Origin of the sequence: Photobacterium obscurum (assembly GCF_026191635.1) — a bacterium.
GTDB classification, from domain to species: domain Bacteria; phylum Pseudomonadota; class Gammaproteobacteria; order Enterobacterales; family Vibrionaceae; genus Photobacterium; species Photobacterium obscurum.
In genome coordinates this window covers 1-178,958 of the sequence record NZ_JAKRRW010000010.1, presented here as the reverse complement: position 1 = coordinate 178,958, position 178,958 = coordinate 1, and the positions used below count along the sequence as shown (strand labels likewise).

The window sequence follows — 178,958 nt, the reverse complement described above, 5'->3', positions numbered from 1 at the left end:
TTGCTAGGGATACAGCTCGCCAGTTAACCGCAGCATTGCTTTTCTTATTGAAGCTAGGATCCGGCTCCATTCAATTCGCACGCTGTTAATAAACGAAACGCTTACGGATGAACGGCTAGGGATGCCAATTCGCCGATTTCAACTTACTGAATAATTTTCAGTCCATTCGAGTAATAAAGGTTTGCTCGTCATCCACAAAAGCCACAAAGCCGCCGTGATAGATAAACACCCGACCACGCCCCTCAACTAGGCAGGCAAGCTGTGGGTTCAAATCTTCTTCGTTATCCTGGCTTTGAAAAGTACCGGTATCGGTGATTACGCCGCTGAGTGTAGGCAAATATCCATAAGTGCGCTTGGCTTGATCAATCAGGTTCAATTCGCTGGCGGTAGAGAAGCAAAAGGGGATCGCACCGGCTTCTTCGATAAATATAGTTTTCAGTTCTTCAAAAGCTGTAATCACCAGCCAGTCGATGCCGTTAACATGATGGATAAACATAGAGTTTCTCGGTAATTCTGATGCGGAGATTTTATCACTATCAGGGGAGAACGTAGTAGAGATTTAGTTGATAAAGGCGGTAATTCTGTGCCATTTCCAGACATTCACTAGGCCAACTTGAAACACGTTTTTGTCCAAAACTGAGCTAGCAACAACTATCAGACCCTGAGCTTTCAGTGGCTCTGTTCTTTCGTTATGTAAGCCACATCTATTGGTGACCGCGTAACAATGCCATATCTCTTATTTTTAACAATTGTCATCCAAACGGTATAAATTGACGGATTTTGAAAAAGGCTTTTTAGCATATTGATGAGCCGTCAGACTTATATCTTCGTAAGTCACTGATTATAAATGTATTATTCCCATCTAAGGTAACATGGCCATCTAGAAGTCCTTCCGGCTTTCTTTGTGCATTTCCGGTTTATTGCCTTCTTTCCCAATAAAAACCTCCAATGGGGTATTTTCTGCCACCGTTATATACCTTACTATATATCGGTAGAGATATTCTTAGTCGGAAGGTGGTTATATGAAACGTTTATGGATTGGCAGTGCCCTTGTCGGAAGTTTGTTTTTAGCGGGCACCAGTTACGCAGCTGAAGGTGTGACGGTGTTTGCTGCTTCGTCGCTAACTAATGCCATGAACGATGTCGCGAAAGCCTATGAAGATCAGACTGGCGTCAAGGCAACGCTTTCATATGCATCATCTTCTGCGTTGGCGCGTCAGATCGCGCAGGGAGCACCCGCTGATATCTATCTGTCTGCGAATGAAAAATGGATGGATTATGTTGAGCAGCAGAGCGCGGTTGAGCCAAGTAGCCGTAAGACTTTGCTACAAAATAGTTTGGTATTGGTTGCTCCGAATGACTATCCGCAGGATGAGGTTAAGATCACGGCATCATGGGATCTCGGTAAGGCTCTACAAGGTACGCGCCTGGCAATGGGGGATCCTAGACATGTCCCTGCTGGAATATATGCAAAAGAATCACTTGAGGCGCTTGGCCTGTGGGAGAAAGCGGATCGCTTGCTGGCGCGTGCCAATAATGTTCGGTCTGCTTTGCTGCTTGTAGAGCGTCAGGAGGCGATGTTAGGGGTGGTGTATAAAACGGATGCCCTTATCTCGAAGAAAGTGAAAATTGTCAATGAATTGCCAAATGACAGTCATACGCCAATTTCATATCCTGTTGCCATAGTAAAAGATAAGGCAAACAAGAGTGTAGATGACTTTTATAAGTATCTGCAGTCTGATCAAGCGCAAGTGATTTTTGAGAAATATGGTTTTGGGGTTAATTAAGCGTGTTAACTGATTATGAGCTGCAGGCCTTGTTGCTCAGTTTGAAAATTTCGGGAGTTGCAGTTTTAGTAAGCTTGCCGCTGGGTATTCTATGTGCCTGGTTATTGGCTCGCTGCCAGTTTTTCGGCAAAGCAATTCTAGATGGCTTGGTACACCTGCCGTTGGTACTGCCGCCAGTAGTCATTGGTTATCTGTTGCTGATTGTCATGGGGCGGCAAGGCATTGTCGGTAAAGCGCTCTATGAGTGGTTTGGACTGACTTTTAGCTTTAGCTGGCGAGGCGCTGTTATTGCCGTAGCCGTGGTTTCATTCCCGCTAATGGTGCGTTCTATCCGTCTTGCATTGGAGGGCGTTGATTCTAAGTTAGAGCAGGCTGCCCGTACACTGGGTGCAAGCCCTTTGAAGGTTTTCTTTACGATAACCCTACCGCTGACTTTACCGGGTATTTTGACAGGAACGATTTTGGCTTTTGCCAGAGCTCTTGGAGAATTTGGAGCGACGATTACCTTTGTGTCGAATATTCCAGGTGAAACTCAAACGATCCCATTGGCGATGTTCTCGTTTATTGAAACGCCGGGCGCAGAAAGTGAGGCTGCCCGATTATGTATCATTGCCATTGTTATCGCCTTGGCATCACTATTGGTATCAGAATGGTTGTCTCGAATGGCACGCAAGCGACTGGAGACACAATGTTAGCAATAGATGTACAGAAATTACTGGGAAGCCTTGAACTGGATATTAAGCTGGAATTACCGATGCAAGGGATCACTGCAATCTTCGGTCGTTCTGGCACCGGTAAAACATCATTGATTAATGTGCTTAGTGGCTTGAGTAAACCAGACTCTGGCTCTATTAAGCTGGGTGGGCATGTACTATGTGATAGTGAAAAAGGCCTGTTTCTACCCCCGGAAAAACGCAGGATTGGCTATGTTTTTCAAGATGCTAGGTTGTTTCCGCATTATACCGTGACGGGTAATTTGACTTACGGTTGCCGCGAGAAAGATCAGGCGCACTTTGATGATGTCGTTAAGCTGCTCGGTATAAAGGAACTGTTACAACGCTATCCGTCGTCCCTTTCGGGCGGGGAGAAACAACGTGTGGCCATTGGTCGGGCTTTGCTTACCAAGCCGGATATGTTGCTGATGGATGAACCACTGGCTTCACTTGATTTACCTCGCAAGCAGGAGTTGATGCCTTACTTGGAACGACTCGCCAAAGAGGTTAATATCCCCATTTTGTATGTGACCCACAGCCTTGATGAAATACTTCGTCTCGCTGATCATATGGTGATGATTAACCAAGGCAAGGTTGTTGTTTCCGGGCATGTGAATAGTGTTTGGGGATCACCCGAAATGCGCCCCTGGCTACCGGCAAAAGAGCAGAGCTCATTATTAAATGCTCGCGTTAATCTAAAGCATCCTAACTATGCATTGACGCAGGTGATGCTCAATCATAATGCCCACCTTTGGGTTAGCGAGCTAAACCGAGCCCGTGGGGAGTGGGTGAGGGTACGTATCCACTCAAATGATGTTTCGATAACAAGAGCAAAGCCGGAGCAAACGAGTATCCGAAATATTCTAATGGCCAGAATTGATAAGATCTTGCCAGTTAACGACGAACAAAAAGTTGCGGTGAGGCTTAGAGTTGGAGAAGCTCAGCTATGGGCAAACATTACCCAGTGGGCGGCGGATGAACTCAAGTTAAACATTGGGGATGATGTCTATGCACAGATCAAAGGTGTGAGTGTGACTCAGGATGATCTTGCTTTGCGGTAGGTTGAGCAAGTTTCTTGAACTAATGAAAGGTTAATCAGTATAGTATCGAGGTAAATCAGTTTATTTTCATATGTTAACCTTTCAAATATTTCAATATTTACCAAACAAAATACTCTGTTGTTTTTTAGTCTTTCTATATGAATATGGCTAACAAATAAGTGCTGTTTTTATCTTAAAATTAGCACTTATTTGTTTTCGCATTTGTCCTGATATTATTTCTTAGTGTGACGATTTTTGATGGGTAATAGTATTAATTTCTATTTGCCCCCCCAATCTTTGTTAATTATCCATATATATGTGTCTGAATATTAAGACGATTGTCATTGCGTCTTCGCTCTCTTCTTATTTTGCTGATTTTATTGATTTTTACATTGTTTTTTTTGATGTTTTTGATGACTGCCATCTGTCAAAAGTGTGTCAGGATGTGCAATAAATAACCGTTGCATATTGAAGTGTTCAGCGTGGAGTCAGTATATTGTCTCCCACATTAGAGCTGATGGGAATTAGCTAAGAAACATATCTTGTGTTTTCTAAATGTATTTTTTTGTTGTTATCAAGCAATGAAGAAAAATAGAAAACAAAATCAATATACTTATACTGGATGTACTCATGCGAACACTATCACTATTATTAATCTCAATGTTTTTGGTTACAGGCTGTGGTGCGGGCGGTGGCTCCGAAGGGGGTACGACTTCTGGCAGTGGAAATACCGTATCAGATGGCGGTAGCAATAACGGTGGTAGTAATAATGATGGTACTAACGGTGGTTTCGAGGGTGGCAATGATGGCGCCTCAGACGGAAGTTCCAATGACGGTAGCACGCCGGTTCCTCCACCACCACCACCACCGAGTGATGATTTTGCCGATCAGATGCTTTATGCCGTGAATACAGCACGTGCTCAGGCTCGTGATTGCGGTGGTCAAATGATGCCAGCTGTAGATCCACTAACATGGGATTACTCGCTAGAACAAGCTGCATATGTTCATTCTAGTGATCAGGCAAATGGTGGCTTTATGAGCCACACTGGTTCAGATGGTAGCCAGCCAAGTGATCGTGTATCGGCACAAGGTTACAACTGGGCTTCGGTTGGTGAGAACGTTGCTGCCGGGCAGAAAGATATCGATGCTGTGATGACAGCTTGGCTAAATAGTGCTGGCCACTGTAAAAATATTATGAGTGCGAACTACACTCAAATGGGTTCGGCTTCAGTAAGCAACTCTGATACGCGTTATGGTATCTACTGGACTCAAGTATTCGCTCGTCCACGTTAATATTGTTGATTGCCCTGAATGCCGCCCAATAGCTGGCAGCAGGGCAACTCGATACTGGCTAACTTTGAGCTCTTGATAAAATAGCCACCTGGCCGTCACTAAAATAGTGGCGGCTTTTTGAGTAGGCCACTGGGCTTCCAAGGCGCTGGTAGCTTACATGCCAGCCTGCTTTAGCAGCGTTTTCTGCAAGTGTGTCTCTTTCGATGTCAATATCTGGGTCGATGGCATGTAAAATCGTAATGATCCCTTTGTAGTGCGCGACTTTGAGGTCATTGTCGTAACTGATCGAGCCAACCCATATATTTTGCTGCGTTTGTGTGTCTATCCCCGCATACCACCAACGGATATGACGCCTGTTCACAAGATCTCCTGCTATTTGGTAAGCGAGCCATTGAGGTTGCTGGTTCCAATATAAGTCCGATATTGGTGGCAAGTCTTTTGCCAATAATCCTAAGTAACCCTTAAATGTCATTTCATTTCGCGAGAAGGTCTTATTCTCGATCCAGCCGAGTTCATCCATAAGTGTCTGAGGCGTGCTGCCGATCACTATGGCATTAATCGGCTGTGGCTGGTAGACCGGTGCCAAACCTGGGAATACGGTGTAATCAAGCTCTTCAACAGAGACTGCTCTACTCTCAAGTCTTTCAGCTTCGGCACCTGTTTCAAATGCATAGCTATCGCTGATGAAAAAATGGAAATAGTTGGCCCCTGCCATTACGATGATCCAGCATGAGCCAATCCGTAGCCACTTTTTCCATCCCTGATAGCGATAAAGCAGTAGGCTGGCTGTGGAGGCGATTGTGATGGCGGCCAGCAATAAGCTGTGTTCCTTAATAAAAAGTGAGATAGTTGTTAGATCAGGAAGTAGCTCAACTCCCTGGGCTAGCAAATATCCGGCAAGGACAAACTGACTGACACCGAGCAGCAGCCCGATCACTGAGTACAAGGTGAATGTCAGCCAGGGCATGGCATAACTGCCAGCCAGGAAAGGCATGATCCAGGCGACAGGGCCTAGCAAGCGAGCGGCGGTAACAATCTGGGGGCCTTTTTTCCTCAGTACCAGCCGAGCTCTTGCAATTGGCCGACGAGTCTTAGGGATGCGCTGGCTAAGCCAGCGTCGTCCGCGATCACCAAACTTTCGACCAATGTGGTAGCTCAATTGATCACCAATGAACCCTCCAGCGAGTACCGATAGCACGCCGTAGAATAAGCCGCTGCTGAGTATGTAACCAGCAGCTAGGAGAAAAGGTTCACCGGGGAAGAACAGGTTGGGCCCGATCAGCGCATCAAGCAAGCTTCCCACGAAGAACCACCACCAACTCGTTTCTAGCATTTGTTGTTCGCATCCTTGTAATGGTCAAATTTGTATTCCATCTCGTTGTTGCGCATCTCTCCGAAGAAAAAGCGGCGTATATTGGCTTTTAAATATGTCAGTCCCATATTGAAAAAGCCGTCCTGTTCTAGGCGACGAGGGTCAAACCAGAAGCTGATCGGGAGCATACGGTAACGCCAGGTTTTCGATGCCCGTTTTACGTAGTCGCAGTCTTCGCATAACACGATACTTTCATCAAACCCGCCAATTTCCTGATGTGCTCGCTGAGTCGAGAATAGACAAGCGCCGACCGAGGTAGGGAAGAAGAAAGAACTCAGAAACAATCCTGCATTGAATGCGCCATAACCAAGACGATAACCGAAAGATAATTGTTCAGCGTTCATGTAGACGCCAGCGACCTCCAGTTTACGTTTTTCCAACTGGTGAAGCGCATTGGTCAGGAATGTCGGCTCAAGGCGAACATCGGCATCAAGGAACAGCAGGTGCTCATGAACTGCAAGCTTGGCACCGGTATTTCGGCCAAGGCTGGTACCTCTACTTTCCATTTTATGAACGGTTAGAGCAGGTAATGCTTGTTCAAAACCCTTGGCTACTTCACAGGTCTTGTCGTCACTGTTTGAGTCGACCACGATGACTTCAAAATCACGATGGCTTTGTTGGCTCAAATCTTCAAGCAACCGCCCGATACGCTTTTCTTCGTTGAGTGTGATAACTACGATGCTGATAGGGTTCATACTGGCCTCTCTATAATTAACTATTTGTAATTGTTAAGAGAAGTATGCGAGAGACAGGCTGAATTAAACGTGAGGAGCTAGTTCAGCTTATATTCATCGAAGTAGGGGGGATTAAACGAGCGTACTATGGCGGTGAGGGGGGAGATGAGGTAAATCAAAAGCCACTCCTTGGAGTGGCTTTAGTATTAGTGGCTGGCTTTTTTGGCTGCCTCAAGTTGATACTCTTCAACCTCTGATACCCACTTGGGACGACTGATATACTTGCCGAGAAGATAGCAGGGGATCAAGAAAACAAAAAGAGGTATTGATTCATGAACGTAAGTGTTGGCCAATACATCTTCATGGAAATAAAAATTAAGAATAGCCAGAATGCCAAAAATGCTGCCTAGCATAACCAGAATGGCAGAAATCACTAAGGTTAACCCGAGTAGATCTCTGAAATAAAGTTTAGATGCTGTCATATCCGTGACCTCAAAGAATTTTCACGCTAAGAATATACTCCCAACCGACAAGAAAGTTGTGATATATGTCATACAAATGCGCTGGGCAAATAGATTTATGCAATTGATTGATTTGGGACAAGTATCGATAAGAAAGTAGTTTGGCTACTTCAGGGCATAGAATCGCCCTGAAAGAACGGTCAATGGGGGGGAGGTAAAGGAATTAGAAGGTATATCGAGCGCCCATTTGGTAATTGACTTCATCATATTCAGCAACAGTTCGCTTTTGAGCGTTAAGTTCAATGCTCATATAGTTGGAGACTTTGATGTTATTGCCTAACCGTAATTCCTGAAGGCTCTCGTTATAGTCAGCGACTCGGAGCGCTGGCTCAATGCTCCATGAGTTGGTCAGGCGAATACGCGCCCCGACTTCACCGGTCAGGCCATTATCTTCTCTGTTTACTTTTACTAACCCATCCTGGCCATGGTTAAGCACATCTCGTTCGGCATTTGACCCAGACAGGCCAGCCAAGCCGTATAGAGTGAAAGCGTCGTTTATCGGCTGGAAGTAGCCGACACCAAACAAGCCATGAGTCAGCGTAAGTGCTTCTCTGGTTGTGACATCTGAGCGGAACTCAGCAAAGAGGTTATCGCTGAAGTTCCAACTTCCACGGAAATAAAGACCTGCCAAAGAATCTGCCGATTTTTGATGGTAGCTGTCGGAGTCAAAATAGACCGATGAAACGACCTTGTTTTCGAGGCTAGTGTATTGAAGACCGCCAGCAATGTAGCTGAAGCTATTGGTTGTATTTGAAGATATTTGTGCTTGTGAGAATGGAGCAGCAACGATTAGTGCGCAAAGTGTGATTAGAGAAAGTTTTTTCATATTTTTCAAAGTCAACCTAGCAGATCTGACCAGTATGTTATTGTAATTTTGGCGATGATACGCCAATTAAAAACGGCGTGCAATATGATTGTGTACATTGTTTTATATGTTTTTGTAACGAATGTCGTGCGGGCTATGTAAGCAAAAGGAGAGGTTTGGGACGGCTTGAATTAACCGACGATACTGGGTGCGGTTAAAGAGCCCAATTGAATGCCTGGTGAAACTTTTCTTTTCCTCCTTTGCTAATGACCTGGCCATGGGAGAGGATAATACGGTCAAACGGCCAGGTGAGTATTTCTTGCAAAGATTGCCGCAGCCGAGTTTTATCCTTGAAAGTCATGCGCCAGTACAAAGGCATGGCGGGATCGTGGTAACAGCCGTTTACCAAGCCTAGCATTGTGGTCAGGATACCGGGCGAGGGGTTAAACCAAGCAAGCGTATCGCCGACAATCAGGGTTTGTGATTGTGGATCGCAAAATATAACCTCTTCCATTTTGTCGCTGCCGCGAAGCAGTGTTTGGTAAAGTTGATGGCGCCATAATGAAGGGGTTTGCGCACTGAGTGCATCATCAAAGGCGAGGTCAGTCCGTTTGTTTTGCAGGCCGGGAGGAGCAAAAAAGTAGGCTTCAGGGTACGCGAGCCACCATTCAGACAAGAAAAGATGATGATTCATGTTTGGGCTAACAATCGCGAAAACTTGTCCGAGTTTTGTCAGTTCCAGTTGTAACTGAGTGGTAAGTTCAACAGGGGAGTGGATGAACAACTTGTTGTTATCAAGCCGGATAACGGTCATACGGGCACCAACAGATATGCCGTTCACCCTGAACGGCATATCTTGATACCAAATACGGTTGTTGCTCCATTCAATCATAGGTCATCCTTAACCTGTGACGGACTCCGTAAAGTTAGAAGCCCATGATTTTGAGTAAGTCTTCAGCTGTTTCTATTGCCTGCTGTCGGTTTGCGATATTCAGCTTTTGATACAGATTACGAATATGGGTTTTAATCGTAGTGGATGCGACATCTAGCTCAGAGGCAATTTGCTCATTACTGTAACCAGTGTAGATCAAGCCTAATACTTGCCATTCACGCTGGGTTAGTGGGCTGGTTCTGATCAGTTCAGGGACATCTGGCAAGTTCAGCAGTTTCTCGACAAAACTTTCATCAAAATGCACTGAGCGATTACGCTCTTTACTTGTCATTTCACGCAATAGCTGGCGAGCCCGGTGTAATTCAAGCTCGCTGAGAGCTTTACTGTCTACCAATTCTTGCAACAAGTCATAAATCTCGTTGCCGTCGCATAAGAAAATCCCAACCATCCCGGTGCTGTTGGTTAGCACTAAAGCTTCTTTGAGCTGTGCCAATGCAGTATCACGTGCACCCAGACGCTTACTTAAGACAGCTTGTACCACAAGGTTTCGGTTTTTGTCTGTGATCAGGTTATGCTTATTACAACTTTCAAGTAGCATATCCATAATGCGCTGAGATCGTTCCAGCTCTCCGACATTCAGACATGCACGGGCAATATTTCGCCATTGTAGCTGTTGGAAGTGGTTACAGGCGGCTTCGGGCTCTTCGGCTTTGTCTAACCAGCTTTGAATGTTTTCTAAATCACCTTTGATTTGCCAGTGGAAAAGGTTTGCCAAATCGGTATTGGCTCGCCAGTCGATATGGTAATCAGTACGCTCCATCATGCTATTACATAGCTCAAGGTAGCGTGCAGCTTTATCTTGCTCGCCACGGGTGATGGCGATTCTTGCCAGCATTGAATAGGCGTGGAGTGATTTAGTCTCGTCAAATGGTGCGAGTACCTCGAGGCTCTTCAGCGCCGCTTCTTCGGCTTCATCCAGGCGGTTCCAGCACCAAAGGATCTGAGCTCGGAGACGTAGCAGGAATTCATGAAGAGGAACTTGTTGTAAATGCTGTTCTTTGACGAGCCTGAATGCTTGATCCAAGAGTTCATAGGCTGCTTGTACATAGCCTTGCGCCAGGAGGATCTCACTCTGCTGCAGTAATGCCCATAGTGCCTGATGATACACATGATACTGACGTGCCATTTTTTCTGTTTGCTGCATCATCGGGAGTGCACGGCTAAGGTTGCCGAGGCAGTGGTGTACTTCACCAACGACAGAGGTAGCAACAATACGGCTACGGTAGGTGGTTGACGGTAGCTGTCCTAATGCCTGTTCAGACAGAAGAAGTGCATCTTCAGGTTTACTCTGGTTAATTGCCACCTGAGCACGAAGGGCATTAAATTCACCTTGTAGCGCATCATCCAGAGTGATGTTGTGCTTATGCATTTCAGCTTCTGACTCAACGATCAAGTCGCCGACATCGTTATAACGGTGCTGGCTTTGAATTAGCCATAGGCGTAGTAGCGCCAGGCGAGGAGTGCTGAATAGCTGATCTCGGCCTAACTGACTAATACAGTCTTCAAGTAGTTTCAATTCACCATGGTGGAACATTTCCCAGCCGTAATTGGTGAGGATCTCAATGGTTAGTTGCTCATCTTCACTTTTTTGCGCATGAAGCAACGCTTGCTGAGGTGAATTTTGCTTAAGCCATGCTTTGGCTGCTAACGAGTGAAGCTCGGAGCGCTGCTGGGGAATTTGCGAATAGCGCTGGTGGCGAAGAAACTCAGCAAATAAGTTATGGAAGCGGTACCAGTTATTGGCCCCTTCCAATGTGTTGAGGAATAATCCGAAACGGTTGAGAGACTCTAGCATTGCCAAGGCATCGCTGCGGCCGGTAAGATCGGTCACTAATTCAGCGTTGAACATATCAAGTACAGAACACTGCAACAAGAACTGCTGTGTTTCGCCATCGAGTTGGTCAAATACTTCTTCAGCCAGATAGTCCCACAGGTGTCCCCGGTTGAAACTCGCCATAGAAACTGCAGATTCGACCAGATTATTCGGCCTTTGCTGAGCATGAAGGGCAATAAGCTGTAGGGCGGATGGCCATCCTTCAACTTGTTCCCGCAGCGTGCTGAGTACACCGCTTTCTACGTTGTTGGATACCCGCTTGCTGAAGAAACGTTCGGTTTCCTCTTCGTCAAAAGCCAGTAGATCGTTATCGACTTCGATTAACAAGTCACGCACCCGAAGGTTTGCAGTCCCCAGCGGGGGTAGTGTGCGGCTTGTAACAACAAGGGTTAGGTTGTCTGGCATGTTTTTCAGGAAAAAGCGCATACCATCATGGATATCGTCATTGGCGATGACATGGTAATCATCAAGAACGAGATAAGTTTGTTCGTGGTAATCGCAAAGCTCGCCGAACAGCTCGCTAAATAGTGTCGACATGCAGGCAAACTGGCGGCGTTCGGCCATGGCCTGTGTTTTCAGGCAAGCATTATTTGTTGCCTTATTTATAGATTGCAGCAGGTAGTTGGCGAATCGAAAAGTGTCATTATCATTTTCATCAATGTTGAACCACCCGGTATGAGGGTGTTCGTTAAGCCATTGTGCCGCCATGGTTGTCTTGCCGTATCCTGCGGGAGAACGAAACAGAACAAGGCGGTAAAAAGGAGCTTGATCAAGGGCTTCCAGCAAACGAGGGCGGAGTATCGCATTATGGAGGCGTGCTGGGCGAGTCAGTTTAGAAGGTATCCACATAATCTTGCTATCTTCTGTAAGGTTTCAGGTTCCATTGAAAGCTCTTAGGTATTTTTATCCGTATCTAAGCGGTCTTTGAGTGAGCTTTATTCCATGGGGTGATTAAAATCATGCAATAATTTTTTATCACGGCATTTGATCTGCGCCATAACTTTACCCTCCTTAAGGCTTAATTCAGCAATTCTATGTTACCTCATCCCCGGAAATATGAGCTAGTTCACATATCTTGGATCTTTGAGTAAAAAATAAGCCCCTTGTTGCGCATAAGATTTAATCTAATAGTGTGAACCAGGCTGCATAAGGTTGTTTTCGGGGAAGCGTCTACACCTCGAAATTTTGCAGGATGTCACATTAAGGGGGGGGATTTGGCAACTACGCCCCTTTTCCTCATCCCTCATCCTCCCTCAGTCGGGAGGATGTTTTAACTGACAAACGAAGGCAACATAGTCACCAGTTGGAAATAATCCTAGAGAGAGATTGAACCATGACTACAAATGGTCAGACACAACAATTTGACAAGACGGCTTTTAAAGCGGCTGTAGAAAAACATCTAACAACGACTTACGCCAATACGCCAGCAACGGCAACCACGCGTAATTGGTATATGGCAATGGGCCGCGCATTAGCTGAAATCAGCACCGGTAACTTGCTTGAAACCGAACAGCAGCTTGCTGAAGAGAAAGCACGTAGCGTTAATTACCTTTCTCTTGAATTCCTTATTGGCCGTCTAACAGGTAACAACCTGATCAGCATGGGTCTTTACGAAGACGTAGCCACTGCAATGGAAGAGCTAGGTCAGAACCTAACAGATCTTCTGGAAGAAGAGCGCGATCCTGCTCTGGGTAACGGTGGTCTTGGTCGTCTTGCAGCATGTTTTATGGACTCTTTGGCTGCTCAAGAATATCCAGCCGTGGGTTATGGCTTGCATTATGAGTACGGTCTTTTCCGTCAGTCTTTTGAAGATGGCCGTCAGGTAGAAGCACCAGACGCATGGCGTGGTATTGAAGGTTACCCGTGGGAAGTGGTTCGCCCTGAGCTAAACCAGACGGTTAATCTATACGGTCACGTTGAAGCGTATACCGATGAAAATGGCAACGCTTGCCGTCGCTGGGTTCCGGCAATGACTGTTGAAGGTATTGCATGGGATCTTCCTATTGTCGGTTACGACAACAAGAGCGTTTACCCGCTACGTTTGTGGGAATGCCGTTCAAATGCGCCATTTAACCTAGCGCGTTTCAACGACGGTGACTATGTAGGTGCACAGTACCCTGCACTAGAAGCCGGTAACGTTACTAAGGTTCTTTACCCGAATGACAACCATGACCAGGGTAAAGCACTGCGCCTGATGCAGCAGTACTTCCACTGTGCATGTTCTGTAGCAGATATCCTTCGCCGTCATATCGGTGCGGGTAACAAGATTGAAGACCTGGCTAAGCTTGAAACTATCCAGCTTAACGATACTCACCCAACTATCGCGATTCCTGAACTGATGCGTATTCTGATTGATGAGTACAAGTTAGGTTGGGATGCAGCTTGGGCAATTTCTTCTAAGACATTTGCTTATACAAACCACACACTACTTCCAGAAGCTCTGGAAACGTGGAGTGAAGCACTTATTTCTCAGATGCTGCCTCGTCACATGGAAATCATCTTTGAAATCAACCACCGCTTCATGAAGTTAGTGGAAAAAACATGGCCGGGCAACAATGAAGTGAAGCGTAAGCTTTCAATCATTGAAGAAGGTCCACAGCGTATGGTTCGCATGGCTAACCTATGTGTTGTAAGTACTTACGCAGTGAACGGTGTTGCGGCTCTTCACTCAGAGCTGGTTAAGCGTGACCTGTTCCCTGAATTCAACGAGCTGTACCCGGGCCGTCTGCAGAACGTAACAAACGGCGTAACCCCACGTCGCTGGATTAAATACTGTAACCCAGGTCTTTCTGCGCTGATCAGCGAGAAAGTGGGTAACGACTGGCCGAAGAAGCTAGAGAAAATCGCCGGTCTTGAGAAGTTCGCTGACGATAAAGCGTTCCAGAAACGTTATATGGCAGTGAAGAAAGAAAACAAGCAGCGTTTGGCTGACTGGGTAGAAGAGAACATGGGTATCGAGCTAGATACGAATGCTATCTTCGATATTCAAATCAAACGTCTGCATGAATACAAGCGTCAGCATCTGAACTTGCTTCATATTCTGTCGCTGTACCACCGTCTGATCAATGATCCGACATTCGACATGCAGCCGCGCGTATTCTTCTTTGGTGCAAAAGCCGCACCGGGTTATGCGCTTGCAAAAGACATTATCTTCGCTATCAACAAGATTGCTGACAAGGTGAACAACGATCCTCGTCTTGGCGGCAAGCTGAAGGTTGTATTTATCCCTGATTATCGCGTGAGTCTTGCAGAAATTCTGTTCCCGGCTGCCGATGTTTCTGAGCAAATCTCGACTGCGGGTAAGGAAGCATCTGGTACAGGTAACATGAAGTTTGCCCTAAACGGTGCCCTAACTATCGGTACGATGGATGGTGCAAATGTGGAAATGCGCGAAGAAGTAGGTGATGAAAATATCTTCATCTTCGGTCTATTGGTTGATGAAGTACAAAAACTTAAAGAAGAGGGTTACGACCCTTACCGTTATTACCATGCTGATAGCTTACTGCGTGCAGCACTGGATTTATTGGAAACTGATGAGTTCACACCAGGTAAACCTGGCCAGCTAGCGGCAATTCGCCACAACCTGCTGGACGGTGGTGACCCATACCTGGTACTGGCTGACTTTGCAGACTACGTGAAGACTCACGAGAAAATTGATGCTGAATACCGTGACCAAGCTAACTGGGCACGCAAAGCAATTCTAAATACAGCATTAATGAGCAAGTTCAGTTCAGACCGTAGTATTCGAGACTACGCCAATAACATCTGGAAACTTGAAGCAGTAACGCGTTAATTCACCCCATTTGGTGATTTAGAGTCTGAATTGATATCAGCAAAAACCCTAACATCGTAGCGGCCGCAAGGCCGCTATCGGAGAAAACGATGAAAGATGATCAAGTATTAAAACAAGTTGCTGACATGGTAGGTATTGCAGATAGCTATGTCAGTGCTTGGGGAGATGAGGCCAAGGTTGAGAGCGAGACGATTCGTCGTTTGTTAGCGGCTCTTGGTTACGATACGAAAAACGACGAAGCTTTGCTTGAGTCTGCTAACAAGAAGAACCGCCCTGATGTGCTTGCACCGGTACAGGTTGTTCGTAGCGGTGAGCCAATGCGCATTGCTATGCACCTTGGTCAAAGCGCGCGCATCAGTGACTTCAGTTGGCGTCTGGAAACAGAGCAAGGTGAGGTGATGGAAGGCTGGCTGCAGTCGCAGCTGATCAGCGACGAGCGTGCTGCTGGTGGACCGCTAGTGTTCGCTTTGCCAGATGATCTTGCTTGGGGTTACCACAAGCTTGAAGTTTTCCGTAAGCGTCGTAAATCTCCGTTTGAAATGACTTTGATCGTCACTCCTCAGTCTTGTTATAAGCAGAATGCACTGCTAGATGACAAGAAACTGTGGGGCACAAGTGTTCAGCTGTATTCAATTCGCACTAATCACAACTGGGGTATTGGTGACTTCGGCGACCTAAAACAGTTGGTTGCCGATGTTGCTGCCCGTGGTGGTGATTTTGTGGGTCTTAACCCGATTCACTCTCTATTCCCTGCCAACCCTGAAGGTGCAAGTCCGTACAGCCCATCTTCTCGTCGTTGGCTGAACCTGATGTACATTGATGTGAGCTCTGTATCTGAGTTTGCACAGTGTGATGAAGCACAGCAGCTGGTTGGTAGTGCTGAATTCCAACAGCGTTTGGTTGAAGCCCGTAATACTAACTGGGTTAACTACAGTGAAGTATCTTGTCTGAAGATGGCAGTTCTGCCGTTGTTGTTCGATACATTCTGCGAGCGTCACCTAGACAAAGACACAGCGCGTGCTCAGAAATTCCAGCAGTTTGTCGAAATGGGTGGAGAAAGCCTGCTTCACCAAGCGGCGTTTGATGCATTGCATGCAGAACTGAAGAAAGAAGATGATTCAGTATGGGGCTGGCCGGTATTCCCAGAAGAGTACCGTCATTTCGATAATGCAGCCGTTCAGACTTTTATTAAGAAGAACTTCAAAAAAGTACAACTATTTATGTACCTGCAGTGGCTAGCTGATACCCAGCTTGCTGAGGTTAACGAGTTAGCCGAAGAGAAAGGCATGGTAATGGGCCTTTACCGTGACCTGGCTGTAGGTGTATGTGATTCAGGTGCCGAGACTTGGGCGGATCATGGTGCGCTATGTCAAGACGTTAGCGTGGGCGCGCCACCAGATATCCTTGGCCCTCTTGGTCAGAACTGGGGGCTGCCGCCACTAAATCCTGAGGCATTAAAAGAGACAGCTTACGAACCTTATGTTCAGCTTCTTCGTGCCAACATGCGTAACTGTGGTGCATTGCGTATTGATCATGTCCTCGGCCTGCTACGCCTTTGGTGGATTCCGAAGGGCGAGGGTGCCAAAGATGGTGCGTACATGTACTACCCAGTAGAAGACATGATGGCTATTCTGGCTCTGGAAAGTCACCGTCATCAGTGTACGGTTATCGGTGAAGACCTTGGTACAGTACCTGACGAGATTGTAGAGAAGCTATCTACGGCGGGTATTCACTCGTACAAGGTATTTTTCTTCGAAACGGCAGAAGATGGTGGTTTCTACTCACCTTCACACTACCCATCACAGTCGATGGCTGCACTTTGTACCCACGATATGCCAACACTTCGTGGCTTCTGGCACTGTGATGACCTGAAAATGGGTGAAGAGCTGGGTCTGTACCCTGATCAGGAGCAGCTAAAAGGTTTGTTTGATGGCCGTGCTGAAAGCAAGCAAAAAATTCTTGATAGTTTGGCTTGGCATGGTTATCTTCCTGAAGGTGTTGGGCATGATGCTGCATATGTCCCAATGGATCGACACCTGAGCGAAGGTATGCAATTACACCTCGCTGCAAGTTCAAGTGCGCTATTAAGCCTGCAGCTTGAAGACTGGCTAGAAATGGATAAGCCAGTAAATATTCCAGGAACCGTCGACGAATATCCTAACTGGCGTCGTAAGCTTTCTACTACCTTAGATGATATTTTTACACGTCAGAATATTATTGATTTAACTCGACGTTTGACTGAAACACGAGAGATAGCTTCACAAAAAACTAACCAGGAGTAATGCGTTGGACACATTGACAGTGACCCGCAGTGATAAGGAATATTTGCAGCTCGAAAGAGCTGCATTTTCAGATCCGTTTTCATTTTTAGGCCCTCAATATCAGCCTCAAGGAGTTGCACTTCGCGTGTGGATGCCTGGGGCTGAAAGTGTTGTAGCAATAACTGAAAAAGGTGAGCGTTTCACTTTAACCCGAGAAGCTGACAGCGGCTTTATTTTGGAAGGTGATACGGACTTTACCACTGCAATTTATCAGCTTGAGGTGCGTTGGCCGCAAGGCGAACAAACTATCAACGACCCTTACCAATTCCACAATCTGCTACCATCAGGCGATGCCTTAACAACACCTTCTCAAATGCACAGTGAGATGGGTGCGCAGTTGATTACCCTGAACAAAGGCAATACGCCTGTGTCGGGTGTTCGCTTCTTGATTTTTGCGCCTCATGCGTCAGCAGTCAGTGTGGTTGGTCAATTCAATGCTTGGGATGGGCGCCGAAATCCTCTTCAAAAACTTGATAACGGCCTATGGGGACTATTCATCCCGGGGCTTGAAGAGAACGAGCTGTATAAGTTTGAGCTAAAAGACAGCGAAGGTAACGGCCTTCCGCATAAGGCTGATCCTTGGGGATACTATTCTGAGCAGTATCCGTCATTTGCATCGAAAGTTTATGATCAGTCTCGTTACCAATGGAATGACAGCCAGTGGCAAACTCGCCCTGTTACTGCAAAGCATCAGGAAGCCCTGTCTTTCTATGAGCTTCATGCAGGTTCATGGCGCACCAAAGAAAATGGCGATTTCCTCACTTATCGCGACCTTGCTGATGAGTTGATTCCTTACCTCAATGATATGGGTTATACCCATGTAGAACTGATGCCAATTTCTGAGCATCCTTTTTACGGTTCATGGGGCTACCAGCCGATTGGTTTGTTTTCGCCAAGCAGCCGTTACGGTTCACCGGATGACTTCAAATATTTTGTTGATCAGTGTCACCAGGCTGGCATTGGTGTTGTTCTGGATTGGGTTCCGGCACATTTCCCGTCTGATGATCATGGCCTTGCCAACTTTGATGGTACCGCGCTATTCAATGAGGCTGATCCTCGTCGTGGTTGGCACCAGGACTGGCAGAGCTACATTTATGACTACGGTCGCGATCATGTCCGCCGTTTCCTAGTATCAAATGCGCTGTTCTGGTTTGAGCATTATCATATTGACGGTTTGCGAGTTGATGCGGTTGCCTCAATGCTGTACCTCGATTATTCACGCGAGCATGATCAGTGGATTCCGAACCACGAAGGTGGCAATGTCAATTTTGATGCGGTTAGCCTGCTGCGCTGGATGAACGAAGAAGTCTATCGCCATTATCCTAATGCGATGACCATTGCCGAAGAATCTACTGCTTATCCTGGGGTATCAAAACCTACCGATATGGGCGGTCTTGGCTTTGGCTTCAAGTGGAACATGGGATGGATGCACGATAGCCTCTCTTATATCAAAGAAGAGCCCGTTCATCGTAAATTCCATCACAATACCATTACGTTCCCGTTGGTATATGCGTTCAGTGAAAATTACGTACTGTCTCTATCTCATGATGAAGTGGTATACGGCAAAGGCTCGCTACTGAACAAAATGCCGGGTGACGAGTGGCAACAAACGGCTAACCTGCGTGCCTTTATGGGATATATGTATGGTCAGCCAGGCAAGAAACTCAACTTTATGGGCGCGGAGATCGCGCAAAGTGCGGAATGGGCCCATGAAGGACAGTTAGAGTGGCACTGGCTGCAATACCCTCGTCATCATGGCACGCAGGCTCTTGTCCGTGACCTGAATAAGCTTTATACCAGTACGCCTGCACTTTTTGAGCAAGATTGTGCGCCGGAAGGTTTCGAGTGGCGTGTTCAGGATGACGCTGAAAACAGTGTACTTGCCCATGAGCGTATGGCACTGAATGGCGACAAAGTACTGGTCATTTCAAACTTTACACCCGTACCGCGCGAAGGCTATACCATTGCTGTACCGGAAGCGGGGGAATACCAGCTTCTATTGAATACGGATGATGAAAAATACTGGGGTAGTCAGGCTCCCGTGAAGGCAGTCGTTGAGACTGACAACGAGTCTTACCATGGCTTGCCTTACTCGATTAAGGTGGATTTACCACCGCTATCGACATTATTCTTAGCATTCACTAAGAAATAACAGAACAATGTAAATTGTCCTTAAAAGCCCGTGACTTTGGTCACGGGCTTTTTGTATACCCAAGCTACCTCAAGATGCAGGATTCAGAGTGATATCAGCATGTCCAGTTCAAGGAAAATGACGGCTGGAATGGTGGGCCCATTGCTACGTCATTTGACGCAGAAATAGGCTAGCTGAATCACTCCCGAAGGGCTAGTTGACTGGGCTGGTATGCTGTGTTGCTGCTTTTTAACGTAGAGCTACTATGTCCTCAAATCAGCGCCTTGCCTACGCGGCCCGACCTACCCACCCAGTCATTCTCGCTGAAACGAGCATCTTGAGGTTGTTTGGGTATATATCAAATTCAAATCACTTGGATGTAACAGATAGCTTTGGTTTCGTGATGTGGCTATTGTTTTGACATTTTGCGTCAAATTAACTTACATCAATGCATAGGATTGGGGTTAATGTCACAATATCGCTATTAAGTCGTTTCATCGTACAATATAGAAATGGCAGCGCTTCAAAATAATACTAAGAACAAAATAGAGATAATAATGACAAGACCTGTAAAACAAGCCTCATTGCAAAATGCCGGAAAAGCAGTCGATTATTCAGCTTCGTTGGATTTGATATCCACAACCGATCCGCAAAGTCACATCACTTATGCCAACCAGACCTTCTGCGATATTGCGGGATATACCAAGGAGGAGCTCGTTGACCAACCCCATAATCTAGTACGACATGGTGACATGCCGAAAAAAGCGTTTGAACAGTTATGGCAATACGTCAAGGCTGGCAAGAGCTGGATGGGTATTGTAAAAAATCGTTGTAAAAATGGTGATTATTATTGGGTTTCTGCTTTTGTAACGCCAATTACCGATGAGAAAGGGCAGATCATTGAGTATCAATCGGTTAGAAGCCGGCCGAATGAGGAAGACGTTAAACGAGCAACGGATGCCTACAGTAAGCTGGACAATAATTCGGACAGTATTGCCAGTTTTCGTTTTCGCCAAGGGGGGTGGTTGAACAGCCTGTTGCTACTGGCTTTGCTTGGTTCTGCCGCTCAATTGTTTGTCGATAGCAGTGCCTGGTTGTCGGTCGGGACAACGGCAATGCTGCTTGCCGGGTTAGGAGTAAGTGCCTTTTCCCAGTCTCGCTTAGCTGCGATTCAGGAGCTGGCAAAAAAAGCTTATGACAACCCCGTCATGGAGCCAATTTATACCGGCAAGAAAGATGATTACTCCGTGATTGAACTGGCACTTCGCATGCGCCGAGCCGAACTAAGGGCAATTGTTGGCCGTGCCAGTGAGACATCCGGCGACATTTTGATTTCTGCCGAAGATGAGTTTGCCAATACCCAGCAGATCAAAACCAATTTATCCCAGCAGGCCGAAGCGACCGAGCAGGTCAGCGTGGCGATGGGACAGATGTCTTCTACGGTCAGAGAGGTTGCAGAAAGTGCCGCTCAGGCTTCAGAGTTGGCGACTCAGGCTCAGCAAATGGCAGCAAGCGGTCAGACTAGTGTTGAAAGTACTATCGAATCGGTACATTCGCTACACAGTGAACTGGATAACTCTAAACAGGTTATCAATGCGCTGTCTGAAAGCAGCCGCCAGATTGAGGGGATCCTTGATGTTATTGGCTCTATTGCAGATCAGACAAACTTGTTGGCATTGAATGCGGCGATTGAGGCTGCTCGCGCCGGTGAGGCGGGTCGTGGTTTCGCGGTTGTTGCCGATGAAGTTCGCTCACTGGCACAGAAAACGCAGTCGCAAACAGGTGAAATTCACCAGATGATTAATCATCTCCAAGAAACAGCCAAGCAAGCTGTAGATGCTGTCGAGCGTGGTGGTGAGTTATCAGAGCACTGCCGTCAGCAGGCCATTGAAACGGGGACGCGTCTGAACGAGATTAATGAAATGCTCAATAAAGTCACAGGCAGCAGTCACCAGATCGCGTCGGCTGTTGAGGAGCAGGCGGGTGTCAGTGATGAAATTGCGCGAAATGTCGAACATATTGGTGAGCTAACGTTAATGACTTCTCAAACCAGTGATATGTCGGTTGAAAGCACCCGAATGCTGGTAGAACGCCTGGAAGCGTTGCAGCGCCTGATGGTGCAGTTTAAGCGCGGTTAGCAAAGCTTGTCGCGAATTATTGACGGTAAAACAGTAAACAGCGGGTAACCTTGGTTACCCGCTGTTTTTGTATTTTCGCAGTATAGGGGAAACCAGCTGTTACCCATTACTGTCTACGGCAATTTGGTCATCGTGGATAGATTCCAGAGCCAGGATGCGTCGCTGCTGTGTTGCTGAGAACGATGTTTTTCTCAGCTCACCAATAGCCTCTTGCTGCTCGTCAATGTTTAGATTCAGATCGGCTTTAATTTCCGCACGTTGCTCAAGGTATTGCGTTAGTTTCTGTTTAAAAGCAGTGCGCTTCTCTGCCAATACCTCAAGCCGATTTGCAGCATCTGTTCCTACGAGTTCCTGGTTAGCCAGGAAACGCTCTTGCGAATTCATTATCTTGGTACTTTGCAGACGTGAAAGCAGTTGGGCATTTTGATAACTCTTTTGTAGCTCAGGTGGTAAGTCGTCGATTTCTTGCTGCCATTGATTCTGGAAGTCTTCTTCGCTGGTGGCTTGCTGTTTTAGCTTGAGCTGTTTAAGTGCCAAGTCGCGCAGCTGGTTTTCCTCTGCAAACAGCTTTGCTTGTTCTTCCTGGCTAAAAAAGCGAAGCTGCAACGAGATTATTTGGTCGTTTAATTGCTGAAGCGAATCAATGTCGAGCTGCTCGAATGCTAAAGGTTCTAATGTTTGCAGTGCGGCTTTGTATTGAATGAGTTTTTCGAATAGGTCGGTGTCTAGTTGGTAGGCATTGGCTTGCTGATCATTATACGTTTGGAAGTGTTGTTTCAGGGTATCCAGGTCAGCCTCGCCAAAGCCAGAAAGAAAGTATTCGAATGTATCTCGGGAAGATTCATTGTCGATTTTCGTATCCTGTTGCGAAGCGACCTGAATATCGGACTCATCGGTTGTCATGATGTGATAGTAAAAGACCGCACATGCTGTCCCGACTACACACAGTAAAACAAGTGCGATCTTTTTCATTGCTATAGTCCTTGCTGTTGCAGACGGTTTGCGTGTTGACGATAAAGGGTTGTCGGTGCAGTTTCGAACAAGTGGGTGATACCTAACATACCGTTAATTTCATCGAGGTGGTTCATTTTGTAGTCGTCTCGGATCACCTTGCCAAGATGAGTGCTGCACTGTCCGACAAGGCCGTCATTTGGCTCATCAAAAGCCAGTCCGAGTATGACCATCGCTCCATCGGTAGGGTCTAGAAGATTGGTAAAGTTGCTAGTTCCTGTCCATGAATAATAATAGACGCCGTTGTCAGCAAGAAACTCACCCTCACCACAGTAGCTGGTAGGTACGCCTTCTGGGTATTTTTGGTTGAATTTCGTTAGACCTTCTGTGGTCAGGGCATCAAGCGATGCAAGGGGATCCTGGGGTAGGTGACTACCACCTGACAGTAGATTGATTAGCGTTGTTAACCCTTCTGCAAGCTTGACGGCAACGCCTTCTGGTAGGGAGCCTTCAGGAACGGTGTTGCGGGTAAGATCAGCAATATGGGAGCCTTTGTTTACGCCGCCGATGCTGGTAACCGAGGCAACCAATTCAGGTGCCACAGAGGCGACATATCGTGTTGTTGGACCACCGTGGCTGTGGCCTATCAGGTTAACTTTTTCGGCTCCGGTAACGGCCAAAACCTCTTGTATCTGTGTGAGAAGTTGCTCACCACGTACTTCGGTACTGTTGGTGGCGGAAATCTGGGCAACATAGACGTTTGCACCGCTCTTTGTAAGTGCTTGCGGAATACCGTAGAAATAGTCCATGCCCGCCAATGAATCAAAGCCAAATAAGCCGTGAACGAGCACAATAGGGTATTTAGTCTTGGTATATCCTTCTTGGTTTATTCCGTTAGTACTGGTACCTGCTTGACAGGTAAAAGAAAATAGCCAAATGATTAGAATTGTGGTGAGACGTTTCAATTTTACTCTCCTTATTAGACCTCTTGCGAGTAAAATAATTCTAGTACTAAATTAAGTGCATATCTGGTGAGTTGGTGTGATTGTGATGGGTGACCAGTTATTTGGGCGCTTTTCAACATTATGTGTACGATTGGGAGTGTTGATTAGAGATATCCAAACCCTGCAGTCATCAGTTGAGTTCATTCAATTTGTTTCTACATATATCCTGTGGTGAGGGGCTGGTTTTTATTGATAAGGGGGATGGTATTGATAATTACACCAATCTAGATAGTCAGATAGTCAGATAGTTAGAGGCATTGAATGAGAGTTGATTTTTTAATCTAATGATTTAAAAGATTTAATTATTATTTTGTGTAGTTTGAACTGAGTGAGGTTAGATATCTGACCAGCTATATTGTCACAAAAGCGTCATAAATCCCCCATATTATCTGCGGCCTCTTTATTTTATAAGAATTAAGGGTTTTCTTATAACCCTGGTGCTGCAGATAGGCTAAGCGTGTAAAGCAATTTGCAGCAATTTAATTAAATAGTACAAAAATCCAGACACAAGGATTCGTAATGAGCAAGTTTGGCTTTAAGGCTAGAATTATTACCACAATAGCCATATTAATTTCACTGATACTAATTGCTACTAACTTTTATTCCTATATTCAATTTCGCGATGACAAAACAGCCAGTATCAATCACCTTTCAACTCTCCTTGCTGATGAAGCCAAGCAAAAGATAGAGTCTTGGATACAGCAAAAAATATCGGTGGTGGAAAGTTCTACCAAGTTTTTTAATGAGTATCATCCCGATGCTGAAATGGTTGCGACAGCCAGGTTGCTTACTGAAGCGGCAAAGCTAGCCAGTTTCACAGCTGGATACGAACATGGCGGCTCTTATAGCGAAGGCGGTGTTTCAGAGGCGAACGAATATGACCCTAGAACGAGGGACTGGTATAAAGATGCCCGCAGTGCCGACCATACGATCCTGACTGACATTTACAATGACTTCTATACAAAAAAACCTATGGTCAGTATTGCTAGCCCGATAGATAACGGGGTAGTGCTTGGTGATATTACCATAGAAACGATCCAGCATACTGTCGAGGAAATTCAATTTCCTGGTGCCGTTGCTATGATCCTCGACAGGAATTTTGTACCTCTTGCCTCTACTGATCCTGAGATGCCTGCAGGGAGCGATTTCAATGTTTCTGAGCTGCGGCAGCAAATCATCGGTCAGACAAGTGGTAGTGCTGAGTACGAGCGGAATGGTAGTGAGCGGGTTGCTTTTTTCAACACGATTCAACTATTGGGTGATAACCAGTGGTACATCTTCATTAGTGTGGATAAGTCAGTGGCATATGCTGAAGTAGATAAGGCGCTCAATAGCGGGATCGTTGCTTTATTGCTATCTATCTTGATAGGTGTAACGGTTGTTGTCCTATTGCTTAACCGATTGTATCAACCTATCGTCGCTTTGAAGGAGACTATCGTCGATCTATCACAGGGGAATGGTGATTTGACCCGCCGTCTCACAGTCAATAGCAGTGATGATTTGGGGCAAATTGCAGAAGGCGTTAATACCTTTGTCAATAACCTGCAGCATATGATGCTGGAAGTTATGCAGGCCACCCAACATATTTCTGGTGGGATCAGCCAGCTCCATAACCAAGCCGAGCTCAACAATACCATATTGCAGTCTCACACCGCTGAAACCGAGCAGGTCGTGACTGCAGTAGAAGAAATGAGTTCGACTGCAAGTACTGTCGCCCAAAGTGCCTCGCAGGCGGCTGGTTATACCCAGGAAGCCAATCAGGAAGCTCAGACATCAAAATCTGCAGTTGGACAGGCTGTAGCAGGGGTTAACTCGTTGGTCGAGGAGGTTGAAAGCATGGAAAGTCACATTCACAATATGAATGAAGATACCCAACAGATTAATTCTGTGCTGACGGTGATCGGTGGGATCGCTGAGCAGACTAATCTGCTGGCACTCAATGCCGCGATAGAGGCCGCCCGAGCTGGTGAGCAAGGCCGGGGGTTTGCTGTCGTCGCTGATGAAGTCCGTGCCCTTGCCGGTCGAACCCAGCAGAGTACAGCCGAAATTGCCGAGATGCTGGCCAAATTGACTTCTGGTTCAGAAACCGTGGTTGCTGCGATGGATAAGACCAAGCAAAAATGTCGTCAGACGGCAACTGATACTGAGCAAGTTCATACTAGCCTGGATACGATGAATAACTCGGTTGAGGAAATCAATGACATCAGTAACCAGATTGCTACTGCGGCAGAAGAGCAGAGCTCTGTCTCGGTTGAGATTAGTCGCAATATGTCCGCAATCAGTGAAATGGTTTCCGAGCTGTCCTCTAACTCGGAAAGTGCTGTTGACAGCGCGCAGGCACTGGCTGCTGCCAATGCCCAGCTGGCACGTATTGTGGCCCAGTTTAAGCTGAGTTAAACAAGCCCAAGCATTAAAACCTAAAAAGCAAAGGCGACCATATGGTCGCCTTTTGGTGTCAGCAAATTTATAATGTAACGCTACTTAAATTCAGCCGCTCGCATGCGATTTAGAACCGCCATTACCTCGATCACTCGTGGTTTGGCAAGATCACCATAGTTCGGCATCATGCGGAACCACTCATCATGCAGCATCTGGGCAAACGCTTTGCTCGGATTCTTCTCCCAGCCTTTACTTTGCGCTAACTGGAACCATAGCCAACCGACAGCATTTAGCTGGCTGGCATCGGCAACCTGCTCCAGTGCCTGCAGGTCAATAAACTCACGTCCAAAACGTAAAGATGATTTGCTTTTAACCTGAATTCGGAACTTACCGTCTTCCAGCATGGTCTGCAGCGCCGAGCGGTTAACCTTGCGGGTACGTGGACGCTTGATCTCTTCTGAACCTTCCAACTGACGACGGGTAGGGTGAGTTGCTACGACTTCGCGTGCTTTTGCCGTAACGTCGACAGCCTCGTAGTTGTGCATTTGGATCACGGTGTCGGCTACATCGAGATAATCGCCTGAGCCGCCCATAACAAGCAGTACAGAGATATCAAGCTGATCACGTAACAGCGATATACGATCTACAAGCGGTGTGATTGGCTCATCATTTTTCGCGATCAGCGCCTGCATGCGTTCATCACGGATCATGAAGTTTGATGCCGACGTATCTTCGTCAATTAGCAGCGCTTTAGAGCCTGATTCAATCGATTCTTGCAGCCAAGATGCCTGTGAAGTGGAACCCGATGCATTTTGAGTACTGAAGGCACTGGTATCTTTGCCCATCGGTAGGTTGCTGATGTATGGCGTGAGGTCAACGTTGTGGACACAGCGACCATCTTCCGCTCGGATCTTGGAGGCCGTATCGTCAGAAACGATGTATTCACGGCCATCGCCAGGAATATGATCGTAAACTGAATTCTCAATGGCATTTAGCAGGGTTGATTTACCGTGGAAACCACCGCCGACAATCATGGTGATGCCTACTGGCACGCCCATACCGCGAACCGTACCTTTGTGCGGGGCTTCCAGCTCAACGGCTAGACTTTCTGGGCTGACGAAAGGAACGGCGTCAGCCATTGGCAGATCACTGTTACCAGCCAGACGAGGAAGAATACTTTCATCGGCAACGAAAGCCATTAGGCCTTTGTCTTTAAGTTGTCGACGAAGTGCAACCTGATCTTCAATTGTTTCACAATGGCGTTTCATTTCATCCAATGGTAATTCGCGGGCAATGGTTGCACGGCGAATGATCTTTGGCATGGTGAAGGTCAGCAGATTCGCTGTCTTCTTGGCGATAATGGTGCGGCCGTCAGCTGGTAGGTTAATGCGGAAGCGAAGCTCGATAGCATCATCATCAAAAACAACGGCAGTGCGATCAAGGACAGCCTGACCCGGACGATCAATCTGAATTTCATTGATTTGTTGTGCTAAATCAGCGAATTGGCGTGCAATAAAATCACGTGCAGCACGCTGGTAATCGACTGACTGCTCTTTTAACCATTCAAGATCGGTTAAAGACCACTTGCGGCGGGCGCGGACGCGAGAGGCTGGCGCAAAGGGATCAGCTTGTGTCGAATCGATATAAAAGTCGAAGTCAACGAATTGATATTCTCCACGCAGACTTGAGTAGCTGCGGTAATTATGACGGTCAATTTTATGTAATTTGGCTTCGAGTAATTGCATATCGCCTCGATATCGTTCTTGAAAATTCCGGGGGCTGGATTCTACACGAAAGGCACCCTAATCGGTACAATTATCTGTTGTTTTCAGATGGCTAGGTTTCCTCTTAACCTACCTTAAGTACTATAACGAATTATGGTTGCCTTCCTTTGAAGGAAGTAAGAAAAGGATTGTAATTGTTGGCATAACATTGACTCTTTCCTTCTTTCCACTTTGGTCTAATTGTGAAATATCGCTGATTCGCTATGTTGATATTAGTTTATACCCAGTCATTCTCGTTGATGCTGCATTTTGAAGTCGTTTGGGTATGAATGACAGCTAGGAAAGGAGAAGTCATGCTGGAAACCACGATGAATTTTGCAGAAATTGTTTTGATTGTGTCCGGGTTGCTGTTTATTACCAAGAGTGTCTTTCAGTATGGAAAACGAACCCATGACTGGTCAGGGGTAGTGAAAATGTTCTACAAACGTGTTGCTATGGATACTGCGGAATATAAATGGTACCGCCTGGGTGTCAGTTGTTTCGTGGTTGGGGTTGTAGTGAGGATCGTTAACCTGACATTTTGGCCAGTGTGAGTATCACGTTTAACTGATAAAAAATGCAGCAATGGCTGCATTTTTTATGTTAGACGGTTTGGTTTAATTGCGGGGCAGAGGCAAAACAAGTTCAGCTTTCAAGCCTCCTAGGGCACTGTTGCTTAAGGTGAGACTCCCACGATAGCTATGTGCTAGCTCGCTAACAATGTTAAGACCTAAACCAGTACCGGGGGTGCTTTCGTCGAGGCGAACACCACGTTTTAATACCGATTCGTACTTACTTTTATCAATACCTGGGCCATCATCTTCGATGATGATCGAAACCTGCTGTGAGTTAGTGTCAGACTGGTGTACACGGATCAGACTCTTCGACCATTTATAGCTGTTCTCAATCAGGTTTCCGATGATTTCATCGAGGTCGCGCTTCTCAACGGCAACATTGAGCTCGCTGTCTAATTCATTGACCAAGACCACTCCGCGATTAGCATAGACTTTATCCATCGCGAGAGAAATGGCGTCGACACGTGTCGAGGGCGCAGTTTTTGCCGCTAGGATATTGGCGGCTCCTGCCATTCTTGCTCGACCTAAGTGATAATCGATATGTTGTTGTAATTGAAGTAAAGGCGGAGATAATTTTTGTTTTGTGTTCTCATCCAGTAATCCGACTTCATTGTTCAACACCGCAATTGGGGTTTTTAATGCGTGCGAAAGGTTTCCGGCATGGTTTCTCGCCCTTTCGAGTAGCTCCTGATAATGAAATAGAAGAGCGTTCAAGTCATCAATGACTGGACGAATTTCGGCAGGGTAGAATCCAGTAAGCTCGGTAGATTGTCCTTCTCGGACTTTCTTTAGGTTATTTTGCAGCTTTCTTAGCGGCCAAAGTGACCAACTGACTTGCAGCCAGGTCAAGACCAGAATACCAATAGCCATGGTTAGGAGGATGATCCACAGGCCATGCGTGAGCTGCTGTAAGGTTGCCACTAATTTGTCCTGGTTTGCGGCAATGGCAAGTTCCACAGGCTCATCGATTTCCGGGAGGAAAAATTTTCGTTTGACCACCAGTAGTGATTGTTCGTTAGGGCCTATATAGCCGTCTTCCTCATTACCGGAGATTTGGGTGTCCCATAACGAGCGTGAGCGAATTTGAGTGTCGTTGACGCTTAATGCCCAATACAAACCACTATAGGGTGATTGAAAGCGAGGGTTAGAGAGTTTGCTAGGCAGTGATAGCTTACCGGTTGAATCGACATCGGCAAGACCTGTTAACTCATCTAGGTATAAGTAAAGCTGCTGTTTCTCCTGATCGATGAGGTAGCTTTTGATAAAGCTAGGTACCACATACCCGGCGGCCAAGGTAATGATAAATAGCCATACAGTCGCCGCAAGTAATAGGCGACTGCGAAGGCTTGGCAAGTGTTTTGCGCGTGCATTAATTGGCATTGATGCGGTATCCGAGTCCTCGAACCGTTTTGATCACGTCGCCACCAATTTTCCGGCGTATGCGGCCGATAAAAACTTCAATGGTGTTGGAATCGCGATCAAAATCCTGCTTGTAAATATGTTCGACTAACTCGCTGCGTGAAATCACCTTGTCTGAGTTATGCATCATGTAAGACAGCACTTTGAATTCCAAGGCGGTTAGATCTACTGCCTCCCCCTGATACAGAACTTTTGAGGTGCGTGTATCTAGGCTTATGCCGCTGGCCTGGATGATTGGTGAAGCATTGCCGCTTGAACGGCGTAATTGAGCACGTAAGCGGGCAATAAGTTCTACCATCTGGAACGGTTTGGTTAGGTAGTCATCTGCACCGGCATTCAAGCCTTCGACACGCTGGGTGAGTTCGTTTCGGGCACTCAGAATCACAACCGGGGTATTTACGTTCTCGTCACGGATCCCCTTAAGCACCGTGAGGCCATCAAGCTTTGGCAGGCCAAGGTCAAGAACAATCGCATCCCAAGGCTCTGATGTGGCTCGATATAGGGCATCAATGCCATCAGAAGATAGTTCAGCGACCCAGCCACTTTGCTCTAGGCCACTCACAATCTGCTCTCCCAGCGTGATTTCATCTTCGACGACTAGTATTTTCATTCGGATACCTTGATGACATTTTCCAGGCCGCGGCCTTTAATTTCGATAATAGAAAGCGTTTTAGCCTCGTACTCCACCTTGACGATATTATTATTGGAATCAATGAGTTTTAATTCGTAAATCCAGATATCATCATCTTCCTCCAGCTCAACTTTAATGATCCGGCCGTTGAGCTGTTTACTGACAGTTGCCTGCAGGGCCGAAAACGGCTGGATGAGTCCTTGTTGAACCGCTTCCATAACATCATCATGATCTTCATCAATTTCTAGCGTTGGGGCCGCACTTGCGAACGGCACTAGAAAAAAGATCATGCAAAGTATAGTGAGTAATCGCTTATTTATATTCATGTTATAGATTGTAACTGAAGTTGATTGAACCGAAAATGAATAAGAGGGCTAGCGTGTGATGGGGCTCTCGGCTTGCTCGTAATCTGGGTGAAGCCCGGATAAAAACATCATCAATTCGTTGTTTAAAATATCACCCTCAAACGATCGTTTCTTATTATTAGTGGCACATGATGACAAAGCATTGTTGTTCTTTGTTAGATATCACTGTCCGGGCGGGTTCTGATAAAGCGGGCAAAGCGAGGGATCCCACTGTCGGTATAGCCGTTATAGCGATAGTTGATAATGGTGCCTAGCTGGGGAGGGGATTCGCGATCTGAATCTGTAAAGCCAGAACCAATCTTGAATTTCTTATTGCCTGCGGTCAGTACCCAGACTGCGCCCATTTTACCCTTGTATTTGCCTCTTCCTTCTTCGTAGCCAATAACAATAGCCTCGGCATCTTGATGGTGCTTTATCTTTAGCAATAGTTCTGAACGGCCTTGATGATAAAGGTTGTCTTTGTGGTGAAGCATCAGGCCTTCTCCGCCAGCTTCGGTGATTTGATTTAGCTGATTTTCCAAGGCTACCGTGCTATCAAGCGAGTGTTGAGGTAAAACCCGAATATGAGGGCGGTTAACGGTCGTTACAATGGCCTTGAGCTGATCTAGCCGAAGTGCGAATCTATCGTTGCTGGATGGCAGGTCAAAGACCATGAATTTAACCTTTTGCCATTGTTCGTTGTCGGGGTTGTGATCTAAGACTGTTGCGGCGACTTGCTGAAACGTACCGGGCCCTATCCATAATTCACCGTCAAGCATGACATTCTTAGGAAGAGAAGTGGTAAACCATGAAGGGGCAGATATAGGGTTTCCTGAGCGAGTTACCAGTTGGCGGCCTGTCCAGACTGCACGTATGCCGTCTAGTTTTTCACTGATGTAATAAGCATTGATGTTGTTTTGGGTATGATCCGAGGCGGTAAATAAAGTGATGTCGGCATTTTTAGCTTGCATCGTGTCGGGAGCACCTGTCGCTTCTAGGTGAAAAGGGCTAAGTATAAGGGTAATAGTTGCTGCTAATCGTGAAAGGCCCGAAGGTGGCATTGTTGGAAAGGATATTCTCATCTTACTGACTCCTTGTATTAGATCGCTCTTATTTACAATAGAACTCTTACGTTATGGCTAATAAAGCGGTGGGGTAAATCCAGGCGATAGAATATTTATACGTTGTGTGGTGTAACTGGTGTTTTTCAATACCGATAATCATGTGTTTAGGAAATAGTTGCGACTAATACCCATAAGGTAGATTGTCAGTATCAGGGTATAGCTGGAATGAGGTTGTATATGGTGATGCTGTAGTGAGTCATGTAGAATCGGCGGCTTTGATTTGACAATCAAATAATCCAACTTGGTACTAAAACAGCTTTATACAGTGACGTATTAACATGCAGCTTGCACAGCAAAAAATCGGTGATTTTCTAAATCGCAAAAACATAGAACTTTCCGCTCGAACCTACTTCGTTCATGCCATGAGCTATATGGCACTGGGCTTATTTTCCTCATTATTGATTGGTTCGATACTAAATACCCTCGGTGTAAAATTTGGTATTCCGCTATTTTCGGAAACCTTGTGGCCTATTGCAAAGCAGATGACAGGCCCTGCGATTGGGGTGGCGATTGCCTATGCGCTTAAAGCTCCACCGCTAGTTTTATTCTCTGCGACAACAGCAGGCGCAGCAGGTGCGGCAATGGGCGGTCCGGTGGGGGCATATATCGCCTCTGTCGTGGCGACAGAGTGCGGAAAGCTAGTAGCGAATGAAACAAAAATAGATATTTTGATCACGCCAGCAGTGACGGTAATTGTCGGTGTTACCGTCGGTAGCCTGATCGGCCCACAAGTAGGGGCGTTAATGACAGCTCTGGGTGATGTCATTATGTATGCCACGCAGCTACAGCCGTTGATGATGGGGATGATTGTGGCTGTGCTGATGGGGATGGCACTGACCTTACCAATCAGTAGCGCTGCGATTGCGATTATGCTGAGCTTGAACGGGTTAGCCGCTGGCGCCGCTACGGTGGGGTGCTGTGCGCAGATGGTAGGTTTCGCAGTGATGGGCTTCCGCGAGAATCGTTGGGCAGGCGTTGTGGCCCAGGGGTTAGGTACTTCTATGCTGCAAATGCCCAATATCATCAAGAATCATAAGATTTGGTTACCGCCAATTATTGCTTCAGCTATCTTGGGGCCAATAGCGACCCTGGTGTTCGCCATGGAGAACACTCCCCTAGGTGCCGGTATGGGAACATCGGGCTTCGTAGGACAAATCCAATCCTTTATCGCATTGGATGCAGCAGGATGGCAAAGCAGCGAGATATACATGGCAATCGCGCTTTTGCATTTGCTTCTACCTGCGTTGATCACGTTTGCCATTGCCGAGGTTATGCGGAAATTAGGTTGGATTAAGCCTGGTGATCTGACTCTGAACCTGACATCGAAGTAACGCAAGGAATGGACTTGCCTTATTGCAATCGTAAAAAGGAGCAAATGGTTTTGCTCCTTTTTTTGAGTTAAAGATACTGGTAACGTGACGTTCAATCAGACTTTTACCTTGTTTTACATCGATTTTGATATAAACATGACACAAGGGAGTTATCTAGCTGATAATATTGGAATATCGTTTGTTACCCAAAGTGCTGTGTTTCACGTAAGCGTGGGCAGAAGTCAAGAGTGGGTACTTGGAAGAAAAGCGGGTTCAATGAGCATGATGACATCCTGGAAAGTTTCATTAGTTGTTGGTTTTGTGTTGGGAAGTGTATTGGCTTCTGCTGTTTGGAATCGGAATCCCGGACCAAGCCAAGATGAATATGAGTTGCTGCAGCACAAGAATGCCCAACTTGAAGAGAAGAGACAGATGCTCCAGGAGAGTTTTGAAGCGCTTGAAGCCCAAAAGGCATTAGAACTGGAACAAGCATTTACTCAGTTGGAGCAGAAACAAGCGGAGTTGGTTCAGCAAAAAGCAGATTTTGAAAAGCAGCTTGCCCAACTGAAACAGCAGCAGAAAAAGCTGAGCGTAACCAAGAAGAAGCTTGACACCAAGGTGGTTGAACTGAAGACAACCGCTGAAAAACAGCAAGTTGTGCTAACTCATTCTAAAGAGCTTTATCAGCAGCAACTACTGTTACAGAAGCAGGTTGCACAGGCAAAAGTGGATGTTAGCAGTGCCAAGAGAGTGGCTAAAGATTTCAAGCAAGCCTGTGATGAATTCAAATCAGGCACCAGCTGGAACTGGGTTTCACAGGCAGACTGCGACAAATATGAAGCTAAGCTAAAAGCGGTGTCTGATGAAGAGGCGCAGCTTACCGCGCTGGAAGTTGAGTTGGAACAGCTTAATGAGAAGATTGAAATTAGTCTGCCAAAGAATTAAGTTGAGTTACTGATTTTAAATAATGAAGGCGAGGTTAATCCTCGTCTTTTTTATATGGGGGCTAGTCGCAATGACTAATATAATGTGCAACATACCAGCCGAATTACCAGAAGAAGTCTTTGAAGATATCGTGAAGACTTCTTCTGTGCGTATCGAGCGGATTATCTCAAAAGGGCATACCACACCAAATGAAGATTGGTACGATCAAGATGAGCATGAGTGGGTCTTGGTGGTAAAAGGTGAAGCAAGAATACGGATTGAAGAAAACAACCGTGAAATTCATTTGCAGGAAGGCGATTATATTAATATCCCTGCCCATCAGCGGCACCAGGTTTCATGGACTCCACCCGATACGGAAACGATCTGGCTCGCCGTCTTTTATTCATAAAAGGCCATCGATAGAAAGTCGGTATTAGTAAAACAGCTCAAACCTATGAGCTGTTTTTATGGGGGCAGGTTGCAGGCCACTTAGTTTAGAATCGGACTAATTGGGCAAGGGCTGGTGGGTAACTCCGTTCTGATGCTAATTTTTCAGCCTCTGTAATTACGTCTTTTTGATTTAGGCCGGAGGTTACCGGGAAACGTTGTTCCAAGGCCATAGCTAAGTCGTCATCGAAACCCGCCAGCAGGCCTTCGTTCTTGAATTGTTGAACTAGGCGATTAGCCGCAGAAAGTGCCGACGATGCTTTGACTATTTCAGTTCTCGCATAGCGGCTGCCAGCGAAAGAGATGTCGGCAGCTCTCAATGAAGGATCATCCCCGGGGATTTGCTGAGCTCCGAATAGCGGCTTTCCGCCGACTGTCGCAGAGCGATAAGCGGGAATGAACTGTGCCATGTGCTGTATTGCTCTGTCGGTTCTGGTTTCAATGTCGCTATTCTGCCAACCTTCCTTTAGTTTCCGAATAAATTGAGAGCCAAGTTGTGGCTGAGCACTTTGAGCGCTACTACTGACGAGCCCTTTTCTGAACAAGGTGATATCTTCGGTCATACCATGGAGTTGAAAATAACCGTCGGGATAGGGGGTCAACTGCGCCATACCGTTTGGTGTGCCACGTTCTCCATGGAAGATAACTTCAGGCCAGACTCCATCACGTTCCTTCCACTGAGTGACAAACGCCGCTTTGAACTCCACCATGCGCGTTCGGTGCAAATCGGCCATGTCATCCAGTGTACCTGTTCGGTAGCCGCATGCATTAATCAGGTAATCGACATCAGTGCTGTGGGTGATGTGATCTTTGATACTTGCGTCATATTGCTGGTACGTGATAGACCAATGATTTTGGCTCTCATTCTGTTGAATATTGATGACCTTGGCTTGGGTGTTTACAGAACAAGCCGGTAGTTGTTCCAAGGCTAAGCCAGCGGTAGCGGCAAGCCGGAATACACTTAGTCCATATTCTTGTACAAGAATAAGCGGAAATTTAAATTCATTTAGATTTAAGTTCTTGGCGACTGGAATCATCCAGTCATCGAGGTTTTTTGGTTCAGAGGGAGTATCTGAACGTGCAAGTCTCTCAAGGTCATCCTGATAATACACTTTGTAATAATATTCAGGTTCACCCAGTACCTGATTTTTCGAGTCTTGCTGAACTAACCCATGATAGGTTTCTTGTAGCAGGGCCAGGCGTGGCAATAAAGCTTCCGGCTCTCCGGCATCGCGTTCTGGGATGGCAATTACCGTTGGGCGGATATTGGCGGTATGAGGGAAGACCCTAAGAGTATCGATAGACTGCTGCAGCAGTGTCAGGCATTGCTGATCAGAAATTTCTCGGTATAAATTACCACCCGCATGTAAGTGGCAGATAGGTGGCCCGTTAACAAGGCTGCTTCCTTCTTCAAACAATTCTACGTCGATACCTAGTTCAGCCAAACGGAGCGCAATCGTTGAGCCTGCTATACCACCACCGATAATGCCGACCTTGAGTGGTTTGGGTGTATTGCTGCGATGAGAGCCATGAACGTTCATATTTGCAGGTAAGTCGCTTAAGTCATTTCGTGATAATAGTTAGCATTCTACTTTGCCTCGTTGATGTTTTAAATACTCCGGGTGTCTTGTGCTGTAAAATCCCTGTATCTAGGTATTGCAATGATAGTGTGGATGCCCTGTGTTGAATATGCGGGTGACGTTGTCACTTGTTCTTATTGAGTTCTATCTTAGTAAAAGTACCACCTAGAATATAAATTCTGCATATTTCAGCAGACCGAGCAGGGTTCTACTGTTATTATCGCGAGCGTCATATGACAAATAAGAATATTAGCTAAGCGCTCCGGATGAGAAGAAGCGCCAAGGAACTTACATGACTGCAATTTTGATCTGTGATGACTCAGCCTTAGCTCGAAAGCAGATGGCAAGGGCGCTGCCTGCCTCGCTTAACGCTGAAGTTACTTTTGCTGTTAATGGCTTGGAAGCACTACAGCACCTGGAAAAAGAGAAGTTTGCCCTGATGTTTTTGGATCTGACAATGCCAGAGATGGATGGTTATCAGACCTTAGAAGCAATTCGTCAGAAAGGAATAGAGATAAAGGTTATTGTGGTTTCGGGAGACATCCAGCCACAAGCCCAAGCCCGGGTGAAAGCGCTCGGAGCCGTTGATTTCTTGAAAAAGCCAGTCGATAAGGCGCATTTAAAAACGCTTCTTAAAACGTTGATTGCTCCTGCCGAACCGGCATTTGACACTGTTATTCAACGAGTTACCACCCCAGCTCTGCGTCGCAGAGATGTTTATTTAGAAGTAGCTAACGTTGCTATCGGTCGGGCTGCGGACTCATTGGCACGTCATTTCGATGTTTTCGTTAATCTGCCTCTGCCGAATGTGAACGTGTTTGAAGTTAGTGAACTTCATATGACGATGCGTCATCTGGCCAGTAATAGTACGATGTCAGGGATCTGCCAGGGCTTTAGCGGCGAAGGGATCGCTGGTGAGGCATTGGTGTTGCTCAGCGATTCTAGTGTAAATGATCTCATGACGATGATGAACTACCCGGTCGAGGAGAATTGCGATTCAGAACTCGAGCTTCTGATGGATGTCAGTAACATCCTGGTCGGTTCGTTCTTAAAGGGGTTGGGACAACAAGCCGAAGTGAAGTTTTTCCAAAGCCATCCTGTTGTCTTAGGCCGGCACTTGCCCATTGACAGCATGATAGAGCAAACAGAAGGAAATTGGCGCCGCACCATGACATTTGAAGTGAGTTATGGCATCGAAGGTACAAGCATTAAATGTGATTTATTGTTGATGTTTGTCGATGAATCTCTGCCGCTGCTTGATAACAAATTGTCGTACTTGATGGATGAGGATTAAGCCATGTTTTCATTGCCTGCCGAATTTGAACAGTTTCATTGGATGGTTGATATGGTTCAGCATGTCGACGTTGGCTTAGTTGTGCTGGATAAGGATTTTACGATTCATGTCTGGAATGGTTTTATGACCCACCACAGTGGTATCCAACCACACGAGGCGATAGGAAAGAACCTGTTTGATGTTTTTCCTGAAATCCCATCTGAATGGCTTGTCGCTAAATCAAAACCAGTGTTTGAATTAGGTTGTCGTAGCTTCTTGATCTGGCGTCAGCGTCCATATCTTTTTAAATGCCGTAATGTTAGGCCGATAACCCAGCAAGCGCCTTTTATGTATCAGAATGTGACCTTAAATCCGATGACTTCGCCAAAGGGAGAGGTGGACTACCTTTTCATGGCGGTGGAAGACGCGACGGCTGAGGCATTGGCTGAAGAGCGTTTGAAATAGATTTAATTACCTTAAATTATAACCACAAAAAAGCTCATCATTGATGAGCTTTTTTGTCTTTGCTATTTCATTTACGGTGATAAGTTATTAACTGTCTAGTCATTAGTTCGATTTTTTCTATATCTGAGACATCTTCCTTTCTTACTGAAAATTAAAGAAGTTTTTTTGAATTTTTTTATTAGTCTGAACTTGAAAAATAGTGGTACAGGGTCTAAAAACATTATTGGTAGTGGCAGAAATATAATAAGTAGGGATATCTAGATATGACAAAATTTTACAAAGTTCTCCCATTGGCATTGCTAATTTCGGGAGCGGTTCATGCTGCAACAGATAACCCCTGGTATGTTGGTGCTCGAGTTGGCGGAACAAACTTCGATAGTTTCAATGGAGCATTAGACGGTGCAGAAAGCAGTTTTGAGCGTGATGATTGGGGAGGCGGTGTCTTTGTTGGTTATAACTATAACTCTTGGTTAGGTGTTGAAGGTGGCTATACTTACCTCGGCCAGGCTGACGATAAGGGGAGCAGCAACGGATTTGAAGTGCAAGGGCTTGATCTTGTCGGTAAGTTTACGTGGAATGCTACACCATCGTTAGATTTCTTTGCTAAGGCCGGTGGCTATTACTTCGATGTCGATAATAGCGTGAACAACAAAGACGATAGTGGTCTTTCTGGTACTGTTGGTGTCGGAGCGGAATACTTCTTCAATGAAGACTTATCTACTCGGTTTGAATATCAATATTATAATCAGGTTGGTCGTAGTGAGCCCGGGAAAAGTGACATTCATTTTTATGGGGTAAGTCTCGTTTATTACTGGGGTGCACCAGCACCTGTGGCAATTATTGAACCGGAACCTATGCCAGAACCGGAGCCGATGCCTGTTGAACCCGCTGTCGTTACGGTGGAAGCGATAAGCGTCCAGCTGCCGTTTGCCTTTGACAGTAATGCATTAACACCGTCTGATATTGAGCGACTTCAGCCTATCGGCCAGCGCTTGACGGAATATCCAGAGGTGAAATTGTATGTTGTTGGGCATACTGACAGCAGAGGTGCAGAGGATTATAACCAAACGCTTTCAGAAGAGCGTGCCGCCGTTGTTGCAGGTTATTTAGGGCAGCATTTTGGTATTGAGAAAAGCCGTATTATTGCTCAAGGCCGAGGCGAAACTGATCCTGTGGCATCAAACGATACTGAAGAGGGACGTGCTAAGAATCGCCGGGTTGAGGTTTATACACCGAGCTTTGAGTTGAGTGAGTGATCCTTGTTAAGGAAAAGCGCCGAAAGGCGCTTTTTTAATGGGCATTCTAATTACTATCGGCTCAAGTGTTAAATTTTGCACTGCGGACGAAGAGCGTTATTGTTGGGCAAGCGTTTGATTTCAGCCCTTAAGTCATCAATGCGCGTTGAGTGTGAGGGGTGGGTAGAAAGTAATTCTGGTGGCTGGCTACCACCCGAAGCATGCGCCATGTTTTTCCACAAGTTAACGCTTTCATTTGGGTTAAACCCAGCGTCGGCCATCAAGCGCAGGCCGATAATATCTGATTCAGACTCTTGTGCACGGCCATATGGCATCAGTACACCATATTGGACACCCAGCCCAAGCCCTGCCATTGCCGCATCGTGATAATCCGTCCCACTAATTGCTACGCTTGAGATTTGCAGTCCGACGTTCGCCAACTGGCTCCGTGACAGGCGTTCATTACTGTGTTGAGCCATTACATGACCGATTTCGTGGCCGATCACCGTTGCAAGCTGGTCTTGGTTTTTTGCGACACCGAGTAAACCGGTATAGACACCAATTTTGCCTCCCGGAAGTGCAAAAGCATTCACTTGCTCATTTTCAAATACCACTACTTCCCATTGGCTGAAGCCACTACTTTTTGGAAGCTTACTCGTAAGTGCTTTAGTGACACACTGAACATACTGGTTGGTTTTGGTATCAGTATTTATATTTTCTTGTTCTTTTAACTGCTCAAAAGAATGTGCGCCAAGCTGAGACATCTCATTGTCGGAAAACAGCAAGACTTGTTTTCGGCCTGTAGGGGAGCTTGAACAGGCTGACAGTGCCAGAGATGAGGCAATTAAAGTGGTGACTACCAAAGGTCGAAAGCGATTCATCATAATGACTCCTTTCATTAAATTATAGAAAACTGTGATGGCAGAATCATACTATGGTAGTGGCATTGTTTGTAGTCGAGGGAGCGGGAGAATGCTATTCTTTTCCCATTGCTAATCACAGGTAAATTCATGAGTATGTGGAAAAAAACATTCACCCTTGAGAGCTTGAACCAAACATCGGTTAACACGCTGGTTGAACATTTGGGAATTGAGTACTGTGAGTTTAATGAGACTAGCCTGAGTGCAGTGATGCCGGTTGATGCCCGAACTCATCAACCCCTGGGGATGTTGCATGGTGGAGCGTCAGTCGTGTTGGCGGAAACTCTGGGCTCTCTGGCGGCGAACATGTGTGTTGATGAAGGGAAGTATTGTGTCGGCCTGGATATCAATGCCAATCATGTCCGTGCAGTTCGAAGCGGTATTGTAAAAGGAACGGCAACAGCGCTTCATCTTGGTGCAACCACCCAAGTCTGGCAGATCGAGATTGTTGATGAGCGAGATCATTTGGTATGTACGAGCCGTTTGACAATGGCCGTCATGAAGCATAAGAAAAAAGAAGTGTAATCGATGAATTTAACTTTTTCTGAAGGACGTATTATTGCCAATCAACACGAGCTAGTTGTACGTCTCAACGGAAGCGCCCGTGCTTCGCTACAATCCCTGGTGGATGATGTGACTTTAATTGGTGGTGCTAATGTGATCACTGCGAGTGGAAGTGGTGTTAACTGGTCAGTTAGATTAGACAGTGCAGAGCAGCTGGCTGAACTTTCGGAAGCTATCGGTATCGCTATCCAATAGAAATAGGGTGCTGCTTTATATATCCTGTGTGTGTAATGCAGCATCTGTTCTTTCCCTCTTTTTCCAAGCCCTCATTGCTATAACGAATACAAAATACTTCATGGGTAAACGATAGATAGTATTGACTAAAATATTAGTTTTAGTGATTTTTAACTGTTTATATTTATTAGCTCTAAGTTCGTTTAATGGCAGATGAGTTCTTCCTCTCTTTGACGCGAGTGCATACATTTTTGTGAGAGCATGTGCTCATATTTTACTATTCTGACCCAAAATCCTAGCCACAAGATACAAATTACTGCAGTCTGGTTGTGATGGATAATACTAACTATCTATTTGTATTATATGCCTATTTGCATAGGGAATAGGTTGCAGAATAAGAAATAAAGGTTAACCAAGGAGAGCGTTAATGAATAAACCTCAGCTCAAGCAAATAGCTGAAGTCGCTTATAAGACTATGTATGGTCAGCGGCCTGAACTGTGTAATATTCAGGAAACGTTTTATGGCTGGGTTGTCTTTATTGCCTCTTCAAAAGGTAAGGTCGTCGTTAAATTTTCTCGTGAGATTGGCCGATTAGCTAAAGAGGCTGAGGGACTGTCGCGATTATCTCGAACTCTTGGCTGTCCGGTACCCGAAGTCATATTCTTTGGACGGGAACAGGGCTATGACTATTTAATGCTTGAATGGCTTGATGGGATATCGGCACATGAGTTGCCTAATGATCCTAAAGCTGTCGAAAATTTCCGTGAGCATTACACGGATTTATTGTTGGCTTTGCATGAACATAGCGCCGTAAAGGGCTTTGAGCTCGGTGAGAATAAGTATGAGACATGCATTGTTAAAGCATTTGATAGCTGGATGATGCCAGTATTGCGGTATGTACTCAGTGATTGTTCTCCCTTTTCGGCTCAACTTAAAGAGTCCTACTCTTTTATGTGGGAGAACAGAAAACAAATATTATCGCCTATTAATGACCACTCATCGCTGGTACATGATGATTGCCATGTTGGAAACGTACTATTTAATCCCCATACATTTAAGGTCGCAGCTATTCTTGATCCGTGTGATGTTGGTTTTAAGCATCGTGAGTTTGATTTGTTTCACCTCTATGACGTTCGGCCAGATTTAAAGCTCGTCGAACGTTATCAGGAAAAGGCTTCTTTAGCTGAAGGCTTTGCATTCAGGCGCTGGTTCCTGAGCTTGTGGGATGATGCCAAGCATAGTCGAAATATGGGTTGGTATGATGAACAGTGGCTATTATCGAAGGTGAATCAGTTTAACGAGACCTATGCCCAGAGGTAGTACTTGCTAGTGGATGATTTATCAGCATATTATTGTTGTATCGGAATGTATTAGGGTGTGAAAGAATGAGAACATTAGCTACCTGCTTTGTGGCGCTTATATTAGCTGGTTGTGCCCAGCAAACTGCGCGGGAACCGCTACCGACACCTGAGCCTGAAACAAGTGGTGAAGTTAAGCCTGTTGAACCGACTGCTCCTGAATTAAAAGAGCCGGAGGCTCAGCCACCTGTCTTGCAGCCCGAGCCGGAAGTAACCCCCGAACCAAAACAGCCAACACCCGAACCTAAACCTGTTCCGGTAACGAAAACTCAAGATGGTAAGTTGATTTTGGGGGCAGAGGAGTGGGTGTGGCTAGATCCTGCCAAGAAGCATGTAAAAGTGAAAGTGGATTCAGAGGTGAAGCTCTCGACAATCGGAGTCACTGATATTCAGGAGTTTGAACGTGACGGGAACGACTGGATTAAATTTAAAGCGAGCGGGCAGTCTGTTGAATTGCCGGTTGAACGCTGGCTAAAGGGTAAGAATGGCAGTAAAGATCGTCAGGCGGTCGTGAAGTTACGCGCCAAACTCGGTGAGTTAAATGAACTGACAGAGTTTGCACTTACGGCGGGTAAGGGCATTGTTCTCGGTATTAACTTTATTCGAGATGTTGCCATCGTGGATGGAACAAGAAAGTACGTGCAGCCTAAGTCTAAATAACATTAAGTTGGTTTAAGAAAAAGGCGGTTCACCACCGCCTTTTAATATATTACTGGTTAAAAAAGTAGCTGATTACGATGTTTCAACGCTAACCTCATAACTGGTGAATTTGCGAATATTTATTACACCAGTATCGAAGATCAGGTATTGGCCTTTAATACCGAGCAAGGTGCCTTCTACGACAGGATCCTTATCAAAGTTGTGAGAGCTGATTTTGGTTGGGTACTGAGTCATTGGGTATTGAATATTTACTAACTCCTCATCCAGGCGTTCTACAGCGTCTTCACCATACAGTGCTAATAATTCATTAATTCGCGCCTCGATGCTTGGTAGCAGGCGCTCAGCTTCTGACTTCAAGTCGATACTATGGTTGTCACCTTTTAGCATGGCACGCCAATTGGTTTTGTCCGCTACCATTTCAGCCAGCGCGATCTCAACAAGGCCAGATATTTGGCGGGTTTTAACTTTTAATATAGCGAGAGCCTGTGTTGCTCCCTGATCTATCCATCGGGTAGGGAGTTGAGTATGGCGCGTAATACCAACTTTCAGGCCTGATGTATTAGAAAGGTAGACATAATGAGGCACCATACAATTTGACTCCCCCCATTCTGGCTCACGGCAGGTGCCTTTTGCATAATGGCAGGTTTCAGGCTTCATGATACACATATCACAGCGAGCCAGCTTTTTCATACACGGATAGCAGTGTCCCTGGGAGTAGCTTTTCTTGGTTTTCTTCCCGCAGGCGTCGCAGAATATATTGCCGGTATGGGTAAGCTTCAAAGCTTTACCAATTAGCGGGTTTAAAGGTATCAACCCTTCCCCCACAGGAAGTTGATATTCGACCACATCTCCGAGGGTCGATTTCATTTTACTCAGTGTTCCCAGCATGACTTTGCTCATATTCTATTTTTAGTAACGCCTATTTTATCACTATACCAAACTGAATAATAATCTGGCCTATCAACGAGAATGAAAAGGCGCAGATGCATGGCATTTGATTGTAGGTGTATTTATATCCGCCAAAATCAAGGGCATTACAAAGAACAGATAGTCGAACTCAACTGTTCTAGTTGCTGCATTGTAAATATTTGTAAGTTGTCGGTTGCTTCTGTTTACTAAAGTTTGCGGGTTGGTATCATTTTCTTTTCTATAACAACAACTAGAAGGATCTGAAGAATGAAGAAAGTATTGTTGGGCAGTGTAATGTTAGTTGCTACAAGTGTGTCAGCAACCCCGTTTGAAAAACCAGAAGACGCTATTCACTATCGTCAATCGGCGTTTACTATGATTGCTGCTAACTTTGGTGATATGGCTGAGATGGTTAAAGGACGTAAGGACTGGGACCAAGCTGCGTTTAGTCAGCGAGCACAGTTCATATCTCAATTATCGCTAATGCCTGAAGAAGCCTTTGAAGTACCGGGATCTGATCAAGGTGATACGAAGGCCAAGCCAGAAATCTGGACCGATTGGGATGGCTTTACCGTTAAGCTGAATAAGTTCCAAATAGACATGGCTAAACTAGCGAAAGTATCAGTTGAAGGCGATGAACGTGCAACAAAGCGCGCGTTCGGTGTTGCGGCGAAGAATTGCAAGTCATGCCATAGTGACTATAAATTCCGTTGATCTTGGTAGGGCGTGTTGGCGACTAGCGTCAACACGCTTTGCTTAACCGAGAATATTATTTTTAATGACCGATTTGCTTCCACACGTATCTGTTTGTCACATTTCTTATAACAAATAAGCAACAATATCTTTTGCCCAGTAGATGTAAATGACCCCGCCAATGACGGCAAAGATCACCCAGCCAACCAATCCGTTAACCAATTTTGGAGTGACCGTTTCCGAAATAACCTTGCGTCCACTAAGCATTGGTTTAATCAGGTTTTCTTTCTTGATGAGGTAGAGCAAGATAGCCGCTAGGTGAACACCAATAGCCGCCAAGAGTAGGTTAAAGTTTATTGCATGGATGTACGTCATATAGCTGCTGGTGTTACTGCTGACATACATAGCCAATGGGCCTTCGGAAATAATATCATCGTTGGCGAATAGACCAGTAGTCAGTTGCACACTCAGTAATACAAAGAACATCAATACCATATACCCCCCGGCAGGGTTATGGCCGAGATGCTGAGCCGGTGGAGTATTTTTACCGTGAAGCGATCTCAAATAGTCGAGAACCGCAGATGGTGAATGGATAAAGTGGCGAAACCGGGCTGTTTCGCTGCCGATTACCCCCCAGATAAGTCGGCTAAGCAGTAGAGCCAGCATCAGGTAGGCAATGGCAAAATGCCAATCCATCAAACCTTCCGTGCCTGTGTACCATAACCCAACAATAGAGCCAGCCTGTAACCAGTGATAGCCACGAACAAAGCCATCCCAAATAGGCGTCGGAGTATTCATCACTTTCTTCCATGTAATTGTTTATTTTGTGTGAGTATTTTTACAGAATTAACAATTGCACACCATGTTGCGTGGGTCATTTTTGCAATTGTTTACAATTCACTAGGGGGATTGGAAGCTAGCCAAGCCTACCATAGTAGGCCTGGCTGTGTGAAAAGAGGGCCGTTACTTACTGTTGTATTGAATCCAGCTTTTGTCATCAAGTGATAGGTAAGTCGCACCCTTAAGTTTCATCATGGTTGTACCTTGATTCTGCGAAACTACTTCTGTTTTATCTAATTCTTGAATGAGGTCATCGAGCTTAAATGGCTTACCGGAAAAAATATCATTTGCGATAACGTTTCCTATTAGGTCAGAAATTGCCAAGTAGCTGCTTGGCTGATTGATCGTGACCGTATTTCCCTGCATTTTCAGGTCAGGGCCAAAGAACTTGATACCAACGGGGACATGGGTGATTGCGTTACTTGGTATTTCTCGCATTCCTTGAACTTGCATTTTGTCGCCGCGCATTGCCGCACCGTGTTCAGGGACGAAAACCACCATCAGGTTACGATTTGAGTACTGTAGCTGGTTGATGAAAGCGTATAGGTCATCAAGCAAGTTCTTTTGTTGCCTTTTGTAGCTAACTAACCTGTTACGCGCCTTGTTATGGATAATACGATTGCCGTCATGCGCTGAAATTGAATTATATAGTGTTACCGTTGGCGAGCCACCTGACTGACTTCGTTGCGATAACCACTTATTGAGTACAGATGAGTCCCGGTAGATGCTAGAGCCGTCGAAGCTTTTTTGATATGGCGATAATGTATTCAGGTCCACCACAGGAGAAACCGCACCAATATTGTTATTGATGTGGGCCATGAAGTTATCAAACTGACCATTGTGGTTAAGCAATAGCTCTTTCTTAAAGCCGAGCTGTGCAAGATTATCGAATAGTAAACACTGCTTACTCCCTGGAGGGGAGAACAAATCTGTATGCTCTTGCTGGCCACAGCTAGCTCTGAGCAAACGGACGACTGCTGGACCACTGTAGGAGGTAGCCGAGTTGAAATTTTCGAACAAAATATCGAAGGTGTCAAAGAGCGGGTGGTTGGCTTGACCCGTAAGTTCCAGATCATCCCATGCAATAGAACAGATATTGAGTAATAAAACATCGAAATTGCTATTTAGGGAAAGCCCACTATTCAGGGTTGACGTTTTTTGTGCTTCACTGGAAAAAAACGTGGTTCGGTACTGATTTAACCCCTGATCGTCGATGATCTCCGGAATGTGTTGAACGGTCTGCTCTTGTCGTGATGCTGCAGGTGTTCTGAGTTCAACCTCAGGTACTTTCGCTTGTGCCGTAAGTGGCTGCGCTGCATGATTAAAGCTGAAATACACCATGGCGACCAGTACGAGTGTGGTAACTCGGAAGATCTGTTTGGCAAAGAAATAACCGATAATGATTAGGCCAAGCATAATCAGGGCTTCAGCCGAAATAAAGCGGGACACTAACTCGATTAGGTACAGCTTATCAAATTGTAGTAGCTGTGAAAGCTGAGCCGTGAGCCTATCTAGCGGAGGCAGATAAGAGTCATAGTGAAGTAGCCAGAGGGCGATGAATACACTGAGGCCGTTCCTTACGCACCTCAGCCATTTGCTTGATACCGGAATAAGTAGAAAAAAGAAAAAGGCAAAGTTATATAGGGTTGAAAAGCCTATAACCCCCTTGAACTTCAAGGCTAACTTGAGGAGAAAGTAGATATTCCACCAACCGAGAGATAAGGCCGCTTTTTCACTAAGTTGTTTTGTCGTCATAATTGCACTTTGTCTAGCTTACGAAGCGTTATCGTCGAAGGTGTATTTCTCGAAATGAACTGGTTTCTTGTTTCTGTTTTGCCATTTGGTGCGTATTTTGGCTACCAATGACTGACAAAATAACCCCAGAACAAATCCAAGTGATGCGCTGACAGAAACGGTTATCAGAAAGTCGTCATAATTCATGTAAGTAGTACCTTTTCTGTTTTACGCACTAATGGAGTTCGTTTGGCGAATGAGCGTGCTTTGGTCGTCAACGTTATTGCTTTCTCAACCGTAGGTTTTGTTTCTCTATTGACCAGAAATTCATTGGTTAGAGGTGTTGCAGTTTTTTTCGCTCGATCCAGCTCACCAATAATGTCAACAGCATTGGTGAATACCGTTGATTCTTTAAATAAATCAGCGACTTTAACTTCAAAAATGTTATCCAGCGCAGGTCTAATATCATTGGCCCTGACGGCACTCAAAAAGATATAAATTGCATCATGGCATGCTGTTAGCAAATCACCATCACGTCTTAGGTTGCACAAGGATAAACACTCTTTTGCCGTCATACCTGACAGGAGGTCAAGTCGAATTAATGCAAAATCTACAGCGAGGTTGATCTGCTGTGAAACCAGTGATTTTACATGCTGGATGAAAGGCTCGACATCAGTAACCCCATGAATGTTATAGCTTGGCCGTAAAGTTTGGAGCTCTTCGTATCGTGTTGGTAACGACAGAGTATAAACCTGATTTTGTATGGCTTTCTTTTGACTTAGCAGGCGAGAGAAAGAAAGCTCTGCAGGCACAATAAGGTTAATGCCCGAGCTCAATAAAAAACCTTCGTCTGAATAACGTATACAAGGGCTTGTTTCTCTGACGATCAGCTTTAATCTATTGCCGGCGATCTTTCGAACTTGGTAGCAAAAGCGAGCGACTGGCTCAATATCGTTATGTGTAGAGCAAGGCAAGATGATCGATGCACTTGTTTTCGTGGAGGCCACTTGAAGCAGTTGATCAAGTGTTTCAAAAAACTGAAAATTTGCAGGAGCCGATTCATTTTTGTCTAGCAGAGTGTTAAGTGTCAGCACTTCATTATAGTCGGCGGCGTGGCTGATATTATTAAGCTCACTTTGGTTGTTGCTCTGTAGGGTTGGAGAGGTAGCCCCTGGAGCATAGTTGTAACTGGTGTTGGTAATTATGCCTTGACCAGTATGCATATAGATGATTTGGAAGCAAAGTTGCCCATCCGTGGCGGCAGAAATTATCGATGTACTGCCAATTTGCGTACAGTGACTATTTAGCGCAGGTAGCAGGTTATTAACGACATTTTTACCAAATACACAGAAGTGTACGGAGATACCTGCTCGGCGTATCTGGTCGCTTAATTTTGAAAAAGCCTCTGTGATTTGTTTATTGTTATTAGATAGAAAAAGGCTTTCATTGGTAAGTACATATAGTGCCGAGCCAGGACTTTTTGGCAGACGTTGTAGATCACCGTATAGCTGTTCGAGAGATGTAAGACTATTTTTATGGTTTTTTAAAAAATAGATCGAGTCATATAAGGTATGTAATTGTCGGTCCTCTGAAAATCCAAACATATTTTTGAAGTTATTTATAGAAATATTAACCACGAGGGTAGTGTGGTTAATAGGGCTCATAGCCGGAATTTGTATATTCCGTGAGTTAGCTAGAAATGTACTTAGCACATCGTGATTTTCAGAAAGAATAAAATTAATCATACAGCTCTGGATTTATCTCAAAATGTTTCTTGTTTTGTTGTTCAAAAGTTTGGCTATCTAATTTGTTTGCTATTAAGCCAGTGGCATTTATGCTAACCCAATCACAATGTGTTTCCAAACAGTAAGTTAATTGTTGCTTGTCTTGTTTTCTTGTCGTCGGTTCGTGTTATTGTACATAAAAATGGTTGATAGAATTGTAGATAAAGATACCCGATTTGGTTAAGATAAGCGAATTATGATGCTTTTATGTACAAATGTCACCAGTTGATGCTGTTTTCTGTCAATAATTTGACACTTTGTGTGAGAGTAGGTAGCCTCAGCATGGCCCTTAGTTGCCTGTTAAATAATTTACTTATAAAACAGAAGTTTGTGTAAATTGGTTGTTGGTTTCTCTGAAAACTTAATGGGTATTGTGTTTACGAAGGGAATGCCTGCTCAGTTGTGCGTAGTGTTGCGTATTAAGGTGTTTTTTATGGAATGCGTTGGCTTGGTAAATTCGATAAAGGTTTATGGGTAAAAATTTAGATATTTCGCATATTGTCACTTCTTATGAGTTGGATGATTTTGAGTATGAAGAATTTTCAGATAATGAAAGAGTGGTGGCAATTCATAATCGTTGGGGATTTATTTCCGAAGTGAAAAAACAGCAATCAGTTTCCAAGGTTGAACCAGTAAAAACAGAAGAAAAAATATAATTTATCCTTTGCAAAGGTTTCACTAAATGAAATTAATTGCCATCTCTGGTTTAAAAGGCGGTGTCGGAGCTGCGTCTGTCGCCGCTAACCTTACATGTGCCTTTCATGGCTTGAATAAAAAAGTTGTGATTGTTGATTTGGACTTGAGAAATTTTATTCGGGTCCATTTTTCAATGGCAATGTCTGATCGAGATGGCTGGGCTGTTCGCGTAAATCAGTCCGAAGACTGGGCTTTAGCTTTCCATAAGAGTCCGGTTGGAGTGCCTTTTCTACCTTTCGGAGAATTGGCCTTAACGCAAGCTGCTGTGGAATGTAACGACAGTCCTCAAACAGAATACTTTGCTGATCACAGAGCGGTATTTAAACTCTCTGATGGAGTTTTTCCTGAGATGTTGGCAACTCTCGGGGCCCACTATGATTACATCATTATTCATTTGCCAGCAGTTACGTTTAGTGCCGGCTTCCGTGAACTCTTGCATACTCTCCATGCCGTTGTTGATATGCAGATCATGGTGGTTAACCCGGATACTGCTTGCAACTCGATTCTTGGCTCCAAGGGGGAAGTACTTCGTTCTTTACCTAAATTGAATTTATTGTCCAATAAGTTTTATCTAAATAGTGAGGTTAGCACCGACTTTTCTTTTTATATGAAAAAAGAATGGCAGGATCTGTTAATTTCGAATCCCCTTCATTTTGATGAAGCCGTTGCTGAGGCCACTGCAAGCTTACAAACGGTTGGCTGTTACTCTCCTCATAGTCAGGCTTCATCGGAGTATAAGTCTCTGGCGTTATGGTGCATAGCAACTCTTAGCCGAGCTGAAAATGACTAGAGACTTGTTCAGTTTGCTCATGGGTTTCATTTTTAAACCTGTGATTATCGAGCGTTTTAATAATCAGCTTACTGCCTATTCAGGAGGGAAGCCGGTTTCGTTTTGGGGCAAACTAGTATTATTTGTTTGGTTCGGCATCTGTTCTTTGTTTTTACGACCGACAATTCATGGCGTAAGTACATGGACGTTACCACTGCGCCTTTTTCCGCATGTCAATTTCCTAAAACCCACTATTGTTGATTCGATACGTTGCTTGATACAGACGCTTTGGTTGTTGATGATTCGGCAGGAAGTTGCGGAACACGTTAATCTTCGAAATAGCATGCGTACAGGCGTGCTTCGAAAAGTGTTTGCACGGTTTGTATCACTGCCAATGTTGCTGGTAAGACAAATCGTTAGCTGGATAGAACGAAAAGCTGAAAATAATCAGTCATCAAGTAACAACGAGGCGACCCGCTTGAGTCTGTCTAATGTTGTTTTATCTTCCGTGATCGTTTTTCTTTCGATGCTATGCTTTACCGTCCCATTTGGTTGGCAGGCACAGGCTATCTTTGTCATGTTGCTTTGGTCGATGGCAATGATGGTAAGGCGAATACCTGGGCGTTTGCCTAATATGCTGCTGATCATCCTTTCGTTAACCGCTTCATGCCGTTATATCTGGTGGCGTTATACCTCGACGCTCAATTGGGATGACTCTGTTGATCTAACGCTCGGGATAATTTTATTGCTGGCAGAAAGCTATTCGTGGTTAGTGCTCGTTCTGGGCTACTTTCAGAATATATGGCCATTGCAACGGAAACCGGTATTGTTACCTAAAGATGTCTCCAGCTGGCCGACCATTGACCTGATGATCCCTACCTATAATGAGGATCTGGATGTCATTAAGACAACAGTGCTTTCTGCGCTAGGGGTAGACTGGCCACGGCATAAACTGAATATTTATATTTTGGATGATGGCAAGCGCGATGAATTCAAAGCCTATGCTGAAGAAGTCGGTGTGCATTATATTCGAAGGCCAACCAATGAATACGCAAAAGCAGGCAACCTAAACTACGCCTTGAAGCACACCCAAGGTGAATTTGTTGCGATTTTTGATTGTGACCATGTTCCTACACGCGCATTTTTCCAGGTCACAATGGGGGCTTTTCTTAAGGATCCTAAGTTGGCATTGATACAGACGCCACACCATTTTTTCTCACCGGATCCATTTGAGAGAAACTTAGCGAATTTCCGAGACGTACCTAATGAAGGTAATCTATTTTATGGCTTGGTGCAGGATGGAAATGACATGTGGGATGCGACCTTTTTCTGTGGTTCGTGTGCCATTTTACGCCGCACAGCTTTGGAGGCGGTTGGTGGAATTGCTGTCGAAACTGTAACGGAAGACGCCCATACTTCATTAAAAATGCACCGCCTTGGATATAAATCTGCTTATTTGAGGCAGCCGGTGTCTGCCGGGCTAGCAACCGAAACGCTATCAGCACATGTCGGCCAGCGAATCCGATGGGCGAGGGGGATGGCACAGATTTTCAGGTTGGATAACCCTCTGAAGGGTAAAGGGCTGAAATGGCATCAAAGACTCTGTTACTTAAACGCGATGTTGCATTTTTTGTCTGGGATCCCTCGTATTATTTTCCTCGTCGCGCCGCTCGCTTTCTTGCTACTGCATTCTTATATCATTTATGCACCGGCGATTGCTATTGTACTTTATGTGATTCCCCATATGGTGCATGCGAGTATTACGAACTCAAGAATGCAAGGCAAGTATCGCCATTCTTTTTGGGGGGAGGTCTATGAAACCGTTCTCGCCTGGTATATCGCTCGCCCGACGACGGTTGCTTTGTTCGCGCCAAACAAGGGGAAGTTTAATGTGACAGCAAAGGGAGGACTGATCGAAGAAGCACACTTTGACTGGCATATCTCTAAACCTTACTTGATTCTGATGGGGCTGAATGTCCTGGGCGTTTGTTTTGGTATATATCGTCTCGGCTGGGGGCCTGCAGATGAGATTGCTACAACAATCGTGAACTTATTATGGACGTTTTATAACTTACTCATCTTGGGCGGAGCAATCGCGGTTGCTGCCGAAGCCAAACAAATCAGAAAAAACCACCGGATCGACGTGGATATCCCCATCATGATCCGGTTGAAAACAGGGCATTTATATCCGGCAACAATGAGGGATTTTTCGCTGGGAGGGCTGCGGGTGGAAATGGCAGACAACAGTATCTTGAATGGGCACCAAGAAGTAGAGGTCATACTTCAGCGCTCATCGGAGAAAAAAGTGTTTCACTGTCGAGTTGCCTATCGAGGCGAACGTTACCTAGGGCTTCAACTCGAATCTCAGACGACACAGCAACAAATTGATTACGTACAGTGTACATTCGCACGGGCTGATAACTGGCTTAAGTGGCAGCAGCAATATCAAACTGATCGACCGATGAACAGTTTTAAAAGTGTTTTACTTGTTGGCCTTAAAGGGTACGAAAGGCTGATTGAGAATAGCCCTCGCATCATTAAGCTAATTTATCAGTCAGTTAGAGTATCGATTGAATTTGTTTTTTCATTAAGGCCAAGATTTGTGCAGTTGAAGGATTTTTAAATGAAGCAACTTTCGATAAAAATACTCACGTTCATCATTGCTTTGTTGTTCACTTGTCTTGCAACTGCTCAGCAACCAACGCAACAAGCATTCTCAGTTGTTGATAGAAAAGAGATTACGTTTTCTCAGTTGGGTATCAATGGCTCAATTATGATGCAGGGGAGCGAGAGCAGTGCCTATCTTAGCTTTGGTTCGCGACTCGATGAGATTATCTCTAAAGCATCGCTAGATTTTAGTTTTATACCGTCTCCGGCATTGCTGGCGGCGGTTTCTCACCTGAAAGTGTATCTGAATGATGAATTGATGGGTGTCATTGCGATTGCTGATGGCGACCAAGGGAAACGTGTCTCTGCCTCATTGCCGTTAGACCCAAGGTTTATCAGTAACTTTAATCAGCTACGATTCGAGCTTATCGGTTCGATTAATAGTATTTGTCGAGATCCGAATGATCCCAGTATCTGGGCTGAGATCAGCAACGCCGGCCGTGTCCGACTGCAGGTACAAAAGTCTATTCTGGCAACCGATCTAGCATTATTGCCAGCGCCATTTTTTGATGAAAGAGACTTTTCGCATGTAACACTACCCTTTGTTTTCCCTGGGCAGCAAAATATTGGTGAGCTAACCGCCGCCGGCGTTCTGGCATCGTATTTCGGTGCTTTAGCTAATTGGCGTGGCGTCAATTTCCCGGTCTATATTGATGAACTGCCACAACAGCATGCGATTGTGTTTGCGACTAACCAGAACAAACCGGCTTTCATTCGTGATTTGCCTGATGTGACGGGCCCGACGCTGCAGCTGATCACACATCCAACCAATGAGTATATTAAATTATTGCTCGTACTTGGCCGTGACAGTGAGGATTTAAATATGGCTGTTCGCGGTTTGGTACTTGGCAAGAGTTTGCTTACTGGGCCCGTTGCTCAGATAAACAGTGTTACTGATTTAAAACCCCGGCAACCTTATGATGCTCCTAACTGGGTAAGAACGGATAGGCCGGTTAGCTTTGCTGAGCTTGTGGACGGCCCTTATCAACTGCAGGCTGAAGGGCGTACCTCTTCTCCAATCAACGTGACGTTTAATTTACCCCCAGATCTATTTGCCTGGCAGTCTCGTGGTATTCCACTTGATTTGGGCTACCGCTATTCACCGCCACGAGAGAATTCTGGTTCGAGATTGAATTTTTCGGTAAACGGGCAATTTGTGGAAGCTTTTAATCTGACGGAAAAGGGCAGAAACTCGGATGATAAGCGCCTGCGTATCCCACTATTGGACGATACATTGTTGAGTACTAATTCATCGTCCCATATACCAGCATTTCGGATAGACAGCAGCAATACGATGCAGTTTGAATTTAGTTTTGCTTCGGAATCGACTGACATATGCCAGTCTGCACAGCCGAGTCGTTATTACGCTGTGATGGACTCAGATTCGACACTCGATTTTTCGGGGTTTCCGCATTATATCAAAATGCCTAACTTACGTGCGTTTGCAAAATCAGGTTTTCCATTTTCTAAGATGGCGGATTTATCAGAAACAGCGGTGGTGATCAAACAACATCCTTCGGTAGCGGAAGTTGCTTTGTTACTCGATACGATGGGGTTGATTGGTGCTAAGACCGGATACCCGGCGCTAAAAGTAACGATGGTTGATCGCTGGGTACCTGAGCTGCTGGCAGATAAGGATATTCTAACTATCGGTACGTTATCGTCTCAGGCAGAAGATGTAGGCTCGAAAGAGGGAGCCAAGTTAATTCTCAGTGAAATGACCCGTCAATTGGCATTGCCGGTAAACAACAATAAGCTTGGCTGGGCGAGTTGGTTAAAGTCTCAGCCAGGTGATTCTAATGTTACCGGTGTGGTTGATGTGACGGCTGCCGGTGCATTTGCGAGTATGGTGGCAATGGAGTCACCATTTACCAAAAAACGTAGCCTTATTTCTCTTGTCGCGTCATCTTCAGATGATTTTTCATTGATTGGTGATGCACTAAATGAGCGCGGTAAATCGGCGCATATGTTTGGATCGGTGGTGACGATTAAAGCGGCTGAGATTACCAGTTTTGAAGTCGGTGATACCTATCACCTTGGTAAATTGCCTGTGATAGATTTGATTTGGTATCACTTTTCTGAGCACCCTGTATTACTGGCATTGTGCGCTGCATTGTTGGTGATTTCGCTAACAATACTCATTTGGCGTGTGCTAAGCCGACTTTCGGCACAAAGGTTAGCTGTCGGAGATGATAAATGAAGAAATTAATCATTGTGTTAGCCGGAATTATGCTTAGCGGTCCGAGTTGGAGCGAGCAGTGTGAATGGCCATTATGGGAAACGTTTAAAGCGACCTATATCACGGATAGTGGGCGGGTACTTGATGGCTCCGATCAACGACAGATCACGACATCGGAAGGGCAATCCTATGCTTTATTTTTTGCACTACTGGCCAATGACTCAGCAACCTTTGATCAAGTTTTCAATTGGACACAGGATCACCTCGCCAGCGGCGATTTGACTGCAAGGCTACCGGCTTGGTTATGGGGTAAAGATAGTCATGGACGTTTTACCGTATTGGATAAAAATCCGGCGGCTGATTCTGATCTGTGGATTGCCTATACCTTGTATGAGGCTGGAAGGTTATGGAATAACTTCTACTATCAAAGCGTGGGTTATCTGCTGGCGAGCAGAATACTACGTGAAGAAACCGTGTTGCTTGATGACAAGGGCCAGCGTTTTCTGCTGCCCGCACCGCAAGGTTTTATTCTTAGCGATAATCGTTACCGCCTGAACCCAAGCTATGTCCCTATTCAGCTTATCGAAAAAATGTTGACGGCTTTTCCTCATCAAGATTGGCAACCACTGAGAAAGGGGAGCGAACAGCTCATTATCAATTCGATGCCGAAAGGCTATAGCCCTGATTGGGTTGTTTATTCAAGTGCCGGCTACGCCAGCGATAAGAAGACTCAGGGGACGGGAAGTTATAATGCAATCCGGACTTACCTTTGGGCAGGGATGCTAGCCGATGATGATCCGTTCAAGGCTGAAGTGGTAAGAGCGATGAAGCCGATGGTGTCGGCGAGTGCCCGTCGTGGCAGCCCTCCAAGGGTCGTCGATACGCGCAATGGAAAAGTAAAAGGCAATGGATCGGCAGGTTTTTCTGCATCTCTGCTGCCGCTATTGATCTCGTCAGGTGAAGAGCTGTTTGCAAAGGAGCAGTATCAGGCAGTTGAAAGTACCCTGCGTAGCCAAAGGGATAATTACTATTACGATAATGTTCTGGCGCTGTTCGGGATGGGCTGGTATGAAAATCGGTACCGTTTTGAACGTGACGGTAGTTTGAAAACAGCCTGGGATACCCAATGCCCGTAACATCTGTCCTTCGTAGCGTAATTGTGGCTGCAGTTGCATCGTGTTTGTTTATTACAGATTCTGCCTGGGCTCTGACAGAGAAACAGCGAGAACAAGTCTATGAACAATCACCAGCTACATTTCGTTTTGTCAGCAATATGGAAGAAGTGGAGTCAGTAGATTGGCTTCATACTCAGCTATATACGGCTGAATTGATGAATAGAGACGATATTGTTACGGCTGCACTGGAACGGTTAAAGGCTATCTCCCCAACAGATTTGGTCGGATTGATGGCACAGGCTCGGCTTAATGCCCGACAAGGCCGGATTCGGGATGCCAGGCATACGATGAATCAACTTTTCTCTTTGTACCCCAACAACGGCTCGGTCCTGTTATTGCAGTCATATTTATCAATACACACTGACAGGCGTGCAGAGTATCAGCAGCTTCAGCTACTTGCGAAGTTAGGACGTATTGAGGAAGCAATAGCAAAGTATGAGGCTTTATTTCCTTACGGGATGCCCACTTATCAGCTCCAATTAGATTACCTTGCTTTGCTCAGTGAAGATGAGAAAAATTGGGAGAAGGTGAAAAATGCTCTGGAGCAGATCAACTATCGCTACCCGGGTGTACCGGTATTGCAGCTGCGCCTTGCCAGCCACCTTCGAAAGCAAGAGGCTGGAAATCCATGGGTGTTAACAACACTCAAAAGATTGTCTTTAGATCCGCAAGTCGGAAAACAGGCCGCAAGTACCTGGCTCAGGGCGCTATCCAATATGCCAGTTGACGCTGCATGGGCTCAACAGCATGCGATACTTGCTAGCTATTTTCCACGGGACTTAGATATTCAGCAGGCCAACCGCAGTGCTCAAAGTCGATGGCAGCAAGAGCAAGAATGGCTCAAGGATCCGACATATCGAGCCAAGCTCCGTGGGATCGCATTGATTAATGCAGATAACCGTAAAAGTTTGACTTCAGCCTATAAGCAGCTTCGTTATGCGATGACAACGCGGCCGAGAGATCCGGCGCTGCTTGAGGCGATGGGAAAGTATTATCAGCGTCGTGGTCAATATGAACAGGCTCTGGAGTATTTCAAACGGGCCGAACGATATGACAATGATCCTGATAACGTGAGCAAGTACCAGACGCTAATTAATACTGCACAGTACTGGAGCTATCTAGAGCGTGGAGATCAGTTGGCTGAAAAAGGGAACTGGCCTAATGCCAATTCATACTATGTGAAGGCACAGGCTACGCTACCGGATGAGCCTTATAGCTATTATCGGCAGGCAAATGTTGCTTTAGAGCAAAAGCAATTTTTATTGGCTCAGTCTCGCTATCAGCAGGCGCTACAGAAGGACGCACTGACGACCACCGCATTGCGAGGACTGTTGAACGTCTACATTCAGCAAGGCAAGCCTCAGGCAGCGTTGCAGCAGGCACAAGCATTTACCCCAGCACAACAAGCTCTTGTTCGGCAGGAGATTGATACGCTGCGAGTTGAGTTACTGATGCAACAGCTTCAGGGCTTTTCGGCACAAGGAAATAACTCACAGGCAACCAGAGTTATTGATGAACTAATACGGATCAATCCGACCGATCCTTGGTTGAGAAAAGAGATTGCAGACCATTTAATGAGTCAGGGCAAGGTTGCTTCGGCCAACCGCCTGATGAAGGACTGGGCTGAAGGCAACGGTGATCCTGAAATGGCCTTTGCCTATGGGCTTTTCCTGTCAAATCAAGAACGCTTGGCAGATGCGATCGCTATTATGAGTGCGGTACCCGAAGCTAAGCGTAGCAGCAGTATGGACGCCAACCTAGAGCGATTGAAGTTTGACCATGTTGTGAGTCGGGCCGTAGCTCTCAATGAGCAGGATCCTGAGGCGGCGGCTCGCGTGTTACAAGGCTATGATCGTCCAGATGACCTTGATGGGCAGTTACGGCTTGCATCGGCCTGGATGAGATTAGGCAACCGAGAAAGAGCCAAGTTAGTCATTGGTAAGCCTGACCTTTCTGCTATGAGCGAGAGGTTGATATTGAAATACGGCGAACTGCTGGTGGCGCTCGATGATGAAAAGCAGTTTCGGGTATGGCGTCAAGCGGCTAAACAGCGACAGTTTAGCAATGAGCAACAGGTACAGTTCTACCAAATAGTAGCTGATTACGAGTTATATAGTGAAAAAGCCGACTTTGCCGTTGGGAACATTCAGCAAGCACACCAGACGTTTCAGACCTTGCTTCACGCTACCGTAGATAATCAAGACGAGGTTGCTATTAGGTTGGCGCAGACCAGTCATACTCTCGGTGACCGCAAAACGTTTTCTTTGGTTACGCAGCGTTTGATTCAACGTCAATCGTTACTGACATACTCTCAGCAAACCCAGTTAATCGCTGTGTTATATGATGCCGGTGAAAGCAAGGAGGCGACTCAATTGTTGTCTCAACTGACAAAACGAGAAGATGGGACGGCTATTGATAAGCATGATTCGTTGGCCATTGCGATGGAGAAGAAGCAATGGCAGGTCGCCGATACATTGGCTTATCAGGCCCTGCTCGCTGACAGGCAAGAAAAGCAATCTGAGCTGCAAACTACACCGCCATCACAACGCGAATCACTGGAAAAGCTGTACCGCGAAGCTGATGACGACTGGTTAACCCGCAATGTAAAGTCTGATATCGATACCTTACGTGCTCGGGAAGAGGGACATATTAAGATTGGTTTGGACTACGGTTTTAGAGATGGTGCGAATCAGGATCTGCAAGTGCCATTTGAAGCCCGTATTCCCTTTTCTGATTACGATGGCCACCTAATAGTCAAAGTTGATTATGTCCAGATCAGCTCAGGCGAGCAAGATTTCTACGATAGCAATGAGACGTTTAATGATAGTCATGTAGGAACTGCGCTTGGTGTCGGCTGGGAAGCCGAAAACTGGCGAGCAGATATTGGTACCACCCCTTTAGGTTTCTTAAATTCGGAGTTTGTCGGCGGGGTCGAGCGTAGTTTTGACGTAGATAGTTTCTCATTCAAAGCGGCTATATCCCGTCGTCCTGAAACCAGCACTACGTTGTCATATTCTGGAATCACCTTGGTCCAACCCTCGGCAACACCGAGCAAGCAGGAGTGGGGCGGGGTGGTAAAAACAGGAGCTAGTTTGGGGATGTCATGGGATCAGGGAGGGCCTTATGGGCTCTGGTCGAGCGCTCAATATCATTTTCTGACGGGAAAAAATACAGAGAACAATACTCGCATAGCCTTGTTGGGAGGGAGTTACTGGAAGCTTATTGCCGAAGATGACCGCCGACTGAATGTGGGTTTAAGCGCATTCTATATGAGCTATGACAAAAACCTGGGTGAGTATGCGGTGGGGCACGGCGGATATTACAGTCCTCAGTCGTATCTATCTCTTTCGTTACCAGTAAGTTACTACGGGCGTATTCAAGACTCCTGGGCCTACTCGGCCAATGCTTCAGTGTCAAACTCATGGAGCCGGCTGGATGCTCCGTTTGGCCTTGATGGCAGTGAAGAGACTGGGGGAGGTTTCGGATACTCGCTTCGACTCGCACTCGAAAAGCGTATTGCACTGAAATGGTATTTAGGGGCGATGTTGGATATTCAACGGTCAGAATCTTATGAGCCAAACCATTTTCAGCTATATGCGAAATACACCTTCAACCAACGCTGGCAGCCGATAAAGTTTCCGCCAGAGCCAATTACCCTTTATGCGGATTATTACTGATTCGTGATACGAATGAAAAAAGCCTGCGTTCGCAGGCTTTTTGTTTAATTGAAGGTACGCCGTTAACGATTCTGCAAACGGTTATAATCTAGCAGGCCAGCCTCTATCGGGTAATTTTCTCGATACAACTGGCTAATTCTGTCGCTGAAAGACCAGAAGTCAGGGCTCGTTCTGCGCACTGCGTATTTATCAAGGAATTCGCGATAGTCCTGTTCTGATTGGATAAGCTGAAGCTGAGCTGTAAGTTCTGGTAGCTGAGATTCGTCGATATGCCAAAAAGCTCCAGGGTAACTGCCCAGCAAGCCTTTAACTAATGTCATATCGTCCTTATCAAACAGGCGGTTCGACTCTTCATTGAACAGGCTTGATATGTTCTTATGGGCACTATTTCTAACCAGAGTGAAAAGCTGGGGCTTCACGCTCCGGTTTGTTGGTTCAACCATAATAAACGTCAGCTCAGGGAACAGGGTAGCCTGTCGGCCTTTGAGTCGCGCAATTTTATTTAATGCTGTAATACTCTCTGGAGATAGCTGTGCATTCGAGAGGGCATAGCGATTGGAACTCACTTCGCTTAATTGGCTCTGTAGCATATTCAGAAGCTCACGCTTGGGATTATCGGTGCTGTATTTGACACCTGTCGGCTGATCAAATGCGTTGATATCTCCAAGTATGAATTTACTTAGGTGCTGATCTGCTCCCTGATACCAGTTAGCAAGCTCTTCACGCCTTACTTCAGTCGGTAATAAAGACAAGAAGTTGGATTCACCTTCCATCCGCAGGAAGTCCATGTACATGCGAGTTACAAGCTGGTGGCCAAAGTTACCATAGACGTCAAAACCCGCTACCAACAAGTAGTGGATACGCTCTAGCAGCGAATAATCGAGTACCCATGCCGTCTTCGGCTGATCTCCGATGAGGCCTTTAGCAACCGTTGCACTGTCGAAATGGCGGAAGATGGTTAGGGTTGCATTATCATTGTGATTATCCCCGTTCCAAATCAAATCTGTCGTTAGATGTTCACCATTTTCAAATGTCTTGTTTAGTAACTCATTCTTGGCACGAAGGAAGCGTCCCTGTTGTTTGGCGTATGAAATCCAATTTGTAATTGGCATTGTGTTACTTTCGTTTTCTGCCGGTAGACGAAGGTTGTCTGCCTGAGAGTCATAGAAGCTGCTGACACTTGGAGTGTTTGCCATATCAGGGTCGACAAAGAACACCCAGAAACGGTCGTTAATGACGTTTAATGCAAGCTGCCCCCGGCAAACCGGGCCTTTGATGAAGCCCATAATGGTATTTTGCGCATTATCGATCATGAAACGATACCGGGCATCCACTGGTAGTTGGCTGAACGACATCAGAGGGTTTGCGGCTAAAGATGGCTCATAGCTTGGTAATGTAGAGACGGTATACTCAGGTTCTAGGAACAGTTCATTAAGGCGCGCCATTTTCTTTTTATTCAGCGCATAAGGCATGTGTGTTTTGTCGACGATTGTCTCTCGCACTTGAACCAAGCGGTAATAAACGCGGCTAACACCGGGATCATCAAAAGGACGACGAGTCGCTACGACCTCCACCGGCTTACCTGGTGCAGTTTTAGAGCGAACTAAATTAAAGAATACCGGCTGTTTGTCGTCAGAAAAATAGAGGTGCGACATAAACAGGTGTTCATAGATATAACGGTTAACAAGCTGCTCTTTCAACGAGTTACCATTCAAAAATGTTTCCCATTCATTGACTTTAGCCAGAGTGGCAGCCGATGGCGGTTCAACGCCGGTCATTGGAGAGCCTGCAGCTAGCCATTCCATTAGTGTATCATTTTCATGCTGGCTGATTTGAGGGAGGCCATAAGGCATTCCCCACTGGGGATAGTTTTGTTCAAAACGATCCATTTCTTCAATCGTCGGGCATTGTTGGTCCCGATCTAAAGAAAAGTCCCAACTATCATCTAATACGGCTTGAGCTGGCAGAGGATGAGCTTGTTTTAACTGCAGCATTCGGGCCATGACACCCGCTTGGGTGTTCGCTTCGGGCGATTGCTCGCGCTCATTGAGAACAGGCGAGAAACCTTTCTCACGCCACTCAGGCGTTGATTGGGCATCAATGAACATTCGAGTGGTATTTGCCGCGAGCAGGCGAGTTCCTTCGTACACTTTTTCTTTATTTGCACCGCGATCAATGCCTTCAGATGATGACATCTTAAGTTGGCATGGAGCATCGTAGCAGGCATGGCAGACAACACAGCGATTCTCGATGATTGGCTTAACTTCCGTCAGGTAGCGCTGAGCCATCGGTGCTGTTGCCGGAAGCATCCGCTGTTTGGGCTCAGGCATGCCGTATAGCTGGTCATAATTGAAACCCGCGTAAACAGCACACCCAGAAAACACAAGTGTGGTCAGCATTATAACAGCACGCCTGCTGTGTTTTAAAAAAGGTAAGTTCATGAAAATAGATAGTAAAATATGTAATCATCTAATTGTATAGGTTGCTTGTTATTTATAGCAATGGCCTATATCAAATAGTGTTCAATTGATGGAGTATTGAGTTTAGTACTACTTGGAGCGCGGTGTATAGTGTTTGTTCTTAAACAATTCGCTAGTCATTACGCTGTTATGAACCCAGTAAATGCCAGTATTCGGGTAAAAAACTAAATCGAGATATGGCTGCTGGTAGAGGAGATAGCTATAGACGATATGCTTGGTTTTAAAATTATCCCTCATGCGCTGCTCTGTCATCAGTGCCGTTGATTTTTCTTCAACAATGATGTCACTTGGCTGGTATGCCCAGTGGAACATCTCAGGTTTTAGTTCGGCTGTTGCAAGGAAGGGGGAATGGTTATCAACAATGGATAAAGTAGCGGCTCTTATCGATAGTGCATGGTGATACTCGGTATCTTTTTCAGTGATAAAAGACATATTAGAGTAGTTTATATTGCCGGAGTCATCGTACGAGATGTAATGATGGACAACTTTGGACTGCACGCCAGAACCGTCGACATAATTGACAAAAACTTGTGAGGTAGGTTCCCGGGCTAGTTCAGTTTGAATGATCGGGTCTTCTCGTGTCGACTTTACCTCGGAAGCGAGAAAATGTGAGAAATTGTCCCAATCATCATATTCAATGGCGTAGGAAAAATCAGAGTGTGGCAGGCAGACCTGGTTATTATCAACTCGGCACCATGCAAGAGAATAAAGGCCTTCGCCTTTATATGCGAAAGCCTTTATATTTTGAATTTTTGATGGGTTAAAGTTTTTTTTGTGCTCTAAGAAAGCATGATCAAGTTTGCTAATGAGATCATTAAGATCCTGTTTGTTTGTCGCAATGATTGTCAGGGTATTATTACCCCGTGCTTCTGTCTTGGTGAGGTAATTGATTTGCTCTGGTTTTTTATACTGATTTAACCACTGATAACTGCCCAGGCCAACGGCTGCGACAAGTAGCAAGAATGCCAGAAAAAACCAGGATTTGTTCGGCTGCGTTTTTGGCTTACCGGAAGGAGCTAGCTTTTGCTGGTATTCTCGTTTTTCAAATTGGATGATCTGGTATCCAACCCGGGGGAGGGTCTCTATGACATCACCTTTACTGTTTTCCTGCAGCTTTACGCGCAGAGCTCGTATAACCTGAAATAAAGAAGCTTCTGTTACAATACGATCTGGCCAGCCCACCTTTAAGAGCTCGTCTTTTGTTACGGGGCGGTGATGATTAGTGATCAGATAGGCAAGAATGTTCTGCTCTGAAAGGTTTAGCTTTTGCGTTGAATCAGGAGATTTGATAATGCCGAGGCTAGGAATGAAGTAAACTCCAGTTCGAAATTTAATCTGTTCGTTGCTTGACATTCAGACCTCAGGTTTGTGAAACAAAGCGTAACCCTTCCTTTTATAAGTTAGACCATGTAATTAGCAATATAGTGTGGAAATTCGCTAAAAGAGGAAGCTATAGACCCATTACTGATATGGAAGATGCTAATAAACTGAATTCTCACTAAGGAATTGACGTTGATTACTTAATTATTCATGGCGAAAAGTAAGTTTACCATGAAAAAAAACGATTGGAATAAGTAGTTTCACGGATGTGGAAACACCCTGAAAAGTAAGAGCCGTTTAACCAAATAAAGGGAGGCTATTACCTCCCTTATAAACCTGCAAGATTACTTCTTGAAGATCTCTTGGAATTCACGCTTCATTGGTGGGTTGCGACGTGCTTTCTTAAGCTGCTTACACATGTCTTTCACACAGTTATGAAGTACTTTGTCCAGCATTACTGCTTTGTACTCAGTGTATTCATCGTCAGACATCTCTGCAGGTTTTTGTGTCTCTTGCATTTCGCCTAGGAAATCAACACCTGAGTAGCTCTGGCTCAAAGCGATAAGCGCGTGAAACTGCTCAAAGTTATCAAGAACATTTTGAGCGCTTGCTGGCATTTGATCCCATGCTTCACGAGAAGTCGGTTCAGATGCCTTGTATACATTGATTAGCATGTCCAGTAATTCTTCTGGCACTTCTTCAAATTCAACAACCTGACGTAGTTCTGGTGAACAATCTTCTAAAGTGAATTTCACTTCTTCAACAGTTTGCTCTTCTTTGTTTTCGATCTCAGACATCGCTAATTCCTACAGCTGAATAGTTAAGGGGGGGAATCCTAAAGCCCTGCGAGTAAAAGTCAACAATTCTCCTCATCATGGTCTCGAGGGATTTTATTCAGGTTAACCTCAGTAGTGTATCTTATGATTCTTGTAAAAAAGCCAGTCGTGTTTAAAAATTTGCTAACAAAGTCACGATAGTTTCCCAACTTTGAAATTAAGCTCATATCTGGCTAGGTTAATCTTTCAGCTGTGCTATATATTAAAGACAGCACAAATGTTTTTATATCAATAGGATGCTTTCATGGAAGCAATGCGTATCTTACTGGTCGATGATGTTCATTTAGAGCGTATGCAGTTGGCAATGCGACTGCAACGTTTAGGTCATATCGTAGAAGCGGTGTGCTCAGGGCATGAGGCGATAGAAAAGTATCCACTATTTGATCCTGACTTGGTACTGCTTGATGTCAGTATGCCAGATATGAGTGGAACCGAGGTTGCTGAACAAATCCGAATTAAACACCCAGATTGGGTACCAATTATTTTTCTGAGTGGTCATGATGAGCCTGAAATGATAGCTCAGGCAATTGATATGGGCGGCGACGACTATTTGGTTAAACCAGTCAATAAAATTGTATTAGACTCTAAGCTAAAAGCCATGCAGCGTATCGCGCATATGCGACATCAACTGAAGGAGACAACGGTACAGCTGGAGCAAGCAAATGTTCGCCTGTCGGAGCAAGTCAATGAAGATGGCTTAACGATGTTGGCTAACCGTCGATATCTTGACCAAAAACTCACCGAGTTTATTTCTTGGCATGGTCGTAATAATTTCTCATTAACAATCATCATGATTGATGTTGATCACTTTAAGGCATTCAATGATTATTATGGTCACCTTGAAGGTGATCGGTGTTTGCAGGCAGTTGCTGCTGAGCTAAAAACAACCTTTAGTCGTGCCGGTGAACTCGCTGCACGGTATGGTGGCGAGGAGTTTGTTGTGTTGATCAGTAATTGTGATAAGACAAAGGCCGTAAGAGAATGTGAGCGGTTGAAAAATTGTATCCATAGGCTTGAAATTCCTCATGCGAAGTCAACAACATCAAACGTAGTGACGGTTAGCCAGGGAATGGTGTCTTGGGTTCCTACTGGCCTAGAATCAGCTGAAAATATGTATGAAATTGTCGATAAGGTGTTATATAAGGCGAAAGAGCAGGGGCGCAATCGATACGTTGCTGCTGAGTTTACCTAATGGTATTGGAATGTTGATTTCGAATCGTTAGATGAAACTTAAGTGCAGGTGCTTTGTTGGTGCTTTTTGCTGAGACATTATGTGTTCAAATTCTCACCTTCCTATCCGCGTAGTCATTTTTTCTGAAACGATAACCCTGAAGCTGCTGGATATAAATCGGTATGACATCGCAAGATTAAGCGCTAGTTGATTGATTTTCCGGCAGTCAAATAGGTCAGCGCTTGTTGTTCAGACAAGTCGTGCTAATCTCCCTACAGGTCAGTGCTGATTTCATTTTTTGATATTCAAGAGAGAGCAAGAAATGGAATCAGTATTGGTATCAATAATAAGGGTGAGGGAAGATCATGGATATTTGCTTTTCGCTGAATGAAGCGCGTGTGGTTGGTTGTTTGCTTGAAAAAGAAGTTACCACTCCGGATCAATACCCATTGACATTGAATGCGCTAACAACGGCATGTAATCAAAAGAGTAACCGAGAGCCTGTATTGTCTCTGGATGAAGCGACAGTATTGGATACTGTCGAAGAGTTGAAATCTAAACGTATTCTGCAAGAAGTGACAGCCGGATTTGGTAGTCGAGTTGCAAAGTTCCAGCATCGTTTCTGCAACACCGAGTTCAGTACCTTGCAGTTTACCAAGCAAGAGAAGGCGGCCATTTGTGTCATGCTGCTGCGCGGGCCACAAACACCAGGCGAAATCCGTACGCGAACTAATCGTCTTTGTGATTTTGCTGATGTCAAAGAAGCGGAAGCGGTATTAAATGGGTTAGCAGAGCACCCTAAAGGGCCGTATGTCGTGAAGTTACCGCGAGAAGCAGGCAAGCGTGATTGCCGTTATATGCACTTGTTTAGTGGTGAGGTTGACTTGGAGGCTTTGGTTTCGCAGGCGGCTCCTGTAGCAAGTAGTTCATCACCGACATCGGAACGTATTACTAAGCTTGAAGATGAGGTTGCTGCAATGAAACAAGAAATCGCAGAACTAAAAGAGCTTCTTGATTCGTTAACTTCGTAAAGCAGACTAGGGGTGTCTCTCAATTATGTTGCGCCCATCGCTGCTTGTATTTTTAAGCAGAGCAACTCGAAAACTATGCGTAAACTTCAGGCTCAGCATTAGCTGGGCCTTTTTTACAGCATGACAAAATGACCTGATATGAGCCAGGATGAGTAATATAGAAATAAAGAGTACAAACGGTGCGACATGGTCTGTCTATTTGATTCGAACAGCATCGAATCAATTGTATTGCGGGGTTACGACAGATATTGAACGTAGATTCAAAGAACACCAAACCGGTAATAAAGGAGCTAAATACTTAAAAGGGAAAGGACCTTTAACTCTGGTATGGTCAGAGGTGGTGGGAGACAAGCGAAAAGCCATGCAGTTGGAATATAGAATAAAAAAATTGTCAAAGGCGAAAAAGGAATCAATTGTCAGTCGTGAGCTTAGGGTGGATGCCTTGGTGCAATAAAACGCTGTTTTAAACTTGGGGGCCTGATCACGAAAAACGATGAGCATTCCAAAAGTATTCACGTATTATACTTAAGCTTGCTTAAGGTGCAGGATTCAGAGTGAGTTCAGTACCTTGAGGTAGCTTAGGTATATTGAATTAATCGTGTGTCTATTAGGTTTCCTGACTGTGTTGAATAAACTTTGGTACTTGTTTCTCTCGTTGATTTTTGTCTCAGCCGCGGCCAATGGCTCAGAGGTGACAGACGCCTCTTACCCCGGCAAAGACGGGAATGTGATGAGAAACAAATTGGTCGGTATCTATACGACGTTTCAGCTAACAGAGACGGTTATTACAGGCTGTAACCGATTAGAATCCAGTATTAGTACCGATGTTAAAATAGCTTTTGATGGCTACTCAGAAGTTGCTCGGGACTATATTTTGGAAGGTAAGAGGCTGTTAGATGAAGAACTGTCGGCCGTAGAAGTCATAGAGTGGCGAACGGCTCTAGCGAATGCCCAACAACAGTACCAGAGAAAATTTGACCAGTTATCTTTAGCTGAACTCAAACAAGAATGCCAGCAACTGGCAAGAGAAATGGCCACGATTAACCAACGGGTTATTGCATTGAAAAGCCAATAGAAATTGAACTCTTGTCTTATTCTTACTACACTTCAGGCATCTTAAACCCAGGTATTTTGTTATGGCACAGAAAGCCACCATTTATAAGGCCCAGTTCAACGTAGCTGATCTGGACCGTCATGTTTATATTGATAAGTCACACACACTAGCATGTCACCCTTCAGAGACCATTCAGAGGTTAATGCTTCGTCTTGTTGCCTGGGGCTTAAATGCAGACGAGGATCTGCAATTTACCAAGGGGTTGTCTGATACCGATGAACCTGATCTATGGACAAAAAGTCTCAGTGATGAAATTGAACTTTGGGTTGAGTTAGGTTTGCCGGATGAGAAACGTATTCGCAAGGCATCTCATCGTTCTCAAAAAGTCATCATTTTTGCCTATGGTGATCATGCCGCTCCAGTTTGGTGGCAGCAAAATAAAGCTAAAGTCACTCAATATAAGAATGTTTCGGTAGTGTTCATCAATGATGCGACACTGGCTGAGCTTGAAGCCATGGCAGAACGAAGCATGCAGCTTCAATTAACTATTGAAGGTGAGCAGGGCTGGCTAAGTTCCGGTGATGAAAGCTGCAACATTGTACCTGATTGGTGGCATCGTTAATAAAGAGGACCTGTTATATGGCAACACGAGTTCATTCTCTGGCACAGAAAATTTGGGATTATCATTTACTCAACAACGCCTTAGAAAAGAGTGATTGCTTATTTGTCCTGTGTAGTAATGATGTTCGTGTTGCTGAACATGCGGCTAAATTGTTTCTTGAGGGCTATGCCCCCTATATTGTCTTTTCAGGTGGCGTCGGTGAGTTAACACAAGGGCTATTTGCCTGTTCTGAAGCTGAATCGTTCGCACAAATTGCGGTTGATATGGGGGTGCCAGAAGAATGTATTTTGATCGAGCCTCGGTCGACTAATACCGGTGAAAATGTAGAATTTACCCGTGCACTTCTGGAAGATAAAGGACTGGATCCGCTACGCTTGATACTGGTTCAGAAGCCTTTTATGGAAAGACGAACGTATGCCACGGTGATGCAACAATGGCCGGGCAAGCTGTTGACTGTGACGTCGCCGCCTTTAAGTTTCGACGAATATCCGAACGAGCAACTCTCCTATTGCGATGTTATCAACGTGATGTTGGGTGACTTACAGCGGATTAAGCTTTATCCGGAGCAAGGTTATTCGATACCGCAAGAAATTCCTGATGAAGTCTGGCTGGCATTTGAATCTCTTGTTGCGCTTGGCTTCAATGAGCACCTTATTGCAACAACCGCAGAATAGTAAATAATTGGAACAGGCACTGGTTTACGTACCGGTGCCTGTTTGTTTTAAGGACAATAGCTAACGTGTGACCATTTTTCTGATCTCTTTTGCCTGCTCTTCATCACTTAGCTCTGAAGGTGGTGGGGTAACGATCCCTTTCTGGCAGGCAGGGCGTTCTGCGAGTTCATTTAACCAACGCTGTAGATGAGTCAGCCCTTCGGTATCAATGCCGCTCCAGTCGTGTATCCGTACCCACGGCCAGGCTGCCATATCGGCAATTGTGTATTCATCACCGGCTAAATAAGGATGTTTCGCTAGCTGGTTGTCCATGACCTCAAATAACCGCCGTCCCTCATGTTGATACCGTTCAATTGCCGAAGGAATGTTCTCGGGGAAATAGCGATAGAATACATTGGCTTGTCCCATCATTGGGCCGACACCGCCCATCTGGAACATCAACCACTGAATGGCCTTGGAGCGTTTGTTTGGATCGGTTGGAATAAATTTTCCTGTTTTTTCAGCCAAATATAATAAGATTGCGCCAGATTCGAAGACAGCAAAATTATCATTGTCGGTGTCGATAATCGCAGGAATTCGGCCGTTTGGATTAATAGCAATAAACTCCGGCTGCTTTTGATCTGCTGCCATTAAGTCGAGTTCGTGAACTTGGTATTCCAAGCCCATCTCTTCAAGCGCGATGGAGATTTTATGGCCATTGGGGGTTGCTGCTGTGTATAGCTCGATCATCGTTAACTCCGTTAGCCTTTGACCGACGGACGCTCACTGATACGTTGATACCATCGGTTAAGATTCGGTAGGGTGTCATCAAGATGGATTTCAAGATTTTTCATGAAGTCACATAGAATGACGGCAGTGATATCGGCAACGCTAAATCTGTTACCTGCAATATAGGTCGTGTCAGCGAGCTGCTTGTCCAGGGTTGGCAAGAAGTCGATTAGTCGCTGGCGGGATTCTTGTCCCCACTCAGGCAAACAGTTTTCCCTATCCTGGTAAATGCCTGAAATATTGCGAAAAGCTTGCATGGCAACTAATAATCCACGTAATTCGACTAAGCGTTGCCACATTTCAATTTGTGCCTTTTCAATCGCCGTATCACCAAACATTGAGCTTTCTTCTGGATACAGTTCATCAAAGTAGCGGCAGATGGCGATGGACTCGCAAATCGTGGTTCTATCATCGAGTTCAAGTACGGGGATCTGTCCGTTTAGACTTTTGGCTTTAAATTCCTCGCTAAGGTTTTCACCACCTCGTATATCTACGTGCTGGCGCTCTACCTCTATCCCTTTTTCGGCCAAAAATATGCTGACACGTCGGGCGCTTGGTGCTGGCCCGAGTTCATAGATTTTCATTCCTTTTCCTTACTATTAACGAACGCATAAATTAAAACGTATGCAATAACATCATGATTGGTCAAGTCTCAAACGCGGCCTAAATATCAATAGTGAGGTTAGGTGTATACTCAAACTACTTCAAGATGCTCGTTTCAGCGAGAATGACTGGGTGGGTAGCTTGGGCCTCGTAGGTAAGGTGCTGATTTGAGGGCATAGTAGCTCTACGTTAAAAAGCAGTATAGATAAAAAGGGCTCCCACAGAGGGGAGCCTGATATATGTTATGAGGCGTTCAGGCCTTGCTGCCAGAATGCTACCTCCATCCGAGTGGCTGTTTTAAATATTTCACACAGGCGCTGTCCGCGTTGGCTGCTAAGCGGAATTTCTGCCAACATCTCATCGAGACGTCGAATACTTTCCTGTACACCGGATTGGTATTCCTCGCCGCTGTATAGCTCAATCCAGCTCCGGTAGGGGTTGTTCTCTAGCTGTGTCTCAGCCCAGCTGATGAGGCGAGTACCGATAACGGCATAGCCGATCGCACAAGGAGCAAGCGCCGCGAAGAGATCGACACGATCACCGGCCATTCCTGTATCCAGAACATAGCGGGTGTAGCATACGGTACCGAAATCTTCTGGCTCTCCTTCCATATCGGACTCGGTCAGTCCCCACTTCGAGCAGTACTCAATATGGTGGGTCATTTCCGAATCGAGCAATGCTGTCAGGCTGGGCAGGGGTTCACGCATTTCTTCCAGTGTGCTGGATTTAAAAATGGCTAACGCGTAGGCACGGGCATAATGCTTTAGAAACAGAAAATCTTGTTTTAGGTAGTGTAGGTACGCGTTTTTGTCCAGCTGCCCTTTGGCTAGTTGGGAGACGAAATTGTGTTCGGTATAGTCTTGCCAGTCTTGTTGGCAAGCATTGATTAAGTCTTGATGATTCACGTAAGTTCCTTTGAGAAATCAGATAAAACAGAAATTAGAATGTCAGAACGTAATTTTTCGCCTGAGGCAGAGATTTGATGATGTCGTGTTGCTTCATGAACTCTGCATATTCGTTGTATCGCTTCAGCTCAACAGCCCCTGGTCGTAGGGCGAAGCGAGTAAGGGTGTCTTTCCAGGCATTACGGTTAAGGGTGTTATTTAATGTATCTGGGGAATAGGAAACAAACTCCAGCCATGCTTTTTCTGGATGGTTGATCAGGTAGACAGTTGCTTTTTCAATGGCCTTGTTGAATTTTTCAATCGTTTCAGGGTTATATTTGTGCTTGTTAGCAACAAAAATTAACTCGTCATAGGGAGGAACACCATGCTCTTCCGGGAAGAATGCAGTTGCTTTGTATCCTTCAAGTTTCAGTTGGTTTAACTCGAAGTTTCTTAATCCTCCCCAAATAGCATCGACTTTGCCTGAGGCTAGGGACGAAGACAGCGCCCAGCCGACATTGATAATCTTCACCTTGTCCATGCTAACATTGGCTGACTCCAGCATTGTGCCGATGGTTGCATCTTCACTGCCGCCAATTGCCACACCGATTTGTTTGTCTTTCAGATCCGCAAGGCTTTTGATCCCTGATTTATCCAGAACGATCAGCGAGTTTAGCGGGCCAGAAATCAGCGTCGCAGAGCGAACTACCGGTAGGCCTGCCGCAGTGCTGGAAATCAGTGTGCTTTGATATGAGACAGCCATATCAATTTTTCCAGCGGCTACCAGTTTATCCGGAATACTTGGGTCGGCAGGCTCTTGTATCTCCACCTCAAGCCCTTGCTCAGCAAACCAGCCTTTCTCCTGGGCTAATACAATTGGACCGTGGTTTGGGTTGACGAACCAGTCTAGCATTAGGGTTACTTTTTCTGCTGCTGCATTGAATGAGGCAACAGAAAGGGATAAAGCTGCAAAACTTTGTAGTAACTGCTTTTTCATTATTTGTTCCTTCGAATTATTATCTTTTTCTTAAACGTATTGCTTTGTTGTGTTTTGGGTTGTTGACGAATTAATGCTGAGCCCGAAAGCCCGGTTCTAACTCGATGGTGGATCATTTGTTTTGCCAGGGGATCGCTTTTTTGAGCAAACTATCGGCGAGGAAATAAAGGCTGATAGAAAAGAAAGCCAAGATGAACAGTGCGGCGAACATCTCATCGATAAACATTCTGGCATTGGCCTGCAACATTAAGTAGCCAAGCCCTTCGCTCGAGCCGACCCACTCGCCAATGACAGCACCAATTGGAGCGACAACAACGGCAACTCTTACCCCTGAAGCCAAAGCGGGAAGGGCCGCAGGCAAGCGAATACGCCACAGTATCTGCCAGCGTGTCGCTCCCATTGTCTTGGCAAGATCAAGGTAGCCTGATGGCGTTTGACGAAGGCCGTCATAGCAACAGGTCGTTACAGGGAAGAAAATGATTAGTGCCGCCATCACGATTTTTGATGCCATGCCATAGCCGAGCCAGAGCATCAGGATAGGAGCGATAGCAAATACCGGTATAGCCTGGCTGGTAATGAGGATCGGCAAGAGCCAGCGTCTTAGCGGGGCAAACAGGAGCATTTGCAGTGCGAAGAACAGCCCCATAGACAGCCCTAGCAATAGCCCGAGTATAACCTCTGATCCAGTGACGACAGTGTGACTCCAAAGTACGTCATAACGTTCTATGAGCTTACTAAGGACGGCGATTGGTCCCGGTAGAATAAATGGTGGCAATTCAAAAATGATGACCGCAGATTGCCATAGGCCAAAAATCACACTGATGCTGATAAGAACTCGTAGCAGCGTTTGTGAAATTCGTTGAGGTTGTCGCGGAAGCAATTGCTGGGCATGAGGCTGCGATCTTAAATCGGCCTTTAAGCCTTCAGATGTTTGTAGATCAGCCATAATCTTGCTCCAGTTGCTCAATAATAGCTTGCTGGTGGCAAGCTATTTCGGCGTCAAATATTCTGGGTGGCGTAGTACTTGGTACGCCAAGGTTGATGAGCTTGGCGGGCTTGCCTGACATGATGTAGATATTGTGTCCCAGACGCAGTGCCTCCTGCGGATCATGAGTGATCAACAGGACTGTACGGCTTTTCAGCAGCTCTGATGAAAGTGTCTGAAGCTTGTGGCGGGTCACCGCATCTAGTGCTGAAAATGGTTCGTCCATTAATACCAACGGCTTATCTTGCATTAGTGTTCTGGCAAGAGCCACCCGTTGACGCATCCCTCCGGAGAGTTGATCTGGCATGGCGTGCACGTATTCTTCCAAGCCAACGGCATGGAGTAATTCGAGGGCTTTGTTTGTATCCGGGGGGATGGATTGACTGCCAAAACGGTAGCTGAGACAAATATTGTCAAGAACAGAAAGCCAAGGTAACAGCAGATCTTGTTGAGCCATGTAGGCGATGCGGTTGGAAAGGGGGCAATTGTCGGAGGTGACAAGTTTTCCGTCCCAGCGTACCTGCTCTTCGATAAGCCCGGCAAGATGGCGGAGTAGGGTCGTTTTGCCGCAACCACTTTTACCTAGCAGACAAGTCCACTGACCTGCCGGGAGTGTGAGCTCCAGATCGACAAATAACGCTTCGCTGGCGTCTTTATATGTCAAAGATAGATTCTTTAACCAGATATCAACCGCAGCTACCGGTTTGATGTGAGCAGGATTTAGCATATTTATTGCTCTTATTCAGGTTGGTAGTGGCCAGCAAAGAAGTGGTGGACTGGACCGTGTCCTGAACCGATCTCGAGCTCGTCGGCTTGGCTAATTGCCTTGGTAATGTATGATTTAGCATTCTGAACGGCGGCTTCCATATCAAAACCCTGGGCAAGGAAAGAGGCCGTGGCGGCAGACAATGTACAACCTGTACCGTGGGTATTACGAGTTGCGATACGAGGTGTAGTCATTCGAACAACGCTCTTAGCAAGAATCAAAAGATCGGTACTGTTGCTATCGTGCTCAAGATGACCGCCTTTCAGCAGGACAGATTTGGAACCAATTGTACGTAGTGCCTCAATCATACTGTCCATGTCTTTTTCGCTCTGCGGAATGCTTGTACCAAGCAGCGCGGCAGCTTCTGGCAGGTTAGGCGTGATTACATCTGCAAGAGGGAGTAGTTCGGTTTTCAGTGTGGTGATGGCGTCTTGCTGTAGTAGGAGATCACCACTGGTTGCGACCATTACGGGGTCAACGACAAGAAATTTAGGTTGGTAGTAGCGCAGTTTAGAGGAAACGGCCCGGATAATACGAGTATCGCTGAGCATACCAATTTTTACCGCTTTGACATCAAGGTCACTAAATACCGCATCAAGTTGCTGTTCAACAAATTCTGGGTCAACGGCAAAGATGCCCGATACACCTTGGGTATTCTGCGCAGTTAACGCTGTGATTACCGAACAGGCATAGCCACCAGTCGCGGAAATGGCTTTGATATCTGCCTGAATGCCTGCACCGCCACCACTATCTGAGCCGGCAATGGTTAGAGTGATTGGTGTTTTTGATGGAATGGCCATAACTACCCCTAAGTTGCGCGCAGGGTAGCAGGTGTCAAAGAGAGCTCTTGGAAAGAGGGCACTTGGAGACACGGTTGCTAGTTCCCTACGCCATTATTAAATGGATCAGGTTCAACGGGTCCCACCGAAGTGGTCTCAGCCTAGGGCTCCCCGACTAACTTTCTAATTCTGTTCAATTAGGCAGCAGGTAACGCTGCCATTAATTGGTAGGCTATTCTAACCATGTTTTCTGTTTATGAGCAAATAAGAAAAGGAAAAACTCTAGTTAAAGGTATCACTTTTCTTCTATTGGGTTTTAATTATTGACTATGGCTAAATAATATATGGTTATTATTTGACGAAATATTGAACAGGGTGGCATATGGAAAGTTCACAGTATGAAAAGCATGAAAAAATTAACTACGTCGAGTTCCTCGCCGGGGATCTTCCCGCTACAAAAGTATTTTTTAATCAAGTGTTTGGGTGGGGTTTTACGGATTGTGGTGATAAATAATTGATGATACCCAAGCGACCTTTAGGTCACTTGGGTATCAATTGAAAACCGTCACCGGGGGACGGAGAGTCGGCTTAGATTTTGAATCTTAGCCAGCGATGATTTGAGATCGTCAATACTATTTAAGATAGCAGCCTGTTCGTCATTACATTTTTTGACAGCGTCACGGTTGCTTTCGGCGGCTTGATATTGGTGAATACATCATGCCTCTAGTGGTTATCTTCAGCTCAGAGTGCTTTCTATTCTCTTATCTTGTTCTGACGTATCTTCAGAGCTGCTTTTATTGCCTGTAAGCCAGTACTTATCTGGTGATAGTATATTGTTCGGGTCGATAGCTTGCTTTAAGTTGCTTAAAAGCTCCAGGTTACTTTCGTTAATAAAGGGTTCTATTGTATTGAACATTCCAGAGCCACTGCGATAAGGACAATAACCCGCCGAAAGAAGCGCCTGATCTAACTCCCGATAAAAGGCTTTCGCCTTATCAATTTCCTCTTGAGATTTGCCATAACGAATATTGGCAATCATTACGACCGCACGTTCGCTAACATTGGTCATGGAATAGCGCTCGTCGTAATCATACTTTTGAAAAACCTGCTGACAAATTGACAACATGCCTTTGATATCGGACTGTGAAAAACTACTTACGGCACAGATCCAGCGGAAATAGGCAGGAAACTCTGAGGTCTTCATTTCGGATGTGGCTTCAGGGTGATCAAGCAAGGTTTTAATTGCTTCGTCTGAGGGGACGCCTTTTTTAAGATCAATCACTAATTGTAAACCTGCCAATGCAGGGGATTTCAGAATTTGGTTTATTCGGCAGAGTATTTTCCATCGAAAGTCATCAAGCCTAATAACTTTGGCACTCGGAATATTGTGCTTAATTGTTTGTTTAAAGTATTTGAAGCGTGCTTTGACAATACTTTTGGGACCTGACAAAGACGTTGTTAAAACCCAAGCGCCTGCAGCTTTAATGGCCTGTTCTCCCATTGCGCGTGCCATGCTGACGGTATGAACCCCACTAGTTACTACGCCGTCAAGTTTTAACTTAGCTATAGTTGCAACCATATCGGGCGCATCAGATTCATTTTTGCATAAGACTATTACCGTTGTCTGATATTCGGGGACAGGCTGTAAGGCTATTGTTATCTCAAGCACAATACCTAGATTTGATTGGGAAAACAGACCAGATAGAGCGGGACCTATACCATAGGGGTAAAGGTGCTTAGCCTTGCTTGTTTCGAACATTCCCATCCCCGTAGTTATGATTTCACCTGTGGGGAGCAGGACTCGCATGGAAAGAACATTTCCAAAGCGATCGCAATAGTCGGTATGACCAAACCCTCGTTCGAGAAGATTACCGACCATACTAGTGTGTAATCCTGCAGCAGTAATATCGAGCTGTAATGAGGAGTTACTGTCAACGAGAGCCTGGTATAATTGTGATTGTGTTATACCCGGCTGAACACGGACATAGGCATGCTCTTCATTGATTTCAATGACCTGTGATAGCCGACTCAGATTGACAATAACTTGTTGAGGCTTTGTCCCTTGGGCAGTTCCATAGCCCCAGTTTCTTCCCTGTGCCACTGGATGAATTTCGAACTTATGATCATTAGCCGCTTTCACTAGCGAAATAACTTGTGCTTCAGTTTCTGGCCAAACCATGGCTGAAGGAATATGGATACTTCCGTTTAGGGCTAAGCCGTACTCTTGCAGTGTATTATCGTCTTGAGTGAATTGACTCTGCGAAAAAATTTCAGAAAGTATTGAGGGCAAAGAAATATCCATAGACGCTGTTCCTGTTGATTTTTACAAGCGATTTGTTTGACTGCTGAGTGTTAGGTGATTTAACAACAACTTAGTTGCTCTATTTTGCAGAAAAAAACAGATTTCACAGTGAAAAAGAAGCCTCTTTGTGAGCCGCATTGCATAAATGGTTATGAACTATAAGACCTTAAGTTATTTAGCTTAATTTGAGGAAAGTTTAGCGATAGGCTGGGGTATATAGTTTAACTGAGTTGTTAATTCGTCTGAACAATGGAATGACTATGCAATATGACAGCCTTACCAATCATCTTTGCCGCACAGTAGAAGAAAAAATCACTGCGTATAATATTCGATACCAAGCCTACACAACGGTAGGATATAACCCAGTTTGCACCAGGGGATTATTTACCGACGCTTATGATGAAAAACCGAATAACCTGTCATTTCTACTTAAAGACAAGGGTAAGCCTGTAGCGACAGTTAGAGCCAGTATACTGCACCGCCCTGCTGGTTGGATAGATGTTCCCTGTAAAGGGGGCTTTGAGCCTGAATTTGCTGAGCTGGAGAAACAGTATGACACCATTATTGAAATGGGGCGTCTTGCGGTACTCCCAGAAGTACGTGGCATTGAGTCAGTGGCGCCATTAGCCTTGTTTAGTAATATTTATATGATAGACGAACGCTTCGGACGAACTGCGATAGTATGTGGTTCGAGTAAAAAGCATAAACGGTTTTATGAACGTCTGGGTATGAAGAGTCTGTGTAGTTTTGCACCCAGACCAAATACTGCGATAGATCTTACCTTAATGGCTAAAGATCTCGATCTTAATGAATTTATTGGCAGGGGTTATATGGATGAGAAAACAATACGGCGCCTTATTCCAACCTTTCCAAATGAACTCTTTGAACATCCTAGTTATACTGAATGTCAATTAGCATAGGTATTGGTTTATTGCTCTGAACAATTATCAGAGCACTGGGCTATCCCGGTTGTTATAATTGTTGCAAGAGGCGTTTCAAATATAAAAAAGGCGCAAATTTGCGCCTTTTTTATATCGTTGTTATCGGAAAAGATTACATCTTTTTACAGTAAGCCGCGATAATAACCATATTTGTACCAGCAGCTTTACCAGTGATGTGCAGCGGGTTATCGGTTAGTCGGATGCCGCGAACTGCAGTACCTTGTTTAACGACTAGGCTAGAACCTTTTACAGGCAAATCTTTGATAATAGTGACGTTGTCACCAGCCTGTAGTGGGGTACCGTTAACATCTAGAGTTTGTACAGAGTCTAGTTCTTCTGCTGCGATGCCTTTCTCAGCCCACTCAATGGTGTCTTCTTCTAGGTACAGCATATCAAGCAGATCTTGTGCCCATGTTTCAGCAGAAAGGCGCTTTAGCATACGGTAAGCCATAACCTGAACGGCAGGAACTTGGCTCCACATGCTATCGTTCAGACAGCGCCAGTGATTCTGATCCATTGTATCAGCATCTTCAATTTGACCACGGCAAGTGCCACAGACCATTACACAGCTGCCAGCAGTTGTGTCTGGAGAAGCAGGTACTTCATATACGCTTAGGTTGTCTTCAGATGAACAAAGTTCACATTTAGCGTCAGCACGCTGCTTAACGATATTTTCAATAGTCATAAGGGATTGTCCGTAGATTTGTTGTGGGGATATTATGCCAGCATTTTGAGATAAGGGAAGAAATCCTGCTGGAGATCACACTGAATCATCACTCTGACGTATCAAACAGTATAGTAAATGAGCATTCCATCGATTATATATAGATTTGACGCGAGGAGTCATAATGTTGACGTTTTGTTGATGGTGATAATATAACTTAATGTTTTTAAAATATTATAGTCAGCTATGAATTTATTTAGTAAATAGATTTCAAGGGCTATAATGACTTTTTTATTAGTAATAAGTGATAAAATTCTGGCTTTGTGGGTATAACTCTGGATTAATGTAAATAAAAGGCTAAAATTATAAATGCCTTAATTACTATTATAAGTTTTTACCAAGGAATGATGATGAAAAAGGCCGTATATTTACTTTCTGTTCTTGCACTTGCAGGTTGTAACGAAGATGACGTTAAGGATCTGGTAGAAGGTAACACGAAAGTGTTTGCTGTATCGGGAGCCCAGGTAGAAGGTATTAATGGTGTAGATGATGGTTATTATGATCTAGATTACATTACATCGAATACGAGTATCTCCCCAGATGAGATGCCGGTTGGTACTAAACAAGATCTTGAAAACCTCAATATTGACATTGAGGGAGAGACTTGCGGAAGAATTGATATTGGGGATGAAGGCGTCTGTTTCAAAGAAGGGGATAGCTCGAGCTGCGTACCTAGTGAAGTGAAGATGTTAGGTTTGGCTGTATATACTATTGACTTAGATGAAGTAAAAACAGCGGCTGATCATGGCTTCTATCCTAAGCTGGCCTCTGATGTTGGTGGGCTTTTCGTTGATATCGATTTTAAAGAAGTGAGTTGTTCTACGCTCGAGGCACTGTAAGCTTAGTATTGGCTTTACTTTCTTTGATAATACGAAAACCGAACCTGTTTATAGGTTCGGTTTTTTTATCGGTGAATTAACTGTTAGAGGTAGTTAACTCTCTTATATCTTCTTGTTTCATCATTCCTTTTAAGATAATGAGATCACTCGCAATATCTGTCTTATTCATTACGTTACAGGTATCCGTGTCGGTAGATTAGGCACATCTGTACAGCAAGGAATTGTGCATAATGAATATAAAAAAACTATCTGTTGCAGCGTTACTCGTGGCAACAGCAAGCCAGGTTTATGCTTCCGATGTGTCAACGCGAGTGATCGGTGGTAAGCCCTTCGAGCCGGCACCTGAAGAAAATTGGATGGTTTCGCTTCGATATGCTCCGGATAATTTGAAGCATATGTGTGGTGGAACAATCATTGATGAAAATTGGGTTTTGACGGCAGCGCACTGCGTCGTCATGGGCGACTCTACCGACTTATCAACCTATCAGGTACTTGAACCTGGGCATTTAAATATCCTAGCGGGGACATTGGATAGCACAGTTAACGATATGAACTCGTTATATACCGTGACCCATGTTGTGGTTCATCCAGATTATAGCCCGATTGCAGAATATAAAACGGTGCAACGGGCTGACGGAAAGACAGAGACAGAGCTCGTTAATACGGCACTTGATAACGATATTGCCTTGTTAAGGGTTCAGCGCTCATTTGATAATCTGAACGCCATCGCTTTGGCGAGCCCATCTATAAGTGATGATGTCGATTTGAGATTAGGAACAGAGTGGCAGGAAGAAGCGCGGCCCGAAAATACCGTCGTAACAGGTTGGGGGGCGATTGACACAGCCGGTACGGTACTATCTGATGTTTTGCTGGAGGCAAAACTCGCCTTTGTTCCGATGCCTGAGTGTTTCAGTTTGTTGGAATCTGGCGGTGAGTTGAAAGGCATCATTGATAGTCCAGCGAATAATACCAAGATCTGTACACTGCCTCCGAAGATAATTTCAAATGGGGAGGGTGATACTGATGTTTTTGGGCCAGATTCATGCAAAGGTGATAGTGGCGGTCCACTGACCGCACAAAATAATGAAGGAGTATGGGTACAGCTCGGCATTGTTAGTGGCGGCCCAGTAGGAATTCCAGTGTGTGGGGCGCTGAGTCGACCGAGTTTTTATACCCGGGTGGGAACCTATTACGACTGGGTTGAGTCTTATAAGGGGACAGAGCCAAGTAAATCAGTAATTGGCCCTGACTTTATCAAAGAATCTAAAGCTGGCTGTAACCCCAACTCTGGCGGGGTTTCACATACAAACTGTGACATGATTGAACAAGATGGTGGCGGGGTACTGTCTTTGGGATGGTTGCTTTTACTCTCGGTTTTCGGTGTTTACCGGCGCAGGTTTTAATTCTTATTAGCTTAATGCCATATCATTGACCAATATCCCAAAAGCCACCGAAAGGTGGCTTTGCTATTTGTTTGAGTCTATCTCCAACGAGAAAGGTTATCGACGAAATGTGACCATTTCGCTGGTATCGCCTAGCATGATTTGGGTTGTTGCCGGTTGAGTCTGGGCAATTACATTACCATGGCGAACTGAGTAACGAACCGGTACCTGACGGCGCACAGCATCAAAGCCACTATCTGCAGGCAGAATAAGCAGGCTGCCAGGCTTGCCTTCCTCAATACCATAATGGTCCTGAATGTTTAGAGTATGAGCAGAGTTGCGACTGATTAAATCTAGAGAGCCGTTAATTTGCTCGTATCCCATCACCTGGCAAACATGCAGCCCCATATGTAGAACCTGCATCATATTTGCTGTACCTAGTGGATACCAAGGGTCAAAGATATCGTCATGGCCAAAGCAGACATTGATGTTTGATGCCAACATCTCTTTTACACGAGTGATTCCACGACGCTTCGGGTAGTCGTCAAAGCGGCCCTGAAGGTGAATATTAACCAGTGGGTTAGCGACAAAATTGATACCGGACATTTTTAATAGTCGGAACAGGCGAGATGCATAAGCGCCGTTGTAAGAGTGCATCGCTGTTGTATGGCTAGCCGTTACTTTGTCACCCATCTCAAATTTGTGCGCCAGCGCAGCCAGGGTTTCGACAAAGCGAGACTGCTCGTCATCGATTTCGTCACAGTGCACATCGATTAGGCGGTCATATTTTCGTGCCAGCTCAAAGATATAATGCAGAGATTCAACACCGTATTCTCGAGTGAACTCAAAGTGTGGGATCGCGCCGATAACATCAGCACCTAGCGTCACCGCTTCTTCCAGCAATTCTTTGCCATTCGGGTATGAAAGGATACCTTCTTGCGGGAAAGCAACGATTTGGATATCGACCCATTCTTTCATCTCCTCCTTTACTTCAAGCATTGCTTTTAGTGCCGTAAGGGTAGGGTCCGAGACATCGACATGTGTTCGAACATGTTGAATACCGTTAGCAATTTGCCACTTTAGCGTTTGTTTGGCCCGGCTCTTGACGTCTTCGATGGAAAGCATAGATTTACGTTCTGCCCAGCGTTCGATACCTTCGAATAACGTACCTGAGATATTCCAGCTAGGCTCACCCGCAGTTTGGGTCGTATCCAGATGAACATGGGGTTCGCAGAATGGTGGAATGGCCATACCACCTTCACCGTCGAGGACCTCCCCCTCAAACTTCATAGCTTCGTCCATTGATGCAATTGTTTTGAACTGACCGTTTTCGATCAGGATTTGATGCAGGCCTTCCTTGCCGCGAAGAGTAATATTTTGAATCAGCATATCTGAGGTTTGCATCTTATTTATCCTTATGCGTTTGCTGTTACAGCGCCGGTTTCACGGTTCAGAAGAGGGGTAAGAACAAGGTAGCTAATTGCACCGCCAAGTACTGCGTTCAATGGAACGATACCAGGTAGGAGGTGGCCTGACGCCACACCAACCGCTACACCGATGATTGCCGCCCAGTTAACTGTTTTGAATTCAGCGTTCGAGAAATCTTTGTAACGATGACGGTTTTTCAAGAAATCTGCAATGATAATACCGCCGATTGGTGGAATTGCAGCTGATAAGAAGGTTAACCATCCGACAAAGTTATTGTATAGCCATAGCGCACATAGTGTACCTATGACACCGTTTGCCATAGATAGGTATTTGCTTGAGATACCAGTTACATTTGAGAAGCCAAGTCCGGATGCATATAGGGCATTGTCATTCGTGGTCCAGATATTTAAGCCAAGCACAATGACGGCTGGAATAAGTAGCCCCTGCGCTATCATTACTTCTGAAATATCTGATTGGCCTGTTGCGGCGGCTCCAGCAGCACCAAAGATAAACATCAGCGAATTACCAATGAAGAAGGCAATCATGGTAACAAAAACGGCCCCTACAGGTTTCTTGCCAAAGCGGACAAAGTCAGCGGTTAACGTACCGGCAGAGACGAAAGAGCCTACAACTAAAGCCAGTGCCGTCGAGGACTCAATAGGATTCTCAGGCGAAATAGCTTTAAGTCCATCAATACCTCCTGAGCTACCAATAGCCTCAAAGACGGAATATCCACCAAGCAGGGCTATGGCAGGAACAGCAATTGCGGATAGAACCATCAGAGCAGAGATGCCGAAGTACACGGTAGCAGTCATCAACAGGCCGGATACAGCAATCAGAATGTTGGTATCAACCCCGGTTGCCTTGTGAACAGGAATGGCAAACATTGCGACGCCAACACCGAACCAGCCGACTTGAGTTCCACCGAGAAGAAGAGAAGGGAGCCAGGAGCCTTTAGAGCCAAAAGAGAAACGGGCAAGAAGATGGGTAGAAAGACCAGAAGATGCGCCGATGTAGCCGAGGAAAGAAGTGTAAATGCCGAGGATCAAGTTACCAATGAGAACAGCGAGGAAGAAATCATCATAGGAGAGGCCGGTACCAAGAGTTCCTCCTGTCCACATACTGGCCGAAAAAAAGGTTAATCCCAGCATAACCATTGTAAGAGAAACAACCCCTTTACGTGCCGACTGCGGCACAGGCCCAAGACTGTAGTTATTATCGCCAGCCATCATACACCTCGAAACAATGTCAAAAAATAAATTAATGCCAACTTGAAGGCAAACGGCGCGTATTTTATTGATTGTAAAAGAGCTGTCAATTGGTATTTTTGTTGGTTTGTGGTTTAAATGTTTTATTTGTTGTTTTTGTCCTTTAAATTCAGTTAGTTGGTATGTGGTACTGGTTTTTTATATTGATAGAAAACGATTGCATAGGCTGGGTTTATTTTTGTTGGTATGGTTATATAAGAAAAGCGTATGCTAATACTGTAAAATTAAAGATAAGCTATCTGGTAGGGTGGGTTTTCTGTTGGGAAAGGCAGCGGGTGGTTAATGTTTGCGCTAAATAAGTGTGGGTAAGTCTATTATGCGAAATTGAGTTGCAGTTATATTGGTTTTTGAGGTGGCCTCATGTGAAGTCGCCAAAAATGAAGGTTTTTCAATGTGGGAATAGGTGTTCAATTCTGCTTTGTTTAACTGGGGATAAGTTGTTTATCCACAGAAGCTGTGAATAACTCTGTGGGAAATGCTGGAAGGCTAAGAGCCATGCTGGATTCACTAAAGTCAATAGCGTGAATCATGAAAAAACCATGTAATCTCAGCGAGATTGATTTAGTTCAAGATCGAAAAAAGGCCAATAATTTTTTGAAATAATGGTGTCATGACAGTTCATTTTCGAGCCAATTCGCGAACTCAAGTAGTTCAGTATGATTGGCGCTGAAGTCAACCATCATCGTGCAGATAACCGGCATGACGGATTTTGCTTGATAAGGATAACCAATTAATCTGTTGGCGAAGTTGTTGAATAGTGCACAGTAGCGTTGACTTGAATGGCATTGGATATGAATGATGGTTCCTTGAACGACTTGAAGGGTAAGGGTTACTTTCCCCCATGAAAAACGCCCTTTGATTTGGCGGCAAAATTTAGGCGACTGGCCATAGTTCCAGTCCCAGCTTGAAATAAAATGCAGCTTTTCACCTAAGCCTGGAAGAGGAGGGAGGGGGTTAATCTGTATATATTGAGTATCAACTTCGCAACCATAATTTCTACAAAAGGCATTAACTAATTCTCGCTGTAATACAGCGTGTGTAATCGTAGCGTTAAGCTCGCTCAAATTCGAATAGTTGTCGATTACGTCTGATAATGCCCTTGCATGATTACTTGTCATATACTCGTCAACAACAGATAAATTAGTGTTCACTCTTATTGTGGAATGAATAAGTGTATTGTCACCGACAGTGATGCTCGTTGTATTTGAAATTTTCCGATTATTGGCAACAATTTCTTTTTGTTGGGCAATACTGGCGTTTATCTTCAAGGAAGTGAGCAGTCTTTGTAAAATAGCTTCAATATTACTCAAACTCAATTGTTCTGTACTTCCCATCAGAGAAAAGTTTGTATGACCCGGATCCTGATAGATCGCGCCTCCCGGTGTTTGCCGACGAACGATACTGACGTGATTTTGATGGGCATGTCTAGTATTGCATATATTCCACGGGTTCTGATCTCGGCCAATATTGATTGACTGACGATTTTGCCAGATGAACAAAACTAGCTTATTTTTTTCAATATTATCAAAGGTTATTTCTTCAATAGCTTGGTTAAACCACGGATTCTGTGATTGTGATAAGTAGGCCTGTAGTTCCATCTGGATGTCTTGTTTTTTGTACAGATGGCACATTCTATGACATAAGGTTGAAGTTTCATATTGTTTTGTTTGTGGTTGGAGGAGAGGTTTATCGCTAAAAAGCGTGATTCATGCAGTTAAGAAAACCACTTTCTTGGGTATATTCCTGTTATGTGTAAGGATGCTTAGGGGGGGATGTGATTGAGGTATGATTTGGCTATCTACGGCCTTTTTTCTTCATCTGATTCTGCAAGTTTCCACTTTATTTTGTTTAAATTCCAAGCAATCACTTGAACGGGCAGTGTTATTTATATTGATGTTGACTCTTGTCATTGAACTGGGTGTGAATATTGATAATAATGAGAATTGTTTTTATTTTGGTGTTGTGTTTGTGTCTCATATTCTTGTTGTTGATGACGACGTTCAGCTATGTGAATTGTTAAAAGAAGTATTGGCCGAAGAAGGCTACGATGTTCATTGTGAACACTGTGGTGAAAGCGGTCTTGCGTATATGCAGAATAATGCTATCGATCTTGTATTGCTTGATGTCATGCTACCAAATATTGATGGCTTACAGGTTGCTCGTCGTATTTGCCAACGATTTGCTACACCGATTTTGATGCTAACGGCGCTGGGCGATGAGCCTTCAATGTTAGAAGGTTTGCAGGCAGGAGCTGATCAATATATCGCAAAACCTTTTCGGGTTCCTGAGTTGCTAGCCAGAATCACAGTAATCTTGCGCCGGGTTGGCTTGGAGCGGCAGCGGCAAAGTTCGAACCATTGCCAATCGGATCTGACGCAGCAAATAGCACGGATTCCTTTAACTGGAACAGAAACTGAATTGCTCGAATATTTGATTAAACACCATGGTGTCGTTGTGTCTAAAGCAGAGCTACAGAAGCAGGTGTTAAAGAAAGAGCTGAGCCCGTTTGATCGTAATTTAGATATGCATATCAGTAATATTCGGCGAAAGATGGTGCAAAGTGGGTTGTCCAAACAGCATATAAAAACAGTACGCGGAAAAGGTTATAGTTTTCTGGAATCAGTCGGTGTTAGCTGAGATCTGGGTAACCGAAGGTTGATCATAAGTGGTAAAGAAGTGGCGCTAAAAGCGCCACTGCTTTTTTTATTTACTATACGAACTAGCGATGTTATCAATACGCTGATTCGCACGCATAGCTTCTTGGTAAGCAGCGTCAGAAGCCGCTCGTGCATCATTAACGGCACCTGCCATTTGGTCTTGCTGACTTTGCAGAGCTCCTACCTGATCAGAGAGCATATCGACTTTATTCGTGAGCTGCTGCATTTGATCAACTTCATCTGAGCTTGAACACCCAATAAGTGTCGCACTCAGAATAATACCGGTAAGGATAGATAATGAACGGTTCATTTTTCTTTCTTCTCCTTTGTTTGCCACTACAGACCGAGTGTTAAAAGTTTCAGTCGGCAGAATTAGTATGGCATAAGTTGCTCAAATTGCTTCATCTTCCACCAATTTATCATTAAAAAAGCTCTCTCATAATCGAGAAACTGGCTCAGTTAGCTTTAAAAACCTAAGTTTCGAGCATCAAGACGATTTGGCTAATAGGCGATCAATCGCATCAACTAATAAGGCCGGATTCAAGGTATGCTGTACTTTTTCAACTAGCGTACCGTCTGGTTTGAGGAAATAAAAATAGGAGCTGTGGTCGACGGCATACTCAAGGGCAGAACCTTCAAGCTCTGTACGCATATAGAGCACGCCATATTTCTCGGCTAATCCTTTTGTTTGCGCTGTTGTACCTGTCATTCCAATAATATTTTTGTGAAAGTACTGGGCGTACTCGGCGCTTTTTTCTGGGGTATCTCGTTCCGGATCCAAGGTAATAAAAATCGGCCAGAGCTGGGCAAGTTTTTCCGGTGTGAGTTCTTGCAGCGCTGCGGAAAGAACTGCCAGTGATGTAGGGCAGACATCTGGGCAATGAGTATAGCCAAAGTAAATTACTCGTAGACGTGAGTCTTCCTGATCATACAGATCGATGGCTTGCTTACCGGTTTCCAGAATATTAATTGGATAACTTGGAGTCGCTGCTGTCGGATCTTGGGAGTCAACAACATAGCGAGTTATTAAGCCGGCCGTAAGGGCTAAGGCAAGTACAATCCACTGAAATTTCACTTGATCATCCTTAATGAAACGTTAATAGGTTCAATCTTAACTGAATTGGAATCGGGTTTAATACTACCTTGCCAAGTCATCTCTTCGGAGGTGCAGAAAGGTAGCATTAGATTACCTGAAAAATGGCCGTTTAGTGTTCGGGTTAATTTTAGTTTATAAACCCCCATCATCATCTCGTGGCCTTCAAGTGAGAGTATTAAGCTATCGGTATTTTGAGGAATGTCAGGCCATGAAACACTAACTTCAGCGGATTGCATAGGGTGAATAACATCATTGCTGAGAGTTACAATCGCGTGATTCTGTTCACAAGCTTTAGTACTAAGTTGACAATAGTCAATAATCTTTTGCGGTTCATCATTTTTCCCGCCAGATAATCCCATGAGTTGGTAACCACCCCAGGCGAGAGCTAGTGTGAGTACACAATTGGTTATTACTGACCATTTTTTTTTGTTAGGCATTAATACTTGAGCTGTGGTTGTAAAGGGTCTGTTAATAATACCATTGCTGATTTTTAATCAATTGGCTAACAGTTTTTTTTGTGAGGAGGGTTGGTTAAAGAAGTTGGAAGTTATCATCTTGCCCCCAAACAAATAGGGCAAGATGATAATAGATTGGCTATTTATCTGCGATTTTCTCCAGACCCCAGACAATGCCGATACCCATTAGCATTGCAACAACGGCATATCCGAGCAGCGCGGGCTGGCCAGTAATTTGTTCAAAGCTGAATGGTGATAAGTTCTGTTCTACAAGTGGAACCTGAACACCACTTGAGTTTGTACGCCAGGTGAGGGTTTCTTTCCATGGCCAGATTTTACTGAGTGTACCGATCATTAACCCTGTCAGGAAGGTCAGGGCAATATCACGATAGTGGCGTAATACCCATGATAAGAGATGAGAAAAGGTCAGTAGGCCTATCACACAGCCCGAAGCGAAAATGGCAAGAGTGAAAATATCCAGTGACTTGGCCGCAGCAAGAATAGGCCCATACATGCCAAGCAGTAGCAGGATAAAGCTTCCTGAAATGCCTGGTAAGATCATGGCGCAAATAGCGATAGAGCCTGCAATCAGTATATTGAAAGATGTTGGCTCTAGGTTAAGCGGGTGCAAAACGGTAATACCGTAAGCAAAAAAGGCACCAGCAGCAACAGAAACAAAGCGAGAGACTTTCCAGAACTCGATTTGTTTAAACATATGGTTCACCGAAACAATGATCAGTCCGAAGAAAAAAGACCATAAAGGGATCGGATGGGTATGTAACATCCAGGTAATTAAACGAGCGAGGGTGAAAATACTGGTAAGGATGCCTGACAACAGCAAGATCAGAAATGTCCCGTTGATATGCTCGAAAGCCGCTTTGAAGCCTTGTTGGCGCCAAATACCGATTAAACTTGGATTTACGCGACGAATACTTTCAAGCAAGGTGTCATAAATCCCAGTGATAAAAGCGATGGTACCACCGGAAACGCCGGGTACAACGTCGGCCGCTCCCATTGCCATGCCTTTTAAAAAGGTAAAAACTTTACTCATGGTTTTCCGTAATGTTGTTGATTGAACATCTAAATTTGCAGGCATTATAACCCGTCGAAGTGAAAAAAAAGTGTTTTTTTATCATTCCGCAGCAAATGACTTTAACTCTGATAGAGAGTTGATCGTTTTTGGGTGCTTACTAATTAAATCTTTATTATTAATGATTTACAATTTACCGATAAACATGGGAACTATACCAATTACACATTTTTTTTACCTTGGCCTGCGTATCCTCTGTTCTCTCTAAAATGGGTATAACTGAGTGTGTCTGAGAGCTAATGAGTCAGCGTTTATTAAAATTTGGTGTGGTAGGGGGGATAGGTTTTATCGTTGATGTCGCCTCTATGACATTACTGTCTTTGTTTTTGCCTGTTATACCTGCGCGCGCAGGTGCATTCTGGATTGCTGCAACGGCAACATGGTGGTTTAACCGCCGTTTTACGTTCGAGGGAACCGATACTCGTGCGCCTGTGAAGCAGTGGGGGAGGTTTTTACTTTGTGCCAGCATTGGTTTTGTACCAAACTGGGGATGCTACTGGATACTGATTGAGTGGGTTAATAATGAATGGATCATGCAACTAGCGGGAAGTTATGGTTTGTTGCTATGGTCGCTAATTGCAATGATCCCTGGAGTCCTACTCGGTATGCTTGCAAACTTTACTCTGGCTAATCGCTGGGTATTTCTTCCTGCGCCAGAGTGATTTCTGCCGTACATCCACCAGATTCATTGTTGTAATGGGTTAATTTCCAACCATATTTACGGCAGATGTCATTGGCAATCAACAGCCCGAGCCCATAGCCTTCGACGCCTCGCGGTTTTGCACCGAGCCCAATACCGCTATCTATGACCTTGATGGATTGAGGGCTTACATCGAGTGTTACATATCCTTCCTCGGTACAGGCATACGCATTTTTAATTAGGTTACCCAGCAAAATCTTGAGTACTGTTTCGGGGACCTTGACCATGGTTTCTTCAGTTAAGTGTACGTTCCATTCTACCGGTTTGCCCCTGAGCAGGTGGGCGTGCTCAGACATGATCGTATTCATTTCCTCAGTAGTGAGTGTACGAGAGGTGAGGTTTGCGGTGTTTTCTTCACGAGTTAGCGAGAGTAAGGTTGTGACAAGATCGTTCATCTCATTGCTGGCATGCAGTAAACGCTGCCGCTGTTTTTCTACAAACTCCGGCTCATTGGATTGACCAAGTAATGAAATAGAGCCTTTCATAACCATAAGCGGGCTGCGAAGCTCGTGACTGGCGTAGCGGTTAAAGGAACGCTCTCGCTCTATGAGTTGGTGGATGCGTGACGAATATTTGTTAAAGCTGTGGACCAACTGCAAAAGCTCTTTGGAAACGATGCCTTTTGGCCTTGATATGGGAGACAAATCGTTCGGTGAGCGATTTTCAAGCTCATCAGCCAAGTGTGACAGAGGATTGGTAAGCCTGTCGGAGATGCGCAAAACAACAATTAAACTAATCAATATGAGCACAAATGAGATGGTGAGCTGCTTGGCTTGGTTTAAAAAAATCTGCTCTTCGCTTGATTCATAAATATCATCAAAATAGAGGAAATAGACAATTTTAGGTGTGTTTTTAATTGCCATTTCCGTTTTCATAATAAAGTATTCAGTGTCGTCACCTTCCACTCTTTTGAGCTCGGTAGCCTTATCACTGGGTAAGCTATCTGGAAGGTCGAGCCTAGAAGGTAATTGTTCTTTTCCAATGTAGGCATGACTAAAGGGTGGAATGGCAACATTCAAAACATCATTTTCGTCGAATACTTCTTTTGCGACTTCTTTAGCATGGTTGAGGCGATTATTGGCATTCAGTTGCTCAAAGTCTTCTAGTGTCGCGTCCAGCAAAGAAAAATGTATGGCAATGATCGCAAAGGCAACGATCGAAAAATAAGTGAAGGTGAGTTGCTTGGCACTTTTGACGTTAGTTTTTTTACTCACTTGCTTTCCTCTGCGACTAACTGATAGCCAACTTTAGGGACCGTTCTGATATAAGCATGTTGGAAAGGCTTGTCTATCTGGTGTCTGAGCTGGTAAATATGGCTTCTGAGTACGTTTCCTTCGGGCTCATCTTCTCCCCATAAAGTGGAGATCAGTTCTTCCTTCGTCACGGTTTTGGGGGCGCGCGCCATTAACAATTTCAAAATGGTAAACAGTGTCGGATTCAGGGAAAACTGACATTCATTCCGTTTTGCCACGTGGCTACTAAGATCCAGCTCAAGTTTACCAAAAGTGAGTATGTTCGTAGCGGTATCGCCAGAGCGGCGACGTGTAAGTGCTTTGATCCTGGCATTGAGAATGTCCAGGTCAAAGGGTTTGACTAAATAATCATCTGCACCATGGCCGAAGCCTTCAAGGGTATCTTCCCGTGTGTCTCGAGCCGTTAACATTAAAATTGGTGTGTCGACACCATGCTCTCTTAGTTTTTGGCAAACAGTAAAGCCATCCATTCGGGGCAGCATTACGTCCAGAATGATCAGATCGTAATGATTGCTACACCCTAAGTCGTATCCTTGCTGCCCATTGCTGGCGTAATCCAAGGTGTATCCCTTGATTTCAAAGAAATCAAAAATAACGCCTGCAATGTCTTGATGGTCTTCGATTAATAGCAACTTCATGTGATTTTATCATCCGATAGATAGAAACAGCATCAATATGATGGCACAAATTGAGGTGAAAAAAATGTCAATGACCTTTTTATCACATTGAGTACCATAAAATCAGGCCAAGAAAGTTTGGTTAGGTCTGAGGTTCAAAATGTCGTCCATTACTTTATTATCCCGCCACCGAGGCACGAGTCATAGCGGTAAGGAAAACGAACCGTTTCTGTCCGTTATTGTCCCCATGTTTAACGAAGAAGCCGTCATAGAGGCTTGTCACCAGCGGTTATGTCTAGCGCTGGATCGCCTTAACCGGATGTGTGAACTGATTTATGTTGATGATGGAAGCACAGATCCTTGCTGTGATTTGGCCAACCAGTTTACCAGTTCGATCCATCAGGTCAGAACAATTCGTCTCAGTAGAAATTTTGGCAAAGAAGCGGCAATGACGGCTGGGCTACAGGCTGCAAGTGGGCAAGCGGTAATATTGATTGATGCGGATTTGCAAGACCCCCCTGAGTTGATCCCGGCCATGGTTGAGCAATGGCAGAATGGTTTCGATGTTGTCGATATGAAACGTAATCAGCGCCATGGTGAGGGCTGGTTCAAGCGTTCAACAGCTGCTTTGTTTTATAAATTGATGAATCGATTATGCGAAATACCTATTCCGGAAAATGTAGGTGATTTTAGGTTGATCGATCGCAGGGTGGTAAACGAAATTAATCGGCTTCCGGAGCGAACACGTTTTATGAAGGGCTTGTTTGCGTGGCCCGGTTTTCGGCGAACAACGCTTATGTTTGATCGTGATCCTCGCTTGTCCGGTCAGACGAAGTGGAATTACAGTCAACTCATGCATCTTGCGCTTGAGGGAATTACTTCTTTTAGTACCCGTCCGTTACGAATAGCGACCGGGGCTGGTCTGCTAACTTCTGTGGCCGCGCTAGCGATGGCTGTAGTCGTGTTTGCAAAGACATTGATCTGGGGGGAGCCGGTGGCGGGTTATCCGTCAACGATAATGGTTGTTCTGTTATTGGGCGGGGTACAACTGCTATCAATTGGTCTCATGGGGGAATATGTTGGTCGGTTGTTTATTGAGGCCAAGCAAAGACCGTTATTTGTTGTAATGGACGAACAGTTTCAAGATATTGAAGGGATGAGTGAGGAAGCAAAGGCATGAGCAACAAATCGTTAAATCTAACATTAACCCAGTATGCGATTGGGCTAGTTGTTGTTTCTGTTTTAGTCCGCTTGGCAACACTCGGCCTTTATCCATTGATGGATACAACAGAAGCCCGCTATGGTGAGATGGCTCGGATCATGTACGAGACCGGAAATTGGATCACCCCGATGTTTGACTACAATGTGCCATTTTGGGGTAAACCGCCGCTGTTTACCTGGTTAAGTGCGGCAGGTTTCGAACAGTTTGGTGTTAATGAGTTTGCAGCCCGATTACCTCACCTAGTGGTTGGAGTCGTTATTATTGGCCTAACTTGGTTGTTGGTTGCCAAATCACGTAAGAACAACGAAGAAGCGTGGCTAGCAGCGGCAATCCTTGCTACATCGGCGGCATTTATTGTTATATCCGGCGCGGTGATGACAGATACGGCGCTGACGTTGGGTATCACCTTGAGTATGGTGAGTTTTTGGCTCTCATGGCAGCAGAGCTCCAGGTGGTGGGGATACCTGTTTTTCGTTGGGCTCGCAATTGGGATGCTGGCCAAGGGACCGTTAACACTTGTGTTAGTTGGTATCAGCCTAACTTTGTGGCTAGGGCAAGAGAAGCGCTGGAAGAAGATCCCGACTTGTTTACCGTGGAAAGGAGGAATTGCACTATTTTTGCTTCTGTCATTACCGTGGTATCTGTTGGCTGAGTGGAAAAGTCCTGGTTTTCTTAATTATTTTATTATCGGTGAACACATTAAGCGTTTTGTTGTTAGTGGTTGGCAAGGTGATCTATACGGTACGGCACATAAAGAAATTCGAGGTACTATCTGGGTATATTGGCTACTAGCGGCTTTGCCTTGGACTCCGATATTGCTGCGTCAACTATGGCGAAGCTTTAAATCAGGCGATGAGAGCGGTGTATCTGACAATGGTTATTTGGGTTTTCTCTGGTGCTGGATGTTATCGCCATTAATTTTATTCACGTTTGCGGGCAATATTCTTGCAAGTTATGTGATGCCTGGCCTTCCTGCTGTAGCATTACTTATCGCAGGCTACAATCGTCAGCACAGACTATCTGATAAAGTTTATAAATTCGGTTTAGTTACGCCTGCTCTGATAATTGTTGTGGCCTTATTGCTTAAGTTCGGTTTAACCGGAAAAGAGGTCGAAAAGGGATTGATGGAGCAATGGGCACTACAGCCAGAAACTGCGCAGAGCGAGTTGGTTTATCTAAAAAAACGTCCCTTTTCAGCGCAGTTTTATTCTTACGGTAAAGCGGTCGAGGTAAAGGAGCCGTTGAGTGAGGTCATTAAACGAGCAGATTCGCATATGTTTCTTGTCGTGGAGAAAAAGCATATACCACAAGGTTTCCTATGGGATAAGAATCGTTGTGAACTACGTGGTGAGTCTAAGAAACGTGAGCTTGTATACTGTGTAGCACGAAATTGATGCTTCTCTAATGGAAAGCTGCTAAGCAAATGAGGTAGTGCCGCTTCCTATGACCTTGTTTATGTATGGGTACTGACAGTTTATTGCTGCTTTGTTCTGATGAAATACAGCATTGAAAGACGATTAAGAAGTGGTTGAAAAACCACTTCTTTTGGTAATAAAAAAATATCATGTTAACTGAAAATGTGCAGTACACAACAAAGCTGGTAGTCAAATAGGATTAATTAATCTAATGGCTTGACGGTATGCGAAATTGCTGTGAAAGTATGTGTATATTCAACCCTGTGAGTATTGGGGTGAAGCCTGTATTGTTGCTGTTTGAACTTGAAATATTAATAAGACAGCGGCAATCGTTATAAAGACATATCAAAGGATGATACGGCTATGATACCTAGAGATGCGACACTCCGTGTTGTCAGACCTACCGATAACTTGAATCAAATAACCCTTATGTATAGCAAAGCACTTGGCTTTGAGATGCTTAAACAATTCACCGATCATGACGGTTTTGATGGTGCAGTGTTAGGCCATCAAAAGCACGGTTACCATTTGGAGTTTATTCACCAGAAGGGAACTACCGTTGGTAGTGCGCCTAGTGAAGATAACTTGCTGGTGTTTTACATAGATTGCAGCCGTGTTTGGGAACGTGCCTGTCGGAATATGATTGATGCTGGTTTCAGTGTGGTTGAATCAAATAATCCATACTGGGAAGAGGTCGGTAAAACATTTGAGGATTTGGATGGCTACCGCGTCGTGTTGCAAAATCGCGATTGGGATATTTAAGCCAGACTCTGAAATCTAAAAAGCTCAGGCGAAAGTCTGAGCTTTTTTGTTTCTTGCGGCTGTTAATGTTCTTGAGCGTGGTGTTTATATGCTGATTGAAACATTAAAGCAAAACCATCTTGAGATAGCTCTTTGGCTGTCATTTCGGCAGCGCTCAGGCGGCGATAACATTCACCTAATGCTGCAATCACAATATCTATCTCTTTTGCGTTGAGTTGTTGTGTGTGCATCTTGTGCCTCTTTCTGAATTAAGCAGAAAAATAGTTATTTCACATTGTATCGACTGGAACTACTTTATGATTTAGACGATATAACAGCTTGTATGAATGCAAACTGAACAATGTGGAATTGGATTTTTTATTCGTTAGTGATGCTTATATGTTATTGATTTACAGTTTTGCTTTGTCAGGAAGATGTCAAATAAATGAAGGGATTAGTGCAATTTGGAATGGGTGTGCAGGCAGGTGCTTTATATAGTATATGTCTACACATCAAACCATGCCTGCAGCTTATCAAAGGTGGCAATAGAGCTGACAAAAACTGTCTAATACTTTTTATCTAGCTCTGCTAATTTGTGGATGAATTCTTGAATTTGCGCTTCATTATTATTGTGAAAGTCAGTGGTTGTCTGGTTAATGACGGTATCGGGATCTTCGTTTGCGGTATGGAAGTGGTAAGTATTATGGAAATTGATATCTAGGCTGACGTTGTTATCAGAAAGGCTGACACAGTATCCATCAGGATTTTCTGTACAAGTAACATCTTCTAATCGAATGCCTGTTTCTGTGGCTTTTCCCTGAGTTTTAATTTTCTCATATACACTTAGCAAGGTACGGACATCAACACTATTTTTCATAGTTACCTCCATTCGATTAGTTTGATTTAATCAAACAAAAAACACTGGGCTCATTAATAAATTTAGGTCTTGCTCAGACTGCCGCAAGTAAAGTTGGATGAATGTTAATTAAGATCAATATTTGTGCTTGATATACATCACGTTTTTGCGCGTAAGCTGGAAAATGGATGTTGATATTTTTGGCGATTTCATCGTGACCTTTAAAGATGTAAATGATAGTTTGAAATGAAGAATAGCCACTAAATGGAATTAATCCGATGTTTAATCAGCTCAGAGAAGCACAACTTGACCCTATATTGTCTCTATCAATTGCTTATCGAGAAGATGCCCGGGCAGATAAGATGGACTTAGGTATTGGGGTGTACCGAAACAGCCAAGGTGAAACACCAATAATGAGAGCGGTTCAGCAGGCGCAACAGCAGCAGTTGGATACACAAACAACCAAGGCTTATGTCGGACTAGCCGGTAATGAAGTGTTTAACCAGTCGATGATGGATTTACTTCTGACTGATACCTCTGCCCATACACGAGCAACTGCCGTTCAAACCCCGGGAGCAAGTGGGGCACTACGAATGCTCGCTGATTTGATGCGTTTAGCTCAACCTGATACTACGGTATGGATTTCAAACCCGAGTTATGTCAATCACAAACCTGTTATGGAAGCGGCAGGGCTGAAAGTGAGATTTTATCCCTATTTTGATCCAGCGACTAAGCAAGTAGACAGTAGCGCAATGCTTGCTGAGCTAGCGAAAGCCGGGCCACAAGATGTTGTTCTCCTGCATGGTTGTTGTCATAACCCGACGGGAGCCGATATATCTTTTGCAGACTGGATGGCCATTACAGAGCTTGCCAATAAAAACGGCTTCCTGCCTTTTGTTGATATTGCCTATCAAGGCTTTGGTGATGGTCTTGAGCAGGATGCTGCGGGCTTGAAACACATGGCAGACAATACTGAAGAAATGATTATTGCTACATCTTGCTCGAAGAATTTTGGTCTATATCGAGAACGAACAGGGGCCGCTATTGTGATTAGCGACAGCCTTAAGGTTGCGCAAAAAGCCAAGGGACGTATTCTAAATTTAGCGCGTTCTACCTATACTATGCCACCTGATCATGGTGCTGCTTTGGTTGCAACGATCCTCAGTGATCAGGAGCTCACTCGAACCTGGAAGCAAGAGCTAAGTGAAATGCACGGTCGTCTGTTGAGCTTAAGGACGGGTTTAACTCAAGCAGTACGTGCGCAGGGTTCCGATGACTTTGACTTTATTGAACAGCATAAAGGGATGTTTTCTGTTACAGGTTTAAGCCCCGAGCAGGTTGGCCGGCTGCGCGATGAATTTGCGATTTATGCCGTTGGTGATGGCCGCATTAATATTGCAGGTCTTCAGGAGCAGCAGCTGGACTATTTGGCGACGGCATTGCTGAGTGTTTCTAGTTAGCAATAAATATTGTTAGTGGAACCTATTCAATATCGAGGTGGGGGGCTATTTAGTTGCTCCCCATTTTTCGAGCATTTCCCTCAGCTCTTGTGACTGATATGGCTTGCAGAGAATATCGTCCATACCTGCGTTGATACAGTCTTGTCGCTCTGCCGATGTCGTGCCGGCGGTTAAAGCTAAAATCGGTTTATTGTAGCCGGACTCGCGCAGCTTTTTTGTTGCGCTGTACCCATCCATCACAGGCATTCTGCAGTCCATTAATATTACATCGAAGGACTGTTTGCTTAAAATCTCAATAGCCTGTTGACCATTATCAACAATTGTTGGATTCAAGCCCATTTTGGCAAGCATCAATTTGATAAGCATTTGGTTGGTTTTAAGATCTTCTACCACTAACACATTAAGCATATTAATTTGATGGTTTTGGAAGTGAGTGCGCTTACTGTCGGTGTTTGATGAGTGGTGGATTGACAAAGGAAGAGCCACGGTGAAAGTCGCCCCATCTCCTTTGCGGCTGGTAACTTGTATCTCTCCCTTCATCTGATTTGCCAATTGCTTACAAATTGCCAGCCCAAGGCCTGTACCTTCATGGGTACGCTTGCTGGAGATATCAACTTGAGTGAAGGGTTTGAATAGTTTACTTTGTTGATCTTCAGCAATTCCGCAGCCTGAGTCATTGACGTTAAACAATAGCTGATTATCATGCCAGTCGAGTTGGACAGTAACATGTCCTTTTGCCGTGAATTTGATCGCATTGCCAATGAGGTTTACATAGATTTGCTTAATTCTATCTTCATCGCCGATAAGCCAATTTGGAACTGAAGGGCTACAGATGATTTTAAAGGTAAGTTGCTTTTCTGATGCTCTAAACTGAAAGATATCTTCAAGCATTCCGGCCATATTGTGGCAGTTGAAAGGCTTTTCTATAAGCTCCAACATGCCAGCGTTGATTTTACTGTAATCCAGGAGGTCGTTGATAATTGCTCTTAGCAACTCTCCGGAATGGTTCAATGTATTAAGCAGCTTTTTTTGATGTGGGGTTAAAAGAGTATCATCCAGTAACTCGGCTGATCCTAAGACACCGTTTAACGGTGTTCTTAATTCATGGTTTATCATCGCTAAGAAATCACGTGTTGCTTGCTCAGAGGCTTCTGCTCGATTTCTTGCTGTTATTGCCTGTTCTAAACTCAGTTGTCTACCGATAGAAGATCTAAGCATTTCACTAAATAGTGACATATGTTTTTTAATGGTATGAAACCAGACACCAGTTGCGTTGATACGTGTAGCAAAAAAGCCCCGAACAGTATGCTCACTATCGAGTGATACCCATAAAATACCATCTGATTCGTCCCAATATACTTTTTCCTGGTTTAGCTGCTGTGGGCGTTGCCATTGCTGTCGTCGTCCAGAAGCATAACAAGTGTTGATGCCGACATCGGGTTCACATAATATCTCAATACAGCATGCTGTAACGGAAAGGTTATCGACCAAACTGTCCGCAAGCGATTGAATTATTTGAAATGAAGGGGAGTGCTTAAGAAATAATCTGCCATATTCAAGTAACAATGTTTCAATCTTCGCTTGATATGATAAAAGTTCAGAATCAACCTCTGCTTGCGCTTTTAGCTTTTCTAGAGAGCGTTCAAGTAGTTTCTTCGCGTCATACAGCTCATGGCTTTTAACTTCAAGTAGTTTCTCTGCCTCCTGCCGAGCCGATTTTTCACGCTGCAACTTTTTAAGCAGTAGAGCAATATGCTGATCTTTATCCATTTTTACTCCATGATTAAATCGATACTGAAGCGCACGTGACTCTGCTTTTTATTTATGGGTTCCATGGTAATTTGGACGTTCTGATGAAAATGCTTGGCGCAGCCTTTGATAAGCCCCTTGCAAACATGAGACATACAGCGAGCCGATTTATAGTCCATCAGCATATGGGATTTAGTTTCAGATAAAAAATCAAAGTGCGGTGGTGTCGCATCAGGATAGAGTTTCTTAACCTCTGTATGGATATGCTCTTCTACAGATTTAATAAAGCTGAACGTATCTTGTTGAAATTTATCCAGCTTGGGCAAGGTGCGATAGAGGCGGGGGAAAACGGCCTCACCATATATTTCCTGAAGTGTCTCTGTTGATATACCGGTGACTTTTCCTAAACTAATAATCAGTTTGACCAGATCATTATGGTCGTAACTGCCGACAGCTGTATAAACACCATCATCATTAGCTAGTTCGAGCATTTCTTGGCAAACTTCAAGGCCAAAGCTGTCTTCGACAATGTCTAAAAACTCAGTAAAAATGATTCCTTTCATTTTATAACCCTTCAGTAGCTCTTTCATCCATTATGGTAAGGGATAGAAGACGCGTCAAAAATCAATAACAAAGAAATGGGTATACAAAGTAACTGAGGTTAAATAGCAAGAGTGAAAGCGGAGAATTGAGTAAGCTAACTATCGTCAGAAAAGAAGAGGGGACCTTTCTGACGAAACGTTAGGGTATGTCCATAATTTTTTGGCCTACCTAGTCGCATCATTTTTCAGTTGCTCTGCTTGAAAATAGCAGTAGCGATAGCTGCAACTAAATTAAGGGCACACCCTAGAGGTTAACCGCGGGTGATGGCTAACTGAACGTTGTCGGAATGTACCCTGTTAATTAAGAAGCTTTCCATTTCATTAATAAGCTCTTTTTGGTTTGCCAGGGGAAGAGCATGCACATCAGATATAAGAGCAACATCATTATCTGGTTGAAAAATCATGCCACAAGTAACAGGTTTTCCTTTGTAGAAGCCTACAAATAATTGCGCCGGAGAGCCAGCTTCAAACATAATCTGGGTTAGGTACTCAATAACCGCTTCTTTTTCCTGCTCATTTTGCCATTTTGAGGACAAAATCAACGAGTAACGAATCGTTAATGGGTGGCAGTCAACTGGATAAATCGTTAGAGAATTAAGGGCTGTATCGGGAGTTGATGATATCAGTTCAGTTGACTGTTTTTGCTGGCTAGACTGGTATAGTGCCAGCCCTTTTTTACTTAGTGGCGTTGGGAATTCAGCCTCAGTAATGTGGCTGGCCATCCAGATTTTCTTTAATTCTATGAGTTGTTCAATCTTTGCCTGCATATCATCTGTTCTTAATTTAAATTCCACCACACCTTACCGTAAATTAGCTTGATAAGGTATGGGTTTTCAGACTGAGTGGTCAATTAATGGTTAAAAATGACGTCTTGGTGAGCGACTCGGTGTCTGTCACTATAAATGCCATCTGCAGCGCGTTTACCACAACTTACGATCATGGTGATTTCAGCCTGTTTAGGTAAGCCTAGTAGTTTTTTGGCCCGTTGAGAATCAAACCCTTCCATCGGACACGTATCATAGCCTTCAGCTTGCATTGCTGTCATGAATGTCATTGCGGCCAAGGAGCTACTTTTGTGCAGACAAACGCGGATATCGCTCTTGCTTACTTCACGAACCATAGGCTTTCGCTGTCCGAGAAAGTAACTAAAAATTTTACGTCCGATACCAAAAAAACCGAATCGGTCATTGTTATAAATGAAGGGAATAAGCTTCTCATAATACTTTAAAGCTCGCTTTGCCGTTGCGTCTTCTCGTCCATCAAAGGCCTGGCGAATATGCGCTGCGTTGATCTCTGCACGAGACTTCCATTTATAGGGAGTCACAACAAAAGCAACAAGTTCGCTGGCCGTTTTGGCCGCGTTTTGCCCCATGCAGATCTCAGCAAGTTGCTCCCGCTTATCTTCACTGATGATCCGATGAAACTCCCATAATTGCATATTTGAGCTATTTGGCGAAAGTGTCGCGAGCTCAAGAGAGCGACCGACTACTTGATGGTCAAACTCAATATTTTGTTCATACTTTCTTACTGAGCGACGTGACTGAATTAGTTCACTGAAAACGGTTTTAGAATTTGACATAGAGAATTAGATTAACTCAAAAATACAGGCAAGCTTTATCATAGCAATCTTGAGGTGGCTTGGATATAAGTGAAATAGAGGCTACCAACAGCACTTATTGCGAGTGAATTCCCATTTATCTGCGATATCTGCCATTCAGTCAATTTAAATACGATTTGTCACAAGGGAAACGTAATAACTCAGTAATTGAGTAATCTTATGCTTGTGCAAGCAATAGGCGATATCTTTGTTGAACTTGTACCATGGAAAGATGAATGAAAATACAATTTGCTAGGCTGTTCTGAGTGCGAGGTCTTATTTTTAGCTAAAAGACTGCGCCGTTTATAAGGGAAAGGTATTCACTGGCCGCTGAATCCTTATCTTAACGCATTCAGGCAGCCTATTTTTATGCGATAGTTCCATGCTGCTGTAAGCCAACTCATTGCAATAGTTGAGTCTTGAAATGGGTTTTCACCCCCATTTTTGCTGAAATCATCTCAGTCATATTTTTCAGTGTATGTATAATCGCTGTGTTTCATATTGTTGGTTGAGCGCATGGTGGAAAGTTGTGGGGTGTGAATGAATATTTTGAGATTTAATCTTACCGCCCGGGACATATGTATCAGTATCTGCTTATGTATTGGCATTGCGTTGATTACTTTCATGATAAGGGGCGGGGAATTTAGTCGTCATCTGATTATTGCGTTTGGTTATGGTGGTATTTGTAATGCAATCAGCTTGCTTATTCAATATTACTGGCCTTCATGGCGCTCATCTTTACACTTTTTCCTTGTTGTTGGAGGAACCCTTTTTCTGGGAACGCTCCATGCCATGATGTGGTCGGTTTGGTATCCGGTTCAAGATGGTGGGAACGACTTTTTTAGTCTGGTTGGTTTCTCATTGTTCTTCTCCACGTTGATTTACTATTTTTTCTACAATCGTGAAAAAGCATTGTTATATGAGAGTGAGTTACGCCAGGCAAGGTTGACTCAAGCTGAGCAAGAGAAAGCATTGGTAGTTAGCCAACTGCAGGTACTGCAAAGCCAAATCGAACCCCATTTCCTTTTTAATACCCTTGCGAACTTGCAAGTATTGATCGACGCAGACCCCAATAAAGCGAAGCAATTATTAGTCAGGTTAACTGAATTACTTCGGATCAGCCTAAAGAAGAGTCGTCGCGAATGGATAATGTTGGGGGACGAGATTGACTTGCTTGATGCGTACTTAGGTATTCAATCGATGCGTTTGGGTGACAGGCTGACTTATCGATTAGTCATTGATGATGACGTAGATAAGCAATGGGATATTCCCCCTCATATGTTACAACCGTTAGTTGAGAATGCCGTTTTTCATGGTATAGAGCCTCGTGAAGAAGGTGGAGAGGTTGCCGTGTTTATATCTTGCCACCAAGAGCGTTTGTTGGTTGAAATAAAGGATAATGGTGTTGGCTTCGAAGGTGCACCGCTCCAGCATGGACACGGCGTTAGCCTTGATAACATACGTCAGCGTTTAAAAGCACTGTATGGGGAAAAAGCATACTTATCTATCTCTGCACCTGAGAGTGGTGGAGTAACCACCAGAATAGAGCTAATTCCCGGAGAGTATTTATCATGATTAGCCAGCAAACAATAACTGCGGTAATTGCCGACGATGAGCCTTTATTGCGTCACCATTTAAATCGTTCGTTGGCTGAAGTTTGGCCTCAACTTGATGTCGTTGCCTGCGACTCTGATGGCAATACAGTATTAGCCAGTATAAAAAAACATAAGCCTGATATCGCATTTATAGATATTCGCATGCCAGGTCTCGATGGAATATCGGTTGCGAAGGCGCTTAATAAAATAGATAAGATCCCTGTTATTATTTTCATCACGGCTTACGATGAATATGCCATTCAAGCTTTTGAGGAACACGCTTTTGATTATTTACTCAAACCTTTGAATGAAAAGCGCCTGATGACTACCTGCGAGCGGGTACAGACATACTTTTCGGCTATTCATTCAGAGAACAATCGTACTGATGTTACTACTGTCACTGCGATTGAGCGTTTAGTTGCAAGAGTTATTTCTCCTCGCAGTCAGTATTTACGCTGGATAAAAGCAAGTAAAGGAGATGATATTTGCTTGGTCTCAGTAGATGACGTGAATTACCTGAAAGCTGAAGACAAATATGTCAGTGTATATACGAACGACAATGAATATGTCATTCGTACTCCATTAAAGGAACTAATCAAACAGCTGGAGCCTGATTTATTCTGGCAAATTCACCGTGCTACGATAGTTAGAGTTGATGCGATCGAGCGAGTGAAGCGTGATTTTGCCGGACGGATGTTTGTTTACTTGTGTGATGGTAAGGTAAAGCTTGCGGTGAGCCGAAATGCTCAAGGACTATTTAAGCAAATGTAAACCAAGTCATAATAGTTTACCGACGACTGTTCGTAGACTAATCAACTAACATAACAATATGTGACATTTGGATTGAGCAATTGGAGCTTATCTATGCAACTTATCGCGCTATGTTCCATTTATCCGTATTTATTACCGTTTATCGCATTCATACTCACTTATTTTTCGTTACATATATTCTGACTATATAAACAGCTGGTTATCCTAGCAATAAAATAACCAGGTGACCATTTTAATGAATCAAGAAGCACGCTGTCTTAGATTATAAAATAACGTTAGTTGGCACTAAACAATGAGACAGCCTTGGGGGAGAGGGGGATTTAATATCCCCCTGAACTCAATGAGGAAATATGATTGAATTTCAGCGAATACAAAAAACTTACAGTTTGGAACATTATCGTTATGATGCACTAAAAGGTGTTGATGGCTATGTTGATAGCGGTGAGGTTGTTGCTCTTTGCGGGCCATCGGGAGCTGGTAAAAGTTCGTTATTAAGCATTTGTAGCCTGCTAGATAACAACTATAAGGGAAGAGTTATTATCGGAGGTACCGCGGTTACAAAAACATCTTAGTTTGCTATAGATGTTCGCCGTGAAAAGATGGGGTTTATCTTTCCTGATTTCAATTTGGTCTCTGCTTACACTGTTTTTGAAAACATTGAGTTTCCGCTAATTCTTAATAATGTACCTAAGATGGAGAGGCTCGGTCGTGTTGTTGAAATGCTGAATAAGCTCGAAATTAGTCGGTTTTCTCATTTAAAACCCGAGCAACTAAGTGCTGAAGTCAGGCAGCGGGTAACTGTTGCTAGGGCGTTCATTAATCAACCTGTTGCGGTAATCGCCGATGAGCCAACGGCATATCAAGAATATGACGAAGCGATCGGGATCTTAGAGCATATTAAGCGGTTGGGGCAAGAGTTAAGTACAGCTGTATTGATGACAACCTATAATGCAGATCTTGCAGCACAGTGCGATCGGACTATTCACTTGCAAGATGGTTTCGTCGTTGAACATGTACCATTAGCCTTATTGAAGCGGAGAAAAGTCGCAGAGGCGCTTCCATGGGGAATATAGTGTTACACCTTAAGTTAGTGAAGGGTAGCTTGATTACTCAGTGGCGCTATACATTATTATTAGTTTGTTTGGTGAGTACCAGTGCGGTTGCATTGAAGCTTATCCGGACCTATGACTTTTGTACGTCTGAATCAGTAAGTAATACTCTACAAAAGGTGTGCTCGATAAGTCAGTTCATTCTTGTTGCGTGCTTGATTGCCGGAACGATTAAAATAACTACAAGTAAATTATTAGCAAATATATCAACCTTAAAAGTATTCACTATCATTGGGATGTATAAAACGGAAATGTTATTTAGTCTGGCGATGGAAGCTCTGTGCATTTCAATATTTGGAGTATTTATTGCCACCTATTTTGTACTTCATTATCAGTTAGTCGCTGAACCGCGTATGCTACTGATTGTGATTGAAGGGGGTATGATGGTGCTCATTGTGAGTGGTACATCACTGTTATCAGCTCTGTATACGGTTAGGGCAATTGTAGACAAGGAAAGGTGTTACCGAAGCGCCACTGCATCATAATGAAACTCAGTAAAAATTGATAACAGGCATAGGTAACAACAATTAATGCCCTTACTGTCGAGAAAGGAAAATACTCGCCGAGAAAGACGGCTTACACAAACGTATAGAAGAGTTTCAGCGACAGTTAGAAGAGCCTTCACATTATACTGAATAATCTATCTTTCAAATAGTTAAAGCGCCTCGCTCACAGGGCGCTTTTTTTTTGCCCTGTGCATTCATCGGTTGTCTATCAGCTTATATTGCTTGATAAATGCTTTAAAGTTGTTAGTTTGAATTAGTGGTGGTGTATTGATTATGTTGCATTTTTGGGGTTGATTGAATGCCAAAATGCAGTCGTTGAGGAGTTTTGTATGGATGGTGGACAACGTGATGTCACATTAAGGTTCCTCGCTGAGCCGGGTGATGTCAATTTTGGTGGCAAGGTTCATGGCGGGGCTGTGATGAAATGGATAGATCTGGCAGCTTATGCATGTTCTGCCGGGTGGAGTGGGAAATACTGTATTACTGCCTATGCTGGTGGTATTCGTTTTGTCGCCCCAATCCATGTTGGTAATCTTGTTGAGGTGAGTGCAAAGGTTATTTATACCGGTACATCTTCAATGCATATTGCTATTGATGTTCAGGCAAGTGACCCGAAAACCTTAGAAAGGCGGCTTACTACACATTGTATCGTGATAATGGTTGCTGTTGATGAACAAGGCAAACCTACCTCTGTGCCTGAGTGGGTACCGCAGACAGAAGAAGATAAGATGCTCCGTGATTCGGCGATCAAATTAATGAATATGCGCAAAGAGATTGGCGAAGAGATGGAAGCTCACGTTAAATATTTAAAATAGAGCCGTTGATCGCCTGAGGGCTTGACGATTTCACTAACTTAACCTGAATCAATAACAAGTTATATTCCTTTGTCTTTGTTGGTAATAATAATTAGAATCATTTGCAATTATTCGTGAGGAGTAGAATTGATGAAGGAATTGGTTGTTTTTGGTGCAAGTCGAGGTTTAGGGTTGGCCATTGCAAAGTATTATCGTGAGCAGGGGCATCCAGTAACAGCAATGGTGAGGGACCCGGATTCTGCTACTGAGTTAGCTGATGCCGGGGTCTCTGTCATAAAAGGCGATGGATTAAATCCTGAAGATATCGAACATGTATTGCGCCAAGCTTCACCAGACTCTTGGGTAATTTCAACCATGGGGAGTTTTCGTGCGAGTCAGCCAGTGGACTATATTGGACATCGTCACCTTATAAATCTTCTCGAAGAACATAAGCTACAGCGCTTCTTGATGGTGACGTCATTAGGCTGTGGTGACTCCTGGGCTACGCTTCCTGAAAGAGCAAAGGCTGCTTTTGGTCAAGCTGTCCGTGAAAAAAGCTTAGCCGAGTCATGGCTTCAGACTAGTCTGCTAGAATATACCATCCTGAGGCCTGGCGGCTTGCAAGATGGGGCTGTGAGTCAAAGCGGTGAATTGTCGCAGGGTAAAGAGGTTCATGGCCTAATTAGCCGAAGCGAAGTTGCGCGTTTGACGCTGAAATTGCTTGCTGACGATACTTCAATTCGCCAGATTTATGAGTGTGTTGATCCAGAGTTTGTCTATAAGCGCTAGGGTGTTTTCCTTAAATTATCCCTACCATCGTTATTGGTTCAAAATTCGTGGTAGCAATCGAAATGGCGATGGTCATATCTTCAAGCTATTTTGGGCAGCTAGCGCGGATTTTAGCCATAACACTCGGATGCGCTATTTTCTGTGTTTGGCTGCCTTAAAAATTGGACTGTTTTTTGAGTTCATATTCAGACCGGATTAGGTTTTATGCCCTAAACTGAAGGCTGTACAGTCAGAAAGGATTCAGTATGGTACAGAAGATCAATCAAGAAGCGCCCAAATCCGCACTCGTTGTCGAAGGAGGCGCGATGAGAGGGATTTTTGCGGCAGGTGTTCTCGACAGTTTCATTGATAGTGGTTATCGCCCCTTTGATTTTTGTATTGGTGTATCTGCGGGATCAACTAACTTGGCGGCCTGGTTGGCGAACCAGCGAGGCAGAAGCTATAAGGTCATCACTGATTACTCATGCCGTCCGGAATTTATCGACTTCAAACGCTTCATCAAAGGAGGCCATTGGCTTGATCTTGATTGGTTATGGGACATAACCATTAGAGAGATTAATATCGATGCCGAGGCAATGGCAAGCCAACCTATTCCGTTGTATGTGGTAACGACAAAAGTACAAACCGGCGAAGCAGTATATATACAAGCAACACCTGATAATTTGAATGAGTTGTTGAAGGCATCTTGCTCGGTACCAATAGCCTATCGCCAATATCCGCAAATTGGTGACGAACCGATGACAGATGGTGGCGTTGCTGATTCTATTCCAGTTGTGAAGGCTTATGAAATGGGGGCAAGAGACATTACTGTCGTTCTATCACGACCGCTTGGCTATACCAAGTCACAAGTTAAAAATAAGTGGTTAGTGAAAAAGTTATTGTCCGAGCATCCTATTTTGGCTGAAGCCATGATTAGCCGTGCAGATAGCTATAACCGAGCGATTGAATTTGTTAACAGCCCCCCAGAGGATTGCACTTTGCACGTCATCGCGCCGCCGGAGAGTTTTGCTGTCGGTCGGATTACTACCGATTGGAAAAAACTTAATGCTGGTTATCAATTAGGAATAGATGCATCTAAATCATTAAATTTTGCTGGGGAAGCAATGTGATAGAAAGGGCAATAGAAACAGATATTCCCGAAATAACGGTTTTGATAGAGGAAGCAATCAAGACTTGTATTGATGTAACTAACCATGAAGCTAACGAGCTTGTTTCTCAATGCGTAAGCAATATGCATTGGTGGCGAAATAATGCTAACGATACTGTGCATTTGGTATATCGAACTGATGACCGAATTGTGGGAGTTGTATTGATTAAGGAGTATTGGAATCTGGTGAGTCTGTTTGTGGCGCCAGATCACCATGCGAGAGGAATTGGTAAGCAACTCGTACTAGAGGCTTTATCACAATGTCGGGGTAAATCACCAAAAGGTATAGTGAAACTCTGTTCATCGACCCATGCTCAAGACTTTTACCGAACTATTGGCTTTCATCAGGTAGGTGAACCGAAAGCGTTGCCGGGAGGCTGTATTCCTTTTTCCTATTTGCTTGGTTAGAAGGTGTTATACACATTGAATCAGTACAGGCTGCAGTTGCAGCCTGTTTGTATTATTTTAGTTGGTATGGTGAATGCGAATAATTCCCGTGATGCTGTGAACAGGCAGAGTATGCTTTCTCGCGTGCGTTTTACGATACTTTAAGCAATAACGTTTTGAAGCAGCCTTATGGAGTTACTATGCAGTCAATTAAAAACCGCTCGCTGATTTCTTTTTTATGCGAGCCATCAGAAACAACCCTTGCCGTTGAGAATCCGGCGACGGGTGAGATTCTTGGTCACATTGCGACCCAAAGTCGCGATGAGATTGGTGCTGTAATTGGCCGATCTCATGAGGCACAAAAAATGTGGCAGAAAAGATCAGCCAAAGAACGCGCCGGCATTCTTCGTCGTTGGTTCCAGTTGATGATGGAAAACCAACAAGACCTTGCGCGTCTGATGACGCTTGAGCAGGGTAAACCACTGGTAGAAGCCAAAGGAGAAGTGGCTTACGGCGCTTCATTTATCGAATGGTTTGCCGAAGAAGCCAAACGTACCTACGGCGAAACGATACCGGCACCTATGGGTGATCGTCGTCTTGTGACGATAAAGCAGCCAGTCGGTGTGGCTGCTGCAATTACGCCCTGGAATTTTCCCATTGCGATGATCACCCGCAAGGCCGCACCAGCCTTGGCGGCAGGGTGTAGCTTTATTGCCAAGCCTGCTAATCAAACTCCGCTGTCTGCATATGCGACAGCGGAACTGGCTTATCAGGCAGGGATCCCTCGCGACTTGCTGACACTGGTGGTCAATCAGTCCAACAGTATGATTGGCGAGGTGTTCTGCAGTCAGCCGCAAATAAGAAAATTGTCTTTTACCGGTTCAACCCAGGTTGGTCGTTTGTTGCTTGCTCAATGTGCCAATGATGTGAAACGTACATCGATGGAGCTTGGCGGTAATGCGCCGTTTATTGTGTTTGATGATGCGGATATTGACAAAGCGGTGCAGGGTGCGATTGCATCAAAATTCCGAAATGCCGGGCAAACTTGTGTTTGTGCCAATCGGTTCTATGTACAGGACGGGGTTTATGACTCATTTGTTGATAAGTTTGTTGCAGTCGTCAAGCAACTGAAAATCGGTAATGGCTTAGATCATGGCGTAGTTATCGGTCCTGTGATTGAGGAAAAAGCAAAACACGGTATTCAGGCTCTTATTGATAGAGCTATACAGCAAGGAGCGACAGTAGCCTATGGTGATACGCCTCAGCCCGGACTATTTATGGCACCGACCGTATTGACGAATGTACAGCAAGATATGGATATCGTTAAGCAAGAGATTTTTGGCCCGGTAGCGCCGATAATTCGCTTCAATAATGACGAAGAGCTTATCGAGATGGCTAACGATACTATCTATGGACTGGCTTGTTACTTCTATAGCCGAGATATCGGCCGCGTATGGAAGGTAGCCGAAGCACTGGAATACGGCATGGTGGGAATCAACGAAGGCATCATTTCAACCGAAGTCGCGCCCTTCGGTGGGGTGAAGCAGTCGGGGCTAGGGCGCGAAGGAGCGAAACAGGGGATTGATGAATATCTTGAGATCAAATACCTGTGTTTTGGAGGTATCTAAGGTCCAATTAATCCGGTCATCATCAGTTAGCCGATATCAGTCCAACTTTAGTCATAATATTGGGTTCGTTGTGTGTTATGGCGTTAAAATAACGCCACAATATCAAAGAACTTTCGGTCTTCACCGATAAAAACTTCAACCGCATCATCGACTTGTTGGCCAGACAGGGCTTCTCCGAGTGGAGCTGACGGGGTAACAATGATGATTTCCTTCCCTTCAAAAGTGAGCTTCAGGCCACCTGCCGCAGGGCCAAGAAAGATATATTTATCGGTATCGTCTTCATCGACAAGATGAATCAAGCACCCAAGAGCGATGGGATCTTCATTAGCAAACGGCCTGGCATCTAGTTTGGCATATTTTGCGAGGTCTTCTTCGCATTCGGCTACCCGGTGAGCTTGTCCCTGCGCCAGGTAGGACGCTTCGAGGCTAAGGGTATCGTATTTATGCTCCGGTGCATTTTCCTCATGGGTCGCTGTTTCATAGGCGCGTGTTGCCGCGTCCACGGCAGCCTGATGAACATTTTTTAGCTCATCTATAATATGTTTGAGTAACAGCGCTTTATCCATGTATCTAATCATCTTTAATTGTCGGTGAAGAAGAGCATCGTACCCGAAAGCTGGCTAAATATCACATTTGGATAGGTATTCATGGTTTATCTTGTTTTTTTCATCAATACCGTACTAAGAGGTGGCGATTGAAAGAGTTAGCGTTACAAAGAATCGGTCTTGGTGGTAGCTGTCACTGGTGTACCGAGGCTATTTTTCGATCATTGAATGGCGTAACGCGTGTCTCTCAAGGGTGGTTGAGTTCGGCGGGCGATAACTGTTTCTCCGAAGGAATCGTTATTGAATATGACGAACAGGTCATTGATCTACAAACTGTCATTGAAATTCATTTGCATACCCATAGCTGTACCTCTATGCATGCATTACGTGAAAGGTATCGCTCGGCTGTTTATGTTTTTGAACCAGCACAAAAGCAAGCGGCACAAGAATGTCTTACCACTTTGCAGCAGGAGTTTGAACAACCACTGATTACTCGTGTTCTTGATTACCAAGCCTTTGAACCTTCAAGGGTGCAGATTCAAGACTATTATTATTCCAATCCGCAAAAGCCATTTTGCATTAACCAAATCACCCCTAAATTACAGAAGCTGCTGGAAACGTTTAGCTGTAGAGTTGAACCGGGCAAGAGGGCTGTGATCGAAGATGGCATCAAACAAAAGGGGAGAACAGCAATGGCAGAAGAAAAGGATTATACCGTAGAGCATGACAGAGAAAAGCATGAGTATCGGATGGAAGTCTCACCTGGGGTTTATGCTTTAGTTACTTATCGTGAGGAAGACAATGTATTGCACCTGACTTACTCTGAAGTGCCTTCTTCTATGAGAGGACAGGGGATAGGATCTATCCTGATGGATAAGGTTTTGAGTCAAATTCAATCTGAAGGTTACCGGGTGCTGCCAGTATGCGGCTTTATAAGTAACTATATTGCTGAACATGAAAAATGGCACCCATTGCTAGCAGATTAAAGCTCATCAGAAATTAAAATGGCGAGCTTTTCAGCTCGCCATTTGTTATTAACACCAAAACTAATCGCTTGTTACGTACCAATGATGCCGCCATCAGTACGGTTGACCTTGATGACAGAGGAGCGAGGGATACTATTACCGCCATCCGGGAAATGCGAAGGTGCAAGTTCTTCCCCTGGGTGCTGAACACCCACAAATATGGTCTTTTGGTCTGGGCTGAAAGTAAGACCAGTAATTTCATCGGCTATTGGGCCGGTTAAGAATCGACGCACCTCTCCAGTTACAGGGTCACCATAGAGCGTCTGGTTACCGAATATATACAAGTGACTTCAAGTTTCAGGATACGAGCAGAGGTGTGTTTTGCTGTTCTGCCTTAAACTTATTAAGGGACATCCCTAAGTAGTAAACCCGTTTTCTATTGTAAATAGCAAGGAGGCTAGTAAGTGACCAAACACGCAGTGAAGTACTGGAATGCTTTATCGGAATCGAGCCATAACCGTTGGCAACCTGTTGATGGTACAGATGGAATGATTGAGCAAGTGACGCTTAGCATAGATGATATAACCGGAGACTATACCCGCCTGACTCGTTTTAGAGCTGGGGCTGATACTTCTCCTTATGGCACTTGCCGCCATGCTTATCCGGAAGAGGTGTTTATTGTCTCTGGAAGGTTATATGATCAGGCGAACGAGACATGGTTAGAGCAGGGGCATTACGCCAACCGTTTACCAGGTGAGATTCACGGACCGTTCCTTTGTGAGCAGGAATGTATCGTATTAGAAATTTCGACGCCGAGTCAGGCTTGATTGTTCAGACCTTTGGTAGATATATGGGGCTAAAATCCCATATATCTACGCGAATTAGCACATCAACCTGGTGATACAATCAAGCCGAAAGGTTCAAGTAGTTGCTCTTGTTGCCAGTCACAGATCATGACGCCTTTGAGCTTTACATTTCTAGGGTCAAGTCCGGTTAGATCGACATGGCATAAGTTGCACTCCTCAACATCGAATTGCCCCCATTGCTCTTCGGAAAACTCACCGCGACTTAGATCTGAGCCTTTAAGAGAGGCACCGTACATGTTGGCCCCATTCCATCTATTTTCGAATAAATCACATTTCTCTAATCGCTGGTTTTCAAAGTTGGCATAGGCTAGGTTGCATCCAGTGATATAAACGGAGCAGAAAAATGTATTTTGAGTGATGTAATTACAGAAATTGGTCAGATTAAAATTTGCACCTTTCAAGTTACATGTTCTGAATTCGATACCAAAACACTGGGCTCCGACGAATTGCGCCATGCTCAAATCACATTCTTTGAAACTGGCGTTTTTTAGCTTGGTGTATTCAAAGCTGCAGCCTTCGATATCACCGTGCTCGATGAACTTACAGTCCTGGAATTCTGCATCCGTTAGATCTGCTCGGTCAAAGTTACATCGATAGAAGCTGCACTGCTTAAATTCAGAACCGGAGAGATCGTGTTTTGAAAAGTTTTCTTCAATAAAAGTCTTATCTGAAACAATCATACTTGTTACTTAGTTGCTATGTTTTGAATTAGTTTACTAGGGAAAGTTGTCAAAAAACCAGTCATTAAGCGGTTGATTTTACTTTTATTTTGCACTTTATCAAACACGGCTTTTAAGCGCCCTAGAGGCAGCTAGACGGCGCTAAATATAAAATTTTGCATAGGCGGTCGGGATCGCCCCTCTCAGCGTACTATGGAGATTCTGGTTGAACTGGTGGGTTCTGTGAAAATCAGAACTTAACTATGGGTTTTTATTAACATTTCCTTGATGATACCTTAACTCTTGTAGTGGCTTCAGCCAATTCACTTCTGCGTCAAATTCATTTAAAACGACATCCTCTCCTTTGCACATTTTCCATGAATGGAGCTGGATAGTGACCTTCTGAATTCTGTATCTTGAAGTAGATTGGCTATATGGCGAGTCCTGGAAAAACTGGACAACCGCTAATATGGTTTATGTTGTGTGAACAACGTATCAGTTTGGCACCGATATAGCCGGCTGCCGTTCAAGAGTTCCGTTCATAATCACGGCTAGATAGAACGAAAGGTTTGTTGATTGGTTAGAGCACGAAATATTATTTTGTTGCTATTGTTAATATTTAACTAATTAACCAACAAGAATCGATTAAATATTATCCATTAGCTAGTGATTTCCAATTAAACTTGACACTTCAACCACATAAATGATTTGATCTACATGCTCAAATTTTATTTATAGGACTAAATATTCTTGGCTGAAAGTGTGCCAAGTAGGATTCAAAGATGAGTAAACATGATAAATACAGTATAGATAATACGGATTACACGGTTGGACAAGACAATGTCCAAAAGTGGGGCTTTGATGTCCATAATCCTGTTTTCGGTGTAAGTGCTGGTTTGATAGCCTTGTTTCTGGTTGCTGCCCTGGTCAGCGATCCTGTAACGGCGAAAACGGCCCTTAATGGGGTCAAAAATAGCATTATTAATAATTTTGATGTGCTTTTCCTTTGGTCAGGAAACATTTTCGTCGTCTTCTGCCTGACTTTGATTTTTACGCCATACGGTAAAATTCGTATTGGCGGTCAGGATGCCGAACCTGAGTATTCACGCATGTCTTGGTTGGCGATGTTGTTCGCCGCGGGTATGGGTATCGGCCTGATGTTCTGGAGTGTGGCTGAACCGGTTGCGTATTATACCGGTTGGTATGAAACGCCTTTAGGTGTCGAAGCCAATACCCCTGAAGCGATTAAGGTGGCAATGGGCGCTACTATGTACCACTGGGGTTTCCACCCTTGGGCAATTTATGGAGTAGTCGCTCTTTCACTCGCTTTTTTTGCTTATAACAAGGGCTTGCCTCTTTCTATTCGTTCGATTTTCTACCCGCTACTGGGTGATCGCGTATGGGGTTGGCCTGGTCACGTTGTAGATATTTTTGCTGTTCTGGCAACGCTGTTTGGTCTTGCGACCTCACTGGGCTTAGGCGCGCAGCAGGCGGCGAGCGGTATTGAACATGTCCTTGGTATCAAAAGTGATATTACACTGCAGATTGGCGTGATTGGCGTTGTAACTTTGCTCGCGGTCTTTTCGGTCGCCCGTGGTATCGATGGCGGTGTGAAATTACTAAGTAACCTCAATATGCTGGTTGCCATTGCACTGTTGGTTTTCGTTGCATTGGTTGGTTTTTCCGTTTCGATGGGAACCGTGCCGACAACGGTCGCTGGTTATGTTGAAAATTTTATCCCCCTAAGTAACCCTCATGGTCGTGAAGATGAAACCTGGATGCATGGCTGGACGGTATTCTACTGGGCGTGGTGGATTTCATGGTCCCCATTCGTTGGTATGTTTATCGCGCGTGTTTCGAAAGGACGTACGATCCGTGAGTTTTTGACGGCTGTTCTAATTGTTCCGACCCTCGTTACCATTCTTTGGATGTCGGTGTTTGGTGGTCAGGCGATTGATCAGGTGATCAATGGAGTAGGGTTGTTGGGTGAGAAAGGCCTGACATCTGTGCCGTTGGCAATGTACGAGATGTTTGATGCTCTTCCATTTAGCTCTGCACTGTCGGTGATTGCCATCGTGCTGGTAATGGTATTCTTCATTACATCTTCTGACTCCGGTTCACTGGTAATCGATAATATTACGGCTGGTGGCAAGTTGGATTCACCAATGCCACAGCGAATTTTCTGGGCGGCGATTGAAGGTGCGATTGCGGCGGTGCTACTGTATGTCGGTGGTACGCAAGCTATTGAAGCATTGCAAGCCGGTGCGGTATCTACGGGGCTTCCGTTTACTATTATTCTGTTACTTATGTGCGTGAGCTTAGTAATGGGGCTTTCGACAGAACGTTTTCGATAATACGTAATATCTAAATAGTTAAGTACTAAAAACGCCGCTACTAGCGGCGTTTTTTTATCGGCGTGTTAGCCTTTCTTAGAGAGCTTATTGCCAGATTTCTGAGATCGGGGTATCTGGATCGAAGTGATACGCGATTTGCGCTTGTAGCAGTTCGGCCGTTGCCAAAGCATCGGTTAGGGCATGGTGAGGTTGGTAGGCGGGCAAGCCATAACGTCGTCGTGCTTTACCAAGCCTGACTGATCCCGGTTTTTTTCCCTGTAGTCGATTCAAAAAGCCACCAAAATTGTGTTGTTGTATCGCTGCTTCAATGGCTAGGGTATCAACAACAGGAAAGTGGATACCTTCATTAAGGCGAGTCTTCAAAGCACTATTCATGAACTCTCGTTCAATTTTCTGATAGTGAACAACGACAATTTTTCCGGCTAAGGCATCCAGCACTTTTTCAAGGATCCGCAGTAGGTCCGGCGCATCACTGACATCAGAATCAGTGATACCGTGAATAACAACGGATTCTTCCTCTAGCGGGCGGTGTGGGTTGACTACCCAATGTGCAGATTCGCGACATCGAATACGATGAATGTCGAACGGAACCAACCCGATACTGATAATTTCATCCGTCTTTGAGTCAAGCCCCGTGGTTTCGAAGTCGAGAGCAACGAACGGTACGTCTTTTAGCGGAGTATCACCACTGACCATTTCCGTGGAGTAATAATGTTTCAAACGTGTGTCTTTTGCATTGTTACCCAAGGTAGAAAAAAACGTTGGCCAATCTGGCGTATTACGAGTGTTTAGCAAAGGTCGCATTTTTTTGTCTTGCTTCATAATTAGCGCCTGTTGCCCTGATAGCGAAACTTGATAAAGTTCTGTGCATTACTGAGGATCTGAAATGCGGCCTTGAGGTTTCGGCGTTCGAAATCAGACATATTCTCCGGTTCGATACTGTTATCAGCTTCAATACCAGCCTCGATATCCAACGCTTGATGTCGGATACGCACCATGTAGATAAATTCCATGGCATCGCGCAAGTCTTGTCCTCGGCCCTTGGGTAAAATACCGGCTTCGATAATGTCATCGAGGCGCTCGAACGAGTTTTGTGAACGAGACCCGACAGCCAGTGCATGTACACGGACTAAATCTGCAAGCGGCGCCGTTCCGCGGCGTTTCAGGTTGATTGAGTTGTTGTGGCGGCCATCTTTTTCCATCACAAAGTCTTTGAAAAAGCCAAGCGGTGGAGTTCGGTTGATTGCGTTGCGAGCGAGGCAAGCTAAGAAGCGATTATTTTTACGTGCGCGACGTACAATGAAGCTGTTCAGTTGCTCAGCCCATTTCTCCCGCCCCCAAACACCATCTAAATCAAAGAAGATTGAACTGTTCAGCAGTGCCTGTGGTTTCGGATTGTCAATCCAGTCGGCAAAACAGGTTTCCCAATCCTGGCGTGTTTTACGCCATTCGGGATTTGTTGCCATGATGTCGCCAGTGCAGTAACTGTAACCGCATGCAGCAAGCCCGTCACAAACAAAGGTGGCGAGTTTGTCGAAGTATTCACCGTGTCGGGCTTCGTCGTAGCTATTGTCAAGGATGATAGCATTATCCTGATCGGTGACGATAAGTTGTTCATCACGAGCCATCGAACCTAGTGCGAGGAAACAGTAAGGTACCGGAGGCGGACCATACATTTCTTCCGCGAGTTCGAGTAACCGTTGCTTGAAGCTCCGCCCAATTACCGACATTGCGCTCCCGACCATATGTGCGTTGGCATCTTCATTTACCATACGGACAAAGCAGTCTTTGACTTGTTCCGACAGCACCTGCAATTCATCGACTGTTTGCTGCTGGAAGATGGTACTTACGAGTAACAGGCTATTTTGTGATTCATAGCGAACAATGTCAGTGAGGCCGATTACGCCAATAGGCTGCTTATTGCGTAACACGGGGAGGTGATGCACGTTATAGCGCAGCATGGTCAACATCGCCTCAAAAACATAGGCATTGTGATCCAGTGAAATGACTTCGGTCGTCATTACCTCTGACAGTGGGGTTGAGACATCAATACCACTCGCGAGTACACGGGTGCAAAGATCGCGATCTGTGATAATCCCGACCAAGTGTTCACGGTCTTCATCGTCGTCGGAAGCTTCAGGATCGGTGACCAGTAATGACGAGGTACTTTCTTCCGCCATCGTCTGCGCGGCGATTTGAATTGTTTCGTCTTTGGGAATTAAAAGCGGATCACGCGTGAGCAAGGTACGTACTTTTGACGTAGTAAGATCGTTAGCGTCGGTATGGGTCGAAACCACACTGCGAAGACGGGCGCTGTCTTCCACCTCGACAAAGTCGGCAAAAGTATCGAACTCTTCATACAGGCTGTTAAAAACATCTTCGGGAATGCAGTAAAGCAATGTATCTTCGATTGCTTTGGCGGGCATACGAACCCGGTTGTTCATCAGCAGTCCCATCTGGCCAAAGAGCGAGCCTTCGTCAATTCGGTTATAGAGTTCACCTTTACGGCGGTATATTTCTACTGTTCCACTACGGATCAGGTAAAGGTCATGGATATCGTCACCGAAGTTAAGGATCATATTACCGGCGCGGTAGTAGGACACTTCAATCTGTAGTGCGACTTGCTGTTGCTTTTCTTCAGGTAAGTTATCAAAAGGAGGGAACTGGCTGATAAAGCTTAATATTTCGAGCTGTTCTGCTTCCATCACAAGATCCGTATATCGGGAGTTATAGTGGGATTAGTATACAGGGGTTAGAGTCTACATGCTTTTACATTCAGGCTGTTACAAAAAGAACGATTAAAAAGCCACCGCTATAGGGGGGGGATTCTTCCTCAAGGTACTTTTTCATAAGGCTACTTTGATTGTAAGCGATTTTAGGCGCTAAATGTTTAAGCCCCACAAAATATCTGTTGGAGTAGCTGATTCTGATGACGGCAACCTGTTTTGTGCAGAATACTCTTTATTTGCGACTTGGTCGTTTCTTTTGATACCCCGCGTATGGCCGTGATTTCGCTACCATCATAGCCCTGAGCTAATAGGGCGACGATATTGTGCTCAGCTTGAGTCAGGCTGCCGGGTAATTTCATGATGCCTTTGGCTATAGAAGGGGAGCCATAAATACTCTCGAGTGTGTTTCTCGCGATGAAGAACTGGCTCCAAGGGATCATGGCCTGAAGCAGTTTTTGCATGACCTCTTTGCTTTTAGGAGAGAATGGCTGGCAATAGCGATGAAAGGTGATAGCCAAAGCCTGATCGGGCGCAATAGGGCATAAGCCACTAATTGAGTGGCGTATAGCTAGGCGCGGGATCATTTCTTCAACAAACCAACTGTCATCTATTCGTTTTAGCGGCAACATTTCTTGCAGAGAGACCATCTTCCCTGTGAGTGAGTGGCTCAAATAATGCTGGAGATAGACATCATCATCGGCATGGCGAAGATAAAACTCAAAATCGTTGTCATCAATCCCATGGTGGAGTACCCATTGCTTGCCGCGTTTCGGTGGAGCACCGAGAAAGAACAGACTTAGATCTGCGCCAACATACCGGCCGATATCTTGGACAACACGATTTAAATCGTCAGTCGATTGACCAGCTTCTAGTAATTCTTTCACCCAGTACTGAACCCGTTCCATGGATTTCTCCCAGTATTAATAGAGCTATTACTCATTAGAGTTGTTGAATAATGAGTACATTGCAAAAAATCATTTATGATATGTGATCTTTATCTGAAGTATTGCTATGCTGAGTCAGCTTGCATTCAGTATTAGCAGGCGGCTCCGAGGAGGTTTCTATGATGTATTCAGAGAAGGAAATGAATTAACATTCAATAATGATAATACTGAAATAATATTTAACGGATTTATGTAATGTCGCTGAGCCTTAATTCGCTATTGAAGGTATTTAAGCTCCTTCACATTGTTGGTCTCATGGGGCTTGCTATTTTATTTGCAACTGATTTGGGGCAGACAGTGAATGGAATGGTTGTTATTAGTAGCCTGTTAGGGCTTGGGGGAGTGATGATTTCACCTTTTCCTGTCGCCATCTTTATCCAGTGGGCGAGTGATTCTAAACAAAAGGATTTATAACAAGAATATGAAGTTCATTACTTGCACTTTTGATTTACATGCCGCCGCGATCCTGGATATTTTCAATGACGCTATTCTCAATTCAACGGCCTTATACGATTACCAACCTCGTACTATGGGCAATATGGCTGAATGGTTCGAATTAAAGGATAAAGCCCATTACCCGGTAGTTGGAGTTGTTGACAATAATGGTCAACTAATGGGTTTTGCTAGCTATGGCCGTTTTCGTGAGCAGCCAGCCTTTAAATATACAATTGAGCACTCAATTTATATCCACCATGAATTTAGAGGGAAAGGGCTAGCGAAGGAACTAATGAGCAGGCTGGTCTTGAAGGCAAAACAGCAAGATTATCATGTGATGATCGGTGCAATTGATCTTGAAAATAAGGGAAGTATTTTACTGCATCAAAAACTTGGCTTTACCCATACGGGAACTATTAACCAAGCAGGGTATAAATTTGGGCGCTGGTTAGATTTAGGACTTTTTCAGTTAATATTGAATACGCCAATATCTCCCGTTGACGGTTAAGTATTATTATAACCGCAAGCTTTATGCTTTTAAGCTTAATACTCTGATTTTTATACTTGTTTACCTTGTGTAGTGATAGTGTGATCCTATCATGAAATCATTATGTTGGATTGATTTCATATTTGATGAGGTACATTAGAGCTTCTACTCTTCATTATTCCATTTGCAACGGAAATAATAACAATGAAGAGATTGACTAAGGGAATTATTACGGCATTAGCAACACTTTCCTGTTCTGCTAATGCAGCAGTTGGTGAACACCCCGTTATTTTGATCCATGGCTTTCAGGCAGGCCAACTTCAAACTAAACCCGATAGCTTGGAAGTGGAAACAGACGGTGCGGCCTATTGGCGTGATTACTGGTTGGCAAAAGCTGATGACCGTATTGACTGGCCATCTCACGAGCGGGTAGCAGGTAAAATCTCAACGGATTACATCTGGCCGAAATTACAAGAGCTGTCACGAAAGCAGACTTGTTTAAAAGGGTGTATTTTCGTTACCCATTCAACCGGTGATCTTGTTGCTCGATATATGATCGATAATCAGGCCAACTGGCTTGAAAATTCCGGCCTTCAGCCTTTAAACATTATTGCCACTTTTGATTTTGCTGGGGCCGGTGGTGGTTCTGAATTGGGTGATTTAGCGATTAACGTCGCAGAAGGCAGTGGGTGGATTAATGCCGGCCTTAAGTCGGCTATCAAGCTGTGGTTAGGGGAGATTCCCGACAGCAAGAATACGGGTGTATTGAATGACCTGAAGGTAGCCAATGCAAGGCAACTTTCTCCTATGCCAGAGGGGCGGGTTCCCCGGGTGCGTTTCACCGGAGATGGTTCAGATTTTTTCCAATTGACCGCGGGCTTTCTGCCTGGGCACGATGACGGTGTTGTTGCCAGTCATTCAAGCTGTGGAGCTAGCCGCGCCGGCGACTTTAATAGCTGTTCGGTAAGTATTGCTTATGATGGTAAGTTAGCCCCACAGTCCAATGGGGTCAGTGACTTTATGCCTGATCATTATCCGCTACTGATGGGCGAGGGTTACAGTCATGGCGGTTTGATTAGCAATGCTTACAGCGGGCAGGTAACCGCGGCTAAGCCACAGGTGATGCTGACAAATGGTAAGGCGTTAACTGTAAATAGTACCGATGAAAAGTACTGGTTGACCGGTTATTACTATCGCTACGTGGATGGTTCTGAAAACCAAACCATGTCCCAGCTGGCCACTGAACTGCTTAACTAGGTGTACGGCATCGAGGGAGTCAGCTGGCTCCCTTTATTCTTTGGTTGTGATTAGTTAGTGAAGCTTATGAATAATAAAAAACGGGTGATATTAGCTGTGGTCGCGGGTACTGCAGCTCTAAGCACGGTTTTGGTAACCCAACAGAATGAACCGTCAGAACAAGTTCAAGAGGCTGATGTTAAAGCTGTGAAACCTGTGCTGGTTGAACCTAAAATGATGCCGGAAAGACCACTGGAGAAGGAAATCAACCATTCAGATCTGCCGGATGGAATGAAAGTGGTCGATGAGCCTAAACGGGAGCCATTGGCCCAACAGCTTGAAGTGATTTCGCAGGCCTATGCAGCTGAAATTAAATATCCGCCATATTCAAAACCAATTACAGAGAATAACCTGAGCTATCTTGAACCTAACTATTACAGTGCTGTTGACGTACCGGTACTCGATGGTAGTGAAACAGCCTCGTTATCTTTGGAAAAGTATCGTTATCTCTACCCCGAGACCGTCACAGTGTCACTAAATTCAAGGCTGGCGGTCAGTAATATTAAGTTTGAGTTCTACGAGCCAACGACCCAGCAGGTATTGACGACTAAACAAACAGATACCAAGTCGATCACAGTTAAGCCTGAAGAGAGCTGGCCGCAGGAAATCAGGGTAAAAGCGACTACTGATTTTGAACAGGGCACCGATGTATTAACTGCTGATTTTACTTTTTTTGTACCAACTGCCTATCTTGTGTCGGTGGGAGCCCCCTCTTCTGAAGGGGCGGATATGGTGCTCCCACTTAACTTGGACATCAAACAAGCAGGAATTTACCGGGTGAGGGCGAATCTGTTCACTCTTGAAGGCAGGGCCGTAGCGGCACTTAACAGCAAAGCAAAGCTTGGTGATGGGGAGCAAGTGATGAACCTAAAAGTGCATTCGAGTGTACTGGCAGGCACTGAGGGAGATTACCAGCTCAAACATTGGGTGATCGAAAAAATGTCCGGTTTTCCCGGCGAGAAAGCCTGCTATGGCACGAGCCCGTATGACACGATTTCTCTTGAGCCCTTTGATCTGCACACATTAAGCTATGAGCCTTACACGCCGAGTCCTGAAGAGCAGCAAAAATTGGAATTTTTACGCCAAGCTTCCATGAAGTAAATGTCTCTGACGCGACATCGCTTATTTCAACAGGTAATGTCGCGTTTCAATCACTTACTCAAATGAGATGCGTGAAAACGTATATGTTCCTCGATAAAACTCGCAATAAAGTAATAGCTGTGGTCATAGCCTTCTTGGAGCCGTAGCTCCAGCGGATAGCCACTTTCTTGAACTGCCGCTCTAAGTACCTCTGGCCTTAGTTGCTCACCCATAAACTCATCAGCGTCGCCTTGGTCAACAATAGCCGGAACAAACGTGGTTGCCTGTTTGATTAACTCGCTGGCGTCATATTTCAGCCAGTCATTCGGGTTGCTACCGAGGTAGGTCGTAAAGGCTTTTGTCCCCATGGGCAGTTAATGGGGTTGCTGATGGGGCTAAAAGCCGATACCGACTGGTAACGATTTGGATTTCGTAAACTGATAGTCAGAGCGCCATGTCCCCCCATAGAGTGCCCGGCAATTGAGCGCTTGTCGGAGACAGGAAAAGACGCTTCGATGAGGTGCGGTAACTCTTCGAGAATATAGTCATACATTCGATAATGCTTGCTCCATGGCTCTTGGGTGGCATTGATATAAAAGCCAGCACCTTGGCCCAAATCATAATCGTCATCATTAGCCACGTCTTCACCTCTAGGGCTGGTATCGGGTGCTACGACAGCAATGCCAAGCTCAGCCGCAACACGGTGAGCGCCTGCCTTTTGCATGAAGTTCTCATCAGTACAGGTGAGGCCGGAAAGCCAATAAAGTACCGGAACCTTGTGAGTTTCAGAGGCCTGAGGCGGCAGAAAAATGGCAAACCGCATATTGCAGCCTAAGACGTGTGAGTAATGACTGTACTGTTTATGCCATCCGCCAAAGCTCTTGTTAACACAAAGGTTTGTTATCATGATTCATCCTAGTCATTGCTGGTGAAGATGTGGCTAATCGTTGTTAACTGTCTTAATTCATTTATCGAAATGGATAACAGTACGGATACTTTCACCTTTGTGCAAAAGGTCGAATGATTTGTTGATATCATTCAAGCCCATCGTGTGGGTGATAAAGTCATCAAGTTTGAATTCACCTTTCAAATAGCGCTCAACATACTCTGGAAGCTCTGAACGACCTTTAACGCCACCAAAAGCGGATCCGCGCCATACGCGACCAGTTACTAACTGGAACGGACGGGTAGAGATTTCTTGACCGGCACCAGCGACGCCGATAATGACCGACTCTCCCCAGCCTTTGTGGCAGCACTCGAGGGCTGAGCGCATCACATTGACATTACCGATACATTCGAAGGAATAATCGACGCCACCATCGGTTAATTCCACAATGACTTCCTGAATAGGCTTGTCATAGTTGTTCGGGTTAATACAATCAGTCGCGCCAAGCTTCCGGGCTAGTTCGAATTTGCTGTCATTGATATCAATTGCAATGATCCGAGAGGCTTTTGCCATCGTTGCACCAATGATGGCAGACAGGCCAATCCCCCCCATGCCGAAGATGGCAACTGTTGAGCCTTCCTCAACTTTGGCAGTATTCATTACTGCGCCCATCCCAGTAGTCACGCCGCAACCTAGCAGGCAGACTTCTTCCAGCGGGGCTGATGGATTCACTTTAGCCAATGAAATTTCAGGTAACACAGTGTATTCAGAGAATGTTGAGCAGCCCATGTAGTGGAAAATGGGCTCACCGTCTTTATAGAATCGAGTCGTGCCATCTGGCATTAACCCCTTACCTTGTGTCTCCCTGATTTTCTGACACAAATTGGTTTTACCTGATTTGCAATATTTGCATTCACCACACTCTGGGGTATAGAGCGGGATCACGTGATCACCCACCTTAACGCTGGTTACCCCTTCACCGACCTGCTCGACAATACCACCTCCTTCATGACCGAGGATGCATGGGAAGATCCCTTCAGGGTCTTCCCCCGATAATGTGAAGGCATCAGTATGACATACCCCAGATGCGAGGATTTTTACCAAAACTTCACCTTTCTTCGGTAGCATGACATCCACTTCTTCGATGGAAAGTGGCTGCTTGGGTCCCCAGGCAATGGCGGCTTTTGATTTGATAAATTGATCAGACATATATGTTCTCACTGTTAGGACTGACGGTAGAAGGTCTTGTTAATAATAGGCAGTAATTTCTTTGCTGTGAGCCTTTTTCCACTCAAGTAAGTATGTGATATCCAGAACTTTGTCAGCACGAGGTTAATCCTGCTCAAGAAACCATCAACTGATCCGTCATATGCGCGAACGTATTGATTTTCATTGAAGTTATGAAGAATTAATCCATAATACTGGTTATTTATCCAGTTAAAGAGACAACGGCTGTCTTAGAGCAGTATTACGCTTGTGAGTAGGCGGTCTTGTTCAGTGTGAAGACTTGTGGCTAATTTCAAAATGCATCTTGGATCGGCTGCTTTAACCAGTAGTTTGGCGGCCACTGCATTATTATCAGCGGGGCACATCGTTCCGATCACGGCCTTGTGGCTGATGTTTCTAGGCACAATGGGTGGGTTGTTGCCAGATATTGATTCAGATAACTCCACCTCGATGAGCACCTTGTTCAGGCTATTCGGTGGGTTAATTACGTTTAGTTTTGTCGGGCATATCTATCGTATGGTCTCGATGCTTGAACTGATCGTTTACGCTTCGTTTTGCTATTTTACGATACGGCATAATTTCAAGGCGTTGCTGGAAAAAATAACGGTACACCGAGGATGTTGTCATTCTCTGGCTTTTATCTTTTTATCAGGTATTGGTTGCGTCTCTCTGATCTATTTACTCGGATACAGTGAAATGACGAGTTGGTTATCAGGCTTGTTTTTGACTGGCGGCGGTATTGTGCATTTATTGCTTGATGAAGCGTACAGCGTGGATTTGGCAAACCGAAAAATTAAAATGTCGTTCGGCTCGGCCCTTAAGCTATGTTCCAATCGCAACCCGGTGATTAGTACTCTGCAATTTATATTGATTGGTGTACTGGTTGTGCAGAGTCCGCCATGGGCTGATACCTGGCATCAATTGACCAATTGGAGTGATTTTAGGTTAAAGCCTGACTGGTTAAACAGGGATGATTTCGTTGATTTTTTTGATGGTGTTGTTGAGTCGACAACGAATGCCATAAAACCTCGATAGAAAACATAGCTAAGTTTGCTGGGTGAATGAACATCGAGTAGGGTGAGCTGGGTGATGGTTAGGTACGCAAGTTGTGGTTATCGTAAACATCGTTAATGATTGATAATCATGTGGTACTTCACAATTCTCATTACGTTATGAACTATGATTATAAAAATGCTGGAAATATAACTTGTTGATATTATGGATAAATAAAATAGTATTGAATTTATAATATCCTGATGTGGTCATGTTGATATCAATTATCATTTAACTTGTTGATGATAATCAATATTTCAGCGTTGAGCCGTGCTAGAGTCTTTAGAATTTTGTTCGAAAATAGAAGGCTTATAGGCTGATTCATGCTGTTCAATCTCAATAACATCTCTGTACGGAAGCAGGTTTTACTTCCCGTTATTCTTATCTGTCTTATTATGCTGGTGGCATTTCTGGTGGTGACTAAGGAGTCTCGCCAACAACGAGCCTCATCACATGACGTCACGTTTCGTTCCTTGTCCGAAAAGAGCATTGCCCAAGATGTCATGGAAAATTCCTATCAGGTCCGAGTCAGTGCCATTTACAGCCTTTACGATCAAACGGTTTTAGCTAATCTAGATCAAGCCGTTAACGCTGGTTTTGAGGAAAACAATCAGCTTCTTGACCAGTTGAATCAAAATAATTATCTGGCGAATGATGTACGAAATATCCGTGAAAAGATGGTGAACTATCAGCGTTTCATTAACCAGGAACTTAAGCCTTTTGTAGCTCGAAAAAATAAAGGAGTTAGTACGGTCGCTGATGAAGAAAAGCTAGCCTCTCGATTCCGCTTGGTGGGTAGTGAGTTGATTGGCGCTATTAACCAGTTATCGGAGTCGGTAGAAGCCAGCGTAGAAATTGAACTCAACCAAGTGGAAGCTGATTACCGTCAGATGATGAAAGGCGTGATGGGGGTGATGGCCGTGATTGTGGCGATAGGGCTGATCATTGCCTGGTATCTATCTGGGCTTATTGTTAATCCGATTACGCTTGTTCGCGATGCGCTGCGCAAAGTTGCCCAAGGAGATCTTTCGGTACGCACGGATGAGCAAGGCAACAATGAAATTAGCCAGCTCAACCGTGATCTTAATCAGACTCTGGTGAAGCTGCAGGATACGATTGGCTCGCTTAATCGTATTAGTGAAGAAGTGGCTTCCGCATCAACAGAACTGGCTGAAGTGATGGTTTCTGCACAGAATAATGCACAAAGTGAGCTGAGCGAGATTGAACAGGTCGCTTCAGCGGTTAATGAATTGTCTAGCACTGCGGAGAATGTCAGTGGAAATGCTTCAGAAGCAGACACTTGTGCCAAGCAAAGCCATAAAATGGTGAATGAAGGATTGAATGTTTTTGCTCAGAGTGAACAAGCTAACCGTGATACATCTGCCAAAATGGCAGAGGCCGCTCAAGTTGTCACTCACCTACGCGAGCAATCAGAGCAAGTGAGTAAAGTGATTGAAGTGATTCAGGCTATTTCGGAACAAACCAACCTACTGGCACTGAATGCAGCCATCGAAGCAGCCCGAGCCGGTGAATCTGGCCGTGGTTTCGCCGTCGTTGCAGATGAAGTGAGAATGTTAGCCGCACGTACCCAGGATTCAACCCGTGAAATCCAGACAATCATTGAAGATCTGCAAGCTCAGTCAGCCAACGCCAATACCGGTATGCAAGAGTCTCTTAAGATGCTGCAAGAATCAGAGCAGCTGACAGGGCTTGCCAATGAAGTTCTGGGCGGTATTACCGATGCGATGGATATGATTGGGGATATGAATACTGAAGTGGCCGCTGCCGCGGAGCAACAGTCGCAAGTTACTCAGAGTATCAATCAGAATGTGGTGAACATGTCTGAACTAGTGAACCAGAATGTGGTGGGGATCAGCCAAAGTGCAACGGCGAGTGAAGAGCTGTCGCGTTTAGCCGAGCAGCAACGTAAGCAGCTGGCATTTTTTCGCTGTTAACCACTTACCATGAGCTAGCCTACCAGCAGGCAGAATGTCGATTAGGGATCTGAATAGGTCCCTTTTTTATTACTCAAATCCTACCTTATATCTTTGAATTCATGAGCTTGATCATGGATTGGAAACTCTCTTTTGCTCCGTTGAACACTTATCCCCCGAACGGGGGATGCCGCTATCTGAAGTTAGTTCTATAACCACCCATAAAGCTGTGTAATTAACGGTTTGGTCAGCAAGCTCTCTAGCTCATTTGACGGCAGGTTGTGGGAGCACCTTTATCGTAGAGAAGAGATACAAGGAACAGTATGATGAAACGACATCCTCTCGCTATCGCAGTAGGGCTGGGTACCTTACTGATGCTAGCTGGTTGCGGTGATGACAGTAGCGATAATGTCACTGTCGATCCCCCGCAGCCAAACCCTCAACCCCAAACGACCATGAGTGTGACAGCCATTGATGGTTACCTCAATGGTGCACTGGTTTGGCTTGATCTTAATAAGAACTTCGTACTGGATGGTGATGAGAAGGGGCAGGTCACCGGCGCTGGCGGCAAAGCTGAACTTGATGTTACCGGAATAGAATCCCCTGAAGCTTTCCCGGTGGTTGTTAAGGCTATACCTGGCGAAACCATTGATGAGGACTCGCCGGATAAGCCTATTACTACCGGTTTTGTGATGTCTGCGCCAGCAGGCGAAACTGAAGTCACACCATTATCGACGCTTGTTCATATAAAAATGGTAAGCGACAACACGATGACCCAGGATGAAGCACGTCAATCTGTCGCTGAAGAGCTTGGCATTAGTGAAGATGATGTACTGGGTGACTTTATTGAGAGTGATAAGGCCGAGGTAGCAAAAAAAGCATCGTTAATTGTGAAAGCTGAGGTCTTGCCTAAGACCCCAGAAGTGTTTGATACCGAAGATCTACAACAGGCTTATGATGCCACCAAGGAGTTGATAAAAGAAGTACAAGACGGGGAGACCGTTATTGTCACCGAAAACGGTGTAGTAAAAGCAACAGATGATGATGATGACGATGACGATGGTCATCCAGATACGGATGATGCGTTTCCCAATAATGATCAGGAATGGCGAGATCTAGATGGCGATGGTATTGGTGATAATGCTGATACTGACGACGATAACGATACGTATCTCGATGAGAATGATGCCTTCCCGCATGATGCTGAAGAATGGCTTGATTTCGATGAGGATGACATCGGCGACAATGCTGATCCTGATGATGATAATGACACTTACCTAGATAGTGAAGACGACTTCCCGAAAAATGCTGAAGAGTGGGTCGATGCAGACGAAGATGGTTATGGTGATAACCTAGCCGATAAATTCCCGGCTGATAAAACGGAGTGGGCAGATACCGACGGTGACGATGTTGGTGACAATAGCGATAAGTTCCCGACAGACGCTAATGAATGGGCAGATGCTGATGAGGATGGCTATGGTGACAACTTGGCCGATCAGTTCCCTGATAATGCTGAAAAAGCTGTTGCTGATGTGACCTCTTCATCACAAACAACTGGCCCGGTGATGGTTCATTTGCTCAGTGATGTGCGTGAGTTGATAAGCAATACGAATGTATTGATTGAAACATTAAATAACGGGGATATTCGAACCACTAAATCAATCTCATATTCGATAGCCGCAACAGGACGTTATTTTGGAGAGGAACAAGAAACTGATTTACTGCACCAGTCCGGTGACTTCAGCCGAATTTCTAACTGGGAGTATGATTTTAACCAGGATGGACAGGTAACGTTTGAAGGAAAGGCACTGGATCTCGGTACCCGGACGCTACAGGGTGAAACCTACTGGCGTTATGTCGATGAAGATGAAGCAGAGCCGGAGGGCGGCGATAATGGTCCAGCTCCTCGTGAATACGATGACCTGGACTTAGTGGCTCAGATAGATGCGAGGGATTTGACTGGTGTTGATATTATTCAGTACGTTAATGTTACTCGTGAGCTAGTAGATACTACAGAAACGATCACCACAAACGTCAAGCAATATCCGCTGAACGGTTTCGATTTTGATGCCGAGGAGTATTTCCCTGAATACCAATATCAATCAGCAGCCACCTACAACAACGATACGTTGGCTTACTTTGAGGAGGAGCGGGACTGGAATGTCGATGGTTTAGCAAACGTCAGCTTCCAGTTAACTATTAACAATGAACCAGGCTATACCTTCGCCTACCAGCGTCCGATATGGGCAAACCCCCACAGTGCTGATTTTGAAGAGTACTCACATTATACCTATGTACAGGGCAAAGCAGGTGAACTTGGTCCGCAATGGTATGAAGTTAATCGGCAGGTCAACTGGCAAGATGGCCTAAAAACAACGCTTCAGTCTGGCAAGCGATATTTGCTTGATGAGACCGACGGACGACACCTTAAGTTGGTTAATGAGACAAATCCTGATGGGGTGCTATTTAGTCAGTACCAGACTCTAGACCGCGAAGTCAGTGAGTTTGAAGTGGTCGAGACATCCAATTGGACGATGTTTGCGATAGATGATAGCTACTTTGGCCAAGACCGTGAAAACTTCACTGTATTGGCAGATGATATGGGACAGGATTATAAGATTTTCCAACGCTTGGATAACGGGATGTGGCTCGGACACCGATTCTCTGAATGGGGAAGTCAGAACGTCGTTGACTTAGCGGGCCAGGTTGAGGCGCTTCGAGCACAAAACTATGAGCTGGCCCAGATAACAGCGGCAGAGCTGCCGGGGTTGAGCGACTATGACGGCAAAATCTTAACCTCATCATTCCGTATTGATGAAAACGGACAACCGGTAACCTGGCATTTCATTACCAACCATCCGGTAATAACAGGCAGTGAAGACGGTAGTTACCAGCTATTGGATATTACCCTCACTAATAATGGTATTAAAGAGGGCTGGTTGGTTAACGATAACGGCGTTGGCACTATCGTTATTTCGGTACCGTTTACCGATGATCCTTGGGATTGGTATAACGCCTATTGGCGCATGATGGTCGAAGCGGATAGTCTCAACGTTAATCAGGAAATGAAGACCTATAGTTGGACCAGTTGGCTTGGAGAGTTCTACCTTGATCAAGCGCAGGCAAATGCTCGTGCTGAAGAGCTGGGGGTCGGAGTCAAGGAGTACACTGTATGTTCAGAAGGCGACACGGGTTGGGATGAGGAAAATGATATTCCACTGGATAGCCCTAGTTATCAAGATTTCTTGGCTAGTGCAAATTCCTGCCAGTATGAGCCAGCTACTCTTGCAGATGTCGGAGGTTCTGAAATCTACCGTCTGAACGGCCGTAATGAACTTCGCCACTGGGTGTTCAACGAAGATGGTACCGGGCAGTATTTCAGAAATGGTTACCCGGACGGTGAGTTTAGCTGGGTGATTAACGCTGATGGTGTTGTGGTGGTGGACTATGGCAATGGAGATCTTGATTATTTTGCTTACGTAAGTAGTGATGATGAGCGTATCAGCTTCAAGCTTTACAGTGAGTGGACGGAAGATGAGCAACCGCTGACAGATATCTGGTCTTCTGGTTTTACGTTTGCCCGGCCTGAAGACTATACCGTTCGTAGCTGTAAAGTTGATATTCCAAATGCGACAGAGGAAGACTTCACCAATGCGATTCAGTCATGCGGTGGTCATTACGTTGTAACCGAAGAGGATGCTGCGGAAATTGCCAAGACCATGTTTGTTCGTATTCGTGGGGCTGGTGATACGCGGGCCTATCAGTTCAACGCCGATAACTCCGTTACCTACTATCGCGCCGGTGAAAAACTGGAAAGTGCCACCCGTACCTGGGCTCGGACGGATGAAGGTTATCTGAAACTCATCTGGGATAGTGGCAATCAAGATGAATATATGTTGTTGGCTAACCTGCTGTACTCCGATGATCAAAGCAGCTTCGTGACTTATGATGTTTATCAGGAAGATAACGAGCTGATTCGTGAAGTTTGGAGCTTTGTGTTCCGTGAGTATGACGATGAAGCGATAATGGGGTGTAAAGAGGGGGATAGCTCTTGGAGTGAAGAGAACGATCAACCTTCTTCATTTAACCGTATCTCGGATTACTATGACGCGGTTGAGCAATGCCTTGTTAAAACTGATGACCGAGTGCTGAAGTTTACCGAAGATATGTTGGTTGGTAAGAATGATAAGACGTCGTTATGGTCAATCACTGTATTCAACGGCTACGACAATGACGGTAATCCGATTTATGAGGAAGACGAGCAGATACGATTCAGTCCAGATAGAACGGGTGCTTTCGTAGATGCTGAGGACGGGGATTTTGGCTTTAATTGGGAAATTACCGATGGCCAGTTAGTTTTGTCACTAACCCATAACGAATACCTCGGTTCGTCTGAAGTTGTTTCTCTTGTTGAAACAGACGGTGAATATTTCGCTGCGAAGTCTTTCTGGATTGATACGTCTGGAGAGTGGAGCAATCCGGCACCTGCGGAAGGCGAGGGTGAGATATTTGGTTATATCCTGAAGCAAATTAGTAAGGAATAAACGTAAAATTAACCGAAGTTTTGTGACTTAATAGCAATATCCCCCTATCACTTGTGGTAGGGGGATATTTTATGTTCTAGAAGTTAGAACCTAATGTCAGCCAGGGTAATACGATGGTGATGCCAGTACGAATAGTAACGGGCATAGAGGATTTGTTAGGGGGCGGAAGCAGCATACTGATCAATTTCCCTTCTCTGGCCATGAATTGTGGATTGAACTCATGGCCTTAGAATAGAGAGAATTAATGACGCATTATTTTGGAGTTGGTTTTCTCCGGGTGTTTCAGCAAATGGGTATGCCTGTTTGTTGCCGTTTGTGCCATATCGCCAATGATTCGGCCTAAGTCAGAAGTATCTAAGCACTCTACAATGAGGGGCTCCCGCCTCAGATTGACACCTAACTCATAGTGGCACTCTCTTTCCGGATAGAAATCTATGTCTGATTCCCTAAATTTTTTACTCTCAGTAATTTCATTGAACATTGAAGCAACGGTGTAGCAGAAGACATCGTAAACGTCGTTAGTGCTTCTGGCCATGTTGATTTTGTTTCTAAAATCAGGAGCATAATTTTTTTCCAGCTTGGAAAATGAAGTGTTAGAGGTCATACATCCTCCTTGTGACTGTCTGTTGGCTCCATTTAACTATAGGACGCAAGCATATCTCGTCAATCTAGCCACGAATATCGAGCGATACGGTGAACTTGATTACTTGGTTAGTCTTTTATATTACCCTAGTGACCTCAGTGCCTGCGTAGCGACTGAAGCTACTCGGAGATAGCCAATTACCAGAGGTGCTTAACTGTAAACACCCCAGTCTCTTTTGACGAACCAGTTAGTTGGCCAGGTAATAAACTCGTCTGGTGAAAACTCGTCATTTAAAACTTCCATCGCAACTACACGTTCAGGGAGCAGCGATAAAATATGGTGTCGTTGGTCACTGTTGTAGTCCCAAAGGTGATACCTGTCAGATTGATTATGCGCTAATCGCCTGGGACCGAAATCCATTGGCGCACAGACTTTCGTCAACTCTTTACCGTCTTCTTTAGAAATATAAGTTAATCGGATTTTTTTCTTATCTTGGATAGCATGAACAAAATAGTCCTGATACATGATCGTACACTCCCAATGTATGTGTTATCTATTGCATATCGTAAATGAGGGCAGTACGAAAAACTGAGAGAATACTCTAAAAAGTGCCATAGACTAATGTCTGTTCTACGTGGCCCTTAAATGCGTGTCATTGCTTGGGCATATTATCGTCTATTATGAGTAAGATATGCCCCAACGGCGAAACTAGCTAATCGTAATGCTAGGAGTTGTCCTGATGCTAGATATTGATGCCCGAAAAGTCGTAGAGGAAATTAAATTCTATATTTCTAAATTGGCAGATGATCAAAATAAAAGTTGTGTGGTACTAGGGCTTAGTGGGGGAATTGATTCTGCGGTGTTAGTGACGCTCATCGCCCGTAGCATTGGGCCTGAACGGGTTAAAGCGTACTTTCTGAAAGATCGTGATAGTGAAAAAGAATCTGAAGTTAATGCTCGTAAGATGGCAGACTGGCTGGGTGTTGATCTCAAGGTGCAGGATATCTCTCCGGTAATGGAGGAAAAAGGGATATACACCCCGTTGATTATGCGATTAAGCACAATGGCTCCATCTTTGAATCGCTTTCTATTGCGTATGTATTTGCTGATTTTCCGAGAAACCCCGTTTATATCATCACTTAAAGCTGGCTGCGAACATGTCCAGCGGAACCTTCTTAATCGCATGATATATAAGCTGCTTACTGTCCATCTTGAAAAGAGCTTTATAGCGCGGCATATCTACCGCCGAGAGGTTATTGAAAAAGCTGCAACAGATTTAAATGGCCTGGTATTAGGAGCGGGTAACTGCTCAGAGTTTCTCGTCGGGTGGTTTGTGAAAGGAGGGATCGATGATTTACCAATTCAGCCTATGCGGGGCTTATACAAATCCCAGATATGGCAGTTAGCAGAGTACCTTGAGCTTCCTCTTAAAATTCGCCGGCAGGTACCATCTCCGGATATGATGAGGGGGATCACTGATGAGTTTGGTATCGGAATGCACTATCGACGACTAGATGAAATCCTCGATTATATTGACAGGGGGATGAATGACAGTGAAATTCATGCTTGTGGGGTTACAGACAAAGAAATTAAGTATGTACACGACATTCGTAGATTTTCAGATTGGAAGCGAAGCTCTTCCCACATTAAACCACCTGTAAGTGGCGGTGCAGGGAGTCCGTTTAGGTGCAATGAAAATAGTATCAATGAAGATTAAAATCTAACTAAGAGAAGAGTCTTTTATTAGTGTGATTTCTCCGCTCTCTTCGATATATCTTAGTTTGTACGACGAGTTTTTAAATGTGTAAGTGCACATATTACCATTTCCCGAACCTGATATTTCTATTTCGTCATCGCTAAACGTTAAACTGGAATCGGGCAGTAATTTACTAAAAATCACGTCACACTTTTGAATCTCTTCGCTAATTCTGGGGTAGCCGTATTTATTGAAATGAAGGTTATAAATCGTATATCCCCAATCACCGCCTTCCAGACCGTCAGTAGTTCGTTCACCATCAATCATCCATTTGCTATGGAACAGGGTGACTGCTGACTGGAATGAGCCTTTAAGGCTCAAATAGGCTGAGTCTCTAGCATCATCTTGAATATTTAGAAATCGAGGGGCAGCAGTAACCGAAATTATGCCCAGCAGAACAATAACAACAACTAATTCGATTAACGTAAACCCACGCTGATACTTCATTAATTCAACTTCCCTGATGCTACCGTTCTCTCAACATATTATAAATATTATGCATATTTATCACGAAGGATGTGAATACTAACACATAACTTGAGTCTATGTAATTTGATGTGGGTATAATTTTTGTGATTGCATAATGATTGTGCAATTTTATTTACTGATGCATCAATAAATATTACTCTTAATATAGTTAAGGATTAGCTGAACTATTATCTAACCTGATAATAGTTAGAGCGTTATATCACGCTGTGAACTAATAGGCAGAATGTGCAGCCCCATATATATATAGTTATTTCTTTTATTTATATATTGATTTAAGGATTAATATGGCGTTCCTACATTCTTTCTCGGGGAATCGCACTCGCTGTAATTGCATCGCTCTTTTGTTCGCGGCGTTATGCTCGACCGGTTCGGTGGCATCTTCGGCAATGACACAAGAGCTGCCATCTGGTGAAGACTGGTTGAATCATGTGAAACAAGGACTTCAACCATACTGGATGATGGAAACCGCGCAAGGCATTCCGATGGGTAACTTCCCGACATTTCGCTGCGATGATGGTAGTGTTCTAAATGTTAACCAACCCTGTTCGGAGTTAGATAAGTCGTGGATCAGCCCCTATTTTGACCGTGATTACACGCGTATGAAATCACGTCAGATATATGCCTATGGTGTGATTTATCATCTAACCGGAAATGAAGACGCACTGAAACTGGCAAAATCCGGTGTCGAGTATTTATTGACACACTTACGAGATAAAAAACATGGTGGCTTTGTTACCTTTACAAAAGATGGGGAACCAGGCTTAGAATGGCAGCAAAGAACTACTCAGGATCAAGCTTATGCAATTGTTGGTCTGGCTTTTTATTATTATCTCACCAGAGATCCTGTGGTTGAACAGGCATTGATCGATCAACAGAAATTTATTTTTGACCATTATAAAAATACAACAACTAATGACCTGTTGTGGGTGATAAAAGACGGTGATGAGCAGAGTAGCAAGCAACGAGAGCTGGTAGCCCAGCTTGACCAGATTAACGGATATTTGCTGCTATTAACGCCGTTAATGCCAAAGTCGGTGCAGCTGAAGTGGCGAGAGGACCTCTATTGGCTAACCGATCAGATGGTTAAGCAGTATTATTCTGAAGATGAGCAACGCTTTTATGGGGCAGTTCATCATAAGGCCGTTATGATGCCGGATGCGAGGCATAATGATTACGGGCATACTATTAAAGCGTTCTGGATGACGTATTTAGTTGGACGTTATTTTGATCAGCAAGGGTGGCAGGCGTTGGCTAAACAAGGGATGCGAACCACATTAGAGCGTGCCAGTTACTTAATGCCAACTGAGCAAGCGAAACCATATCTTTCTCAGTCGTTGTTTAGTCAGTGGCAAGGTCTTGATGGCGTGCCAACATGGAAAGCCGGTAAATATAATTATTATATTTCATCATGGCAATGGGCAGAGTTGGACCAAGCCGCAATGACGGTTAATTTATTTGATAGGTCAATGACCAATCAGCTCTATTATACGCAAAATCAATTTATGGATGTCTGGGTTGATCACCAATACGGTGGTGTAGGGCTTGAGCCAAAACGAACCAAGGCGTTTCACTGGGGTAATGGTTATCATCAGTTTGAACATGCACTCGTTGGTTACCTGACAGCGAGACAATGGCATAATAAATCTGCGCAGTTATATTTTGCAATGCCGAGTAACTACAGCGGAAAAATTGAGCCTTATTATTACCAAGGTGATATTGAGTCGCGTAAAGAGCTTGGGAAGCTAGCAGGGTTTAATGGGTTGAAAAAACAGCTTATCAGCTTTACTAATGTTACCCCGTAATACCTGTAAATAAATTAGCGGTATATTTTTTCGAATCCGCCACCACTTATTCAGATTGGTACCATAGGAAAGTTAATAACTGCCCCGATAAATAGATAAACCCTGCGACGGCAGGGTTTATCGTTAGATCCTTAGCTCCAGCGGCTGTGAATTACGCGAGCGATAGTTTTTCCCCAGCACTGGTAGATTGCCGGGCCGGGATGAAATCCGTCGGACGCCATGTGATCCGCGCTTAATTGGTGGTTTATTTCAACTAACTCGCAGTCCGTCTGTGTGGCTGTCCACCGGCTCAGTTGGTGGTTAAATGTTTTGGCTTTGCTACCTAGATACCAGCGTAAAGGGTGAGGCAAGGCTGGGAATTTTTCCATCGGTGGGATTTTCGTCAGTATGATCTGATGGCAGGAAAAGTGCTGGCGAATTTGACTGATCAGCGCCTTTTGCTGTTGGATCCATGATAACGAGCTCAGTGGCTGAGTAACATCGTTGACACCCAGTGAAACAATAACAACGTCATAGGGCTGTTTGGGATGCTGGGCTAGTTTCTGGCGGGTATCTTTTGTGGTTAAGCCCGATTGTGCCAGTAGTTGCCACTCTAGTTCAAAATGATCACATAATGCTCTGACAAGCTGGCCAGAAAGCGCTTGTGATTGACTCTCGGCACCGACTCCAGCAGCCGCTGAATCTCCAAGTAATAAAATGCGGAGTTGCTTTCCCTGGCCCACACGGCCTTGGCGAGGCCCGACGGCTTCCTCTAATTTTGGGGTGATTTTTCGAACATAGTGTCCTTGAGCAATAAACACCGGCGCTAAAAATAGCAGTGCCAAATGGTGGAGCATGTTGTTCTCCTAGCGTTAATAGAGGCAATTGTGCATGTTTAAGCATAGGATGAATTTTTCGGTATAGCCTCATACTAACTCTAAGTTCAGGGTATCGCCATTTATGAAATGCAGTGCTAACCGATAACATTTTTTGTGTGTACGGTGGATGATATTGATGAAGCCGGAATGAATTGATAGATAAAACGCTTAACTAGAGTGTGCTCCTCAATAACGATGGTGCAAATAATTAAGGGGCACACCCTAAGCGTTATTAAAATTGGGTCTCCCTGCTGGACTCGAACCAGCGACATACGAGTTAATATTGCATAACCCGCTGTTCTACCTACTGAACTAAGGGGGAATTGTCTGGTTGTTATTAGCGAAATCTAAATTCGTTGCTCTGTATGATTTGTAGGTCAATTTGTGTCTTAATGCAAAACTGATTTGATATTTTTTGTGATTTTTTACTAACTTTCCTTAAAGCTTAAATTCCCCCGATACCTTATAGATAGCTCAGTTTTGTGATGTGAATAAATCGGAGAAAAAGTCTATCATTTCAGTCTCAAAGGTCGGTGTTTGTTTCTGATGTACCGCCAGAGGAAAAATATTATGTTCGATAACTGGACGACTATTCTGGCTGATCTATACTAACTAATGAAAAGCGTTTCTTTCTGCCAATAGGTCTTTTGAGATGAGGGGAAAGAGTAGCAACCATGCAAGTTTCTGGGCTTGTAGCATGGTCAACGAGAGAGAAGCAGAACCCTGTAATAGCTAACTCTCGACGCGCTTTTCATACTCCTGTCAGAATTGAAAGATAAGAACCCGCTGCGATGCGGGTTTTTTTATGGAATTACATTACACCACTTGTTCAAACTTCCCATTCAGAGCCGGCTTCGGGTGGCTTGTTGGCTTCCAATTTTTCATCAGCCCAACTCAGAGCCGCCATTACACTAGGAAATCCAAGGGTACTGGTCAGAAGAATAAGCGTGTGGCGAATTTCTTCATCGGTCGCACCTGCTTCAAGTGCTCTTTTGGTATGGCTGTGTACCGCGCCTTCAGAACGTATGGCCGCAGCGGCTGCCAACTGAATGAGTTGCGCGGCTTTTTCATCTAATGGACCATCCTGCTTAGCCGCCTTGCCTAATGATTCAACTGCACTTAACAGCTCTGGATGTCGTTGCTTAACTTTAAGATATTGTTTAGATAATTTGGCAGCCATGAGTTTCTCCTAACAAATTAAAATTACCACTTAGTATAGTCAGCTCTAACCAAGTGGAATTTTCATTGTTGGCAAAGATGGGTAGTCCTCATAGTTTGATAGCAGTTTTATCCTCGAACCAAGCGGCTAATGAAAGTGCCTCAAATGTGTTTGCTGATGTAATCAAGCGCACCTGTAATCGCGGTGACCTGGGCATTATTACATTCTAACTCTGTAACAAGTGGGCTATCAGGGTAGACCTCAGTTGTCGTGCAGTACTTACTGTCAGTTAAGCCGCTGCAAAGACCTAGTTTTTTGGTCGGGTAGTTGATCACACCTGGTTGGGTAATAGGCTCGCCGATGATTTTGCCTTCGTTATCTGGTGGGGCAATGTGTGTGGTTTTTCGTACTGACTCGATAATCGCTTTCTGAAAATCATCCATAGGGTTATCGGTATCGCCTACCAAATAAAAGCCATCAGGGATCATTTCTTCAATATATTCAATGCCGTCCCGAGCTGCTAGCGCAGGTCTGAATTCGATTTCGTCAGTGTTTGTTGTTTCATGTAAATCGATATGGGCAAGAATTGGGGTATTTAATGAGTCGACTAACTGAATTAATGCTGCAGATTCCTCAGATGGACTGTCTTTGTAGAAAGAGCGGTTGGGATCGATTGCATTAGGGTTCCAACGGTTGATCGTCTCGTACCCCCACGGGCTGACACATGGAGCTACGATAATGTTGAATTTATCGCAGTAGCTATCGGCTTCAGTGTCGACGAAATTGATTGCACCATGGACACCACTTGTTTCGTAGCCGTGCACGCCACCAGTGATCAGAACGGTAGGTTTATTGTTATCCCACTTGCGTGTTTTAATCGCAAAGAGAGGGTACTTTTCAGTGTTGTACGAAAGTGCACCATACTGAATCAGGTCAAAGCGTTCATCCAGAGGCTTAAGTTTTGTGACGACTTCACCCTGATAGGAGCGTTTTATTGTAACTTGATCAAGCCAGGCGGCTTTATCGTTATCGGTCCACTTTTGACCTGGAATACCAATTGGATAGCGGTGTGTGCTGATCATTGCTGTGCCTTGTGTTGTCGTTATTGTTGCTCACAGAATAAAGCACTGTTATGGGCTCAGGCAATGGTCTATATGAAAGGGAATGTAAGTGAGAATCTTCTCATGCCGTGCCGGTATGAGGCGTGTAAAAGCTTATAAACGTACCGAAAACCCAAAGTATTCGGTACGTTTTTATTCGAGTGGTTCCGCTGTGCATGGGATATCAGTATAAGAAGAGCGATATGATTTCCGATCACTCCATGGTAAAGAAAGTATCATTCTCAGAAAGCCTGTACTGCAGCAGGGCAATATCATCGGTACTGCTGGGTGAGAATGGTTCTGGCCCTACGAGTTCGTCGCAGCTGCACATCACCGACCAGAGTTCTCCTTTAGCGTTTTTTGCCCATTCTAGGGTAGCGTCAATTTTTGCTTGGACTTCCTGCTGCTGAGCGATTGTTAGATCAAACAATTCTTCTAGGTGACCATCCTCGAATCTCGCAATTTTCCAGCCACTGCCGGGGTATAGTTTACTTTCGTCCTCCGTGAGTTTGATGATATGTCCAGAAGGGGTTGACTCAATCCTGTCTTTGACTGCTATGGCCGTCATATATCCTCCGAAACAAAGAGTAAACCAGTGCATGATTAATGATAGGACATTGTCGGCCTGACTGACTTGATAAGACTTGTAATCGAAACTAGCTTTTTGTCATGCATAACAATCAAGCAAAGTATTATAACTGCGGGCTTGAAACCTGCAAAACAGATCGTCTTATGGCAAATAACACACGTATCAAAGTAAGGTGAGTTATGGAAAATGATAACAAAAGTAAATTATCCCGCCGAGAGTTTTTGAAGAATGCAGGTTTGACCGCTTTGGCTGCAGGAGTTAGTGGGAGTTTTGTTGGCTCCCACTCGGCACATGCTGAAACTCAATCGACAGAGAATAACAGTACGCCTAAGCAGCCCCGTGTTGGCCCATATAATATCCTCATGATTGTTACAGATCAGGAACGTTATATGACTTCTGGGGAGTTACCGACAGGCTTTCAGTTACCGGGGCATGAACGTTTGGCAAAACGAGGTGTTGTGTTCGAGAATCATCAAATCGCTTCATGCGTATGCACCCCGTCACGTGCTGTTATTTATACCGGACAGCATATCCAGAATAATGGCATGTTCGACAACACTAACTTTCCATGGTCTGGCAGCATGTCGACTGAAATAGATACTATTGGCGACTTGTTACGGAAGGAGGGGTATTACACCGCTTATAAAGGAAAATGGCACCTTACCGAAGAATTTGAAACTGCCAATGAGCTACATTTTCCAAAAAAAATTCTCGTTGAAGAAATGGAACAATATGGTTTCTCAGATTACTTTGGTATTGGAGATGTTATTGCACATACCGAAGGGGGTTATTTGCATGATGAAGTCATTTCAGCTATGTCTCGAAGTTGGCTGCGTGGCAAAGGGGAAGAGCTGCGGCAACAAAGAAAGCCATGGTTTCTGGCCCTCAACCTGATAAACCCTCACGACGTAATGTATTACAACACCGACCTCCCTGGTCAGGAGGAGCATTCTGGTGGGGCGATGATGCGTATGAATCGAGAACCGAATAGTCCCCTATACAAGAATGTATGGGATGTCCGGCTACCGGAATCTAGACATCAATTAGTCCAAGAAAAGGGACGACCTACTGCGCATCTTGACTATATGTTATCGCGAGGGGCAATGGTTGGCGTTGTCCCGAATGTTGACGAGCGTTGGCAGCGTTTGAACAACTATTACCTGAACTGCCTTAAGGATGTTGACGGAAGAATTGTCGAAATACTCGATGAGTTGGATAATCTTGGTATTGCTGATAATACAATTATCATTTTCACCGCCGATCATGGTGAATTGACGGGGGCACATGGGCTGTCGGGCAAAGGGGCTACAGCCTACCGGGAACAAAACAACGTGCCTTTTACGGTTGTGCATCCGGCATATGAGGGCAATAAGCGCTGTAAATCAGTGACATCGCATGTCGATATTGCAACTACCTTAATCAGCATTGCCCGGGGTTATACAGCATCAGTGAAAGGACTACCTGGCAAAAGATATTACGACATTGCTCGGTAATCCTGAGACGGCGGCTATAGACGCTCTTCGTCCTGGTGCCCTATACAACTACAACATGCTGGCATATGTTGACGCTGCTTTCTTTTCCAACATTAACAAATATTTTGCTGGTGGTGGAAAGCCTGAAGAAATTGCTAACCAAGGATTCAGACCAAATTTGAAAAAACGCGGGGCTATTCGCAGTATTTTTGATGGACAGTATAAGTTCAGCCGTTACTTCTCCCCACTAGAACACCATATGCCCCGTACGCTTGAGCAATTGTTTGCTCATAATGATGTTGAATTATTTGACATAAAAAATGATCCGCTTGAACTGCGTAACCTTGCACTCGACTATAAGAAACACGGTGAACTTATTTCGATGATGAATGGCAAACTTAACTTACTGATCGAGCGAGAAGTGGGAGAGGATCATGGTCAAATGATGCCGGGGAATGATGTGTCTGATTGGAAGCTGTCGCCTGATATACAGTATCTAAGGTTGTAGCGGTGTGTCCTTCTGTGTGTATATAAATAACATATTAGTAGGTTGCCACAAAATAAATTGAAGTATTCTGTCGCAACCTACGCTTTTATGTTGTGTCTTATTCTCGGAAAAGGATAATTACTCAGCTGTTTGCTCTGCAATCGTCTGCATTTTTATAACGCTTATAGAGTTGGTTTCCTTTTCAGTGGTTACGTTAGTCTCCAGGTTGACGTAATACTCTGTAAATTGACCTTGAGGAAATCCATAGAACATGATTTCCTGATCGCTTACTACGACCATTCGTTCATTGGCGTCAAGTTTTCGTCCGCTGGTTGCCTCTACTGTGTTGATAGCTTCATTACGGATATCGAACCGAGTGAAAGATGGAAGTACCTCGTTATCATCAATGGCGCTGTGAAGGCAGTACAGGGAGTGTTGTCCTGCGGCTGGTGCAAAGCCATTATTATTTATTGGTGCTTGAAGTTGGGTGATGGTTTCAGTCTGCTTATCAAACTTATATACCGCGCAGTTCGCCTGCATTTCATAGTTGCTGCGGCGGACTGTATTGTTGTTGGCGTCAGTGCGATAGCCATTAGTTACCCACGCCGTTGGTGTCTGAACTAGAGCGTCATCGTTCAGGCTTAACTCAATCATTTCATCGCTTGTTGTGTTTACGATGTACAGTTTGTTTTCAAAAATAAATGGATTCGTAAAGTCATTAAAACTAAACGTGAAGGTATGTTCGTTGCCCGACGTTTTTTCTAACCAAATTAGGGTATCTGAGTGCCAAGGACGGCTGATTACATCACCGTTAGGGAGCACCCAGTTATTGCGGTGATAATCATCAAAAATTTTGGAGATAACAAAGGCGCCTTCATTTAGCTCTGCAACATGCAGGCTCAGGCCCTGAGTACCGTCTTGGCTTGGTTCACCGTGCCTAAAATAAATACGAGAATCGTCGGTGGTATGAGAAAAACGGGCTGATGTGATCCATGCTTCATGTTCTGCGACAACCTGTTTGTATATCGGTTGAGCGTTTTCAACCAGTGGATAAAGCGATCCAGACTCTTTATCTTGAATCAGGGTATATCGACCTTGGTAGTTTTTACCGTCTAACTCAATCGCAACATTATCAAAATTAATCGCGGAATATTTGCTGTTTAAATCCACAACATTAAGAATTGTCGGATCGGGAAGGGGAGTAATTTCACCACTTTCAGCATCTTTGCCTTCAAAGATAACAGAGTCTACCTCACCCGTTTCAGTGTTGGCATACACATAGGCACTTTCACCGTTATCGTAATGTTCCGCTTCTGCAGATTTAATAGCACGTTGTAAAGGTGTTAGTTGATGGCGGCGTTGCTTGAATGTCTGGAAGTCAGCTTGAACAGCGGACATTTTTGAAATTGTTTTGATATCTTTTTGGGGAGTGGTTTCAGGATTACTACCACTACCACTACCACTACCACTACCACTACCACTACCACAGCCAACCAATAAAGCTGATGCAATCGAAAGGGCTAAAATACAACGTTTCACTCTGAACCTTCACTTAAGTATCAGTAATACAGTGAATGCATTTTCTTACATAGTTATCTAATAAAAAGGACACTTACATTAAACCGTGTTCTTGATCTCACTTTGTACGCGATTTATTAGAACTTCAGGTTATTGATTGTGCTGATGGTTATTGATTTGGTGAACTATTATTTTTTATGTTGCGTTATTACTCCCGTACCTCAGGCGGAACCACCTTTCTGGCAATGCGCTTGAGAAAGGTATAAATTCGTTTGAAGCTCTCTAATATCGACATTTCCATACGAATAGCCTCAATCTGTTTTGAGCCCACTTTAGCTAAAGCCTGACTCTGAATATCCAGGGCTTGCTTAATCAGGTGGTCAACTTCCACCTGCATGTTTATGACGTCATTGGCCGAACTCTGATCTTCTTCCTTTACTGCCCGAATTGTTGCTGACAACGCGTCTAAGAGCTGATTGCCAAGTTTGGTGTGAATATGTCTCACTGTATCGGTGGGTTTAATATTCTCATCTAGAGCACGATAGGCTAAGTTGGTCAGGTCAGTTTCGATTACATCCCCAATACTCTCGAACTCATCAGCGATAATCATGGCAAGCTCAATGTTGGCACTTTCTTGTTCAGTGAGGCTTTGCTGCCTCAGAGTTCCCAGGTATCGCAAAATATCACCTTCAAGCACGTCAACTTGGTCGTCCATTTCCCGGACGCTTTCTAGTTTGCTTCGGCTCTGACTCAGCGTACCTTTGCGGAACTCCGTTAACATCTGATAGACGATTTCGCCCATCCGCGCATTTTCTAGCCGCACTCTCTGTAGTGCAAGGGCAGGGGTTTCGATGAGTGTGTCATCGAGGTACTGAGGGCGAATAATGAGCTTTTCTTCTACTTCTTTGAGTGGCACTAGCCATTCCACAAGCTTTGCCAGGTAGTTAGTGAATCCGATAAAGACCAAAGTATTAATGATGTTGAACAGGCTATGCGCGTTGGCAATTTGACGTGGGACTTCTGCCGCCAGCCGTGCCGTACCTTCGAGCTCAGGGTGGGTAGGTGAAATATTGACAACCCAGTATGCGAGTATCGAGGTGAATGGCAGCCAAATAAGCACACCTCCAAGATTAAAAAAAAGGTGTATGCAGGCTGCTCGCAGCGCATCTCTCGACTTACCGATTGCGGCCAGTTGCGCGGTGATACAGGTGCCTATATTGGCACCAAAGGCGAGCACAATGCCAGCCTCTAAACTGATGAGTCCTTGCCCTGCCATGGTGATAACAATTGCTGTTGTTGCTGAAGAAGACTGTACTATTGCAGTGAAAATCGCCCCGAATAGAATGGCGAGTAAAGGCTGATCCATACGGTTCATCATATTTAGAAAAGGCTCATAACTGCGCAGGGGATACATTGCGTCACCTATCAGGCCCATACCGTAAAAAATCAACCCCAGTCCCATCAGCATGCCGCCGTAATGCTTAATGCGTTCCTGAGAACTGGCAAATAACATCAGGAAACCAATGGCTACCATCCCAAGTGCCGCTTCTTCGATTTGGAATGCGACAATCTGGGCGGTAATGGTCGTACCGACATTGGCTCCCATGATCATCCCAATCGATTGGCTCATGGTCATCATCCCTGCTGATACGAATCCCACGACCAGAACGGTGGTGATTGAAGATGATTGGACAACAGCGGTAACGAAGGCGCCTGTTAAGGCTCCCGAGAAGCGATTGCGGGTCAGGTTAGCTAGCAAGACCTTCATCTTGTCGCCGAGAGCCGATTTGAGTGCATCTGACATTTGGTCCATACCAAACAGGAATAGTGCCAACCCGCCTAAAAGGCCCATAGACATCTGGCTCCAGTTCATGGTTTGAGCGGTTGTTTCGCTGCCGTAGGCAGAGCCGTTGAACTGGATAAGAACTATCGAAAAAAATAGGAGTTGGCGCTTAAGTGGAAGCTTGTTGATTGCTGTGAGAAAGCGACGATTTATCAATGGTGGCCCTCCTAATAGCTTCATTTTTAAAAGAATAATCCTTTGATAAGGATAGCCTAGTCTTATTATAAAAGTCATGCTATTGCTTTATCATGAGGCAAACATATAATGCATTTTAATCAATAGCTTATATTTCTAGGGACGAAGATGACAGCTACCGCCTACCTTAATGCACTGAACCATCGCTTCTTAACTATTCATAGGGCAAAAGAGGATTTCTTTTGGGAAACCTATATGGGAATCAGTGATGATCATGATGGGTCGACAAAAGCCGAAACGGAATGGATCACATTTTTAAGCGCTTCTTCTCAAATTACGACACTTAAAAAGCAGATTGAGCAAGCTGAGTTAATGCCTGACTCTGAGGAGAAAACTCAAACTCTGATTGGGTTAAAGGGGTGGCTCGCCACTTTTCAAGCTCATGCCTTAGAATCTGAAGTCGCGCAATCGCTTAAAACGGAGCTGGTTAAGTTCGAATCGGCGCTGTTTGAGAAGAAACAGAACTACATCATGAAGTATGTGGACGAAGATGGTAATGAAGCTGAAGGATCATTACCAGTACTTGGCGCTAACATTCGTACCAGCGCAAACGAAAATGTGCGTCGGTCATCGCATCAGGCGCTGTTGGATTTAGAGCAGTGGCTACTGGAAAACGGCTTCTTAGAATTGGTTAAGCTACGTAACAAGTTCGCAAAATCATTAGGTTTTAATAATTTTTTTGATTACTCTATTGCTAAAACCGAGCAGATGACAACCGCTGAACTGTTTACTATTTTGGATGATTTTGAATCAAGGACCCGAGACAGTAACCAAAACAGCTTAAGCAACCTGGCAGCATCGAAAGGTGTGCAGTCTCTAGTCGGTCATAACTTTATTTTCTCGTTTGCTGGTGATGCAATGCGAGACTTAGACCCTTACGTTCCGTTTTCTCAGTCGTTGCGCCGATGGGTCGAGTCATTTGGTCGTTTAAACATTGATTATTCTCGCGCAGAACTAACCTTGGATCTTCTCGACCGTAAAGGTAAGTACCAAAACGGTTTCTGCCATGGCCCGGTACCTTCGTTTTACGATCAAGGCACATGGATTCCAGCCAAGGTTAACTTCACCAGCAATGCCAAGCCGGATCAAGTGGGCAGTGGTTATGATGGTATCAATACTCTATTCCACGAAGGGGGGCATGCCGCCCATTTCTCTAATGTAAAAATGAACGCGCCGTGTTTTTCTCAAGAGTTTGCGCCGACCTCGATGGCGTATGCCGAGACTCAATCGATGTTTTGTGACAGCCTGCTAGGTGATGCCGATTGGTTGAAGCAGTATGCTTTTGATGCGGATGGCAATGTGGTGCCAGATGCTGTCATTAAATCGATGATCGACAGTAAACAACCATTCAGATCCTATGTTGAAAGAAGCATTTTAGTCGTACCTTACTTTGAGCGCGCACTGTACCTGATGGATGATGATGAGCTAAGTGCCGAATCAGTCACAGAGCTTGCTCGAGCCTCGGAGAAGGAAATACTTGGCTTAGAGTGCAGCCCGCGTCCGCTGATGGCCATCCCACATTTGCTATCAGATGAATCAGCATGTGCTTATCAAGGGTATTTGCTGGCGAATATGGCGGTATACCAAACAAGGGCTTATTTTACTGAGAAGTTTGGTTATCTGACCGACAACCCTCAAATTGGTCCTTTGCTTGCAGAGCATTACTGGAACGGTGGCAACAGCGTTAACCACAACACCACAATTGTTAATCTTACTGGTGAAGGCTTTAATGCTAAATATCTGGCGGATGAGTGTAACCTGTCTGCTGATCAGGCCTGGGAAATTGAGAAGGCAAAAATCTCAGCGTTACAATCCAGGCCACGAGCGGAGGTTGCGCCGCTAAATGCCAACATTAACATTGTTGATGGGGCTAACCAGATTGCCAGCAATCATGACTCAGATGCCGGTATGTGTAGCAAGTTTGAGCAATACATTGTCGAGACGTACGGCCGATAATTGGACAACACCAAAACCCAACGAACGCTCGTTGGGTTTTGTTTTTTATTCTGTTGCTGTAAGTTCGCTTGGGGCGGTTACTCGAGATGATGCTCAATGGCGTAATTTGCCTCGGCAAAGCTGAAGCCTTTTCGTACCAAGAAAGCCGTGGCTTTCTTTTTTTCCGCAAAATCAGCCAGGCTATGCTTATATTTTCTGTTTAAGAGCGCCAAGGCTTTTTGCTGATCATCTTCAATAACATCCTCTTCTTTTTCGTCACTAAGTACGTGTTCAATCGTGTCCTGACTGATCCCTTCGCTACGCAACTTCTGAAGCAATCCGCTGCGGCCCATCTTTTTGGCGTGCTTGTTGATTAAACGCACGGCAAGTTGAGATTCATGCTCAGTATCGACAGAGTGACTCATCACCAATCGAATTCTGCTTTCATCGACTCCTTCGCCGCGCAGTCGCATGGAAATATCTCTGATGCTTTTTTTTCCTGAGTACTTAGCAATGACGCGACTAATTAAGACATCGGTATCAGAATCATTTATAAGGCTAAGTGCTTGCTCGATATCAGCTTGGGCAACACCCTGTAATGAAAGCTTTTGTGCCAGAAGCTTTGGTCCGTATGATTGGCATCGCGACTGGACGAAAGTTTCTGCATACCTTCGATCAGATAAGTAGCCTTGCTCAAGTAATCGATTAATAACAAGCGAAATCCATTCAGTGTTGTCGGTCTTGCGAGTTAGTTTGTCCTTCAGCTTCATCTCCGAATAGCCTCGCTGATTTAGCCACCAAATCGCATATTCGTAGACGTCTTCAATCTTTGTTGCCGGCTTCGGTCCGGCTCGTTTTCCAGTTGCTTTCTCTGACGGCATAACTCACTCAACAGATGTTACGTACAATATCTTTGTTTGCAGGGAGAAAGATTCTACACGTTTAATCGGAGTGTGTAGTAATTAAGTTTTCAGTGAATTGTGGCTACCGAACTCGATGGGATCATGATGAAGATAGTGACCTGGCGCAAAATGATAAATTAATCATTAGTCGGGTTGTTATTGTTCGTACCAGAGATGAGAGGGAGATAAAACCTCTTCTAATAGACGTAAACAAGATAAGGTCTGAACATGAATAAACTCAAAGAGATAACTCTATGCAGCATTATTACATTGGCAGTCATGGTGACGCTTAACGGGCTATGGGATTGGGTCTCTATTTCAAGTCTGGAAGTGGCAATTGGCGCGTCTATTGTTCTTTCCGTGATCTTAAAAGTCGCGATATCACTAGAAAAAGTAATGGCAGATATTTGTCTTAACCAGAAAACGTTACCTAAAGTGAAGCGCGGGGTTTCATCATACATTATTCTCGTCGGTTCGAAGTTTCTTGCTATGGCGGTTATCGGTTGGATATTTGGTTCTCAGGTAGCTTTCACTGGCCTTTGGGGCGGCATTATCGCTTTCTTTGCTGTGATATTTGCAGTACTTGGCATTGAAGGTGCGATAGGCAAGCTCTTTGCTGGCCAGAAAGAAGACATTGCGCTAGCTGCAAGTGTTACGAATGATAAATAAAGTGTATTTCATTAACCCCAAACTCGGCAGTGTCGGGTTTGGGGTTCGATTTAGACTGAGATGAATATTTTATTGCTCTAACGCATTGCGACTTAAAAAACAGTCAGTTATAAATTAATAATAAGTCACAACCGCAAAGAAACAATGAAATCAGTAATTAACACCATCTTTGAAACAAAACTGGCTGAGCTGAAAGATAAAATCACGACTCTAAGCACCTCAGTTCGCTTGACTATCGTTACTGTCGGTGATGATCCTGCTAGTAAAGTCTATGTCCGTAATAAAATTCGCCTTTTTGATGAACTTGGCCTTGAATGTCAGCATATCACGCTTGCTGAAGCGACAACCGTTCAAGCGGATCTGGATCTTCTTGCCGAAAATGCTGACCATCCTATTTTATTCCAGCTGCCATTGCCTAATGGGTTGGTTGCACCAGATCTTCCTGCGACGGTTGATGTTGATGGGTTTGGCTCTGAAACGCTAGGACAGTTGGTTCTGGGACAGAACCTTGTTCTTCCTTGTACCGTACAGGCAACAATCGATATCATTTCTGCTCATTGCGGTGAGCATAATTTTGCGGGGCTGAAAGTAGCCGTAGTAGGCCGAAGCAATATTGTGGGTAAACCTTTAGCTATTGAATTAATCAATCGCCAAAGCACAGTTGCTAGCTTTAACAGCCGTTCCGATCTTGCTGCTGTAGATTGGAACAAATTTGATGTCATCGTAGTCGCAACCGGTGCCCATGGTATTCTGGATAATTCCCAGTTTATTGAAGGTCAGTTGATCATTGATGTGGGGATCAACCGTGTTGATGGCAAGCTGGTGGGGGATATCAGGCACCATGATGGGATCTTATCTGCAGCGGCTATCACGCCAGTCCCCGGAGGTGTAGGGCGTTTGACTTGCTTGCATGTGTTAGGCAATGCCGTGAAGCTGATGGAGCATTCGCAAAACTAATGATGAGTTAGCTTTCATTCCGCGAAAGCGGGATATTTAAGCTTCAGTCAGATAAAGGACAGGCCACGTTATTAAAAAATAACGTGGCCGTTTTGCATTATGTTTATAAAATACTATGGATACTCAGAGCATCATTACCTGAGCAACTAATAATAATGAACCAAAACCTAGCAAGAAGATAACGATTGGTAGGACAAACTTCACCCACTTGTTGAACTGAATATCAAGCATCTGCAGTGTGACTAAGACGAGGCCAGTAGGTGCTAAAAATAGCATGGCATACTGTCCCCAGTTATAAGCAGATACAACAATATCCCGAGGAATGTTTACCGTATCGGCTAACGGAGCCATGATCGGCATCGATAGTACAGCTAAGCCTGATGATGAAGGCACGACGAGGCCAAGAAGAAAGAAGACAAACATTTGAGAAACGGCAAACACACTGCCATGCATGCCTGAAACCAGATCAGATGCATAAGCGAGAATGGTATCTGAAATCATACCCTGTTCAAGCACGATATTAACACCACGAGCCATGCCGATAATTAATGACACTGCAACTAATTCAGATGCACCCTGGGTAAACGCTTCAACGGCTTCTTTTTCTTTAAGTCCCGAGATAAATATAATGATAATTGCAATTGTAAGGAAGGATGCCGCCATCTGAGGGAACCACCATCCACCCATTGAAACCCCCCAAACCATCATCGGGAACGCAATCGCAAATAAAAATAGGATTATTTTACGGCGCAAGGTAAATGGAACTTTCTCGTTTAAATCTTTTCCTTTTAAAAAACGACTTCTAAATGATTCTCTATCTGAATAGGTATAAGAGAAAGAAGGATCAGCCTTGATTTTTTTACAGTACCAGTACAAATAGCCGATGACAGTAATTGTTCCAACGACTAATCCAAATGTTCTTACACCTAAGCCCTCAGTAAATGAAATACCTGCAGCATTAGAGGCAATGACGACGGAGAATGGATTAATGGTTGAGAATGCTGTACCGATTGATGCCGCGAGAAATATTGCACCAACGCAAACAATAGAGTCAAAACCAAGCGCAAGGAAAATAGGAACCAGGATAGGGTAAAAAGCGACGGCTTCTTCCTCCAAACCACATGTTGTTCCTCCTAATGCCATAACAATACAAACTAAAGCAACAAATAAGAATTCACGACCCTTGGTTTTTTCAGATAGGCTAACAAGCCCTGCGTTAAATGCCCCGGTTTTATTGATAACACCAATCATGCCACCTAAAATCAAGATAAAAACAATAATGTCTGCACCTTCTATAGTCCCTTCGACCATGCTCACTGCGATGTCAGAGAGTCCTTTAGGTGATTGTTTTAGTTGCTGGTAGGTATCAGGTATTGCAATGGGCTTTCTAATTGTACCATTAACAAATTGCTCTATACCGATATTAATATCAAGTTTTGCTAATTCGTCTTGAGTGGCGGCAACCGTTGTTATATCACCAAAAGGGCTGGCAACTTGCAAGGTATTTTCACTTGAGTTGTATGAGAGCTTTGAGTATGAACCTGCTGGAACAATCCAAGTTAAACCAATAGCTAACAACATTATTATAAATAAAATTGTAAAGGCAGTTGGAAATTGCATTGTTTTCTTCATCTCTTTTGCTAACAGCATAATACAACCTCTGATATGTAAGATTGGCCAGTGGAGATAATCCCTTGTGGGGATAAAAATATTACTTTATGAATTGGAATTATGTCGATGATGTCGCAAATAAAGCATGTGAAATATTATTCATTATTTAAGTGTGTTGAGTGTGAATTGGTTTTTTTGAATTTAATATATGTTGTACTCTGGGGAGGGTTTTATTTTTGCTAAAAATGGAAATTAAGATGTCGGGTGTTGTAGGGTTGACAATTTGTTGCTAGTGGCGTTGTTTATAATTTAAGAGGTTAGTGTAATTGTGATTATTAAAGCCGCTTTATTAAGTTGAGTGTAGAATCACAAATTTATTAGCCGAAGAGCGTTAACCTACTTGTTCATTATTATTTTATTTTAAAATCATGAACAAAGTATTTACGCCTAGAACAGAATTTGATGCCATCCAATTTCGTCACCATCTTCATCAGTATCCAGAACTGTCATTATGTGAGAGAAATACCGCGAGCCTGATCAGTAAGCAATTACAAGCTTTTGGGTTTCATCCAAGAGTTGGTCTCGGTGGTAACGGGGTAGTGTGCACGATAGATAGTGGCCACCCCGGAGAGATAACACTGCTTCGAGCTGATTTTGATGCACTGCCAATCACAGAAAAGAGTGAGCTTTCCTATTGCTCTCAGCATCACGGGATTATGCATGCTTGTGGCCATGATGGACATACCGCCAGTTTGATGGAGGTGGCTTATAAACTCTCTTTATGCCCACCAGAATCCGGCAAGGTAATTTTGTTGTTCCAGCCTGCAGAAGAAACAGGTACAGGGGCCGCAAGCATGTTGCTTGATCGTTGGCTTGCAGCGCAGCCTGTCGATAATGTGTTTGCCTATCATAATCTTCCTGGCTATCCGCGACATGCCGTTATCGTTAAACCCGAGACGTTTGCTTGCGCATCGACAGGAGTCACGATTGAGTTGGAAGGAAAAACATCTCATGCTGCCAGGCCGGAGAATGGTATAAACCCTACCACCGCGATGCTCGACATTATCCGGCATCTGCAAGGGATGCCGAAAAGATACGCTACCGCTTTCACCTTGGTGACGGTTGTCCATGCCTCGTTGGGCGAAGAGGCGTTCGGTACCGCGCCAGGAGCAGCAAAAATATTGGCAACCTTGAGAAGCGATAAAAGTTCGGTGCTCAATACAATGAAACAAGACTTGTGTGACGCTGTTTCATCTATTTCTGTTGACGAGGGCTTAACCAGCAGTGTTAGATGGCAAGAATCGTTCAATACTGTTGTTAACGCTCCGAAGCAATGTGAGATAGTCAGTCAGCAAGCACAACAATTAGGATTATCCGTTGTAGAGCTTGATGAGCCAATGCGCTGGTCAGAGGATGTTGCTGAGTTTCTCAATAAATGGCCAGGCGCTTTATTCTGCATTGGGAGCGGCGATGAACATCCGCAACTACATAATCCAGACTATGACTTCCCAGATACAGTGATTGAGACAGCCAGTGCTCTTTTTCTTAGTATCATTAATCACCTACATTTCGAATGAATATCCCCAAACTATCTCAAGATGTTCGCTTCAGTGAGAATGAATCCGTCATCTTGAAGTAGCTTGAATATATAAAGCGAGTGTTGCATTTGTAGTACTCGCTTTCTCCTATATCAGACCTAAAGATGTTGTAAGCGACTATACTTCTCTCAATTATTAACTCAGGATTTGTTAGCAAACAGATCTGAAACGCATTCAGTCCAGTACGACTGGAGCGTATACGCTCAGAGTCGTGTCTTTATTCGCATTATGGTTTAAAGAATAAACTGATTAGGAGTAGAGATGGAATTGTTAGAAAGTTTCTTTGGAGTAATTGGTGATCTCACTTGGGGGTGGGCACTGATACCGTTTTTAGTTATTTTGGGCCTTTTCTTTACCCTCGTTACCGGTTTTGTCCAATTTACCTTTTTTGGGCGTATGTTCCATGTCTTATTGAACAAAAACCAAACCGCGGATAAGAATGCAATTTCGGGGCGCGAAGCGTTGCTATTATCCGTTGGTGGTCGTGTCGGTGGCGGTAACATTGCAGGTGTAGCGGTTGCTATTACGCTTGGCGGTCCAGGAGCTGTATTCTGGATGTGGGCAATAGCACTGGTCGGGATGGCAACAAGCTTGGTGGAATGTTCACTTGCTCAGTTGTATAAGCGTAAAGAGAACGGTGAGTTTCGCGGGGGGCCGGCTCGTACGATTATCCATGGGTTGGGAGATGACTATAAGTGGTTGGCCTATCTTTATGCTGTTTGTTTGATAGCTTCTTTTGCTATTGGTTTTAATGCCTTTCAAGGCAATACGGTTGCAGGGGCAGCTCAGGATAGCATGGGTATTGACCGCATGTGGACAGGGGCGCTACTAGCTATCGGTACCGGTATTATTATTTACGGTGGTATTAAACGTATTGCCAAAACAGCCGATGTTATCGTTCCCATTATGGCTGTCGGTTATGTGGCGATGGCGATTCTTATTATTCTGCTTAATATTACAGAGATCCCTGCGGTGATCGGAACCATTATTTCTAACGCATTTGGTTGGGAAGAAGCGGTCGGTGGCGGTATGGGGACGGCAATGGCACAAGGTTTGCGTCGGGGGTTATTCTCAAACGAGGCCGGGTTGGGTTCTGCTCCAAATGTCGCCGCAACAGCGGAGGTTACTCACCCGGTTAGTCAGGGTATTACGCAGTCTTTATCTGTGTTTATCGATACCATTCTTATTTGTAGCTGTACTGCATTCGTTATCCTGCTCGGCGACGTCTATGTTCCCGGTGCCGAAGACATTGATGGCGTGGTTCTGACGCAACAGTCGTTGGTTTCACATGTGGGAAATTGGTCTCAGTATTTTCTGACGATTGCTATTTTACTCTTCTCGATTAGTTCTATTATCTACAACTACTATCTGGGTGAGAACGCCCTGACATTCATGTCACACAATAAGCTAACCGTCCATGTTCTTCGGATAGCAGTCATCGGGATCGTGTTCCTTGGCGCTGTTGCACCGGGAGCAACTTCAGTCTTTTTCTTCTCGGATCCAATGATGGGGATACTGGCGATTGTTAACTTGCTGGCACTGCTAATGCTTTTCCCGACTTTGGTTCGTATATTGAAAGACTATAAGCAACAACTGAAAGACGGGGCAGAACACCCCGTGTTCAATCCAAACGACTTTCCTGATCTAGATATCGATCATGAAGCGTGGAAAGAGAAAAAATAACAGTTTTAGTTTTAAGGCGTTGTATTTGAAAAGCGAGTGCTGTGAAGATGGCACTCGCTTTTTTAACGCTCCTAAAAGGTTACTTATTTAGCTTTAGCTGGTTTGTTTTTTGAGTTTTGACGCTCACCGTTGCGCTTGTTCTTTGGAACGTAATTCAAAATCGAAATTGGCACTTCTTTTCTTGGCGCAAAACCTTCAATTTCTTTTCGGGTAATTAGGTGTCCTAGACGGCTTTCGATCATGCAAAGATTTTTGAAGTCATCTTTAGACACGAACGAAATTGCCTCGCCAGACGCGCCGGCACGACCGGTACGGCCAATACGGTGAACATAATCTTCTGGCGGGTAAGGCAAGTCATAGTTGATGACTCGTGTTAGATCTTCAATATCGATGCCACGCGCCGCAACGCCTGTGGCCACTAACAGCTGAAGTTTGCCCGATTTAAAGTCAGCCAGAAGCTGCGCCCGAACTTCCTGGCTTCTACCACTGTGAATGGCTTCGGCTTTAATTCCGCGCTTTTCTAGCTGACTGACTAATTTCGCCGCACCATGTTTGGTTTCGATGAAAATCAGTGCCTGATCCCATTGATTTTCTTTGATTAAATGGCTCAGTAGTGCTGATTTCTTGTCTTTATCGACGGTGATCAACCATTGGTCAATCTGCGGTGTCGTTGTAGTGTCGGGAGAAACCGAGATTTCAACCGGGTTATCGATAGCTGTTTTAGCTAACACGCGAACTTGCTTGGACAGCGTCGCCGAGAACAGTAAATTTTGTCGGTCTGCAGGTAGGCGCTCAATAATCTTATTGATGTCTTCGATAAAGCCCATGTCGAGCATCCTATCGGCCTCATCCAATACCAAGATTTCAAGCTCGTCAAAATGTACGGCGCGCTGAGTGTACATGTCCAACAGTCGACCAGGGGTCGCAACTAGAATATCAACACCTTCAATCAAGCGCTGTTTCTGTTGCTTGGCGTCAACACCACCATACATCGCTAGCGAGGTCAGGTTTAGATGCTTGCTGTATTTGGCGATGTTGTCTTCAACCTGTACTGCTAGTTCACGAGTCGGCGCAAGGATCAGGGCGCGAATACGCTTCTTGCGCTGGGTTTGGCCTTCACGCAGCATTTCTAATATCGGTAATACAAAGCTCGCCGTTTTACCTGTGCCGGTTTGCGCGGCAGCGATAAGGTTCTTACCTGTCAATATGACAGGGATTGCCTTCTCTTGAATAGGGGTGGGTGTTTTATAGCCCTGCTCGGCTACAGATTTTAGAATTGAATCGCTTAATCCAAGTTTGGAGAATGGCATTGGGAATCTCAGGTAATAATAAAAAACGCACTGTTAAGGCAAAAACAATAACAGAGGAGCATAGATAGGTATTCTAACAGAAGGAATAGCGTCTAGGATACTCAACTGTATTTCACTTGTGCCACAGCTGCTGTTAATGAAAAAGAAGCGGTAAAAGATGTAATGTAAATTCAGTTCTGTATTGCTCCAGTGGCATATGTTTGGTTGTTTTCCTGGTTGTGCGGGTAGTAAAATAGCTTAGAACACGTAAGAGAAAGGGGATAAAATGCGTCTTGTGTTAGTGATTACGGCCTTGTTGTATTCTTTTGCATCGCTGGCAGATGATCGCCAGCTGGGTGAAGTATTTATTGATCAAGCCTCGTCCGAACAACCCCTTGAGTTTATCGGAGGAGGTAACAGGCCTGTTGATAATGCGATGATCGACAAAAACAGTGTCTACCAGGATAAGAATCGTGTAGATCCGACGGAATTCGGCGCAGGCTTGAAATTTAACGCCACCGATGATTTTAGCATTTCGGTCGAGGCGGGCGGCGAGGTTATTGATAATCAAGCCATTGAAGTGGATAGCGGTTCAGTAGTGTTTGAGCTTAGTTATTAAAGCAGGACACAACGGGCTTGCTGTGTCCTGTTTGTTAGTCTCTATTTGAGAGACTTCTCTCTATATTTTTTTTAGTGCCTCTTCAATAGCTGCATCAAGTTGGCGATCTTGCCCTGTAGCAACATCTGCAGGGCCATTAAACACGGTCACATCAGGTTGCAGTTCAAGGTTTTCATAGAGTTTGCCATCAATGGTGCGTAATGGCTGGTAGGGGAACATATAGCCGACGTTCTTATAAACCTCAGACTCAATCCCCATTACTGTGGTACCGGTTCCTGGTACCGGCTCTCCCACGATCGGGCCGACGTTGAGGTCCTGGTAGTACTGGCTAAAGGCCGAAGCTTCCGAATACGATGCGGAGTTAGCTATCACGACGGAAGGTTTCAACCAGCTTCGACGGCTTGCATCTGATGCCGGTTTACCAACATGAGGCACAATATCCGCTACCTTGCGGGCGGTAAGGAACTCAATGAGGGTATCAGCCAAAAAGCCGCCACCATTGAAACGAACATCGATGATCAGTGCCTCGGCATTTCTCAGTCGTCCCAGAGCCTCAGAACGAAGGTGTTCGAAGGTGGTATTGCTCATGTCAGGCAAATACACATAACCCACCTTGCCATCAGTTTTCCGAGTTACATATTGCCTGCGGGCTATTTCCCAGCGTTTAAGAATCAGTGAGTAAGCATCGTAACTGTCAATAGGTGTCATGCGCTGTTGCCAGGTATTCCCGTTGTTGCGTTGCAACGTCAGTTCAACCGGCTCAGCAGCTTTGTTATTCAGAACAACTGCCATCTCGGCTAAAGTTTTTACCGGGACATTGTTGATAGCAACAAGGTGATCGCCGGGCTGCAACACGTAGCTTTCATTGTCAGCCGGGCCGCCAGGCAAGATCCCCTTTATGACCAAGCCTTGCGGTTTATTTTTGCCATGGTCGGCATAGGGTAGAGGATGTGCAATGTTCTGCTCGAAAATCAGCCCGAGCTCCGCTGTTGCATCTTCTTGCATGGTTTGCGCTGGCTCGGCATAGGCGCCGGTATGGGATGCATTCAGTTCACCGCTAAGTTCTTTGAGCAGGTTGACATAATCCCGGTTGTTATTAATGTGCGGAAGGAATCGTTGGTAGTTTTTGCTATAAAAATTCCAATCGATATTGCCCATGTCAGAGCGATAATAGAGCTCTTGGGTTTGCCTAACGAACTGTTGGTAGGCTGCCAGCCTTCTTGGTTCTTCCTGGTAATCGATTGGTAGCTCGATAGGAAGACTGGAAAAGTCGCCTGTTGCTGTATCAATTTCTACGACTTCGCCTTCTAATAGCAGGTAGACATAGTTTTGGTCTGCCGTGACATGGATGGCGGTTGCCAAAGGTTGGTCGGCAAAGACGGGGTGGGACTCCTCGGTTCTAAGGTTATAGATAAAACCACGAGTGGTTTCTTCACCATCCGGGGAGGCAACGAGATCGATGACCAGCAAGTTATCGCCGAGCAAGTGGGTTTCTAATACTGTTGTGGAGAAAGGCAGGTGGAAAGCTTCTCGATACTCAATATTTCTGGCCGAAAATGGATAGCTTGCCACTTCTTCTGGCAGTTCTGCGTCAAGCTTGAAGTCATTCATCGCGGTACTGTTGGTAAAAATACCGGTGACAGTTTCACCCCAGTCCTCACCGTCAGCTGTTTTCAGGCCATATTTTGAGGTTGTCCAAGTAAGAATGCGGTTGTCCTGGCTCCATTTTGGCTTGCCGTTGTAGAAACCGTTTTGCGATACATTGACTGCCGGTTTATTGCCTTCGGCATCAACAACATATATTTGTTCTACATATGGCCGCGGAGAAAGATGAACGGCCAGTTGGGTAGAGTCGGGTGACCACACAAACTCTAATCGGTTTGATTCACTGACCATATCGGCGGCAATGAGTTCTTTGCTGGTGTTTGGCCGTGCGATTGTGTCTGTGTTCGCATTGGCACGGTCATCTGTTGAAAGCAATGAAGGGACTTTATCGAGCCATGATGACTCAGGAGGATTGGCGTTGAAGCTGTCCAGATCAATGACGTGAAGTGCGCGGCCATCAATAACAAAGGCCAGTTTTAGGCCATCAGGGGAATAGACAGGTTGTGATACATGGTGACCTGGCAATACTAGGAAAGGCTGTTCATTGATAACAGCCGCATTGGACAGCATTTCCTCGGCGTTGGTCGAGCTGGCAATGTACAAGCCCCAGCGTCCTTCTCGCATGGCAGAGTACGCCGCACCATAACCATCAGGAGTGAAGGTCATTTGTTTTTCTTCAGTTGCAGTATGCGTCAGCCTTTTCACTTTTTTGCTGCGGGTATTCATCGCATAGATGTCGCCATAGGAACTAAATAGCAACTCGTCGGCATCAAAAGCCGATGGCACAAAATCTGTTGCAATATCGCTGTGGAAGAACTGGCTCGGTTTGACGCCGTAACTGTTAATTTTGATATCAAGCTTGTTAGGTGTTGCTTGATCTTCTGTTAAACGATAAAGCTCGCCATTGTAAGAGAACGCTAAGTCACCATTGCTGGCAACCGATAGGTGGCGAACTGGGTGGTCAGCTAATGAGGTGATCTGTGTTTCTTGTTTGGTACTTAGGTTATAGAACCAAACATTGAAATTACCACTTTTCTCGCTGAGGTAATAAAAGCCGGTATAGTCGCTGTTCCATTGAGGCTTTTGCGCAGCAACTTTATTCTCTGTCAATTGCTGGTGTTTGCCTGTTTTTGCATTAAATAGCCAAATAGTCGGAACGGCATACGAGCTCTGGTGTTTCCTGAACTGCTGGTCTTTATGCGGTGAATTGTAGAGTAGCTGTGTATGAGTGGCGTTCCAGACTGCGTTCTTTGCCGGAATAGGCAGCAGGGAATGTGCTGCTTTGGTATTTAGATTAATACTATATAATTGGTTGCCTTCAGTGCCGAAGGCACCGTCAGGCAGACTGTAAAAATCCTGATTATCGGCAGTCAGGCGGGTGGTATTGAATAGTACCGTTTTACCATTGTCAGCAAAGGCCGTCGGAATGTCGGCAGCTGAGTGGTAGGTCAGGCGAGCCATTTTCCCCGATTTTAGTGAAACAGTGAATACATCATCATTGCCGTAAGGGTTGGCTGCAAACGCCAAAGTTGTGTTGTCCGGAGACCAAACCAGCGAGTGTGGGTAAAATTCGCCGTTGGTAATTGCTCGTGCGTTTCCGCCTTTGCTTGAGGCAAGGTAAATACGGCTTTGATAGGTAAAAGCAAGCTGTTTGCCATCTGGTGACAGCGCGCTATTTCGCAACCACAGAGGCTTCTCACTGAGTTGATCGGTTGTTACTTGAGAATTAGCTGCAAATGCCGGCGAAAGTGAGCTGGCAATTAGTGTGGCAAGAAGAGAGCAGCGGGTGAAAAGTCTCATGACAGGATCCTTGTTTGTCTTTTTGTTGTCACCATTAATGAACGCCGTTCATATATACCATGAATACGTATTTGTGCAATATGTGTCTTATGTATGTTTTTGTCGTGAGTGAAGTGATAATAAGAATAAGAGAAAGGCCACACTTTAAGATGATAAAGCATGGCCGCTCAAGTCAGTTAGAATGATGAAAGCAAGAAAAATACGGCCATGCTAATAACGGCAGTCAACAAAACATTTTCTCGCTTCCTGGCGACGATTGCAGCCACTAACGCGGCAATAAGGTAAGGGTTTTGCCATGTGAGGGTGAGATGACCATTTGCCAGAAAGACGATAGGCGCCCAAATAGCCGTGAGGATCGCGGGGCTTGAATAGCTCAGAAGCTTTTGTGTTTGGGCATTGAGTCGTAATGGGAGTTTGGGTTCCAGAAACAAATAGCGACTGAAGAAAACAAGCAAGGTCATCGCCAAAATAGTAAGCCATATCATGCGTTACCTCCTTTGGGCGCTTGATTGTCATTGCTAGTGAAGTACTTGTCATAACTATATCCCGCGGCCATAGCAGCAAAGCTCGCAAGCATTAGTCCCCCCTCAATGTTGTAGGCTTGCAATACAACAGAAAGCACCATGGCAATGATAACGGAAATTAATACTGAAGCACTTTTTACCGTTGGAATCACGATCGCAATAAAGGTCGCTGCAATGGCAAAATCGAGTCCAAGGGTGTCTAGGTTTGGAATAAATTTACCGGCAACAATGCCTGCAAAGGTGGCTAAATTCCAGCAGATATAAAACCATAATCCCGCTCCCAAAGCGTACCAGCGATTGAACCGTTCAGATGATTGGTGGCCGCATATAGCAAAGAGTTCATCGGTTAGGAGAAAACCTAAACCAATCCGCCAACGTAATGGCAGCGGACTGATCTTATCGCGCATTGTAATGCTGTACAGTAAGTGACGAGAGGTTATGAATAGCGTAGTCAGTAATATCGTCGCCAAACCGGCACCAACCTTTAGGAGTCCAGTCGCAACCAGTTGTGCCGAGCCCGCGAACACAATTGCTGAGAGTGCTTGGCTTTGGAGTGGGTCAAGTCCAATATCAATAGCGAAAGATCCCGCCAGCAGCCCCCATGGGATCACCGCAATGCAAAGTGGTGTTACAGCTAACGCTCCTTGACTGAATAAAGAACGTTTGGTTTTTGATTGCTGATTATTCGCCCATTTATCAACTTGCGAGGTTCTGTTGCTGCATTCGTTTGAAGTGGATGTTTGCATGGTGTGTCTTTTCGTTATTTTCAGTGATGCCTTTCACTTTAAGAATTAACCACGATACAAACTTGTATATTATTGCTGAATAGTCGCAGTCGATACAGGTATGAGTGGAGCTAGCTACGTATGATTTGCTTGGAAAACTGACCGGGAGTAATGCCCATTGCTTTTTTGAAATGTCGGTGGAGGTGGCTCTGATCGTGAAAGCCTGCTTCTTGAGCTGCGTCTGAAACAGTGTGCCCTTGCCGAAATAATTTTTTCGCTAGGCGCAGGCGAGCTTGAATCTGATAGGCGTGTGGTGGAAACCCGTATTCTTTTTGAAAGGCACGAACTAGATGATAAGGACTGAATGACGCTAGTGTTGCAAGGTCCTGTAGCGAGATATCGGCGCTTGGAAAGTCATCAAGAAACTCTTTAACTAGTTTTAATTGGCGCTGGGCTTTTGAAATAGCTTGGGGAGAGGTTTGTTTCTTCCCATGTTTGCACATGAGTTTAGTGAGAACACTGTAAAGTAGTGTTTCCCTTAATAGGCGATTAGTCGAATTATCCAGTGTTTCAAACACAAGACGTAACTGGTTAGCAAGCTCCGGGTCATAAACAACTGGGGACGGAAAGTATGGCGCCCCATTGCCCGATAAGCCTGAAGTTAACTCTTGGCTAATCGTTTCAAATTGTTCTGGAAGGGGGTACATCGCTTTATAAGACCATCCGCCTTCAGTCGCAGAGTGGCCGTTGTGAACTTCATCAGCATTAACTAGGATGATGCTGCCTTGTGGGGCGACATGATTACCACCTGTACGATAAAACTGTTGGGCTCCATTTTCGATTACTCCAACGGTATAGCCTTCGTGGCTATGACGAGAAAAGTTTTGCCGGTGGTAGTTAGCATTCAGTAAATCAATACCGCCTAACTCGTCGGCAATACTATATGTTGCCTGTTCAACTAAAACTGGTTTTCTTGCCTTCGCTGGTGAGTTTTTCGGGTTGTCTTTTTTATAACTCACATTCTCCATCGCCTGTTTTCCATAATTTGTCGTACTTCCTGTGAGTATAACGAAGTGTTGTTGGAATCGTTTGTACAAAATTGCTCTTAGTCGTATTACCTGAACTACAAGCAATATGGGATCTATCAGAGTTAAAGGGATATTTCTCTTACAATCGTGTGCTGATAGAGATGAAGTGAATAGTAGGGCAGAATGATGTCTAGCTTCTAAGAGGCAATTTTATCAATCGGTTGGGCAGGAACAGAACCGCTCGCGGTTAAGCGAGCGGTATTTTTTATGTTATGGAATCTTACTATTAGCGATAGGCTAACTTGTAGTGAGCCATTTCGGTTCGCATGCCCATCAGCAAGCTTACACACATCGTTAATAAGATGATGGTAAATGGTAAGGCTGTCGAAATTGTACCGGCTTGAAGCGCTTGCATTGCCTCTGTACCACCAACCCAAAGCAGAACAGCAGCAACTGCCCCTTCAACGGTTGCCCAGAAAATACGCTGAGGAACGGGAGCATCGACTTTACCGCCCGCAGTAATACTGTCGATAACCAGTGAAGCGGAGTCTGAAGAGGTAATAAAGAACACCATGATAAGGATGATCGAGATCACCGAAAGCAGTGTGCTTAATGGTAACGCCTCATAAACATTGAACATCGCAAGAGTGATGTCTGTTAAGCCGTTTGCGCCGAGCTCACCCACTTTATTAGCAACCTGGTCAATGGCAATACCACCAAATACAGACATCCAAACGAGTGTAATTAACGTCGGGATGAAGATCACTGCAATGATGAACTCACGTACCGTACGGCCCTTGGATACACGCGCAATAAACATACCCACACATGGTGACCAAGAAATCCACCAGGCCCAGTAAAATACTGTCCAGCCATGCATCCAAGTTTCGTCTTCACGGCCATGAGGGTTACTCAGTGGGATAATGTTCTCAATGTAGCCCATAAGCGTTGTTGGCAGCGTACTCATTGCTATCGCAAATCCAGCCAATGTTACGAATACAAGCAGTGCAAAGGCAACGAGCAGGTTAGCATTACTGAGGAGTTTCACCCCGCCATCGATACCGCGAACAACAGAGATCACTGCCAAGCTGGTAACGAAAATAATTACACCAATTTGCAAGCCAATACCTGCATCGATATCAAACACATGACTAATACCGCTTGCAGCCTGCTGCGCGCCAAGGCCAAGTGAGGTCGCAAGGCCAAACAGCGTTGCGATAACCGATAAAATATCAATGACGTGACCAAACCAGCCCCAGGTGCGGTCTCCAAGAATTGGGTAAAAAATGGAGCGCATTGAAAGCGGAAGGCCTTTGTTAAAGGCAAAAAAAGCGAGTGACAGCGCGACAATTGCATACATTGCCCACGGATGAAGGCCCCAGTGGAACATGGTTGCTCCTAAGGCGATCTTAGCGGCCTCAGAGGTATATGCTTCGACACCCAACGGGGTTTCATACCAACCTGTGTAGTAAGCCACAGGCTCTGCGACCCCCCAGAACATTAGGCCAATACCCATTCCGGCCGCAAACAGCATTGCAAACCAAGAAGCATTGGAGTGCTCTGGTTTTGCGTCTGAACCACCGATGCGGATCTTACCAAATGGGGAGGCAACTAAAACTAAACTGAAAATCAAAAAGATATTGCCAGACCACATGATCAAACCATCGAAGTTATTAATGATCTGCCATTTGATACCGTCTAGCACTGATTTGGCTGTCGAGGCATCGGTTGCAAGGAGTGCAACGATGAACAATATCATCAGTCCGGCACTGATGCCAAAAACAGGGTTATGAACGTCAAATCCCCACTTCTGGATGTTGTCCTGGCCAACTGTATAGTCAGTATTGTCGATACTGTACTTGTCCCTAACTTGTGACATTTTGTTCCTTAATCGCTTAGTACACTAAGTATTTCAAATGGCGTTGAACCGTTTATTGGTCATCAATTAAAGTGAAATACGTTAGTGCACTTAATAAAAAATTCGGAGGGAAGATAACAAAAGTAATAATAAAAACCAAATTTATCTGGTTTTTGCCGAATAAAGCTGCACATTCATGCATAAAAATGAATGTTTTTAAGGCTAAAAAAGGTTAGTTGTCTAATCATTTGGTGGCTTGTTGTGTCTAGGGCGGGGGAGTGGGATTGAACGTTCTCTAAGTATTTTGAGTGTTTCGTTGAATATCCAATGTCATAGATTATTGTGGTCGTGTCATTCAACAATACGATCATTTCGTGCTAGAAATGAAATTTATTACGCTTATCACAGTATGTAAGGCACAGACCTTTATATATTCTCCGCTCGTTGTGGTTTTGCAATGTTAAGGAGAAACAAGGATGAACCTGGAACAGCAGCGTCAACAGGCACAGCAGGCGTTTGTCGAAAGTGGACAAAATATCGAAATAGGGACCTTACAAGGTATGCCGCTAACGCTGCAGCAGCTTAAAAATACGACAGCTGAATCAAGTTATGTTGTGGAGGTATTCAATTCTGGGCTAACCGCAGTGGTTTATCACCTGAAAATTGATGGCCAGCACTGGACATTGAAGCGAAAAAGAAAGGATTGCTTGGTCAAAAATATAGATGGGCAAACATCATTTTTAAACGAAGTTCAGCGCAGGCGAGATCTGGTCGAGCTGAAGCGCGGCTATCCAGGGAGCTTTAAGCATATCGTCGATACTCAATTTGCCTCATTCAGAGACGGTATTATTCTGTCGCCATGGGTTGAAGGTAATCCGTTGGCCATCTTGAATCGGAACGTTTTCCAACAGATTTTCTCGAGCATAGTAAACCTTGAATTGAGGGGACTGTTTGAATGGGACTTCTGCCCAGGAAATATTTTACTAAATCACCAAGACGAGATAAGGCTGTTCGATTTTGGTTATATGTATCAGTTTGATCCTAAAAAACACTTTAATAGCAATGGAAGAAGTACGCCGTTATTTCATGGTATAGAGCGGTTTGAAACCCGTTTCTTTTTTGATTTTTTGCTGAAAAATCCGTTAAATCTAAGTCCAGAAGCGCTGTTTGAGCTCTACAAGCTAGAAAAACAGTGTGCACTGGAGGCCTATCAGGAAAAACTACAGCAGCTTATAGAAATTGGTGCCGATGTAAGTGTCATTTCTCGGCAGCAGGGTATCAACCAACGTTGGCGGTTAGCATTGACCCGTGAGGATTCTTTGCGTGAGTTATATCTGGTTGAAAGCTTTCGTTCAAATGTACTCGACTTGCTTGATGACTTACACGGCCAATCTTGCAGCCCTTATACTTTAAAGAAAGCTGATTTGGTTTTGGGTTTGATTAACAGTCACTTTGAACTATTGCGTTCAAGCGATGCCTTCTTTTTTGGTGATGAAACAAAGGGCAAAAATGAGCTGATCACAAAGTACAGCAGCCTTCGCAGTGAGGCTGAGCAGTATCAGCTTAATAAGGTGGGCTAAGAACGAACGTTTTAGGAACAGGTGGTGGCTCAATTTAACTAGCTGAATTTTGGTAAAAAAAGCCACCTTATCAAGGTGGCTTTTTTTCTTGGGTTATTAACCCGCTTGCTGTGGTGAGCTGGCGGATTCAGGCTGCTTTTGGGCAAATTTGTTTACCCAAAGTGAGATAGCACCGTCACCTGTGATATTACATGCGGTACCAAAGCTATCTTGCGCCATATACAGGGCAATCATCAGAGCCAGCTCGGCTTCACCGAAGCCAAGCATAGAAGCCATTAGTCCCAGAGCTGCCATTACGCCGCCGCCCGGAGCACCAGGTGCTGCAATCATAGTTATGCCCAACATCATGATAAAAGGCAGCATCTCAAGTAAGGATGGCAGGGCAATATGCTGGCTTAGTGCCATTACAGCTGTAGAGCAGGTCACTAGGGTAATTGTGGAACCTGACAGATGAATGGTTGCACACAGTGGGATGGTGAAGTTAGCAATGGACTCATCAACACCGTTGCCTTTGGTCTGGCGCAAAGTGACGGGGATAGTGGCTGCAGAGGACATGGTGCCAATGGCCGTGAAATACGCAGGTAGCATGTTCTTGATCAGTTTCACCGGAGACATACCCAAGGCCAAGCCTGTAATTGTGTATTGGATAGTGATCCATACCCAGTGCATAAATACAGCCAGTGCCAGAACGACACCAAAGGTTTTTAAGGTTGTAAATACCGTGCCTTCCGCTGCCATTTCGGCAAAGATGCCAGAAATATAGAACGGAAGTAGTGGAATAATTACTTTTGATAACAGCAGATCAATGATACTGCGGCCGTCATCGGCAATTTCTTTTAGTCGGACACTGTTAGTAACACTGATCCCCAGCCCAAATAAGAAGGCTGTCGCTAGTGCAGTCATTACCCCGAACATCGGCGGGATTTCCAAACTGATAAAGCTGGTTAGTTTAGCACCTGCATCGGCTGTGGTTTGATCCGGGCTAGGAATGCCGGCTATCACCGAACTGGCAACGATAAAGGCCAGGCTGCCGGCAATAACGGTAGAGCCGTACGAAAGCGCGACTGTTTTACCCAGCAGGTTACCTGAATTCTTTGGCAAGCTGGCAATACCGCTGGTGATATAGAAAAGAATGATTAGAGGAATGGTAAATCCGATCAGCTGGCCACCGAGCAATTTAACTGTCAGTAGTATGCGGATGATTTCATCCGGGGCAAAAAAACCAAGTAAAATACCGGCAACGATACCGGCAATCAATTTCAGTATTAATTTCATTAAGTTGTATCCAGATGTGTGTTTGGTAACGGTTAAACTAGCAATTTTGAATTACCCATCTATATGCACTTGTTGGCATTATGTTTTTAGAATATGGATATTCTGGAGTATTGTTTTTAACCGTACGTACTATTTAGCATTTTTGCGCTGCTCTGTCATTTTTTTTGAAAGTTTGCTGATAGTTTTTATTTTGCTGACCTTCGTCAGCAGGGACAAAAGGTTAGGGTTCTTTCTCTAAGGCTCAAAGGACACCACCAAACCAGCGTTTTGATGAGTCAACTTAAGTTGGTTAACACTCATGGAAAATATGGAGATGTTTAAGGCATAGATATGCGTGATGGGGTAGGAGGCGTATCATGTCACGAGTGGTAATCTAGCAAGGGAGGGGGTCTACTGTTCTACCCTAAAGGTCTCATTATCGAGGTTATTCTTATTTGAAATATATGGCGGAGCTAAAGAGGAGCCATATCTTTTCTAAAGTATGGCTCCTAGTCGATGAAGGGCTAAATTAGCTTTCAAATGAAAGCTTGTTGCCAAATGTGTTTATCAAACTGTTCAACTGCCGGTTGCACCGCAGGATGGGCAAAACAGTCAAAGAAGGTGGTGCGAAATACGATTGGGTATCTGGCCTACAGGTGGGGATCGCGAACTTAGGTAACAGTCTGGCGGCGATTAAGCATCTGGTATTTGATGATGCTTAAATCAGTCAGTCAGAGTTGGCAAAAGCGTTGGAAGAGGATTTTGCCGGTAGTGAGAATGAACAGCTTCGCCAGCGTCTCATTAACTTCGTACCGAAATATGGTAACGATGATGACGCTGTGGATAGTTTGCTGGCAGAAGCGTACCAAGCGTATATCGATGAGCTGGCGCAGTTTGTCAATACTCGTCATGGTCGCGGCCTAGTTGGTGGCGGTTACTATGCAGGTACAACGAGTATTTCTGCTAATGTGCCATTTGGTGCTTCGACGATGGCTACGCCAGATGACTGCAAGGTGACGACGCCACTTGCCGAAGGAGCCAGCCCGTCATCAGGTTCCGACCGTTTAGGTCCAACGACGGTGTATAATTCAGTCGGTAAAATCCAGACTAGCCAAATATTGAGCGTGTACTGCTTAACCAGAAACTGTCACCTGCTGCGGTGGCCTCTGAAGGTGATAAGCTGAAGCTGTCTATGCTTATTCGTAACTCTTCGGCCAATATCATCTTACTTGGCGGGGTGTACCAACATCAGGGGGAAAGCCTGGTTGGTCCGCTAACAAAACTTTGCATTCAAAATATCCATTTCAGCACAGCTTTTCTGGGTATTGATGGTTACCACCAAGATACGGGATTTACCAGCCGCGATATGATGCGTGCAGAAATATCCGAGACTATTATTGGAAAAAATCGCCGTAATAACGTGTTGACCGACTCAAGCAAATTTGGGCAGATTTACCCGTCTTTAATTGGCAAAACGAGTGAGATTTCTATATTGCTCACTGATAATACTGTGCCTAAACAAGATATCGACGCCCTGAAAAGCCAAAGTGTGGAAGTGCTCTGTAGTTAGAGAGTACATACGAGAGGTATAATAAGTTAAGACCACCTCTATGGTGATCATCATTTCTTAAGGTTCTGTATTGTAAATGTGATGCGATATTTATGGCCTTTATTTATTAGTATCTTCCAATTACTGTGTTGTTTCCCTCTGTTTTGGACAACAAATAGGAATATGGTCTATCTAGTTGCAGTATTTTCAATAATTAAATCACTATAGGTCACAAAAATAACACTATGTTTTTTAAACCTAAAAACAAGTCTAATATTGATTACATGTGATTGTTTGAATTGATTTATCCTAATGACTAATCTGAATTTATCAGATTATCAATTGCATGAATTTTATACACAACTCACAAATAAATTAATTTATCTCGCAATAATTATTCATCATTTTTATCCAATGTGATTCAAAGGTGGAATTATGTCTTATACAAAAGAACAACTCATGTTGGCATTCAGCTATATGAGTTATTACGGCATCACTCACACAGGTACGGCACAAGAAAATGCTGAGCTCATTCTAAAAAAAATGAACGAAGCTTTGAAAAAGTGGAAGCCTTTTCAGGAGGATGACTGGGAAGTCGTCTGGGGGCCTGCGGTTTATACCATGCCTTACACAATCTTCAATGATGCGATGATGTATGTCGTACAAAAGAAGGGATCTGAGGGGGAATACGTGATAGCCATTCGCGGTACCAATCCGGTATCAATTTCAGACTGGCTGTTTAATGATTTCATGGTTAGAAAAATGAAGACGTGGTCTTACGCATCAGTTGAAGGTCGTAAGCTCAAAATATCCAAAAGTACCAGCTACGGACTAGAAACCTTACAGAAATTGAAGCCAAAATCTGGTATCCCCGGTGAAGGTAAAACTATTCTGCAGTTCTTGAATGAAAAGGTAGGTTCAGAGGGTAAAGCAGAAATTTGTGTTACCGGTCACAGTAAAGGCGGCGCATTGTCTTCCACGATGGCTTTGTGGTTGAAGGATATTCAGGGAGTCAAACTCTCTGAACACATTGATATCTCGACGATTCCGTTTGCCGGTCCTTCTGCCGGTAATGCTGACTTTGCTGATTACTTTGATGAGTGTCTTGGTGAACAATGTACTCGTATTGCCAACTCGCTAGACATTGTAACTTATGCCTGGAATACGCAGTCATTAAAAAAACTTAAGTCTTTATATTCATATGAACTACCACCCGTTTTACCGTCTCCATTTCAACGCGCTTTAATTAGCGGAATGATCGCGGAAACGAAAGGTAAAAAATATAAGCAAATTAAGGCTGAAACTCCACCGCTAGAAGGTCATTTTAATCCGCTGTTATTTGAATACCTTGTGCAGGCAGCCTATCAGCATGTTGTTGGCTACCCGGAATTAATGAATATGGAGGATGATATTCCTTTAACAGACATATTCGAAGATGCAATAGCCGGTTTGTTATAAAGCGTTTTAGAATAAAGGCCCATAGTTTTATGGGCCTTTAATTTATGTCAGTTTTCAGTAGAGTTGTTACAGCTTTCATCTACGTTATTTGTCGGCTGTTGCGGTATTGCGGTTATTCCGCAGGTAGAGCTGGTGGTGCTTGGTCAGTCTTGGGATTACAGCGCAGTCCCATTGCGTTTCCAGCATCAAGCATATACATGATGCACGAATAGGTCGTGTTTGAGCGCGGGGTAAATTCGTAGAGTTCGGAGTTCTCTAACCATGTGTCCAGCTCATAGGCAAAGTCAGGTGGCAGCAGCTTGATTGCTTTACCTTGAGGGCCTTTAGGGATGCAGGACAACCCCATATCTTTGCCATTATCTAGCATGAGCATAACGCAGGCTAGGTTCGGGGTTGCTTTGGGGGTGAATTCATAAACCTCGGAGTTTTCCTGCCAGGTGTCCAGTTCGTAGGCGTAATCTGGCTGTTGATCGGGCAGATTACGAGTCTCGTTGTAACAGCCTGCCAGTGTCAGGGGGAACGCGAGGGCTAAAAGAACGCTCAAACGTTTTTTCATGATGTGTCCTAGTTAATTTAAAAACGGCCAGTCTTATGACAAATGCATTGGTTTGTTCTTGTCAGTATGGAACATATATTCTTCTTGGTGTCTGGTTTGTCTTCAAGATGCGCTTTGAAGGTGGACTTGGTAATTTTAGCGACAACAAAGCATAAAAAAACAGTTAATGATCTATGATGTGGGATTGTGTAATAGGATCTCAGATGCGCGATGGTTGCTAAAGAAACACGCAGTGGAACCGATGCAGAATCATAAAGTAATCACTCAGTGGCAAATCGCATCAGTGATGTTTGCCTGATCTTCAGTTCAGAGTCTATTTGAGGCCGTCATTAGCCCCGGCTCTTTAATGAGATCTGCGTCAGATTGTCCTCATAACTAAGAAAGCTTTTTTGTGTTGAGTTATTCCGCCACATCACTGCTTCTCTGCGTAGACAAAGAACTCTCTTAGCTCTATATCTTTACTAGTTGATGCGAGTGTAGGATAAGAAATGGCCTCTGGGTATATAATGCATTTGTAGGGTGTTTGTGGTGGAGCTTGAGATACGACAACTTACATTTCAAAGCTTAGATAGCTTCACATCTTTTCAGACAATAAATACTGTTAGTAATAGATGAGAACCTGCCTGTGAATACTGGATATTTGACTGATATTATCATTCTGTTATCTGCGGCAGTCATTACTGTCCCTGTGTTTCAATGCTTAGGTTTTGGTGCAATACCAGGTTTTTTGGTTGCAGGGGCAATCGTAGGGCCGTCAGGGCTAGGCTATATTCAGGATTACGACGAGATTGCTCAACTCGCTGAGTTTGGTGTGATTCTCCTATTGTTTATTATCGGAATAGAAATTAAGCCATCCAGTCTTTGGAATATAAGGAGGCTAGTATTAGGGCTTGGGACTCTTCAGGTTCTAATAACAGGTGCTTTAATAACTGTAATAGCTCATGAAATACTTAATTCTTCGTGGGAAGCTTCACTTTTAATAGGATTGGCGCTAGCCCTTTCCTCAACGGCCTTTGTACTTCAATTATTAACGGAAAGGAAGATGATCTCATCAGAATATGGAAGGCCCTCTGTTGCCATATTACTGTTACAAGATCTGGCGGTTGTCCCACTTTTGGTTTTTGTTTCATTTATGGCCGAGCCGGAGTTAACAATAGTAGAAGACATTCTCCTAGCATTGGCTGAGGCGTTCATCATTCTTTTGTTCATTATTGTTCTTGCCAGATATATTTTGACTCCCTTGCTTAAAATGCTTTCCCGGTTTGGTTCACCCGAGATATTTACCGCATCCGCTTTACTTTTGGTATTGGGATCGGCATATGCAATGGAGCGTATTGGATTATCGATGGCCATGGGGGCATTTGTTGCTGGCTTATTGATTGCTGACTCATATTACCGTCATCAAATTATCGCAGAGATTCAGCCTTTTCGTGGCTTGTTGCTTGGACTGTTTTTTATGTCAATGGGTATGTCCTTAAATATTGATCAATTTTTAGACCACCCTATGGTGCTTTTAAGTTTTACAGTTGCGCTAATGACTATCAAGTTTTTTATTCTCTGGCCTTTGTCACGCTTGTTCGGAATAAAGAAAAAAGCATCGATTTCGGTGGCCTTACTCCTAGCGCAAAGTGGTGAATTCGCATTAGTATTGTTTGCAGTAGCGAAAAGCATGGGAGTTTTGGAAGAGACGTTATTCCAACATCTTCTAATTGTTGTCTTGTTGAGTATGCTCATAACCCCGGTGCTTGATAAATTAGCTTATCGGGTATTTTTGGCTTCGCCTAGAAGTATCACAACAATGCAAAATGTTGATATTGATAAACACGAGCAATATATCAAGCCTATTATTATTGCGGGTTTCGGAAGAATGGGTCATAGAATCGGTTATATTATGGAGCTGATGAAAGTACCTTATCTAGCGATCGATAAAGATGAATCTCTTGTGGAGCGCGAACGTTCAAAAGGCAAGCCGGTGTATTTCGGAGACGTACAAAGCCTCCAAGTACTAAGAGCCGCTGGGGCTACGGATGCCCCCTTTGTAATCATTTCAATTAATGACCCAGGCGTGACCGAGCAAATTGTATCCTCGCTTCATTCTGCCGTTCCAGATATTCCTATCTTTGCTAGAGGGCATGACCTTGCAAAATGTCACGATCTTAGAGCGCTTGGTGCACACTATACAGTGTCAGAGACTCTCGAGGCCAGCGCAGAGCTTGCCCATGCGGCATTACTTCATATGGGAGTTGAAGGTTCGGAAATAGCAATTGCGCTTGAGCAGTTTCGGAAAGACTACTACAAACAGGTCAATATGGAGGAGGAAAAGAAAACGAAGCTAGATTAATAAGTGATTATCATTGAATGGTGAATTGAACCACCGAATATCGGGGAGTTGCTTAATTCTAGTAACTTATTGGTGTGCCTAATCCTTAGCTATTATTGGCTATTAATAATAGGTAATTACACGAAGTTATTTATAGTCTCGTCATGAGTAGAACAAGGCGCTATTTCATGTAATTTGCAGTAGAGCAGAGAAAAGCCTCATATTTGTTGTTTACTCTAAAAATCATCATATGTGGACAATCGAGTAATTGATTAAGAGTGGTTTACTGAAGATGAAATAATCCTTATGTAGTAAATTAAGGCTGAAACGTTTCCACTAGAAGGTAATATCAATCCGCTGTTATTTGAATACCTTGTGCAGGCAGCCTATCAGCATGTTGTTGGCTACCCGGAATTAATAAATATGGAGGATGATATTCCTTTCACAGACATATTCGAAGATGCAATAGCGGGTTTGCTATAAAATATTTTAGCGTAAAGGCCCATAAGATTTCTGGCCTTTATATTGATGATAATGTAACTACCCACTTATCCCATCATTACAAAGTTTGTATACCGCACTTTCGTTGATGAAATTCAAGTAATACCTAGCAAGCTAGACATCTTGTTGCAGCTATTTATTGATTAAGTGCACACGATATGCAATTTATTGCATTTGTTGGTGTGTGTTCATGGAATTGGACTATCTTTTTTTATCATACCTCATCGAGTAATTGCCCAGAAAGGGCTAAGGCTGTATTCGTTGAAGTACGATGAAGAGAAAGAGTCTCTCTTTTTTATTACCAGCATGACCGTACCTTCTTCTTTTTATACAACAGGTATTCACACGAGTACCGCTAGAAAGGATTCTTCATGTTTAATTTATTTCCACACCTAAAACCATCTCTTCCCCAAAATGACAGCAAGCGCGAACAAGATAAACGCCAAAAACAGCTGGCTAATACGCAGAAAAGCTATATCTGGGACACGAATAATCCAAATGTCGCCCCGGTTCCACTTGTAAAAGAGGTTCCTCGAGAAGCCTATCCGACTTTGACGTGGGGGATCACCGTTCTGAAAGTTCTAGTGCCGATTGTGGAAAACCTTGTTGCCAACGTTAAGGACGCAGCTGAACTGGTAGATATCAAAGAGGGGGTGGCTGAAGTATCGGATGCACTCGATAGCCTGAAGCCTGGTCAGCAGCTAGCTTTGATCACCAATACAACAGCAATGCTGAACTCGCTGATCGAGATGTATCTGAAATTGGTTCGAGAGGAAGTTAAAGAATATCGTGAAGGGGCCGGACTGGATGCTTACAAGGCGCTGTTTAAAAAGCTGCCGCTACCAGCTGTCGCAGAGGTATTTCAACAGAACGACTGTTTTGCGCGATACCGTGTCGCCGGGCAAAATCCTATGTTGATCAGAGGAGTTTCTCGTCTGGCCGATAACTTTCCTGTTAGCGAGGCAGGCTACCAAAAAGTAATGGGACCAAATGACTCCCTAGCTGAGGCGTTGGCTGAAAAGCGGATCTATATTGTGGACTATCATGAACTGCAGATGCTGGCTGATAATTCCCAAGGGCCTGAAAAGAAAGTTTTTGCGCCAATCGCACTGTTCGCTATCCCCAAAGATGGAAAGGATATTACGCCGGTCGCGATTCAAAATGGTCAGGATCCGAGTAGTGCCGTTATCACTTATGCGGTTAAGCAGAATGATGACACCCCAGAGTACAGGCAGTGGCAAGCAGCCATGACTATGGTGCAAGTAGCCGATGGGAATTATCATGAATTATTCGTCCACCTTGGCCGTACCCATCTGATTATCGAAGCGTTTACTATTGCAACCAATCGCTGTCTGGCAGAGTCTCACCCTGTTAACATCTTATTGCTTCCGCACTTTGAAGGTACGCTGTTTATTAATAACAGCGCAGCTAACTCTCTTATCGCCGCGGGCGGCCCAATTGATAATATCTTTGGCGGGAAAATTGAAGCCACTCAAAAAGCCGCAGGAACGGACCGACTTCAGCTCGATTTCTACCAGTACATGTTGCCCAATGATTTAGCCGCGCGCAATGTCGACAATATGGATTACCTGCCTGATTATCCATATCGCGATGATGCGATTTTGATCTGGGAAGCAATCAAAAACTGGACCCAAGCCTATATCAACATTTACTACACAAATGATACAGATGTCACTGAAGACTATGAATTAGCGGCATGGACCACGTCGCTAATGACAGAAGGCGCCATCAAAGGCTTCAAACCAATCACAACTCGTGAGCAGCTCGCGGATGTGCTGACTATGGTGATTTTCACTTCAAGTGCTCAGCACGCCGCTGTTAATTTCCCCCAACGTGATTTGATGAGCTTCGCACCTGCCGTTACCGGTGCCTTCTGGGCAGAAAATCCAGTTGATGTTCAAACAGAGGAGGCCTGGTTGCAGACTTTGCCACCGTTAACTCAGTCTCTGGAGCAGCTCTCATTGCTGGAAATTCTTGGCGGTGTTTATTACCGCCATCTGGGAGAATATCGCAGTAACAACTTCCCTTATTTGGACTGGTTCGAGGATCCCAGGGTTACAAAAGAAAATGGGCCGCTCAGTCAGTTCAAGGCCTCGTTAGCAGACATTGAGCAAACAATTAATATACGCAACAAAACTCGCCAGGAATATAACTATCTATTGCCGAGTAAAATCCCACCAAGTATTAACATATAAGACATACTGAAGGCGAGGGGAGGAGCCTCGCCTTCACGCTCTTTATTCTTATTTGATATGTTCAGCTATCAATTATGAAGGGGCCAATCATCACACTATTAATAGTATTTCTCTTTGGCCCCGACTAACGTGAAGATTTATGGTCATGATGAGGCAAGTGCTATCGTGATTTATGATACCCCCAGGATCTGATGCTTTAGATGATTCCTATTCATCAACACTTATAGTGAACTAGGTTACATATCTTCGATAAACATAAGTATTTTTTAACCAACCAGATTACCATGAATTTATCATGGTTATTATAGGGGTAGGTATGAAACACTATAGAGATATAACGAGTTTTCACTCTATTGGTAAAGCCATCAGCAATAAACCAGAAAGCACGAAAAATGTCGTTGACCTACTCAACTTTCTAAGCCAAGTTATTTTCTGTGACAAAGTGGCGGTCTCAGTTCTAGGGCCAAAGGAAATAACCAACGGAACGATAGAAGTTATCGACAAACTCGCCTCACTCGGTTTACCTGTGGATCTTATTGAACGTTACTCCTACCCATCTGGTCATGAGCGAATACTCCAACGAAATAGAATTAGTGATCAACTCAAGTATGATTGGCTCAATCACTTCCCCACATTGGGTAAAGCATCTCGAGACAGTTTTCCACCTGGTTACTACGACATGCTTAACAACACGGTAGAGATTTTCTCAGATACCTTGTTATCGAATACATCTGCGTCACGATATAGTTCTGAAATTCAAGAGTCATTGAACGATGACAGTATCAGTTATATGGTCGGCTTGATGCTTGCCGACAGTGATCTTACCGAACTTATTCGCCACAACTTTAACAAGCAAGGAGTAAGTAAGGAACATCTCGTACATTTTATTGCTCTAGCAAGGAACAAGTACAATCTATTACTTTCGGAAGATTTAAAATTAGTCTTCACACCTTGTGCATCCCGAGCACAGACTAACCATAGCACCGCCTATTCTTTTATGGATACCTACCGGAAAGAGCTAAATAAAGACCCCAAAGATGAAATGCAACAGCTTAAGCTTACTGGTAAGCAGTATCACCTAGACATACCGAGCGCCTTGCATATCCTACTTGCAGATGGTGCGACAAGCTCAGAGCAGCTCATTGTTCGCGCATTAGATGCGAGAGAAAAAGTAACTTGGTATAGGGAAGAGGTCTTACATAACTTCAATGATTTGCGGTTTTCTAACAACATCGAAGATCAAATAAAGCTCAGTAACAATCTTGACAATGCTTATAAAGACATCGCCGGGGTATTAGCAATGAAGGGAGGGAATAATGCTAAAAAGCTATTCGGTCATTTTTCGTTTGATTTTTCAGACTTCTCTTTAGCCGCTGGTAGTATGAAAGCAGTCGGCGATTTTCTTCAATTCACAAAAAACACATGGAAGTTCCGTAATAATCAAGATTGTTATTTACTGACACAAGAGCTTATTCACTATATGTCGAAAGACGAAAGCGAGTATAAGAAGATTGTTGATAGGCTTTATATCGCACTGGGGGGTGACTTTAAAAGTTTGTTGACTTAGAGCATTAAGCCCAAATAAAGTGCAAACCTAATTGTTTAGCGATAGCTTCATCGTAACTACTATCCCCAATACTCAGGACTTGATGAGGCAAACACTGGTTCTGAGCAATCAACTTTTCAATGACTTGGGCCTTGGAGTCATCTCCAAGTCCAGTCGAATAGACATGTTCTAAAGGCAGAGCGATACCTGCTCTTGAAGCTTTTTCAAGAGAAGGTGTTTTGAAATTCCCCGTAACAATGTAGTACTCCATGCTTGAATTCAGGACCAGGTTGAGCAGTCCTGTTCCTTTTGAAAGAGAAGACCAAGTTTGCTTTTGTACAAAACTCATCATGATGTCATCGAGTTGATGAAACACCTCCTCTCGTTTTGAGAGCGGTACTGTATTATTTAGCACAGAGCTGAATGTTCGGTGAGGATAATTTGAAATATCACTGTCTAATTTCTCGTTAAGCAGCTGCGATAGAGAAGTGAAGAAGAACGGGATTTCTGCCTCGTTACTGTTCACGAGAGTACCGTCTAGATCAAAAATACATAATTTGATGTCAGATAGCTCGAATTGCATTCTAATCCCTTAAATTCAATAGGCATTTTTATTGTACCACATATGAATTACAAACAGCGTCTTTTCACATAATCTATCAAAGCTCTCGGAGCTTTATTTATCAATTTGGCTGTAGGTCTGATCGTTAATCTTATGATTACTATTAATGGGGCAAGTCTCGCCTTTTTCCTTCAAGCATTAGTAGGTGAGGGTGGCACGAAGTTGGACAAATGCGTGTCAGGTTTTCCTTGCGAAATCTACCCTTCGGATAACTTCTAGTATCACAGAGTGACAATCGGCACCTCTAAGTTAAATGCTGACTCTGAAAGATTTTAGACATTTTCGTTCATCCCCTAACGGTGAAGTCCAATTGCTTTATGCGGAAATTTTTACAAAATATGCAGTATCTAGATCACCCCAGAAGAGCTTAATACCCCATTCCTTTTCAGCGCAAAAAAACAACTTTAACTCGAAGCATCATTATTACCTTAGAGATTAGTTGGGCAGAATTAATTCGATGTGCTGTACTCAAATCTCATTTATAAACGTGGTTTATTGCAAAAATAAACAGCAGCACATTTATCGTCAATATATTGAATAATATCATGCCCACCAAATCGAACTGTTTTTCAAACTGTTATTTTTAGGTGGACAATAAATGAAAATTCACTCCACAACGTTAACTTATGACCAATTACCCTCAATATATGGATTATTGGAATCTATTGCTTTTATGTGGGTCATCGTTGTAGTAACTCTCATCGTTGCATCTTGGGTAGTGAGTAAACTGTGGCACATACACTCAATCCCAAAACATGTAGCCAAAGAGCAAGATCTTCCACAAGCCAAACTCATTTTTTGGTTATGTATTTTGGGGCTGGCTTATAAACCACTGTGGGTCATAGCAGTGTTGTCGATTGTTACGGATTGGCAACGTATTCAAGAGTGGTTAAGAGGAGTTAAGTCATGAAAGAAATAATGCTGCCCTACATCTTTATTGTTTGGATACTATTCAAATTTAAAGTGCTTGCGCCAACAGCCAAAAACTACTTTATTACGACCTTTATAGGG

At 44.5% G+C, this 178,958-nt stretch carries 148 protein-coding genes, 1 tRNA gene, 7 pseudogenes and 1 riboswitch; of the genes and pseudogenes, 79 read left to right on the top strand and 77 right to left on the bottom strand.

The window, feature by feature from the left end:
• Positions 1–157: 157 nt before the first annotated feature.
• Positions 158–496, bottom strand: coding sequence for a cytosolic protein (locus MD588_RS14465; protein ID WP_265698078.1), 339 nt, complete (start codon positions 494–496; stop codon positions 158–160).
• Between the two features lie 526 nt (positions 497–1,022).
• Between MD588_RS14465 and modA the strand changes: the two genes are divergently transcribed.
• The 4 genes from modA to MD588_RS14445 all read left to right on the top strand — a co-directional run bounded on the left by modA (position 1,023) and on the right by MD588_RS14445 (position 4,833).
• Positions 1,023–1,787 carry a molybdate ABC transporter substrate-binding protein gene (gene modA / locus MD588_RS14460; RefSeq protein ID WP_265698077.1) on the top strand — a complete coding sequence of 255 codons (765 nt, stop codon included), beginning with the start codon at positions 1,023–1,025 and terminating at the stop codon, positions 1,785–1,787.
• A 2-nt stretch (positions 1,788–1,789) separates the two neighbouring features.
• Positions 1,790–2,482: a molybdate ABC transporter permease subunit gene (modB, locus tag MD588_RS14455; protein ID WP_265698076.1), complete on the top strand. Its 693-nt coding sequence runs from the start codon at positions 1,790–1,792 to the stop codon at positions 2,480–2,482.
• Complete coding sequence (gene modC / locus MD588_RS14450; protein WP_265698075.1) at positions 2,476–3,561, top strand: molybdenum ABC transporter ATP-binding protein ModC; 1,086 nt, start codon at positions 2,476–2,478, stop codon at positions 3,559–3,561. Before modB ends, modC begins: the two co-directional genes overlap by 7 nt.
• A 609-nt stretch (positions 3,562–4,170) precedes the next feature.
• Positions 4,171–4,833: a CAP domain-containing protein gene (locus tag MD588_RS14445; RefSeq protein WP_265698074.1), complete on the top strand. Its 663-nt coding sequence runs from the start codon at positions 4,171–4,173 to the stop codon at positions 4,831–4,833.
• Between the two features lie 58 nt (positions 4,834–4,891).
• On the opposite strand, the gene MD588_RS14440 is transcribed toward MD588_RS14445, so the two are convergent.
• From MD588_RS14440 to malT, 6 genes are all read right to left on the bottom strand, one after another.
• Positions 4,892–6,166, bottom strand: coding sequence for an LssY C-terminal domain-containing protein (locus MD588_RS14440; protein ID WP_265698073.1), 1,275 nt, complete (start codon positions 6,164–6,166; stop codon positions 4,892–4,894).
• On the bottom strand, positions 6,160–6,900 hold the full coding sequence (locus MD588_RS14435) for a glycosyltransferase (protein WP_265698072.1): 741 nt from the start codon (positions 6,898–6,900) through the stop codon (positions 6,160–6,162). Before MD588_RS14435 ends, MD588_RS14440 begins: the two co-directional genes overlap by 7 nt.
• Positions 6,901–7,085: 185 nt before the next feature.
• Positions 7,086–7,361, bottom strand: coding sequence for a D-fructose-6-phosphate amidotransferase (locus tag MD588_RS14430; RefSeq protein ID WP_265698071.1), 276 nt, complete (start codon positions 7,359–7,361; stop codon positions 7,086–7,088).
• Positions 7,362–7,563: 202 nt separating this feature from the next.
• Complete coding sequence (locus tag MD588_RS14425; protein ID WP_265698070.1) at positions 7,564–8,226, bottom strand: outer membrane beta-barrel protein; 663 nt, start codon at positions 8,224–8,226, stop codon at positions 7,564–7,566.
• A 193-nt stretch (positions 8,227–8,419) separates the two neighbouring features.
• A complete protein-coding gene (locus MD588_RS14420) occupies positions 8,420–9,097 on the bottom strand; it encodes a DUF4336 domain-containing protein (protein WP_265698069.1) in 678 nt (225 codons plus the stop codon).
• 34 nt (positions 9,098–9,131) lie between these two features.
• The gene (gene malT / locus MD588_RS14415) at positions 9,132–11,840 is read right to left on the bottom strand and encodes an HTH-type transcriptional regulator MalT (RefSeq protein WP_265698068.1); all 2,709 of its coding nucleotides are present in this window, start codon (positions 11,838–11,840) and stop codon (positions 9,132–9,134) included.
• A 484-nt stretch (positions 11,841–12,324) separates the two neighbouring features.
• Here malT and MD588_RS14410 point away from each other — a divergent pair, with 484 nt between their 5' ends.
• The 4 genes from MD588_RS14410 (at position 12,325) to MD588_RS14395 (ending at position 21,374) form a co-directional block, all read left to right on the top strand.
• Positions 12,325–14,784, top strand: coding sequence for a glycogen/starch/alpha-glucan phosphorylase (locus tag MD588_RS14410; protein WP_265698067.1), 2,460 nt, complete (start codon positions 12,325–12,327; stop codon positions 14,782–14,784).
• An 89-nt stretch (positions 14,785–14,873) separates the two neighbouring features.
• The gene (malQ, locus tag MD588_RS14405) at positions 14,874–17,066 is read left to right on the top strand and encodes a 4-alpha-glucanotransferase (RefSeq protein WP_265698066.1); all 2,193 of its coding nucleotides are present in this window, start codon (positions 14,874–14,876) and stop codon (positions 17,064–17,066) included.
• 43 nt (positions 17,067–17,109) lie between these two features.
• Positions 17,110–19,257, top strand: coding sequence for a 1,4-alpha-glucan branching protein GlgB (gene glgB / locus MD588_RS14400; RefSeq protein WP_407676572.1), 2,148 nt, complete (start codon positions 17,110–17,112; stop codon positions 19,255–19,257).
• Between the two features lie 536 nt (positions 19,258–19,793).
• Complete coding sequence (locus MD588_RS14395; RefSeq protein ID WP_265698063.1) at positions 19,794–21,374, top strand: methyl-accepting chemotaxis protein; 1,581 nt, start codon at positions 19,794–19,796, stop codon at positions 21,372–21,374.
• Positions 21,375–21,473: 99 nt separating this feature from the next.
• Here the strand turns inward: MD588_RS14395 and MD588_RS14390 are convergent, their stop codons facing one another.
• Positions 21,474–22,346, bottom strand: a complete 873-nt coding sequence (locus MD588_RS14390; protein ID WP_265698062.1) for a lipase secretion chaperone — start codon at positions 22,344–22,346, stop codon at positions 21,474–21,476.
• Between the two features lie 2 nt (positions 22,347–22,348).
• Entirely contained in the window at positions 22,349–23,266 is a 918-nt protein-coding gene (locus tag MD588_RS14385; protein WP_456107235.1) for a lipase family alpha/beta hydrolase, read from the bottom strand.
• Between the two features lie 582 nt (positions 23,267–23,848).
• Here MD588_RS14385 and MD588_RS14380 point away from each other — a divergent pair.
• Entirely contained in the window at positions 23,849–25,726 is a 1,878-nt protein-coding gene (locus MD588_RS14380; RefSeq protein ID WP_265698061.1) for a methyl-accepting chemotaxis protein, read from the top strand.
• An 80-nt stretch (positions 25,727–25,806) separates the two neighbouring features.
• Here the strand turns inward: MD588_RS14380 and MD588_RS14375 are convergent, their stop codons facing one another.
• On the bottom strand, positions 25,807–27,453 hold the full coding sequence (locus MD588_RS14375; RefSeq protein ID WP_265698060.1) for an ABC-ATPase domain-containing protein: 1,647 nt from the start codon (positions 27,451–27,453) through the stop codon (positions 25,807–25,809).
• Positions 27,454–27,785: 332 nt separating this feature from the next.
• Between MD588_RS14375 and MD588_RS14370 the strand changes: the two genes are divergently transcribed.
• On the top strand, positions 27,786–28,025 hold the full coding sequence (locus MD588_RS14370; protein WP_407676571.1) for a hypothetical protein: 240 nt from the start codon (positions 27,786–27,788) through the stop codon (positions 28,023–28,025).
• A gap of 63 nt (positions 28,026–28,088) precedes the next feature.
• Here the strand turns inward: MD588_RS14370 and MD588_RS14365 are convergent, their stop codons facing one another.
• From MD588_RS14365 to MD588_RS14350, 4 genes are all read right to left on the bottom strand, one after another.
• Positions 28,089–29,426, bottom strand: a complete 1,338-nt coding sequence (locus MD588_RS14365; protein ID WP_265698059.1) for an ATP-binding protein — start codon at positions 29,424–29,426, stop codon at positions 28,089–28,091.
• On the bottom strand, positions 29,416–30,075 hold the full coding sequence (locus MD588_RS14360) for a response regulator transcription factor (RefSeq protein WP_265698058.1): 660 nt from the start codon (positions 30,073–30,075) through the stop codon (positions 29,416–29,418). The genes MD588_RS14365 and MD588_RS14360 overlap by 11 nt, the downstream gene beginning before the upstream one ends.
• A complete protein-coding gene (locus MD588_RS14355; RefSeq protein ID WP_265698057.1) occupies positions 30,072–30,371 on the bottom strand; it encodes a PepSY domain-containing protein in 300 nt (99 codons plus the stop codon). Before MD588_RS14355 ends, MD588_RS14360 begins: the two co-directional genes overlap by 4 nt.
• A 245-nt stretch (positions 30,372–30,616) precedes the next feature.
• Positions 30,617–31,522: a DNA ligase gene (locus MD588_RS14350; protein WP_265698056.1), complete on the bottom strand. Its 906-nt coding sequence runs from the start codon at positions 31,520–31,522 to the stop codon at positions 30,617–30,619.
• A gap of 320 nt (positions 31,523–31,842) precedes the next feature.
• Between MD588_RS14350 and MD588_RS14345 the strand changes: the two genes are divergently transcribed.
• The 3 genes from MD588_RS14345 to MD588_RS14335 all read left to right on the top strand — a co-directional run bounded on the left by MD588_RS14345 (position 31,843) and on the right by MD588_RS14335 (position 34,207).
• Entirely contained in the window at positions 31,843–32,895 is a 1,053-nt protein-coding gene (locus MD588_RS14345) for a PTS transporter subunit IIC (RefSeq protein ID WP_265698055.1), read from the top strand.
• Between the two features lie 255 nt (positions 32,896–33,150).
• Positions 33,151–33,819, top strand: a complete 669-nt coding sequence (locus MD588_RS14340) for a chromosome segregation ATPase (RefSeq protein WP_265698054.1) — start codon at positions 33,151–33,153, stop codon at positions 33,817–33,819.
• 70 nt (positions 33,820–33,889) lie between these two features.
• Entirely contained in the window at positions 33,890–34,207 is a 318-nt protein-coding gene (locus tag MD588_RS14335; RefSeq protein ID WP_265698053.1) for a cupin domain-containing protein, read from the top strand.
• A gap of 85 nt (positions 34,208–34,292) precedes the next feature.
• Here MD588_RS14335 and MD588_RS14330 read toward each other — a convergent pair whose 3' ends face one another.
• Positions 34,293–35,786: an NAD(P)-binding protein gene (locus tag MD588_RS14330; RefSeq protein ID WP_265698052.1), complete on the bottom strand. Its 1,494-nt coding sequence runs from the start codon at positions 35,784–35,786 to the stop codon at positions 34,293–34,295.
• Between the two features lie 331 nt (positions 35,787–36,117).
• On the opposite strand from MD588_RS14330, the gene MD588_RS14325 reads away from it, so the two are divergent.
• From MD588_RS14325 to MD588_RS14315, 3 genes are all read left to right on the top strand, one after another.
• A complete protein-coding gene (locus MD588_RS14325; protein WP_265698050.1) occupies positions 36,118–37,119 on the top strand; it encodes a response regulator in 1,002 nt (333 codons plus the stop codon).
• Positions 37,120–37,122: 3 nt separating this feature from the next.
• Entirely contained in the window at positions 37,123–37,563 is a 441-nt protein-coding gene (locus MD588_RS14320; RefSeq protein ID WP_265698049.1) for a PAS domain-containing protein, read from the top strand.
• A gap of 263 nt (positions 37,564–37,826) precedes the next feature.
• Entirely contained in the window at positions 37,827–38,819 is a 993-nt protein-coding gene (locus MD588_RS14315) for an OmpA family protein (protein ID WP_265698048.1), read from the top strand.
• A gap of 68 nt (positions 38,820–38,887) precedes the next feature.
• On the opposite strand, the gene MD588_RS14310 is transcribed toward MD588_RS14315, so the two are convergent.
• Entirely contained in the window at positions 38,888–39,679 is a 792-nt protein-coding gene (locus MD588_RS14310; protein WP_265698083.1) for a M48 family metallopeptidase, read from the bottom strand.
• Positions 39,680–39,808: 129 nt separating this feature from the next.
• Here MD588_RS14310 and MD588_RS14305 point away from each other — a divergent pair, with 129 nt between their 5' ends.
• From MD588_RS14305 to MD588_RS14290, 4 genes are all read left to right on the top strand, one after another.
• Positions 39,809–40,243, top strand: coding sequence for a hotdog fold thioesterase (locus tag MD588_RS14305; RefSeq protein WP_265698047.1), 435 nt, complete (start codon positions 39,809–39,811; stop codon positions 40,241–40,243).
• A 3-nt stretch (positions 40,244–40,246) separates the two neighbouring features.
• Positions 40,247–40,477, top strand: a complete 231-nt coding sequence (locus tag MD588_RS14300) for a DUF3389 domain-containing protein (RefSeq protein WP_265698046.1) — start codon at positions 40,247–40,249, stop codon at positions 40,475–40,477.
• A gap of 406 nt (positions 40,478–40,883) precedes the next feature.
• On the top strand, positions 40,884–41,777 hold the full coding sequence (locus MD588_RS14295; RefSeq protein WP_265698045.1) for a phosphotransferase: 894 nt from the start codon (positions 40,884–40,886) through the stop codon (positions 41,775–41,777).
• Positions 41,778–41,842: 65 nt separating this feature from the next.
• Positions 41,843–42,475, top strand: a complete 633-nt coding sequence (locus MD588_RS14290; protein ID WP_265698044.1) for a putative ATP-dependent zinc protease — start codon at positions 41,843–41,845, stop codon at positions 42,473–42,475.
• A gap of 72 nt (positions 42,476–42,547) precedes the next feature.
• Here MD588_RS14290 and MD588_RS14285 read toward each other — a convergent pair whose 3' ends face one another.
• Positions 42,548–43,375 (bottom strand): DUF2797 domain-containing protein, encoded by an 828-nt coding sequence (locus MD588_RS14285; RefSeq protein ID WP_265698043.1) that lies wholly within the window; start codon positions 43,373–43,375, stop codon positions 42,548–42,550.
• Positions 43,376–43,651: 276 nt separating this feature from the next.
• Here MD588_RS14285 and MD588_RS14280 point away from each other — a divergent pair, with 276 nt between their 5' ends.
• A complete protein-coding gene (locus MD588_RS14280) occupies positions 43,652–44,098 on the top strand; it encodes a c-type cytochrome (RefSeq protein WP_265698042.1) in 447 nt (148 codons plus the stop codon).
• 105 nt (positions 44,099–44,203) lie between these two features.
• On the opposite strand, the gene MD588_RS14275 is transcribed toward MD588_RS14280, so the two are convergent.
• From MD588_RS14275 to bcsE, 3 genes are all read right to left on the bottom strand, one after another.
• Positions 44,204–44,875, bottom strand: coding sequence for a cytochrome b/b6 domain-containing protein (locus MD588_RS14275; RefSeq protein WP_265698041.1), 672 nt, complete (start codon positions 44,873–44,875; stop codon positions 44,204–44,206).
• Positions 44,876–45,040: 165 nt separating this feature from the next.
• Positions 45,041–46,672, bottom strand: a complete 1,632-nt coding sequence (gene bcsG, locus MD588_RS14270; protein ID WP_265698040.1) for a cellulose biosynthesis protein BcsG — start codon at positions 46,670–46,672, stop codon at positions 45,041–45,043.
• A 182-nt stretch (positions 46,673–46,854) separates the two neighbouring features.
• Positions 46,855–48,396 (bottom strand): cellulose biosynthesis protein BcsE, encoded by a 1,542-nt coding sequence (gene bcsE, locus MD588_RS14265; RefSeq protein WP_265698039.1) that lies wholly within the window; start codon positions 48,394–48,396, stop codon positions 46,855–46,857.
• Between the two features lie 509 nt (positions 48,397–48,905).
• Between bcsE and MD588_RS14260 the strand changes: the two genes are divergently transcribed.
• From MD588_RS14260 to MD588_RS14235, 6 genes are read left to right on the top strand one after another with little or no spacing between them, the layout of a single operon-like run.
• Positions 48,906–49,091: a hypothetical protein gene (locus MD588_RS14260; RefSeq protein ID WP_265698038.1), complete on the top strand. Its 186-nt coding sequence runs from the start codon at positions 48,906–48,908 to the stop codon at positions 49,089–49,091.
• A 26-nt stretch (positions 49,092–49,117) separates the two neighbouring features.
• On the top strand, positions 49,118–49,921 hold the full coding sequence (gene bcsQ, locus MD588_RS14255; protein ID WP_265698037.1) for a cellulose biosynthesis protein BcsQ: 804 nt from the start codon (positions 49,118–49,120) through the stop codon (positions 49,919–49,921).
• Positions 49,922–49,940: 19 nt separating this feature from the next.
• A complete protein-coding gene (bcsA, locus tag MD588_RS14250) occupies positions 49,941–52,523 on the top strand; it encodes a UDP-forming cellulose synthase catalytic subunit (protein WP_265698036.1) in 2,583 nt (860 codons plus the stop codon).
• Entirely contained in the window at positions 52,524–54,767 is a 2,244-nt protein-coding gene (bcsB, locus tag MD588_RS14245; protein WP_265698035.1) for a cellulose biosynthesis cyclic di-GMP-binding regulatory protein BcsB, read from the top strand. It begins immediately after the preceding gene.
• On the top strand, positions 54,764–55,882 hold the full coding sequence (gene bcsZ, locus MD588_RS14240; RefSeq protein ID WP_265698033.1) for a cellulose synthase complex periplasmic endoglucanase BcsZ: 1,119 nt from the start codon (positions 54,764–54,766) through the stop codon (positions 55,880–55,882). The genes bcsB and bcsZ overlap by 4 nt, the downstream gene beginning before the upstream one ends.
• Positions 55,873–59,598, top strand: a complete 3,726-nt coding sequence (locus MD588_RS14235) for a cellulose synthase subunit BcsC-related outer membrane protein (protein WP_265698032.1) — start codon at positions 55,873–55,875, stop codon at positions 59,596–59,598. The genes bcsZ and MD588_RS14235 overlap by 10 nt, the downstream gene beginning before the upstream one ends.
• A 62-nt stretch (positions 59,599–59,660) precedes the next feature.
• On the opposite strand, the gene MD588_RS14230 is transcribed toward MD588_RS14235, so the two are convergent.
• The 3 genes from MD588_RS14230 to MD588_RS14220 form a co-directional block, all read right to left on the bottom strand.
• The gene (locus MD588_RS14230) at positions 59,661–61,997 is read right to left on the bottom strand and encodes a fatty acid cis/trans isomerase (protein WP_407676570.1); all 2,337 of its coding nucleotides are present in this window, start codon (positions 61,995–61,997) and stop codon (positions 59,661–59,663) included.
• Between the two features lie 150 nt (positions 61,998–62,147).
• On the bottom strand, positions 62,148–63,431 hold the full coding sequence (locus MD588_RS14225) for a winged helix-turn-helix domain-containing protein (protein WP_265698029.1): 1,284 nt from the start codon (positions 63,429–63,431) through the stop codon (positions 62,148–62,150).
• Between the two features lie 311 nt (positions 63,432–63,742).
• Positions 63,743–64,195, bottom strand: a complete 453-nt coding sequence (locus tag MD588_RS14220) for a DUF3069 domain-containing protein (RefSeq protein WP_265698028.1) — start codon at positions 64,193–64,195, stop codon at positions 63,743–63,745.
• Between the two features lie 292 nt (positions 64,196–64,487).
• Here MD588_RS14220 and MD588_RS14215 point away from each other — a divergent pair, with 292 nt between their 5' ends.
• The 6 genes from MD588_RS14215 to MD588_RS14190 all read left to right on the top strand — a co-directional run bounded on the left by MD588_RS14215 (position 64,488) and on the right by MD588_RS14190 (position 68,786).
• On the top strand, positions 64,488–65,426 hold the full coding sequence (locus tag MD588_RS14215; protein WP_265698082.1) for a GGDEF domain-containing response regulator: 939 nt from the start codon (positions 64,488–64,490) through the stop codon (positions 65,424–65,426).
• Between the two features lie 344 nt (positions 65,427–65,770).
• On the top strand, positions 65,771–66,436 hold the full coding sequence (locus MD588_RS14210) for a YceH family protein (protein WP_265698027.1): 666 nt from the start codon (positions 65,771–65,773) through the stop codon (positions 66,434–66,436).
• 148 nt (positions 66,437–66,584) lie between these two features.
• Positions 66,585–66,890: a GIY-YIG nuclease family protein gene (locus MD588_RS14205; RefSeq protein ID WP_265698026.1), complete on the top strand. Its 306-nt coding sequence runs from the start codon at positions 66,585–66,587 to the stop codon at positions 66,888–66,890.
• A gap of 168 nt (positions 66,891–67,058) precedes the next feature.
• Positions 67,059–67,511, top strand: a complete 453-nt coding sequence (locus tag MD588_RS14200; RefSeq protein ID WP_265698025.1) for a hypothetical protein — start codon at positions 67,059–67,061, stop codon at positions 67,509–67,511.
• Between the two features lie 61 nt (positions 67,512–67,572).
• Positions 67,573–68,112, top strand: coding sequence for a YaeQ family protein (locus MD588_RS14195; RefSeq protein WP_265698024.1), 540 nt, complete (start codon positions 67,573–67,575; stop codon positions 68,110–68,112).
• Positions 68,113–68,129: 17 nt separating this feature from the next.
• Complete coding sequence (locus MD588_RS14190) at positions 68,130–68,786, top strand: YdcF family protein (RefSeq protein WP_265698023.1); 657 nt, start codon at positions 68,130–68,132, stop codon at positions 68,784–68,786.
• A gap of 60 nt (positions 68,787–68,846) precedes the next feature.
• Here the strand turns inward: MD588_RS14190 and MD588_RS14185 are convergent, their stop codons facing one another.
• From MD588_RS14185 to MD588_RS14150, 8 genes and pseudogenes are all read right to left on the bottom strand, one after another.
• The gene (locus tag MD588_RS14185; RefSeq protein WP_265698022.1) at positions 68,847–69,515 is read right to left on the bottom strand and encodes a glutathione S-transferase family protein; all 669 of its coding nucleotides are present in this window, start codon (positions 69,513–69,515) and stop codon (positions 68,847–68,849) included.
• Positions 69,516–69,526: 11 nt separating this feature from the next.
• Positions 69,527–70,138 carry a glutathione S-transferase gene (locus MD588_RS14180; protein WP_265698021.1) on the bottom strand — a complete coding sequence of 204 codons (612 nt, stop codon included), beginning with the start codon at positions 70,136–70,138 and terminating at the stop codon, positions 69,527–69,529.
• 261 nt (positions 70,139–70,399) lie between these two features.
• A complete protein-coding gene (gene tenA, locus MD588_RS14175; RefSeq protein WP_265698020.1) occupies positions 70,400–71,062 on the bottom strand; it encodes a thiaminase II in 663 nt (220 codons plus the stop codon).
• Between the two features lie 34 nt (positions 71,063–71,096).
• Positions 71,097–72,038 (bottom strand): ABC transporter substrate-binding protein, encoded by a 942-nt coding sequence (locus tag MD588_RS14170; protein ID WP_265698019.1) that lies wholly within the window; start codon positions 72,036–72,038, stop codon positions 71,097–71,099.
• Positions 72,039–72,150: 112 nt separating this feature from the next.
• Positions 72,151–72,882: pseudogene (locus MD588_RS14165) on the bottom strand (ABC transporter permease); the annotation flags it as partial.
• Positions 72,883–72,976: 94 nt separating this feature from the next.
• Positions 72,977–73,750 carry an ABC transporter ATP-binding protein gene (locus tag MD588_RS14160; RefSeq protein ID WP_265698017.1) on the bottom strand — a complete coding sequence of 258 codons (774 nt, stop codon included), beginning with the start codon at positions 73,748–73,750 and terminating at the stop codon, positions 72,977–72,979.
• A gap of 11 nt (positions 73,751–73,761) precedes the next feature.
• Entirely contained in the window at positions 73,762–74,589 is an 828-nt protein-coding gene (gene thiD / locus MD588_RS14155) for a bifunctional hydroxymethylpyrimidine kinase/phosphomethylpyrimidine kinase (protein WP_265698016.1), read from the bottom strand.
• Between the two features lie 65 nt (positions 74,590–74,654).
• Positions 74,655–74,752: riboswitch (TPP riboswitch) on the bottom strand.
• Between the two features lie 552 nt (positions 74,753–75,304).
• Complete coding sequence (locus MD588_RS14150) at positions 75,305–76,870, bottom strand: FAD-binding oxidoreductase (protein WP_265698014.1); 1,566 nt, start codon at positions 76,868–76,870, stop codon at positions 75,305–75,307.
• A 260-nt stretch (positions 76,871–77,130) separates the two neighbouring features.
• On the opposite strand from MD588_RS14150, the gene MD588_RS14145 reads away from it, so the two are divergent.
• A complete protein-coding gene (locus MD588_RS14145; RefSeq protein WP_265698013.1) occupies positions 77,131–77,790 on the top strand; it encodes an N-acyl amino acid synthase FeeM domain-containing protein in 660 nt (219 codons plus the stop codon).
• Between the two features lie 133 nt (positions 77,791–77,923).
• Here MD588_RS14145 and MD588_RS14140 read toward each other — a convergent pair whose 3' ends face one another.
• Complete coding sequence (locus MD588_RS14140) at positions 77,924–78,496, bottom strand: PhnA domain-containing protein (protein ID WP_265698012.1); 573 nt, start codon at positions 78,494–78,496, stop codon at positions 77,924–77,926.
• A 389-nt stretch (positions 78,497–78,885) separates the two neighbouring features.
• Here MD588_RS14140 and MD588_RS14135 point away from each other — a divergent pair, with 389 nt between their 5' ends.
• The gene (locus tag MD588_RS14135; protein WP_265698010.1) at positions 78,886–79,374 is read left to right on the top strand and encodes a hypothetical protein; all 489 of its coding nucleotides are present in this window, start codon (positions 78,886–78,888) and stop codon (positions 79,372–79,374) included.
• Between the two features lie 230 nt (positions 79,375–79,604).
• Positions 79,605–80,777: a S1 family peptidase gene (locus MD588_RS14130; protein ID WP_265698009.1), complete on the top strand. Its 1,173-nt coding sequence runs from the start codon at positions 79,605–79,607 to the stop codon at positions 80,775–80,777.
• A 96-nt stretch (positions 80,778–80,873) separates the two neighbouring features.
• Here the strand turns inward: MD588_RS14130 and MD588_RS14125 are convergent, their stop codons facing one another.
• The 3 genes from MD588_RS14125 to MD588_RS14115 form a co-directional block, all read right to left on the bottom strand.
• Entirely contained in the window at positions 80,874–82,160 is a 1,287-nt protein-coding gene (locus MD588_RS14125) for a cytosine deaminase (protein ID WP_265698008.1), read from the bottom strand.
• 11 nt (positions 82,161–82,171) lie between these two features.
• On the bottom strand, positions 82,172–83,413 hold the full coding sequence (gene codB / locus MD588_RS14120; RefSeq protein ID WP_265698007.1) for a cytosine permease: 1,242 nt from the start codon (positions 83,411–83,413) through the stop codon (positions 82,172–82,174).
• A 647-nt stretch (positions 83,414–84,060) separates the two neighbouring features.
• Complete coding sequence (locus MD588_RS14115) at positions 84,061–85,050, bottom strand: lipoyl protein ligase domain-containing protein (RefSeq protein WP_265698006.1); 990 nt, start codon at positions 85,048–85,050, stop codon at positions 84,061–84,063.
• A 370-nt stretch (positions 85,051–85,420) separates the two neighbouring features.
• Here MD588_RS14115 and MD588_RS14110 point away from each other — a divergent pair, with 370 nt between their 5' ends.
• Positions 85,421–86,089, top strand: coding sequence for a response regulator transcription factor (locus MD588_RS14110; protein WP_265698081.1), 669 nt, complete (start codon positions 85,421–85,423; stop codon positions 86,087–86,089).
• A gap of 66 nt (positions 86,090–86,155) precedes the next feature.
• Here MD588_RS14110 and MD588_RS14105 read toward each other — a convergent pair whose 3' ends face one another.
• The 4 genes from MD588_RS14105 to MD588_RS14090 all read right to left on the bottom strand — a co-directional run bounded on the left by MD588_RS14105 (position 86,156) and on the right by MD588_RS14090 (position 88,711).
• Positions 86,156–86,419, bottom strand: coding sequence for an Lpp/OprI family alanine-zipper lipoprotein (locus MD588_RS14105; RefSeq protein ID WP_036821101.1), 264 nt, complete (start codon positions 86,417–86,419; stop codon positions 86,156–86,158).
• A 177-nt stretch (positions 86,420–86,596) separates the two neighbouring features.
• Positions 86,597–87,184, bottom strand: coding sequence for an SCO family protein (locus MD588_RS14100; protein ID WP_265698005.1), 588 nt, complete (start codon positions 87,182–87,184; stop codon positions 86,597–86,599).
• Positions 87,181–87,564 (bottom strand): hypothetical protein, encoded by a 384-nt coding sequence (locus MD588_RS14095; protein WP_265698004.1) that lies wholly within the window; start codon positions 87,562–87,564, stop codon positions 87,181–87,183. The genes MD588_RS14100 and MD588_RS14095 overlap by 4 nt, the downstream gene beginning before the upstream one ends.
• A gap of 235 nt (positions 87,565–87,799) precedes the next feature.
• Positions 87,800–88,711 carry a DUF368 domain-containing protein gene (locus MD588_RS14090; protein WP_265698003.1) on the bottom strand — a complete coding sequence of 304 codons (912 nt, stop codon included), beginning with the start codon at positions 88,709–88,711 and terminating at the stop codon, positions 87,800–87,802.
• Between the two features lie 278 nt (positions 88,712–88,989).
• Here MD588_RS14090 and MD588_RS14085 point away from each other — a divergent pair, with 278 nt between their 5' ends.
• Positions 88,990–89,412 (top strand): GtrA family protein, encoded by a 423-nt coding sequence (locus MD588_RS14085; protein ID WP_265698002.1) that lies wholly within the window; start codon positions 88,990–88,992, stop codon positions 89,410–89,412.
• On the opposite strand, the gene MD588_RS14080 is transcribed toward MD588_RS14085, so the two are convergent.
• Positions 89,378–90,664 (bottom strand): sensor histidine kinase, encoded by a 1,287-nt coding sequence (locus MD588_RS14080; RefSeq protein ID WP_265698001.1) that lies wholly within the window; start codon positions 90,662–90,664, stop codon positions 89,378–89,380. The two genes, MD588_RS14085 and MD588_RS14080, sit on opposite strands and share 35 nt — an antisense overlap.
• A complete protein-coding gene (locus MD588_RS14075) occupies positions 90,661–91,341 on the bottom strand; it encodes a response regulator transcription factor (protein ID WP_265698000.1) in 681 nt (226 codons plus the stop codon). Before MD588_RS14075 ends, MD588_RS14080 begins: the two co-directional genes overlap by 4 nt.
• A gap of 139 nt (positions 91,342–91,480) precedes the next feature.
• On the opposite strand from MD588_RS14075, the gene MD588_RS14070 reads away from it, so the two are divergent.
• The 3 genes from MD588_RS14070 (at position 91,481) to MD588_RS14060 (ending at position 94,719) form a co-directional block, all read left to right on the top strand.
• Entirely contained in the window at positions 91,481–92,500 is a 1,020-nt protein-coding gene (locus MD588_RS14070; RefSeq protein ID WP_322784252.1) for a glycosyltransferase family 2 protein, read from the top strand.
• On the top strand, positions 92,497–93,936 hold the full coding sequence (locus MD588_RS14065) for an ArnT family glycosyltransferase (RefSeq protein ID WP_265697997.1): 1,440 nt from the start codon (positions 92,497–92,499) through the stop codon (positions 93,934–93,936). The genes MD588_RS14070 and MD588_RS14065 overlap by 4 nt, the downstream gene beginning before the upstream one ends.
• A 384-nt stretch (positions 93,937–94,320) precedes the next feature.
• On the top strand, positions 94,321–94,719 hold the full coding sequence (locus MD588_RS14060) for a VOC family protein (protein WP_265697996.1): 399 nt from the start codon (positions 94,321–94,323) through the stop codon (positions 94,717–94,719).
• A gap of 62 nt (positions 94,720–94,781) precedes the next feature.
• On the opposite strand, the gene MD588_RS14055 is transcribed toward MD588_RS14060, so the two are convergent.
• Positions 94,782–94,949, bottom strand: coding sequence for a hypothetical protein (locus MD588_RS14055; protein WP_265697994.1), 168 nt, complete (start codon positions 94,947–94,949; stop codon positions 94,782–94,784).
• Positions 94,950–95,263: 314 nt separating this feature from the next.
• Positions 95,264–95,575: a DUF3081 family protein gene (locus MD588_RS14050; RefSeq protein WP_265697992.1), complete on the bottom strand. Its 312-nt coding sequence runs from the start codon at positions 95,573–95,575 to the stop codon at positions 95,264–95,266.
• Positions 95,576–95,832: 257 nt separating this feature from the next.
• Here MD588_RS14050 and MD588_RS14045 point away from each other — a divergent pair, with 257 nt between their 5' ends.
• Positions 95,833–97,014: an amino acid aminotransferase gene (locus MD588_RS14045; RefSeq protein WP_265697991.1), complete on the top strand. Its 1,182-nt coding sequence runs from the start codon at positions 95,833–95,835 to the stop codon at positions 97,012–97,014.
• 45 nt (positions 97,015–97,059) lie between these two features.
• On the opposite strand, the gene MD588_RS14040 is transcribed toward MD588_RS14045, so the two are convergent.
• The 4 genes from MD588_RS14040 to MD588_RS14025 form a co-directional block, all read right to left on the bottom strand.
• The gene (locus MD588_RS14040; RefSeq protein ID WP_265697989.1) at positions 97,060–98,784 is read right to left on the bottom strand and encodes an ATP-binding protein; all 1,725 of its coding nucleotides are present in this window, start codon (positions 98,782–98,784) and stop codon (positions 97,060–97,062) included.
• Between the two features lie 2 nt (positions 98,785–98,786).
• On the bottom strand, positions 98,787–99,326 hold the full coding sequence (locus tag MD588_RS14035; protein WP_265697988.1) for a heme NO-binding domain-containing protein: 540 nt from the start codon (positions 99,324–99,326) through the stop codon (positions 98,787–98,789).
• 290 nt (positions 99,327–99,616) lie between these two features.
• A complete protein-coding gene (locus MD588_RS14030; RefSeq protein ID WP_265697987.1) occupies positions 99,617–100,159 on the bottom strand; it encodes a hypothetical protein in 543 nt (180 codons plus the stop codon).
• Between the two features lie 56 nt (positions 100,160–100,215).
• Positions 100,216–100,944, bottom strand: coding sequence for a nitroreductase family protein (locus MD588_RS14025; RefSeq protein ID WP_265697986.1), 729 nt, complete (start codon positions 100,942–100,944; stop codon positions 100,216–100,218).
• A gap of 558 nt (positions 100,945–101,502) precedes the next feature.
• Between MD588_RS14025 and MD588_RS14020 the strand changes: the two genes are divergently transcribed.
• From MD588_RS14020 to MD588_RS13980, 9 genes and pseudogenes are all read left to right on the top strand, one after another.
• On the top strand, positions 101,503–102,537 hold the full coding sequence (locus MD588_RS14020; RefSeq protein WP_265697984.1) for a sensor histidine kinase: 1,035 nt from the start codon (positions 101,503–101,505) through the stop codon (positions 102,535–102,537).
• Positions 102,534–103,328, top strand: coding sequence for a LytR/AlgR family response regulator transcription factor (locus MD588_RS14015; RefSeq protein WP_265697983.1), 795 nt, complete (start codon positions 102,534–102,536; stop codon positions 103,326–103,328). Before MD588_RS14020 ends, MD588_RS14015 begins: the two co-directional genes overlap by 4 nt.
• A 350-nt stretch (positions 103,329–103,678) precedes the next feature.
• Positions 103,679–104,401: pseudogene (locus MD588_RS14010) on the top strand (ABC transporter ATP-binding protein).
• Positions 104,389–104,922, top strand: a complete 534-nt coding sequence (locus MD588_RS14005; protein WP_265697982.1) for a hypothetical protein — start codon at positions 104,389–104,391, stop codon at positions 104,920–104,922. The pseudogene MD588_RS14010 and the gene MD588_RS14005 overlap by 13 nt, the downstream one beginning before the upstream one ends.
• A gap of 350 nt (positions 104,923–105,272) precedes the next feature.
• A complete protein-coding gene (locus MD588_RS14000) occupies positions 105,273–105,758 on the top strand; it encodes an acyl-CoA thioesterase (RefSeq protein ID WP_265697981.1) in 486 nt (161 codons plus the stop codon).
• 129 nt (positions 105,759–105,887) lie between these two features.
• Entirely contained in the window at positions 105,888–106,526 is a 639-nt protein-coding gene (locus MD588_RS13995) for an SDR family oxidoreductase (RefSeq protein ID WP_265697979.1), read from the top strand.
• A gap of 245 nt (positions 106,527–106,771) precedes the next feature.
• Positions 106,772–107,635 (top strand): patatin-like phospholipase family protein, encoded by an 864-nt coding sequence (locus MD588_RS13990; protein ID WP_265697977.1) that lies wholly within the window; start codon positions 106,772–106,774, stop codon positions 107,633–107,635.
• Positions 107,632–108,081 (top strand): GNAT family N-acetyltransferase, encoded by a 450-nt coding sequence (locus MD588_RS13985; protein ID WP_265697976.1) that lies wholly within the window; start codon positions 107,632–107,634, stop codon positions 108,079–108,081. The genes MD588_RS13990 and MD588_RS13985 overlap by 4 nt, the downstream gene beginning before the upstream one ends.
• 179 nt (positions 108,082–108,260) lie before the next feature.
• The gene (locus tag MD588_RS13980; protein WP_265697975.1) at positions 108,261–109,688 is read left to right on the top strand and encodes an NAD-dependent succinate-semialdehyde dehydrogenase; all 1,428 of its coding nucleotides are present in this window, start codon (positions 108,261–108,263) and stop codon (positions 109,686–109,688) included.
• An 83-nt stretch (positions 109,689–109,771) separates the two neighbouring features.
• Here the strand turns inward: MD588_RS13980 and MD588_RS13975 are convergent, their stop codons facing one another.
• Positions 109,772–110,254: a GreA/GreB family elongation factor gene (locus tag MD588_RS13975; protein WP_265697974.1), complete on the bottom strand. Its 483-nt coding sequence runs from the start codon at positions 110,252–110,254 to the stop codon at positions 109,772–109,774.
• 128 nt (positions 110,255–110,382) lie between these two features.
• Between MD588_RS13975 and MD588_RS13970 the strand changes: the two genes are divergently transcribed.
• Entirely contained in the window at positions 110,383–111,219 is an 837-nt protein-coding gene (locus tag MD588_RS13970; RefSeq protein WP_265697973.1) for a GNAT family N-acetyltransferase, read from the top strand.
• Positions 111,220–111,290: 71 nt separating this feature from the next.
• Here the strand turns inward: MD588_RS13970 and MD588_RS13965 are convergent.
• A pseudogene (locus tag MD588_RS13965) lies at positions 111,291–111,527 on the bottom strand (alkaline phosphatase PhoX); the annotation flags it as partial.
• A gap of 135 nt (positions 111,528–111,662) precedes the next feature.
• On the opposite strand from MD588_RS13965, the gene MD588_RS13960 reads away from it, so the two are divergent.
• Positions 111,663–112,025 (top strand): cupin domain-containing protein, encoded by a 363-nt coding sequence (locus MD588_RS13960; protein WP_265697972.1) that lies wholly within the window; start codon positions 111,663–111,665, stop codon positions 112,023–112,025.
• Positions 112,026–112,087: 62 nt separating this feature from the next.
• On the opposite strand, the gene MD588_RS13955 is transcribed toward MD588_RS13960, so the two are convergent.
• Positions 112,088–112,744 carry a Qnr family pentapeptide repeat protein gene (locus MD588_RS13955; RefSeq protein ID WP_265697971.1) on the bottom strand — a complete coding sequence of 219 codons (657 nt, stop codon included), beginning with the start codon at positions 112,742–112,744 and terminating at the stop codon, positions 112,088–112,090.
• A 761-nt stretch (positions 112,745–113,505) separates the two neighbouring features.
• On the opposite strand from MD588_RS13955, the gene MD588_RS13950 reads away from it, so the two are divergent.
• On the top strand, positions 113,506–115,077 hold the full coding sequence (locus tag MD588_RS13950) for a BCCT family transporter (RefSeq protein ID WP_265697970.1): 1,572 nt from the start codon (positions 113,506–113,508) through the stop codon (positions 115,075–115,077).
• 84 nt (positions 115,078–115,161) lie between these two features.
• Here the strand turns inward: MD588_RS13950 and MD588_RS13945 are convergent, their stop codons facing one another.
• The 3 genes from MD588_RS13945 to MD588_RS13935 all read right to left on the bottom strand — a co-directional run bounded on the left by MD588_RS13945 (position 115,162) and on the right by MD588_RS13935 (position 118,711).
• Entirely contained in the window at positions 115,162–115,899 is a 738-nt protein-coding gene (locus MD588_RS13945; RefSeq protein WP_265697969.1) for a 3'-5' exonuclease, read from the bottom strand.
• 2 nt (positions 115,900–115,901) lie between these two features.
• Complete coding sequence (locus MD588_RS13940) at positions 115,902–117,782, bottom strand: DUF294 nucleotidyltransferase-like domain-containing protein (RefSeq protein WP_265697968.1); 1,881 nt, start codon at positions 117,780–117,782, stop codon at positions 115,902–115,904.
• Between the two features lie 185 nt (positions 117,783–117,967).
• Entirely contained in the window at positions 117,968–118,711 is a 744-nt protein-coding gene (locus tag MD588_RS13935; RefSeq protein WP_265697967.1) for a helix-turn-helix transcriptional regulator, read from the bottom strand.
• Between the two features lie 234 nt (positions 118,712–118,945).
• Between MD588_RS13935 and MD588_RS13930 the strand changes: the two genes are divergently transcribed.
• The 4 genes from MD588_RS13930 to MD588_RS13915 all read left to right on the top strand — a co-directional run bounded on the left by MD588_RS13930 (position 118,946) and on the right by MD588_RS13915 (position 122,069).
• Positions 118,946–119,164 (top strand): hypothetical protein, encoded by a 219-nt coding sequence (locus MD588_RS13930; protein WP_265697966.1) that lies wholly within the window; start codon positions 118,946–118,948, stop codon positions 119,162–119,164.
• Between the two features lie 7 nt (positions 119,165–119,171).
• Complete coding sequence (locus tag MD588_RS13925) at positions 119,172–119,693, top strand: GNAT family N-acetyltransferase (RefSeq protein ID WP_265697965.1); 522 nt, start codon at positions 119,172–119,174, stop codon at positions 119,691–119,693.
• Positions 119,694–119,876: 183 nt separating this feature from the next.
• Positions 119,877–120,929: a hypothetical protein gene (locus tag MD588_RS13920; protein ID WP_265697964.1), complete on the top strand. Its 1,053-nt coding sequence runs from the start codon at positions 119,877–119,879 to the stop codon at positions 120,927–120,929.
• Between the two features lie 66 nt (positions 120,930–120,995).
• Positions 120,996–122,069, top strand: a complete 1,074-nt coding sequence (locus tag MD588_RS13915; protein ID WP_265697963.1) for a hypothetical protein — start codon at positions 120,996–120,998, stop codon at positions 122,067–122,069.
• A gap of 50 nt (positions 122,070–122,119) precedes the next feature.
• Here the strand turns inward: MD588_RS13915 and fghA are convergent.
• Both fghA and MD588_RS13905 read right to left on the bottom strand, forming a co-directional pair.
• Positions 122,120–122,958: pseudogene (fghA, locus tag MD588_RS13910) on the bottom strand (S-formylglutathione hydrolase).
• A 54-nt stretch (positions 122,959–123,012) separates the two neighbouring features.
• Positions 123,013–124,143: an S-(hydroxymethyl)glutathione dehydrogenase/class III alcohol dehydrogenase gene (locus tag MD588_RS13905; protein ID WP_265697961.1), complete on the bottom strand. Its 1,131-nt coding sequence runs from the start codon at positions 124,141–124,143 to the stop codon at positions 123,013–123,015.
• A gap of 300 nt (positions 124,144–124,443) precedes the next feature.
• On the opposite strand from MD588_RS13905, the gene MD588_RS13900 reads away from it, so the two are divergent.
• The 3 genes from MD588_RS13900 to MD588_RS13890 all read left to right on the top strand — a co-directional run bounded on the left by MD588_RS13900 (position 124,444) and on the right by MD588_RS13890 (position 131,692).
• A complete protein-coding gene (locus tag MD588_RS13900) occupies positions 124,444–125,196 on the top strand; it encodes a metal-dependent hydrolase (protein ID WP_265697960.1) in 753 nt (250 codons plus the stop codon).
• 341 nt (positions 125,197–125,537) lie between these two features.
• Positions 125,538–127,169 (top strand): methyl-accepting chemotaxis protein, encoded by a 1,632-nt coding sequence (locus MD588_RS13895; RefSeq protein ID WP_265697959.1) that lies wholly within the window; start codon positions 125,538–125,540, stop codon positions 127,167–127,169.
• 305 nt (positions 127,170–127,474) lie between these two features.
• Positions 127,475–131,692, top strand: coding sequence for a hypothetical protein (locus MD588_RS13890; protein ID WP_265697958.1), 4,218 nt, complete (start codon positions 127,475–127,477; stop codon positions 131,690–131,692).
• Between the two features lie 241 nt (positions 131,693–131,933).
• On the opposite strand, the gene MD588_RS13885 is transcribed toward MD588_RS13890, so the two are convergent.
• Both MD588_RS13885 and MD588_RS13880 read right to left on the bottom strand, forming a co-directional pair.
• Positions 131,934–132,296 carry a hypothetical protein gene (locus MD588_RS13885; protein WP_265697957.1) on the bottom strand — a complete coding sequence of 121 codons (363 nt, stop codon included), beginning with the start codon at positions 132,294–132,296 and terminating at the stop codon, positions 131,934–131,936.
• A gap of 189 nt (positions 132,297–132,485) precedes the next feature.
• Positions 132,486–132,800: a hypothetical protein gene (locus MD588_RS13880; RefSeq protein WP_265697956.1), complete on the bottom strand. Its 315-nt coding sequence runs from the start codon at positions 132,798–132,800 to the stop codon at positions 132,486–132,488.
• Between the two features lie 214 nt (positions 132,801–133,014).
• On the opposite strand from MD588_RS13880, the gene nadE reads away from it, so the two are divergent.
• Entirely contained in the window at positions 133,015–133,992 is a 978-nt protein-coding gene (gene nadE / locus MD588_RS13875) for an NAD(+) synthase (protein ID WP_265697955.1), read from the top strand.
• Between the two features lie 3 nt (positions 133,993–133,995).
• Here nadE and MD588_RS13870 read toward each other — a convergent pair whose 3' ends face one another.
• Positions 133,996–134,478, bottom strand: coding sequence for a type II secretion system protein (locus tag MD588_RS13870; RefSeq protein ID WP_265697954.1), 483 nt, complete (start codon positions 134,476–134,478; stop codon positions 133,996–133,998).
• A gap of 428 nt (positions 134,479–134,906) precedes the next feature.
• On the opposite strand from MD588_RS13870, the gene MD588_RS13865 reads away from it, so the two are divergent.
• Entirely contained in the window at positions 134,907–136,322 is a 1,416-nt protein-coding gene (locus MD588_RS13865; protein ID WP_265698079.1) for an AGE family epimerase/isomerase, read from the top strand.
• Positions 136,323–136,453: 131 nt separating this feature from the next.
• Here the strand turns inward: MD588_RS13865 and MD588_RS13860 are convergent, their stop codons facing one another.
• From MD588_RS13860 to MD588_RS13840, 5 genes are all read right to left on the bottom strand, one after another.
• Complete coding sequence (locus tag MD588_RS13860) at positions 136,454–137,158, bottom strand: SGNH/GDSL hydrolase family protein (RefSeq protein WP_265697953.1); 705 nt, start codon at positions 137,156–137,158, stop codon at positions 136,454–136,456.
• A gap of 260 nt (positions 137,159–137,418) precedes the next feature.
• A tRNA-OTHER gene (locus MD588_RS13855) sits at positions 137,419–137,501 on the bottom strand.
• A gap of 507 nt (positions 137,502–138,008) precedes the next feature.
• Positions 138,009–138,359 (bottom strand): carboxymuconolactone decarboxylase family protein, encoded by a 351-nt coding sequence (locus MD588_RS13850; RefSeq protein ID WP_265697952.1) that lies wholly within the window; start codon positions 138,357–138,359, stop codon positions 138,009–138,011.
• Between the two features lie 140 nt (positions 138,360–138,499).
• On the bottom strand, positions 138,500–139,420 hold the full coding sequence (locus MD588_RS13845) for a M14 family metallopeptidase (protein WP_265697951.1): 921 nt from the start codon (positions 139,418–139,420) through the stop codon (positions 138,500–138,502).
• A 232-nt stretch (positions 139,421–139,652) separates the two neighbouring features.
• Positions 139,653–140,006: a hypothetical protein gene (locus MD588_RS13840; RefSeq protein WP_265697950.1), complete on the bottom strand. Its 354-nt coding sequence runs from the start codon at positions 140,004–140,006 to the stop codon at positions 139,653–139,655.
• 200 nt (positions 140,007–140,206) lie between these two features.
• On the opposite strand from MD588_RS13840, the gene MD588_RS13835 reads away from it, so the two are divergent.
• Positions 140,207–141,520, top strand: a complete 1,314-nt coding sequence (locus MD588_RS13835) for a sulfatase-like hydrolase/transferase (RefSeq protein ID WP_265697949.1) — start codon at positions 140,207–140,209, stop codon at positions 141,518–141,520.
• A complete protein-coding gene (locus tag MD588_RS13830; protein ID WP_265697948.1) occupies positions 141,510–142,007 on the top strand; it encodes an alkaline phosphatase family protein in 498 nt (165 codons plus the stop codon). Before MD588_RS13835 ends, MD588_RS13830 begins: the two co-directional genes overlap by 11 nt.
• Before the next feature lie 117 nt (positions 142,008–142,124).
• Here MD588_RS13830 and MD588_RS13825 read toward each other — a convergent pair whose 3' ends face one another.
• Positions 142,125–143,525 (bottom strand): hypothetical protein, encoded by a 1,401-nt coding sequence (locus tag MD588_RS13825; protein ID WP_265697947.1) that lies wholly within the window; start codon positions 143,523–143,525, stop codon positions 142,125–142,127.
• 187 nt (positions 143,526–143,712) lie between these two features.
• Entirely contained in the window at positions 143,713–145,527 is a 1,815-nt protein-coding gene (locus tag MD588_RS13820) for a Na/Pi cotransporter family protein (RefSeq protein WP_265697946.1), read from the bottom strand.
• A 123-nt stretch (positions 145,528–145,650) separates the two neighbouring features.
• Between MD588_RS13820 and MD588_RS13815 the strand changes: the two genes are divergently transcribed.
• Positions 145,651–147,498, top strand: a complete 1,848-nt coding sequence (locus tag MD588_RS13815; protein WP_265697945.1) for a M3 family metallopeptidase — start codon at positions 145,651–145,653, stop codon at positions 147,496–147,498.
• A gap of 77 nt (positions 147,499–147,575) precedes the next feature.
• Here MD588_RS13815 and MD588_RS13810 read toward each other — a convergent pair whose 3' ends face one another.
• Positions 147,576–148,358, bottom strand: coding sequence for a RecX family transcriptional regulator (locus MD588_RS13810; protein WP_265697944.1), 783 nt, complete (start codon positions 148,356–148,358; stop codon positions 147,576–147,578).
• 249 nt (positions 148,359–148,607) lie between these two features.
• Here MD588_RS13810 and MD588_RS13805 point away from each other — a divergent pair, with 249 nt between their 5' ends.
• On the top strand, positions 148,608–149,048 hold the full coding sequence (locus MD588_RS13805) for a hypothetical protein (protein ID WP_265697943.1): 441 nt from the start codon (positions 148,608–148,610) through the stop codon (positions 149,046–149,048).
• A gap of 144 nt (positions 149,049–149,192) precedes the next feature.
• Positions 149,193–150,005 (top strand): bifunctional 5,10-methylenetetrahydrofolate dehydrogenase/5,10-methenyltetrahydrofolate cyclohydrolase, encoded by an 813-nt coding sequence (locus MD588_RS13800; RefSeq protein ID WP_265697942.1) that lies wholly within the window; start codon positions 149,193–149,195, stop codon positions 150,003–150,005.
• Positions 150,006–150,128: 123 nt separating this feature from the next.
• Here the strand turns inward: MD588_RS13800 and MD588_RS13795 are convergent, their stop codons facing one another.
• On the bottom strand, positions 150,129–151,655 hold the full coding sequence (locus MD588_RS13795) for a YfcC family protein (RefSeq protein WP_265697941.1): 1,527 nt from the start codon (positions 151,653–151,655) through the stop codon (positions 150,129–150,131).
• Between the two features lie 389 nt (positions 151,656–152,044).
• On the opposite strand from MD588_RS13795, the gene MD588_RS13790 reads away from it, so the two are divergent.
• Entirely contained in the window at positions 152,045–153,193 is a 1,149-nt protein-coding gene (locus tag MD588_RS13790; RefSeq protein WP_265697940.1) for an amidohydrolase, read from the top strand.
• Between the two features lie 282 nt (positions 153,194–153,475).
• Positions 153,476–154,897 carry an alanine/glycine:cation symporter family protein gene (locus MD588_RS13785; protein WP_265697938.1) on the top strand — a complete coding sequence of 474 codons (1,422 nt, stop codon included), beginning with the start codon at positions 153,476–153,478 and terminating at the stop codon, positions 154,895–154,897.
• Between the two features lie 83 nt (positions 154,898–154,980).
• Here MD588_RS13785 and MD588_RS13780 read toward each other — a convergent pair whose 3' ends face one another.
• Positions 154,981–156,207 (bottom strand): DEAD/DEAH box helicase, encoded by a 1,227-nt coding sequence (locus tag MD588_RS13780; protein WP_265697936.1) that lies wholly within the window; start codon positions 156,205–156,207, stop codon positions 154,981–154,983.
• Positions 156,208–156,472: 265 nt separating this feature from the next.
• Between MD588_RS13780 and MD588_RS13775 the strand changes: the two genes are divergently transcribed.
• Positions 156,473–156,805 carry a hypothetical protein gene (locus tag MD588_RS13775; RefSeq protein WP_265697935.1) on the top strand — a complete coding sequence of 111 codons (333 nt, stop codon included), beginning with the start codon at positions 156,473–156,475 and terminating at the stop codon, positions 156,803–156,805.
• 60 nt (positions 156,806–156,865) lie between these two features.
• Here MD588_RS13775 and MD588_RS13770 read toward each other — a convergent pair whose 3' ends face one another.
• From MD588_RS13770 to MD588_RS13750, 5 genes are all read right to left on the bottom strand, one after another.
• The gene (locus tag MD588_RS13770) at positions 156,866–160,210 is read right to left on the bottom strand and encodes a S41 family peptidase (RefSeq protein WP_265697934.1); all 3,345 of its coding nucleotides are present in this window, start codon (positions 160,208–160,210) and stop codon (positions 156,866–156,868) included.
• A gap of 176 nt (positions 160,211–160,386) precedes the next feature.
• Positions 160,387–160,695, bottom strand: coding sequence for an AzlD domain-containing protein (locus MD588_RS13765; protein ID WP_265697933.1), 309 nt, complete (start codon positions 160,693–160,695; stop codon positions 160,387–160,389).
• The gene (locus MD588_RS13760; protein ID WP_265697932.1) at positions 160,692–161,480 is read right to left on the bottom strand and encodes an AzlC family ABC transporter permease; all 789 of its coding nucleotides are present in this window, start codon (positions 161,478–161,480) and stop codon (positions 160,692–160,694) included. The genes MD588_RS13765 and MD588_RS13760 overlap by 4 nt, the downstream gene beginning before the upstream one ends.
• Positions 161,481–161,590: 110 nt before the next feature.
• A complete protein-coding gene (locus MD588_RS13755) occupies positions 161,591–162,487 on the bottom strand; it encodes an AraC family transcriptional regulator (protein ID WP_265697931.1) in 897 nt (298 codons plus the stop codon).
• 286 nt (positions 162,488–162,773) lie between these two features.
• Positions 162,774–164,366 carry a BCCT family transporter gene (locus tag MD588_RS13750; protein ID WP_265697930.1) on the bottom strand — a complete coding sequence of 531 codons (1,593 nt, stop codon included), beginning with the start codon at positions 164,364–164,366 and terminating at the stop codon, positions 162,774–162,776.
• 455 nt (positions 164,367–164,821) lie between these two features.
• Between MD588_RS13750 and MD588_RS13745 the strand changes: the two genes are divergently transcribed.
• Complete coding sequence (locus MD588_RS13745) at positions 164,822–165,925, top strand: protein kinase family protein (protein WP_265697929.1); 1,104 nt, start codon at positions 164,822–164,824, stop codon at positions 165,923–165,925.
• Between the two features lie 96 nt (positions 165,926–166,021).
• On the opposite strand, the gene MD588_RS13740 is transcribed toward MD588_RS13745, so the two are convergent.
• Positions 166,022–167,200 (bottom strand): dicarboxylate/amino acid:cation symporter, encoded by a 1,179-nt coding sequence (locus MD588_RS13740; RefSeq protein ID WP_265697928.1) that lies wholly within the window; start codon positions 167,198–167,200, stop codon positions 166,022–166,024.
• Between the two features lie 508 nt (positions 167,201–167,708).
• Positions 167,709–167,787: pseudogene (locus MD588_RS26130) on the bottom strand (fructose-6-phosphate aldolase); the annotation flags it as partial.
• Between MD588_RS26130 and MD588_RS13735 the strand changes: the two are divergent.
• The 3 genes and pseudogenes from MD588_RS13735 to MD588_RS13725 form a co-directional block, all read left to right on the top strand.
• Positions 167,782–168,383 (top strand): annotated as a pseudogene (locus MD588_RS13735) (pyruvate formate lyase family protein); the annotation flags it as partial. The pseudogenes MD588_RS26130 and MD588_RS13735 overlap by 6 nt on opposite strands.
• Positions 168,366–168,749 (top strand): annotated as a pseudogene (locus tag MD588_RS13730) (DNA-binding transcriptional regulator YciT); the annotation flags it as partial. The pseudogenes MD588_RS13735 and MD588_RS13730, both read left to right, overlap by 18 nt.
• Before the next feature lie 414 nt (positions 168,750–169,163).
• A complete protein-coding gene (locus MD588_RS13725) occupies positions 169,164–170,186 on the top strand; it encodes a lipase family protein (protein ID WP_265697927.1) in 1,023 nt (340 codons plus the stop codon).
• 112 nt (positions 170,187–170,298) lie between these two features.
• Here the strand turns inward: MD588_RS13725 and MD588_RS13720 are convergent, their stop codons facing one another.
• The gene (locus tag MD588_RS13720) at positions 170,299–170,742 is read right to left on the bottom strand and encodes a hypothetical protein (RefSeq protein ID WP_265697926.1); all 444 of its coding nucleotides are present in this window, start codon (positions 170,740–170,742) and stop codon (positions 170,299–170,301) included.
• Positions 170,743–171,367: 625 nt separating this feature from the next.
• On the opposite strand from MD588_RS13720, the gene MD588_RS13715 reads away from it, so the two are divergent.
• The 3 genes from MD588_RS13715 (at position 171,368) to MD588_RS13705 (ending at position 177,346) form a co-directional block, all read left to right on the top strand.
• Complete coding sequence (locus tag MD588_RS13715; protein ID WP_265697924.1) at positions 171,368–173,083, top strand: monovalent cation:proton antiporter-2 (CPA2) family protein; 1,716 nt, start codon at positions 171,368–171,370, stop codon at positions 173,081–173,083.
• Between the two features lie 851 nt (positions 173,084–173,934).
• On the top strand, positions 173,935–175,779 hold the full coding sequence (locus MD588_RS13710) for a lipoxygenase family protein (protein WP_265697923.1): 1,845 nt from the start codon (positions 173,935–173,937) through the stop codon (positions 175,777–175,779).
• A 316-nt stretch (positions 175,780–176,095) separates the two neighbouring features.
• On the top strand, positions 176,096–177,346 hold the full coding sequence (locus tag MD588_RS13705) for a hypothetical protein (RefSeq protein ID WP_265697921.1): 1,251 nt from the start codon (positions 176,096–176,098) through the stop codon (positions 177,344–177,346).
• A gap of 4 nt (positions 177,347–177,350) precedes the next feature.
• Here the strand turns inward: MD588_RS13705 and MD588_RS13700 are convergent, their stop codons facing one another.
• Positions 177,351–177,908: an HAD family hydrolase gene (locus MD588_RS13700; protein ID WP_265697920.1), complete on the bottom strand. Its 558-nt coding sequence runs from the start codon at positions 177,906–177,908 to the stop codon at positions 177,351–177,353.
• 637 nt (positions 177,909–178,545) lie between these two features.
• On the opposite strand from MD588_RS13700, the gene MD588_RS13695 reads away from it, so the two are divergent.
• Positions 178,546–178,857 carry an Mg2+ and Co2+ transporter gene (locus MD588_RS13695; protein ID WP_265697919.1) on the top strand — a complete coding sequence of 104 codons (312 nt, stop codon included), beginning with the start codon at positions 178,546–178,548 and terminating at the stop codon, positions 178,855–178,857.
• The last annotated feature ends 101 nt before the right edge of the window (positions 178,858–178,958 follow it).

Coding starts and splice junctions, on each gene's coding strand:
- MD588_RS14465 (WP_265698078.1), bottom strand. CDS start 496: ATGTTTATCCATCATGTTAACGGCATCGACTGGCTGGTGATTACAGCT.
- modA (WP_265698077.1), top strand. CDS start 1,023: ATGAAACGTTTATGGATTGGCAGTGCCCTTGTCGGAAGTTTGTTTTTA.
- modC (WP_265698075.1), top strand. CDS start 2,476: ATGTTAGCAATAGATGTACAGAAATTACTGGGAAGCCTTGAACTGGAT.
- MD588_RS14445 (WP_265698074.1), top strand. CDS start 4,171: ATGCGAACACTATCACTATTATTAATCTCAATGTTTTTGGTTACAGGC.
- MD588_RS14440 (WP_265698073.1), bottom strand. CDS start 6,166: ATGCTAGAAACGAGTTGGTGGTGGTTCTTCGTGGGAAGCTTGCTTGAT.
- MD588_RS14435 (WP_265698072.1), bottom strand. CDS start 6,900: ATGAACCCTATCAGCATCGTAGTTATCACACTCAACGAAGAAAAGCGT.
- MD588_RS14430 (WP_265698071.1), bottom strand. CDS start 7,361: ATGACAGCATCTAAACTTTATTTCAGAGATCTACTCGGGTTAACCTTA.
- MD588_RS14425 (WP_265698070.1), bottom strand. CDS start 8,226: ATGAAAAAACTTTCTCTAATCACACTTTGCGCACTAATCGTTGCTGCT.
- MD588_RS14420 (WP_265698069.1), bottom strand. CDS start 9,097: ATGATTGAATGGAGCAACAACCGTATTTGGTATCAAGATATGCCGTTC.
- malT (WP_265698068.1), bottom strand. CDS start 11,840: ATGTGGATACCTTCTAAACTGACTCGCCCAGCACGCCTCCATAATGCG.
- MD588_RS14410 (WP_265698067.1), top strand. CDS start 12,325: ATGACTACAAATGGTCAGACACAACAATTTGACAAGACGGCTTTTAAA.
- malQ (WP_265698066.1), top strand. CDS start 14,874: ATGAAAGATGATCAAGTATTAAAACAAGTTGCTGACATGGTAGGTATT.
- MD588_RS14395 (WP_265698063.1), top strand. CDS start 19,794: ATGACAAGACCTGTAAAACAAGCCTCATTGCAAAATGCCGGAAAAGCA.
- MD588_RS14390 (WP_265698062.1), bottom strand. CDS start 22,346: ATGAAAAAGATCGCACTTGTTTTACTGTGTGTAGTCGGGACAGCATGT.
- MD588_RS14380 (WP_265698061.1), top strand. CDS start 23,849: ATGAGCAAGTTTGGCTTTAAGGCTAGAATTATTACCACAATAGCCATA.
- MD588_RS14375 (WP_265698060.1), bottom strand. CDS start 27,453: ATGCAATTACTCGAAGCCAAATTACATAAAATTGACCGTCATAATTAC.
- MD588_RS14370 (WP_407676571.1), top strand. CDS start 27,786: ATGCTGGAAACCACGATGAATTTTGCAGAAATTGTTTTGATTGTGTCC.
- MD588_RS14365 (WP_265698059.1), bottom strand. CDS start 29,426: ATGCCAATTAATGCACGCGCAAAACACTTGCCAAGCCTTCGCAGTCGC.
- MD588_RS14360 (WP_265698058.1), bottom strand. CDS start 30,075: ATGAAAATACTAGTCGTCGAAGATGAAATCACGCTGGGAGAGCAGATT.
- MD588_RS14350 (WP_265698056.1), bottom strand. CDS start 31,522: ATGAGAATATCCTTTCCAACAATGCCACCTTCGGGCCTTTCACGATTA.
- MD588_RS14345 (WP_265698055.1), top strand. CDS start 31,843: ATGCAGCTTGCACAGCAAAAAATCGGTGATTTTCTAAATCGCAAAAAC.
- MD588_RS14340 (WP_265698054.1), top strand. CDS start 33,151: ATGAGCATGATGACATCCTGGAAAGTTTCATTAGTTGTTGGTTTTGTG.
- MD588_RS14335 (WP_265698053.1), top strand. CDS start 33,890: ATGACTAATATAATGTGCAACATACCAGCCGAATTACCAGAAGAAGTC.
- MD588_RS14330 (WP_265698052.1), bottom strand. CDS start 35,786: ATGAACGTTCATGGCTCTCATCGCAGCAATACACCCAAACCACTCAAG.
- MD588_RS14325 (WP_265698050.1), top strand. CDS start 36,118: ATGACTGCAATTTTGATCTGTGATGACTCAGCCTTAGCTCGAAAGCAG.
- MD588_RS14320 (WP_265698049.1), top strand. CDS start 37,123: ATGTTTTCATTGCCTGCCGAATTTGAACAGTTTCATTGGATGGTTGAT.
- MD588_RS14315 (WP_265698048.1), top strand. CDS start 37,827: ATGACAAAATTTTACAAAGTTCTCCCATTGGCATTGCTAATTTCGGGA.
- MD588_RS14310 (WP_265698083.1), bottom strand. CDS start 39,679: ATGAATCGCTTTCGACCTTTGGTAGTCACCACTTTAATTGCCTCATCT.
- MD588_RS14305 (WP_265698047.1), top strand. CDS start 39,809: ATGAGTATGTGGAAAAAAACATTCACCCTTGAGAGCTTGAACCAAACA.
- MD588_RS14300 (WP_265698046.1), top strand. CDS start 40,247: ATGAATTTAACTTTTTCTGAAGGACGTATTATTGCCAATCAACACGAG.
- MD588_RS14295 (WP_265698045.1), top strand. CDS start 40,884: ATGAATAAACCTCAGCTCAAGCAAATAGCTGAAGTCGCTTATAAGACT.
- MD588_RS14290 (WP_265698044.1), top strand. CDS start 41,843: ATGAGAACATTAGCTACCTGCTTTGTGGCGCTTATATTAGCTGGTTGT.
- MD588_RS14285 (WP_265698043.1), bottom strand. CDS start 43,375: ATGAGCAAAGTCATGCTGGGAACACTGAGTAAAATGAAATCGACCCTC.
- MD588_RS14280 (WP_265698042.1), top strand. CDS start 43,652: ATGAAGAAAGTATTGTTGGGCAGTGTAATGTTAGTTGCTACAAGTGTG.
- MD588_RS14275 (WP_265698041.1), bottom strand. CDS start 44,875: ATGAATACTCCGACGCCTATTTGGGATGGCTTTGTTCGTGGCTATCAC.
- bcsG (WP_265698040.1), bottom strand. CDS start 46,672: ATGACGACAAAACAACTTAGTGAAAAAGCGGCCTTATCTCTCGGTTGG.
- bcsE (WP_265698039.1), bottom strand. CDS start 48,396: ATGATTAATTTTATTCTTTCTGAAAATCACGATGTGCTAAGTACATTT.
- MD588_RS14260 (WP_265698038.1), top strand. CDS start 48,906: ATGGGTAAAAATTTAGATATTTCGCATATTGTCACTTCTTATGAGTTG.
- bcsQ (WP_265698037.1), top strand. CDS start 49,118: ATGAAATTAATTGCCATCTCTGGTTTAAAAGGCGGTGTCGGAGCTGCG.
- bcsA (WP_265698036.1), top strand. CDS start 49,941: ATGGGTTTCATTTTTAAACCTGTGATTATCGAGCGTTTTAATAATCAG.
- bcsB (WP_265698035.1), top strand. CDS start 52,524: ATGAAGCAACTTTCGATAAAAATACTCACGTTCATCATTGCTTTGTTG.
- bcsZ (WP_265698033.1), top strand. CDS start 54,764: ATGAAGAAATTAATCATTGTGTTAGCCGGAATTATGCTTAGCGGTCCG.
- MD588_RS14235 (WP_265698032.1), top strand. CDS start 55,873: ATGCCCGTAACATCTGTCCTTCGTAGCGTAATTGTGGCTGCAGTTGCA.
- MD588_RS14230 (WP_407676570.1), bottom strand. CDS start 61,997: ATGCTGACCACACTTGTGTTTTCTGGGTGTGCTGTTTACGCGGGTTTC.
- MD588_RS14225 (WP_265698029.1), bottom strand. CDS start 63,431: ATGTCAAGCAACGAACAGATTAAATTTCGAACTGGAGTTTACTTCATT.
- MD588_RS14220 (WP_265698028.1), bottom strand. CDS start 64,195: ATGTCTGAGATCGAAAACAAAGAAGAGCAAACTGTTGAAGAAGTGAAA.
- MD588_RS14215 (WP_265698082.1), top strand. CDS start 64,488: ATGCGTATCTTACTGGTCGATGATGTTCATTTAGAGCGTATGCAGTTG.
- MD588_RS14210 (WP_265698027.1), top strand. CDS start 65,771: ATGGATATTTGCTTTTCGCTGAATGAAGCGCGTGTGGTTGGTTGTTTG.
- MD588_RS14205 (WP_265698026.1), top strand. CDS start 66,585: ATGAGTAATATAGAAATAAAGAGTACAAACGGTGCGACATGGTCTGTC.
- MD588_RS14195 (WP_265698024.1), top strand. CDS start 67,573: ATGGCACAGAAAGCCACCATTTATAAGGCCCAGTTCAACGTAGCTGAT.
- MD588_RS14190 (WP_265698023.1), top strand. CDS start 68,130: ATGGCAACACGAGTTCATTCTCTGGCACAGAAAATTTGGGATTATCAT.
- MD588_RS14185 (WP_265698022.1), bottom strand. CDS start 69,515: ATGATCGAGCTATACACAGCAGCAACCCCCAATGGCCATAAAATCTCC.
- MD588_RS14180 (WP_265698021.1), bottom strand. CDS start 70,138: ATGAAAATCTATGAACTCGGGCCAGCACCAAGCGCCCGACGTGTCAGC.
- MD588_RS14170 (WP_265698019.1), bottom strand. CDS start 72,038: ATGAAAAAGCAGTTACTACAAAGTTTTGCAGCTTTATCCCTTTCTGTT.
- MD588_RS14160 (WP_265698017.1), bottom strand. CDS start 73,750: ATGCTAAATCCTGCTCACATCAAACCGGTAGCTGCGGTTGATATCTGG.
- thiD (WP_265698016.1), bottom strand. CDS start 74,589: ATGGCCATTCCATCAAAAACACCAATCACTCTAACCATTGCCGGCTCA.
- MD588_RS14150 (WP_265698014.1), bottom strand. CDS start 76,870: ATGGATATTTCTTTGCCCTCAATACTTTCTGAAATTTTTTCGCAGAGT.
- MD588_RS14145 (WP_265698013.1), top strand. CDS start 77,131: ATGCAATATGACAGCCTTACCAATCATCTTTGCCGCACAGTAGAAGAA.
- MD588_RS14140 (WP_265698012.1), bottom strand. CDS start 78,496: ATGACTATTGAAAATATCGTTAAGCAGCGTGCTGACGCTAAATGTGAA.
- MD588_RS14135 (WP_265698010.1), top strand. CDS start 78,886: ATGAAAAAGGCCGTATATTTACTTTCTGTTCTTGCACTTGCAGGTTGT.
- MD588_RS14130 (WP_265698009.1), top strand. CDS start 79,605: ATGAATATAAAAAAACTATCTGTTGCAGCGTTACTCGTGGCAACAGCA.
- MD588_RS14125 (WP_265698008.1), bottom strand. CDS start 82,160: ATGCAAACCTCAGATATGCTGATTCAAAATATTACTCTTCGCGGCAAG.
- codB (WP_265698007.1), bottom strand. CDS start 83,413: ATGGCTGGCGATAATAACTACAGTCTTGGGCCTGTGCCGCAGTCGGCA.
- MD588_RS14115 (WP_265698006.1), bottom strand. CDS start 85,050: ATGGAACTACAGGCCTACTTATCACAATCACAGAATCCGTGGTTTAAC.
- MD588_RS14105 (WP_036821101.1), bottom strand. CDS start 86,419: ATGAACCGTTCATTATCTATCCTTACCGGTATTATTCTGAGTGCGACA.
- MD588_RS14095 (WP_265698004.1), bottom strand. CDS start 87,564: ATGGGATTATCTGGCGGGAAAAATGATGAACCGCAAAAGATTATTGAC.
- MD588_RS14090 (WP_265698003.1), bottom strand. CDS start 88,711: ATGAGTAAAGTTTTTACCTTTTTAAAAGGCATGGCAATGGGAGCGGCC.
- MD588_RS14085 (WP_265698002.1), top strand. CDS start 88,990: ATGAGTCAGCGTTTATTAAAATTTGGTGTGGTAGGGGGGATAGGTTTT.
- MD588_RS14075 (WP_265698000.1), bottom strand. CDS start 91,341: ATGAAGTTGCTATTAATCGAAGACCATCAAGACATTGCAGGCGTTATT.
- MD588_RS14070 (WP_322784252.1), top strand. CDS start 91,481: ATGTCGTCCATTACTTTATTATCCCGCCACCGAGGCACGAGTCATAGC.
- MD588_RS14065 (WP_265697997.1), top strand. CDS start 92,497: ATGAGCAACAAATCGTTAAATCTAACATTAACCCAGTATGCGATTGGG.
- MD588_RS14060 (WP_265697996.1), top strand. CDS start 94,321: ATGATACCTAGAGATGCGACACTCCGTGTTGTCAGACCTACCGATAAC.
- MD588_RS14055 (WP_265697994.1), bottom strand. CDS start 94,949: ATGCACACACAACAACTCAACGCAAAAGAGATAGATATTGTGATTGCA.
- MD588_RS14050 (WP_265697992.1), bottom strand. CDS start 95,575: ATGAAAAATAGTGTTGATGTCCGTACCTTGCTAAGTGTATATGAGAAA.
- MD588_RS14045 (WP_265697991.1), top strand. CDS start 95,833: ATGTTTAATCAGCTCAGAGAAGCACAACTTGACCCTATATTGTCTCTA.
- MD588_RS14040 (WP_265697989.1), bottom strand. CDS start 98,784: ATGGATAAAGATCAGCATATTGCTCTACTGCTTAAAAAGTTGCAGCGT.
- MD588_RS14035 (WP_265697988.1), bottom strand. CDS start 99,326: ATGAAAGGAATCATTTTTACTGAGTTTTTAGACATTGTCGAAGACAGC.
- MD588_RS14025 (WP_265697986.1), bottom strand. CDS start 100,944: ATGTCAAATTCTAAAACCGTTTTCAGTGAACTAATTCAGTCACGTCGC.
- MD588_RS14020 (WP_265697984.1), top strand. CDS start 101,503: ATGAATATTTTGAGATTTAATCTTACCGCCCGGGACATATGTATCAGT.
- MD588_RS14015 (WP_265697983.1), top strand. CDS start 102,534: ATGATTAGCCAGCAAACAATAACTGCGGTAATTGCCGACGATGAGCCT.
- MD588_RS14005 (WP_265697982.1), top strand. CDS start 104,389: ATGGGGAATATAGTGTTACACCTTAAGTTAGTGAAGGGTAGCTTGATT.
- MD588_RS14000 (WP_265697981.1), top strand. CDS start 105,273: ATGGATGGTGGACAACGTGATGTCACATTAAGGTTCCTCGCTGAGCCG.
- MD588_RS13995 (WP_265697979.1), top strand. CDS start 105,888: ATGAAGGAATTGGTTGTTTTTGGTGCAAGTCGAGGTTTAGGGTTGGCC.
- MD588_RS13990 (WP_265697977.1), top strand. CDS start 106,772: ATGGTACAGAAGATCAATCAAGAAGCGCCCAAATCCGCACTCGTTGTC.
- MD588_RS13980 (WP_265697975.1), top strand. CDS start 108,261: ATGCAGTCAATTAAAAACCGCTCGCTGATTTCTTTTTTATGCGAGCCA.
- MD588_RS13975 (WP_265697974.1), bottom strand. CDS start 110,254: ATGGATAAAGCGCTGTTACTCAAACATATTATAGATGAGCTAAAAAAT.
- MD588_RS13955 (WP_265697971.1), bottom strand. CDS start 112,744: ATGATTGTTTCAGATAAGACTTTTATTGAAGAAAACTTTTCAAAACAC.
- MD588_RS13950 (WP_265697970.1), top strand. CDS start 113,506: ATGAGTAAACATGATAAATACAGTATAGATAATACGGATTACACGGTT.
- MD588_RS13945 (WP_265697969.1), bottom strand. CDS start 115,899: ATGAAGCAAGACAAAAAAATGCGACCTTTGCTAAACACTCGTAATACG.
- MD588_RS13940 (WP_265697968.1), bottom strand. CDS start 117,782: ATGGAAGCAGAACAGCTCGAAATATTAAGCTTTATCAGCCAGTTCCCT.
- MD588_RS13935 (WP_265697967.1), bottom strand. CDS start 118,711: ATGGAACGGGTTCAGTACTGGGTGAAAGAATTACTAGAAGCTGGTCAA.
- MD588_RS13930 (WP_265697966.1), top strand. CDS start 118,946: ATGTCGCTGAGCCTTAATTCGCTATTGAAGGTATTTAAGCTCCTTCAC.
- MD588_RS13925 (WP_265697965.1), top strand. CDS start 119,172: ATGAAGTTCATTACTTGCACTTTTGATTTACATGCCGCCGCGATCCTG.
- MD588_RS13920 (WP_265697964.1), top strand. CDS start 119,877: ATGAAGAGATTGACTAAGGGAATTATTACGGCATTAGCAACACTTTCC.
- MD588_RS13915 (WP_265697963.1), top strand. CDS start 120,996: ATGAATAATAAAAAACGGGTGATATTAGCTGTGGTCGCGGGTACTGCA.
- MD588_RS13905 (WP_265697961.1), bottom strand. CDS start 124,143: ATGTCTGATCAATTTATCAAATCAAAAGCCGCCATTGCCTGGGGACCC.
- MD588_RS13895 (WP_265697959.1), top strand. CDS start 125,538: ATGCTGTTCAATCTCAATAACATCTCTGTACGGAAGCAGGTTTTACTT.
- MD588_RS13890 (WP_265697958.1), top strand. CDS start 127,475: ATGAAACGACATCCTCTCGCTATCGCAGTAGGGCTGGGTACCTTACTG.
- MD588_RS13885 (WP_265697957.1), bottom strand. CDS start 132,296: ATGACCTCTAACACTTCATTTTCCAAGCTGGAAAAAAATTATGCTCCT.
- MD588_RS13880 (WP_265697956.1), bottom strand. CDS start 132,800: ATGTATCAGGACTATTTTGTTCATGCTATCCAAGATAAGAAAAAAATC.
- nadE (WP_265697955.1), top strand. CDS start 133,015: ATGCTAGATATTGATGCCCGAAAAGTCGTAGAGGAAATTAAATTCTAT.
- MD588_RS13870 (WP_265697954.1), bottom strand. CDS start 134,478: ATGAAGTATCAGCGTGGGTTTACGTTAATCGAATTAGTTGTTGTTATT.
- MD588_RS13865 (WP_265698079.1), top strand. CDS start 134,907: ATGACACAAGAGCTGCCATCTGGTGAAGACTGGTTGAATCATGTGAAA.
- MD588_RS13860 (WP_265697953.1), bottom strand. CDS start 137,158: ATGCTCCACCATTTGGCACTGCTATTTTTAGCGCCGGTGTTTATTGCT.
- MD588_RS13850 (WP_265697952.1), bottom strand. CDS start 138,359: ATGGCTGCCAAATTATCTAAACAATATCTTAAAGTTAAGCAACGACAT.
- MD588_RS13845 (WP_265697951.1), bottom strand. CDS start 139,420: ATGATCAGCACACACCGCTATCCAATTGGTATTCCAGGTCAAAAGTGG.
- MD588_RS13840 (WP_265697950.1), bottom strand. CDS start 140,006: ATGACGGCCATAGCAGTCAAAGACAGGATTGAGTCAACCCCTTCTGGA.
- MD588_RS13835 (WP_265697949.1), top strand. CDS start 140,207: ATGGAAAATGATAACAAAAGTAAATTATCCCGCCGAGAGTTTTTGAAG.
- MD588_RS13820 (WP_265697946.1), bottom strand. CDS start 145,527: ATGAAGCTATTAGGAGGGCCACCATTGATAAATCGTCGCTTTCTCACA.
- MD588_RS13815 (WP_265697945.1), top strand. CDS start 145,651: ATGACAGCTACCGCCTACCTTAATGCACTGAACCATCGCTTCTTAACT.
- MD588_RS13810 (WP_265697944.1), bottom strand. CDS start 148,358: ATGCCGTCAGAGAAAGCAACTGGAAAACGAGCCGGACCGAAGCCGGCA.
- MD588_RS13805 (WP_265697943.1), top strand. CDS start 148,608: ATGAATAAACTCAAAGAGATAACTCTATGCAGCATTATTACATTGGCA.
- MD588_RS13800 (WP_265697942.1), top strand. CDS start 149,193: ATGAAATCAGTAATTAACACCATCTTTGAAACAAAACTGGCTGAGCTG.
- MD588_RS13795 (WP_265697941.1), bottom strand. CDS start 151,655: ATGCTGTTAGCAAAAGAGATGAAGAAAACAATGCAATTTCCAACTGCC.
- MD588_RS13790 (WP_265697940.1), top strand. CDS start 152,045: ATGAACAAAGTATTTACGCCTAGAACAGAATTTGATGCCATCCAATTT.
- MD588_RS13785 (WP_265697938.1), top strand. CDS start 153,476: ATGGAATTGTTAGAAAGTTTCTTTGGAGTAATTGGTGATCTCACTTGG.
- MD588_RS13780 (WP_265697936.1), bottom strand. CDS start 156,207: ATGCCATTCTCCAAACTTGGATTAAGCGATTCAATTCTAAAATCTGTA.
- MD588_RS13775 (WP_265697935.1), top strand. CDS start 156,473: ATGCGTCTTGTGTTAGTGATTACGGCCTTGTTGTATTCTTTTGCATCG.
- MD588_RS13770 (WP_265697934.1), bottom strand. CDS start 160,210: ATGAGACTTTTCACCCGCTGCTCTCTTCTTGCCACACTAATTGCCAGC.
- MD588_RS13765 (WP_265697933.1), bottom strand. CDS start 160,695: ATGATATGGCTTACTATTTTGGCGATGACCTTGCTTGTTTTCTTCAGT.
- MD588_RS13760 (WP_265697932.1), bottom strand. CDS start 161,480: ATGCAAACATCCACTTCAAACGAATGCAGCAACAGAACCTCGCAAGTT.
- MD588_RS13755 (WP_265697931.1), bottom strand. CDS start 162,487: ATGGAGAATGTGAGTTATAAAAAAGACAACCCGAAAAACTCACCAGCG.
- MD588_RS13750 (WP_265697930.1), bottom strand. CDS start 164,366: ATGTCACAAGTTAGGGACAAGTACAGTATCGACAATACTGACTATACA.
- MD588_RS13745 (WP_265697929.1), top strand. CDS start 164,822: ATGAACCTGGAACAGCAGCGTCAACAGGCACAGCAGGCGTTTGTCGAA.
- MD588_RS13740 (WP_265697928.1), bottom strand. CDS start 167,200: ATGAAATTAATACTGAAATTGATTGCCGGTATCGTTGCCGGTATTTTA.
- MD588_RS13725 (WP_265697927.1), top strand. CDS start 169,164: ATGTCTTATACAAAAGAACAACTCATGTTGGCATTCAGCTATATGAGT.
- MD588_RS13720 (WP_265697926.1), bottom strand. CDS start 170,742: ATGAAAAAACGTTTGAGCGTTCTTTTAGCCCTCGCGTTCCCCCTGACA.
- MD588_RS13710 (WP_265697923.1), top strand. CDS start 173,935: ATGTTTAATTTATTTCCACACCTAAAACCATCTCTTCCCCAAAATGAC.
- MD588_RS13705 (WP_265697921.1), top strand. CDS start 176,096: ATGAAACACTATAGAGATATAACGAGTTTTCACTCTATTGGTAAAGCC.
- MD588_RS13700 (WP_265697920.1), bottom strand. CDS start 177,908: ATGCAATTCGAGCTATCTGACATCAAATTATGTATTTTTGATCTAGAC.
- MD588_RS13695 (WP_265697919.1), top strand. CDS start 178,546: ATGAAAATTCACTCCACAACGTTAACTTATGACCAATTACCCTCAATA.